188 protein-coding genes, 1 tRNA gene and 16 pseudogenes (2 of these 205 running past the window's edge) are annotated in these 230686 nt (G+C 65.0%); 91 read left to right on the top strand and 114 right to left on the bottom strand.

All coding sequences use genetic code 11. From position 1 onward, the window contains the following. From ACSKB9_RS27375 to ACSKB9_RS27360, 4 genes are all read right to left on the bottom strand, one after another. A protein-coding gene (locus ACSKB9_RS27375; RefSeq protein WP_438077008.1) for an AMP-binding protein crosses the window boundary here: on the bottom strand, positions 1–1305 show its 5' portion. Its footprint begins 564 nt before the window's first position; only the first 1305 of its 1869 coding nucleotides appear in the window; the start codon lies at positions 1303–1305; its stop codon lies off the left edge, out of view. A gap of 41 nt (positions 1306–1346) precedes the next feature. Further along, positions 1347–2153: an enoyl-CoA hydratase/isomerase family protein gene (locus ACSKB9_RS27370; RefSeq protein ID WP_438080419.1), complete on the bottom strand. Its 807-nt coding sequence runs from the start codon at positions 2151–2153 to the stop codon at positions 1347–1349. A gap of 182 nt (positions 2154–2335) precedes the next feature. Then, positions 2336–3094, bottom strand: a complete 759-nt coding sequence (locus ACSKB9_RS27365) for an SDR family NAD(P)-dependent oxidoreductase (RefSeq protein WP_016847447.1) — start codon at positions 3092–3094, stop codon at positions 2336–2338. A gap of 46 nt (positions 3095–3140) precedes the next feature. Beyond that, positions 3141–3806, bottom strand: a complete 666-nt coding sequence (locus ACSKB9_RS27360) for a TetR family transcriptional regulator (protein WP_438077007.1) — start codon at positions 3804–3806, stop codon at positions 3141–3143. Between the two features lie 175 nt (positions 3807–3981). Here ACSKB9_RS27360 and ACSKB9_RS27355 point away from each other — a divergent pair, with 175 nt between their 5' ends. Together ACSKB9_RS27355 and ACSKB9_RS27350 are read left to right on the top strand one after the other, a co-directional pair. Further along, positions 3982–5154: an acetyl-CoA C-acetyltransferase gene (locus ACSKB9_RS27355; protein WP_057016283.1), complete on the top strand. Its 1173-nt coding sequence runs from the start codon at positions 3982–3984 to the stop codon at positions 5152–5154. A 189-nt stretch (positions 5155–5343) separates the two neighbouring features. Beyond that, positions 5344–6888: an acyl-CoA synthetase gene (locus tag ACSKB9_RS27350; RefSeq protein WP_438077006.1), complete on the top strand. Its 1545-nt coding sequence runs from the start codon at positions 5344–5346 to the stop codon at positions 6886–6888. Between the two features lie 218 nt (positions 6889–7106). Here ACSKB9_RS27350 and ACSKB9_RS27345 read toward each other — a convergent pair whose 3' ends face one another. Continuing rightward, positions 7107–7613 (bottom strand): hypothetical protein, encoded by a 507-nt coding sequence (locus tag ACSKB9_RS27345; RefSeq protein WP_438077005.1) that lies wholly within the window; start codon positions 7611–7613, stop codon positions 7107–7109. A 102-nt stretch (positions 7614–7715) separates the two neighbouring features. Between ACSKB9_RS27345 and ACSKB9_RS27340 the strand changes: the two genes are divergently transcribed. The 4 genes from ACSKB9_RS27340 to ACSKB9_RS27325 all read left to right on the top strand — a co-directional run bounded on the left by ACSKB9_RS27340 (position 7716) and on the right by ACSKB9_RS27325 (position 12221). After that, on the top strand, positions 7716–8870 hold the full coding sequence (locus tag ACSKB9_RS27340; protein WP_438077003.1) for an alpha/beta fold hydrolase: 1155 nt from the start codon (positions 7716–7718) through the stop codon (positions 8868–8870). A gap of 178 nt (positions 8871–9048) precedes the next feature. Beyond that, positions 9049–10020 (top strand): iron exporter MbfA, encoded by a 972-nt coding sequence (gene mbfA / locus ACSKB9_RS27335; protein WP_057016287.1) that lies wholly within the window; start codon positions 9049–9051, stop codon positions 10018–10020. Positions 10021–10276: 256 nt separating this feature from the next. Next, complete coding sequence (locus ACSKB9_RS27330; protein ID WP_438077001.1) at positions 10277–11878, top strand: amidase; 1602 nt, start codon at positions 10277–10279, stop codon at positions 11876–11878. Beyond that, on the top strand, positions 11868–12221 hold the full coding sequence (locus ACSKB9_RS27325; RefSeq protein WP_438076999.1) for a nuclear transport factor 2 family protein: 354 nt from the start codon (positions 11868–11870) through the stop codon (positions 12219–12221). Before ACSKB9_RS27330 ends, ACSKB9_RS27325 begins: the two co-directional genes overlap by 11 nt. A gap of 138 nt (positions 12222–12359) precedes the next feature. Here the strand turns inward: ACSKB9_RS27325 and ACSKB9_RS27320 are convergent, their stop codons facing one another. Next, complete coding sequence (locus ACSKB9_RS27320) at positions 12360–13448, bottom strand: Zn-dependent alcohol dehydrogenase (RefSeq protein ID WP_018269116.1); 1089 nt, start codon at positions 13446–13448, stop codon at positions 12360–12362. A gap of 53 nt (positions 13449–13501) precedes the next feature. Next, positions 13502–15283 (bottom strand): acyl-CoA dehydrogenase family protein, encoded by a 1782-nt coding sequence (locus ACSKB9_RS27315; RefSeq protein WP_438080417.1) that lies wholly within the window; start codon positions 15281–15283, stop codon positions 13502–13504. Positions 15284–15354: 71 nt separating this feature from the next. On the opposite strand from ACSKB9_RS27315, the gene ACSKB9_RS27310 reads away from it, so the two are divergent. Both ACSKB9_RS27310 and ACSKB9_RS27305 read left to right on the top strand, forming a co-directional pair. Further along, positions 15355–16056, top strand: a complete 702-nt coding sequence (locus ACSKB9_RS27310; protein WP_438076997.1) for an SDR family NAD(P)-dependent oxidoreductase — start codon at positions 15355–15357, stop codon at positions 16054–16056. A gap of 159 nt (positions 16057–16215) precedes the next feature. Then, a complete protein-coding gene (locus ACSKB9_RS27305; RefSeq protein ID WP_438076995.1) occupies positions 16216–17046 on the top strand; it encodes an enoyl-CoA hydratase in 831 nt (276 codons plus the stop codon). A gap of 174 nt (positions 17047–17220) precedes the next feature. Here ACSKB9_RS27305 and ACSKB9_RS27300 read toward each other — a convergent pair whose 3' ends face one another. Next, positions 17221–17844, bottom strand: coding sequence for an N-acetyltransferase family protein (locus tag ACSKB9_RS27300; RefSeq protein WP_438076993.1), 624 nt, complete (start codon positions 17842–17844; stop codon positions 17221–17223). A gap of 69 nt (positions 17845–17913) precedes the next feature. Beyond that, on the bottom strand, positions 17914–18132 hold the full coding sequence (locus ACSKB9_RS27295; protein ID WP_438076991.1) for a DUF1127 domain-containing protein: 219 nt from the start codon (positions 18130–18132) through the stop codon (positions 17914–17916). 118 nt (positions 18133–18250) lie between these two features. On the opposite strand from ACSKB9_RS27295, the gene ACSKB9_RS27290 reads away from it, so the two are divergent. From ACSKB9_RS27290 to tcuB, 4 genes are all read left to right on the top strand, one after another. Then, complete coding sequence (locus ACSKB9_RS27290; protein WP_438076989.1) at positions 18251–19150, top strand: transcriptional regulator GcvA; 900 nt, start codon at positions 18251–18253, stop codon at positions 19148–19150. 272 nt (positions 19151–19422) lie between these two features. Beyond that, entirely contained in the window at positions 19423–20733 is a 1311-nt protein-coding gene (locus tag ACSKB9_RS27285; protein ID WP_016846804.1) for an MFS transporter, read from the top strand. A 128-nt stretch (positions 20734–20861) separates the two neighbouring features. Then, positions 20862–22262: an FAD-dependent tricarballylate dehydrogenase TcuA gene (gene tcuA / locus ACSKB9_RS27280; protein ID WP_438076987.1), complete on the top strand. Its 1401-nt coding sequence runs from the start codon at positions 20862–20864 to the stop codon at positions 22260–22262. Between the two features lie 16 nt (positions 22263–22278). Beyond that, a complete protein-coding gene (gene tcuB / locus ACSKB9_RS27275) occupies positions 22279–23382 on the top strand; it encodes a tricarballylate utilization 4Fe-4S protein TcuB (RefSeq protein WP_438076985.1) in 1104 nt (367 codons plus the stop codon). Positions 23383–23421: 39 nt separating this feature from the next. On the opposite strand, the gene ACSKB9_RS27270 is transcribed toward tcuB, so the two are convergent. The 4 genes from ACSKB9_RS27270 to ACSKB9_RS27255 form a co-directional block, all read right to left on the bottom strand. Continuing rightward, the gene (locus ACSKB9_RS27270) at positions 23422–23928 is read right to left on the bottom strand and encodes a class I SAM-dependent methyltransferase (RefSeq protein ID WP_438076983.1); all 507 of its coding nucleotides are present in this window, start codon (positions 23926–23928) and stop codon (positions 23422–23424) included. A gap of 120 nt (positions 23929–24048) precedes the next feature. Continuing rightward, positions 24049–24462: a Rieske (2Fe-2S) protein gene (locus ACSKB9_RS27265; protein ID WP_016846808.1), complete on the bottom strand. Its 414-nt coding sequence runs from the start codon at positions 24460–24462 to the stop codon at positions 24049–24051. Positions 24463–24515: 53 nt separating this feature from the next. Further along, positions 24516–25625 carry an amidohydrolase family protein gene (locus ACSKB9_RS27260; RefSeq protein ID WP_438076981.1) on the bottom strand — a complete coding sequence of 370 codons (1110 nt, stop codon included), beginning with the start codon at positions 25623–25625 and terminating at the stop codon, positions 24516–24518. After that, positions 25622–26698: an amidohydrolase family protein gene (locus ACSKB9_RS27255; protein WP_168858649.1), complete on the bottom strand. Its 1077-nt coding sequence runs from the start codon at positions 26696–26698 to the stop codon at positions 25622–25624. Before ACSKB9_RS27255 ends, ACSKB9_RS27260 begins: the two co-directional genes overlap by 4 nt. Positions 26699–26871: 173 nt before the next feature. Between ACSKB9_RS27255 and ACSKB9_RS27250 the strand changes: the two genes are divergently transcribed. Continuing rightward, positions 26872–27354, top strand: a complete 483-nt coding sequence (locus ACSKB9_RS27250) for a CinA family protein (protein ID WP_438076979.1) — start codon at positions 26872–26874, stop codon at positions 27352–27354. A 279-nt stretch (positions 27355–27633) separates the two neighbouring features. On the opposite strand, the gene ACSKB9_RS27245 is transcribed toward ACSKB9_RS27250, so the two are convergent. The 3 genes from ACSKB9_RS27245 to ACSKB9_RS27235 all read right to left on the bottom strand — a co-directional run bounded on the left by ACSKB9_RS27245 (position 27634) and on the right by ACSKB9_RS27235 (position 31637). Beyond that, on the bottom strand, positions 27634–28944 hold the full coding sequence (locus tag ACSKB9_RS27245) for an HlyD family type I secretion periplasmic adaptor subunit (RefSeq protein ID WP_057020081.1): 1311 nt from the start codon (positions 28942–28944) through the stop codon (positions 27634–27636). After that, a complete protein-coding gene (locus tag ACSKB9_RS27240; RefSeq protein WP_438076977.1) occupies positions 28941–30692 on the bottom strand; it encodes a type I secretion system permease/ATPase in 1752 nt (583 codons plus the stop codon). Before ACSKB9_RS27240 ends, ACSKB9_RS27245 begins: the two co-directional genes overlap by 4 nt. Before the next feature lie 150 nt (positions 30693–30842). Next, positions 30843–31637 carry an acyl-CoA thioesterase domain-containing protein gene (locus tag ACSKB9_RS27235; protein ID WP_438076975.1) on the bottom strand — a complete coding sequence of 265 codons (795 nt, stop codon included), beginning with the start codon at positions 31635–31637 and terminating at the stop codon, positions 30843–30845. Between the two features lie 110 nt (positions 31638–31747). On the opposite strand from ACSKB9_RS27235, the gene ACSKB9_RS27230 reads away from it, so the two are divergent. Beyond that, complete coding sequence (locus ACSKB9_RS27230) at positions 31748–32656, top strand: LysR substrate-binding domain-containing protein (RefSeq protein WP_438076973.1); 909 nt, start codon at positions 31748–31750, stop codon at positions 32654–32656. On the opposite strand, the gene ACSKB9_RS27225 is transcribed toward ACSKB9_RS27230, so the two are convergent. From ACSKB9_RS27225 to ACSKB9_RS27195, 7 genes and pseudogenes are all read right to left on the bottom strand, one after another. Next, positions 32653–33630 (bottom strand): ABC transporter ATP-binding protein, encoded by a 978-nt coding sequence (locus ACSKB9_RS27225; protein WP_438076971.1) that lies wholly within the window; start codon positions 33628–33630, stop codon positions 32653–32655. The genes ACSKB9_RS27230 and ACSKB9_RS27225 overlap by 4 nt on opposite strands. Beyond that, a complete protein-coding gene (locus ACSKB9_RS27220; RefSeq protein ID WP_438076969.1) occupies positions 33627–35039 on the bottom strand; it encodes an amidase in 1413 nt (470 codons plus the stop codon). The genes ACSKB9_RS27225 and ACSKB9_RS27220 overlap by 4 nt, the downstream gene beginning before the upstream one ends. Beyond that, positions 35036–35245 carry a hypothetical protein gene (locus ACSKB9_RS27215; protein WP_028336598.1) on the bottom strand — a complete coding sequence of 70 codons (210 nt, stop codon included), beginning with the start codon at positions 35243–35245 and terminating at the stop codon, positions 35036–35038. Before ACSKB9_RS27215 ends, ACSKB9_RS27220 begins: the two co-directional genes overlap by 4 nt. Further along, positions 35242–36314, bottom strand: a pseudogene (locus tag ACSKB9_RS27210) (ABC transporter ATP-binding protein). The gene ACSKB9_RS27215 and the pseudogene ACSKB9_RS27210 overlap by 4 nt, the downstream one beginning before the upstream one ends. 3 nt (positions 36315–36317) lie before the next feature. Then, on the bottom strand, positions 36318–37196 hold the full coding sequence (locus tag ACSKB9_RS27205) for an ABC transporter permease (protein WP_438080415.1): 879 nt from the start codon (positions 37194–37196) through the stop codon (positions 36318–36320). An 11-nt stretch (positions 37197–37207) separates the two neighbouring features. Beyond that, positions 37208–38161, bottom strand: a complete 954-nt coding sequence (locus tag ACSKB9_RS27200) for an ABC transporter permease (RefSeq protein ID WP_050382524.1) — start codon at positions 38159–38161, stop codon at positions 37208–37210. Between the two features lie 198 nt (positions 38162–38359). Continuing rightward, complete coding sequence (locus ACSKB9_RS27195) at positions 38360–40012, bottom strand: ABC transporter substrate-binding protein (RefSeq protein WP_057020087.1); 1653 nt, start codon at positions 40010–40012, stop codon at positions 38360–38362. Between the two features lie 210 nt (positions 40013–40222). On the opposite strand from ACSKB9_RS27195, the gene ACSKB9_RS27190 reads away from it, so the two are divergent. Further along, the gene (locus ACSKB9_RS27190) at positions 40223–41830 is read left to right on the top strand and encodes an ABC transporter substrate-binding protein (RefSeq protein ID WP_438076966.1); all 1608 of its coding nucleotides are present in this window, start codon (positions 40223–40225) and stop codon (positions 41828–41830) included. Positions 41831–41931: 101 nt separating this feature from the next. Continuing rightward, positions 41932–42692, top strand: a protein-coding gene (locus ACSKB9_RS27185; RefSeq protein ID WP_438072676.1) for an IS5 family transposase whose coding sequence is annotated in 2 segments (ribosomal slippage) — positions 41932–42277 and positions 42277–42692 — 762 coding nt in all. Because the reading frame shifts where the segments join, the coding sequence is not laid out codon by codon here. Positions 42693–42846: 154 nt separating this feature from the next. Here the strand turns inward: ACSKB9_RS27185 and ACSKB9_RS27180 are convergent. The 3 genes from ACSKB9_RS27180 to ACSKB9_RS27170 all read right to left on the bottom strand — a co-directional run bounded on the left by ACSKB9_RS27180 (position 42847) and on the right by ACSKB9_RS27170 (position 48749). Continuing rightward, the gene (locus ACSKB9_RS27180; protein WP_438076964.1) at positions 42847–45081 is read right to left on the bottom strand and encodes a CHASE2 domain-containing protein; all 2235 of its coding nucleotides are present in this window, start codon (positions 45079–45081) and stop codon (positions 42847–42849) included. Positions 45082–45181: 100 nt separating this feature from the next. Further along, complete coding sequence (locus ACSKB9_RS27175; RefSeq protein WP_438076962.1) at positions 45182–45424, bottom strand: type I secretion C-terminal target domain-containing protein; 243 nt, start codon at positions 45422–45424, stop codon at positions 45182–45184. Continuing rightward, positions 45324–48749, bottom strand: coding sequence for a VCBS domain-containing protein (locus ACSKB9_RS27170; RefSeq protein ID WP_438076960.1), 3426 nt, complete (start codon positions 48747–48749; stop codon positions 45324–45326). Before ACSKB9_RS27170 ends, ACSKB9_RS27175 begins: the two co-directional genes overlap by 101 nt. Between ACSKB9_RS27170 and ACSKB9_RS27165 the strand changes: the two genes are divergently transcribed. Next, on the top strand, positions 48691–49374 hold the full coding sequence (locus tag ACSKB9_RS27165) for a hypothetical protein (protein ID WP_438076958.1): 684 nt from the start codon (positions 48691–48693) through the stop codon (positions 49372–49374). The genes ACSKB9_RS27170 and ACSKB9_RS27165 overlap by 59 nt on opposite strands. 572 nt (positions 49375–49946) lie before the next feature. Continuing rightward, the gene (locus ACSKB9_RS27160) at positions 49947–50696 is read left to right on the top strand and encodes a transglutaminase-like cysteine peptidase (RefSeq protein WP_438076956.1); all 750 of its coding nucleotides are present in this window, start codon (positions 49947–49949) and stop codon (positions 50694–50696) included. 128 nt (positions 50697–50824) lie between these two features. Here ACSKB9_RS27160 and ACSKB9_RS27155 read toward each other — a convergent pair. The 6 genes and pseudogenes from ACSKB9_RS27155 to ACSKB9_RS27130 form a co-directional block, all read right to left on the bottom strand. After that, positions 50825–52025, bottom strand: a pseudogene (locus tag ACSKB9_RS27155) (ABC transporter substrate-binding protein). 162 nt (positions 52026–52187) lie between these two features. Next, the gene (locus ACSKB9_RS27150) at positions 52188–54026 is read right to left on the bottom strand and encodes an AMP-dependent synthetase/ligase (protein ID WP_438076954.1); all 1839 of its coding nucleotides are present in this window, start codon (positions 54024–54026) and stop codon (positions 52188–52190) included. 138 nt (positions 54027–54164) lie between these two features. Further along, the gene (locus ACSKB9_RS27145; protein WP_438076952.1) at positions 54165–54944 is read right to left on the bottom strand and encodes an ABC transporter ATP-binding protein; all 780 of its coding nucleotides are present in this window, start codon (positions 54942–54944) and stop codon (positions 54165–54167) included. A 10-nt stretch (positions 54945–54954) separates the two neighbouring features. Continuing rightward, positions 54955–55713, bottom strand: coding sequence for an ABC transporter ATP-binding protein (locus ACSKB9_RS27140; protein WP_028336610.1), 759 nt, complete (start codon positions 55711–55713; stop codon positions 54955–54957). After that, positions 55710–56861: a branched-chain amino acid ABC transporter permease gene (locus ACSKB9_RS27135; RefSeq protein ID WP_016846829.1), complete on the bottom strand. Its 1152-nt coding sequence runs from the start codon at positions 56859–56861 to the stop codon at positions 55710–55712. Before ACSKB9_RS27135 ends, ACSKB9_RS27140 begins: the two co-directional genes overlap by 4 nt. A gap of 10 nt (positions 56862–56871) precedes the next feature. After that, positions 56872–57747, bottom strand: a complete 876-nt coding sequence (locus ACSKB9_RS27130) for a branched-chain amino acid ABC transporter permease (RefSeq protein ID WP_018269126.1) — start codon at positions 57745–57747, stop codon at positions 56872–56874. A gap of 295 nt (positions 57748–58042) precedes the next feature. Between ACSKB9_RS27130 and ACSKB9_RS27125 the strand changes: the two genes are divergently transcribed. Then, positions 58043–58795, top strand: a complete 753-nt coding sequence (locus ACSKB9_RS27125; RefSeq protein ID WP_438076949.1) for an ABC transporter ATP-binding protein — start codon at positions 58043–58045, stop codon at positions 58793–58795. After that, positions 58792–60309: a permease gene (locus tag ACSKB9_RS27120; protein ID WP_438076947.1), complete on the top strand. Its 1518-nt coding sequence runs from the start codon at positions 58792–58794 to the stop codon at positions 60307–60309. Before ACSKB9_RS27125 ends, ACSKB9_RS27120 begins: the two co-directional genes overlap by 4 nt. Here ACSKB9_RS27120 and ACSKB9_RS27115 read toward each other — a convergent pair. Next, a complete protein-coding gene (locus tag ACSKB9_RS27115; protein WP_438076945.1) occupies positions 60293–61243 on the bottom strand; it encodes an alpha/beta fold hydrolase in 951 nt (316 codons plus the stop codon). The two genes, ACSKB9_RS27120 and ACSKB9_RS27115, sit on opposite strands and share 17 nt — an antisense overlap. Before the next feature lie 175 nt (positions 61244–61418). On the opposite strand from ACSKB9_RS27115, the gene ACSKB9_RS27110 reads away from it, so the two are divergent. Then, complete coding sequence (locus ACSKB9_RS27110) at positions 61419–62258, top strand: MBL fold metallo-hydrolase (RefSeq protein ID WP_438076943.1); 840 nt, start codon at positions 61419–61421, stop codon at positions 62256–62258. Between the two features lie 12 nt (positions 62259–62270). Here the strand turns inward: ACSKB9_RS27110 and ACSKB9_RS27105 are convergent, their stop codons facing one another. Continuing rightward, positions 62271–62894, bottom strand: a complete 624-nt coding sequence (locus ACSKB9_RS27105) for a CGNR zinc finger domain-containing protein (RefSeq protein WP_438076941.1) — start codon at positions 62892–62894, stop codon at positions 62271–62273. 90 nt (positions 62895–62984) lie between these two features. Between ACSKB9_RS27105 and ACSKB9_RS27100 the strand changes: the two genes are divergently transcribed. The 3 genes from ACSKB9_RS27100 to ACSKB9_RS27090 all read left to right on the top strand — a co-directional run bounded on the left by ACSKB9_RS27100 (position 62985) and on the right by ACSKB9_RS27090 (position 66067). Then, positions 62985–63929 carry an EamA family transporter gene (locus ACSKB9_RS27100; protein ID WP_438076939.1) on the top strand — a complete coding sequence of 315 codons (945 nt, stop codon included), beginning with the start codon at positions 62985–62987 and terminating at the stop codon, positions 63927–63929. A gap of 144 nt (positions 63930–64073) precedes the next feature. Further along, positions 64074–65123 carry an amidohydrolase family protein gene (locus ACSKB9_RS27095; protein ID WP_438076937.1) on the top strand — a complete coding sequence of 350 codons (1050 nt, stop codon included), beginning with the start codon at positions 64074–64076 and terminating at the stop codon, positions 65121–65123. Positions 65124–65134: 11 nt separating this feature from the next. Continuing rightward, the gene (locus ACSKB9_RS27090; RefSeq protein ID WP_076832641.1) at positions 65135–66067 is read left to right on the top strand and encodes a GNAT family N-acetyltransferase; all 933 of its coding nucleotides are present in this window, start codon (positions 65135–65137) and stop codon (positions 66065–66067) included. A 204-nt stretch (positions 66068–66271) separates the two neighbouring features. Here the strand turns inward: ACSKB9_RS27090 and ACSKB9_RS27085 are convergent, their stop codons facing one another. The 3 genes from ACSKB9_RS27085 to ACSKB9_RS27075 all read right to left on the bottom strand — a co-directional run bounded on the left by ACSKB9_RS27085 (position 66272) and on the right by ACSKB9_RS27075 (position 69457). Further along, entirely contained in the window at positions 66272–67528 is a 1257-nt protein-coding gene (locus ACSKB9_RS27085) for an aminopeptidase (protein WP_253625146.1), read from the bottom strand. 114 nt (positions 67529–67642) lie between these two features. Continuing rightward, entirely contained in the window at positions 67643–69007 is a 1365-nt protein-coding gene (locus tag ACSKB9_RS27080; protein ID WP_438076934.1) for a class-II fumarase/aspartase family protein, read from the bottom strand. A gap of 60 nt (positions 69008–69067) precedes the next feature. Next, positions 69068–69457, bottom strand: a complete 390-nt coding sequence (locus ACSKB9_RS27075) for a carboxymuconolactone decarboxylase family protein (RefSeq protein ID WP_438076932.1) — start codon at positions 69455–69457, stop codon at positions 69068–69070. 136 nt (positions 69458–69593) lie between these two features. Here ACSKB9_RS27075 and ACSKB9_RS27070 point away from each other — a divergent pair, with 136 nt between their 5' ends. The 4 genes from ACSKB9_RS27070 to ACSKB9_RS27055 are packed head-to-tail and all read left to right on the top strand — an operon-like array spanning position 69594 to position 73199. Further along, complete coding sequence (locus ACSKB9_RS27070) at positions 69594–70553, top strand: Bug family tripartite tricarboxylate transporter substrate binding protein (RefSeq protein ID WP_438076930.1); 960 nt, start codon at positions 69594–69596, stop codon at positions 70551–70553. 19 nt (positions 70554–70572) lie between these two features. Then, entirely contained in the window at positions 70573–71460 is an 888-nt protein-coding gene (locus ACSKB9_RS27065; RefSeq protein WP_438076928.1) for an NAD(P)-dependent oxidoreductase, read from the top strand. Continuing rightward, positions 71457–72437, top strand: a complete 981-nt coding sequence (locus tag ACSKB9_RS27060) for a Gfo/Idh/MocA family protein (protein WP_438076926.1) — start codon at positions 71457–71459, stop codon at positions 72435–72437. The genes ACSKB9_RS27065 and ACSKB9_RS27060 overlap by 4 nt, the downstream gene beginning before the upstream one ends. 6 nt (positions 72438–72443) lie before the next feature. After that, positions 72444–73199, top strand: coding sequence for a GntR family transcriptional regulator (locus ACSKB9_RS27055; protein WP_028337580.1), 756 nt, complete (start codon positions 72444–72446; stop codon positions 73197–73199). Here the strand turns inward: ACSKB9_RS27055 and ACSKB9_RS27050 are convergent. Beyond that, positions 73196–73324, bottom strand: coding sequence for a hypothetical protein (locus ACSKB9_RS27050; protein ID WP_016847287.1), 129 nt, complete (start codon positions 73322–73324; stop codon positions 73196–73198). The genes ACSKB9_RS27055 and ACSKB9_RS27050 overlap by 4 nt on opposite strands. A 387-nt stretch (positions 73325–73711) precedes the next feature. Between ACSKB9_RS27050 and ACSKB9_RS27045 the strand changes: the two genes are divergently transcribed. Next, entirely contained in the window at positions 73712–73888 is a 177-nt protein-coding gene (locus ACSKB9_RS27045) for a hypothetical protein (protein ID WP_438076924.1), read from the top strand. 286 nt (positions 73889–74174) lie between these two features. Here the strand turns inward: ACSKB9_RS27045 and ACSKB9_RS27040 are convergent, their stop codons facing one another. The 7 genes from ACSKB9_RS27040 to ACSKB9_RS27010 all read right to left on the bottom strand — a co-directional run bounded on the left by ACSKB9_RS27040 (position 74175) and on the right by ACSKB9_RS27010 (position 82440). Further along, positions 74175–75746: a serine hydrolase domain-containing protein gene (locus ACSKB9_RS27040; protein ID WP_438076922.1), complete on the bottom strand. Its 1572-nt coding sequence runs from the start codon at positions 75744–75746 to the stop codon at positions 74175–74177. Between the two features lie 105 nt (positions 75747–75851). Further along, positions 75852–76751 carry a DMT family transporter gene (locus ACSKB9_RS27035; RefSeq protein WP_438076920.1) on the bottom strand — a complete coding sequence of 300 codons (900 nt, stop codon included), beginning with the start codon at positions 76749–76751 and terminating at the stop codon, positions 75852–75854. Positions 76752–76967: 216 nt separating this feature from the next. After that, complete coding sequence (locus tag ACSKB9_RS27030) at positions 76968–77234, bottom strand: hypothetical protein (RefSeq protein ID WP_141340539.1); 267 nt, start codon at positions 77232–77234, stop codon at positions 76968–76970. 432 nt (positions 77235–77666) lie between these two features. Beyond that, on the bottom strand, positions 77667–78437 hold the full coding sequence (locus ACSKB9_RS27025) for an SDR family NAD(P)-dependent oxidoreductase (RefSeq protein WP_438076918.1): 771 nt from the start codon (positions 78435–78437) through the stop codon (positions 77667–77669). Positions 78438–78550: 113 nt separating this feature from the next. Continuing rightward, a complete protein-coding gene (locus ACSKB9_RS27020) occupies positions 78551–80215 on the bottom strand; it encodes a thiamine pyrophosphate-binding protein (RefSeq protein ID WP_438076916.1) in 1665 nt (554 codons plus the stop codon). 213 nt (positions 80216–80428) lie between these two features. Then, the gene (locus ACSKB9_RS27015) at positions 80429–81232 is read right to left on the bottom strand and encodes a dienelactone hydrolase family protein (RefSeq protein WP_438076914.1); all 804 of its coding nucleotides are present in this window, start codon (positions 81230–81232) and stop codon (positions 80429–80431) included. A 188-nt stretch (positions 81233–81420) separates the two neighbouring features. After that, positions 81421–82440: a L,D-transpeptidase family protein gene (locus ACSKB9_RS27010; RefSeq protein ID WP_438076912.1), complete on the bottom strand. Its 1020-nt coding sequence runs from the start codon at positions 82438–82440 to the stop codon at positions 81421–81423. A gap of 187 nt (positions 82441–82627) precedes the next feature. Here ACSKB9_RS27010 and ACSKB9_RS27005 point away from each other — a divergent pair, with 187 nt between their 5' ends. The 3 genes from ACSKB9_RS27005 to ACSKB9_RS26995 all read left to right on the top strand — a co-directional run bounded on the left by ACSKB9_RS27005 (position 82628) and on the right by ACSKB9_RS26995 (position 85000). Continuing rightward, a complete protein-coding gene (locus ACSKB9_RS27005) occupies positions 82628–83602 on the top strand; it encodes a lytic transglycosylase domain-containing protein (protein WP_438076910.1) in 975 nt (324 codons plus the stop codon). A gap of 138 nt (positions 83603–83740) precedes the next feature. Then, a complete protein-coding gene (locus ACSKB9_RS27000; RefSeq protein WP_310880801.1) occupies positions 83741–84367 on the top strand; it encodes a Crp/Fnr family transcriptional regulator in 627 nt (208 codons plus the stop codon). 360 nt (positions 84368–84727) lie between these two features. Further along, positions 84728–85000 (top strand): hypothetical protein, encoded by a 273-nt coding sequence (locus tag ACSKB9_RS26995; RefSeq protein ID WP_438076908.1) that lies wholly within the window; start codon positions 84728–84730, stop codon positions 84998–85000. Positions 85001–85010: 10 nt separating this feature from the next. On the opposite strand, the gene ACSKB9_RS26990 is transcribed toward ACSKB9_RS26995, so the two are convergent. From ACSKB9_RS26990 to ACSKB9_RS26945, 10 genes are all read right to left on the bottom strand, one after another. Next, positions 85011–86045, bottom strand: a complete 1035-nt coding sequence (locus ACSKB9_RS26990) for a D-alanine--D-alanine ligase family protein (RefSeq protein ID WP_050382451.1) — start codon at positions 86043–86045, stop codon at positions 85011–85013. Further along, positions 86042–87070, bottom strand: a complete 1029-nt coding sequence (locus ACSKB9_RS26985) for a putative zinc-binding metallopeptidase (RefSeq protein ID WP_225163109.1) — start codon at positions 87068–87070, stop codon at positions 86042–86044. Before ACSKB9_RS26985 ends, ACSKB9_RS26990 begins: the two co-directional genes overlap by 4 nt. A 193-nt stretch (positions 87071–87263) precedes the next feature. After that, on the bottom strand, positions 87264–87641 hold the full coding sequence (locus ACSKB9_RS26980; RefSeq protein WP_028341791.1) for a hypothetical protein: 378 nt from the start codon (positions 87639–87641) through the stop codon (positions 87264–87266). 196 nt (positions 87642–87837) lie between these two features. After that, the gene (locus ACSKB9_RS26975; RefSeq protein WP_438076905.1) at positions 87838–89121 is read right to left on the bottom strand and encodes an RNA polymerase sigma factor; all 1284 of its coding nucleotides are present in this window, start codon (positions 89119–89121) and stop codon (positions 87838–87840) included. An 89-nt stretch (positions 89122–89210) separates the two neighbouring features. Then, positions 89211–89597 carry a YciI family protein gene (locus ACSKB9_RS26970; RefSeq protein ID WP_438076903.1) on the bottom strand — a complete coding sequence of 129 codons (387 nt, stop codon included), beginning with the start codon at positions 89595–89597 and terminating at the stop codon, positions 89211–89213. Between the two features lie 289 nt (positions 89598–89886). Then, positions 89887–90582: an AprI/Inh family metalloprotease inhibitor gene (locus tag ACSKB9_RS26965; protein WP_438076901.1), complete on the bottom strand. Its 696-nt coding sequence runs from the start codon at positions 90580–90582 to the stop codon at positions 89887–89889. Further along, positions 90582–91565: a 2-hydroxyacid dehydrogenase gene (locus ACSKB9_RS26960; protein WP_438076899.1), complete on the bottom strand. Its 984-nt coding sequence runs from the start codon at positions 91563–91565 to the stop codon at positions 90582–90584. The genes ACSKB9_RS26965 and ACSKB9_RS26960 overlap by 1 nt, the downstream gene beginning before the upstream one ends. Further along, positions 91565–92353 carry an ABC transporter permease gene (locus tag ACSKB9_RS26955; protein WP_438076897.1) on the bottom strand — a complete coding sequence of 263 codons (789 nt, stop codon included), beginning with the start codon at positions 92351–92353 and terminating at the stop codon, positions 91565–91567. Before ACSKB9_RS26955 ends, ACSKB9_RS26960 begins: the two co-directional genes overlap by 1 nt. Continuing rightward, on the bottom strand, positions 92350–93153 hold the full coding sequence (locus ACSKB9_RS26950; RefSeq protein ID WP_438076895.1) for an ABC transporter ATP-binding protein: 804 nt from the start codon (positions 93151–93153) through the stop codon (positions 92350–92352). Before ACSKB9_RS26950 ends, ACSKB9_RS26955 begins: the two co-directional genes overlap by 4 nt. Positions 93154–93169: 16 nt before the next feature. After that, positions 93170–94201 (bottom strand): ABC transporter substrate-binding protein, encoded by a 1032-nt coding sequence (locus ACSKB9_RS26945; protein WP_438076893.1) that lies wholly within the window; start codon positions 94199–94201, stop codon positions 93170–93172. A gap of 143 nt (positions 94202–94344) precedes the next feature. Here ACSKB9_RS26945 and ACSKB9_RS26940 point away from each other — a divergent pair, with 143 nt between their 5' ends. Together ACSKB9_RS26940 and ACSKB9_RS26935 are read left to right on the top strand one after the other, a co-directional pair. After that, a complete protein-coding gene (locus tag ACSKB9_RS26940; RefSeq protein WP_438076891.1) occupies positions 94345–95151 on the top strand; it encodes a creatininase family protein in 807 nt (268 codons plus the stop codon). 143 nt (positions 95152–95294) lie between these two features. Beyond that, entirely contained in the window at positions 95295–95564 is a 270-nt protein-coding gene (locus tag ACSKB9_RS26935; RefSeq protein ID WP_018269139.1) for a hypothetical protein, read from the top strand. A gap of 115 nt (positions 95565–95679) precedes the next feature. Here the strand turns inward: ACSKB9_RS26935 and ACSKB9_RS26930 are convergent, their stop codons facing one another. Beyond that, entirely contained in the window at positions 95680–95949 is a 270-nt protein-coding gene (locus ACSKB9_RS26930; RefSeq protein WP_016840607.1) for a metal-sensing transcriptional repressor, read from the bottom strand. 403 nt (positions 95950–96352) lie between these two features. On the opposite strand from ACSKB9_RS26930, the gene ACSKB9_RS26925 reads away from it, so the two are divergent. The 6 genes and pseudogenes from ACSKB9_RS26925 to ACSKB9_RS26900 all read left to right on the top strand — a co-directional run bounded on the left by ACSKB9_RS26925 (position 96353) and on the right by ACSKB9_RS26900 (position 103109). Beyond that, on the top strand, positions 96353–96553 hold the full coding sequence (locus tag ACSKB9_RS26925; protein WP_438076888.1) for a hypothetical protein: 201 nt from the start codon (positions 96353–96355) through the stop codon (positions 96551–96553). Positions 96554–96957: 404 nt separating this feature from the next. Then, positions 96958–98607, top strand: a complete 1650-nt coding sequence (locus ACSKB9_RS26920) for an NRAMP family divalent metal transporter (RefSeq protein ID WP_438076886.1) — start codon at positions 96958–96960, stop codon at positions 98605–98607. Further along, positions 98562–98702 carry a hypothetical protein gene (locus ACSKB9_RS26915; RefSeq protein WP_438076884.1) on the top strand — a complete coding sequence of 47 codons (141 nt, stop codon included), beginning with the start codon at positions 98562–98564 and terminating at the stop codon, positions 98700–98702. The genes ACSKB9_RS26920 and ACSKB9_RS26915 overlap by 46 nt, the downstream gene beginning before the upstream one ends. Beyond that, positions 98699–98938, top strand: coding sequence for a hypothetical protein (locus tag ACSKB9_RS26910; protein ID WP_438076882.1), 240 nt, complete (start codon positions 98699–98701; stop codon positions 98936–98938). The genes ACSKB9_RS26915 and ACSKB9_RS26910 overlap by 4 nt, the downstream gene beginning before the upstream one ends. A gap of 310 nt (positions 98939–99248) precedes the next feature. Then, positions 99249–101236, top strand: a pseudogene (locus ACSKB9_RS26905) (carbohydrate porin). Positions 101237–101633: 397 nt separating this feature from the next. Continuing rightward, on the top strand, positions 101634–103109 hold the full coding sequence (locus tag ACSKB9_RS26900) for an FAD-dependent monooxygenase (protein ID WP_438076880.1): 1476 nt from the start codon (positions 101634–101636) through the stop codon (positions 103107–103109). Between the two features lie 29 nt (positions 103110–103138). Here the strand turns inward: ACSKB9_RS26900 and ACSKB9_RS26895 are convergent. From ACSKB9_RS26895 to ACSKB9_RS26880, 4 genes and pseudogenes are all read right to left on the bottom strand, one after another. Next, positions 103139–104763, bottom strand: a pseudogene (locus tag ACSKB9_RS26895) (FMN-binding glutamate synthase family protein). A gap of 656 nt (positions 104764–105419) precedes the next feature. Further along, a complete protein-coding gene (locus ACSKB9_RS26890) occupies positions 105420–105719 on the bottom strand; it encodes a hypothetical protein (protein ID WP_438076878.1) in 300 nt (99 codons plus the stop codon). 2 nt (positions 105720–105721) lie between these two features. Beyond that, complete coding sequence (locus ACSKB9_RS26885; RefSeq protein ID WP_438076876.1) at positions 105722–106288, bottom strand: patatin-like phospholipase family protein; 567 nt, start codon at positions 106286–106288, stop codon at positions 105722–105724. A 252-nt stretch (positions 106289–106540) separates the two neighbouring features. Then, positions 106541–107314, bottom strand: coding sequence for a ferredoxin--NADP reductase (locus tag ACSKB9_RS26880; protein ID WP_438076874.1), 774 nt, complete (start codon positions 107312–107314; stop codon positions 106541–106543). Between the two features lie 297 nt (positions 107315–107611). On the opposite strand from ACSKB9_RS26880, the pseudogene ACSKB9_RS26875 reads away from it, so the two are divergent. Further along, positions 107612–108548 (top strand): annotated as a pseudogene (locus tag ACSKB9_RS26875) (ATP-grasp domain-containing protein). Between the two features lie 58 nt (positions 108549–108606). Here the strand turns inward: ACSKB9_RS26875 and ACSKB9_RS26870 are convergent. Continuing rightward, on the bottom strand, positions 108607–108807 hold the full coding sequence (locus tag ACSKB9_RS26870) for a hypothetical protein (protein ID WP_057020127.1): 201 nt from the start codon (positions 108805–108807) through the stop codon (positions 108607–108609). Between the two features lie 20 nt (positions 108808–108827). Continuing rightward, positions 108828–109184: a response regulator gene (locus tag ACSKB9_RS26865; protein WP_253605067.1), complete on the bottom strand. Its 357-nt coding sequence runs from the start codon at positions 109182–109184 to the stop codon at positions 108828–108830. Positions 109185–109399: 215 nt separating this feature from the next. Here ACSKB9_RS26865 and ACSKB9_RS26860 point away from each other — a divergent pair, with 215 nt between their 5' ends. Together ACSKB9_RS26860 and ACSKB9_RS26855 are read left to right on the top strand one after the other, a co-directional pair. After that, positions 109400–109657: a hypothetical protein gene (locus ACSKB9_RS26860; protein ID WP_438076872.1), complete on the top strand. Its 258-nt coding sequence runs from the start codon at positions 109400–109402 to the stop codon at positions 109655–109657. Between the two features lie 318 nt (positions 109658–109975). Further along, positions 109976–110221, top strand: a complete 246-nt coding sequence (locus ACSKB9_RS26855) for a hypothetical protein (RefSeq protein WP_438076870.1) — start codon at positions 109976–109978, stop codon at positions 110219–110221. Between the two features lie 57 nt (positions 110222–110278). Here ACSKB9_RS26855 and ACSKB9_RS26850 read toward each other — a convergent pair whose 3' ends face one another. Beyond that, a complete protein-coding gene (locus ACSKB9_RS26850) occupies positions 110279–111235 on the bottom strand; it encodes an amino acid ABC transporter substrate-binding protein (RefSeq protein ID WP_438076868.1) in 957 nt (318 codons plus the stop codon). 12 nt (positions 111236–111247) lie between these two features. Further along, a pseudogene (locus ACSKB9_RS26845) lies at positions 111248–112536 on the bottom strand (dicarboxylate/amino acid:cation symporter). A 230-nt stretch (positions 112537–112766) separates the two neighbouring features. Between ACSKB9_RS26845 and ACSKB9_RS26840 the strand changes: the two are divergent. After that, a pseudogene (locus ACSKB9_RS26840) lies at positions 112767–113768 on the top strand (NADP-dependent oxidoreductase). A gap of 176 nt (positions 113769–113944) precedes the next feature. Here ACSKB9_RS26840 and ACSKB9_RS26835 read toward each other — a convergent pair. Further along, entirely contained in the window at positions 113945–117112 is a 3168-nt protein-coding gene (locus ACSKB9_RS26835; protein WP_438076866.1) for an efflux RND transporter permease subunit, read from the bottom strand. Positions 117113–117124: 12 nt separating this feature from the next. After that, complete coding sequence (locus ACSKB9_RS26830) at positions 117125–118282, bottom strand: efflux RND transporter periplasmic adaptor subunit (RefSeq protein WP_438076864.1); 1158 nt, start codon at positions 118280–118282, stop codon at positions 117125–117127. Positions 118283–118531: 249 nt separating this feature from the next. Between ACSKB9_RS26830 and ACSKB9_RS26825 the strand changes: the two are divergent. From ACSKB9_RS26825 to ACSKB9_RS26805, 5 genes and pseudogenes are all read left to right on the top strand, one after another. Further along, a pseudogene (locus ACSKB9_RS26825) lies at positions 118532–119316 on the top strand (cysteine rich repeat-containing protein). Between the two features lie 39 nt (positions 119317–119355). Next, complete coding sequence (locus tag ACSKB9_RS26820; protein WP_028336261.1) at positions 119356–119577, top strand: cysteine rich repeat-containing protein; 222 nt, start codon at positions 119356–119358, stop codon at positions 119575–119577. Positions 119578–119687: 110 nt separating this feature from the next. Continuing rightward, the gene (locus tag ACSKB9_RS26815; protein WP_253588206.1) at positions 119688–119900 is read left to right on the top strand and encodes a hypothetical protein; all 213 of its coding nucleotides are present in this window, start codon (positions 119688–119690) and stop codon (positions 119898–119900) included. Positions 119901–120016: 116 nt separating this feature from the next. Then, a complete protein-coding gene (locus tag ACSKB9_RS26810) occupies positions 120017–121147 on the top strand; it encodes an FAD-dependent monooxygenase (RefSeq protein ID WP_438076861.1) in 1131 nt (376 codons plus the stop codon). Beyond that, entirely contained in the window at positions 121144–122754 is a 1611-nt protein-coding gene (locus tag ACSKB9_RS26805; RefSeq protein ID WP_438076859.1) for a benzoate-CoA ligase family protein, read from the top strand. The genes ACSKB9_RS26810 and ACSKB9_RS26805 overlap by 4 nt, the downstream gene beginning before the upstream one ends. Positions 122755–123097: 343 nt before the next feature. Here ACSKB9_RS26805 and ACSKB9_RS26800 read toward each other — a convergent pair whose 3' ends face one another. Genes ACSKB9_RS26800 through maiA form a run of 3 tightly spaced genes read right to left on the bottom strand, consistent with a single transcriptional unit; the run spans position 123098 to position 125416 of the window. Further along, positions 123098–124282 (bottom strand): 3-hydroxybenzoate 6-monooxygenase, encoded by a 1185-nt coding sequence (locus ACSKB9_RS26800; protein ID WP_438076857.1) that lies wholly within the window; start codon positions 124280–124282, stop codon positions 123098–123100. Next, a complete protein-coding gene (locus ACSKB9_RS26795; protein ID WP_057020139.1) occupies positions 124282–124794 on the bottom strand; it encodes a MarR family winged helix-turn-helix transcriptional regulator in 513 nt (170 codons plus the stop codon). The genes ACSKB9_RS26800 and ACSKB9_RS26795 overlap by 1 nt, the downstream gene beginning before the upstream one ends. Continuing rightward, positions 124784–125416: a maleylacetoacetate isomerase gene (gene maiA / locus ACSKB9_RS26790; RefSeq protein WP_076832895.1), complete on the bottom strand. Its 633-nt coding sequence runs from the start codon at positions 125414–125416 to the stop codon at positions 124784–124786. The genes ACSKB9_RS26795 and maiA overlap by 11 nt, the downstream gene beginning before the upstream one ends. A gap of 155 nt (positions 125417–125571) precedes the next feature. Between maiA and gtdA the strand changes: the two genes are divergently transcribed. Further along, entirely contained in the window at positions 125572–126612 is a 1041-nt protein-coding gene (gene gtdA / locus ACSKB9_RS26785; protein ID WP_438076855.1) for a gentisate 1,2-dioxygenase, read from the top strand. 186 nt (positions 126613–126798) lie between these two features. Here gtdA and ACSKB9_RS26780 read toward each other — a convergent pair whose 3' ends face one another. From ACSKB9_RS26780 to ACSKB9_RS26765, 4 genes are all read right to left on the bottom strand, one after another. After that, positions 126799–127626 (bottom strand): ABC transporter permease, encoded by an 828-nt coding sequence (locus tag ACSKB9_RS26780; protein WP_438080413.1) that lies wholly within the window; start codon positions 127624–127626, stop codon positions 126799–126801. Further along, complete coding sequence (locus ACSKB9_RS26775) at positions 127619–128392, bottom strand: ABC transporter ATP-binding protein (protein ID WP_438076853.1); 774 nt, start codon at positions 128390–128392, stop codon at positions 127619–127621. The genes ACSKB9_RS26780 and ACSKB9_RS26775 overlap by 8 nt, the downstream gene beginning before the upstream one ends. Before the next feature lie 165 nt (positions 128393–128557). Continuing rightward, a complete protein-coding gene (locus ACSKB9_RS26770; protein ID WP_438076851.1) occupies positions 128558–129562 on the bottom strand; it encodes an ABC transporter substrate-binding protein in 1005 nt (334 codons plus the stop codon). A gap of 12 nt (positions 129563–129574) precedes the next feature. Further along, positions 129575–130936, bottom strand: coding sequence for an FAD-dependent oxidoreductase (locus ACSKB9_RS26765; protein WP_438080411.1), 1362 nt, complete (start codon positions 130934–130936; stop codon positions 129575–129577). A gap of 114 nt (positions 130937–131050) precedes the next feature. On the opposite strand from ACSKB9_RS26765, the gene ACSKB9_RS26760 reads away from it, so the two are divergent. Continuing rightward, positions 131051–131935 carry a LysR family transcriptional regulator gene (locus ACSKB9_RS26760; RefSeq protein WP_438076849.1) on the top strand — a complete coding sequence of 295 codons (885 nt, stop codon included), beginning with the start codon at positions 131051–131053 and terminating at the stop codon, positions 131933–131935. A gap of 62 nt (positions 131936–131997) precedes the next feature. Continuing rightward, positions 131998–132261, top strand: coding sequence for a hypothetical protein (locus ACSKB9_RS26755; protein ID WP_438076847.1), 264 nt, complete (start codon positions 131998–132000; stop codon positions 132259–132261). A 2-nt stretch (positions 132262–132263) separates the two neighbouring features. On the opposite strand, the gene ACSKB9_RS26750 is transcribed toward ACSKB9_RS26755, so the two are convergent. Beyond that, entirely contained in the window at positions 132264–133061 is a 798-nt protein-coding gene (locus ACSKB9_RS26750) for an enoyl-CoA hydratase-related protein (protein WP_438076845.1), read from the bottom strand. Between the two features lie 178 nt (positions 133062–133239). Here ACSKB9_RS26750 and ACSKB9_RS26745 point away from each other — a divergent pair, with 178 nt between their 5' ends. Beyond that, complete coding sequence (locus ACSKB9_RS26745) at positions 133240–134235, top strand: 2-dehydropantoate 2-reductase (protein ID WP_438076843.1); 996 nt, start codon at positions 133240–133242, stop codon at positions 134233–134235. A gap of 19 nt (positions 134236–134254) precedes the next feature. Further along, positions 134255–135034: an SDR family oxidoreductase gene (locus ACSKB9_RS26740; protein WP_438076841.1), complete on the top strand. Its 780-nt coding sequence runs from the start codon at positions 134255–134257 to the stop codon at positions 135032–135034. Between the two features lie 99 nt (positions 135035–135133). Here the strand turns inward: ACSKB9_RS26740 and ACSKB9_RS26735 are convergent, their stop codons facing one another. Next, entirely contained in the window at positions 135134–135865 is a 732-nt protein-coding gene (locus ACSKB9_RS26735; RefSeq protein WP_438076839.1) for an aspartate/glutamate racemase family protein, read from the bottom strand. A 158-nt stretch (positions 135866–136023) separates the two neighbouring features. Then, positions 136024–136704: an alpha/beta hydrolase family protein gene (locus ACSKB9_RS26730; protein WP_438076837.1), complete on the bottom strand. Its 681-nt coding sequence runs from the start codon at positions 136702–136704 to the stop codon at positions 136024–136026. A gap of 249 nt (positions 136705–136953) precedes the next feature. Here ACSKB9_RS26730 and ACSKB9_RS26725 point away from each other — a divergent pair, with 249 nt between their 5' ends. Then, the gene (locus tag ACSKB9_RS26725; protein WP_438076835.1) at positions 136954–138789 is read left to right on the top strand and encodes a di-heme-cytochrome C peroxidase; all 1836 of its coding nucleotides are present in this window, start codon (positions 136954–136956) and stop codon (positions 138787–138789) included. Positions 138790–138927: 138 nt separating this feature from the next. Here ACSKB9_RS26725 and ACSKB9_RS26720 read toward each other — a convergent pair whose 3' ends face one another. After that, positions 138928–140463 (bottom strand): aspartate ammonia-lyase, encoded by a 1536-nt coding sequence (locus tag ACSKB9_RS26720; RefSeq protein WP_438076833.1) that lies wholly within the window; start codon positions 140461–140463, stop codon positions 138928–138930. 322 nt (positions 140464–140785) lie between these two features. Here ACSKB9_RS26720 and ACSKB9_RS26715 point away from each other — a divergent pair, with 322 nt between their 5' ends. Then, the gene (locus tag ACSKB9_RS26715; RefSeq protein ID WP_028336241.1) at positions 140786–141499 is read left to right on the top strand and encodes a hypothetical protein; all 714 of its coding nucleotides are present in this window, start codon (positions 140786–140788) and stop codon (positions 141497–141499) included. Positions 141500–141764: 265 nt separating this feature from the next. On the opposite strand, the gene ACSKB9_RS26710 is transcribed toward ACSKB9_RS26715, so the two are convergent. Then, positions 141765–142601 (bottom strand): tetratricopeptide repeat protein, encoded by an 837-nt coding sequence (locus ACSKB9_RS26710; protein WP_080667181.1) that lies wholly within the window; start codon positions 142599–142601, stop codon positions 141765–141767. 228 nt (positions 142602–142829) lie between these two features. Here ACSKB9_RS26710 and ACSKB9_RS26705 point away from each other — a divergent pair, with 228 nt between their 5' ends. After that, positions 142830–144080 carry a glycosyltransferase family 87 protein gene (locus ACSKB9_RS26705; protein ID WP_438076831.1) on the top strand — a complete coding sequence of 417 codons (1251 nt, stop codon included), beginning with the start codon at positions 142830–142832 and terminating at the stop codon, positions 144078–144080. Positions 144081–144112: 32 nt separating this feature from the next. Here the strand turns inward: ACSKB9_RS26705 and ACSKB9_RS26700 are convergent, their stop codons facing one another. The 6 genes and pseudogenes from ACSKB9_RS26700 to ACSKB9_RS26675 all read right to left on the bottom strand — a co-directional run bounded on the left by ACSKB9_RS26700 (position 144113) and on the right by ACSKB9_RS26675 (position 151131). After that, complete coding sequence (locus ACSKB9_RS26700; protein ID WP_438076829.1) at positions 144113–145714, bottom strand: hypothetical protein; 1602 nt, start codon at positions 145712–145714, stop codon at positions 144113–144115. Further along, positions 145714–146460: an SDR family oxidoreductase gene (locus ACSKB9_RS26695; protein WP_438076827.1), complete on the bottom strand. Its 747-nt coding sequence runs from the start codon at positions 146458–146460 to the stop codon at positions 145714–145716. Before ACSKB9_RS26695 ends, ACSKB9_RS26700 begins: the two co-directional genes overlap by 1 nt. Beyond that, positions 146460–147844: pseudogene (locus tag ACSKB9_RS26690) on the bottom strand (FAD-binding protein). The gene ACSKB9_RS26695 and the pseudogene ACSKB9_RS26690 overlap by 1 nt, the downstream one beginning before the upstream one ends. A gap of 2 nt (positions 147845–147846) precedes the next feature. After that, a complete protein-coding gene (locus ACSKB9_RS26685; protein ID WP_438080409.1) occupies positions 147847–149019 on the bottom strand; it encodes a UbiA family prenyltransferase in 1173 nt (390 codons plus the stop codon). A gap of 414 nt (positions 149020–149433) precedes the next feature. Further along, a tRNA-Arg gene (locus ACSKB9_RS26680) sits at positions 149434–149510 on the bottom strand. Positions 149511–149628: 118 nt separating this feature from the next. Further along, entirely contained in the window at positions 149629–151131 is a 1503-nt protein-coding gene (locus ACSKB9_RS26675) for a flavin-containing monooxygenase (RefSeq protein ID WP_438076825.1), read from the bottom strand. A gap of 84 nt (positions 151132–151215) precedes the next feature. Between ACSKB9_RS26675 and ACSKB9_RS26670 the strand changes: the two genes are divergently transcribed. The 3 genes from ACSKB9_RS26670 to ACSKB9_RS26660 all read left to right on the top strand — a co-directional run bounded on the left by ACSKB9_RS26670 (position 151216) and on the right by ACSKB9_RS26660 (position 154031). Further along, a complete protein-coding gene (locus tag ACSKB9_RS26670; protein WP_438076823.1) occupies positions 151216–151866 on the top strand; it encodes a TetR/AcrR family transcriptional regulator in 651 nt (216 codons plus the stop codon). 200 nt (positions 151867–152066) lie between these two features. Beyond that, positions 152067–153164 carry a helix-turn-helix transcriptional regulator gene (locus ACSKB9_RS26665; RefSeq protein WP_438076821.1) on the top strand — a complete coding sequence of 366 codons (1098 nt, stop codon included), beginning with the start codon at positions 152067–152069 and terminating at the stop codon, positions 153162–153164. Between the two features lie 192 nt (positions 153165–153356). Continuing rightward, positions 153357–154031: a hypothetical protein gene (locus ACSKB9_RS26660; RefSeq protein ID WP_438076819.1), complete on the top strand. Its 675-nt coding sequence runs from the start codon at positions 153357–153359 to the stop codon at positions 154029–154031. Here ACSKB9_RS26660 and ACSKB9_RS26655 read toward each other — a convergent pair. Genes ACSKB9_RS26655 through ACSKB9_RS26645 form a run of 3 tightly spaced genes read right to left on the bottom strand, consistent with a single transcriptional unit; the run spans position 154021 to position 155735 of the window. Next, complete coding sequence (locus tag ACSKB9_RS26655) at positions 154021–154443, bottom strand: CAP domain-containing protein (protein WP_438076817.1); 423 nt, start codon at positions 154441–154443, stop codon at positions 154021–154023. The genes ACSKB9_RS26660 and ACSKB9_RS26655 overlap by 11 nt on opposite strands. Before the next feature lie 22 nt (positions 154444–154465). After that, positions 154466–154672 (bottom strand): hypothetical protein, encoded by a 207-nt coding sequence (locus ACSKB9_RS26650; RefSeq protein ID WP_057020159.1) that lies wholly within the window; start codon positions 154670–154672, stop codon positions 154466–154468. Positions 154673–154712: 40 nt separating this feature from the next. Further along, complete coding sequence (locus ACSKB9_RS26645; RefSeq protein ID WP_438076815.1) at positions 154713–155735, bottom strand: 2-dehydropantoate 2-reductase; 1023 nt, start codon at positions 155733–155735, stop codon at positions 154713–154715. Positions 155736–155886: 151 nt separating this feature from the next. Here ACSKB9_RS26645 and ACSKB9_RS26640 point away from each other — a divergent pair, with 151 nt between their 5' ends. After that, positions 155887–156492 (top strand): YidB family protein, encoded by a 606-nt coding sequence (locus tag ACSKB9_RS26640; protein ID WP_438076813.1) that lies wholly within the window; start codon positions 155887–155889, stop codon positions 156490–156492. A 36-nt stretch (positions 156493–156528) separates the two neighbouring features. Then, positions 156529–156806, top strand: a pseudogene (locus ACSKB9_RS26635) (GlsB/YeaQ/YmgE family stress response membrane protein). Between the two features lie 195 nt (positions 156807–157001). Here ACSKB9_RS26635 and ACSKB9_RS26630 read toward each other — a convergent pair. Together ACSKB9_RS26630 and ACSKB9_RS26625 are read right to left on the bottom strand one after the other, a co-directional pair. Continuing rightward, entirely contained in the window at positions 157002–157784 is a 783-nt protein-coding gene (locus tag ACSKB9_RS26630) for an SDR family NAD(P)-dependent oxidoreductase (protein WP_438076811.1), read from the bottom strand. Positions 157785–157875: 91 nt separating this feature from the next. Next, on the bottom strand, positions 157876–158631 hold the full coding sequence (locus ACSKB9_RS26625) for an N-acyl homoserine lactonase family protein (protein ID WP_438076809.1): 756 nt from the start codon (positions 158629–158631) through the stop codon (positions 157876–157878). 215 nt (positions 158632–158846) lie between these two features. On the opposite strand from ACSKB9_RS26625, the gene ACSKB9_RS26620 reads away from it, so the two are divergent. From ACSKB9_RS26620 to ACSKB9_RS26590, 7 genes are all read left to right on the top strand, one after another. Beyond that, entirely contained in the window at positions 158847–160466 is a 1620-nt protein-coding gene (locus tag ACSKB9_RS26620) for an AMP-binding protein (protein WP_438076807.1), read from the top strand. A gap of 15 nt (positions 160467–160481) precedes the next feature. Next, on the top strand, positions 160482–161699 hold the full coding sequence (locus ACSKB9_RS26615; protein WP_438076805.1) for an ABC transporter substrate-binding protein: 1218 nt from the start codon (positions 160482–160484) through the stop codon (positions 161697–161699). Between the two features lie 44 nt (positions 161700–161743). After that, positions 161744–162877 (top strand): NADH:flavin oxidoreductase/NADH oxidase, encoded by a 1134-nt coding sequence (locus ACSKB9_RS26610; RefSeq protein ID WP_438076803.1) that lies wholly within the window; start codon positions 161744–161746, stop codon positions 162875–162877. Between the two features lie 2 nt (positions 162878–162879). Further along, positions 162880–163731: an IclR family transcriptional regulator gene (locus tag ACSKB9_RS26605; protein WP_438076801.1), complete on the top strand. Its 852-nt coding sequence runs from the start codon at positions 162880–162882 to the stop codon at positions 163729–163731. 230 nt (positions 163732–163961) lie between these two features. Further along, entirely contained in the window at positions 163962–165029 is a 1068-nt protein-coding gene (locus ACSKB9_RS26600; protein ID WP_438076799.1) for an acyl-CoA dehydrogenase family protein, read from the top strand. Positions 165030–165059: 30 nt separating this feature from the next. Further along, on the top strand, positions 165060–166220 hold the full coding sequence (locus ACSKB9_RS26595) for an acyl-CoA dehydrogenase family protein (protein WP_018269158.1): 1161 nt from the start codon (positions 165060–165062) through the stop codon (positions 166218–166220). A gap of 40 nt (positions 166221–166260) precedes the next feature. Continuing rightward, positions 166261–167061 carry an enoyl-CoA hydratase/isomerase family protein gene (locus tag ACSKB9_RS26590; protein ID WP_438076797.1) on the top strand — a complete coding sequence of 267 codons (801 nt, stop codon included), beginning with the start codon at positions 166261–166263 and terminating at the stop codon, positions 167059–167061. A gap of 158 nt (positions 167062–167219) precedes the next feature. Here ACSKB9_RS26590 and ACSKB9_RS26585 read toward each other — a convergent pair whose 3' ends face one another. The 5 genes and pseudogenes from ACSKB9_RS26585 to ACSKB9_RS26565 all read right to left on the bottom strand — a co-directional run bounded on the left by ACSKB9_RS26585 (position 167220) and on the right by ACSKB9_RS26565 (position 180222). Continuing rightward, complete coding sequence (locus ACSKB9_RS26585; protein WP_438076795.1) at positions 167220–169334, bottom strand: acetate--CoA ligase family protein; 2115 nt, start codon at positions 169332–169334, stop codon at positions 167220–167222. Positions 169335–169638: 304 nt separating this feature from the next. After that, on the bottom strand, positions 169639–170394 hold the full coding sequence (locus ACSKB9_RS26580) for a hypothetical protein (RefSeq protein ID WP_438076793.1): 756 nt from the start codon (positions 170392–170394) through the stop codon (positions 169639–169641). Between the two features lie 3 nt (positions 170395–170397). Further along, complete coding sequence (locus tag ACSKB9_RS26575; protein WP_438076791.1) at positions 170398–171192, bottom strand: enoyl-CoA hydratase; 795 nt, start codon at positions 171190–171192, stop codon at positions 170398–170400. A gap of 146 nt (positions 171193–171338) precedes the next feature. Continuing rightward, positions 171339–172438, bottom strand: a pseudogene (locus ACSKB9_RS26570) (ABC transporter substrate-binding protein). Positions 172439–172701: 263 nt separating this feature from the next. Then, complete coding sequence (locus ACSKB9_RS26565) at positions 172702–180222, bottom strand: Ig-like domain-containing protein (protein ID WP_438076789.1); 7521 nt, start codon at positions 180220–180222, stop codon at positions 172702–172704. Between the two features lie 478 nt (positions 180223–180700). On the opposite strand from ACSKB9_RS26565, the pseudogene ACSKB9_RS26560 reads away from it, so the two are divergent. Both ACSKB9_RS26560 and ACSKB9_RS26555 read left to right on the top strand, forming a co-directional pair. Beyond that, a pseudogene (locus ACSKB9_RS26560) lies at positions 180701–181448 on the top strand (thermonuclease family protein). A 72-nt stretch (positions 181449–181520) separates the two neighbouring features. Then, positions 181521–183014 carry a M48 family metalloprotease gene (locus tag ACSKB9_RS26555; RefSeq protein ID WP_438076787.1) on the top strand — a complete coding sequence of 498 codons (1494 nt, stop codon included), beginning with the start codon at positions 181521–181523 and terminating at the stop codon, positions 183012–183014. 114 nt (positions 183015–183128) lie between these two features. On the opposite strand, the gene ACSKB9_RS26550 is transcribed toward ACSKB9_RS26555, so the two are convergent. Then, a complete protein-coding gene (locus ACSKB9_RS26550; RefSeq protein ID WP_438076785.1) occupies positions 183129–183530 on the bottom strand; it encodes a c-type cytochrome in 402 nt (133 codons plus the stop codon). A gap of 192 nt (positions 183531–183722) precedes the next feature. On the opposite strand from ACSKB9_RS26550, the gene ACSKB9_RS26545 reads away from it, so the two are divergent. Beyond that, positions 183723–184532 carry a transporter gene (locus ACSKB9_RS26545; RefSeq protein ID WP_438076783.1) on the top strand — a complete coding sequence of 270 codons (810 nt, stop codon included), beginning with the start codon at positions 183723–183725 and terminating at the stop codon, positions 184530–184532. A gap of 138 nt (positions 184533–184670) precedes the next feature. Here ACSKB9_RS26545 and ACSKB9_RS26540 read toward each other — a convergent pair whose 3' ends face one another. Next, positions 184671–185960 carry an MFS transporter gene (locus ACSKB9_RS26540; RefSeq protein WP_057015508.1) on the bottom strand — a complete coding sequence of 430 codons (1290 nt, stop codon included), beginning with the start codon at positions 185958–185960 and terminating at the stop codon, positions 184671–184673. A 233-nt stretch (positions 185961–186193) separates the two neighbouring features. On the opposite strand from ACSKB9_RS26540, the gene cyoA reads away from it, so the two are divergent. Genes cyoA through ACSKB9_RS26505 form a run of 7 tightly spaced genes read left to right on the top strand, consistent with a single transcriptional unit; the run spans position 186194 to position 193109 of the window. Then, positions 186194–187375 (top strand): ubiquinol oxidase subunit II, encoded by a 1182-nt coding sequence (gene cyoA, locus ACSKB9_RS26535; RefSeq protein ID WP_438076781.1) that lies wholly within the window; start codon positions 186194–186196, stop codon positions 187373–187375. Then, a complete protein-coding gene (gene cyoB, locus ACSKB9_RS26530) occupies positions 187372–189375 on the top strand; it encodes a cytochrome o ubiquinol oxidase subunit I (RefSeq protein ID WP_225163207.1) in 2004 nt (667 codons plus the stop codon). Before cyoA ends, cyoB begins: the two co-directional genes overlap by 4 nt. Continuing rightward, a complete protein-coding gene (cyoC, locus tag ACSKB9_RS26525) occupies positions 189372–190004 on the top strand; it encodes a cytochrome o ubiquinol oxidase subunit III (RefSeq protein WP_438076779.1) in 633 nt (210 codons plus the stop codon). The genes cyoB and cyoC overlap by 4 nt, the downstream gene beginning before the upstream one ends. Beyond that, positions 190001–190393 carry a cytochrome o ubiquinol oxidase subunit IV gene (cyoD, locus tag ACSKB9_RS26520; RefSeq protein ID WP_438076777.1) on the top strand — a complete coding sequence of 131 codons (393 nt, stop codon included), beginning with the start codon at positions 190001–190003 and terminating at the stop codon, positions 190391–190393. Before cyoC ends, cyoD begins: the two co-directional genes overlap by 4 nt. 2 nt (positions 190394–190395) lie before the next feature. Continuing rightward, entirely contained in the window at positions 190396–191226 is an 831-nt protein-coding gene (locus ACSKB9_RS26515) for an SURF1 family protein (RefSeq protein ID WP_438080408.1), read from the top strand. Beyond that, the gene (locus ACSKB9_RS26510; RefSeq protein WP_438076775.1) at positions 191198–192583 is read left to right on the top strand and encodes an ATP-binding protein; all 1386 of its coding nucleotides are present in this window, start codon (positions 191198–191200) and stop codon (positions 192581–192583) included. Before ACSKB9_RS26515 ends, ACSKB9_RS26510 begins: the two co-directional genes overlap by 29 nt. Beyond that, positions 192573–193109 carry a response regulator transcription factor gene (locus ACSKB9_RS26505; RefSeq protein ID WP_057015515.1) on the top strand — a complete coding sequence of 179 codons (537 nt, stop codon included), beginning with the start codon at positions 192573–192575 and terminating at the stop codon, positions 193107–193109. Before ACSKB9_RS26510 ends, ACSKB9_RS26505 begins: the two co-directional genes overlap by 11 nt. Positions 193110–193167: 58 nt before the next feature. Here ACSKB9_RS26505 and ACSKB9_RS26500 read toward each other — a convergent pair whose 3' ends face one another. Beyond that, a complete protein-coding gene (locus ACSKB9_RS26500) occupies positions 193168–193566 on the bottom strand; it encodes a nuclear transport factor 2 family protein (RefSeq protein WP_438076772.1) in 399 nt (132 codons plus the stop codon). A gap of 194 nt (positions 193567–193760) precedes the next feature. Between ACSKB9_RS26500 and ACSKB9_RS26495 the strand changes: the two genes are divergently transcribed. Continuing rightward, on the top strand, positions 193761–194180 hold the full coding sequence (locus ACSKB9_RS26495; protein ID WP_057015517.1) for a hypothetical protein: 420 nt from the start codon (positions 193761–193763) through the stop codon (positions 194178–194180). A gap of 1200 nt (positions 194181–195380) precedes the next feature. Here the strand turns inward: ACSKB9_RS26495 and ACSKB9_RS26490 are convergent. From ACSKB9_RS26490 to ACSKB9_RS26470, 5 genes are all read right to left on the bottom strand, one after another. Next, complete coding sequence (locus tag ACSKB9_RS26490; protein WP_438076770.1) at positions 195381–196187, bottom strand: CarD family transcriptional regulator; 807 nt, start codon at positions 196185–196187, stop codon at positions 195381–195383. A gap of 411 nt (positions 196188–196598) precedes the next feature. Then, complete coding sequence (fdxA, locus tag ACSKB9_RS26485) at positions 196599–196937, bottom strand: ferredoxin FdxA (RefSeq protein ID WP_016844914.1); 339 nt, start codon at positions 196935–196937, stop codon at positions 196599–196601. A 136-nt stretch (positions 196938–197073) separates the two neighbouring features. After that, complete coding sequence (locus ACSKB9_RS26480) at positions 197074–197358, bottom strand: RNA-binding S4 domain-containing protein (RefSeq protein ID WP_076824784.1); 285 nt, start codon at positions 197356–197358, stop codon at positions 197074–197076. Between the two features lie 30 nt (positions 197359–197388). Further along, positions 197389–200940: a helicase-related protein gene (locus ACSKB9_RS26475; protein ID WP_438076768.1), complete on the bottom strand. Its 3552-nt coding sequence runs from the start codon at positions 200938–200940 to the stop codon at positions 197389–197391. A 770-nt stretch (positions 200941–201710) separates the two neighbouring features. Next, positions 201711–202541, bottom strand: coding sequence for a DUF3108 domain-containing protein (locus ACSKB9_RS26470; RefSeq protein ID WP_438080406.1), 831 nt, complete (start codon positions 202539–202541; stop codon positions 201711–201713). 352 nt (positions 202542–202893) lie between these two features. Between ACSKB9_RS26470 and rpmB the strand changes: the two genes are divergently transcribed. From rpmB to ACSKB9_RS26450, 4 genes are all read left to right on the top strand, one after another. Continuing rightward, positions 202894–203202, top strand: coding sequence for a 50S ribosomal protein L28 (gene rpmB, locus ACSKB9_RS26465; RefSeq protein ID WP_016843498.1), 309 nt, complete (start codon positions 202894–202896; stop codon positions 203200–203202). Between the two features lie 275 nt (positions 203203–203477). Continuing rightward, positions 203478–204593, top strand: coding sequence for a hypothetical protein (locus ACSKB9_RS26460; protein WP_438076766.1), 1116 nt, complete (start codon positions 203478–203480; stop codon positions 204591–204593). A 1315-nt stretch (positions 204594–205908) separates the two neighbouring features. After that, positions 205909–206136, top strand: coding sequence for a hypothetical protein (locus tag ACSKB9_RS26455; RefSeq protein WP_028336196.1), 228 nt, complete (start codon positions 205909–205911; stop codon positions 206134–206136). Positions 206137–206456: 320 nt separating this feature from the next. Continuing rightward, complete coding sequence (locus ACSKB9_RS26450) at positions 206457–207662, top strand: ABC transporter substrate-binding protein (RefSeq protein ID WP_438076764.1); 1206 nt, start codon at positions 206457–206459, stop codon at positions 207660–207662. A gap of 201 nt (positions 207663–207863) precedes the next feature. Here ACSKB9_RS26450 and ACSKB9_RS26445 read toward each other — a convergent pair whose 3' ends face one another. The 4 genes from ACSKB9_RS26445 to ACSKB9_RS26430 all read right to left on the bottom strand — a co-directional run bounded on the left by ACSKB9_RS26445 (position 207864) and on the right by ACSKB9_RS26430 (position 214722). After that, positions 207864–208826: an alpha/beta hydrolase gene (locus ACSKB9_RS26445; protein ID WP_438076762.1), complete on the bottom strand. Its 963-nt coding sequence runs from the start codon at positions 208824–208826 to the stop codon at positions 207864–207866. A 29-nt stretch (positions 208827–208855) separates the two neighbouring features. Further along, entirely contained in the window at positions 208856–210631 is a 1776-nt protein-coding gene (locus ACSKB9_RS26440; RefSeq protein WP_438076760.1) for an NAD(P)-binding domain-containing protein, read from the bottom strand. A 75-nt stretch (positions 210632–210706) separates the two neighbouring features. Next, complete coding sequence (locus ACSKB9_RS26435) at positions 210707–214177, bottom strand: acyl-[ACP]--phospholipid O-acyltransferase (RefSeq protein ID WP_438076758.1); 3471 nt, start codon at positions 214175–214177, stop codon at positions 210707–210709. Positions 214178–214464: 287 nt separating this feature from the next. Then, on the bottom strand, positions 214465–214722 hold the full coding sequence (locus tag ACSKB9_RS26430) for a hypothetical protein (RefSeq protein WP_092083143.1): 258 nt from the start codon (positions 214720–214722) through the stop codon (positions 214465–214467). Between the two features lie 150 nt (positions 214723–214872). Here ACSKB9_RS26430 and ACSKB9_RS26425 point away from each other — a divergent pair, with 150 nt between their 5' ends. Next, positions 214873–215970 (top strand): TetR/AcrR family transcriptional regulator, encoded by a 1098-nt coding sequence (locus ACSKB9_RS26425; RefSeq protein ID WP_438076756.1) that lies wholly within the window; start codon positions 214873–214875, stop codon positions 215968–215970. Between the two features lie 204 nt (positions 215971–216174). Here ACSKB9_RS26425 and ACSKB9_RS26420 read toward each other — a convergent pair. After that, positions 216175–216414, bottom strand: a pseudogene (locus ACSKB9_RS26420) (winged helix-turn-helix domain-containing protein); the annotation flags it as partial. A 151-nt stretch (positions 216415–216565) separates the two neighbouring features. Here ACSKB9_RS26420 and ACSKB9_RS26415 point away from each other — a divergent pair. Next, a pseudogene (locus ACSKB9_RS26415) lies at positions 216566–217745 on the top strand (ABC transporter substrate-binding protein). A 162-nt stretch (positions 217746–217907) separates the two neighbouring features. Here the strand turns inward: ACSKB9_RS26415 and ACSKB9_RS26410 are convergent. After that, positions 217908–218327 carry a hypothetical protein gene (locus tag ACSKB9_RS26410; RefSeq protein WP_028336188.1) on the bottom strand — a complete coding sequence of 140 codons (420 nt, stop codon included), beginning with the start codon at positions 218325–218327 and terminating at the stop codon, positions 217908–217910. Positions 218328–218547: 220 nt separating this feature from the next. On the opposite strand from ACSKB9_RS26410, the pseudogene ACSKB9_RS26405 reads away from it, so the two are divergent. The 4 genes and pseudogenes from ACSKB9_RS26405 to ACSKB9_RS26390 form a co-directional block, all read left to right on the top strand. After that, positions 218548–219087, top strand: a pseudogene (locus ACSKB9_RS26405) (phospholipase effector Tle1 domain-containing protein); the annotation flags it as partial. Between the two features lie 142 nt (positions 219088–219229). Then, entirely contained in the window at positions 219230–220816 is a 1587-nt protein-coding gene (locus ACSKB9_RS26400) for a phospholipase effector Tle1 domain-containing protein (RefSeq protein WP_438080405.1), read from the top strand. A 231-nt stretch (positions 220817–221047) separates the two neighbouring features. Next, positions 221048–221908, top strand: a pseudogene (locus ACSKB9_RS26395) (phospholipase D-like domain-containing protein); the annotation flags it as partial. Between the two features lie 103 nt (positions 221909–222011). Next, positions 222012–222731 carry a phospholipase D-like domain-containing protein gene (locus ACSKB9_RS26390; RefSeq protein ID WP_438076754.1) on the top strand — a complete coding sequence of 240 codons (720 nt, stop codon included), beginning with the start codon at positions 222012–222014 and terminating at the stop codon, positions 222729–222731. A gap of 66 nt (positions 222732–222797) precedes the next feature. Here ACSKB9_RS26390 and ACSKB9_RS26385 read toward each other — a convergent pair whose 3' ends face one another. Together ACSKB9_RS26385 and ACSKB9_RS26380 are read right to left on the bottom strand one after the other, a co-directional pair. Next, positions 222798–223898, bottom strand: coding sequence for an LLM class flavin-dependent oxidoreductase (locus ACSKB9_RS26385; protein ID WP_438076752.1), 1101 nt, complete (start codon positions 223896–223898; stop codon positions 222798–222800). 105 nt (positions 223899–224003) lie between these two features. Further along, positions 224004–224642: a TetR/AcrR family transcriptional regulator gene (locus ACSKB9_RS26380; RefSeq protein ID WP_438076750.1), complete on the bottom strand. Its 639-nt coding sequence runs from the start codon at positions 224640–224642 to the stop codon at positions 224004–224006. Positions 224643–224697: 55 nt separating this feature from the next. On the opposite strand from ACSKB9_RS26380, the gene ACSKB9_RS26375 reads away from it, so the two are divergent. Next, positions 224698–226209, top strand: coding sequence for an FAD-dependent monooxygenase (locus ACSKB9_RS26375; protein WP_438076748.1), 1512 nt, complete (start codon positions 224698–224700; stop codon positions 226207–226209). A gap of 21 nt (positions 226210–226230) precedes the next feature. Here ACSKB9_RS26375 and ACSKB9_RS26370 read toward each other — a convergent pair whose 3' ends face one another. The 4 genes from ACSKB9_RS26370 to ACSKB9_RS26355 form a co-directional block, all read right to left on the bottom strand. Beyond that, positions 226231–227343 (bottom strand): NADH:flavin oxidoreductase/NADH oxidase, encoded by a 1113-nt coding sequence (locus ACSKB9_RS26370; RefSeq protein WP_438076746.1) that lies wholly within the window; start codon positions 227341–227343, stop codon positions 226231–226233. Positions 227344–227480: 137 nt separating this feature from the next. Beyond that, positions 227481–228563, bottom strand: coding sequence for an esterase-like activity of phytase family protein (locus ACSKB9_RS26365; RefSeq protein ID WP_438076744.1), 1083 nt, complete (start codon positions 228561–228563; stop codon positions 227481–227483). Positions 228564–228566: 3 nt separating this feature from the next. Beyond that, the gene (gene cobT / locus ACSKB9_RS26360) at positions 228567–230465 is read right to left on the bottom strand and encodes a cobaltochelatase subunit CobT (protein ID WP_438076742.1); all 1899 of its coding nucleotides are present in this window, start codon (positions 230463–230465) and stop codon (positions 228567–228569) included. Then, positions 230462–230686, bottom strand: partial view of a GNAT family N-acetyltransferase gene (locus ACSKB9_RS26355; protein WP_028343272.1) — the 3' portion only. Its footprint extends 186 nt past the window's final position; 225 of the gene's 411 nt are visible here — the last part of the coding sequence; its start codon lies off the right edge, out of view; its stop codon occupies positions 230462–230464. Before ACSKB9_RS26355 ends, cobT begins: the two co-directional genes overlap by 4 nt.

Genomic DNA, 230686 nt, shown 5'->3' with positions numbered 1-230686 from the left:
GAAATAGCCGGGCGTGACGTTGACGCCGCGCAGCCGCAATTCGTATTTCGCGCCGCACGGCACCATCTTCAGCTCGACGCCGGGGAACGGCAGGCCGATCAGGCCGACACGCTCGGTGTCCCAATAGGTGCCGGTCGAGGTCGGCGCGGTCTCGGTCGAGCCCCAGCCGGTGTAGAACACGATGCGCTCGCCCGTGGTCTTCACCGCCAGCGCCTGCATCCGGTCATAGAGATCGTCGGGCAGCCGCGCGCCGCCATAGGCCATGATCGAGAGGTTCTTGAAGAAGCTCGCGCACAGCGCCTCGTCCTTCTCCATCGCGGCGGCGAGCGCCGCGTAGCCGGCCGGCACGTTGGCGTAATAGGTCGGCGACACCTCGCGCAGGTTCCTGATGGTCTCCTCGAGTTGGCCCGGCATCGGCCGGCCGTCGTCGATATAGAGCGTGCCGCCGTCGACCAGTACCGGATTGAACGCGGCGTTGCCGCCCATGGTATGATTCCACGGCATCCAGTCGAGCACCGTCGGGATCGGTCCCTCCGTTTCACGCGGGCGCACCTGCATCATCATCGCCGCGTTGGCGCACATCATCTCCTGGGTGTTGATGACGGCCTTGGGCATGCCGGTCGAGCCCGAGGTGAACAGCAGCTTGCCGACGGTCCTGGGCGTGATCTTCGCAATGGAGGCACCGACCGCAGTCGTCACCGGCGTTGCCGCGAGATCGGCAAAGGCCTTGCTCTTGATCCCCTCGCAGGGACGCAGGACGTGGACGACCGTGATGCCGGTGAGATCGATCGCCTTCAGCGCCTTCTCGAAGGTCGGGCCGTCCTGCACCATCACGACGGCGGGCTTGATCAGGTTGAACAGGTATTTGAGCTTGAGGTGATCCTGGCTCATCAGCGAATAGGCCGGCGACACCGGCGCGGCCGGCAGCCGCGCCTGCATCGCGGCCTGTGTCATCAGCGCGTGCTCGATCGAATTGCCCGAGAGGATCGCGACGGGCCGGCCGTCGCCAACGCCGAGATCGAGCAGGCCTTGCGTCAGCGCATCGACGGTGCGCTTGGCTTCGCCATAGGAGACCTTGCGCCATTGCCGGTCGGGACCGCCGCGTTGCGCGAGCCAGATCCGCTCCGGCGCCTGCGCCGCCCATTTGGCGAGATAGGCTGGAATATGCGTCTCGTAGGCCTGGAGCGGGATCCGCGACTTCAGGACGACGGTGCCGTCACCGCGCCGCTCGACCGCGATGTCACGTGCGAGCCAATCCACCTTGCGAAAGGCAGGTTTCGTCAGCATCGCCGCGTCTCCATCCATTTTGCGTCTCCCGGAATTCTTGTCCTTTAGAGGATCTGTTCTCAGCGCTTGATATAGACAGGCTTTCGTTTCTCGAGAAAGGCCCTGATGCCCTCCTGGAAATCTTCCGAGCGGCTGCACAGCACCTGATTGCGATCTTCCATCGCGATCACGGCCTCGATCGAGCCGGCATCGACGCTCATGTTGATGCATTCCTTCGAGAGGCGGAGACCGACCGGCGAGGCCGTCATCATCGCCTCGACATAAGGATTGGCCGCAGCATCAAGATCGGTGGCCTCGACCACCTCGGACACCAGGCCGACGGCAAGCGCGCGGTCGGCATGGATGAAGCGCCCGGTGAGGATCAATTCGGAAGCAACCGAGACGCCGACGAGGCGCGGCAGGAAATAGCTGGTGCCGATATCGCAGCCGCCGAGACCAAGCTTGATGAAGGCGCAATTCATCCGCGCGTTTGTCGCGGCGATGCGGATGTCGGCGGCAAGCGCCAGCGCGAAGCCGCCGCCGGCGGCAGCGCCCTGCACCAGCGCGATGACCGGCTGCGGAGCGCGCCGCATCAGCATCACGATGTCGGCGATGCGACGCTGCGAGTCCAGCGACTCCGTCACGCCGGGCGGCTCGGTCTGTCCGCCGCGGCGCGCCATCGCGTGCTTGAGGTCGAGCCCAGCACAGAAACTCGCACCGGCGCCCTTCAGCACCACGACGCGGGTGTCGCGATTGCGCTGCAGGCCCTGGAAATAGAGGTTGAGCGCGTCGATCAGCGAAGGATCGAGTGCGTTGAGGCTCTCGGGGCGATTGAGCGTGACCCAATCGACCCCTTCGTGATGTTCGATCAGCAGCGGCTGAGACACGCGCATGGTCCTCCCGACCGTCGTCCCGGCCAAGCGAAGCGCAAGCCGGGATCCATAACCACAGGCTGTTGTTGTCTTGCGCGGCGTCTGTCAGGTTTGCCTGTTACAGACGCCGCGGAGTATGGGTCCCCGCTCCAGCGCGCAATTGCGCGCAAGGCCGGGACGACAGTCGAGCTTGTGGCTTAGCGCGGCGCCATGCGGATGGCGCCGTCGAGGCGGATGGTTTCGCCGTTGAGCATCGGGTTCTCGACGATGTGGACCGCGAGGTTGCCGTATTCCGAGGCGTCGCCGAGGCGGGCCGGATGCGGCACCTGGGCGCCGAGGCTCTTGCGGGCCTCCTCATTGAGACCCATCAGCAACGGCGTCAGGAACAGGCCCGGCGCGATGGTGTTGACGCGGATCTTCAGGCTGGCGAGGTCGCGCGCGGCCGGCAGCGTGAGGCCGACGACGCCGCCCTTCGAGGCGGAATAGGCGATCTGGCCGATCTGGCCTTCATAGGCCGCGACCGACGCGGTGTTGATCGCGACGCCGCGCTCCTCGCCGATCGGGGCCTCGGTCGCCAGCCGCTCGGCGAACAGGCGCAGCACGTTGAAGGTGCCGATCAAATTGACGTTGATGATGCGGACGAACTTTGCCAGCGGATAGACGCCGTCCTTGCCGACGATGCGCTGCGAGCCGCCGATGCCGGCGCAGTTCATCAGCACGCGCGCGATGCCGTGCGCGGCCTCGGCCTTGGCGATCGCAGCCTTGATCGCGTCCTCGTCGGTGACGTCGGCATGCAGCGCGACGCCCTTCACCTCGGCGGCGACTTTCTCAGCGTTTTCCTTGTTCTGGTCGATCACGCCGATCTTGGCGCCCTTGGCGGCCATGGCGCGCGCGGTTGCGGCACCAAGGCCGGAGCCACCGCCGGTGATGAGAACGGCAACGTCTTTCAACTGCATGGATACAACCTTTCCTTGGGCGTTTCTTCTCTAGACTCGAACTTTGTTATCCGGCGGCAACTACTGCCGTTTCCTTATCGGGATTGAGCACGCCGCCGAAGATCAAGGCTTCCATGTGCTTGATGTAATCGCGGCAGACCTCGTCGGTGACCGGACCGACGCCGACCGCGCGCGACATCGCGTGGCGGCCGAAGAACAGATGATCGCAGGCGCCGATCAGGCTGGTGTAGAACAGCACCGGATCGATCTTGCGGAATTCACCGGCCTTGATGCCTTCTGCGAGCAGCCGGCGGTGAAAATCCAAGAGCGGCGCGACGAAGAACTTCGACACCTCGTTCGCGGCGGCCGGCGAGCTCTCGTGCAGGAGGTAATGAATCAGCCGGTTCATATAGGGGAACTGGTGATAGGCGCGGATGATGCCGCCGATATGCAGGCGCAGTTTCGCGGACGGGGTGATCGGCTGGCTGATGAGATATTCGAGCTGCGACATCTCGGTGGCGGCGTCGCGCGCCAGCAGCGCCAGCAACAACCCGTCCTTGTTGCCGAAATGATATTTCACCAGCGCGGCGTTGACGCCCGACTTCTGCGCGATGTCGGACAACGAGACCTCGATCGAGGCGCGCTCGATCATCAGCTCACTGGCCGCAACCAAAAGCTTGTCGGCGGTGGCATTTTTGCCGGCCGAAAGTTTCGTCGGTACGCTGGTATTCAACTGTGCTCTGGTCCCGCTCTAGGGTCAGGGTTCGACGGTAAATCGAGGCCGCACATAAGCCCATGGCGGGGCCGCACTCAAGAGTTAATTGATTGATTGACTAAATGCTGAGCCACCCCTTAAATCCGGTCCAACTTTCAGACCGCCCAATCCGGAAACATCAGGGAGATCAGACATGGCCGAGGCATATATCGTCGCCGCCGCTCGCACCGCGGGCGGCCGCAAGGGAGGGCGTCTCGCCGGCTGGCATCCGGCCGATCTGGCCGCGACCGTGCTCGATGCGCTGGTCGAGCGCACCGGCGCCGACCCGGCGCAGGTCGAGGACGTGATCATGGGCTGCGTGATGCAGACCGGCGAACAGTCCACCAACATCGCGCGCAACGCGGTGATGGCCTCGAAGCTGCCGGAGAGCGTGCCGGCCACCTCGATCGACCGCCAGTGCGGTTCCTCGCAGCAGGCGCTGCACTTCGCGGCGCAGGCGGTAATGTCTGGCACGATGGATTGCGTGATCGCCGCCGGCGTGGAATCGATGACCCGCGTGCCGATGGGCCTCGCCTCCTCGCTGCCCGCCAAGAACGGCTTCGGCCACTACAAGAGCCCGGGCATCGAGGCGAAGTATCCCAACATCGTGTTCAGCCAGTTCACCGGCGCGGAGATGATGGCCGAGAAGTACGGCCTGTCGAAGGATGAGCTCGACGAATACTCCTATAACAGCCATCAGCGCGCGATCGCGGCGACGCAGGCCGGCCACTTCAAGGACGAGATCGTGCCGGTCAAGATCACCCGCGCCGACGGCTCGACCGACACCCATCACATCGACGAAGGCATCCGCTTCGACGCCAGCCTCGACGGCATCAAGGGCGTCAAGCTGATCGCCGAGAACGGCAAGCTGACCGCGGCGAGCGCCAGCCAGATCTGCGACGGCGCCTCCGGCGTCATGGTCGTCAACGAGAAGGGCTTGAAGGCGCTCGGCGTCAAGCCGATGGCGCGCATCCATCACCTCACCATGATGGGCGGCGACCCCGTGATCATGCTGGAAGCGCCGCTGCCGGCGACCCAGCGCGCGCTGCAGAAGGCCGGCATGAAGATCGACGACATTGATCTCTTCGAGGTCAACGAGGCCTTCGCCTCGGTGCCGACCGCGTGGCTGAAGACCACCGGCGCCGATCCGGCCCGGCTCAACGTCAATGGCGGCGCGATCGCGCTCGGCCACCCGCTCGGCGGCTCCGGCACCAAGCTGATGACGACGCTGCTGCACGCCCTCAAGCAGCGCAACAAGCGCTACGGCCTGCAGACCATGTGCGAAGGCGGCGGCATGGCCAATGTGACGATTGTCGAGCGGCTGTAACGTCGCGAGAAACGAGGCACGCAGCCTCCAAAATAATTGGTGTCGTCCCTGCGAAAGCAGGGACCCATAACCACAAATGCCCGCGGTTAGGCGCGGCTGGGGCCACAACCCAGTCCAACAAGAAAAATTGGTGGTTATGGGTCCCCGCGTTCGCGGGGACGACCACTATTGATGCTCCGAGGAAACACAATGACCCATCCGTCGATCCACGCGCGCACCCATCCGAACAAGATCGCCTATCAGATGGCGGCATCCGGCAAGGCCATCACCTATCGCGAGCTCGACGAGCTTTCGAACCAGGGCGCGCATCTGTTCCGCTCGCTCGGCCTGAAGGCCGGTGACCACATCGCGCTGCTGATGGAAAACCGGCTCGCATTCATGGAGATCTGCTGGGCAGCGCAGCGCTCGGGTCTCTATTACACGGCGATCAGCCGCTATCTGACGGAAGAAGAGATCGCCTACATCATCAAGGACTGCGGCGCGAAGGTGTTCATCACCACCCTGCAGTGCGCCGACAAGGTGAAGGGCCTGATCAAGGGCGAGGCGGGCGAGCCGCTGTTCTACATGATGGACGAGCCCTCACCGGGCTTCCGCTCCTACGACAAGGAAGCCGGCGCGCAGCCGACCACGCCGGTTGCCGACGAGGTCGCCGGCTACGACATGCTGTATTCCTCCGGCACCACCGGCCGACCCAAGGGCATCAAGAAGCAGTTCGAGGGCAACCGGATCGACGTGCCGAACCCGTTCCTGCGCATTCTCACCGCCGACATGTGCGGCATGAATGCCGGCAGCATCTATCTGTCGCCGGCGCCGCTCTATCACGCGGCCCCGCTGCGCTTCAACATGATGGCCACCGTGCTCGGAGGCACCTCCGTCATCATGGAGCATTTCGACGCCGAGGAATTTCTGAAGCAGGTCGAGAAGCACAAGGTGACGCAGTCGCAGCTGGTGCCGACCATGTTCGTGCGCATGCTGAAGCTGCCCGACGAAGTGCGCGCACGCTACAAGGTCTCGTCGCTGAAAGGCGCGATCCACGCCGCGGCGCCCTGCCCGGTCGACGTCAAGGCGAAGATGATCGAATGGTGGGGACCGATCCTGATCGAGTATTATGCCGGCTCCGAAGGCAATGGCGTCACGGTCTCGACCTCGCAGCAATGGCTGAGCCACCGCGGCACGGTCGGCCGCGCGGTGGTCGGCAAGGTCAAGATCCTGGACGAGAACGACGAGGAAGCGCCGACCGGCCAGATCGGTCAGGTCTTTTTCGCCGACGCGCCGGCGTTCTCCTATCACAACGATCCGGAGAAGACGAAGAAGGCCTACAACGCCAAGGGCTGGTCGACGCTCGGCGATGTCGGCTACCTCGACGAAGAGGGCTTCCTCTATCTGACCGACCGCAAGAGCTACATGATCATCTCCGGCGGCGTGAACATCTATCCGCAGGAGACCGAGGACGTCCTGATCACGCATCCGGCGGTGTCCGACGTCGCGGTGTTCGGCGTGCCGAACGAGGAGATGGGCGAAGAGGTCAAGGCCGTGGTGCAGCCGCACGACATCACCAGGGCCGGCAAGGAGCTCGAGGCCGAGCTGATCGCGTTCTGCCGGCAGCACTTGTCGCCGATCAAATGCCCCAAGAGCATCGACTTCGAGCAAGAGCTGCCGCGTACGCCGACCGGCAAACTGGTGAAGCGCCATCTGCGCGACCGCTATTGGCCGAAGGCGCCTGCCAGGCCGTGACCGCGGTTCGCCGCTCCCCGGAGGGGCCGCCGCCGCGGCGCGCGCCAAAATATCGAAAACAACCCCATGCAAAGGAGCTGGCGGCTCCCGCGTTCGACAAGGCAGCTTGACACGTCGGGCAACTCAGAGATAGATTTCCAATATTCCGAAATAATGCAACCGATCCGGGGGAGGATGAAGAGCGCACGCGGGACGCCGCTTGCGCGCACCCCGCCGACCTACAACTCCGCCGCCGGTTCGCACGCGGCGGACGCCGCGGCGCGCAGATGCAGTTGGCCGTGCTTGCCATTTGCCGTGGTGGTCCACTGCGCATCGATCTGCTGAAAATCCTCCGACAGCTTGCCGCGGTGGCTGCCCTCGGTCTCGAACGATCCACTGTCGTCGGGCGACCGCTCAAACAGCTCGACCTCGAGGTCGGACAGCCGGATGAACATCTGCACGCCGATCTTGGTTACGTGACCGCCGACCTCGTATGACCCGCAGCCGCGCGCTTCCGCGTTCTGCTCGTTCAGCGCTTGCACCTTGTCGAAGGTGATGACGAGGTGCTGCACCGTCGTGTCACCGTCCCACAGGAATTCGCCGATATAGGCGTGCGGCAGTCTTTCGGTCAGTTGCTTGATGTCGGCGGCACGCACGGCCGATGCCAGCATCACGCTTGCGGCCACGACCGTCAGACCGAGGCGCGACATCGAGCCGGTCAGCTCTGCAATCCTGGCGTGGCGCATGCGGTATGCATCCCCTGGGCAAAGTTGCTATCGTGAAACAATGGCCGCCAGCATACAGCGAAATGCGCTGGTTGTGCGGCGATGCCAAACAGGTGATCTCCGATGCCAGCCCTCCCCGACATCCCGCTGCCCTCCACCATCCGCTCGCGTTATGTCGACGGAATCAACGGCCTGCGCATGCATGTGCTGGAAGCGGGCTTCGAAACATCCGGCCGGCCCTGCCTGTTGCTGCTGCACGGCTTTCCGGAGCTGGCGTTCTCCTGGCGCAAGGTGATGCCGAAGCTCGCCGCCGCCGGCTATCATGTGATCGCGCCGGACCAGCGCGGCTATGGCCGCACGTCAGGCTGGAGTGCGGAGTATGACGGCGATCTCGCGTCGTTCCGCCTGCCCAATCTGGTGCGCGATGCGCTCGGGCTGGTCGCTGCGTTCGGCTACAAGCACGTCGATGCGGTGATCGGGCACGATTTCGGCTCGTCGGTTGCGGCGTGGTGCGCACTGATCCGGCCCGACATGTTCCGCGCGGTGGTGATGATGAGCGCGCCGTTTTCGGGGCCGCCGTCGCTGCCGTTCAACACCGCGAGCGCGCCGGCAAAGCCAGCGACCGACGACCCCGTGCATCGCGAGCTCGCCGCGCTGCCGCGGCCGCGCAAGCACTACCAATGGTACTATTCGACGCGCCCGGCGAGTGACGACATGCATCGCGCGCCGCAGGGCGTGCACAACTTCCTGCGCGCCTATTACCACCACAAAAGCGCGGACTGGAAAGACAACAAGCCGTATCCGCTGCAATCCTGGTCGGCAGGCGAATTGGCAAAACTGCCGACCTATTACGTGATGGATCTCGCCAAGGACATGGCCGCGACCGTCGCCGAGGAGATGCCGTCACGCGAGGCGATCGCCGCCAACACATGGCTGCCGGATAGCGAGCTCGCTTATTACAGCGCCGAATATCAGCGGACCGGATTCCAGGGCGGACTGCAATGGTATCGCTGCGGCACCTCGGGGGCGTTCGTCCGGGAACTGCAGACCTGGAGCGGCCGCACGATCGACCAGCCGTCCGCCTTCATTTCCGGCAGGCAGGATTGGGGCACATATCAGCGGCCCGGCGTGTTCGAGGCGATGCAGACGAAAGCCTGCACCAACATGATCGGCTGCCATCTGGTCGACAGCGCCGGCCATTGGGTGCAGCAGGAGCAGCCCGATGAGGTGAGCCGGCTGCTGCTCACATTCCTGCGAGACGCCGGCACGCAGCGCTAGACGCTCGTTCGGCCGTCGCGTCGCATCCCGTTGATCTCAGGCGTTTTCTTCGCTCAACCCGCGCGGCTTGCCGGTGCTGCGGCAGCGAATCCGGGCCGATCCGGATTTGACCCGGCGCCGGTGCAACCCTATAGTTTAGAACTATTCGAATTCTGAACTCCGTGAACAAGGCGTTGCCGTGAAGAACTTTGCCGATCTGACCGAGCGCGAGGTGCTGGCGGTCGCGATCGCCTCCGAGGAGGAGGACAGCCGCATCTACATGACGTTCGCGGAGGATCTCGCCGGGCGCTATCCCGACACCGCCAAGATCTTCGAGGAGATGGCCGAGGAGGAGCGCGGCCATCGCCACCGGCTGCTCGAAACCTACGAGCAGCGCTTCGGGGCGCATCTGCCGCCGATCCGGCGCGAGGACGTCAAAGGCTTCCTGCGCCGCCGCCCGATCTGGCTCACCAAGAACCTGCCGCTCGACACCATCCGCAAGGAAGTCGAGACCATGGAGCTGGAGGCCGAGCGCTTCTATGCCAAAGCCGCCGAGAAGGCCGAGGATGTCGGCGTGCGGCGCCTGCTTGGCGATCTCGCCGAGGAGGAGAAGGGCCACGAGAAGCTCGCGGTGAAGCTGACCGGCGAGATCCTCAAGCCGGACGTGCGCGCGGAGGAAGACCGCACCCGGCGGCGGATGTTCGTGCTGCAATATGTGCAGCCGGGTCTCGCCGGATTGATGGACGGCTCGGTCTCGACCCTGGCGCCGCTGTTCGCCGCCGCCTTCGCCACCCATCACAACTGGCAGACCTTCCTGGTCGGGCTTGCCGCCTCGATCGGCGCCGGCATCAGCATGGGCTTCGCCGAGGCGCTGTCCGACGACGGCTCGCTGACCGGGCGCGGCTCGCCCTGGCTGCGCGGCCTGACCTGCGGATTGATGACGACGCTCGGTGGGCTCGGCCACACCATTCCCTATCTGGTGCCCGACGCCTGGCCGAATGCATTCTGGATCGCGACCGCGATCGCCGGCATCGTGGTGTTCTTCGAATTGTGGGCGATCGCCTTCATCCGCGCGCGCTACATGGACACGCCGTTCCTGCAGGCGGTATTCCAGATCGTGCTCGGCGGCGCGATCGTGCTCGCGGTCGGCATCCTGATCGGCGCGGCGTAGCAACGGTTCAAGTCTCCCTCTCCCCGTTCTTACGGGGAGAGGGTTGGGGTGAGGGGCCATATCCACACGTGACGCAAGTGGACGTACCTGTACCCCCTCACCCGCCGCGCAAGCGCGCGGCGACCTCTCCCCGCAAGCGGGGCGAGGTAAAGCAGAGCAATTCCGATCAAACACGGCGACAACGTCACGGCTACAGCGCTTGCGGGCGGCAGCCAAACTGCCCATCATCGCGCCAACAACAAACCGGGAGCACGCCGTGGCCAAATCGCAATACAGCTTCAAGACCGCCGTCGAATTGTCGAAGGCGCTGCGCAACAAGCAGGTCTCGGCGGTCGAGCTCGCACAGGACGCGATCGGCCGCATCGAGCGCCACGACGGCAAGGTCAACGCGGTCTGCGTGCGCGATTTCGAGCGTGGCCTCGCCGCTGCCCGCGCCGCTGATGCCGCGATCGCGCGCGGCGAGCACAGGCCGCTGCTCGGCATTCCCATGACGGTGAAGGAATCCTTCAACGTCGCCGGATTGCCGACGACCTGGGGCTTCCTGCCGCAAAAGGACTTCGTCCCGACCGAGGACGCGCTGTCGATTCAGCGGGTGAAGGACGCCGGCGGCGCGATCCTCGGCAAGACCAACGTGCCGGTCGGGCTCGCCGACTGGCAGAGCTACAACGAGATCTACGGCACCACCAACAACCCCTACGACCTCGGCCGCACGCCGGGCGGCTCGTCTGGCGGATCGTCGGCGGCGCTCGCCGCGGGCTACGGCGCGCTGTCGCTCGGCTCCGACATCGGCGGCTCGCTCCGCGTGCCGGCGTTTCATTGCGGCATCTATGCGCACAAGCCGACCTTCGCGCTGCTGCCGTCGCGCGGCCACACCGCGCCGCCGGCGCCGCCCATCATCTATGAGCGCGACCTTGCGGTGACCGGCCCGATGGCGCGTGGCGCGGCCGACCTGTCGCTGCTGCTCGACGTGATGGCGGTTCCCGATCCGCTCGATGCCGGCAAGGCCTATCGCCTCGACCTGCCGGCGGCGCGCCACGCCAGTCTGAAGGATTTCCGCATCCTCGTCATCGACACCGATCCGGTGTTGCCGACCGATAAGGCGGTGCGCGGCAGCATCGACAAGCTCGCCAGCCACCTCGACAAGGCCGGCGCGAAGATATCGCGTTCGAGCCCGCTGCTGCCGGATTTCGCGGCGTCCTCACGGCTCTATATGCGGATGCTGCTCTCGTTCCTCGCCGCGACCTTCCCGCCGGAGGTCTATGCCGGCGCCTGCGCGGCGGCGGCCGCGCTGCCCGCCAGCAACACCAGCCTGCAGGCCGAGCGGCTGCGCGGCATCGCGCTCAGCCACCGCGACTGGGTGCAGGCGACGGTCGCCCGCTCGCGGTTGCGCGCGCAATGGCGCGAGCTGTTCAAGTCGTTCGACGCAGTGATCTGCCCGATCATGCCGACGGCGGCCTATCCGCACGATCATGAGCCCGACCAGGAGCAGCGGCGAATCCTGATCGACGGCGAGCCTTACATCTACACCGACCAGCTCGCCTGGCCCGGCATCGCGACCCTGCCCGGCCTGCCTTCGACTGCGATCCCGACCGGCTTTGCGCCCAACGGATTGCCGGTCGGCGTGCAGATCGTTGGCCCATGGCTCGAGGACCGCACGCCGCTCAAGCTCGCCGAGCTGATCGAGCACGAATTCGGCGGCTTCGTGCCGCCGAAGATGTTCGATGATCGATACTTGCCAGCGTCATTGCGGGCGAAGCGAAGCAATCCATATATCCGTCTGCGCGGAGGCGTGGATTGCGTCGTCGCTTCGCTCCTCGCAATGACGAGGGGAAACCGGGAGAAAACAAATGAGCAATGACCTCGAGGAGCTGACGAAGCTCAACAAGGACTACGTCGATTCGGTTCAGAACTGCGACGTCAAGCGCTTCGATGAGATCCTGGCGCAGGACTTCTACTGCACCAATCCCGACAAGAGCCTGGTCGACCGCACTGCCTTCCTGAAGCAGACGGCAATCCCGGTGAAGATCAAGGGCCTGAAGGCCGAGGACGTTAAAATCCGCATCCTCGGCGATTTCGCCATCATCCACGCCCAGACCAGCTACACCAACGCGGACGGTGAGCCGGCGTCCGGCCGCTACACCGATTGCTGGGCGCGGCAGAACGGAAAATGGCTCGCGGTATCCGCGCATGTCGCGCGGTGAGCGATTCAGGTGTCGTCCCGGCGCAGGCCGGGACCCATAACCACCGCAGCTTGTGGTGAGTAAAGAAAGTCGTCCACCCACGTGCCCAAAGCGAGGCCGCGGCGTATGGGTCCCGGCCTACGCCGGGACGACACACGCTCAGCTATCAAACATGATCACGCTGCGCAGCGTCTTGCCGGCTTTCATGTTGGCAAAGCCCTCGTTGATTTCAGAGAGCTTCAGCTTGGCCGAGATCCAGTCTTCCAGATGCAGCTTGCCGCGCATGTAGAAGTCGACAAGGCGCGGCATGTCGACGCGGAAGTGGTTGGAACCCATCGACGAGCCCTGGATGCGGCGCTCGCGCAGGAAGTCGAAGCCGTGCAGCTCGATCTTCTGGCCGAACGGGATCATGCCGACGATGGTCGCGGTGCCGCCCGCCGCCAGCATGGCAAAGGCCTGCTCGGCGGTGTCCTTGCGGCCGAGCACCTCGAAGGAGTGCTGCACGCCGCCGCCGGTGAGCTCGCGCACCTGCTGGACCACGTCGCCGCGGGCCGGATCGACGATATCGGTGGCGCCGAGCTTGGTTGCAAGCTGCAGCTTGGCCGGATTGGTGTCGATCGCGATGATGCGGCCGGCGCCGGCGATCTGCGCGCCGTTGATCGCGGCCATGCCGACGCCGCCGCAGCCGATCACAGCCACCGTCTCGCCGGCGGTCACCTTCGCGGTGTTCACCACCGCACCATAACCGGTGATGACGCCGCAGCCGATCAGCGCGGCGAGATCGAGCGGCATCTCCTTCTTGATCTTCACGATGGCGTTCTCGTGCACCAGCATCTGCTCGGCGAAGGACGACAGATTGAGGAACTGGTTGAGCTTCTCCTTCCTGCCCCAGGACAGACGGTTGGAGGCGCCAGGCAGCATCTTCACCGTGGTGTCGGTGCACAGCACGGTGCGGCCGGTGGTGCAATTGTCGCAGGTGCCGCAGAACACCGACAGGCAGGTGACGACGTGATCGCCGGGCTTCACGTAATTGACGTCGGAGCCGACCTTCTCGACCACGCCGGCCGATTCATGGCCGAGCACCGCCGGCAACGGATGCGGATAGAGGCCTTCCATGAAGTGCAGATCGGAATGGCAGAGGCCCGCGACCGCGGTGCGGATCAAGACCTCGCGCGGCCCCGGATTGGGCACGCTGACATCCTCGATCACCAGCGGCTGATTGACTTCATGCAGGACGGCGGCCTTCATCGGGGTCTCCCTTGACGTTTTTGATTGTTTGAAAAGTTCGCTCGCGCAGCAGCCTACGCGGCGTCAAGCAATTCGCCAACCTCGGCCATGCCGACCGCGCGATCGCCGAGCAGATGCTCGGTCATCCTGCGCTGAACGGTATTTTCCGTTAGCCGGAACGGATCGCCCGGCAACACGCGATGATCGACCACCATCCGCGACAGCAACAGCCGCCGCGCATCGCCGCGCATCTCGTGGATGCGTCCGCCCTCCCACGCCAGCGCGACCGCGCTTGCGACATGGTAGATTAGGCTGGTGGCGCGTCGCGCATCGCCCTCATTGTCGATGCGGCCGGCCACCTCGCGCGCAAACGCGACCGCGCGGTCGCTGAGGTCGCGCAGCCGGTTGCGCCAGGCCTGCGGCACATTCGGGCTGTCATCGAGCCGCGCATGCAGATCGGCGGCAAGCGCATTGTCGGCGCCATGGCGACCGACCGCGCGCTTCAGCGCATCGATCGCGACGATGTTGCCGGTGCCCTCCCAGATCGAGCCGAGATGCGCGTCGCGCAGCAGCCGCGGCGTGACGAATTCCTCGATGTAGCCGATGCCGCCGCGCATCTCCATCGCATCGCCGCAGACCTTGCGGGCGTCGCGAGTGGCGCGGAATTTCAGCGTCGGCGTCAGGATGCGGAGCAGCGCCGCGGCGTCCTGGCTGCCGGCCTCGGCGCGGTCGAGCGCGTCAGCGGTCAAAAAGCTCATCGACAGCGCCTGCTCGGTCGGCAGCATGATCTTCATCAACTGCCGCCGCGCCAGCGGCAGGTCGATGATGCGCTGGCCGAACACCACGCGGCCCTTCGCTACGGTGATCGCGTCGTGCCAGGCGCGGCGCATCAGCGCGGTCGATTTCACGCCGTTGGAGAGCCGCGACGAATTCACCATCTCGGCCATCTGCACGAAGCCGCGGTCGAGCTTGCCGACGGCGTAGGCGATCGCGCCGTCGAACTTGATCTCGCCCGAGGCCATCGAGCGGGTGCCGAGCTTGTCCTTCAACCGCACGATCCGGTAATGGTTCTGCGAACCGTCGTCGAGGAAACGCGGCATCAGGAACAGGCCGACGCCGCGGGTGCCCGGCCCGGCGCCTTCCGGCCGCGCCAGCAGCATCACCACCTTGGCATCGGCGTTGGAGCAGAACCACTTCTCGCCATAGAGCCGCCAGTGATCGCCCTCCTGCACGGCGCGCGTGGTCAGCGTGCCGACATCGGAGCCGCCCTCCTTCTCGGTCATGAACTGGCCGCCCTGCGTCAGCTTGCTCATGTCGGTCTGGGTCAGGCCGTCGAGATATTTCGCCTTCAATGCCTCGCTGCCGAAATTTGCCAGCAGCTTTGCACAACCGTCGGTGACGTTGATCGGGCAGCCCATGCCGAACTTCGCCTGGTTGAACAGGAAGGTAAACGCGTGCTTGGCCACGACAGGATACTTGTCGGGCCAGCCCATGATGCCCTTGCGGAGCGACAGCGCGTGAATGCCGAACTCGCCGAACGCGGCCTTCTCGATCTCGCGATAGGCCGGATGATATTCGATGTGCTGCACGTCGCGGCCGAACTTGTCGCGCTGGTGCAACACCGGCGTATGCCGGTCGGCAAGCCGCGCGCATTCGTCGAGATAGCCTCCGGCCAATCCACCGAGGCGGTCGAGATGCGGCTCGATATGGCGGAACAATGCATCGGGCAAATGCAGCTTCAGAAGGTCGGTCAGCGCCGGATCGGCCCGGTAGAAATTCATTCCCGTCGTGTCGGGCGCCAGCAGGCCCGGCTGGCTGACGGCTGACGTTTTCGAATCCTGCTTGTGCGGCTGCATTGAATTCCCGGCTTCGGTGCTCATTTGTTTGGGCACGACTATCCTCCTCCGGCCGAGCAAAGGAAAGCCCAATGGATATTCCAAAATACAAGATCGCCCTGATCGTCGGCGCCGGCGAGGGCCTGAGCGCCTCGTTGACGCGGCTATTTTCGCGGGAGGGAATTCGCGTGGCACTCGGCGCCCGCAGCATCGAGAAGCTCGGTGCGCTCTGCACTGAAACCGGCGCGCGGGCCTATGCTTGCGACGCCACCAAGGCCGAGGATGTCGAACGTCTTTTTGGTCTGGTCGAGCGCGAGATCGGAACGCCTGATCTCGTGGTCTACAACGCCTCCGGCCGCTCACGCGGCCCCTTCGTCGAACTCGTCCCTTCAGAGGTCGAACAGGCGATCGCGGTCTCGGCGTTCGGCGGATTCCTGGTGGCGCAGGAATTGGCGAAGCGCATGCTGCCCAACAAGAAGGGCGCAATCCTGTTCACCGGCGCCTCCGCCAGCGTCAAGGGCTATGCGCAATCGGCGCCGTTCGCGATGGGCAAGTTCGCCTTGCGCGGCCTCGCGCAGAGCATGGCGCGCGAACTGTCGCCGCAGGGCATCCACGTCGCGCATTTCGTGATCGACGGCGGCATCCGCAGCGCCGCGCGCACCGAGCCCGCCGACCGGCCGGACTCGATGCTCGATCCCGACGCGATTGCACTGAGCTACTGGAGCGTGCTGCAGCAGCCGCGCAGCGCCTGGACCTGGGAGCTGGAATTGCGGCCCTGGGTTGAGAAGTTTTGAGATGACGGAGATCATGTAAGCAGCGTAGGCTGGACGCAAACCGCCGCCACATTCGTCATTGCGAGGAGCGAAGCGACGAAGCAATCCATTCCTCCACTTGCGGCGACATGGATTGCTTCGCTCCGCTCGCAATGACGGATGGAACTGGGGAAGGAAGACATGTCGAACGAAATCAAGATCGAGACCGGCACCGACGAACTGCTCTGCGTGATCCGCGATCGCGTCGCCGTCATCACGCTGAACCGCCCGGACGCCCGCAACTCGCTGTCGGATACCTTGACGCCGGCGCTGCGCACCATGATCAAGACCTGCGGCGAGAACCCCGAAGTCGGCGTGCTGCTCGTCACCGGCGCCGGCAAGGCGTTCTGCGCCGGCGGCAACGTCAAGGGCATGGGCGCGCATCGCGACAAGAAGAAGCTCGAAATGTCCTATGAGGACAAGGTCGCGGATTTGCAGGAGCGCCAGCGCCTGCTCACGGGCGCGCTGGCCTCGGTGCGCAAGCCGACCATTGCTGCCCTTCCCGGTCCCGCGGTCGGCGCCGGCCTTGCGATCGCGATGGCCTGCGACATCCGGATCGCGGCGCAATCCGCCTTCATCTCGACCGGTTACTTGCGCGTGGCGCTGAGCGGCGATTACGGCATGGCCTGGCTGTTGACGCGGCTGGTCGGCACCTCGCGCGCCCGCGAGTTGATGTTCACCTCGGAGAAGGTCGACGCCACCAGATGCGAGCAGATCGGCCTCGTCAACCGCGTGATGCCGGACGAGACGCTGCAGGACGAGGCCTTTGCGCTGGCGAAGTCGATCGCCGAAGGCCCGACCCTCGCGCTGCGCTACATGAAGGACAATCTCGACGAGGCGCTGCAATTCGACTTCGCCACCGCACGCGACCACGAGGCCGAGCGGCTGATCCGCCTCACCACGACGGCCGATCACAAGGAGGCGGTGCAGGCCTTCATCGAGAAGCGCAAGCCGGTGTTTCGGGGGAGTTGATCCCAGTTCGGTGTCCCGTCATTGCCGGGCTTGACCCGGCAATGCATCGCAAAGGAACGCCTTTTTGTTTGATGGATGCGCGGGTCAAGCCCGCGCATGACGAGTGGCAGTCGCGGCACCGGTGAGGAAAAGAAAAGGGCCCGGTTCTGGAGGGGCCAGAACCGGGCCAGTCAGTCAAACCGCAAGCGAGGACATCGCGGCCAAGCGGGAAGTGGCGGCAAGCCGCCAGCTGGCACAGGGAATGTCTTGCGGTTCGACGTGGATCTCTTTCACGAAGCGCACCAGCTTCCAGTCGCCGGGGCTCTGGGTGAAGGCGTAGCCCGACTTGCGGGCGAGGCCGATCATCGTCGCATTGGAACGCAGGGTGTCGCCGAAGATGCGTTCGGCTCCGAAGGACGCCGCACGGCATTCGAGATTCTTCAGCAACGCCTTGCCAATGCCGTGGCCCTGCCACCGGTCATCGATCGACAGGCCGAACTCGACGCTCGACGTATCGGCATGGAAGGCGTAGCGGGCTTCGCCGACGATGGTCTCAAAGCCATCGACCGGCATCGTCGCGATCACCGTGAACCGGTCGGCCTCGCCGACATGGATGAAACGCTCGAGCTCCGTCTTCGGCAGCTCGCTCAACGCGCCCAGGAAGCGGTTGTAACGGGACCCCGCGGAGAGCGAGCGGATGTAGCTCTGCAGCTCCTCGCGGTCGCGCAGCTCGACGAAGCGCACCTTGACCTCGCTGCCGTTCTTGGCGCGCAGCACGTCAGAGTATTGCTTGAGATCGTCGAGATGCAGCGCAACCATGACACGCTCCTCGGGTGAAGAATTGGCCGGCGCCCCTCTGTTGAGGCGACGCCAGCGGTGGCGTCCTTCTCAGGCCCGCCAGAACGGCTTCTCGGTCTCGAAAACGATGTCGCTGCGGGACATGCCGATGTCGTGCAGGTCGCGCTCGGTCCACTGCGACAGCTCGCGGCGGCGTTCGTAGCGCTCCCACCAGACATGAAGCGTCTCGCCGACCTGGTTCAGCAGCCCCGACGCGTGATGATTTGACGTATGATGATTTGTCATCGATTCATGGGTGAAAATGGACATCTGCGGCTCCTATCGGTAACCTGTTGGCGGTAATATCTGAGCTATTCGGCCCACTCACAAACGACACTTTGTACCGTTTCGCATGAATTAAAGTCATGTATTTGGAGGCGCCCCAGAGATGACCAGCCGCCTGCCTTCGCTGAATGGCCTGAGGGCGTTCGAGGCCGCCGCGCGGCATATGAGCTTCACGCTGGCGGCCTCCGAACTGAACGTGACGCAGACCGCGATCAGCCATCAGATCCGGCGGCTCGAGGAGGAGCTCGGCGTCCGCCTGTTCATTCGCCAGAACCGCTCGCTGAGCCTGACGCCGGAGGCTAGCGAATACCTTCCCGGCGTCCGCGCCGCCTTCAACGACCTCAGGCTCGCCACCGATCGCCTGCTGCGCCGGGACGACGATCACGTGCTGACCGTCTCGACGCTGGCATCGCTTGCCGCCAAATGGCTGCTGCCGCGGCTGTCGGCCTTCCAGGAGGCGCATTCCGGCATCGACGTTCGCATCACCACCTCGACCAGCCTGGTCGACTTCCAGCGCGACAAGGTCGACGCGGCGATCCGCTATGGCCGCGGCCAATGGGCGGGCCTGCGTGCCGATTGGTTGATGGCGGATGAGCTGTTTCCGGTGTGCAGCCCGTCGCTGCTGCAGGGAACCAAGCCGCTGAAATGCCCTGAAGACCTCAGGGATCACACGCTCCTGCACACCAGCAACACCAACAGCGACGATTGGCGGCTGTGGCTGACTGCGGCGGGCTTGCCGACGGATATTTCCAAGCAGCCCGGCGTCACCTTCGACCTGCTGTTCGTGACAATCCAGGCCGCGATCGACGGCATCGGCATCGCGATGGGCCGCACCTCCTATGTGCAGGACGACATCGCCAAGGGTCGCCTCGTGGTTCCCTTCAAGATCGCGCTGCCGGCCGACGCCGGCTTCTACCTGGTTTCGCCGCAGGGACGCGCCGATACGCCAAAGCTGTCCGCGTTCCGGAGCTGGCTCGGCACAACGGCGCACGCCGCGCCTTGATGCGCCCGCACGCAACGGCCGGGGCTTCGGTCCTACCAGAGCCGAAGCGCTAGATCGTTGTTTTGACGAGGTTTCTTCGCGCGAACCGGTATCCCCTTCGTTCGAAAGACTCGCTGCGATTTCCACCTACGGCTTTTTTCCATAGCCCCCCGCGTGATTCCGGGTTGGTCGGGCCGGACAGCCGTGCCAAATTGCCGCATATGGCAGTTAACTGCTTTGGCCGGCGAGACAATTTGCGCCGGCCGTTTTTGTCACGGGGAGGAAAGGGCGTTATGTCGCAGTCGAGTTCATCGCAAGTCCCGCAGATCAAATCGCGTCTTGGCGCCATCCTGCGCGCGACCAGCGGCAATTTCCTCGAGCAGTTCGACTTCTTCCTGTTCGGCTTCTATGCCCAGGCGATTGCGAAGGCCTTCTTCCCCTCCGAGAACGAAACCGCGGCACTGCTCAACGCGTTCGGCGTGTTCTGGCTCGGCGCCTTGATGCGCCCGGTCGGCGCCGTCGTGCTCGGCGCCTATATCGACCGCATCGGCCGCCGCAAGGGCCTGATCGTGACGCTGTCGATCATGGCTATCGGCACCGTGGTGATCGCGCTCTGCCCGAGCTATGCGACCATCGGCATTGCGGCGCCGATCATCGTGCTGATCGCACGCCTGCTGCAGGGCTTCTCCGCCGGCGTCGAGCTCGGCGGCGTCTCGGTCTATCTCGCGGAGATCGCCACGCCCGGCAATCGCGGCTTCTACACCTCGTTCCAGTCGGCGAGCCAGCAGGTCGCGATCTTCGTCGCCTCGATCCTCGGCTTCGTCCTCAGCGAGAGCATGCCGGCCGCGACGGTTGCCTCCTGGGGCTGGCGCATCCCGTTCTTCGTCGGCTGCCTGATCATCCCGGTGATCTTCTTCCTGCGCCGGACGCTGGAGGAGACCCCGGCGTTCCTCGCGATGAAGAAGCATCCGACTGCAAGCGAGGTGTTCGCCTCGGCGATCGCGAACTGGCGCATCGTCGTGCTCGGCATGATGATCGCGGTGCTGACCACCACCACCTTCTACTTCGTCACCGTCTATACGCCGACCTTCGGCAAGACCGTGCTGAAGCTCTCGACCCAGGATGCGCTACTGGTGACGCTGCTGGTTGCGGTGACCAATTTCATATGGAATCCGGTCGGCGGCGCGGTGTCCGACCGGATCGGCCGCAAGCCGGTGCTGCTGGCGATCGCCGGCCTGTCCCTCATCACGGCCTATCCGGCGTTGCACTGGCTGGTGACCAATCCCTCGTTCGGCAAGATGCTGGCGGTCGAGATGATGTTCTCGTTCTATTTCGGCGTCTACAGCGGCACCATGCTGGGCTGCCTGGTCGAGATCGTGCCGGCGCATGTCCGCACCACCTGCTTCTCGCTGGCCTTTGCACTGGCGGCCGGGCTGTTCGGCACCTTCACGCCGTTCGCCTCGACCTGGCTGATCCAGCAGACCGGCGACAAGGCTTCGCCCGGCTACTGGCTGATGTGCGCCGCAGCTCTCGGCATCGTCGCTGCGCTGATCGTCTATCGTGGCGGCCAGACCATCGAGCAGCGCGAGACGGTTGCGGCCTGATTTTCCACTTCGCGGCCGGGCGGGCTCGCTGGGCATGACTTCTCCGGAAAATCGCGACACGCTTTTCCGGATCATGCTCATGCGCCCGGCCGTGTTGCTTTCCATGCCAACAACGATAACAAGAGCGCATGGTTGATCTGACGCGCAGGTTCGACGTCCTGGTGATCGGCGGCGGCAACGCCGCGCTGTGCGCTGCGATCAGCGCACGGCGCGCCGGCGCTTCCGTCCTGGTGCTGGAAGGCGCGCCGAAATTCTATCGCGGCGGCAACACCCGCCACACCCGCAACATGCGCTGCGCCCATGACGCAGCGACCGAGATCCTCACCGGTCCCTACACCGAGGAGGAATTCTGGAAGGATTTGCTGCTGGTGACCGGCGGCCAGACCGACGAGGAACTGGCCCGCTTCATGATCCACGAGTCCAAGGACATCCTGAACTGGATCGTCGCGCAGGGCGTGCGCTGGCAGCCGTCGCTCGGCGGCACGCTGAGCCTTGGCCGCACCAACTCGTTCTTCCTAGGCGGCGGCCGCGCGATGCTGAACGCGCTCTATCGCACCGCCGAGGAACTCGGCGTCGACATCCTCTACGACGCCGAGGTCGTCGACCTCACGGTCGAGGACGGCATGTTCCTTTCGGCGCAACTGGAGCAGCCGGTCGGCGGCAGGACCGAGGTCCGCGCCTCGACCCTGGTTGCGGCCGCCGGCGGCTTCGAGGCCAACATCGAATGGCTGAAGGAATCCTGGGGCGATGCAGCCGACAATTTCCTGATCCGCGGCACGCCCTATAATCGCGGCGCGATCCTCAAGATGCTGCTCGCCAAGGGCGTGCAGGAGATCGGCGATCCGACGCAATGCCATGCGGTGGCGATCGACGCCCGCGCACCGAAATTCGACGGCGGCATCATCACCCGCCACGACTCGGTCGTGTTCGGCATCGTCGTCAACAAGCATGCCGAGCGCTTCTACGACGAGGGCGAGGACATCTGGCCCAAGCGCTATGCGATCTGGGGCCGGCTAGTCGCCGCGCAGCCGGACCAGATCGCCTACATCATCTTCGATTCGACCGTGGTGACGAGCTTCATGCCGACGCTGTTTCCGCCGATCGCGGGTGCGACGATTGCCGAGCTCGCCGGCAAGCTCGAGCTCGACGCGGCCGCGCTGGAAAAGACCATCACCGAGTTCAACGCCGCGGTGCAGCCCGGCACCTTCGACCACACCATCCTCGACGACTGCGCTACCCAAGGCATCACGCCGCCGAAGACGCATTGGGCGCGCCGGATCGAGGCGCCGCCCTATCTCGCCTATCCGGTGCGGCCCGGCATCACCTTCACCTATCTCGGCACCCGCGTGAACAGAGAGGCGCGGATGCTGATGAAGGTCGGCAAGCCGTCGGCCAACATGTTCGCCGCCGGCGAGATCATGGCCGGCAACGTGCTCGGCAAGGGCTATGCCGCCGGCATCGGCATGACCATCGGCAGCGTGTTCGGTCGCGTCGCCGGCCGGGAAGCAGCCAAGAATGCGCGGAACTGAAGGCGGGACTGACGCGATGCACGGGACGAGGATCTTGCAGGAAGCCGACCGTCTGATGACGGTGTGCAATTCCTGCCGCTATTGCGAGGGCCTGTGCGCGGTGTTTCCCGCGATGGAGATGCGTCGCGCCTTCTCCGACGGCGATCTCAACTACCTCGCCAACCTCTGCCATAGCTGCGGCGCCTGCTACACCGACTGCCAGTTCTCGCCGCCGCACGAATTCAACGTCAATGTGCCGAAGACGCTGGCGGTCGCGCGCGCCGACTCCTATGCCGCCTATGCCTGGCCGCGCGCCTTTGCCGGCGCATTCGCGCGCAACGGCCTCGTCATCAGCCTGATCGCAGCGCTCAGCGTCGCCGCCTTCATCTTCGGCTTCGCCGCGGTCAATGATCGCGGCGTGCTCACCGGCATCCACACCGGTCCCGGCGCGTTCTACAAACTGATGCCGCACAATGCGATGGCGCTGCTGTTCGGCGTCGCCCTGCTCTACGCGATCCTGGCGCTGGTGATGGGCGTGCGCGCGTTCTGGCGCGACATCGGCGAGCCGGTCGGCATGACGACGGATGCGAAGGCACTGTTGCAGGCGATCCGCGACGCCGGCGAGCTGCGCTATCTCGACGGCGGTGGTGTCGGTTGCTTCAACGAGGACGACCAGCCGACCGACCGCCGCAAGCTGTATCACCACTTCACCTTCTATGGCTTCGCGCTGTGCTTCGCCGCGACCTGCGTCGGCACGTTGTATCACTACCTCCTGGCGCGCGAGGCACCTTATGCGTGGTGGGATTTGCCCGTCGTGCTCGGCACGCTCGGCGGCATCGGGCTCGTGGTCGGTCCGCTCGGACTCCTGTCGGAGAAATGGAAGCGCGACCGCGTGCTGGTCGACGAGCAGCGCATGGGCATGGACACCGCGTTCATCCTGATGCTGTTCCTGACCAGCATCACCGGCCTCGCCTTGCTGCTGTGGCGCGAGACCGCCGCGATGGGCCCGCTGCTGGCGCTGCATCTCGGCGTGGTGTTCGCGCTGTTCATCACCATGCCCTACGGCAAATTCATACACGGCATCTACCGCTTCGTCGCGCTGGTGCGCTATGCGCGCGAACGGCAGATGATGGCGGAATGAATGGTGGTGGGTTAGCGCAGTGTAGCCCGGCTTACGAACTCATCCTGCATCGGGCTTTGTCGCCAGGGCACAGAACCACTCATCCGCCTCAACAAGGTGAACCCTCGCGAATCCGGCTGCTGCCAGCTGTTCCGCCACCCCTTCCTTGGGCTGTCCGGAGTAACGCGTAAAGCCGAGTGCGATCCTGCCGCCCGGCTTCATCACGCGCCGGACCTCCCGTAGCCCGGCGACGGCGTCCGGCCAGACTTGCATCGAGTTGATCGCCAGCGCCGCATCGAAGCTGTCCGCATCGAATGGCATGCGCTCCACCGAGCCAAGCCGAAGCTCGACACGACCATCCTCGATCGCGGCCGCGTTCCGGGCGCGAGCTTGCCCGACCATCTCCTGCGACGGATCAATGCCCGCGACGCGTCCGGCCGATACCAATGTCGACAGACGATGAATGACGGCGCCCGGACCAAACCCAACTTCGAGCACGCTGTCGTCAGGTCCGACCTCGAGGCGATCTGCGACCCACGCGCCGCAATCTGCATTGGTGCGCGCCATGATTATGCCGCCGAGCCTCCCCAGGAGGCCCCGAGGACGGCCAAACGCACGCAAGAGGATGCTTTGCATGACGCTCACCGATTGCCATCTCCGGTGAACAGGATTTCGGGACGGTCGCGGCTACAAATCCACCACCACGTAGTCACTCTCCACCGCGACCTTGATGGTCTCGGCGACATACGGTCCCTTCACCACATTGGTGCCCGGCTCGACGCTGACCGGATAGGCGCGCACGCGGAAGCGGCGCGGGTCGCAATAGGACTGGCCGGTGCGGATGTCGAACTCCCAGCCGTGCCAGGGGCAGCGCAGGATCTCGCCGAGCTTGGTGTATTCGATTTCGCCGGGGTCCGACGACGACGCGAGCCCGATCAGCGGCCCCTCACACAGCGCCGCGCCCTGATGCGGGCAGCGGTTCAGCAGGCCGAAGAACTCGCCCTTGACGTTGAAGACCGCGATCGGCCGTCCGTCGATCTCGAGAAATTTTCGCGAACCCGGCGGCAGCTCGTCCACCGGGGCTATCACATGCCGCGCCATCAATCGTTCTCACGCATGATCTGATTCGAAAAACCGGTTCCCACTTTTTCGGATCATGCGATACCGTACAGCTGCTTGGCGTTGTCGAGATAGAACGCCTGGCGATTGGCATCGCTGACGCCGGCCGGCAGCACGCGCGACGGCTCGTCGTAATCCCAATGCGGGTAATCGGTCGCGAACAGCAGCCTGTCCCAGCCGATCCACTCGATGGTCTGGAACAGATGGTCGCGGCTCTCCGGATCCTCCATCGGCTGCGTCGTCCACCAGATGTGGTCGCGGATATATTCCGACGGCTTGCGCTTCAGATGCGGCACCTCGGCATGCAGCCGCGAAAACACCTTGTCGAGCCGCCAGGCCAGCGACGGCGTCCAACCGAAGCCGGCCTCGACCATCACCATCTTCAGTTTCGGGAAGCGCTCGAACACGCCCTCGAGCACGAGGCTCGCCAGCGCGGTCTGCTGGCACTGCGAATGCCCGACCATCTCCTCGATATAGTAGCTCGGCCACCCCGACGCGGTAATCGGGTTGCCGCCGAAGCCGAAGGCGTGCACACCGATCGGAAGGCCGGCTTCCTGTGCCGCCTCATAGATCGGCCAGTAACGGCGCTGGCCGAGCGGCTCGACATTGCGGCTGAGCAGCAGCACCTGGACGAAATTTGTGTCGCCCGCGCGCTTGCGGATTTCGGCGGCGGCCGACATGCCATCCTCATTGGCGACGACGACCGAGCCTTTCAGGCGGGAATCCTTGCTGGTCCATTTCTCGATCTGCCAGTCGTTGATTGCCGAACAGATCGCGCCGGCGAGATCCTGGTTGCGGATGCCCTGTCCGGTGTTGAGCGGGTTGAGCACGCCGAGCGCGACATTGTTGGGATCGAGGTGCTGCTTCTGCATGAAGGACAGCGACGAGCCCTGCGGGCCGCCTTCCGGCGGATAGGCATCGCGGCGCGACGCATTCGGCTGCGCCTTCGGATAGGGCGGGCCTCCCATCATGCCCTGATAGGCATGGACGCCGAAGGTCTCGAGATGCGCATGCCAGCGCTTTTCGAGATAAGGATACAATTCATCCTTGGTGGCGCGGGCCGGATGGATGTCGCAGTCGGCGATCGCGGTCTTGATGCTGGTCGGCGATGCGGTTTCGGGACGCTCGCGGAGCTGGATGTTCATGGCGTCATCTCCTTCACCTTGAGCCGGCCATAGGTCGCATGCGGATTATCGATCATGATCTTGCGTACCAGATCCTGCGACAACCCGTGCGGCAGCACCTCGTCACCGTCGAACTGCCAATGCGGATAATCTGACGAGAATAGGATCAATTCGTCCGACTGCATATGGTCGAACAGGCGGTTCAGCGTGTCTCCGTCCGGCGGCGCATCGACCGGCTGCAGCGAGAAGCGGATGTTGCTGCGCACAATCTCCAGCGGCGCGCGGTCGACCCACGGGGTCTCCATGCGCACGCCGCGCCAGAACTTGTGCAGCCGCCACAGGAATGGCGGCAGCCAGGTGAAGCCGGACTCCAGCATCACCATTTTCAGGTTCGGATGGCGCGCGAACACGCCCTCGACGATCAGGCTGGTGAGCTGGGTCTGGAACGCCTGCGCCTGCGCAACATAATCCTCGATGTGATAGGAGCCCCAGCCGACCGAGGTCGGCGGATTGTGATAGGCGCTGCCGGCATGGATGCCGACCGGCAGGCCGAGCCGTTCCGCCGCGGCGTAGATCGGCCAGTAGTGCCGCTTGCCAAGCGGCATGTCGCCCATCACCAGCATCAACACCTGCACGAAGCGCTTGTCCTGCGCACAGCGCTCGATCTCGGCGACTGCCTTTTCGATGCTCTGCACCGGGATCACGATCGAGCCGCGCAGGCGATCGTCCTTGTCGAGCCATTCCTTGACCAGCCAGTCGTTCAGCGCGCGGCAGAACGCATCGGCCATGTCCTCGGAGAACACCATCTGCACGCCGTAGAGCGGATTGCAGATGCCGTAGGCCGTGCCGAACTGGTCGAGCGCCTGGCGCTGCATGTCTGCAAGGCTCGAGCCCGGCTTGCCTTGCGCTGGACGCCAGTCCGGCCGCGACGAGATCGGCGAATTGGTCGGATAGGATTGCGAGATCAGGTCGGTCATGCCGCGCGTCGTCACCTGGTCGCGCCAGTAGTCGTTCATGTACGGCAGCAGGCTGGTGAGATGAGGCACGGCGGGATGCAGATCGCAATCCACGCCGCCCGCGATCGGCGACGTCATGATGTTTCCTCCGCGCACGCTCTCACGACAAGCTTGTCGGGCGGCGCCTGGTTCTTGTCTTGCATTCAATCAGGCCATGCCGCGGCCTGCAACTCGGCAAAGGGCTGCGTGGTGTGCTAGGAGGGCAGGACGCCCCACGGGATTTTCATGGCAAGCAACGAGAAAGAAGGCCGATGAACGCGCTCACATCCATCGCCGAACAGGTCGCCGCAAAACTGATCGCGAACAAGCAGACGATTGCGGTCGCGGAATCCTCAACCGGCGGACTGATCTCCGCATCGCTGCTCGCGGTTCCCGGCGCGTCGGCCTATTTCCTCGGCGGCGGCGTGATCTACACCCGCGACGCGCGGCGTGCGCTGATGGACATTCCCGACGACGCCATGCGTGGGCTCCGGTCGTCGTCGGAACCCTACGCGCAGTTGCTGGCGCGGCAGATCCGCGACCGCCTCGCGACCGACTGGGGATTGTCGGAGACCGGTGCCGCCGGCCCGACCGGTAACCGCTACGGCGATGCCGCCGGCCACAGCTGCATGGCGGTCGCAGGCCCCCGCCAGCGGGTGATCACGCTGGAAACCGCGAGCGGCGACCGGCAGGCGAACATGCAGGCATTTGCGAAGGCGGCGCTGGAGTTGTTGTTGAGGAATCTCTCGGAGTAATTTCCGCTGTCGTCCCGGGCAAGCGGAGCGCGACCCGGGACCCATAATCACCGATGGCAATTGACGATGGTCCGCTGGAGCCACAGCCTGCTTCAACAACTCGATCCTGTGGTTATGGGTCCCTGGTTTCGCAGGGACGACTTGGGGAAAGAACCTGCAATCTAACGAGGACTGCGTAGCCCGGATGAAGCGAAGCGCAATCCGGGACGACTTCATCCGCTGCGCGACTGTTCCCGGATTTCGCTGCGCTTCATCCGGGCTACAAGAGCAGCGCGCGGCTCACTTCTCGCGGAACGAGCGCATGAACTGGTCGCTCATCGGCTTCATCAGATAGGACAGCATGGTGCGGTCGCCGGTCTGGACGAAGGCTTCTACCGGCATGCCCGGGATGATCTTCACCTCGCTGCCGAGGCGCGCCACTTCTTCCGGCGGCATCGAGACGCGGATGGTGTAATAGCTCTGCCCGGTGCGCTGGTCGGTGGTGACGTCGGCGGAGACGCGGGTGACGACGCCGTTCAGCTCCGGCGTGGTGCGCTGGTTGAAGGCGGAGAGCCGCAGCACTGTCTTCTGTCCGACCTGCAGCTTGTCGATGTCCTGCGGATTGACCTTGGCCTCGACCGACAGATCGTCGGCCTTCGGCACGATCATCATGATGGCATCGCCCGCGGTAATGACGCCGCCGACGGTGTGCACGGTCGATTGCAGCACGACGCCGTCCTGCGGCGCGCGGATGTCGATGCGGCGAAGCTGATCCTCGGCGGTGACCTTGCGCTCGACGAACTCGCCGATCTTGTCGTTGGTCTCGCGCAAGTCCTTCGAGACCTCCGCCAGCATGTCCTTGTCGACCTGGATGATCTGCAGCTCGGTCTCGGTGATCTTGCCCTTGGCCTGCGCGCGCGAGGCGATGTACTGCGCGCGCTCGCCGGAGAGCCGCGCCGCGTCGCGCTCGAGCGTGGTCAGGCGGGTCAGCTGCACCAGATGCTGCTCATAGAGCTGGCGGACGCCGACCAGCTCCTGCTGCACCAGCGCGATCTCCTTGTCCTTGGCGCTCTCCTGCGCCTGCAGGCCGGAGATCTCCTCGTTGAGCTGGGTGACGCGCTCGCGCAGCTGCGCCTTCTGGCCGGTGCGGCCGTTGACGCGGACCTCGAACAGCTTGGTTTCGCTCGCCATGATGTCGCGAACGTCCGGCTCCTTGGCCTGCTCGAGCAGCTGCGGCGGGAAGGCGATCTTGTCGCGGCCCTGCTGCTCGGCCTCGAGCCGGGCCGCGCGCGCATAAAGACCGTTCAGCGTCTTGACCACGATCGCAAGGCTGGCCTTCACGACGGTCTCGTCGAGGCGCACGACGATGTCGCCCGCCTTGACCACGTCGCCGTCGCGCACCCGCACCTCGCCGACCACGCCGCCGGTCGGATGCTGCACCTTCTTGACGTTGGATTCGACCACCACCGAGCCCGGAGCGATCAGCGCACCCGAGATCGGCACCGTTGCGGCCCAGCCGCCGACGCCCCCGCCGAGAACCAGAACCACGGCGAGGCCGACGATCAGATGCTTGCGGATCGAGCGATGTGCGTTGCGCGGTTGATCGGTCATGACTTGGCGGCTCCCGCATCCGCGACGATCTTGATCGGCGTCGGCACCGGCGGCGCGGCACGCTGCAGCACCTGCGCGAGCACGGCCTCCTTCGGCCCGAAGGTCTGCATGCGGCCGTCCTTCAGCACCAGCAGATGGTCGACGCCCTCGATGCCGATCGGCCGGTGCGCAACCACGATGACGACCGCGCCGCGCTCGCGGGCGCCGCGCACCGCGCGGGTCAGCGCCTCGTCGCCTTCGCTGTCGAGATTGGAGTTCGGCTCATCCAGCACGATCAGGAACGGGTTGCCGTACAGCGCCCGCGCCAGCGCCACGCGCTGCGCCTGGCCCGCGGAGAGCGCGGTGCCCTGCTCGCCGACCTGGGTGTCGTAGCCCTCGCGCATCTTGATGATCATCTCATGCACGCCGGCCTCCTTGGCCGCCGCGATGATGCCGTCGGACTTGGCGTCGGGATCGAACCGGCAGATGTTCTGGGCGACCGTACCGGCAAACAGTTCGACGTCCTGCGGCAAATAGCCGACGTGGCGCCCCAGTTGGTCGGACGACCATTGGTCGAGCGCGGCGCCGTCGAGCCGTACCTTGCCCCGCGCCGGCATCCAGACGCCGACCAGCGCCCGGATCAGCGACGACTTGCCGGAGCCGCTCGGGCCGATCACGCCGACGCCGCTGCCGGCTTCGACGGCGAAGGTGATGTCCTGCACGATGGCGCGCTGGTCGCCCGGCGCGACCATGGTCACGGCCTCGACCGAAAGCTTCTTCTCCGGCGCCTGCAACAGCGTCTGCTCGGGCCGCGCCGGAATTTGCTGCAGCAGGCGGTTGAGCCGCTGCCAGCTCTGCCGCGCGGCGACGAAGCCCTTCCAATGCGCGATCGCGAGATCGACCGGCGCCAGTGCCCGCGCGCTCAGGATCGAGCCGGCGATGATGATGCCGCCGGTGGCCTCCTGATGGATCACGAGATAGGCGCCGACCGCGAGCACGGCGGACTGCAGCATCATGCGCAGCACCTTGGCGACCGCGCCGAGCCCGCCGGTGACGTCGCTCGCACGCTGGTTGCCGGACAGATATTCCTCGTTGGCCTCGTTCCAGCGCCTGTTCATGCGGCCGGCCATGCCCATCGCCACCAGCACCTCGGCGTTGCGGCGGCTGGAGGCGGCAAGATCGTTGCGCCGCGCCGCGAGCGTCATCGCTTCCTTGGCCGGCGTGCGCGACAAGTATTCGGTGATCAGCGTCAGCGTCACCAGGATGATCGCGCCGACCAGCGCCGTGACGCCAAGCAGCCAATGGAAGGCAAAGCAGATCACCATGTAGAACGGCAGCCATGGCAGATCGAAGAACGCGCCGGGACCCATGCTGCCGAGGAAAGAGCGCACATTGTCGAGGTCGCGCAGAGGCTGCAGGCCTTCGCTGCGATTGCCGGCCATCAGCGGCAGCCGCACGACAGTGTCGAACACCCGCGCATTGAGCGCTTCGTCGAGCGAGGTGCCGACGCGGCCGAGGATCCGTCCGCGCAGCAGGTCGAGCACGCCCTGAGCCATGTAGAGGACCGCGGCGATGACCACGAGGCCGACCAGGGTCGGAACGCTGCGGCTCGGCAGCACCCGGTCGTAGACTTGCAGCATGAACATCGAACCTGTCAGGTAGAGCAGGTTGATCATGCAACTGATGAGGCCGACGCCGATAAAGGCGCTGCGGCAAGCGCGCAGCGCCTCAGCCAGTTCGGAACGCCGGACAGCGAGCGCGGCTGCCATAAAAACTGATCTCTGCAAAACAAAAGGGTTACGTGATCGCCACGTTGTATAGACGTTTGCGACCACCGTCCATTTTAAGTCGCGTGAACCAAAGCATGGTTCGCGGTCTCATTTTGTGATCGCACCGACAGTTGACGGAATAAATTAGGGTTAACCGGCGGCGGAACCCTGGCCTCGCGCGGGCGCGCTTCCCGGAAGCGGCACGAGAATGACCGACATCGAGACCCGGCCGATCTCGCCATCCACATCGAGCAACACCCCGCTGCCGACGCCGAGCCCGGCCTCCGGGCGCCAGCGAGCCTCGGCGCGAACGCCGATCCAGGCGCCCCGCGGCGGCCTGAACAGCTGCACCGCGAGGTTCGGATTGGGGTCTGCCACCACGTTCTGGACCGGCCGCGCGATGCCGTGGGTCCAGTCAGCCGGGCCGAGCACCCGCGCCAATGGGCCGGCGTCCGCGATTATGGCGTGATGCAAGCGAAACCAGGCGGTATTGCCGCCGGCACGGGCTTCCATCGCATCCATGAACCAGCTGCGGCCATGGACGGCGTGCAGGTTGCGCAACGGAAATGCCGTGGGATCCACCGGATCGGCTGCGCTCCCGTAAAACCCCGGGACCTCGACGGCACGCTCGCGCGACAGCGTCACGCGCACCGTCGCGCAGGGTTGCTCCTCGCCGGCCGGCCAGAGCGTGTTGTCGACGACGCTGACCCGGCCACCTTCGGTCACCACGGTAACCTGCGTGCGCAGTTCCGCCATTGGCGTCGGCCGCAGGAACCAGGCCGCCGCCGAGATCGCGGTGCCCCAGTTGCGTGCGCTCGCCATGGCCTCGACCTCGCCGGTCAGCAGGCTTGCGACCGCCCCGCCCTGAAGGCCAGTGAACGGCCCGGCCGCCAGCGCCGCGGGCTTCCAGTGATGGAGCGTGGCGAGCGGTTCGAAGATGGCCAAGGCGAATGATCCCCTGAGATGAGCAGGATTGAGCGTTTGGCCAAACTGATCCAAGAATAGCGGTCATGACAAAAGGCCATTCATCACTTCAGGTGAGCAGGATTCACCCATTGGATGCCCCCGATCCGCGGGTGATCCCGCCGCTGCCGGCGCTGCTCGCCTTCGAGCGCGCGGCCACCCAACTCAGCTTCCGGCGCGCCGCGCGAGACCTGTCGCTGAGCCCGTCGGCAATCAGCCACCAGATCCGCGGGCTGGAAGACCAGTTCGGCACCAAGCTGTTCGTCCGCGGCGCGCGCCAGGTGCGGTTGACCGACGACGGCGAGCGCTACCTTGCAAAAGTGTCGGCCACGCTGGCGACACTGCAGGAGGCGAGCCGCGACATGCTGCGGCGACGCGGCGAGGCCGGCAGCGAGCTCTGGATCAGCTCATTGCCGTTCTTCACCAGTGCCGTGCTGCTGCCGGCGCTGCCGGAGTTCAAGCGGCGCCATCCGCAACTGACGCTGCGGATCGAGGCCACCCACCAATATGCCGACTTCAACGGGTCGCGCGTCGATGTCGCGATCCGCTACGGGCGGGAACACGCCGCCGGGCTGAAGGTCGAGCCGCTGGTGCAGGTCAAAGGAATGCCGGTCTGTACGCCGGCGCTGGTCAAGGCCGGTCTCCGGACCCCAGCGGACCTGTCGCGCGAGGTACTGATCCATGTCACGACGCAGCCGCGGGCGTGGCCGGCCTGGCTGAGGGAGGCCGGGCGGCCGAATCTCGCTCCGCGCGGACATCTGTGGCTCGACAGCGTGCCGGCGATGCTGGAGGCCGCCGAACACGGGCTCGGCGTCGCGATTGCGATCGCGCCCCTGATCAAGGCGCGGCCGGGCTTCGGCAAGCGGCTGGTGGCGCCGTTTGCGTTCGAGGCCGCATACAGCGAGACGATCTACCTGGTCTCCCGCACCGAGCAGGCGCGGGACCGCCGCATCGCCGCGGTGCGGCGCTGGATTGCCGACGCGGTCGCGCGGGCGAGCTAGACCGTGGCGGACGCCGGCTCGGCCAGGATGCACCGGGCCAGGCGGCCGGGAGCAACCTGCACGCTGGGCGGCAGGCTCTCGCTGCAACGCGGCTCGGCGAACTTGCAGCGCGGTGCAAAGGAGCAACTGGCCGGCGCATGATCGAGCGAGGGCGGAGTGCCCGGAATGGTTTCCAGCCGCTGGCCGCGCATCGCGCCGTGAATAGTCGAGGCCAGCAGGCCCTTGGCATAGGGATGCACCGGCGAGCGCACGATATCGCGCAGGGCGCCCTGCTCCACGATCTGGCCGGCATACATCACCGCAACGCGGTCGCAGATCTCGATCGCGACACCAATGTCGTGGGTGACGAAGATGACCGACATGCCGAACTCGCGCTGCAGTTCGCGCAGCAGCAGCAGGATCTGGATCTGCACGGTGGCATCGAGCGCCGTGGTCGGCTCGTCCGCGAGCAGGATCTTCGGCTTGCAGGCCAGCGCCAGCGCGATCATCGCACGCTGGCGCATGCCGCCCGACATTTCGTGCGGATAGGAGTCCAGCCGCCGCTTCGCGGAGGGGATCCGCACCACCTCGAGCATTTCAAGCGCGCGGGCCGTGGCCTCGCGCTCGCTCTTGCCCTCGTGGCGCATCACCGTCTCCGCGATCTGGCGGCCGATGGTGTAGACCGGATCGAGCGCCAGCGCCGGCTCCTGGAAGATCATCGAGACGGTCTGGCCGCGAAATGCGGACAGCGCCTCATCGTCCATCGCCAGCACCTCCTGGCCCAGCACCTTGACGCTGCCGGAGATCTGCGTGCGTTTCTTCGGCAACAGCCGCATCAATGCGCGCAGCGTCACGCTCTTGCCCGAGCCGGACTCGCCGAGCAACCCCAACACCTCGCCCTCGCCGAGCTGTAGGCTGAGATCGTTCACGGCATGGACCGTGCGATCGCCGGTGAAGCGGATGTTGAGGTTGTCGATCTCGACGAGATTGGTCATGCGAGCTTGGGCACCCTGGCGTGGAAATCGGTCACGCGCTGGAAGGCGGCGCCGATCCGGAGCAGGACAGCTTCCTCGAAGGAGCGGCCGATCAGCTGCATGCCGACCGGCAGACCCGTCTTGGTGAAGCCGGAGGGAATCGAGAGCGACGGCAGGCCGAGATAGTTGACCGGGCGGGTGAACCGCGTCAGGCGCTGCAGCACCGCGTCGGCGCCCGGACCATTGCCGACATCACTCTCGGCAATCGTCGGTGCCGGCACCGGCGACGACGGCGCGATCACCGCATCGACCCCGTTGACCGCCGCGCTATGCGCGGCGAGCGCGGGGCCGCGCCAGCGCATCGCCTCGAGATAGGTGACCGCCGGAATGGTCAGCCCGTTCTGCAGCCGCATCAGGACCTGCGCGCCGTAATCCTGCGGCCGCTCGATCATCCAGCGCTTGTGGAAGGCGGCAGCCTCGACCGCGAGCACCAGTTGCGATGCCGAAGAGAGCTGGCGCTGGTCGGGCAGTTCGACCTTGACGATCTCGGCGCCCTCTTTCTTCAAGGTGGCGACGGTCTCGTCGAGGATACGCGCCACCTCGGGATCGAGGTCGTCGACATAGAACGCCGTCGGCACGCCGATCTTCAGGCCCTTCAACGACTGTTTGGTCGCGGCCATGTAATCCGGCACCGGCTGCGTCGACGCCGTCAGATCCTCGGGGTCGGCGCCGGCCATCAGGCCGAGCAGCAGCGCGCAGTCTTCCGCGGTCTGCGCCAGCGGACCCACGGTATCGAGCGACTGCGACAGCGGCATCGCGCCGGCGCGGCTGACGCGGCCGACCGTCGTCTTCAGGCCGGTGACGCCGCAGAAATGCGCCGGCATGCGCACCGAGCCGCCGGTGTCGGAGCCAAGCGCGGCGAAGGTGAGCCGCGCGGCAACCGCCGAACCCGAGCCCGAGGAGGAGCCGCCGGTGATGTGCTCGGTGTTCCAGGGATTGCGCACCGCACCGTAATGCACGTTGTGGCCGGTCGGCCCATAGGCAAACTCGACCATCTGCAACGAGCCGAGGCGGACTTGTCCGGCATCCTTCAGCCGCTGCAGGGCGGTCGCGGTCGTCTTCGGCACGAAGTCGCGGCGAATCAGCGAGCCGCAGGTCACGACCTTGCCGGCGTCATAATACATGTCCTTGTGCGCCAGCGGCACGCCGTGCAGCGCGCCGCGACTATTGCCCCTGGCGAGCGCGGTATCGGCCTCGGTGGCGGCGGCCAGCGCCTGCTCGGATTCAACAGCCATATAGGCGTTGAGGCGCGGCTGCCATTCCGCAATGCGATGCAGCACGGCGCGCGTCACCTCATGCGAGGAAACCTTCTTGTCGGCAATCGCCTTGGCGACTGCGGTCAGCGTCATCAGGGCCGGATCAGAGCTCATTTCGACACCTTCTCAGTCTTCTGCGCGATCTGCGCCAGCAAGAAGCTCGCGGGTTCGAGATCGAAGGGCAGCGTGCCGGAGATCGGTGCAAAGCCGTCGAATGCCGGTCCGATCGAATTGGCGATCCGGGTGGCGACTTCGTCGTCGGCGGGCACGTCGGCGACGTGCGCGATCACCTTGACATCCTTGGGCGTGGGTCTGGTCATGCCGCGTTTTCTCCTTTTGCTTTTGCCGGCGCGCGGCTGTGCCCGAGCCAGGAATGGCCATGTAGCACGCCGCTTGATGGCCCATTGTATCGAGATCGCTGAGTTTTGGCGTGTCGTTTGCGCAGAGCGGCTCCGCAAACGGGCAACGGGTGTGAAACCGGCAGCCCGGCGGCGGATCGATCGGATTGGGCGGATCGCCCGAGATCGGCGGCACCTCGGTGCGCTTGTCGGGATCGGATGACGGCATCGCCGCCAGCAGCGCGCGGGTATAGGGATGCGCCGGCGCGTCCCAGACGGCATCGACCGGGCCGAGCTCGACGACCTCGCCGAGATACATCACCAGCACGCGATCGGAGATGTAGCGGACGACGTTGAGATCGTGGCTGATGAACAGGTAGGTCAGGCCGAATTCCCGCTTCAGGTCGGCGAGCAGATTGAGCACCTGGGCCTCGACCGATTTGTCGAGCGCGGACACCGCTTCATCGAGGATCACGAGCCGCGGCGACAGCGCGAGCGCACGCGCGATGTTGACGCGCTGGCGCTGGCCGCCCGACACCTCATGCGGATAGCGGTTGGCGAAAATCTCCGGCCGCAGGCCGACCTTGCCGAGCAGTTCACGCGCCAGCGTCCGCGCCGTGTCGTCGGCCATGCCGTGGACCTTTGGCCCGAAGGCGATCGATTCCTCGATGGTGAGGCGCGGGTTGAGCGAGGCGTAGCTGTCCTGGAACACCATCTGCACGCCGCGCCGCAAATCGCGCAGCGAGAGCGACGGACCGACCTGCCTTCCGTCATAGATGATGTCGCCGGCATCGCGTGCCATCAGGTGCATCAGCAGCCGCGCCGTCGTCGATTTGCCGCAACCGGATTTGCCGACGATGCCGACGGTCTCGCCCTTCATGACCGCGAAGGTGACGTCGTCGACGGCGCGCACGGTCTTGCGCGGGCTGAACAGCCCGCCGCGCACCGGAAAATGCTTGGTCAGTCCCTTGACCTGCAGCAGCGGCTGCGCGGCGCCGCCGAGGTCGGCGACCGGCTCAAGCATATCGACGGAGAGATTGGCGTCGCTCATCCTTTAATTCCTGATGTCCATGGCGCTGCGCATGCCGTCGCTGAGCAGATTGAAGCAGATCGAGACCGCGAAGATCATCGCGCCCGGCAGCGCCGCGACCCACGGATTGACGTAGATCGCGGTGCGCAGCGTATTCAGCATCAAGCCCCACTCCGGTTCCGGCGGCTTGGTGCCGAGCCCAAGGAACGAGAGGCCAGCCGCAAGGATCATCGACACCGAGATCAGGCCGGTGGCGTAGACGAAGATCGGGCCGAGCACATTGCCGAGCATGTGTACGCGCATGATGGTGAAGGGGCCGGCGCCGGACGCGCGCGCCGCCTCGACGAAATCCATGTTGCGCACGCCCGTGGTGACGCTTTCGGCGACGCGGGTGATCTGCGGCACGAACACGATGGTCAGCGACACGATCGAATTGGTGATGCCGGCGCCGAGCGCACCCGAGATCGCGATCGCCAGCAGCACCGACGGGAAGGCGTAGAACACGTCGACCGTGCGCATGATCGCGGTGTTGAGCTTGCCGCCGACATAGCCGGCGACGAGGCCGAGCGAGGTGCCGATCACGAAGGCGAAGATCACCGGCAGGATGCCGATGACCAGCGACAGCCGACCGCCATAGATCAGCCGCGCCAGCATGTCGCGGCCGAGTTCGTCGGTGCCGAGCGGATAGCCCGGCGTGCCGATATGGCGGAGGCGGCGGATCATCGAGCCCTGATAGGGATCGGCAAGATGCAGCCACGGCGCCAGCAGCGCGGAGGCAAAGATCAGCACCAGGATGATGGCGCAGGCCATGCTGACCTTGTCGCGCCTGATGCGGCGGCCGACCGTCGCCCAATAGCCGCGCGCCTTGGTCGCGGGGACGGCCTGCAATGCGCTATCCAACATCGCACTCATGGCTAGCTCCGCTTGATGCGCGGATCGATCGCGGCCTGCGCGATGTCGACCAGGAGGTTGAGCAGCACGAAGAACAGCGCCAGCACCAGGATCGTGCCCTGCAGCAGCGGCAGATCGCGCTGGAAGATCGCCGAGTTCAACAGCAGGCCCGAACCCGGCCAGGAGAACACGGTCTCGATCAGGATCGAGCCGCCCAGCATGTAGCCAAGCTGCAGGCCCATCACCGCGAGCGCGGTCGGCGCCGCGTTCTTGATGACGTGGCGGAACACCTCGGTCTCGCGCAGGCCCTTTGCGCGCAACGCCTCGACGAAATCCTGGCTCAGGATGTCGCCGGTCAGCGCGCGCACCGTGCGGGTGACGATGCCCATCGGGATCACCGAGGTGGTGATCGCCGGCAGCACCAGATAACGCAGATGCTCCCAGTCCCACGCCCAGGCGCCGGAGCCGCCGGGTCCTGCGCCGACCGCGGGCAGCCAGTTGAGCTGCACCGAGAAGATGATGACCAGCACCATGCCGAGCCAGTAATGCGGCAGCGACACGCCGGCTATCGCCACCGAGGTCGCGACCTTGTCGACCCAGGTGTCGCGGAAATAACCGGCGATCAGGCCGAACAGCAGGCCGAGCGTAAAGCCGATCATCGCGGCCGCGATCGCCAGCATCACGGTGTTGCCGACGGCGCGCATCACCTCGGTCAGGACGGGCCGCCCGGTCGCGATCGAATTGCCGAGATCGCCATGGATCGCGCGCCACAGCCACAGACCGAATTGCACCGGCAACGGGCGATCGAAGCCGTAGGCCGTGCGCAATTGCGCGGCGAGCTCCTGCGAGGCATCGGCCGGCAGCACCGCGACCAGGGGGTCGCCGGGCGTGATGTGCACCAAGAGGAAGCACACCAGCGCCACGCTGAGCACGATCGGAATGACGTAGACGATCCGTCTGGACGTATAGGCGAACACGTTGCGTTCTTCTTCTTCTCCCCTTGTGGAAGAAGGTGGCGCGCCGAGCGCGCCGGATGAGGGGTTTCTATCCGCGGATACAATCAATTCATCTCAGGGAGGCGTGTCCGCGGAGACAACCCCTCACCCGGCTTCGCTTTCAGCGAAGCCACCCTCTCCCACAAGGGGAGAGGGTGCACCTATTGCGCGACTAGCGCCTCACGGCGCGACCGTGACCGGCGAGAAGTCGACGAACCAGCTCTTCGGCTGCACAAAACCCTTGATCTTCGGGCTCATCGCGCGCGGTGCGACGTCGTGGGCGACATAAAGGAAGGCCGCGTCGTCAACCGAGGCCGCATGCAGTTCGGCGAGCGCGGCATCGCGCGCCGCCGGCTCGAAGGTCTGGCGGGCCTTCTTCACCAGCTCGTCGAACTTCGGGTTGTTGTTGAAGCCCCAATTGTTCGACACCGGCGGCGCCATGCCCGACTGCAGGAAGCGCACCAGCGCGAAGAACGGATCCATCGCCGCATAGGTGACGTTGATGGCGTTCGAGCCGTTGGCGGTCGGATCCTTGGTGCCGCGCCGCCAATTGGTGAACAGCGTGTTCCACTCGATGACGTCGAGCTGCACATCGAAGTAGCATTCGGCCAACGCCTGTTGCAGATACTCGTTCATCGGCAGCGGTAGCATCTGGCCCGAGCCCGATGCCGAGGTCTGGATCTTGACCGTCAGCTTCTTGTTCGGACCGAAGCCCGCCTCCTGCATCAGCTTCTGCGCGGCCGGCTTGTCGTACTTGATCTGGAAGGTCGGGTTGCCGCGCCAGGGATGACCGGGCTCGAACGTGCCGGTCGCCGGCACCATCAGGCCGGCAAGCAGGCCGTCACGCAGCCCTTCGCGATCGATGCAGAGATTGGCCGCCTTGCGGACGCGGATGTCGTTCCATGGCGAGCCCTCGACACGCGAGAACTGCCACGGCCAGACATGCGGCTCCTCGTTGGAATAGAGGTTGAAGCCACGCTGCTTGATCTCGGGCAGCGCGTCCGGCGCCGGCGCCTCGATCCAGTTGACCTGCCCCGACAGCAGCGCCGCCGTCCGGGCATTGGCTTCCGGCATCGGCAACAGCACCATCTTGTCAGCCTTGGGCACGCGCGCCTTATCCCAGTAGTTCTCGTTCTTCACCAGCTCGAGCCGCTCGCGCGGGGTGAAGCTCGACATCTTCCAGGGGCCGGTGCCCGACGCGTCCTTGGCGAACGCGGCCCACGCGGCCTGCGACTTCGCCTTGGCGTCGGCGCCTTCGGCCTTGTCGTAGAATTTCTGCCACTTGGCCGGGCTCGCCATGAACAAATTGGTGAGGTTGATCGGCAGGAAGCTGTCCGGCTCCTTGGTGGTCAGCTCCACCGTCATGTCGTCGATCTTGCGCGCCGAGACCAGCGTCGGCATGCGCGAGGCGGTGACGCCGACCTGGCTCGCATCGTATTGCGGCGCGTCCTGCTTCAAGACCTTGTCGACGTTCCAGACCACGGCGTCGGCGTTGAACGGCGAGCCGTCATGAAAGGTGACGCCGGAGCGCAGCTTGAAAATCCACTTGGTCTTGTCGGCATCGTCGACCTTCCACTCGGTCGCAAGGCCGGGGATCATCGCGCTCGCCTTGTCCGACGACGACAGGTCCCACATCGTCAGCGCGTCATACATCGTAAGCCCAGTGAAGCGATTGCCCTCAAAGCCCTGGTCGGGCTGACCGAGCGTGCGCGGAATATCGGCAGCGGTCATGCCAATGCGCAGCACAGTCTCGGCGCTGGCGATCGCCGGCACGCCTGTGGCTATCGCAAGCGCCAGCATGATCGCCGTCGCATTGGTTTTCCTGTTACGCATCTGAGCAGCCCCTTCGAGTCTGGTGACGTTTTGGTGATTATTTCTTGGGCAAGCGTATGCAATGCCTGTGCCAAGGGGAATAGTTCATCAGCAAATAACCGCCGGGCGCGCTCATTTCTTCCCACCTCGGGCCTGAACGGAGCGAAGATGCCTATTCTGGCATCATGCTTGCAGGATTTGGCTCCAACGTCTTTCCAACGGAGCCTTCATATGCGTGCGCGCAATTCGATCCTGATGGCGGCAATGGCGCTTGCCTTGACCGCGGGCTGGCCGGCCATGTCGGCGCAAGCCGAGTCCATTGTGCGCTACGGCATTTCGATGGCCGACATTCCGCTGACCACCGGCCAGCCCGATCGCGGCGCGGGCGCCTATCAGTTCACCGCCTACACGATCTACGATCCGCTGGTTGCCTGGGAGATGAATGTTGCCGACCGGCCGGGCAAGCTGGTGCCCGGGCTCGCGACCGAATGGAGGGTCGACGACAACGACAAGACCAAATGGCGCTTCACGCTGCGCAAGGGCGTCAAATTCCACGACGGCAGCGACTTCAATGCCGACGCGGTGATCTGGAATCTCGACAAGGTGCTGAACGACAAGGCACCGCAGTTCGACAAGCGGCAGAGCGCGCAGGTCAAGACCCGCCTGCCTTCGGTTGCGAGCTACGCCAAGGTCGACGATTTCACCATCGAGATCACCACCAAGACGGTCAACTCCTTCTTCCCCTATCAGATGCTCTGGTTCCTGGTCTCGAGCCCCGCGCAATATGAAAAGCTCGGCAAGGACTGGGACAAGTTCGCCAGTCAGCCCTCCGGCACCGGTCCGTTCAAGTTGACCAAGCTGGTGCCGCGCGAGCTCGCCGAACTGACGAAGAACCCGGACTATTGGGACAAGAAGCGGCTTGCGAAGGTCGACAAGATGATCCTGATTCCGATGCCGGAGGCGCTGACCCGCACCAACGCGCTGCTGGCCGGCCAGGTCGACCTGATCGAAACGCCGGCGCCCGACGCCGTGCCGCAGCTCAAGGCCGCCGGCATGAGGATCGTCGACAACGTGACACCGCATGTCTGGAACTATCACTTGAGCGTGCTGCCGGGCTCGCCATGGACCGACATCCGCCTGCGCAAGGCGCTCAACCTCGCGATCGACCGCGACGCGGTGGTTGGCCTGATGAACGGCCTCGCCAAACCCGCCAAGGGCCAGGTCGATCCGTCGAGCCCGTGGTTCGGCAAGCCGACCTTTGAACTGAAATACGACCTCGCGGCCGCGAAGAAGCTGGTGGAGGAAGCCGGCTATTCGAGGGACAAGCCGCTGAAGACGACTTTCATCATCGCCCAGGGCGGCACCGGGCAGATGTTGTCGCTGCCGATGAACGAGTTCCTGCAGCAGAGCTTCAAGGAGATCGGCATCGACATCGACTTCAAGGTGGTCGAGCTCGAGACATTATATACGCACTGGCGCAAGGGCGCGGCCGACGAGATGAATGCCGGCATCACCGCCAACAACATCGCCTATGTCACGTCGGACCCGCTCTACGCCATCGTGCGGTTCTTCCACTCCGGCCAGGTCGCGCCGGTGGGCGTCAACTGGGGCGGCTACAAGAACCCGAAGGTCGATGCGCTGATCGACGAGGCCAAGCAGACCTTCGATTCCGCCAAACAGGATGCGCTGCTGGCGCAGGCGCACGCGCTGATCGTCGACGATGCCGCGCTGGTGTGGGTGGTGCACGACACCAATCCGCACGCGCTGTCGCCGAAGGTGAAGACCTTCGTGCAGGCGCAGCACTGGTTCCAGGATCTGACCCAGATCGGGCTGGAATAGACATTCCATCGTCGTCCCGGCCTAGGACCGATCGACATTCAGGATTCCCAAGCGGTTTGATCGCTGATTCATAGAGTTCCGTGATTCGAGACACGGAGCAGATGGTGGCGGCGAAACGATATGAGCTGACGGAGGCGCAATGGGCGAGGATTGCGCCACTGCTGCCGGGGAAAGCTGGCGACCCGGGACGTACGGCTGCGGACAATCGACTGTTCGTCAACGGATGTTTGTGGGTTTTGCGATCGGGCGCACACTGGAGCAACCTGCCGGAACGGTACGGCAAGTGGAAAACGGTGCATCAGCGCTTCAGCCGCTGGTGCCATGCCGGCGTCTGGGAGTGCGTGTTCGCTGCTCTGACCGCCGATCGCGACAACCAGTATCTGATGATCGACAGCACCATCGTTCGCGCCCACCAGCAGGCGACGAGCGGAAAAGGGGGGCCAAAGATCAGGCGCTGGGGCGTTCCCGAGGTGGACTGACCACCAAGATCCACATGCTGGCTGATGCGCTCGGCCGTCCGCTCCGCTTCATCGTCACGGCTGGGCAAGTTAATGACATCACCCAGGCGCCCGCACTGCTCCACGGCCAGAGCGGCGATGCCGTGCTCGCCGACAAGGCCTATGACAGCAACGCCCTGCGGGCGATCATTGCGGAAATCGGCGCAACGGCGGTAATCCCGTCAAACCGCACCCGCAGGATCATCATTCCGCACGACGCCGACGCCTACAAACAGCGCAATCGCATCGAGCACTGCTTTTGCCAGCTCAAACACTTCCGACGCTTGGCAACCCGTTATGACAGGCGAGCCGCCAACTTTACCGGCTTCGTCCATCTCGCTGCCGCAATGATCTGGATGCAATGAATGTCGATCGGTCCTAGTGCGCAATTGCGCACGGGAGCCGGGACCCATACGCCGCGGCCGCCGCAATGGGCACGCGGCGAGACGATCTTCCGTCAACGACCATTCGTGGTTATGGGTCCCGGCCTTCGCCGGGACGACAGCGGGCTTGCGTCGGCTATTTCGTCGTCAACGCGAATGCGCCGTTCCAGTCGTCGGGCGGCGGCTCCTTTTGGAAGGCGCGGATGCGCGTCTCATAGAGGCGGTAGAGATATTGCAGCGTCTGCGCGTCGTCGGTCTTGCGGCCGCGTTCGATCGCGGCGAGCGCGCCGTCCCAATCGCGGCCGCGGTAGCAGGCGAGCATCTCGATGGTCAGGTTGCGCAGCCGCTGGAAGCGGCCGGAGCTCGCGACATCCTCACGGCCGGCAATCGCGTAGATCACCTCGGGCTCCTTCTTGCCCTTGACCATGATGAAATCGAGCTCGAGGATCGCAAACTTCTCCTTCACCGCAAGCGCAGTCTTCGATCCCACGATGATCGGGAAGCCGTACTCCTTGGACTGCCCCTCGAGCCGCGAGGCCAGATTGACGCTGTCGCCGAACACCGAGTAGTCGAAGCGCACATCGGAGCCCATATTGCCGACCACGCAGGAGCCGGTGGTGAGACCGACACCGATGTTGAGCGGCACATAGACGTGGCCGCCGTCCTTCGCCTCCTGCTCGCGCTCCCGGTTGAGGTCGTCGACGCGCTCCAGCATGTCGAGCGCCGCATCGCAGGCGTTGAGCTGGTGCTGCTTGTCATCGAGCGGCGCGTTCCAGAACGCCATGATGGCGTCGCCCATATATTTGTCGATGGTTCCCTTGCGGGCGAGGATCGCGTTGGAAAGCGGAGTAAGGAAGCGGTTCATCAGCGCCGTAAGGCCCTGCGGATTGCTCTTGTAGGTTTCCGAGATCGAGGTGAAGCCGCGCATGTCCGAGAACATGATGGTCATCTCGCGTTCCTCGCCGCCGAGCACCAGCCGCTCCGGCGACTGTGCCAGCTGCTCGACCAGCGCCGGCGACATGTACTGCACGAATTGCGACCTGATCTGTCGACGCTGCTGCTGCTCGCGCACGAAGGCGGAGAAGATCAGCGTGAGATAGATCGCCGTGGTCGACATCAGCGGATAGGTGAAGTCGATCAGCAGCCGGTGCTGGGAATAGAAATACCAGGAGGTGCCGATCAGCACCGAGGCGAACATTCCGCCGACGGCGACCAGCGTGATCGGACCGAACTTCGGCGCGAAGGCGATCACCAGGAGCCCCATGATCAGCGCGGCGAAGAACTCGATGCCGATGCCGTAATTCGGCTGCGAAACGACATCGCCGGTCAGCGCGCTCTCCAGCACCTGGGCGTGGACCTCGACACCGGGCATCGCCGGCGTCACCGGCGTCGTCTTGATGTCGTTCAGCCCGGTCGCTGAGGTGCCGATCACGATCAGCTTGCCGGCAATTCGGTCCGGTGGGACGCGCCCGTCCAGCACATCGACCGCCGAGACATAGATCGAGGGATCGCGGCGGGCGTAGTGGATCCAGAGTTGGCCGTGGAGATCGGTCGGGATCGCAAAGCCCTTGAGGCCGAGGCTCTTGATACCGGCCTTGTCGGCCTTGATCAGGATCGTGCCCGAGCCGCTCGCCACCCGCAGCATCTCGAAGCTCAGCGACGGCATGGTGATGCCCTGCGCCACCATGATCATCGGCACGCGCCTGACGATGCCATCGCGCTCCGGCCTGATCGTGAACAGACCGCGCCCGGCAGCCGCCTCCTCGAGCACCGGCACGTTGCGCAGCAGCCCCGGGAACATGAACATGAAAGGCTGCGGCTCCTCGCCGAGCATCGCAAGTCCGGTGACCGGAAGCTTTTCGTTGAGGTCGGCGCGCACGTTGGGTCCACCGGATTCGCCGAGCACCACGCGCGAGTTCTTGATGGCTTCGGCCATGATGCTGTCGTTGCTCGGCAGCTGCCGCAGCCTGGCGCGCATCTCCTCATCGAGGCTGCTGAACGTATCCGCGGCGATATCGGGGTTGAGACGATCCGGCTCGGAGAACACCGCGTCGAACGCGATCACCACGGCGCCGAGCCGGGTGAGATTGGTGACGATGTCGGCGAGCCGGGTCCGCGGCCACGGCCATTGTCCGAGCCGGGGATCGGCGAGGCTCTTTTCGTCGATGTCAACGATGGTGACCGGCCGCGCGGTCTTCTGGCGCGGCTGCAGCGCCTGGAATGTGTCAAACGTCCTGACGCGAAGCTCCTGGACCGGAGCCGGATCCACGATCCGCAGCGCGGCAATGCCGATCAACAGCGCCACGCAGACCAGCCGCGCATAGCCGAAGCGCCGTGCGAACCACCTGCGTATCGCCTTCAGCCGTTTCATGCCATCTGGATATCACGCGCGCAGAATTGTTCCAATCGAGCAAGCATGCGCAGTGCACAATCAGCCGGGCCAGCCCCCCGGCGGCACGGCCGCGCGCCCGTCACGTAAAATGAATGATGAAGTCGTTCTGGGACAGGCTCGCCTTCGCGACATTGTGCAATGTGATCGTGTCTGCGCTGTCGATCGTGATCAGCGTATCCGCCGAATTGGTCGGCGATGTCGCAACATGCTGATCGAACCAGCTACTGAAGGTGCTTGCCGAGACGACCGTGGACAGGTCGATCTGGTCCTGGCCTGGCGTGAAGTTCAGGATCGTGTCGTGGTTGAAGTTCGGCGCAAACACGAACTTGTCCTGGTACCCCGATCCAAAGAACACGTCCTTGTCGCTGGTCCCGGTCAGAATCACGGGCTCGGGCCGATCCTGTTGGACGTTGAAGATCAGGTTGACCGTATCGGTTGCGCCATGGCCATCGGTCACGGAGAGCGCGATCGTGTCGGTCGCTGGAGCTGTCTGGCCGGGGTTGTCGAACGAGGCCCGACGATCCAAGCGCGGTGTTGATGCTGGAGAGAAGCCCCTCCTGCGACGAAGGCGCAACGCTGCTGCCCGCACCGGGCGTCGTCACCGCGGCCATGGTGAAGGTCTCGTCGGCCGTCGCATCGGCGTCCGTCACGGTCAGGCCGGAGATCGTCTCGGTCCCGTTGGGATGTTCGGTGATACTGACGTTGTCGGTGTGGATCACCGGCGCGTCGTTGGCGCCGATCACGTCGATCATCAGCTTCGCGGTCCCGACGGCGCCATGCGCGTCGATCGTCTCCACATCGAACGTGTCGGCATAGGTGCCCTTGCCGAGCGCGTTGATAGCGGCAGCATCGGGAACATAGCTGTAGGTGCCGTCCGGGTTGACGGTCAGCGAGCCGTAGAGGCCTGCGATCTGCGTGACCGCGGCGTGGTCCGAATTGAGCGCGGCATAAGTCAGCGTCGCGGTTTCGCCATGGTCGACGTCGTTGCCATGAAGCGTGCCAGTCAGCGCGCCGAACGTGTCGTTATCGGCGGTATCGGTGAGCGTGCCGGCATTGACGTCGGCGAGTGTCGGCGCGTCGTTGGCGCCGTTGATCGTGATCGTCACGGGCTCGTTGACGACGCCGCCATGGTGGTCGTCGATCTGGATCGTGTAGGTCAGCGTCAGCGTCTCGCCGAGGGCGAGATAGTCGAAATTCTGGTCCGCGGCCGAGAACGTCCAGGTCGACGATCCGGTTGAACCGCCGGTCGCGTCCGTCAACGTACCCAGCGACAGCCAGTTCAGGATCGTGGACTCGTCGGGCAGGCCCGTGGTCGCCCCGGATTCGGCGACGCCGGTGATGGTCATGGTGTGGGTGTCGCTGAGATCCACATCGGTGAAGGTCACGGTGCCGGATGCGCTGTCCAGCGTCGATGAACCGGTCGTATCGGGTTGTTCGGGGATGATGGCCGCCTGAGGCGCCGACGTGACGATCGGCGCGTCATTGCTGCCGGTAATCGTGATCGTCACCGGTTGGCTGATCACGCCGCCATGATGGTCATTGACCTCGACCGTATAGGTCAGCGTCAGTGTCTCACCGTCGGCAAGATAATCGAAATTGCGGTCGGCGGCCGAGAAGGTCCAGGCCTGGGATCCGGCGACCCCGCCGGTCGAATCGGTCAGCGTCCCCAGCGAGAGCCAGTTCAGGATGGTGGACTCGTCCTCAGGCAGGCCTGTGGTCGTTCCGGATTCCGCGACGCCGGTGATGGACACGATGTGGGTGTCGCCGAGATCGACGTCGGCAAATGTCACCGCGCCCTGGGCCACGTCGAGCTTGATCGATCCGGTCTCGCCGATCATCTCGGGGACCGTGGCGGTCGGCGGCTCCGACGTGAACGTCGGCACGTCGTTGGTGCCCGTGATGGTGATGGTGACGGACTGGGTGACGACACCGCCGTGGTGGTCGTCGACCTGGATCAGGTAAGTCAGCGTCAACGTCTCGCCGACGGCGAGATAGTCGAAATTCCTGTCGGCGGCCGAGAAAGTCCAGGCGCGCGATCCGGTTACGCCGCCGGTCGAATCCGTCAGCGTGCCGAGCGACATCCAGCCCAGTATCGTCGCCTGATCGGGAAGCCCCGTGGTCACGCCCGTTTCGGTGACGCCAGCCACGGTGACGCTGTGGATGTCGCTGAGATCGACATCGACGAAGGTCACGGTACCGGATGCGGTATCCGGCACGACCGAACCGGTCGTCTCCTCGGCTTCAGTGATGGCGGCCGCCTGGGTCGGCGAGGTGATCACCGGCCTGTCGTCGGCGCCGACGATCGTGATGGTGACCGGCAGCGTGATGACGCCGCCCTGATGGTCGTCGATCTCGACCGTGTAGGTCAGCGTCAGCGTCTCGCCGGTGGCGAGATAGTCGAAGCTCCTGTCGGCGGCCGAGAACGTCCAGGAGCGCGATCCCGTCACGCCATCGGTCGAATCGGTCAGCGCGCCCAGCGACAGCCAGCTCAGCACGGTGGCATGGCTGGCAAGTCCGGTGGTGACGCCGGCCTCGGTGACGCCGGTGATGGTGACCGTATGCGTGTCGGTCAGATCCGCATCGGTAAATGTCAGCGTGCCGTGCGCCGTATCAGGCTGGGCGGAATTCGTCGTTGCTGGGAGTTCGGTGATCGAACCGGCCTGCGCCGAGGACGTCACCACCGGGGAGTCGTTGGTGCCGGTGATCGTGATCGTGAAGGTCTTGAACGTGGTCTCGTTGTTCGGCGCGAAATTGTTATCGACGCGCGCGACATAGGCCAGCGTCAGCGTTTCTCCGGCAGCCAGGAAGTCGAACGCGCTGTCAGCAAGGTTGTAGGTCCAGGTCGCCGAACCGGCATTCTTGTTGTTCGGGTCGGGCTCGAGCAGCAACGGGATCTCGACGGTCTTGATGGCCGCAAGCTGCGCTGCCGTCAGCGATGAGGTCACGTCGCTGCCGTTGGCGTCCCGGTAGCTGAACGCGGAATAGTCGACCTTCGCACTCGGTATGTCACCGACGTTGAGGTCCAGCCATTTGATCTGGCCCGTCGCAGTGTCGAACAGCCCGCTTTGGGTCAGCCCCGGCCGCTCGGTAAACGCCGCGTCCTGGGTCACGACCTGCGGCGGCCCCGGGATGTGGTCGATCCTGCTGTTGGGAACGCCACCGGCCTGAGGGCCGGTCGTGTTGACGAAGGTCAGCAGAATGATGATCGGCGCGCCACTGTCGCTGCTGGTGAGCTTGAAGCTGCTCGAGACCGGGACGACGCTGTCCGTGAAGTTGGTGGTGAGCTTGGTGTTGGGATTGTTGTTGTCGGTGAACTTCAGCGCAAAGACGTCGGAGATCAGCTTCTGCGCATCGGTCGACAGTTGCGCCGACGAGACGAAGCTGACGCTGCCTTGGCCGTTGACAATGGTCTGGGTGCCGGCCTGATCGACGGTCGCGATCGGATTGAGCGTCGTCTTGTCGAACAGGATGTAGGAGCCGGTGCTGCCATCGGGCTCGACCAGCACCTGGAATTTGGCCGGCGGCACGCCGCCGGTGCCCTGCACGTCGAAATCGATCTCGACCAGCACCGCGGTGCCGCGGATGCCCATGGTCGCGACCGGCGTATCGACCTTCATGTCGCCGTGCTTGGCGGTCGCGCCGGCCACGAAGGAGATCGTGCCCGAGACCAGAACTCATCAGCGACGTATTGCTCGACCCGTTCGGGTCGTAGATCATTTCGTTCAGCACCATCTTGGCGTTCGGTCCGAGACCGAACACGGTGCCGTCGATGAAAGTGATGCCGAGCGTAGAGTCGCCGCCGGACTGCACCACGTCACCCTTGTTGACGTTATCGCCCTGGTTCAGGACGATCGCGACGCCGTTGCGGATGGCCGTGGCGTTCCCGGTCAGCTTGGTGACATGGCCGATGACCTTGGCCGGCTCCGCCGCGCCGCCGGCCTGGGCATATTGGGTGTAGCCGGTGAGTGCGTTGACGAGATCGCCGGTGAGATGCGCGCCGTCAGGCGACGCCAGCGGCGCGCGCTTCTCGCCCTTGAAATAGTCGTTCAGGACGAGTTCCCGATCGTCCTTCGCGATGACGAGGTCGAGCCCGGTCCGCTTGAAGTCGCCGGTGAACAGCAATTGCCCATCGTCGACGATGATCGCGCCGGGCGGAGCATGCGTGGAAACGCTGTCGACGTGCACATATCCACGGGCATAAGCGTCCGTGTTCGGCAACAGGCCGTCGAATTTCTCGACAAAGTTCACTGCGGATCACCGCACGAGAGTTAATATTGTTAAAATATCCGAATGATTATGCCTGCATATCATCGGATAAAGCTTGGCGAAACCACTCTGTGCTTGCGCAAGGTGGCCCTGTTGTGCGGTTTGACTGGATGTGACTTGGCTCACGCTGTGAAGAGCCGTGTAGTTCGGATTCGCTTGACGGTACCATAAGGTGGGATTCAAGCCAAGATACGTACTGAGCCACGTATTCGTGGTATTGATTGGCATTTCTGTACTTGCCTCTATTTCCCCTTAGCCCAGAGCGGGCATTTGACCCCAATTTCCCGGCCAAAGCTGTGACTTAGCTTACAAATCACAGCAGTCCCGTGCGCGGACCGGCCGGGTTAACCAGAGGGCAAGGATGAGTTGCAAAGCAGTGGAAAAAGGTTCGCCGCTTCCTTTCACAAACCGGTAAAGTTTTCGGGACCCCAAGCAGGCGCCCTTTAGCCTCTTCCCCTAATTCCCCACATCTTAAGTCGAATTCGAAGGGATCGTTCGCCATGCTGCCCGGCATGAAACGATCCGGTCGCGTGCGCGGTGCAATGTCCACCCGCCGAAGAGCGGACAGGGGGTGTCAGATGAGATTCTCGCTTCGCCCGCTTGCGCTGCGCGCCGTCATGCTGGGCTTCGGCCTGGCCCTGGCCGCGCCGGTTGCGGAGCTCAATGCCGCTTCGATGCTCTCGCCCGGCCCGGCGACGCTGATCAGAAAGTCGACCGAGCCGTTCGGCCTGACGACCAGCCTGCTTGCCGACGGCGGCCTGCACGACAAATGGCTCGGCGTGCAGCGCCAGCTCGCCGACGAATTGGAGCAACTGGCAGCCTGCGAGAGCGACCGCGCTGGCTGCGCGTCGCCGGCGGCGCTGCGATTCCTGGCGATCGTCGATGCCGGACGGGCGCGTCAGGGTCGCGCCCGGCTCGGCGAGATCAACCGCGCGATCAACCTTGCGATCCGTCCGGGCAGCGATCTTGCGGCCTATGGCGAGCCCGACGTCTGGGCGACGCCGCTCGCCACCTTCGCCCGCGGCAGCGGCGACTGCGAGGACTATGCGATTGCGAAACTCGTGGCGCTGCGCAGGGCCGGCGTGGCGCCGGAAGATCTGCGGATCGTCGTCCTGCATGACCTTCTCGGCGGCGAAGACCATGCGGTGCTCGCGGCGCGGCTCGACGGCCGCTGGCTGACGCTCGACAACCGCCGCATGACGATGATCGAGGACAGCGACATCAGGAGTTTTCGGCCGACCTTCGTGATCGACCAGCACGGCGTCAGCCGTTATGTCGATGCCCCGCTCGTCGCCGAGGCCGCGTGGCGGCCGGCGCGGGTGAACTAAGAGCCGGCCAAACATACCTTTCCGTCATTGCGAGCGAAGCGAAGCAATCCATCCCTCCGCGGAAAGATGGATTGCTTCGTCGCTTCGCTCCTCGCAATGACGAGTGAATCCAGATGAGCGACTGCCCGTCAGAACATCAGATTGTCCTTCACCAGCACCCAGCGGCCGCCCTTGACCTGCTGCACCTGGGTGATGGTGTTGGCGAGATGATCCGTCTTCGAGAACTTGGTCGGCGGCGAGCTGAAGATGTCGAGGAATTTGTCGCCTGACTCCAGCGAGTTCCAGCATCTTCTGGCCGGAGAGATCCTTGCCCGCCTTCTGCGCGTAGAAGGCGAAGGTCATCACCGCGTTGTAGCCGATGATCGCCTGGGTATTGGCGTCGGTGTTGAACATCTTCTTGTAGTTCACCAGCCAGTCCTTCACCTTGCCCTTGGCCGTGTCCTCGTAAGGAATCTCGAAGCCCGAGGCCGCATAGAGCCCTTCGACGGCTTCCTTGCCGAGCGCCGGCACTTCGAGCACGTTGGTCGGGGTGGCGCCGAGGAAGGTCACGTCCCAGCCGAGCTTCTTCGCCTCGTTCATCGCGCCGATGGTCTCGCGGATCACGGTGCCGAGCACGACGAGGTCGCAGCCGTCGGCCTTCATCTTGGCGACCTGCGCCGAGAAGTCGGAGGCGCCGCGCTTGTAGCTCGTGACCGAGGCCGGCTGCACCTTCATCGCGCCAAGCTGCTGGGTGAAGCCGTCGAGCACATTTTTGCCGTACTCGTCATCCTGATGCATGATGCAGGGCTTCTTGAAGTTCTTCCACTCCATCATGTATTTGAGCGCGGCGCGCGTGCTCTCGACATAGGGCAGGAGGTTGTTGAACTTCAGCCGCTCCTGCGGCTTGGCGGGATCGAACTTGAAGGTGAATTCGGCGGCCGTCAGCGGGAACAGCTGCAACACGCCCGCATCGAACAGGATGTCCTGCGCGGCGAGCACGGTCGGCGAGCCCATCGGGCCGATCATCGCGAACACCTTGTCGCGCTCGACCATCTTCTGCGAGGCCAGCACCGCCTTCTTCGGATCGTAGCCGTTGTCCTCCAGGATCATCTTGATCTTGCGGCCGTTGATGCCGCCGCCGGCGTTGATTTCCTCGACCGCCATCTTCATGCCGTTGGACACCGGAACGCCCCAGACCTTGATCGGGCCGGACAAGTCCTGATGCGTTCCGATCACGATCTCGGTCGGCGAGATGCCTTCATTGGTGACCTTGGTCTGGGCTGCGGCCGGCAGACAGGTCAGCGCCAGCGCGCTCACCGCAAGGCCCAGCGCCTTCAGCGATTTCGACATTGCAGTCTCCTCCTTACATGGCCCATGTTAAGCGAAGGGTCGGGCCTGCTCGCTCCTTCGCCAATTCGGTGTCGTCGAATCCCTTCTTTGAGCATGATCTCCGCGCAAGCGCTGCGCGCTTGTCGCGAGGGAAAACCGCTTCACACTCTCTCGGATCATGCTCTATGCCACCGCGCGTTCGCCATACATGGCGGCGATCTCGGCCGCGTAGCGCTTGTTCACGAAGCTGCGCTTCAGCTTCATGGTCGGCGTCAGCTCCTCGTCCTCGGGCGTGAGCTGGCGCTCGATCAGATAGAATTTCTTGACGGTCTCGACGCGCGCGAACTTCACGTTGACCGCCTCGACCTCGCGCTGGATCAGATCCTGGATTTCGCGGGCGCGGCACAGGCTCGCGTAATTGGTGAAGGGGATGTCGTGATCCTGGGCGTATTTCTCGACATTCTCCTGGTCGATCATGATCAGGCAGGTGAGATACGGCCGCTTGTCGCCGATCACGACCGCATCCGAGACATAGGGCGAGAATTTGAGCTGGTTCTCGATCTCGGACGGCGTGATGTTCTTGCCGCCGGAGGTGATGATGATGTCCTTCATCCGGTCGGTGATCTTGACGTAGCCTTCATTGTCGATCGTGCCGACGTCGCCGGTGTGCAGCCAGCCCTTGGCGTCGATCGTCTCGGCGGTCTTCTCCGGCTGGTTGAGATAGCCCATGAACAGGAAGTCGCCCTTGATCAGGATCTCGCCCTTCGGGCAGATCATCACCTCGCCCCAGGGCGCGGCCTTGCCGACCGAGCCGAGCTTGATGCGGTCTGCCGGCATCATGGTCGCGACGCCGCAATTCTCGGTCTGGCCGTAGACCTCGCGCATGTCGATGCCGAGCGCGAGATACCAGCGGATCAGATCCGGCGAGATCGGCGCGGCGCCGGTCAGCGCGATCCGGCAGCGGTCGAGCCCGAGCATGCGGCGGATGTTGCGGAACACCAGCCAATAGGCCGCGCGGTTGGCGAGCCGCAGCGACAAGGGTGGCGTCTCGCCCTGCAGCCGGCACTCGGTCATCCGGTTGCCGATCGCGAGCGCGCGGGCATACATCCAGTTCTGGAACGGGGTCGCATCCTTCAGCGCGATGGTGATGCCGGAATAGAACTTCTCCCAGATCCGGGGCACCGCGAGGAATGCGGTCGGCTGCACCTCGCGCAGATTGTCCGGCACCGTCTCCGGGCTCTCGGCGAAATTCATCACCGATCCCAGCGCGAGCGAGAGGTAATAGCCGCCGACCCGCTCGGCGACGTGGCAGAGCGGCAGGAACACCAGCCGCTCCTCGCTGTCGGTCGAGGGGTAGAGATCGTTGGCGTGGCGCATCTGGTGCGTCACGCCGCGGTTGGAGTGCATCGCGCCCTTGGGCAGGCCCGTGGTGCCGGAGGTGTAGACCAGGATCGCGAGATCGGCGGCGGTGCGGCTGCCGGTCATCTCGTCCCACAGCGCCGGATTGCCCCAGGCATGATTGCGCCCGAGCGACGTGAATTCCGCGAGCGACAGCACCATCGGATCGGAGAAGCCGGAGAGGCCCTCCATGTCGAACACGACGATCTTCTCCAGCGTCGGACAGCGCGACCGGCAGGTCAGCACCTTGTCGAGCTGCTCCTCGTCCTCGACGAAGATCACCCGCGTGCGGGAATCGTTGATGAGGTATTCGACCTGCGCCGCCGAATCGGTCGGATAGATGCCGGAGGAGACGCCGCCGGCGCACAGGATGCCCATGTCGGCATAGACCCATTCCGGCACCGCGTTGGCGATGATCGAGCCAACGTCGCCGGGACGGAAGCCTGTGGCATGCAGGCCGTAGGCGATGTCCTTGGAGATCTGCAGCCATTCGCGCCAGCTGGTCGGTTGCCAGATGCCGAACTTCTTCTCGCGGATCGCGGGCCTGTCGCCACGCGTTTGAACCGCGAGCAGAAAGCTCCTCGCGATCGTGTCGGCAACCGTCAGCACCGCTGGTCCTGCCATGCGCGCTCCCTCCTCTGCCGCCCGTCTCAGCGCCGGCTTGTGTTGCCGGTCTTGTTGGCGAAACAGGCCTGAAATCTAGCTCCAACTCTCGTTCAGTGCCAAACCTTCCTCGGCGCCGTTGCCGGCGCCCAGTCATTCTCAGCGCCACGTCTTCTTCTTTTTCCAGCGCCGCTCGCCGCGCGCACCGGCTTCCTTGGCGCCGAGGTAGAACTCCTGGATATCGGGTGAATTCATCAGCCGCTCGCAGGTATCGTTCATGACGACGCGGCCGATCTCCAGCACATAGCCGTAATGCGCCGTCTCCAGCGCGATCTTGGCATTCTGCTCGACCAGCAGGATCGACATGCCCTGCTCCTCATTGACGCGGCGGATGATGGTGAAGATCTCCTTCACCAGGATCGGCGACAGCCCGAGCGACGGCTCATCGAGCAGCAGCAGCGTCGGCCGATTCATCAGCGCCCGCCCGATCGCCAGCATCTGCTGCTCGCCGCCCGAAAGCTGCCCGGCCGGCTGGCCGAGCCGCTCTCTCAACCGTGGAAAATAGCCGTAGACGCGATCGAGGTCCTGCGCCACACCGTCGCGGTCCTTGCGCAGATAGGCGCCCATCATCAGGTTTTCGCGCACCGATAGGAACGGAAACACCTCGCGCCCCTCCGGCACGTGGCTCAGCCCGAGCCGCACGATCCGGTCGGCCTCCATGCGCTGGATCGGCTTGCCGAGGAATTCGATCGAGCCCTTCTGCGGGTCGAGGACGCCGGAGATCGTCTTCAGGACCGTGGTCTTGCCGGCGCCGTTGGCGCCGAGCAGCGTCACGATCCGGCCGCGCGGCACTTCGAGGCTGATGCCGCGGATCGCCATGATCGGCCCGTAATAGCTTTCGATGTTGGAGAGTTTCAGGATGATGTCCGCTGTGCTCATGGCATCATCCTCATGCGCCGAGATACGCTGCGACGACGTCGGGATGGTGCTGCACCTCGGACGGCGAGCCCATCGCCAGCACGCGGCCGTAGTTCAGCGCGATGACGCGGTCGGAGACGCGGTTGACCAGCGTCATGTCGTGCTCGACCATCAGCACGGTGATGCCGAGTTCGCTCTTCATGTCGCGGATCCAGAACGACATGTCGTCGGTCTCCTCGACATTGAGGCCGGAGGACGGCTCGTCGAGCAGAATCAGCTTCGGCTCCGAACACAGCGCCCGCGCCAACTCGATCACCTTGCGCACGCCGTAAGGCAGTCCCGAGATTAGCTTGTCGCGGTAGGGCTCGAGATCGAGGAACTCGATCACCTGCTCGACGCGGCGGCGATGCGCCTTCTCGCCGGCACGAACGCTCGGCAGGAACAATAGCTCCTGCCACAGCCGGGTGGTGGAATGGCGATGGCGGCCGACCAGGAGATTGCTCAGCACGGTCGCGTTCTCGAACAGCTCGATGTTCTGGAAGGTGCGGGCGATGCCGAGTTTCGCGATATCGTAGGCCGGCTCCTGGGTGATGTCCTGATCCTCGAAGAAGATCTTGCCGGAGGTCGGCGGATAGATCCGCGAGATCAGGTTGAAGATCGAGCTCTTGCCGGCGCCGTTGGGCCCGATGATCGAGAGGATCTCGCCCTTCTCGACCGCGAAGCTGACCGCATCGACTGCCTTGAGGCCACCGAAATGCAGCGACAGGTTCTCGGCGCGGAAATAGCTCATCTGTTCCGCTCCGATTTCACATAGATCTTCTGCCGCTTGAAGGTAGCGCGCTTGTAGAGCGGGAACAGCTGGAAGAAGAGCTTGATCTTGAGCCAGCGGCCGTAGAGTCCGAGTGGTTCAAACAGCACGAACAGCACGATGATGATGCCGTAGATCGCGCCTTTCAGTCCGTTGGCGGAGGCGAAGGCTGCGACCGCGTCCTGGATGTGGCCCGCGCGCTCGGTGCCGGCGCCGAGGGTGGCAGCAATGCCGCCGATCACGCCCGGCATATCGTCCTTCAGATAGGTCAGGAACGGATCGATCATGACCAGGAAGATCGCGCCCAGCACCGCGCCGTGCAAGCTGAACGTGCCGCCGATCAGGATCACGATGATGAACTCGATCGAGAGCTGCAGCGTGAACATCTCGGGCGAAATGAAGGACAGCTTGTGCGCGAACAGCACGCCGGCAAAGCCGGTGATCGCCGCCGAAATCGCGAACGACTTCACCTTGTAGAGCGCGACATTGATGCCCATGCTGCGCGCCGCGGTCTCGCTGTCGCGGATCGCGACGAAGGCGCGCCCGGTCGGCGAGCGCAGCAGATTGAGCGTGCCGACGATGGTCAGCACCAGCACCGCAAGGCAGAGGTAATAGAAGGTCGGGCCGTCGCGCGACACCGTGGTGCCGAGCAGCTGCATGGTCTTGACCCGCATGCCCTCATTGCCGTTGGTGACGCTTTCCCAGCGCGCCAGGATCTCCTCGACGATGAACGCAAAGGAGATCGTCGCGATCACCAGATAGATGCCCTGCAGCCGCAAGGCCGGAAATCCGACCAGCGCGCCGACCACGCCGGTCAACAGCCCCGCGGCGAGGAAGTAGACCGGGAACGGCACATTGAACTGCTGCAGATAGGCCGCGGTATAGGCGCCGATCGCAAGAAACGCGGCATGGCCGAGCGAGGCCTGTCCGGTGAAGCCGGTCAGGATCAAGAGCCCGACGCCGACGGTCGCGTAGATGCAGACGAAGACCAGCTGGCTCATCAGATAGCTCGAGAGCACATAGGGCGCGATCAGCAGCACCGCCAGCAACAGACCGTAGGAGTAGATGTAGCCCGAATGCGGGAACAGCTTGATGTCGTCTTCGTAATCGGTCTTGAAGAGAAACCGCATCCGTTGCTCCTCAGACTTTCTTCCGGACGTGAAGGCCGAACAGGCCCTCGGGCTTGAGCAGCAGCACCGCAAGCAGCACGATGTAGGGCGCGACGTCCTTCCATCCCTGCGGCAGATAGAAGCCGGCCATGCTCTCGATCACGCCGATCAGGACGCCGCCGACCACGGCGCCCGGGATCGAGCCGAAGCCGCCGAGCACCGCGGCCGGAAATGCCTTCAACCCAAGCACCAGGCCGACATTGGAATGAATGAAGGTGATCGGCGCCAGCAGCACGCCGGCGCAGGTCGCGACCGCGGCCGAGATCGCCCAGACGATCGAGACCACCCGCTTGACCGGAATGCCCATGTAATAGGCAGCCAGCATGTTCTCGGAGCTGGCGCGCATCGCGGTGCCGAGCGTGGTCCGGTTGAAGAACAGATAGAGCAGCGCGCACAAGATGATGGTCGCCGCGATCACCGACAGCTTGTCGTAGGCGAGCACCAGGCTGCCGATCCGCAGGACGCCCTGGCTGAACGGCGTCTCGATCTTGAAGTCGTCGGTGCCCCAGATCATGCCGGAGATCGAGCGCAGGAAATAGCCGAGCCCGATCGTCGCCATGATGATGGAGAATTGCGGGTAGCCGAGGATCGGCCGCACCACGAGCCGCTCGGCCAGCATGCCGAACAGCGCCATGCAGATCACCGCGCCGGCGAACCCGACCCAGTAATTCAGCCCGAGCATGCCGATGAAGGTGAAGGCGAAAAAGCCGCCCAGCATCATCAAATCGCCTTGCGCGAAATTGACGACCTCGGTTGCCTTGTAGACCAGCACGAAGCCGAGCGCGATCAGGCCGTAAACGCAGCCGAGCGCGATGCCGCTGACGAGCTGCTGAACAAAGTCCAGCATCGTTCCCTCCCCGATGCCCGGCAATTCTTATCCGATCGCTCGTTGCATCCCGCCTTCACGCCCTTGTGTCTGGAGCGCCGAAAGCCGCCTATGTCCGCCCCGATTGAGCCAAAAGGCCCGATCCCTGTCAACAAACCGCTGTTGTCGCTGTATCATCACATTTGCGGAGATTTGCCGCAGCACGGACTAATACGGATATCACCCTTGATTTGCCCCGTGCGATTCACTGCACCGAAACGGTTTTTGTCCAAGCTTTGCGCAACCGACGAGCGAAATTCCGGATCGCCACCACGCCATGACATCTGAACTGTCCGCACTCGCCGTGCGAGGGTTAACCAAGCGTTTTGACCGCCCGGCGGTCGACGCGCTCGATCTCACGATCCGTGTCGGCGAGTTCTATGCGCTGCTCGGACCGAACGGCGCCGGCAAGACTACGACGCTGCGCATGGTGGCGGGGCTATTGCGGCCCGACGCCGGCTCGGTGTCGATCCTCGGCATCGATGCGCTCGCCGATCCGGTCGCCGCCAAGCAGATCATGGCTTGGGTGTCCGACGAGCCGATGATTTACGACAAGCTGACGCCGCTGGAATATCTCGAATTCGTCGCCGGCCTGTGGGGCATCGATCCGCGCACGTCGGAGAGCTCGGCGCGCGATCTTTTGGTGTCGCTCGGGCTCGAGCCGCATCTCAACGAGCGCTGCGAAGGCTTCTCCAAGGGCATGCGCCAGAAGGTGGCGCTGGCCGGCGCGCTGGTGCACGATCCCCGCCTGATCATTCTCGACGAACCGCTGACCGGCCTCGACGCGCTGTCGGCGCGTCACGTCAAGGGACTGCTGCAGGAGCGCGTCCGCGCCGGCTGCACCGTGATCATGACGACCCACATTCTCGAAGTCGCCGAGCGGATGGCCGACCGGATCGGCGTGATCGCGGCCGGCAGGCTGATCGCCGAGGGCACGCTGGCCGAGCTGCGCGCGCAGAACGGCCGCAACGACACCACCCTCGAGGATATGTTCATCGCGCTGGTCGATACCGAAGCGGCGGCCGCGTGAGCTCGGTCGCCCACCTCACCTGGTTCGCCCGCCACGAATTCCGCCTGGCGTGGCGCGAATGGCTGGCGATGATGACCGGCGGCCGGCGCCGGCGCAATCGCGCCGTGATTGGCCTCTTGGTCTTCGCGGCGATCCTGCATCTGCCGGCTTATGCCGTGGTCAACCGCTATTCCGACTTGCGGTTTCCGCTCGACCCGTCGTCGCTGATCGTGCTGACCGCGACGATCTTCCTGGCCTGGGCGCTGATGCTCTCGCAGGCAATCGAGTCGGTGACGCGCGTGTTCTACGCCCGCGCCGATCTCGATCTGATCATGTCGTCGCCGGCAAAGCTCACCAACATCTTCTCGATCCGGATCGCCGCGATCGCGCTGACGGTGAGCAGCATGGCGCTGTTGCTGTCGACGCCGTTCATCGACGTGCTGGTCTATCTCGGCGGCCCGCGCTGGCTCGCCGGCTTCGGCGTCGTCCTTGCGATCGGGCTGTCGGCGGCAGCCGCCGCTATCGCCGTCACCGCGTTCCTGTTCCGCCTGATCGGACCGAGCCGGACGCGGCTGGTGGCGCAGGTCGTCTCCGCCGTGATCGGCGCCGGCTTCGTCATCGCGCTGCAGGTCGTGGCCGTGCTGTCCTACGGCACGCTGTCACGCTTTGCCTTTCTGACCTCGGAAACCGCGGCGCGAATTGCCCCCGCCCCCGACAGCCTGCTGTGGTGGCCGGCGCGGGCATCGCTCGGCGACCTCGAAATCATGCTGCTGCTGCTCGCCGCGGCGCTGGTGATGCTCGGCGGCGTGATGGCGCTATTCGCACCGCGGTTTGCCGATACGGTCGCCAGCGTCGCCGCCAATCCGGCTGCGGTGACGCGGGGACGCGCCCGCGCCTTCCGGGCCGGCTCGCGGCAGCAGGCGCTGCGGCGCAAGGAATTCTTGCTGCTGCGCCGCGATCCGTGGCTGCTGTCGCAGACCCTGATGCAGATGCTCTATCTGCTGCCGCCGGCGCTGATGCTGTGGCGCAGCTTCTCCGGTACGTCGACCGCGATCGTGCTGATTACGCCCGTCATCGTGATGGCCGCAGGCCAGCTCGCCGGCGGGCTCGCCTGGCTGACCATCTCCGGCGAGGACGCGCCCGATCTGGTGGCGACCGCGCCGCTGCCGCCGTCACGCGTGACCCGCGCCAAGGTCGAGGTGGTCCTGATCGCGATCGCCGCAATCTTCGCCCCGCTGGTGGCCGCGCTGGCGTTTGCCTCGCCAGGGCAGGCCGCGGTCACGGCGATCGCAATCCTCATCGCGACCGCATCCGCCGCCGCGGTCCAGCTCTGGTTCCGCGCACAGGCCAAGCGCAGCCAGTTCCGCCGGCGCCAGACCTCCTCCCGCATCGCCACTTTCGCGGAAGCCTTCTCCTCGATCGGCTGGGCCGCAACCGCGGCGCTGGCCCTGACAATCCCGACGGCCGCGCTGGTCAGCGGCATTCTGACGCTGCTGACGCTTGCCATCGCCTGGAAGATCAGCCCGCGGCGCTAGCCTTCATCACCTCCAGCACTGCGGCGGCAAATGCCTCCGGCGCTTCCTGCGGCAGATTGTGGCCGGCACGCGGAATCAGGCGATGGGCCAGGCGGCCAGTGTACTTGGCCGCGGTGCGACTGCCGTCGGTCGCGAACGTCACGCCGTCGTCGGCGCCGTCGAGCGAGATGGCAGGGACCTTGATGACAGGCAATGTGTCGAGCCGCCGCTGCAAATCCGCATATTGCGGATCCCCGTCGACAACGCCGTAGCGGTGCCGGTAACTGTGGATCACGACGTCGACATAATCAGGATTGTCGAACGCGACCGCAGTCCGCTCGAAGCAGGCGTCGTCGAACGCCCAGCTCGGCGACCATTGCGACCACAGGATTTTGGCGATGCCGCGCCGGTTGGCGGCGAGCCCCGCCCGCCCTCGCTCGAGCTGGAAGTAGTATTGATACCAAAGCGGCACTTCGCGATCGGGCGGCGCCGGCACCATCGCATGCGCGATGTCCTGGATCATGTAGCCATTGGTGCAGACGAGTCCGATGCATCGCTCCGGCCACAGCGCCGCACCGATCGATGCGGCGCGGCCGCCCCAGTCATAGCCGGCGAACACCGCGCGCTCGATGCCGAGCGCGTCGATCAGCGCCATCATGTCGGCGCCGACCGCCGCCTGCTCGCCCGAGCGTGGCGTCGCCTTGTCGCGGAAGGCCGTCGGTCCGTAGCCACGCAGATAGGGCACGATGACCCGACAACCTTGCGCCGCCAGCATGGGCGCGACGTCCACATAGGAGTGGATGTCGTAGGGGAAGCCATGCATCAGCAGCACGGCCGGCCCATCGGAAGGGCCCGCTTCGTAATAGGCGATGTTGAGCACACCGGCGTCGACATGGCGCAATGGCTCGAGCCGTTTGGTCGAAGGCGCGCGCTGCGAAGAGACGGTATCAGTCACGCAGAACTCCCTGATCTCGATCGTTTGCGCGGCATCCTAGCGTGTCCCGACCCAATAATCGCCCGGCTCGTGTTGCAGGGCGCGCCGTGGAGCGATGCACGGGCCTCATCATGACGGCGCGCCAAATGCGCGCTAGTCTTCCCGTCCGCGGATGCCGCCGCAGACGGAACAGGTCATGCTGAGATTGCTCGCCGCGCTGGTCTTGCTGGGATCATTGACCGGTCACGCTTTCGCGCAGGATGCCCGGCGCAGCGAATGCCTGGCGATGGCCAATGCGCCGCCGCGCGCCGTTCCCGTGAGCTACCGCCGCCTCGCGGCCAAGACCGCGGACAAGACCACGACCAAGTCCGACGAAGTCGCGATCACCTATGCCGGCCATTCGACCTACTATATCGACACGCCCGGCGGCATCCGGATCGCGACTGACTACAACGGCGTCTATCGGACCGGGCGGCTGCCCGACGTCGCGACCATGAACCGGGCCCACGCGACCCATTACACACTGTTTCCCGACCCCAAGATTCCCCACGTGCTGCATGGCTGGGGCGAGAACGGCCAGGCCGCGCATTACGCCGAGCGCATCGGCGACGTCTATATCCGCAACGTCACCACCGACATTCGCCGCTACTGGGGCGAAGACCCCGGCGGCGAGATGATCAAGGACGGCAATTCGATCTTCATCTTCGAGGTCGCCGGCCTCTGCATCGGCCATCTCGGCCACCTCCACGTCAAGCTCGACGACAGCCATTTCGCGGCGATCGGCCGGCTCGACATCATGATGGTGCCGATCGACGGCACCTATACGATGTCGCTCGACGGCATCTCCGAGATCACCAGGCGATTGCGCGCCGCCGTCGTGCTGCCGATGCACCGCTTCGCCACCCCGCTCGACGAGTTCATGCGCCTGATCGGCCAGCAGTTCGAGATCGATCGCCGCGGCGGCGAGCGCACTTTGCGGATTTCGCGCGATACGCTGCCGGCGACGCCGACGGTGATCATCCTGGATGGGGTGTGAGGCTCAACGGACTCATTCCTCCGCCGCCTGGCTGCGCCGGTAGTGCCGCCGCGATTTGGCAAGATTGCCGCAATCGCCCATCGAGCACCACCGCCGGTTCTGGGTACGGCTCTCGTCAACGAACAACCAACCGCAACCCCGCTCATCCTGGCACTGCTTCACCCTCAGCGCACGGGGCCCGGTCAGAAGGCTCACCGCCGACCATGCGATCGGCTTAAGCAGCGTCTCGGGCGCAACTTTCCCGGCTGTCGGCAGCCACCGCAGGGTATCGCCGACAGGTCCGAGCGCAACACCGCCCAACGCGGCTTCGAGGTATCGGTTGATATCGGCCAGCGCCGTCGGATCGATCCGGCCGCCTCCGATGCGGGCGATAAAGATCCTGTAGAGCGCCTCGCGCAGACCATGCGCCGCATTCAGAAAGGCATCGGCCTCGTGCGGTGAGGCTTTCCATCGCGCCCTGAGCTGCGCGGCGATCCGGCGATCCGCCAGTTCGGCATCGATCAGCCATTTCAGGATGGAATCCGAGGTCGCGATCCGATCCTCAACCAGGTCGCGGAGACGCCATGCGACGGTATTGACGAACTTGATGCTGAGCTCTTCCCGGGACGACGCCTCAGGCGAAGGAACGCGCGGCATGGTCCAGCAACTCCTCTGGAACGCATAACCTCTTAATGGGTTGGATTTGATAACCCATTAAGGGGTTGGAATCTAGCTCGGGAGCCTCGTATGTCCAAGCGCCTTTTGATTGTCGGCGCGTTCGCCGCCATCTATCTGCTTTGGGGTTCCACGTACTTCGCGATCGCGCTCGGCTTGAAATCGATCCCGCCGTTCCTGCTGATGGGCCTTCGCTCGCTCGGCGGCGGCCTGATCCTGATCGCGCTGAACGGGGCGGACGTCACGCGCGTTTCGCGGTGGAACTGGCTGACCGCAGCACTCTGCGGCGTGCTGTTCTTCGTCGGCTGCCATGGTGTTCTCGCTTATGCCCAGCAATCGGTTCCGTCCGGCATCGCCGCGATCATGCTGGCTACGATCCCGTTCTGGGTGTTGCTCATCGATTTCCTGTATCCGCAAACCCGGCGTCCTGCGACCATGACGCTGGCCGCATTGCTGCCCGGCCTAGCTGGTGTGGCAATCGTGGGCTGGCAATCGGCCGAACAGGGCCATTTCAGCATCCTTCCCATTCTGCTGCTGCTCGCTGCGGCGTTCTCCTGGGCGATGGGCACGGTGCTGTCGCGTCGGACTTCGGATCATGGTTCGCCAACATTGTCGTCAGGCATGCAACTGTCGATCGGCGGCGCGGTCCTGTTTGCAATCAGTCTTGCGTCCGGTGAACTGAACGGCTTCTCGCCGCGCGACGTCTCGGCGCCCTCGCTCGCGGCCGTGATCTATCTCGCCATCGCCGGCAGCGTCATCGGCTTCACGGCATTTCGCTGGCTGCTCGACAATGTGTCGACGTTCATGGTCTCGACCTACATCTTCGTCAACCCGATCATCGCCGTGCTGCTCGGCACGCTGATTCTGGGCGAGCCGTTTTCCGTCACGATGTTGTTTGGAGCGCTTCTTGTCATCGCCTCGGTCATCATCACCTGGCGCACCGAGCAGGCATCGCCGGCGTCGGCGAGGCAAGCTCAGTCGATGACATGGTCGCGACCGGCAATACGGTCGGGTTGACCGGCACGCGCAGACGTACGCATGCCTCCTCAGGCAGAGGTCAGGCAGAGGCCCGGTTTGACGCGCTCCTGCGCGGCTCGTTATCCTCTCCAAAGCCGACATCGTATCGGCGGCCGACAAGAGCAAGAACAGGGAGCATCATCCATGGCCAGCACTCTGCCCGCCTCCGCCAGCGGGCTCTATGCCAATCCGCGCGAAGACTGGCTCGCCCAATACACCGAGGAGATCATCGATCCGGCCCGTCCGATCGTCGATCCGCATCACCATCTCTGGGATCGCGGGGGCTTGCGCTATCTGATCGAGGACATGCGCGACGACATCGCGTCCGGCCACAACATCGTGGCGACCGTCTATGTCGATTGCCGGTCGATGTACCGCGCCGACGGCCCGGAGGCGTTCCGTCCGGTCGGCGAGGTCGAGTTCGCCAACGGCATCGCGGCGATGGCGGCGAGCGGCGGCTACGGCAAGGCGGCGATCTGCGCCGGCATCGTCAGCCACGTTAACCTTCTGATCGGCGATCAGGCCAAGGCGGTGCTGGAGGCGGAGATTGCCGCCGGCAACGGCCGGTTCCGCGGCATCCGCCACTCCTCGGCCTGGGATGAAGACCCCAACGTCGCGCATATGTACGCGAACCGTCCGAAGGGCATTCTGCTGGATTCCACCTTTCGTAGGGGGTTCGCCTGCCTGGCACCGCTCGGCCTCAGCTTCGATGCCTGGTTGTTCCACCCGCAGATCGGCGAGCTGACCGACCTCGCCCGCACCTTCCCCGACACTCGGATCGTGCTCGATCATTGCGGCGGGCCGGTCGGCACCGGCCGTTTCGCCGGCAAGCGCACGGAGACCTTTCCGGTCTGGCAGGCGTCGATCCAGGAGATCGCCAAATGCCCGAACGTCGTGGTCAAGCTCGGCGGGCTGGCGATGTGCCTGCTCGGCTACGACTTCCACCTCCGCCCCAGGCCGCCCTCGTCGGAGGAACTTGCTGCCGCCTGGCGGCCTTATGTCGAGACCTGCATCGAGGCGTTCGGTCCGGACCGTTGCATGTTCGAGAGCAACTTCCCACCTGATAAGGGGCAATGCAGCTACCAGGTCATCTTCAACACCTTTAAACGGCTTGCATCACAATATAGCGAAGCCGAAAAGACGGCGTTGTTCTTGAAGACGGCAAAGGATGTCTATCGGCTCGATATCGGGTAAGCTCTCGACTCATGGATGACGGCATCACCATCCGGCCGCTTCGAGAGGCTGATGCGGAAGCGGTGGTCGAACTTTACGCAAAGGCAGCCGCGGTGGAACCGCGGCTAGGCCCTGTCACGCTGCCGCAATGGGACCAGTTCCTGAAGCTGCCGCAGAACCGCGGCGGGCGCGACTTTCGCGTAGCCGAGCGCGATGGCGTGCTCGTCGGCCTCGCCGAGTCGTCGTTGCGCGACCAAGGCGCGCATCACACCCGATTCCTCAAGATCGTCGTGGCGCCCGAGATGCGCCGCCGCCGGATTGGCCTCGCGCTGTTCGACGAGGTGCTTGCGATCGACGCCGACGCCGATCTCACCGTTCAGACGCTGGTGAGCAGCGACTGGCCGGCCGGAATGGCCTTCGTGGCCGCCTTCGGCTTTGTTCATGTCGAGTCCGAGATCGGGATGAAGTGCGTCGAGCCGTTGCAGCCGGCGCGCACGCTCGCGGCCGCGCGCGCCACCATCGAGCAGGTCAGCGACGTCACCGCCTGCGCGGGCGAGGTCGCGCGCATCCATAACGCCGCCTATGCGTCGGACGCCGCCTTCCGCCTGTACTCGCGGGAAGAGATGGCGCAGGTCCTGACCGAGAGCGAAGTCTGGATCGCGTCGGAAGATGGACAGATGTCGGGCTTCTGCCTGACTGAACTGGAGCGGAACTCGATGTGGATCGAGTCGGTCGCCGTCGACCCGGTGCGGCAGGGACGCGGGCTCGGCCAGCTGCTGGTTTATCGCGTGCTGGCCGCACACGACGTATCGGTCGAGCACCCGTGCTGGCTCAACGTCTCGAGCCGCAACGCTCCCGCGCTGAAGATCTATCGCCGGCTCGGCTTCCGGCCGCAGCACGAGACCTGCCGCTTCAGCGCGCCACGCGGCGACCTGCTCGCCGCGCGGGGGCGGAGGTTTCAGTAGAGCGCGATGAGATTGGTCGGTAGCGACGGCGACGGGATTGCGCTCCCTCGCCCCGTTCTTACGGGGAGAGGGTTGGGGTGAGGGGCCTCTCCACATATTCGGTGACAGCTGCATTCGCGGAGGCGCCCCCTCACCCGGATCGCATCTGAAGATGCGATCCGACCTCTCCCCGCACGCGGGGCGAGGTGAAGAGCGTCGGCCCCCTTACGCCCACTCGCCCTTGCGGAACACCGGCACGCTGCGACCGTCGGCATGGATGCCGTCGATATCGGTGTGGGCGGAGCCGATCATCCAGTCGATATGGATCAGGCTCTTGTTGCCGCCCTGCTCGGCGATCTGCTGCGGCGTCAGCTTGTCGCCATTAACGAAGCATTTCGAGTAGCACTGGCCGAGCGCGATGTGCGAGGCGGCGTTCTCGTCGAACAGCGTGTTGAAGAACAGCAGCCCGCTCTTCGAGATCGGTGAGGAATGCGGCACCAGCGCGACCTCGCCGAGGCGGCGCGCGCCCTCGTCGGTGTCGAGCACCTTCTTCAGCACTTCCTCGCCGCGCGAGGCCTTGGCCTCGACGATGCGGCCTTCCTCGAACTTGACCGAGATATTGTCGATCAACGTGCCCTGATAGGACAGCGGCTTGGAGCTGACGACGTGGCCGCTGACGCGGCGGCAGTGCGGGGTGGTGAACACTTCCTCGGTCGGGATGTTGGCATTGCAGACGATGCCGTTCTTGGCAGTCGACGCACCGCCCTCCCATTCATGACCGTCGGCGAGGCCGATCGTGAGGTCCATGCCGGGTCCGGAATATTTCAGCGCGTGGAAGCGCTGGCCGTTCAGCCATTCGGTGCGCTCGCGGAGCTTCGCATTGTGCTGTGCCCAGGCGGCGACGGCGCCATCCTGATCGACCCGGGAGGCGGAGAAGATCGCATCGGCAAGCTTGGCCACCGCGACGTCCTCGGCATCGTCGGGGAACACCTGCTTGGCCCAGGACGTGCTCGGATAGGCGATGATGTTCCAGTTGGTGTCGAAATTGACGATCTTCTCCAGTGCCGGCTGGTAGGCGATCGAATTGGCCTTGCTGGCGCGCGCCACCTTGACCGGGTCTTCGCCCGACAGCAGCATCGGATTGTCGCCGACGATCGCAAGCCGCGCGGTGTTGGCGCCGAACGCCTTCGCCATGCCCTCATAGAGCCAGCTTGCGGCGCGATCGAAACTCGCATCGTTGGCGTAGCGGTAGCGCGCCAGCGTGAGCTCCTCGTCCGAGAAGAATGGCGTCACGAGACCCGCACCGGCCTTGTAGGCATGCTCCACCACCCGCCGCACCAGCGGCATCGCTCCGGCGGGCGCCGTGAGCAGCAGATCCTGCCCCGGCTGCAGCTGCAGGCCGACCTTGATCGCGACTTCGGCGAGCCGATCGAGCTTTACGGGATCGATCGATGCGGAAAGGTTGCGTTGATGTGCGGTCATGAAGCGCCGTGTCGTTTGAGGAACCCTCGGGATTCGTAGTCCAATTCGATCCGCATCCGCAAGGTTCCTGCCCGCCGCGCCCGATCACGCGACGGCGAGCAATTGCCTCGAATTTTACCGCTTCATTGAGGCCAGCACCCGGTCGACCATCTGCGGCGCGAGGCCGAGGTAGTTTTTCGGCGCGGTGAGGCGGTCGATCGTCGTCCGATCGATCCGGCTCGCGACGCGATCATCCGCCGCCAGTGCCTCGGCCAGCGTCAGGCCCTTGTCGTTGGCGAGACGGCAGGCGTCGTAAACCACGTCATGCGCTTCCTGCCGGCCGCCGATCGCGGGCGCGAGGCCCATCATCACGGCTTCGGCCACGATCAGCCCGCGGCTGATGTCGAGATTGTCGGCCATCCGCCGCTCGTCGACGATCAGACCGCCGAGCGCGAATCTCGCCTGGTGCAGCGCGCCCGCGGTCAGCACGAAGCTCTCCGGGATCGCCATCCATTCGGCGTGCCACGGACCGGTGGCGCGCTCGAAATCCTGCACCATCGCATCCAGCATCAGGCCGGCATGCTGGCGTACCGCCTTGGCGGCGGCGAGCATCAGTTCCGACGAGATCGGGTTGCGCTTCTGCGGCATGGTCGAGGACGCGCCGCGCCCCTTGACGAACGGCTCGTAGACCTCGGCGAACTCGGTCGACGCCATGATCATGATGTCGAGCGCGATCTTGCCGAGCGTTCCCGTGACCAGCGCGAGGAAATTCACCGCTTCCGCCAGACCGTCGCGCGCGACATGCCAGGTCGCGACGGGCACGCCGAGCCCGAGTTCCTCGCACAGCGCCCGCTGAACCCCGAATCCCTTGTCGCCGAGCGAGGCCAGCGTGCCGGCGGCGCCGGCGAACTGGCCGACCAGCACGCGCGGCTTCAGCTCCGCAAGCCGCGCGGCGTGGCGATCGAACGCGGCTAGCCAGATCGCGGTCTTGTAGCCGAACGTCACCGGCAGCGCCTGCTGCAGATGGGTGCGGCCGGCCATCGGCGTGTCGCGGTATTTTTTCGAGAGATCGGCGAGGATGCCGCGCAGCGCACCGATGTCGTCCTCGATGATCTTCAATCCATCGCGCAGTTGCAGCACGACGGCGGTGTCCATGACGTCCTGCGTGGTCGCGCCCCAATGAACGTAGCGGCCGGCCTCGCCGCACTGCTTGGCCATCTGATGCACCAGCGGCAGGATCGGGTAGCCGACGACGTCGGTCTCCTGCCGCAGCAGATCGAAATCGAGCGCGGCAACATCGGTACGTTTTGCGATCTCCGCGGCGGCTTCAGCGGGAATCACGCCGCAACGCGCTTCGGCCTTCGCCAGTGCGACCTCGACCTCGGCGTAGCGCTCGATCAGCCGCAGGTCGGAAAACACCTCGCGCATCTCGCGCGTGCCGAAGGCATCGCGAAACAATACGGAATCGAGCACGGTGGTCGAGGTCGGGAAGGCGGACATGGGCAAATCCTGTTGCCGGTCGCAGACGGCAACGTCCCTATCACGGCAAGGGCCCGTGCCCTACCCCTCCGGCGGCGCCTCGCCGAACACCTCGGCTGCAATCTTGCTGGTCTCGATCGCGGCCGGAATGCCGCAATACATCGCGACCAGCAACAGCACGTCCTGCACCTGCGCGGCGGTGCAGCCATTGGCCAGCGCGCCCTTGGCATGGACGCGGAACTCGGCCGGCTTGCTGCTCGCCGCGGTGATGCCGAGCATCACGAGGCTGCGGATCTGGTCGGACAGCCCGCTGCGCTCCCAGACGTCGCCGTAGACATAGGCGTTGATGATGTTTTGCAGCGGCGTGCCGAAATCGCCGGCAGCGGCCATCCGCTCGGCGACGTCGATCTCGCCGAACATCTTCTGGCGCCGGCGCAGTCCGCGCGCATGGAGATCGCTGATGTCCACCATCGTCGTCGGGCTCCCTGAATGGGCTATTTATACGGATAAATATGACACACCTCAACATTCCAGCGGTCCTAACGCTTGCCTTTCTGATGTATTTGTCCGTATAAATTTGCAAAAGCAGACACGGGAGGAGACCGGGATGAAGTTACGGCTGGGGCTGCTCGCAGTCCTGCTTGCGACGCTTCCCATCCTGCCGGCTTTCGCCGCGGACGATTTCCCGCAACGGCCGCTCAAGATCATCGTGCCGTTCCCGGCCGGCGCTGGCCCCGACAATGTTGCGCGGCTGGTCGGCCAGCATCTGCAGGACGCGTTGGGCCAGACCGTGCTGATCGAGAACCGCGCCGGCGCGCTCGGCAGCATCGGCGCCCAGGAGGTCGCCCGCAGCGCGCCCGACGGCTACACGCTGTTGATGGGCACCAACACCACCCATGCCAGCAACGTCGCGACGCTGAAGAGCCTGCCCTACGACCCGGTGAAGGATTTCGCACCTGTCATCCGCACCACCACCACGGCGATGGTGCTGCTGGTCAATCCGAAGCTCGCGGCCAGGGATCTGCCGCAGTTCCTCAGCTACGCCAAGGCCAATCCCAACCTGACCGCGGGCTACGGCTCCGGCGCATCGCAGATCTCGATCGCCCAGCTGCAATCGCGCGGCGGCCTGTCGCTGGTCGCGGCGTCGTATCGCGGCGTGCCGCAGGCGATGACCGACGTGATGGCGGGGGTGATCGATCTCACCTTCGGCGACTTCTCGGTCGCGATCCCGCAGATGCAGGGCGGCACCTTGCGCGGCATCGCCGTGACGTCGGCGACCCGCAACGAGCTGACGCCCGGCCTGCCCGCGCTCGCGGAAGCGATGCCGGGCTTCGAGGCCACGATCTGGTACGGCCTGTTCGCGCCCGCCGGCACGCCGGAACCCGTGGTCAGCAAGCTCTACGCCGAGTGTGCGAAGTACCTCGCGATGCCGGAGACGAGGAAGAAGCTCGCCGATGTCGGCGTGATGGTGGCGCCGCTCGCGCCGGCCGAGTTCGGCGCTTTCGTCAGGAGCGAGGTCGTGCGCTGGTCGGCGGAGGTCAAGGCGGCCGGCATCCAGCCGCAATAGAGCGAGGCGGCGTCGCATCATGGCTCGCGAGACACCCGTTGGCATGATTGGCCTGGGGCTGATGGGATCGGCGCTCTCCGCGCGGCTGATCGACGCCGGCATCGGGGTGATCGGCTTCGACATCGACGCCGCGAAGACGGATGGCCTGAGAGCCAGCGGCGCCGAGTTCGCGGCGTTCGCCGCCGACGTGGCGGCGCGCTGCCGGACCATCGTCATCGCGGTGTATGACGCGGCCCAGGTCAAGGGATTGCTGCCGGAGCTCGCCAACGCGACAGTGCCCCCGCGCATCATCTGCACCACCACCTGCGCGCCGGGCGAGATCGTGGCAATCGCCGAATTCGCCTCCCGCTCGCGCCTCGCCTTCATCGAAGCGCCGATCTCGGGGACCAGCGCCGAGGTCCGTGCGGGCACGGCCACCGCGCTGGTCGCCGGCGATGCCGACATCATCGACGCCGCCGCGACGACGCTCGATATTCTCTGCCCGCAGCGGGTCAATGTCGGCGCGATCGGCAATGCCAGCCGCACCAAGCTCGCCATCAACCTGATCCTGCAGAACAACCGCGCCGCGCTGGCCGAGGGCATCGCCTTTGCCGAAAGCCTCGGCCTCGACGGCGCGGCGTTCCTTGCGACCGCGCGGCAATCGGCGGCATATTCCAGGGTGATGGACAGCAAGGGGCCGAAGATGCTGGCGCGGGATTTCACACCGCAATCGCATATCGCGCAGACCTTGAAGGATGCCGAACTGATTCTCCAGGAGGCCGGGCGGCACGGCCTGCCCTTGCCGCTGACCTCGGTGCAGGCCGAACTGCTGCGCGCTGCGATCGTGCTGCAAGGGCCGGACAACGACAGCGCTGCGGTCATCGAGGCGATCCGGGCCGGCCGCGGCCACGGTGAGGGACAATCATGATCAACTGTGCGATCGCAGGCCTCGGTCGATGGGGCCGCGCACTGGTCGAGGCCGCGCGCAACGAGCCGCGGCTCAGGATCGTCCGCGCGGTGGAACCGGACGCCAACGGCGCCGCCAGCTTTTGCGAGGCGCACGGCCTCTCCGTCGCGGCGAGCCTGGACGATGTCCTCACCGACCCTCGCATCGATGCCGTGCTGCTGGCGACGCCGCATTCGCTGCACAAGGGCCAGGTGATCGCGGCAGCCGGCGCCGGTAAGCAGGTGTTTTGCGAGAAGCCGCTGGCGCTTCGGCGCGCCGATGCCGCAGAGATGTTCGCGGCGTGCCGCAGCGCCGGCGTGGTGCTCGCGGTCGGGCATAACCGCCGGTTCTGGCCGTCGATGCAGGCGCTGCGCGCGATCACAGCCGGCGGCGAGCTCGGCACCATCCTGCATGTCGAGGGCCACAACAGCAACGAGAACTCGCAGGCGATCACGCAGGGCTGGCGGCTGTCGCCCGAGGAATCTCCGGGCGGCGGCCTGACCGGCGCGGGGCTGCATGTGCTCGACGGCTTCGTCAGCCTGCTTGGTCCCGCGCGCCAGGTCTATGCCCGGTTGAGTGCGCGCGAGGCCGGACCGCCGCCGCTCGACACTGCAACTTTAGCGATTGAATTTGTGAATGGCGTGAGCGCAACCCTTGCGACAATTCGCGCAACACCGTTCTATTGGCGCGTGCATGTGTTCGGAACGAAGGGATCCGCCGAGGTGCTCGACGAACAGACGATGGTACTGCGGAAATCCGGCGAGGCGCCTGCGACGACGCGCTATCCGGCAATCGACACCCTCACCGCGGAACTATCGGCCTTTGCCGACGCCGTCGAAGGCAAGCAGCCGTTCCCGGTGCTCGAGGCAGACGTGCTGGCGACGCTCGCCGCGTTCGAGGCCGCGCTGCAGTCGATGCAATCGGGACATCCGGTCGTCTGCCATACGGCATACCAGTGATCCGCCATGTCTGAACAACCGGACCGAGCGCGATCGTCCCGCTACCGCGACATCGCCACCGGACTGCAGAAGGACATCCGGCTCGGCACCTACGCGGTCGGCAATCTGCTGCCGACCGAGACCGAGCTGATGGCGAGCTATCAGGCCAGCCGGCAGACCGTGCGCGAGGCGCTGCGCATCCTGATCGACCAGGGCCTGATCGTGCGCCGCGCCGGCCTCGGCTCGGTCGTGATCGCATCCGAGCCGCCGGTGCTGTTCACCCACAGCGTCAAGTCGCTCGGCGAGTGGCTGCGTTATTCCAACGAAACCTACCGCGAGGTCGTTGCGAGCAGCGACATCGTCGCCGACCGCAAGCTGGCCGGGCTCTTGAAATGCGAGCCCGGCAAGAGCTGGTTCCTGATCGAGGCGGTGCGCCGCTCCGACCAGTTCGCAGCCCCGCTCGGCTGGGCCGAGATCTACGTGCTGCGCAGGTTCGCCGATGTCGTGACCCGGCCCGACCACGGCCGCACCCCGGTGCATGAGCAGATCGCCAGGATGTACGGCCAGGTCACCGAGCGCGCGCAGATGGAAATCTTCGTGCGGGGCATGCCGGCGCCGATCGCCAGGGCGCTCGGCGTCAAGACCGGCTCGCCGGCGCTCACCGTGGTACGCCGCTACTACGGCCAGCGCGAGGAACTGTTCGAAGTCACCATCACCACGCACCCCGAGGGGCGCTACACCTACACGATGGATATGCAGCGCTCGCTGCGGCCGAAGCTCTAGCGCACCCGGGCCAGATGGGTGCTGGCAGAGGTATGTGCCGTCTGCGGGGTGCCGCTCACGCCCCAGATCGCGACCGCGATCAGCGCGGCCGCCCAGACATAAGGCACAGCATTCAACTTCTTCATTTCCGGGATCATCCCCAAAGTCTCAGCAGGACCGACTGACCTTGCGACCTAGGTTGTGAAACTCACCACCGCGGTCCTCAGCGTCTCACCGGGCAGCCGTCCTTCACAACGCTACTAAGGTTAGACCTTGTCGGTTTCAGGACGCCTTCGTGCGAATCCGGAAATGATTTCGTCGGAACCGGGCTCTCTTATCCGAATTGATGAGACGGCGGGCCGAAGGGGTCCGGCTCCATTCGAGGCAACACTTAAGAGAATTTTCTGCCCAAATTTGAATCAGACGCACAGCAAACCTTCCAAAGATGCACCCACTGAATTCTTTTTGATTGTCGCCCCGACTCCCGCCGTGCGATCAGGGCCTGTGACACCGTGATGACAAGGGCTTCTCCCGTGACTGCCGAACCGGCCAAACCGCAAGGCGACTCCCGTCGCCGCTCCAAGGAAACCCAGGACGAGGTGGCGCGGTCGCTGGAACGGGAATTGAAGCTGCTGACGGAAGAGCGCCAGGAGCGCGCGCTCCGGTTCGGCCTCGGCATTGCGGGCAAGACGCCGAAGGTGGACCAATAGGGTCGCCGCCGCGCTGAGAGCCTCGGGCGCATAGTTTCCTTAGCATTGTCGATTCGCGCGGCCGTCTGCCATGGCCGGTGTGCGTGTTGGCGTACGCCGGTCGTGATTTCCTGCGATCATGCCGCCAAGGTCGCTGCGCGGGCACGACGCCTTCTGCACTATTGCAACGACCAGTCCCAGCTACAACGTCCGCCGCGGCGTATGGGTCCCGGCCTTCGCCGGGACGACGCGAAGGAAGCCGAGCTTCACGTGCCCGAAATGGACAGGGACGCGGCCCGCGCTCGAGCTATTGCGCGCCCGGCGCTTCAGCGTCGGCCTTAACGTCGCGGCCGAAGCGATCCTTGCCGCTGAGCCGGGCCTTGCCGCCATCGAACGACAGCAGCCATCGGCGGTCGGTATCGCCGCCGACCAGACGCAGGTCGATCGCGAATGTCTGGTTGTCCTGCCACGTCCCTTTCAGCGCCATCACGCCGAGCGCCGTTGGCTGACCGAGACGATAGGCACCGTCGAGCCCGATCGGTCCCGCCAGTGTCGTCACCGGCCTCGCCGGATCCGGCGTCGCCGTTTCCAGTTCGTAGTGCGCGGGCTGATCCGTCAGATGCAGCGTCAGTGCCCGCAAATTGAAGCCATTTGCCGGGAAGCGCCAGGTCTTGCCGGAGATGGCGGCTGCCGTCTCGGGCACGGCACCAACGGCCGACGGCTTTTCGGTTGCGATATCGCGCAACGCGCCCGCGAGCTGATTGCCGCCGACGGAGTTCACCGGCAGCGCCGTGTCGGATTTGACCGCGCCCGAAATCTCGTCGGCCATTCTGCCGAACGAGCAATAGTCGCGCGCGGTCACGACCGTGACGATGTCGAGCGCGGGAAACAGCATGACGAGCTGACAGCGGTCGCCGACCGCCATGACAACCTGCCGCTGCGGCATCACCCAGAAGAAATTGGCGTAGCGCAACGATGAGTCGAACGAGGCGTGCATCTCCGTCGTCGCATGCCTGATGCGGCCGACCCAGCCGGTCGGCAGCAAGCGCTGCCCGTCCCATTCACCGTCATGCAGATAGAGCAGACCGATCCTGGCGGCGTCGCGCGGCGCGAGCTGAAGCCCGCCGCCGCCCTGCGTCAGTCCGGGACCGATGCTGTGCCAGTACGGCGCGGCTATCCCGAGCGGGCGAAACAGTTTGGTCACCGCGTAGTCCCGCGCGCTCATGCCGGTGAGATTGTTGATGATCGCAGCCAACAGCTGCGCATTGCCGGTGTTGTAATCAAACGCCTCGCCCGGCGCCTTCGCCATCGGGCGGTCGAGGATGAACTGGATCGCATCAGGGCTGCGCCCCCACTCGATCAGCGAGTCCGGTCGGCCACCCTCAACGCCTTCGGTCCAGGCCATTCCCGAGGTCATGTCCAGCATGGTCTGGACCGTGATCGCCCGCTTGCGGTCGTCGAGATTGGCGATGGTGCGATCGCCGAAGAAATCCACCATGCGATGGTCGAGGCTGTCGAGCACGCCATCCCTGAGCAGCATCGCGACCAGCGTTCCGGTCACCGCCTTGGTGACGGAATTGAACAGATGCGGGATCTCCGGCGTGTAGGGCGCATAGTAGGCGTCGAGCACGATCCGGCCGTGCCGCACGATCAGGAGGCTATCGAGACTGTGGGCCGCGCCAAAATTGACGAGCCGCGCCAGCGCGGCGGAATCCATCCCCTGCTCTTCCGGCGTCGAGGTCTGCCACTGCCAGGTCTGCCACTGCGAGGTCTGCGGTACCGGCTCGGCGGCGCCTTGCGCCCGGGCTGCGCCCGACAAAGCCGAAGCTGCAAGCACGAGCCCTGCAAGCATCGGCAGCGCCAAACGTTGAACTTGCATCGGCGTCTCATTGCGACACGGCGGAGAGCCGCACCATCCGCGATCCCTCGCTTGCTTGTCAATCGTCGCCGCGACCGCGCGCCATCAGGACGTCGGCAAAGCCGTCTAGCGCTGCCGCTGAGCGAGATAGAATCCGGCCAACACGGCGGCCAATCCGGCCGCCTGGAGCGTAGTTGGTGGCTCGCCGATCAGGAGCCATCCCAACAGCAGGGTCAGCACCGGCACGGTCGCAGGAAATACGGCTGCGCGGGCAACGCCCAGGCGCTGGATCGACACCGCGAACAGATACATCGCCGCGGGCCCGGCCAGGATGCCCTGGGCGATGGCCTGCAGCGTGTTTTCATGCAGGCCGATGGCCGCATCGCGAGCGAGCCCACCCGAGACGGCATACAGTGGAAACAGCGAGAGCGACAGCACGCTGATGACGCTGGCCACGGAGAACGCCGAGACACGCCAGCAGCGCACCAGCGTGGCGAAGCCCGCGAACATCAAGCCGGTCGCAACGAAGATCAAGTCGCCCATCACGGCGCTCGGCCCCATATGGCCGATCGACTCGCTGCCGATCACGGCAAGGCCGACGACGATGACGACAGCGCCGGCCGCCCGCGAGAGCGAGACCGATTCCTTCAGCAAAACGACCGCGAGAAACAATCCACCCAGCGTCGCGCAGGACGGCTGGATCACGCTGCCGTGCCCCAGCGGCACGAACATGAAGCCGGCATAGCTGATCAGCGACATCACCGGCCCGCCCAGCAGCATCAGCGCCATGCCGCGGCCCCAGCCGATGCCGCAGAGATCGCGGAGGCCGGCGCGCACAACGAGCGGCAGCAAGACGATGCCCGACCACAGGAAGCGATGCATCAGCAGGTCGACCGGTGTAAAACCGACCTTCAGGCCGTGTCGGGTCGCCACGAAGCCGAGCGCCCAGCACAGCGCCGCACCGAGGCCGCATGCGACCCCGAGCAGGATGGCTTTCGTATCCGGAAGAGCTGCAGCCTTGGCCATGGCCGGACGTTCGTTCATCGCGAACGACTACGTTAGTGCCGGAAGCGGATCAACCCATCGATACGCACGGCTGGTTGGCGCAAGCCTGCCAGGGTCCGCTTGGATCAAGCTTTGACGTCATTCCGCGCTACCGCGATGTCCGCTTGCTGCAAAGGGCGAGCTCGAGGGCCGGTTCACCCTAAGGGAAGCTGGCCTTTCACAGACAAGACGTGGGACTTACTTCCGCGGTTCAACCACGGTTTTTGTCGATCCGTCCGGCGCTCCCTGCATTCCCGGCGGGCTTTGACCTTGCGGGCTTTCCGGCGGCGCACCACCTGATTTTGTTTCAAGTGGCCCGGTCCAACCTTGTGGCTGCAATTGACCTTTTTCTTCCGGTGCCGAGCGCCCGGTTGCCGTGTTCACGTCCTTGTTGGGATCGGCCTGGGCTAGCGCGAATCCACACGACAACGCCCAGCCAATCGTCGTCATCAGAATGATCCTCATTCCGACCTCCCTTGGCTAATCGTACCAAACAGGCTGGACTGGCTTCGGTTCCATTTGCCGAAGGAGGCGACCAAAACCGGCGTCAAACGATACCCGCTATGGGTCCAGCAGCGGACGTTCGGATGTGGAGCATCAATCTTAAGCCGCGGGCGAGCCGCTGCGTTGAGGAAACAGCCGAGGTGCCCCCTCAGGAAGTAACCCGCAAGCCTGGAGCACGCCGTAGACTAGCGCTGCTAGAATGATGAAACCGACAATGCGATTGAGTTTGAACACCAAATCTCGAAGCTCTTCGTTGCGAAGCGCCATATTGCCCGAGATGCATCACTCGCAGCAAGAGCACCGAGGCCACGAAGATCAACGCCGCCATCATGCCGCGATGATCGAATGCTTGTACAACCGGGCCACCAACGTAAACAAAGGCCCTTCGGAAGATCAGGCGGCGCTGTAGCCGCCGTCGACCACGTGCGATGCGCCGGTCATGAACGACGCCTTGTCCGAGCACATCCAGACCACGGCTTCGGCGATTTCCTCGGGCACGCCCAGGCGACGGACCGGCACCTTGGCGATGATCTCGTCGTAGCGTTCATCCATCGTCTCCTTGGTCATCGGCGTCTTGATGTATCCGGGATTGACGCAATTCACGCGGATGCCGTCCTGGGCATATTCGATCGCAGCGGACTTGGTCAGTCCGACGACACCGTGCTTGGTCGCGACATAGTGGCCGGACGTCGCGAGGCCGATCAGGCCTGCGATCGAGGCCGTATTGACGATGGCGCCGCCACCGCCCTGTTTGAGCATTTGCGCGACCTCGTATTTCAGGCACAGGAACACGCCCATCAGATTCACCGAGAACATCTTGGCCACCGAGGCTTGCGTGAGTTCATGAATGCGCTGGCCGGGCGGCCCGACGGAGCGCCCGGCAACGCCGGCATTGTTGAACGCACAATCGATGCGCCCGAACGCCGAAACCGTGCGGGCCACCATGTTCGCGACCTCGGCCTCGTCGGTGACGTCGCCCTGGATCGCGATCGACTGGCCGCCGGCGGCATTGATCAGCGCGACCGTCTCCTCAATGCCGTCCTTCGAGAGGTCCGACACCGCCACGCGCGCGCCTTCACGCGCCATCGCGATCGCCGTCGCCCGGCCGATGCCGGAGCCGCCGCCCGTCACCAATGCAGCCTTGCCGTCCAGAATGCCTGCCATGAGAAACTCCTCTAAAGCGCGACGCGATCGAATCGAATCGTCATCGCGCTCTTTGCTCCCTGTTTGAGCATGATCTTGCCGGAAAACCGCTTCGCACTTTTCCGGATCATGCTCTAGCGCTTGCCTTCGATTGCGATCTCGACGAGGTACGGCCGCTGCGCCGCGACAGCCTTTGCGACTGCACCGGCAATGTCGTCGGCCTTCTCGACCCTGGCCGCCTCGACGCCCATGCCGGCCGCGAGATGCACGAAGTCGAGCGCGGGGCCGGTGATATCCATGTTCTGATAGGGATGCTGGGTGCCGGCCTCGAAGTTCTGCCGCCAGACGTCCACATTGTGCTTGAGGATGCGGTACTCGCGGTTGGCCAGCACCACGAACACGATCGCAAGCTTGTGGTGCGCGGCGGTCCACAGCGCCTGGATCGCGTACATCGCCGAGCCGTCGCCGGAGATCGCGACCACCGGACGATCCGGCATCGCGACCTTGACGCCGATCGCCCCGGCGAGGCCCTGGCCGATGCCGCCGCCACGACCGCCGAAATAATCGCCGAAGCCGCGATAGTCGAAGGCGCGCGCGAGATCGAGGCTCGCCGTGATGCTTTCATCGACGATGACGACATCATCGGGCAGGCCGCGACGCAATTCCGCGGTGACACGCGGCATCGCGGTCGGCTGCCGGTCCCAGCTTTTCTCGACGCGTGCGCGATAGGCCTCCTTCTCCTTCGCCTGCAATTCGGCCAGCGCGGCATTGCGGTTCTGCGCGGCCTGCCTGAAGTCCGCGCCCGCCTTTGCACGTACCGCTTCCGACAAGACACCGACGCTGACGGCGATGTCGCCGACGATGCCGGCATCGAGCCGGTTGTTGAGCGCGAGACGCTCGGCCGAGGCTTCGATCTGCAGCACGGACGCGCCGTCAGGGATGTGACCACCAGGCGCAAACCAGATGTCCTCAAAGAACGGGCCGCCGATCAGCAGCACGAGATCGGCATCACCGAGCGCCTTGCGCACCTGCCTTGCGTCGCCCGGAAGCGACTGGCGATAGCTCGGATGGCTGGTCGGGAACGGCGCGTGATGGCGGAGCCCCTCGAACCACACGGTGGCGCCGATCGCTTCCGTGAGCGCCACCAGCGCCTGCTCGCCGCCCGATCGTGCCACGTCGTCGCCGGCGATGATGGCCGGCTTCTTCGACTTCAGAAGCAGCGCGACAAGCGCTTCGATGCCGGCCGGATCGGGGCGCGTCGATCGCCACAAATTGTCCGGCGCCAGAGTATCGACCGCGGTCTCCTGTTCCATGACGTCGATCGGCAGCGACACGAACACCGGCCCCTGCGGCGCATCGGTCGCCACCTTGAACGCGCGGCGCATGATCGGCACGATCTCGTCGGCGCGCTCGATCTGCACGCTCCACTTGGTCACCGGCGCCGCCATCGCGACGAGGTCATGGCCGAGCAGCGGATTCTTCAGCCGCATTCGCGTATCCTGCTGGCCGGCCGTCACGACCACGGGCGAACCCGCCTTCAGCGCGCCGTACAGCGAGCCGATGCCGTTGCCGAGGCCGGGAGCGACGTGCAGGTTGGCGACGGTGACCCGCCCCGACGCCTGCGCGTAGAAGCTGGCGGCGCTGACCGCGACACCTTCATGCAGCGCCATGATGTATTCGAGTTGCGGAAAGGCCGGCAGGCTATCGAGCAGCGGCGTTTCGGTCGTGCCGGGATTGCCGAAGATATGGCGCACGCCGTGCGACACGAACGATTCCATCAGCACACGACGCCCGCGCATTCGCTCCCTCTCGATCGTTCTGATCCGTTTTGCGCATCATCGGCCGGGGAGCGCCCCGTGGCAACCGTGCGAGACGGCCAGCATCCGCGCGGCCGGCTGCGTCTTCCGCATGGCTTCAAGGCGCGGCCGCGCTAGCGAGGCCGCGGCCCTGCCACTTCCGCAGCCAAAGCAGCCACGAATGAAAAGGGCCACCGTTTGGGTGGCCCTTGTTGTTTATTTCTTGAGGTTGGCGGCAAACAGCTTTGCGGCTTCGGCCTTGGATTCCTGATCGGCCTTGGCGTCGTATCTGAGCGGCAGGTTGAACTTCTTGCCGAGCTCGGTGGCTTCGGGGTTGGTGAACGCGTGCACCGCGCCTGGATACTCGACGATCCGGTAATCGGCCTTCGCGGCGTCGAAATCCTTCTTCAGCGCATCGTACTGCTCGCGCTTCACGAACGGGTCGTCCGCGCCGTTCAGGATCAGGATTTTAGCCTTGACCGTGCCCGGCGCCGGTGCGGGCGTGTTGAGACCGAGCGATGCGTGAAAGCCGGCAACGGCGGCGAGATCAGCGCCGGCGCGCGCCATGTTCAGCACCACCGCGCCGCCGAAGCAGTAACCGACGGCGCCGATCCGCTGCGGATTGACCGAGGCCTGCTTGGCGAGTTGCTCGCGCGCGGCGTTGAAGCGCTGCTCCATCACCTTCGGGTTCTTCATCACCGACCCCGAGAGCGCGCCGGCATCCTTCGGGTTGTCGGCGGTTTTGGCGTCGCCGTACATATCCGCGATGAAGGCTGTGTAGCCCTGCTCCGCGAACTTCCGCGCCTCGCTATGGATATGCGGGGTGATGCCCCACCATTCGTGCACCATGACGATGCCGGGCCGCTTGCCCTGGGTCGCGTCGTCATAGACGACGAAGCCCTTCATCGTGGTCTCGCCGTCGGTATAGGTGACCGGCTCTTCCTTGACCGCTGCGTGTGCGCTCGCGACCATCGCGATGGCGCAGAGTGCTCCCACTATGTTCGTTATGATCGTTCGCATGCTGACCTCCTGCGGGTTTGGCACGACGCGACATTGGCATACCAGCGAATCCTGCGCTAGGCTTGGAAAGCGGAGCCGCTTCGCTCGCCGGCTGCGCATCATCTCCCGAGCGCGCGGGCGTCCGGCCCGCGGCCGAGCGCGCCAACATTTCTGTCGGTTGCTGATCTGTGAACGATGTTGCGTCAAGGTCAGCGCGTCGCCGTTGCTGAGCTTGTCGCGCTATCGATGAACGCAACCGGCGTGCCCTTCGCGACACCGGCCGCGACGCGCTGCGCGTCCCAGTTGGTGAGCCGGACGCAGCCGTGGGACTCCGCCTTGGAGACCTTGCCGGGATCGGGCGTGCCGTGAATGCCATAGCCTTCGCCCGAGAGGTTGATCCAGACCACACCGACCGGGTTGTTCGGACCGGGCCTGATCGTGAACGGCGTCTTCGATCTGACGCCCTTGAATGCGTATTTCGGATTGTAGCGATAGGTCGGGTTCTTGTTGATCGCCGTCACCTTGAGCGTTCCGCTCGGCGTCGGCTTATCCGCGCTGCCGACCGTCGCAGGATAGAAGCCGAGCAGCTTGCCTGCTGCATCGAACGCGCTGAGCGCCTGCCGCGTCTTGTCGACCTCGACGCGCGCGACCTGCGGCGGTTTTCCGGCATCGGCGACGTTCGCAACCGCAATGGTCTCGCCGGCCTTGTCGAACGTCTGTCCCGGATTGAGCGCCTGAAGCAGCGCCTCGCTCATGTGGAATTTTTCGGCGAGCGCTTCGCGCGGACTGGTGTAGCCCAGCGCCGGCAGGCTCTTCATGCTCTCCATCCTCTCGGGGATCCTCTTCGCGAACGGTCCCTTCACGTCGGCGTCGACGATCGTGTAGCTGACGATCGCAGGCCCCTCGCTGGCGGCTGTGAGCCCGCTCCAGAGCTCCGGCGTCACCGCCTTGTCGAAGGACAATCCATTCGCGTCGGCAAACGCCCGGAGCGCCTTCTGCGCGTTGTCGCCCAGCTTGCCGTCGATCTCGCCGGGAGAAAAATGCGCACGGTCGAGCAGGATCTCGAGCCTGGCAACGAAGGCGTTGAGCTGACCACGGTCCGGCAACTTTGCGGGCGGCGCCGCCACGTCGTTGATCGCGGCCGCATCAAGACCGGCGGCCACCGCTGGCGCGGCCGACACGAGCAAAAGTGCGATGGCAAAGCGTGCAACGGAAAACGGTCGGAACATCGTGCATCCCAACGTGATCATCTTCCGTAAAGCTACGGAAAGCGTCGAAGTTCCAATGCGAACAGCGGCCAAGTTCCGCGGCGGAACAGCTGATTTCGCGGCTTCGCCGCAATCGACCCGCTAAAAAGTCGTGATCCGAAGTGCATTTGCGCGCAACTCACATCACAATTCAGGTCTCACGAAGCAAATGCGATTTGTCATCGCGGCGCTTGCCGCGTTTCTTGTCTTGATGCTCGACTTCGATCGGTCGCCCGGCTCGATCAATGCCTCAACCCAAGCTCCGACATTCTGGCGCGACGCGACATCCGACGCCGTTCCGTTTGCCGCACGCTTTATCGAAAGCGCTGATGCCAGCGAGGCACCCGCTGCGACGGACGCGGACAAGACGCCCGCGCCTGCGGCGCAGCCGAGCGATGCCGTGGCCGAGCCGCAGATGTCCGCGATCGACAAATTCTGCCACAGCCTGAAGGACGCGGCGCAGGCGAGCGAAATCCCCGTTGCGTTCTTTGCGCGGCTGATCTGGCAGGAGAGCCGCTTTCGCTCGAACGAGATCAGCCATGCCGGTGCGCAGGGCGTTGCGCAGTTCATGCCGGAGACGGCGGCCGAAGTCGGGCTCGACGATCCCTTCGATCCGCTGCAGGCGTTGCCGGCATCCGCAAGACTGCTGCGCAAGCTGCGCGACGATTTCGGCAATCTCGGCCTGGCGGCGGCCGCCTACAATGCCGGCAGCGGCCGCGTCCAGAAATGGCTCGCCCGGCAGAGCGAGCTGCCGCGCGAGACCCGCGACTATGTCCGGATCATCACCGGCACCAAGGCGGAGGACTGGGTCGAGCATGCCGAGACGCTCGCCATCCGCATCGACTTGCCGGGCGAAGCGCCGTGCGAAGGCATAGGCGGCCTCTCGAAGGCGAAGGATGTCGCCTTCGTCGCGGCGTCGCCGGCGTCCGCGGTGACGGCGATCATCCGCAAGGCCGAGGCCGCGCGAGAGGCGGCAAGGTCGGTCGCCGGCCGCGCGCGCAAGCGGCTCGCGCTGCTGCTCAGAAAGAGCTCGCCGGGCGCGGCCCGGCTCGGCAAGGCGCGCCCGACCGTCGTCGCCGCCAAAACGAAATCCGGCAAGACCCGCGCCATTCACGTCGCCTCGCGCGCGCGTTCGTCGAGCTGAGGCCGCGTCACGACGCGTGCACCGCCGCAAGCGTGGGCCGGCGATATTTCCGCTCAGGAAACTGAGCGCACTGGTGTATGTTGCCGGTCGTTTTCAGATCGGTTTGCTTGCAATTTTCATTTCCCAGTGGGCGTTGTCATGACGTTGATCGATGGTTTGGGTTATCTGGCGTCGGCGCTTGTGTTGCTGACGTTCTGCATGAGTACGATGTTGAGCCTGCGCGCTGTCGCGATATTCAGCAATCTGGCATTCATCAGCTATGGATTGGGCGACCGGATCTACCCGGTGCTCATCCTGCATATCATTCTGCTGCCCCTGAACGTGGTGTTGCTGTTCCAGATGGTTCGGCTGCTTCGGAAAGCGAAGCGTGCTGCAGCGACGGACCTTTCTCCGAACTGGCTGCAGCCGTTCATGCAGCCGAAGCATCTCAAGGCGGGAGAAACGATCTTCCGGAAGGGCGACGACGCCGACCTGCTGTACATGGTCGTGTCCGGCGAGGTCAGGTTTCCCGAGATCGATCGCGGGGTATCGGCGGGTGAACTGTTCGGCGAGATCGGGCTGTTTTCGCTCGAGCGCCGCCGCACGCAAACCGCTCAAGCCGCGACCGATGTAGATCTGCTCTGGATCAGCGACAGCGCACTGAGGAAGCTGTGCGAGCGCAACCCGGGACTGTCGCTGTATTTCCTGCGCTTGACGGCGACGAGGATGACGGAAAACGCGGCCCGCGCGATCGGGGTCGGTGCGGCGGCGCCCAATCCGGCGTAGAGCGCGCCGCCTCGCTTGCCGGCGTTACGGCGCGGACGACGCCGCAAGGCTCGGCAGCGGCGCAAACTGCATCTCTGCAACGGCCGAGCCGGCATATGCACTGGCGATCAGGATCATGACTCGAATGGCGACGAACATGGTGCCTCCTCAGTCTTGTTGTTGGTCTCTCAATGCCAGAGACTTCTTTCCCGCCGGTGAGGAAAGCTGGTTGCCGCAACCTTGAAGGCATTGGTAAGCGGGCCGTTTACGCAAGCTTCTGTTCATGAGTTGGGAACCGTATCGGCCGATCGGCCTCGACCCTAAACGCGCGGTTCACCGTCACCGGGCATTGTCCGCCTCAATCAAGAAGGCGCAAGCACAATGCCGATTTTCAGGACGATCCTTGTTGTCGTATCGATTTTTCTTGCCGGTTTGTACGTCTACGACAGCTGCCGCAGCGATGGGCTCGCCATGCCGGTTTCGGTAAACGAAATCCTTGCGCGGCGCTGGCCGGAACCGGACGCGTTTCATCCGACGGCGGCCCCAGCGTCCGCGGCTGCCGGCACAGTGACGCCGGCCGCGCGCGTTAGGGAAACGTTTGCGATGTTCATTCCCAAGGATGCGCGACGCCATCCGATGCAGCGCAGCCTTTGACGGCCTCGAGTCAGCCCAGCGATGCGCCGGCCTTGGCGCGGCTTATTCCGAGCGTCACGATGCGCTGCAGGAGATCCGGATAGTCCAGCCCGTCATGCCCGGCGGCCGTCGCGAACTCCTGGCTCTTGGCGATCTCGGGATTGGGATTGGCCTCGATGAAATAGGGAACGCCATTGGTGGACAGGCGGAAGTCGATGCGCGCATAGCCGTCGAGCCCCAGCGTCCGGTAGATGCGCTTCGCCAGCCGTTGGATATGGGCGGATAGTTCCGGCGTGAGATCCTCGGCCGGGCCGTCGACAATCCCGACGCGCTCCTGATAGCTGGTATCGTGCTTGACCTTTTCGGTGGCGATCTGGCGCGCAGCGGGGCCGCCCATGCTGCCGAATTTCAGCTCCCACACCGGCAGCACCCGCAGCCGGTTGTTGCCGAGCACGCCGACATAGAGCTCGCGTCCCTCGATGAACTGCTCGGCGATCGCGGCCGTTCCGATCCGCTCATGGATGAAGGCGACGCGCTCGGCGAGCTTCTCGTCGGTATCGACGATCGACGCCTGCGAGATGCCGAGCGATCCATCGCTGCTCAGGCTCTTGACGATCAGCGGCAGCTCGAGACGCGGCGGCCGCTTGACCTTGCGGCGCATCGGAAACACCGCGAAGGCCGGCACCGGGATCCGGCGATGGTGCACCAGCGTCTTGGACAGATCCTTGCCGCGCGCCAGGATCAGGCCGCGCGGGTTGCACCCGGTATAGGCGATCTTCATCAGCTCGAGATAGCTTGCGATGTGCTGGTCGTACACGACGTCGTAGTGAAACTCCTCCAGCAGCGTGAACACGACGTGCGGTTTGAAGCCCTCGATCTCATCGCGCACCGGCTTGATTTCCTCCTGCACGCCGAGCGGACGAACCTCATGGCCGGCCGCGCGCAGGGTGCTGACGACGTCGTATTCCGTCTTCCACTCGTTGATCTCCCGCGCGCTGTATCCATCGCTGGAGTCGGGCGGCACACAGTCCGGGTGCATCAGCACCAGAATGCGAAGCTGTTTCATAGCGCGATCCATTTCCGGCGCGACGGGCCGAACAGCGCGTGCATGGTCTTGGCGGTCAGCAGAATGGTGAAGTTTGTCACGAGCTTCTGCTCGGGGCCGACGGCACGCAAATTGAGCTCGCGGCAGCGCGAGATCATATCATCGAGCACGGCATCGAGCGTCAACTGGTTCTCGCCCGTCCACCGCGCCACCAGCTGCCTGATCTGGGCGCGGTGCCGCCTGATGAAGGCAGCGGCCGGCGGACGCCGATAATGCCGCGGATCGGCGGAGAACAGCTTGGAGAGATCGCGGTCGTAGGTCTTCGGCGGCGTGAAGGCGTAGAACGCCTGCTTCTTCCTGTAGTGCTCGGCGAGCGTTTGCTTGAGCGTATGCAGCGGATCGACCCGCTCGCGCGTCGCGAGCTGCGGCCGCTTGCCGGCGATCTCGCCCATCAGCTCCTCAACATATTCGAGCTTCTTCAGCGCGGGCCAGCCGGCATAGCGCGTCCGCCAGTTCGAGCGCGGCCGCAGCCACACCGCGAAGGTCTCGGCGAAGTCCTCGTCCGGATGGCTCTGCGCGTACCAGAGCCGAAGGTGCTGGACATAATTGCGGCTGGCCGGATTGGGCCGGTAGTAGCGCGGGTAGTGCTGCGACGACGGGCCGAACAGCTGCTGCCAGCGCCGGCGGCGCTGCAGCTGGTAGCCGTGCTGCACGGCGTGCCCCGCCTCGTGGCGGAGAATGGCCATGCACTCGGACCACGAGGCGCCCTCGACGTCGAGCATCATCTTCTTCTCGAGCTTCATCAGGCGGGGATGGGCGAGGTAGAACGGGATCGCGATGCCGGGCACATCTGCCGGGCTGAACCATTCGCTCGAGATCCATGTGTGCGGCCGCAACCGGATGCCGCGCTCCTCGAGCTCCTCATAGAGCGTATTCACACAATCGGCGAGCCAGGTGCCCTCGACGGCAACCCTCAGGCGGTTGAGCGGTTGCGCGAGCAACTGCTCGTCCGTCAGCTTTTCCCAAGCAAATTTGCGGCGCGGCATAGGCTTCCAAAGTCTAAAACAAATCGGACTCTGGATGGTGTCATAGGTTGCCGCCGGCAACGACCGCCGGGCCTTCGCGGCGGTCCCCCGGCCAATGCCGGCATCGGGCCGGTCGCGGTCCGAGCGTCGGCGATGGACGGCGGGCAGCGCACGGAGCCAGATTCGCCGGCTCAAGGCGACCTCATCTTGTGTCCTAGGGCTTGACCCAGCGCTGCACGGCCGCGGCGGTGTCGGCCGGCCTGGTGTTGAAGCAGATGGCGGCATCGGGGGCGAGCCGGTGCACCAGATTGAGGATCGTCTCGAACAGCAAGAGCCGCTCCGGCGGCTCGCGCAGCCCGGCACCGATCACGACGCAGTCGTAGCGGCGCGCGTTGAGGGCCGCCGCCGTCACGGCTTCCGCCGTATCGCCGAGGTCGATCAGGCAGCTCTCGACGTCGTAGCCGAGCGTCCGCAGGCCCTCGATCTGCGCGTCGAGATAGCTGCGTACCAGTTCGGGCGTGAACTGCGGCATGACGGACAGATCGACGAAGGTAGGGTCGAGGCCGATCGCCAGCACGGATGGCTTCGTCATGGTGGCAGTTCCCGGTTCAAAAGAATTTTGTCCAAGCATGCCGCAGGTTTGAGTCGAAATCGCGGACACGACGACCCGAAGCTACCTTGTAGCCCGGGTGAGCGAAGCGACACCCGGGGTCGCTCGTGGCAAAGACCCGCATCTCGCTTCGCTCATGCGGGCTACATGGTTTCGCTCCGTCGAAATCGCGGAGCCGTCAGCGGCAGCCATGATCCTGCGCGGAACGCGCAGCGATCGCGGCGCGCCGCTTGAGGAACTCGCGCTCGCGCGAATTGCCGGCCAGCGCGGCGGCGGCCTCGAACGCAGCATGCGCCTCCGCGAAACGGCTCAGTCTATGCAGCAGATCGCCGCGCACGCTCGGCAGCAGATGATAGGATTTCAGCGCCGGCTCATCCGCGAGGCCGTCGACGATCGCGAGCGCGGCAAGCGGCCCCTCGGCCATGCCGATCGCAACCGCGCGGTTGAGCTCGATCACGGGTGAATCCAACAGCGCGGCGAGATCGCCGTACAGCGCGGCGATGCGGCACCAGTCGGTCGCATCAGGCGTGCCAGCCTCGGCATGGCAGGCGGCGATCGCGGCCTGCAAGGCATAGAAGCCGCCGGCGCCGCCGAGCTCGCGGGCGCGCGCCAGCGCGAGCTGCCCGCGGCGGATCTGCAGGCGATCCCACCGCGCGCGGTTCTGGTCCATCAGCAGGATCGGCTCACCGGACGCATCGGTGCGCGCCGCCATCCGCGAGGCGTTGAACTCCATCAGCGCCAGCAGGCCGTGCGCCTCCGGCTCCGATGGTGCGATCGAGGTCAGCACGCGGCCCATGCGCAGCGCCTCGTTGCAGAGCTGCGGCCGCAGCCATTCGTCGCCGCTTGCCGCGGTATAGCCCTCGTTGAAGATGAGGTAGACGACCTCGAGCACGGAGGCGAGCCGCTCGGACAGCTCCTCGCCGCGCGGCGTCTCGTAGGCAAGGCCCGACTCCGACAATGTGCGCTTGGCGCGCACGATGCGCTGGGCGATGGTCGCCTCCGCCTGCAGGAAAGCGCGCGCGATCTCCTCGGTGGTGAGGCCGCAGATCATCCGAAGCGCCAGTGCGGCGCGCGCCTCCCGCGACAGGCGCGGATGGCAGGCGGTGAAGATCAGCCGCAGCAATTCGTCACCGATATCGTCGTCGAGCGCGGCATCGAAGTCGGGCATGGTCTCCTGCTCCCGCGCCAGGTCGTGCGCGATCACGCCGTGCTTCTCGGCCAGCATGCGATTGCGGCGCAGATGGTCGAGCGCGCGGCGCTTGGCCGTCGCCATCAGCCAGGCACCGGGCTTTTCCGGCACGCCATCGGCCGGCCAATGCTCGAGCGCGGCGACCAGCGCTTCCTGGGTCAGGTCCTCGGCGAGCGGCACGTCGCGCAGCATCCGCGACAGGCTGGTGATCAGCCGCGGCTGCTCGATGCGCCACACCGCAAGAATCGTGGCCTGGATGTCGGCGGCCGTCATCGCCGCCGACCTGGATTCTCGTCTTGACGCGTTTTCTTCACGCGAACCGGCGTCCACTTCGCTTGCGAACGCCCTGTTCCCGCGGCGCATCAGGCGCAGGCGGACACATCGACCTGACAGCCACCGTCGGCGCCCGGGGTGGCGAAGGGGCGAACCTCACAGGTTCCCTCCCAACCCGGCATATGCTCCTTGTGCAGCTGCATGAACTCGACGGCGGCGGCGACCGCCTCTTCCTTGTTGCGGAGCTCGAAGATCGCGTAGCCGCCGATCATCTCCTTGGTCTCGACGAAGGGCCCGTCGACGACGTTGAGCTTGCCGTCGGTGATGCGGACCTGGGCGCCCATCGCTACCGGCAACAGCCCGCCGGTGTCGATCATGCGGCCCGCCTTGATTTCCCGCTCGGCAAGCCTGCCCATCGCCTCCATCAGAGCGGGCGTCGGCGGGCCCGGGGGCTGCGCGGAGGTGACGATATACATGAAGCGCATCGGAAAACTCCTGTTGGGCGAGACGCGGCGATGATCGCCGCAAGACCGGCTCGCTATGGGGAACGACGATCCGGGACGCGCCGGATCGACATCGGGGCGGGAATTATTTTTCGGCAGAAGCAGATCGTACCGGCCCCATCGTCGTCCCTGCTTTCGCAAGGACGACACGGAGCTTGTGGCAATCCCGTAGCCCGGGTGAGCGAAGCGATACCCGGGGAATGCATCGGCGAAATCCCGCATATCGCTTGCGCTCATGCGGGCTACGAGGCCAGCACCCGACCTACTGCTCCCGCAGCATGATCAGCGGATCGGCGCTGTCCGGGACGCGGCGCCATTGGGCGTTGTCGTCGGCCTCGAACTGCCAGGTCTGCCCCTTGGCCGACATCAGGATCATCTGGCCGTGGTCGAGCCGCCACATGGTCGGGTTGAAGGAAGCGACCGCGGGATCGCATTTGCCTTTCAGGAACACCTGGAAATTGTCGTTGCCGGCGTCGGTGTTGGTCAGCACCAGCGTGCAGATCGCCTGGCCGTTGCCGCGCACCATCGACCAGTCGCCGATCATCTGGTCCATCGATTTGGCGAGCGAGCGCGCCGCGGCAAGGTTTTGCAAGATGTAGACGCCCTCATTGGTGCGCATCCCTTCGAAAATGCCGGTCTCGACCTCGGTGAAATCGATCACGGTCTCGCCGGCGGCATTGTGCAGCCGCACGATGTCGCCGAGGCCCTTGATGCTCCAGCCGGTGATGTCCTTGGTGAAGGGCAGCGTGGCGGCACAGGCGGGCTCGAGCTCGAGCTTGAAGCCTTGCGGCGCCGTATCGCCCTTCAGCGTCACGACGCAGGTCTTGCTGCGCTCGGTGGTGGCGAGCTCCCACTGCCCGATCATGTCCTTCTTCAACGTCGTGACGTCCTGCGCCCCTGCCGGACCGCACGCGGCCAGCAGCAGACACAGCACGGCATTGAAGCGGGACAACGACATCAGCGATCCCTAACGGGCGTTTCGGCAACCGGCGTCAGCGGCGGCTTGCCGGCGAACCAGTCCTTGATGTTGTCGACCACCAGCTGGTCCATCGCGTTGCGCGTCACCACCGAGGCCGAACCGATATGCGGCAGCAGCACGACGTTCTGCATCGCCTTCAATTCGTCGGGCACGTTCGGCTCGGCCGCGAACACGTCGAGTCCGGCGGCCAGGATGGTGCCGGACTTCAGCGCCGCGACCAGCGCCGGCTCGTCGACCACCGAGCCGCGCGCGACATTGATCAGCACGCCGCGCGGACCGAGCGCCTTCAAGACGTCGGCATTGATCATCTTCGCGGTCGAGGCGCCGCCCGGCACGATGACGATCAGCGTATCGACCGCCTTCGCCATCTCGATCAGATCGGGATAGTGCTTGTAGGAGACGTCCTTGGACGGATTGCGCGAGTGATAGGACACCGGCACCCGCGAGGCTTCAAGACGGCGCCCGATCGCCTGGCCGATCCGGCCCATGCCGACGATGCCGATCTTGCGGTCGCGCAGCGAGCCGACGCTGAGCGGATAATTCTGGGTCTGCCACAGCCCGGAGCGCACATAGCGGTCGGCCTTGACGAACTCGCGCAACGTCGCGATCAACAAGCCCATCGCGACATCGGCGACCTCCTCGGTCAGCACGTCGGGCGTATTGGTGACCACAATATTGTGATCGCGCGCATAGGCGGAATCGACGTGGTCGTAGCCGACGCCGAAGCTGCCGACGATCTCGAGCTTCGGAAACATCGCCAGCGCGGTCTTGTCGGTCGCCATCGTGTGATAAGTGACGGCGATGCCGCGGATCTTGGCCATCGTATCGGGCGTCAGTCGCTCGAGGTCGCCGCGGCTCTCCGCGCGGTGCAGCACGTATTGATCGGGAAAGCCGTTTTCGAGGATTGGCCGGATCGGTCCATAGATCAACAGATCGATCTTTTCGGAAGAAATCGGGGCCATCAACTGTCCTTTCCTAACGCGCTTTCATGCCAACGTCGCAACAACAAATGCGAAACTAGCGCCAGCAACCCATAAATGACAATCCCGGCCAGCGATAGCAGCAGAAGTGCTGCGAACATGCGGGGAATATTCAGCCGGTAGCCCAATTCAGCGATCCGGAAGGCGAGGCCCGAGCCGGCGCCGGCGCTGCCCGCCGCGATCTCCGCGACCACGGCGCCGATCAGCGACAGCCCGCCGGCGATGCGCAGACCGCCGAGGATATAGGGCAGCGCCGCGGGCAGCTTCAAGAACAGCAGCGTCTGCAGCTGTGAGGCGCCATAAAGTTGAAACAATCCGGCGAGGTTGCGATCCACCGAATTGAGGCCGAGCGTCGTGTTCGACAGCACCGGAAAGAACGCCACGATCCAGGCGCAGACGATCACCGCGGTCTGCTGCTGCAGATAGATCAGGAGCAGCGGCGCGATCGCGATGACGGGCGTGACCTGCAGCACTACCGCATAGGGAAACAGTGAATATTCCAGCCATTTCGACTGGTTGAACAATAGTGCCAGCACGATGCCGCCGATTGCCGCGGCAACGAAGCCTTCGAGCGTGGTCAGCAGCGTGACGCCGAGCGATTGCGACAGCACCGGCCAGTCCGCAACCAGTGTCTTCAGCACCAACAGCGGGCTCGGCAGCACGTAAGGTTGGATGCCATAGCCGCGGACGACGGCTTCCCAAAGCAGGAGGCCAGCGGCAAACACCGCGACCGGAAGCAGAAAACGGACGAGGTCTTGCGGAGACTTCATGCGCCCACCTGCCCCGCATAGGATGGCGCCAGTGCGTTCGAGACCTCACGGCAGAACGCGGCATACTCGGCCGAGGTGCGGAACTCCTCATCGCGCGGTTCCGGCGAGGTGATGCGAAACTCCGCGCCGATGCGGCCCGGGCGGGCGGTCATCACGATCACGCGCTGCGACAGATAGACCAACTCGAACACCGAGTGCGTCACGAAGATGACGGTCTTGTGCAGGGTGCGCCACAGCGACAGCAGGTCGTTGTTGAGGCGAAACCGCGTGATCTCGTCGAGCGCCGCGAACGGCTCGTCCATCAAGAGGACATCCGGATCGGTGACCAGCGCGCGCGCCAGCGACACCCGCATCTTCATGCCGCCGGACAGTTCGCGCGGATAGGCGTCGGCGAACTCCACAAGCCCGACCTGATCCAGCGCCGCATCGATGCGCGCATCGGCGTCGGTCGCAGGCAGCCGGGCAAGCTTCAGCGGCAGGCGGACATTGTCGCGCACGGTAGCCCACGGCATCAGGGTCGGCTCCTGAAATACGAAGCCGATGCGGTGGCTGCCGCGCTGCTCCGCGCCATGATGCGAGACCTCGACCGTGCCGGCGCTTGGCGTGGCGAGACCTGCAATGAGCCGCAGCGCGGTGGACTTGCCGCAACCGGAGGGCCCGAGCAGCGAGACGAACTCGCCGCGCCTCACGTCGAGGTCGAGCGGCCCGAGTGCCCTCACGCCGCTGTCATAGGTCTTGCTGACGCCGCGCAGGCGCACAGCCGACGCTGCATCAGATCCAGACAACGCAGGCTCCGCCATCGCCCGTCCGCACCCGTCAGTTCTTCGGCCGGAGCTCGGCGCCGACCGCCTTGTTGACGAAGCGCAGCGTGTAGCCCTGGCGATAGTCGATAGCGCTCTTGACCACGCCGGCGCGCACCATCTTGTCGAAGAAGCTCGCCATCCGCTCATCGGTCATGGCGCCGATGCCGTTCTTGATGGAATCGCCGGAATCGACGATGCCGTGCTCGCGCATCTTGGCGACGCAATAGGAGAGCAGCTCGTCGTTCATGTCGGGATTGAGCTTCTTGATCATCGCATTGCCGGCCGAGTTGTCACCGTAGAGGTAGTGGTACCAGCCGACGATCGAGGCATCGACGAAGCGCTGCACGAGGTCAGGCTTCTTGTCGACCAGGTCGCGGCGGGTCTCGATCAGCGTCGAGTAGGAGTTGAAGCCGTAATCGGCGAGCAGCAGCACGTTCGGCTTGAAGCCGGCGGCTTTCTCGACCGCGAAGGGCTCCGAGGTGACGTAGCCCTGCATCGCGGTCTGCTTGTTCACGATGAAGGGCTGCGGGTTGAAGGTGTAGGGCTTCACCTTGTTCTCGTCGAAACCGTATTCGGACTTCAGCCACTGGAAGTAGCTGGTGATGCCCTCCTTCGAGATCAAAAGCGTGAGCGGCTTCAGATCCTCGATCTTTGCGACCTTGACCTCGGGATGGGTCAGGAAGACCTGGGGGTCCTTCTGGAACATGGCGGCGACAGCGACCAGCGGCACGTTGTTGGTGACGGCGTCGAAGGTCTGCAGCGAGTTCGCGCTCATGAAGAAGTCGAGCTTGCCCGCGATCAGCAGCATCCGGTTGTTCTCGTTGGGACCGCCCGGCACGATGGTGACGTCGAGGCCGTATTTCTTGTAGGTGCCGTCGGCGAGCGCCTGGAAGAAACCGCCATGCTCGCCCTCGGCGACCCAATTGGTGCCGAACGAGACTTTGTCGAGGGTCTGCGCCCGCGCCGGGGCAAGCGCCGCGGCGACGCAAAACGCGGCGGTCAGAAGGCTTGTGGTTAACGCTCGCAGCAAAAAGGCCGGGATCATGGTTGGACTCCGTCGATCATTATGGCCCATGATGGAAGGCGGAAGACGTGGACCGCGCCCGGAGACGCGAACCCGTTATGATGTTAAACAAACTAGCCTGCAAATCCATCCCGTGAAACGCTTGTATTGAAACGACCGGCTTGATGACTTCTCAGCTTCCGCCCCACGACTGGACCGCCATCCACTGGCCCGATATCGCCAGGGATACGGCCGCGCGCTGGATTGCGGTGCTGCCGCTGGCCGCGACCGAGCAGCACGGGCCGCATCTGCCGCTCGGAACCGACGTCATGATCGGCGAGGCCTATCTTTCGCGGGTGCGAGAGTTGCTGCCGACGACCATTCCCGCCACGTTCCTGCCGTTGCAGCCGGTCGGCATCTCAACCGAGCACATCGATTTTCCGGGTACTTTGACCTTGCCGACCAACGTGGCGCTGAAGAGCTGGATGGCGCTCGGCGAGAGCGTGGCGCGCGCAGGCGTCAGGAAGCTCGTGATCGTGACCAGCCATGGCGGCAATTCTGCCGCGATGCAGCTGGTGGCGCAGGATCTGCGCGCGCACCATCAGATGCTGGTGGTGACCACGAGCTGGTCGCGCTTCGGCGCGCCGGACGGGCTGTTCGACGCCGGCGAATTGCGCCACGGCATCCATGGCGGCGCGGTCGAGACGTCGATCATGCTGGCGAAATATCCGCACGCCGTGCGCAAGGAAGCGATCGCGGACTTCAAGCCGGCCAGCGTGCGGATCGAGAAGGATCATCGCTTTCTGTCGACGCAGCGGCCGGCGCCATTCGCCTGGCAGGCGCAAGACCTCAATCCGAGCGGTGCGATCGGCGATGCGACCAAGGCTTCGGCCGAGAAAGGCGAGAAGCTGATCGAGCACGGCGCGCGCGCGTTCTGCGAGCTGCTTGCCGACGTCGACAGGTTCGATCCGAGCGTATTTCGCGGCAAATGACCGCGATTGCTTCGTCCTGACAAGCGCGACGAAACAATTCGCGAAACCATATTTCCGCCCGATCTTCGAACCGGAACCGGACAGCCTCCGTCCAACGGGCATGCGGACCACACCGGCGCCGCCCACACAGGATGGAGTATTCCATGTCGATCAAGACCAAGTTCGCCGCCCTCGCCCTCACCGCGCTCGCCGTGACCGGCACCATCGCGTCCACGACGTCGCAGGCTGAAGCGAAGCCCTATGGCTGGGGCTGGGGCGTTGGCGCAGGTCTCGTCGGCGCCGCCGTTGTCGGCAGCGCGATTGCGGCCAGCGACGGCTATTACTACGGCGGCGGCTATCGGCGCTGCGGCTGGGTGCGCCAGTTCGACGCCTACGGCAATTACATCGGCCGCGTGCGCAGCTGCTACTACTGATCGACGCAATTCCTAGGGTTGCGGATCCTGTGTTCGGCACGGGTCCTCATCCACCCCGTGTCGCAACCGACCCGTCCGGTGATCCCCCGGGCGGGTCAATTCTTGAACGCAGCAATCACAGATATTTCGCGACCAGCCTGAAATCGCGCAGCACGGCGCGGCCCTTCGGCCCCGACGCCTTCAGCGTCTCCTCCAGGCTGTGACCGATGTGATCGTGGATCAGCGCCTTCTTGGCGCTCTCGATCGCGCTCTCCACCGCCTGCAATTGCTGGGCGATCTGCGCACAGGGCCGGCCCTGCTCGATCATCTCGACGATGGTGTCGAGATGGCCGTTGGCGCGCTTCAGGCGCCGGGCGATCGCAGCGTGCGGATGGTCGTCGGACATCTGTCTCTCCTATCCTCCCGGGAGGATAATCATGATCCTCCCGGAGGATAGTGGAATCGGCTTGACAGGCCATTGTCGCGGGCGTAGTGCCCGATGACCGGAACGTTCGTTCCGGGCCGGGGGTTCTATCTCCGGAGACAAGTCGATTCACGAGCCAGCACAGAAGGCACATGGGCAGTAGTAACTCAGGCGACAGTAGACCGGCGATGCCGGGACTGGTGACGCCGCAACACAGCAAGACTGATCGCGCAGATCTCGCCTGCGTGGACGGGTGGTCGCGCCCAAGCTGACCACTGCTCCTCACCGGCCTGCCGCGACCAGCGGAAAGTGGAGGTGAGCGATGTTCGAAAAGCTCGCAAAATTCCGGCAAGCAAGCCCGCGGCGCGTTGTCGAGCCGCGGCGCATGCCGCCGCCGGCCGCCGTTCATTGCAATGACAACCTGCCGGGCTTTCGCCGCCTGGCGGGCCGCCGCCGGCGTCCAACCCCGGCCTGTCATTGGGTCCTGATCGACGGCCGCCTGGAATGCCGTTGGATCGTCGACGACAGCGGCGGCGATCTCGATCAACAGCGACGCGCCGAAGCGAAGCCACGGCTGTGCGCTTAGGCCGACCGCGAGAGCGGGCGTGATAACGACGCTGCTGCCGCTCCCTCTCCCCGTTCTTACGGGGAGAGGGTTGGGGTGAGGGGCGGTCTCCGCGCACACGGTGATAGCTGAGTTCGCGGAAGCTTTCCTCACCCGGATCGCATCTGACGATGCGATCCGACCTCTCCGCACGCGGGGCGAGGTGAAGCGGCGCCCGCTGCTCGGTGGGAAGTAGTTGTCTTGGTTTAGGAGGCCGACATGGACGAAGGACCTAGTTGCCCCGTTGCGCGGCATTCAGGCGCGGCAACGGGATTCTCGATCTGCATCACATCTGGAAATGCCGCTGCTCACGGCAGCGGAGACGTGCGCGCCTGACGACGCCTGCGTCCCTCCCGCCGTGCCGAAAGGCGGCGAGGAGACGCGAAATGACCGAAAGCAAGACCACACAAACCGCCATTCTCGACAGCGCGCATGCCGGCGACATCCACGGCGCGCTCGGCAGCATCGCGCGCGACGACACCGCGCCGCGCGCGACCTTGCTGGCCCGGCTCAAGACGCTGCTGGCAATCGTCGGCCCCGGCCTGATCGTGATGGTCGGCGACAACGACGCCGGCGCGTTCGGCACCTATACCCAGGCCGGACAGAATTACGGCACCACGCTGCTGTGGACGCTGCTGCTGCTGATCCCGGTGCTCTACGTCGACCAGGAGATGGTGGTGCGGCTCGGCGCGGTCACCGGGGTCGGCCATGCGCGGCTGATCTTCGAGCGCTTCGGCAGGTTCTGGGGCGCCTTCAGCGTCATCGACCTCCTGGTATTGAACGCGCTCACCATCGTCACCGAGTTCATCGGCATCACGTTCGCGCTTCGTTATCTCGGCGTCTCGCAGTTCTGGGGCGTGCTGGCCTCGGCTGCTATCGTAATGCTGGCGGTCTCGACCGGCGACTTCCGCCGCTTCGAGCGCTTCGGCATCGTGCTGGTCGCCGGCAGCCTGCTGCTGGTGCCTGTGATTTTGATGGTGCATCCACCGATCGGGCAGATCGCGGCGGACTTCTTCGTGCCGAGGATGCCGCAAGACGCCAAGCTCAGCGAAGTGATGCTGCTGATCGTCGCCATCGTCGGTACCACGGTGGCGCCGTGGCAATTGTTCTTTCAGCAGAGCTACATCGTCGACAAGCGGATCACGCCGCGTTTCATCCGCTATGAGTGGATGGATCTGTGCATCGGCATCGTGCTGGTGGTGGTCGGCGGGGTGGCGATGATCTCGTTCTGCGCGGCGGTGTTCGCAGGAAAGCCAGAATTCGGCAATTGCACCGACGCGCTGGGGACCGCGGTCGGCCTCGAGACATATGCCGGCCGGCTGTCGGCGGTGCTGTTCGCCCTTGCGCTGCTCGACGCCTGCATCATCGGTGCTGCGGCGGTCTCCCTCGCGACCGCTTATGCGATCGGCGACGTGTTCGCGGTGAAGCACTCGCTGCACCGCAAGCCGTGGGACGCGAAGGGCTTCTACAGCGTCTATTGCGGCCTGATCGTGCTTGCGGCGGTGCTGGTGCTGACGCCGGGCACGCCGCTCGGACTATTGACCAACGCGGTGCAGACGCTGGCCGGCGTGCTGTTGCCGAGCGCGACCGTGTTCCTCCTGCTGCTGTGCAACGATCGCCACATCCTTGGGCCCTGGGTCAATTCCCTCAGGCTGAACCTGTTCACCGGCGCGGTGGTCGCGGGGCTGGTGATGCTGTCGGTGATCCTGACCGCCGCGGTGCTATTCCCCGATCTCGGCGAGACGTGGATCATCGGCATCCTCGTCGGCGGCAGCGTGCTTGCGCTCGCGATCACGGCAGCCGTCAAGTTCTACGGGACGTCGTCGCACCGCAACGCGTCCTTCCGCTTCAAGCGCAAGCCCTCGCTGGAGCCTTTTCCGTTCCGATGGAATCGGAACGGGGCTCCAAATTCCTGTTTGACGCGTTTTCTTCACGCGAACCGGTACCCACTTCGCTCGAAAACGCTCTGGTCGACCGCGACAGCTGGCGGATGCCGCCGCTCAACCGGCTGCCGCCGGCGCGGCTCAGCCCGCTGAGCCGGATCTGGATGATCGTGCTGCGCGGCTATCTCGTCGTCGCCGCCGGCCTCGTGCTGCTGCGGATCGTCCAGCTCGCCACGGTGGGGGCGTGACCGCGCTCAGTCGCGGCCGGCGATGGAGCGCGATCGTGCTGCTCAGGCTGGCGAGCGCCATCCTGCGCGGCGCGGCCACGCTCCACCGGAAACGCACAATCTCAAACGCCGGGCTGCGGACGGCGCTGTCGATGGCGCGATGTGTCGAACGGGCCGGCGCGCGGGTCGTGCTCGGCAGGGCATCGCAGCCGGCATTCATCAGGACGAAGGACGAGGACAATGGCGGCATCGATTGAACGGTCGGGTCGCGACCGGTTTGCCACCGACACGCGGCCGATCGCCGCCGATGCGGCCTGCCGCCTCGCGCTGTTACGTGACTGTCACGGTGGCGTGCAAATCGGAACGGTATTGGGCGCGCCTCAGTTGCTATTGCGAATTATTTGCAATAAGCGACAGGGGATGCTAGGTGCTGATCTGGCTTTGGATGGGACGACACAGATCGGACCGGGGACGGCGGGCGATGATTTCAAATCTCGGGTGGCAAGCGGCCACCAAATCTGCAGTGATGCCGGGCGAAACCGCCACTCGTTCGCGGAAAGCCGCGTCATGACCTGCGTCCGCCTCTTCCGGGTCCAGATCGCCGCCGGCGCAGCGCTCGGTGCGGCAACCTTCGGCGCGCCGGCGACCGCGGCCGATCTGGCGCTCAAATCTCCCGCCGCCGGGGCGGTCTACAGCTGGACCGGCTTTTACGTCGGCGCCCATGTCGGCTATGGCGACGGCACGCTGGGTCCCGGCACCAATCCGATCCTGGAACAGGGCGTGTTCTTTCCGCCCACCATCACCGGCGGGATCGGCGGCTTCCAGGTCGGATACAACAGGGAATTCGCCAACCGCTTCGTGCTCGGCATCGAGGCGGATGCGACCTTCACCGGCCCGACCGACCTGCCGCGGCGGGTGCTCGGCCCCTTCAATTCGTCGATCGACTATGTCGGCACGCTGCGCGGCCGCGCCGGCTACTCTTTCGGCACCTGGATGCCTTACGTGACCGGCGGCTTCGCCTGGGGCCACAGCCAGGTTCGGGTCAACGACGCCGCGGGCGAGGTGATCTCGGAGCCCGGCCAGTACCAGACCGGCTGGACCGTCGGCGCCGGCGCCGAATTCGCGGTGAGCGGCAATTGGACCGCCAAGGTCGAATACGACTATGTCGACCTGTCGCGCCGCACGCTCGGCCTCAATGATTTCGGCCTGCCCGGCGTCAGCATCGACCCGCGCATCCATTTGCTGAAATTCGGCCTCAACTATCAGCTCGGCAACTCGCCATGGTCAGCGACGCCGACGCGCACCGCACTGCCCGAATCGAGCGACTGGAGCGTGCACGGCCAGACGACGCTGCTGCCGCAGACCTATCCGTCCTTCCGCTCGCCCTATGCCGGCACCAACAGCCTTCCCGGCGCGGGGCAGTTGCAGCAGACCTGGACCACGACGGCGTTTCTCGGCGTGCGGCTCTGGGAAGGCGGCGAGTTCTACTTCAACCCGGAAACCGCGCAGGGCTTTGGCCTCAACGGCACGCTCGGCCTTGCCGGCTTCTCGAACGGCGAAGCGCAGAAGGCCGGCGCGCCGTTCCCGAAAATCCGGCCGCAGCGCTACTACTTCAAGCAGACCTTCGGCTTCGGCGGCGAGCAGGAGGACGTCGCCGACGGCCCCAACCAGATCGCCGGCAAGCGCGATATCGATCGCCTCACGCTGGTGGTCGGGCGCTTTGCAGTCGGCGATTTCTTCGACGGCAATTCCTACGCCAAGGACCGCGCGCCGATTTCATGAACTGGGCGATGTGGGCGTCTGCGGCCTACGACTTCCCGGCCGACCTGCCCGGTTACACCCGCGGCGCCGTGGTCGAGCTCAACCGCAAGGATTGGGCGGTGCGCGCCGGCGTGTTCCAGGTGCCGAACGCGCCGAACAGCGACGTTCTGGTGTTCAACACCGGCGGCGCGGTGGTCGAGTTCGAGGGCCGCTATTCGATCTTCGACCAGCCCGGCAAGCTGCGCGTCGGCGTGTTCGGCAACCGCGGCAACACCGGCAATTACGCCCAGGCGCTCGCGATCGAGGACGCCGATCCGGGGCTCGACATCAACGACGTGATGGCCGGCATCCGCAAGGACAATCTGAAATACGGCTTTTATCTGAACGGCGAGCAGCAGATCGCAAAGGATGTCGGCCTGTTCGGCCGCCTCAGCTGGAACGACGGCCGGACCGAGATCCTGTCGTTCACCGATGTCGACCGCAGCATCTCGGGCGGCCTGTCGATCAAGGGCAGCAGGTGGGGACGGGCGAACGACACGATCGGCATCGGCGGCGCGATCAACGGGCTGTCATCAGCGCATCGCGACTACCTTGCCGCCGGCGGCCTCGGCCTGCTGATCGGCGACGGCGCGCTGAACTACAGCCCGGAGCGGATCTTTGAGACCTACTACGCCTATCAGATGAACAAGAACCTGACGCTGACCGCGGACTATCAGTTCATCACCAACCCCGCCTACAACGCCGACCGCGGCCCGGTGCACATCTTCTCCGGCCGCATCCACGGCGAGTTCTGAGGTTCACCACATCGGACGTCGTCCCGGGCAAGCGCAGCGCGACCCGGGACCCATAACCACCGCTGATTGTCGTTAGAGCGAGCTGAGGCGACAGCGAATCCAACCACACGATCCTGTGGTTATGGGTCCCGGCTTTCGCCGGGACGACAGCGAGTTTGCATCGCCAGCGCGCGTAGCCCGGATGAAGCGCAGCGAAATCCGGGGCGCTCGATCCGCGCGCGAAAAAACCGGATTGCGCTCCGCTCCATCCGGACTACGAACTCTTCTGGCAATGGGCTGAATTGGTTCGGGCAGCGAACGCCCTCTCCCCACTCAGATATATGTAGACCCCCCGGGCTTGCCGCAAGCCCGGGGTCCTCCCGTAGAACGCGCGCCCAATCGAACGGAGGAGTGCGGGATGCGGAAACATGCTGTCGTGATTGCCGGCGGAGGTCCGACCGGGCTGATGCTGGCGGGCGAGTTGGCGCTGGCGGGAATAGATGTTGCGATTGTCGAGCGGCGCGCGAGGGAGGACCTGATCGGCGCGCGGGCCGGCGGCCTGCACGCGCGCACCATCGAGGTGCTCGATCAGCGCGGCATCGGCGACCGCTTCGTCGCGCTGGGAACGCGCCATCCGGCGGTGCCGTTCCACTCGCATCTGGTTCCGCTTGAGATCACCGACTTTCCGACCCGGCGCAATTTCACGCTGGGGCTGCGGCAGAACCATATCGAGCGCCTGCTCGGCGAATGGGTCGGCGAACTGGCGGTGCCGATTATCCGCGCGCGCGACGTGACCGGCTTCACGCAGGACGACGCCGGCGTCGACGTCGAACTGTCGGATGGCCAATTGCTCCGGGCACAGTATCTCGTCGGCTGCGACGGTGGCCGGAGCCTCGTCCGCAAAGCGGCCGGCATCGAATTCGCCGGATGGGATCCGACCACGAGCTGGCTGATCGCCGAGGCCGAGATGTCGGGCGAGCCGGAATGGGGCTTTCGCCAGCACGACACCGGCACCTCGGCGATCGGCAAGGCGGAAGATGGCGGGCGGGTGCGGCTGGTGCTGACCGAGCGGCAACTCGGCACCGACCGGGAGCCGACCTTGCGCGACGTCAGCGAGGCACTGGTCGCCGCGTACGGCACCGATTTCGGCATCCACAGTCCGGTCTGGATCTCGCGCTTCACCGACATGACCCGGCAGGCCGTGACCTACCGCAAACAGCGCGTGCTGCTGGCCGGCGATGCCGCCCATGTGCATCCGCCGATGGGCGGCCAGGGCCTCAATATCGGCGTGCAGGACGCGGTGAACCTGGGCTGGAAGCTGGCCCGGGTGGTCAAGCAGATCGCGCCGGACAGCCTGCTCGACACCTACCAAGCCGAACGGCATCCGGTGGCGGCCCGCGTGCTGCGCAACACCATGGCGCATGTCGCGCTCAACCGCACCGATCCACGCACCAGGGCGCTGAACGAGATCGTCTCCGACCTGCTGCGCATGGACGAGCCGCGCAGATGCTTTGCCGCGATGATGTCCGGCCTCGATCTTCACTACGATCTTGGCGACGGCCATCCGCTGCTCGGACGCCGGATGCCCGATCTCGATCTGGTCACCGCCAACGGCCCGATGAAGGTCTTCGCGCTGCTGCACCGGGCGCGGCCGGTTCTGCTGAATTTCGGCGCGCCCGGCGGCATCGCCATCGCGGGATGGACCGACCGGGTTCAGCTGGTCGATGCCGAGTATCGCGGCGCATGGGAGCTTCCCGCGCACGGCACGGTTTCGGCCCCGACCGCGGTGCTGGTGCGGCCCGATGGCTACGTGGCGTGGGTCGGCGAGCGAACGCAGGCCGGGCTAACCGAGGCGCTGACCAAATGGTTCGGCGCGTCCGCTGGTACGCAATGAGCGTAGATAGGGTAACGGGCCGGCCACCCCTACCCCGCCGGCTGAAACGAATCTGCGCGCGCCATCGCCCAGGCGTCGCGGAAGCGGCGGTCCTTGGTGCCTTCGAGCAGCTCGCCGGGGCGCAGCGTCGGATAGAGCTCGGCGAAGGAAGAGACCTCGGTGGTCGAACTCCGCTGCGAGAAGTGGATCGGGCGCAGCTCCTTGGTGTGCTCGAGGCCGGCGGCGGCGAGCAGCTCGGTCAGCGCATGCAGGGTCGAGTGGTGGTAGTTGTACACGCGGTCGATCTTGTCGGGCACGTAGAGCGCGCGGTTGCGGATCGGGTCCTGCGAGGTGACGCCGGTCGGGCAGCGATCGGTGTGGCAGCTCAGGGACTGGATGCAGCCGAGCGCGAACATGAAGCCGCGCGCCGAATTGCACCAGTCGGCCCCGATCGCCATCGCGCGCGCCATGTCGAACGCGGTCGCTATCTTGCCGGAGGCACCGATCTTGATGCGATCGCGCGCGCCGATGCCGATCAGCGCGTTGTGGACGAAATTGACGCCCTCGCGCATCGGCATGCCGAGATGGTCCATGAACTCGAGCGGCGCGGCGCCGGTGCCGCCTTCATTGCCGTCGACCACGATGAAGTCGGGATAGAGCCCGCTCTCGTGCATCGCCTTGCAGATCGCCAGGAATTCCAGGGATGGCCGATGCACATCTTGAAGCCGGCCGGCTTGCCGCCGGACAGCTGGCGCATCCGGGCGACGAATTCCATCATCTGCAGCGGCGTCGAGAACGCCTTGTGATAGGCCGGCGAGATGCAGTCCTCGCCCATCGGTACGCCCCGGATCTTGGAAATCTCCTCGGAAACCTTCGCCGCCGGCAGCACGCCGCCATGGCCGGGCTTGGCGCCCTGGCTGATCTTGAGCTCGACCATCTTGATCTGGTCGTCACCCGCGACGCGCGCGAACTCGTCGGGATTGAAGGTGCCGTCACGGTTGCGACAGCCAAAATAGCCGGAGCCGATCTCCCAGATGATGTCGCCCCCCATCTCGCGGTGATAAGGGCTGACGCCGCCCTCACCGGTGTCGTGGGCGAAGCCGCCCTTCTTGGCGCCGGCATTGAGCGCCCGCACCGCGTTCGGGCTCAGCGCGCCAAAGCTCATCGCCGAGATATTGAAGACCGAGGCCGAATACGGCTTGGTGCAGTCGGGGCCGCCGACGGTGATGCGGAATTTCTGGTCGGCCCTCGGCTTCGGCGCCACCGAGTGGTGCATCCACTCATAGCCCTCGCGATAGACGTCCTCCTGGGTGCCGAATGGCCGCTTGTCGAGCACCATCTTGGCACGCTGATAGACCACCGCGCGGGTGTCGCGCGAGAACGGCATGCCGTCCTTCTCGCTCTCGAAGAAATATTGCCGCACCTCCGGGCGGATTTCCTCGAGCAGGAAGCGGACATGCGCCGAGATCGGGTAGTTGCGCAGCACCGCGTGGTTCTTCTGGGTGAGGTCGCGAATGCCGAGCAATGTCAACGCGCCGAAGATGACCAGCGGGATCAGGACGATCTTGAAGACCTTGTGATCGAAAATTCCAACCAGCAGCAGGAGCGCGGTGACGACGGCGCAGATGGTCAGCACGATGAAGCGCGGCGAGAACGGAAGCAGCACTGTATCCATGAAATTCCTCCGGTCTGCCCAAATGACCTGTCGGCCGCGAGCCTAATCCAACTCGCGGAACAAGTGCACTACGGTTATACGGCCGAGCAGTCACAGATGTGACAACCGCCCGAATGGGCGGGTGCGGATACCGGTCAAACTAAAACGAAATCGACTTTTGCACTGCAACGAAGGGGAGCGCATGCGATAACCTGCCGTCGCAGGGCGCGCTGCCAAAATATCGAAAACAACCCCATGCAAAGGAGCCGGCGACGTGCCGGCGCTCGACCAGGCACCTTGACACGTCGGGCAAATCAGCGGCATTATTCTATTATCCCGAAATAGTGATGTAAATCTGCGGCTCCTCCAACCCGTCATCCCTGCCTGGTGCGCAATTGCGCACGGGAGCAGGGACCCATACGCCGCGGCAGACCTTCATCGATCACGCCGATCGAGACACCTTCATCGCCAAATTCGTCCACGACTACAATCGAACCAGGCTCAAATGCCTCCGCTACCAGGCCCCAATGCGGGCCCTCGCCAATCATACGGGACCAAACACTTTCGCAGGGACGACGATGGGGATGGTTCTCGATTCGAGGCGTCGCACCACGCGGTGTCATCACCCGCGCATGTGAGTGCGCTTGCAGAGGAGATGAGGAGAGAGCACCGTTCGCCTAATGCTCGTGCGGCTGCAATTCGTGCGGGATGTGGCCAGGCTTCAGGCCGTCGCCGTCGAGCCAGGCGTTGGTGGTGTCGACTGCCCGGGTGATGTGATCGGCAGTCCGGGAGAAATCGTAGGGCGAGCCGACCAGCGGGCAGAGCGGCGGTACCACGAAGTACTCGACATCGGGCCCGATGTTCTCGAGCTCGTTGACGAGCTGCCGCGCGATCAGGAGCGTCAGCGCGTGCAGGGCATTGGCGAGCGCGCCGACCGGCGGCGCCTGGTTGGCGCAGGCATGCCCGGTCGGCAGCACGATCAGGCGTTTGGCACCGTGCCTGACCGCAACGCGGACCGGCGTGTTGCTGGAGATCGCGCCATCGGCCAGGAAACGATCGCGGTAGTGCACCGGCGTGAACGCGCCGGAATCGCGGTCGACGCGACGATCGCCTCCGCTGTCGAACCTTCCGACAGCACCACGCTGTCGCCGCTGATGATGTCTGTGGTGACGATGTGGATCGGGATCCGCGCGTCCTCGAGATTGCGGAACGGGATGTTATCGTCGATCAGCTTGCGGACGCCGTCATGCGGGATCAGGAAGTCACGCCGCCACAGGAAGCTCACCAGCGTCCGCCAGGTCACCGGAAACACGTCCTGACGGCTGAGGCCGCGCCAGATCTCGGCCAACCGCGCGACGCCCGAGACCGTCGGGTCGCCGGCGTAGAACGCGCCGTTCAGTGCGCCGACGCTGGAGCCGACCACCATGTCGGCAACCACGCCATGCGCGGCCAGCGCCTGCAGCATACCGACCTGGATCGCGCCAAAGCTGCCGCCGCCGGCAAACACAAAGGCGGTTTTCGGTGCATCCGGATCGGTGATGGACAAGGTTCTGCTCCCAGATCGCCGCGTTCGCGCAAAGGCCGCGCGGCGTTGGGGGCGTTATAGCAGCGTGGCAATGGTGCGCACTACAAACACCATCGTCGTCCCGGCCTAGTCTAGTGAGCAATTGCGCACGGGGCCGGGGCCCATAACCACAAATGCAAACCGCTGAAGCCCGGTGGGGCCTCAGCCTTCGTCCGATCAGCAACGGTGGTTATGGGTCCCGGGTCGCGCTTCGCTTGCCCGGGACGACACCGGTTAACGCTCGACGAACGCCTTCTCGATCACGAAGTGACCGGGGGTGTTGCCGCTGCCTTCCTTGAAGCCACGCGTCTCGAACAGCTGCTTCAGCTCTTCCAGCATCGCCGGGCTGCCGCACATCATGATGCGGTCGGTCTCGATGTCGAGCGGGCCCTGATGCAGATCGGTGAACAGCTGGTTGGTCGTGATCAGATCGGTGATGCGGCCGCGGTTGCGGAACGGCTCGCGCGTCACGGTCGGATAGTCGGAGAGCTTCTCGGACAGCAGCGGCCCGAACAGCTCGTCGTCGCGCAGCTTGGCGACCAGCTCCTCGCCATAGGCGAGCTCCGAGACCTGACGGCAGCCATGCACCAGCAGGATCTGATCGTAGCGATCATAGACCTCGGGGTCCTTGATCAGGCTGGCGAACGGCGCGAGGCCGGTGCCGGTCGACAGCAGCATCAGCCGCTTGCCGGGAATCAGGTTGTCGGTGATCAGCGTGCCGGTCGCCTTGCGGCCGACCAGGATCGTGTCGCCCTCGCGGATCTTCTGCAGCTTGGAGGTGAGCGGGCCGTCCTGCACCTTGATCGAGAAGAACTCGAGCTCTTCCTCGTGATTGGCGCTCGCCATCGAATAGGCGCGCAGCAGCGGCCTGCCGTCGACCTCGAGGCCGATCATGGCAAACTGCCCGTTCTGGAAGCGGAAACCGGAATCGCGGGTCGCCCGGAAGCTGAAAAGCGTATCGGTCCAGTGCTGAACGGAAAGAACTTTCTCTCGATAGAACGCGCTCATGGGTTTTCGTTTTCTCGACTGACCAGAATTAGAATAGTTTGATTTCTAGACGGCTCGCGACGGCGCGGAAGTGGCCGAAATCACTGAAGATCTCGCGTGTCCATTGCGCCAATGCAGGAGATAGTCAAGATCAACTGGCGCGCAATTGCGATGTCAGAATGGCAGTCGTTCGATTTCACGCAGAGGTTCAACCGCGTCATCGTTAACACGTGGTACTGCAGGTAATTTACTTGCTGAGATCGGCATCGATCTGGCAATTAATTGCTACGAAAACCGCGGTGAAGGGAAAATGATCTCGTGGTCCTGATCAGCCAGCAAATCCTCCTGGAAACCATCAAAAAATATTGTTTGGCGCACGCGATTGCCGTCGAGGTGCGGTCCGGCGGCTGGCTGGTCACCATGACCAAGGGCAACGCGCGGCGGCTCGCGATCGGCTACGACGTCGGGCTGAACAGCGCGGTCGCGCATCAGGTCGCCAACGACAAATCGGCCTGCGCGGACGTGCTGGCATCGGCCGGCGTCCCCGTCATTCCGCATACGCTGTTTTTGGGCGCGAAGCTCAGCAAGCACATCCCGGGATCGGACTCGCTGGACGCGATGCAGCGTCTGCTCGAGCAGCATCCGCAGGGGCTCGTCGTCAAACCCAATGAGGGGACCTCCGGCGAGCTCGTGTTCCGCGTGACGACGCGGGCGCAATTGGAGGCCGCGGTCGCACGCATCCTCGCCGTGCATCCGAGCCTTGCGATCTCGCCTTACGTCGAGATCAAGGACGAGGTGCGCGTGGTGCTGCTCGATGATCGCGCGCTGATCGTCTACGGCAAGACACGGCCGTCGGTCGTTGGCGACGGCGTCCGTTCCCTGCGCGCGCTGGCGCAGGCGACCGCGACGGCCGAGCAACTCAAGACCATCACCGAGGATTTCGATGCCGCCACGCTCGACGCCGTTCCGCCCGCCGGCGAACGGCTCCTGCTGAACTGGCGGCACAACCTCGATGCCGGCGCGGAGCCCGGGCTGCTCGCCGATGGCGCGACGCGCCGAGACCTGCGTCGGGCTCGCGATCAGGGCCGCGCAGGCCGTCGGCATCCGCTTCGCCTCGATCGACGTCGTGCGCACGGATGGCGCGTGGAAAATCCTCGAGGTGAACTCCGGGGTGAAGATGGAAGCGCTGGGGCGCCGGCATCCGGCGCTGGTCGAGGCGGCGTATTCGGCGGCGCTGGACGAAGTGTTCGCGTAGCGTTTCCCTGCCCGACGACGCGGGCTCGCCGGCGCCATCCTGCACTGTGAGCGCCCGATCAGTCTTGCGGGTGCTCCTTTTCATAGGCGGCGACGATCAATTCCGATTGCTCGACCTGTGCCATGAGACGGTCGATCTCGGCTTGCGTCTCCGGAAACACGTCAGCCCCCGCCGTATTTCCGGATTGCAATTCCGCGATCAGTTCCCGGTTCTTCGCAATCTGCTCCCGGTGCCAATCGATTTCGGGATCGTCTTGCATGGGCCACCCGTCGGCGAGATCTACGACGCCAGCTCTCGCAGCAGCATGGGTGGATAAACCGGCTTCTCGAAAAACTTGACGCCCTCAGGCAGCGCGCTGTCCGGGGGCCGGCCCGAGATGACCATAACGCGCACGCCCGGGTCGCAATCGACGGCCAAGCGTGCAAGCTCGACGCCATCCATTTTGCCCGTGAGCTTGATGTCCGTGACCACCAGCGACGGATGACGCATCTTGATGGCCAGCGCTGCCGTCTCGGCGTCTTCGCACTGGATGACGTCGAAATGGCCTTCTTCCAACAACAGCGCAATCATGTCGCGCTGGATCGTGTCGTCTTCGACCACAATCGCTATTTGACGAATTGGTCTCGCGTAAGCCATGGCGACCTCCGAACGATCAACCAGAGTTAATGATCGAGGACGCTGATGGTTCTGGTTCCCGCTTCATGAGGGACTGTTCCGGCAGACCTTTGCAAGTTCCGTGCGGAACAACTTTGCAGGTTTCAGCGTCATCGATGGGCGACAAGCCGGACGAGCCGAATGGTTCGGGCCTGAGCAAGGGAATTCTTGCGAGATAGTGCCAGGAGGCAGAGCTCATGAAGAACGTTGTGCAGTCGGATCAGGATCCTTGCGAACCCCACGGGACTGACGTGACGGCCGGCGCGACAGGCTATGCGTCCTCTCGACGATTGATCGAGGATCAGGCGCTTAAACGACCCGCGGTCGCCAAGCGGCCCAGGATGCAGCACGAGACGACCGATCCGCTCCGCGCTCGCCTGCCGCACGACGTCATTTCCGAAATGGAAGCAGAGCTGAAGCAACAGGTCGACCGAATCGTCGCCGAACGACATTAGCCGGTGAAGCGACGAGTTCGCAGACCGCAACAGCCGAATCTTGCCTGCCGATGATGCTCCAGAGATCGCGGCGCGTGGACACTCGAAGGAAGATCCCGCCGGATCGACGGAGCTTTGATGGGAGCGATTCTTGGGCGCGCGGTTTTCCAGGTCATGGTTGTTCTGGCGGCGGTCGGCATCGTTGCCCTCGCATGCATGGCGGTTCGCGGCGGCTGACGCGGGGGCGGCGGTGCAGCCGGCACCGAAGTTCTGACCGTCATTTTGATCGATTCAGCGCCTTGCTCATCCCGCGCAAGGGAGTACGCTTCCGTGCATTGATTGATCCGGAAACAGATTATGCGCAAACTTCTTTTGAGCTTCGTCGCACTCGCGGCGTTCGCCGCCGCCTTCAATCCTCCGGCCGCCAACGCGGTGTTTTGGCGCGGCGTCACGGCGCCGACGAATATCGACATCCACGGCTACCCGATCATCAAGGAGCCGCCTCCGAGCACATGCCAGTTGATTCATGTGAACGGATACTGGGTCCGGCAGTGCCTGGATTTGTCGCGGCGCTATTGGCGGTGAACGGCGCGCACCGGGCTTTCCGACCTCTCCCGCAAGGGGAGAGGCCTAAATTCGCGGCTAGTTCGACCCGCCCGGCGAATCGTCGAGCGCCTTGAAGGCCTCTTCGAGCTGCGGTGACAGCGCGACGTTGAGCTTCTCGCCGGTCGGCAGCCGGGCGACGAACCATTTGTTGTAGAGCGGGACGATGTCGCGGTTCGAGGCCAGCCTGCGGAACGCGCGCTCGACTACGTCCTTCATCTGCGGCTCGCCCTTGCGGTACATGATGCCGTAGGGATCGTAGGACAGGTAGTCGCCGGTGACGCGGAATTTGTCCTGCGACTTGTGCCGCGCGATCAGGCCGTGGAGCAGGATGTCGTCGGTCGCGAACGCATCCGCCTTGCCGTCCACCAGCATCTGGTAGGACTGCTCGTGGTCGGGGGCGGTGACGATGTTGAGGCCGAGCTTTTGCTTGGCGTCGACATTGTGCATCGCCTGCTCGTTGGTGGTGCCCTTGGTCACCACCACCGTCTTGCCCTTCAGGTCGGCGACCTGGGTGACGCCGGAGGCCTTCGGCACCATCAGCTTGGTGCCGGCCACGAACATCAGCGGCGAGAATGCGACCTGCTTGCCGCGCTCGGCATTCGCCGTGGTCGATCCGCATTCAAGGTCGATCTTCTTGTCGACGACCGCCGGAATGCGGTCGTCGGAGGTGACCTTGACGTAGTCGACCTTGAGATTGGCGTCGTCGACCTCGGTCCCGATCTCCTCGACGATCGCATCGCACAGCTCGAGGCTGTAGCCGATCGGCCGGTTGGAGTGATCGAGGAACGAGAACGGCGGCGAGCTTTCGCGATAGCCGATCCGCACCGTGTGCGTGGCCTTGATGTTGGCGAGCGTGGGGCTGAGCCCCTCGCCCGCCGGCTGTGCGGACGCCGGTGCGGCGAGCAGGCTTGCCGCCAGCAGACACGCTGACAGCAGGCATGTCGACCGTAGAGGCGCCTCAGCCCGTATCGGCCTCCAGCGGGCGCGATGCATGCATGCCTCCCGTCAATGGCCGGCCATCACGGCGCCGGGCACCGCATCCTGCGGCACCGCGTCGTCTGGCCCGAGCTCGTGCTCGGGCTTCAACTCACCCTCCCACTTCGCGACCACGGCGGTCGCCAGCGAGTTGCCGATCACGTTGGTGGCGCTGCGGCCCATGTCGAGGAAGGTGTCGATGCCCATGATCATCAGCAGGCCCGCCTCGGGGATGTTGAACTGCGCCAGCGTCGAGGCGATCACCACCAGCGACGCGCGCGGCACGCCGGCGACGCCCTTGGAGGTGATCATCAGCGTCGCCAGCATCGCGAGCTGCGTGCCGAGCGACATCTCGATATGGTAGGTCTGCGCGATGAAGATGCTCGCGAAGGTGCAGTACATCATCGTGCCGTCGAGGTTGAAGGAATAGCCGAGCGGCAGCACGAAGGCCGAGATGCGCGAGGAGGCGCCGAACCTGTTCAGCCCCTCCAGCGTCTTCGGATAGGCCGCCTCCGACGAGGCGGTCGAGAACGCGATCATCAGCGGCTCGCGGATCAGCCGCAAAAGATGGCTGTAGCGCGGCCCGATCACGATGAACCCGACGACGACCAGGATGCCCCACAGGATCAGGAGCGAGAGATAAATCCGCCCATGAAGACGATGAGCTTCCAGAGCACGCCGAGGCCGTTCTTCGAGACGGTCGCCATGATCGCGGCCCACACCGCGAGCGGCGCGAACAGCATCACATAGCCGGTGACCTTGAGCATGATGTGCGCGAGGTCGTCGATCAGGCTCATGATCGGCTTGGCCCGTTCAGGCATCGCACCGAGCGCGACCGCGAAGAACACCGCGAACACGACGATCTGCAGAATCTCGTTCTGCGCCATCGCGTCCGCGATCGAGGTCGGGATCAGATGGGTGAGGAATTTTTCGATCGAGAACGCCGACACCGGCAGCCCGGTCGACTGCGCCTTGTCGGGCAGCGTGCCGGGGAAGTTGGCGCCGGGCTGCAGCAGGTTGACCATCACGAGGCCGAGCAGCAGCGAGACGAAGGAGGCGGAGACGAACCAGCCCATGGTCTTGGCAAAGATGCGGCCGAGCTTGGCGCCGCTTCCCATATGGGCGATGCCGCCGACGAGGGTCGCGAAAACCAGCGGCGCGATGATCATCTTGATCAGACGCAGGAACAGCATCGCGATCAGGTTGACGTCTGCTGCGATCTCGGCACGGCTGTCAGGAAAGTAGTTGAAGACAATCGTCCCCATAGCGATGCCAAGGACCATCGCAATCAGGATATATTGCGTAAACCTGCTGGACATTCTCTTACCCCCGTAAGTTCCCGGCGGAGGGCAAGTGTGGCAGATTTACGCAGCTACGCAACACGCTTCGCGTCCAACGGGACTTTGCCGAAACGTTCCCGTTGTGGAATGCCAGCGCGCGGACTAGCGTTCATGCAGCGCACAATCTGTGCAAGGCGCTGCGCGCGTCGCAGTCAATTTGCATGCGAAACGACCAACGCCAAGGGAAGGCAAAGGGGGAAACACCGCCAATGAACGACACCGTCAATCGCCAGATCCTGCTTGTCGAAAAGCCGACCGGCAAGCTTCGCCCCGAGCATTTTCGTCTGACCACGGGGACGATCCCCACGCCGAAGGACGGCGAGGCGCTGGTGCGGACGCGCTACATCTCGCTCGATGCCGCCAACCCGCCTGGATGCACGGCGCCACTTACCGCGCTGCGGTGGAAGCCAACACCGTGATGGCCGGCGGCAGCATCGCGGAGGTGATCTCGTCGAAGGATTCTAGCCTGAAGCCCGGCGACATCGTGTTCGGCGACACCGGCTGGCAGGATTATGCCGCAGTACCCGCCAAGCATCTGGCGAAGATGCCGAAGCTCGAGCCGATGACGCATCTGCTCAGCGTCTACGGCGTTGCCGGCCTGACCGCCTATTTCGGCCTGCTCCATGTCGGCAAGCCCAGGGAAGGCGAGACCGTGGTGGTGTCGGCGGCCGCGGGCTCGGTCGGCTCGATCGTCGGCCAGATCGCTGGGATCAAGGGCTGCCGCGTCGTCGGCATCGCCGGCGGCAAGGACAAGTGCCATTGGCTGACCAGCGAGCTCGGCTTCGACGCCGCGGTCGACTACAAGGACGGCGCCACCTACAAGGCGCTGCGCGCGGCGGCGCCCAAGGGCATCGACGTCTATTTCGACAATGTCGGCGGCGACATTCTGGAAGCCTGCCTGGCGCAGATGAACAATCGCGGCCGCATCGCCTGCTGCGGCGCGATCTCGCAATATGACGGCGTCCCCTCCGCGCACGGCCCGCGCGGCGTGCCCGGCCTGATCGTGGTGAAGCGGCTGATCATGCAGGGCTTCATCGTGATGGACTACATGGACCAGCGCGACGCCGCACTCGCCGACCTGCAGTCGCTGGGTCGCCTCGGGCAAGCTCAAGGTGCAGGAGGACGTGATCGACGGCCTCGAGAACACGCCGCAGGCGCTGATCGGCCTGCTCGCCGGCGAAAATCGCGGCAAGCGCATGGTGAAGGTGTAGCGGTCTTTCTTACCTCTCCCCGCTTGCGGGGAGAGGTCGGATCGCATCGCAAGATGCGATCCGGGCGAGGGGGTACAGGTCTCGCAACTCGCACCGCCTAGCCGAGAGAGCCCCTCACCCCACCCTCTAAGAGGGTGCTTCGCTCGTCTCGACCCCGCAAGAGCGGAGCGAGGGAGTCAATGCGCCGTGCCCGACGCCTGCGGTGCGGCTTGCGGCGTCGTCTTGCCCTTCTTCGCCTTGCGCCAGTTCTCGAAACTCTGCACCACGACGAAGAACGCCGGCACGAACAGCACGGCGAGGCAGGTCGAGGCGATCATGCCGGAGAACACGGTGATGCCGATCGACTTGCGGGCGTTGGCGCCGGCGCCGGTCGCGATCACCAGCGGCAGCACGCCGAGGATGAAGGCAAACGACGTCATCAGGATCGGCCGGAATCTCGCGCGTGCCGCGTCGATCGCCGCATCGAGCACCGACCGTCCGTCGCGCAGATGACGTTCCAGTGCGACCTCGACGATCAGGATCGCGTTCTTGGCCGACAGCGCGATCAACAGGATGGTGCCGATCTGGGTGTAGAGGTTGTTCTCGATATTCAGGCTCAGCAGCACCAGCGTCGGGCCGAGCAGCGACAGCGGCACGGCGAGGATCACCGAGATCGGCGCGTACCAGCTCTCATATTGCCCGGCGAGCACGAGATAGACCAGGAGCAGCGCCAGCGCGAACACGTAGTAGATCTGGCTGCCGACCTCCTTCTCCTGGTACGACATCGCCGTCCACTCGAAGCCCGAGCCGGGTGGCAGCGTCTTTGCCGCGATCTCTTCCATCAACGCCATCGACTGGCCGGACGAGTAACCCTGCGCCGGCAGTCCGATGATGGAGGCGGACGGATAGAGGTTGTAGAGGCTGATCAGCGACGGTCCGATCGAGGGCGTGATCTTGGCGACCGTTCCGAGCGGGATCATGTCGCCATTGCTGTTGCGCACCATCATGTTCTCGATGTCGCGCAGGCTCAGGCGGTACTGTGCCTCGGCCTGGGTATAGACCTGGAAGGTGCGGCCGAACTTGGTGAACTGGTTGACGTAGCTGGCGCCGAGATAGGACGACAGCGCCGCGAAGATCTGGTCGGGAGTGACGTGCAGGGTCTGCGTCTTGATGCGATCGACGTCGACGTCGAACTGCGGCACCATCGAGCGGAACGACGACTGGACCCGCTGCAGCGCGCTCTGGGTCTGTGCATTGGCCGCGATCGCCCCCGTGACCGCCTGCAGCTTGCCGTAGTCGGCATTGCCGTCGCGCAGCTCGACCTGCATGGCAAAGCCGGCGGCGTTGCCGATGCCCTGGATCGGCGGCGGCGGGATCACCAGGATGCGCGCCTCCGGGATCACCGCGAGCTTGTCGTTGAGCCCGTAGACCAGCGAGCGCAGATCCTCGCCCGGCCCGCGCGCGCTCCAGTCCTTCAGGATCAGATAGGCGACGCCGGCATTGGCGAGGCTCGAGGAATTATCCAGCGCCGAGATGCCGGAGATGCTGATCACCTGGTCGACGCCGGGGGTCTTGCCGGCGATCGTGGTGACCTCGTCGAGCACGTGCTGGGTGCGGTCGAGGGCCGCGCCGTCGGGCAATTGCACCGCGGCGAGCAGATAGCCCTGGTCCTCGATCGGAATGAAGCCGGTCGGCACCCGCGACAGGCCGTAGCCGGCAAGCCCGATGATGACAAGCGCAACGGCGACCGAGGTCTTGGCATGCCCGGCGATGCCGCTGACCAGCCGAGTGTAGCCGCGCTCCAGCCGGTCATAGACCGCGTTGAAGCCGCGATAGAAGAAATTGCGCTGCTCGGGCGGTGCGGGAGGACGCAGCCATAGCGCGCACTGTGTCGGCTTCAGCGTCGCGGCGTTGACGGCGCTGAGCAGCGCGGTGGCGGCGATCACCAGCGCGAACTGCGCGTACATCCGTCCGGTCAGCCCGGGCAGGAACGCCGCCGGCAGGAACACCGAGATCAAGACCAGCGTGATGCCGACGATCGGCGCGAACAACTCGTCCATCGCCTTGATCGCGGCGTCGTGGCCCGACATGCCGCGCTCGATATTGTGCGCCGCGCCCTCGACCACGACGATGGCGTCGTCGACCACGATGCCGATCGCCAGCACGATCGCAAACAGCGTCGACAGGTTGATGGTGAAGCCGAGCGCGGCCATCGCCGCGAACGCGCCGATGATCGTGACCGGCACGGTGGTCGCCGGCACCAGCATCGCCCGCCAGTCCTGCAGGAAGACCAGGATCACGACCAGCACCAGCAGGCCGGCCTCGAACAGGGTCTTGTAGACCTCCTCGATCGAGGCGTTGACGAACTTGGTGGTGTCGAACGGCGTGTCGTATTTGATGTCCTGCGGGAACTGCCTGGCGAGCTCCGCCATCTTCTTCTCGACGGCCTTCTCGACCTGCAAGGCATTGGCGCCAGGCGACTGGAACACGCCGATGCCGGTCGCGGGCTTCTGGTTCAGCGAAAAGATCTGGCTGTAGGTTTGCGCGCCGAGCTCGACCCAGCCGACGTCGCGGACTCGGGTAACGTCGCCGACATTGCCTGTCTTGACGATGATGTCCTCGAACTGGCTCTTGTCGTCGAGCCGGCCGTTGACGTTCAGCGTGTACTGGAACGCCTGACCCGCCGGCGTCGGCGGCGCGCCGACCTGGCCGGCGGTGACCTGCTGGCTCTGCTGCTGGATCGCCTGGATGACGTCCTGCGGCACCAGCGCGCGCACTTGCAGCTTGTTCGGATCGAGCCAGACCCGCATCGAATATTGCCCGGCGCCGAACACCGTGACGTTGCCGACGCCCGGCAGGCGCGACAGCTCGTCCCTGATGTTGATGGTGGCGTAGTTCGACAGGAACAGGCTGTCATAGGTTTTGTTCGGCGAGGTCAGCGTCACGAACAGCAGGATCGAGGTCGACTTCTTCTGGACCGTGACGCCCTGGTTCTGCACCGAGGTCGGCAGCTGCGACAGCGCGCTGGAGACACGGTTCTGCACCAGCACCTGCGCGAAATTGAGATCGGTGCCGATCTTGAAGGTCACCGTCAGCGTATAGGTGCCGTCGGCGCCGCTGTAGGACTGCATGTACAGCATGTCCTCGACGCCGTTGACCTGCTGCTCGATCGGCAGCGCCACGGTGTCGACCACCGTCTTGGCCGAGGCGCCGGGATAGCGCGTCGTCACCTGCACCGTCGGCGGCACCACGTCGGGATATTGCGCGACCGCGAGGTTGTACAACGCCACGCCGCCGATCAGGATCATCAGGATCGCGATGACGTTGGAAAGGACCGGGCGCTCGATGAAGAATTTCGAGATCATGGCGCGTTCGTCCTATTTGGCGGCTGCCGGCGCCGCGTCGGCCTTCTGCACCTGCGGATCGACCTTCTGCCCGGGGATCGCGCGCAGCAATCCGGCGGTCACGATGCGGTCATCCGGCTTCAGGCCGCTCTCGATGACGCGCAGCCCCTCATCGAGCGGGCCGGTCGTCACCTTGCGTTGCTCGACCACATTCTCGGCATTGACGACCAGCACGTAGCGGCCGGCCTGGTCGCTGCCGATCGCGACGTCGGGCACCAGCAGCGCCTTGTCCTGCTTGTCGAACGGCACGCGAACGCGGACATAGAAGCCGGGCAGCAAGGTCCGGTCCGGATTTGGGAACACGCCGCGGACCGCGAGCGTGCCGGTCGACTGATTGAGGGTCGGCGAGATGTAATCAAGCTTGCCCTTGTGCGGAAAGCCGGTCTCGGTCTGCAGGCCGACCTCGACCGGCAACTGCCTGAGCTCGTTGACCGTCAGGCCACGACGGCGCGCTTCATCCCGCACGCGCTGCACGTCCTGTTCGTTGACGTTGAAGTTCACATAGATCGGATCGAGCTGCACGATGGTGGCAAGCTGCGTCGGCGACGCCGCGCCGACCAGTTCGCCGACCGAGACCAGGTGATTGCTGACGATGCCGTCGAACGGCGCGGCCACGTTGGTGTAGCCGTAGTTGACCGCCGCGATCCTGGTGTTCACCTGGGCCTGCTGCAGGCTGGCCTGGGCGTTGTCCCGGGTGGACGTCGAGGTATCAAGGGTCGCCTGCGAGACCGCCTGCCGCTGCACCAGATCGGTCTGCCGCTTGAAGTCGAGCTCGGCCTGCTTCAGCGTCGCCTGCGCGCCGACCTCTGCGGCCTGCGCCTGTTCCAGCTTCAGCTTGTAGGTCTCCGGCTCGATCGTGAACAGCGTGGTCCCCGCCTTCACGAAGGAGCCGTCCTGATAGTTGATCGCCTGCAGGAAGCCCTGCACGCGCGCGACGAGATCGACGGTCTGGATCGGCGCGGTGTTTCCGGTGGCGTCCAGATAACGCGTGATGGCGCGCTGCACCGGCGGCGCAACCTCGACCTTGGGCGGCGGCGGCGCGACAAAACTGTTTTGCTCGCAGGCACTTAAACTGACGAAGGCCGATACGATAAACGCGATGCGCGCAAGCGGTGCATTTCGCAGCCGCACAAAACTGCTCCGACCGAAATGTGCCGACGCGTGCGCATGCCTCATTTCCGAGCCTCGATTCAAATGACTAAATTTAAAGATCTCGTGACGGGCAAAAAATCCGCCTGCTTCATCCATAGCAACAATCCGCTTGCGGCGGAACTCGAAAGCGAAAATGATGTCGCTCGCCGAGGTTGTTACAACAAGACTTTTTCAGAACTCAGTTCAGTTGAGCCGGAGACATCCGGCGCGACCAGAGGATTTATTCAGATGATCAATGCGTTGACACGAGCAACGAAGCTGTCCGCATGGCTTGCGCTTGCAGCATTCATGAGCACCGCACCGGCCTTGTCGCAGGCGCCGACCCAGGCGCAGCGCGACGCCATCAAGTCGCAATGCCGCAACGACTACATCGCCCATTGCTCAAGCGTACCACCGGGCGGCGAAGCCTCGCTGCAATGTCTGCAGAAGAACATGGCAAGCCTCGGACCGGGCTGCGCCAGCGCGGTGAAGGCCGTCGAAGCGCCGGCCGCCGCACCGAAGGCAGACTCCACGCCCGCGGCGGCCAAGACCGAAGCGGCTCCCGCGGCAACCGCCAAACCTGCCACCGAAGCCGCCACATCGAAGGCGGCCGGGACGCCATCCAATGCGCAGATCTCCGCGATCCGCAGCGCATGCCGGTCGGATTATCCCAAGGTTTGCGCGGGCGTGCCGACCGGTGGCGCGGCGGCGCTGCAGTGTCTTGAAAGAGCAAGGGCAAGCTTTCGCCGGCCTGCGAGAAGGCCGTCGCCACCGCTGGTGGCGGTGCCGCCGCGCCGGCCGCGGCCGCTGCAGCGACGGCAGCACCAGCCGCCGCGCCGGCCGTGATCGCGTTGCGGCCGCTGCGGCCGCGCGAAGAGCTGCTCGTGCTGCGCTCGGCCTGCGGCGCCGACGTCCGCTCGATCTGTGGCGGCGTCCAGCCGGGCGGCGGGCGGATCGTGCAGTGCCTTGCGACCAATGCCGGCTCGCTGTCGCCGGCGTGCCGCGACGTGCTGGCGCCGTTCGCGGCGCGGTAATCCTGTTGTCACGCGATCGACTGGAAAAGGGAGCGAACAATGCTGCGTATCGTCCTGACCGCCGCGCTGCTTTGCGGCGCAACCGCCGTCTACGCCCAGGAGCTGACCACAGCGCAACGCGACGCCTGCATGGGCGACTACGAGAAGTTCTGCAAAAGCGTGACGCCCGGCGGCGGCCGCATCATCGCCTGTCTTGCCAAGCAGAGCGACAAGCTGGCGCCCGCCTGCAAGAAGGTGCTGGCGGAAGCGGAAAAGAAATAGCCGCGCAGGCGGTGAGACGACATTTGCCCGGCGATTTGCCGGGCACGGAGCCGTAGCACCTTGTTGCCACCGACAGGCCAACCATGCCTCACCCGGGAGAGGGAATTTTCATGCGTTCAATATTGCTGATCGCCGCGGCCCTGCTGTCCTTTGCCGCGACGATGACCTTTGAGTCCTCCGATGCCAACGCGGTCGTTTGCGCGCGCGGCGTCTATCGCGCCGGCTGCGCCGGCCCCAACGGCGCGGTCGTCGCCCGCAAACCCGTCGCCGCCGGCTGCCGCTGGGTATGGGTCGACGGGGTCAAGGCCCGCCGCTGCTACTGAACCCTTCGGCGCCACGCGGCTGAGTCGCCGCACGCATTTTCCCTCTGGCGTTCCCGCCGGAGGGCGATTAGTCTGGACCCAAATTGTAAGTACACTGTCAATCTGGGAGGCAGACGTTGCGGATCGCCGTGATCGGCGGAGGGCCCGGCGGGCTCTATTTCGCCTATCTGTGGAAGAAGCGTCATCCCGACGCCGAGATCGACCTGTTCGAGCAGAACGCGGCCGGCGCCACCTGGGGCTTCGGCGTGGTGTTCTCCGAACAGGCGCTGGACTTCCTGCGCGCCGACGACCCCGAGACGGTCGACGCCATCGCCCCGCTTATGGAGAGCTGGAAGAACATCACCCTCAATCTGCGCGGCGAGAGCGTCGAGATCGACGGCGTCGGGTTCTCCTCGATCGGCCGGCTGGCGCTGCTGACGATCCTGCAGGAGCGCGTCCGCAGCACAGGCGTCACGCCGCGCTTCGACACCGTGGTGCAATCGGTCGATGAGCTCAGGGGTTACGACCTGATCGTCGCCGCCGACGGGCTGAATTCAATGGTCCGCCGCGGCTATGAGTCCGCCTTCGGCGCGTCGATCTCGCATTCCTCAAACAAGTTCGCCTGGTACGGCACCACGAAAACCTTCTCGACGCTGTCGCAGACCTTTGTGGCCACCGAGCGCGGCAGCTTCAACGCCCATCACTATCGCTATGCGAAGGACATGAGCACCTTCCTGGTCGAGTGCGATGCGGCGACCTGGGCGGCCTACGGCTTCGCCGACAAGAGCATCGAGGAGTCGCAGGCGATCTGCGAAGACGTATTCGCCGCGACGCTGGACGGCCACCGGCTGATCTCGAACAAGTCGGTGTGGCGCAATTTCCCGTGGATCTGGAACGAGCGCTGGTCGCACGGCAACATGGTGCTGATCGGCAACGCGCTGCATTCGGCGCATTTCTCGATCGGCTCCGGCACGCGGCTCGCGATCGAGGATGCGATCGCGCTGACCAAGGCGCTGGAGACCGAGAGCGGCATCGCCGCCGCGCTTGCCCGCTACGAGAGCGAGCGCAAGCCGATCGTGAAGAAGCTCGTCACTGCGGCGCGGACCAGCGCCGACTGGTACGAGCATTTCCCCGCGCACATGACGCTCGACCTGATGGATTTCGCCTACAGCTACATCACCCGCTCCGGCCGGATCGACGACGCGCGGCTGCGCGCGATGTCGCCCGCCTTCATGGCCCGCTACGCAGCTGCAAAGGGACAATCATGACCGGGATCGCCGACCAGGTTCCGCTGGATAATCCCGGTGCGCGCGAGATCGGCTTTACGATCCCCGAGCGCTACAATGCGAGCCGCATCCTGTTCGACAATCTCGGTAACGGGAATGCCGAACGACTGGCGCTGACCGGCCCGGCCGGCACGCGGACCTATCGCGAGCTCTGCACTGAGGCCGCACGCTGGGGCCACGCCTTCCGGTCGCTCGGACTGCAACGCGGCGACCGCGTGCTGCTGTTCCTCGACGACACCCCGGCCTATCCGGCGGCATTCTTCGGCGCGGTGCGCGCCGGCTTCGTGCCGCTCTTGATCAACACGCTGACGACGCCCGAGCTGCTGCAATTCTACCTGTCCGACGCCGGCGCGCAGGTCGCCGTCACCGATGCGGAATTCTGTGCGCGCTTCAATCTGGAAGCTTGCAAGGACACGCCGCTGCGTACGCTGATCGTGGTCAATGGCGCTGCCGGTGATCACGCGGCTGCCGAAACGCGCGAGGCCGGCGAATGGCTGCAAGGATTTCCGATCGAGCTCGACGCGGCCGACACGCACCGCAACGAGATGGCGTTCTGGATGTATTCGTCGGGGTCGACCGGCCGTCCCAAGGGCATCGTGCATCTGCAGCACGACATGGCCTATAGCGAGCGCGCCTTTGCCCGCAATGTGCTGAACCTAAAGCCCGGCGACATCTGCTTCTCGGTGCCGAAGATCTTCTTCGCCTATGGTTTCGGCAATTCGATCACGTTTCCATTTTCCGTGGGCGCCGCGACGCTGCTGCTGCCGGGCCAGCCGAAGCCGGCCGCGATCTTCTCGGCGATCGGGCAATATCGTCCGACCGTGTTCTTCGGCCTGCCGACGCTCTACATCTCGCTGACCAAGGCTGAAGGCGCCGACACCGCCGATTTCTCCTCGCTGCGGATGGCGGTCTCGGCCGCCGAAGTGCTGTCAGCCGACGTATTCAACGGCTGGAAGCGGCTCACCGGGCTCGAGATCATCGAAGGCCTCGGCTCGACCGAAGTGCTGCACGTCTATCTCAGCAACCGCGCGGAGCAAAAGAAGCTCGGCGCCGCCGGCCTGCGCGTGCCCGGCTACGAGATCATGCTGCGCGACAGCGATGGCCGCGAGGTCGGCGACAATGAGGAAGGCATCCTGTGGGTACGCGGCGATTCCGCGACCCCGCTGTACTGGAACCGGCCGGACAAGACCGCCGAGACCGTGCGCGAGGACGGCTGGATCTACACCGGCGACCGCTTCATGCGCGACAGCGACGGCTTCCACTTCTTCCGCGGCCGCGCCGACGATCTGATCAAGATCTCCGGCCAGTGGGTCTATCCGCTGGAGGTCGAGCTCTGCCTCGCCGATCACCCCGACGTCCGCGAATGCGCCGTCTACGCCGCCGAATTGCCGGACCGGCGCATGACGCTGCGCGCCGTGGTTGTCATGAACAAGGCCGACTTCGACACAGCCGAAGCGACGCGGCGGCTGCAGGATTACGTCAAGACAAAGCTGTTGCCGTACAAATATCCGCGCGAGGTCAAATTCATCGACGAGCTGCCGAAGACCGGCACCGGCAAGATCGACCGCCAGGCGGTGATGCGGATGTAGGGCGTTGGTTGATGGACGCGGCCACCGCAAATTCAATGTCGTCCCGGCGAAAGCCGGGACCCATAACCACAAATGCTTGTGGCGCGAGGGCTGGAGCCCCAGCCTGCCACAACAACAGCCATCGGTGGTTATGGGTCCCGGATCGCGCTTCGCTTGTCCAGGACGACGAGCATTAGCTGCCCCGCCATCCAGCCAAACATTCGATGTCGTCCCGGCGAAGGCCGGGACCCGACCACAAATATTTGCGGCGCGACGGCTGGGGCCCCAGCCTGCCATAACAACAGCCTTCGGTGGTTATGGGTCCCGGATCGCGCTTCGCTTGTCCGGGACGACGAGTAAGTAGCTAGCTGCCCAGCCCCGTCCCGCCATACAGCCAGGCGATGTCATCACACCACTGATCCTGCGACTTCGCGCTCATGATCGCGTTGCGGATGCGGGCGTGCTCGTCTGAGGGATGGTAGACGTGCTCGCCGATCGCGCGTGACATCAGCTGCACGCGCGCGGTGCGCGGGAAGCGTTGCGCGCTGTAGGCCTCGAACGCCGCTGTCTGGTCATCGTGACTGGCCAGCATGTGCGACAGGCAGACCGCGTCCTCCATCGCCTGGCAGGCGCCCTGCGCAAAATATTGCAACATCGGATGCGCGGCGTCGCCGAGCAGCACCACGCGGCCGTCGATCCACTGCTCGTTCGGATCGCGGTCGCACAACACCCAGAGCTTCCAGTTGGTGCCGTGGCGGATGATGTTCTGCGCCCGCTCATGGACGTGGGTAAAACCCTTCATCACCTCGGCCTTGGACACCGGCTTGCCGGCAACCGGCTCCGGCGCATTGTTGTGATAGGTGACGACGAGGTTGAACACTTTCCAGCCCGACAGCGGATAATGCACGATGTGGCATTTCGGCCCGGCCCACAGCGTGGCGGCGTTCCAGCGCAGGTCCTCCGGCATCTGCTCGGTCGGGATCACCGAGCGATAGGTGGTGTGGCCGGAGACGCGCGGCGGACCATCCGCCGTGACTTGCTTGCGGATGTTCGACCACAAGCCATCGGCGCCGATCAGGAGACGGCCGCCGATGCGCTCCCCACTCGCGAGCGTAGCGGTCACCGACGAACCATCCTGCTCGTAGCCTGTCACCTCGCTGGACACGCGCAGTTCGATCAGCTCGTGATTCTGGCAGGCGCGCAGGAACACACCGTGCAGATCGCCGCGATGCACCACGGCATAGGGATTGCCGAACCGCGCGCGAAAGGCATCGCCGAGATCGATATGGGTGATCTCGTCGGCGGTCAGCGCATCCATCAGCCTGAGCTGATCGATATAGACGGCCATGTTGCGCGCGGCCTCGCCGACGCCGAGATAGTCGAAGGCGTGGAACGCGTTCGGGCCGAGCTGGATGCCGGCGCCGATCTCGCCGAGCGCGGCGGCCTTCTCCAGCAGGATCGAGCGGATGCCTTTTTGCGCAAGGCCCAGCGCCACGGCGAGGCCGCCGATGCCGCCGCCCGCGATCAGGACAGGTCTCGTCTCCGCCATCAGCCCGACCTCCCGAGATGTTCGAGCGCATCCTCGGCGCGCAGCGGCACCCGCGACGCCTCGTTGTTGAGGTCGACGAGCTGGGTCAACAACGCCAGCAACGTCTTGCGGTCGGCCGGCTTCAGCGGCTGCAGCATTCGCGCCTGCGCCTTGTCGACCGAGGGCATGATGTCGCTCAGCACCGCCGCGCCGGCCTTGGTAAGATAGAGCAGCTTGACCCGCTTGTCCTCGGGCGCCGGCTTGCGCACGATGAACTCCTTGGCCTGCAGCCGTTCGATCACATTGCCGAGCGTGGAACGGTCGAACGCGATCACCGCCGAGAGCCTCGTGGCATCGATGCCGGGATGGGTCGAGATCGTGACCAGCGCGGCATATTGCACCGGCGTCAGGTCGAACGCCCTGCACTCCTCGATGAACAGTGCGACCGCGATCTGCTGCATCCGCCGAAACAGGTAGCCGGGCGCGGTATAGACCGCGTCCATCGTGACGGGCGCTGGTTTGTTATTCGGCATCGGGTTGCTTGTCCGGGGCGGCGTCGGCGAACGCCTTGATTTGCTTTGCCGCGGCCTCGGCCTTGAGCAGGCGCGGATAGGCCGAAACGTCGACGCCGAAGCGCCGCGCATTGGCGAGCTGCGGCACCAGGCAGAGATCGGCCAACGTCGGCGCATCGCCAAAGCAGAACGGGCCGGACTCCGCCGCGATCAGGGTCTCGCAGGCCGACAGTCCCTCGCGATTGGCCCAAGCCGCCCATTCCGTCACCTGCTCCTCGGGCAGGCCGAGCTGACGCAGCCGCGCCAGCACCTTCAAATTCTGCACCGGATGCGTGTCACAGGCGATCGCCTGCGCAAACGCCCGCACCTTTGCGCGCCGCAGCGGATCTTTCGGCAAGAGCGGCGGGTTGGGATTGGTCTCGTCGAGCCATTCGATGATCGCGAGCGACTGGGTGAGGATCGCGCCGGCATCGCTTTCCAGGGTCGGCACCAGCCCCTGCGGATTGATCGCGAGATAGGCCGGCGCGCACTGCTCGCCCTTGCGCAGATGATGCGGCAGATGCTCTGAGGTGAGCCCCTTCAGGTTGAGGGCGATCCGGACCCGGTAGGACGCGCTGCTCCGGAAATAGCCATGCAGCTTCATCGGAACCTCCCTTGCATTATTCTGGTTTGACGCGCTTTCTTTGCGCGAACCGGTATCCACTTCGCTCGAAAACGCCATGGCTTGCTTCATTGACGCTAGCCATATTGTCAGTATACTGTCAATTAAATTGCACCGACAAGAATGGGAGGCTTGCCATGGAAGCCGTGCAGAAGACCCCGGAGCGCGAGGCATTCTACAAGAAGATCGACGGCCAGAACCTCTCGGCGCTGTGGAACGTGATGAACGATCTGATCACGCCGGAGCCGAAAAGCGCCTGCCGTCCTCACTTGTGGAAGTTCGACCAGATCCGCGACTACATGAACGAGGCCGGCAAGCTGATCACGGCCAAGGAAGCCGAGCGCCGCGTGCTGGTGCTGGAAAATCCCGGCCTGCGCGGCCAGTCCAAGATCACGACCTCGCTGTTCGCCGGCGTGCAGATGGTGGTGCCGGGCGACATCGCCCCCGCCCATCGCCATGCCCAATCGGCGCTGCGCTTCGTGCTCGAGGGCAAGGGCGCGTTCACCGCCGTCGACGGCGAGCGCACCGCGATGTCGCCGGGCGATTTCGTCATCACCCCGTCGATGACCTGGCACGACCATTCCAACGAAACCAATGAGCCGATGTTCTGGCTCGACGGGCTCGACATCCCGATGGTGCAGTTCTTCGACTGCTCGTTTGCCGAAGGCGCCAAGGAAGATCAGCAGTCGATCTCCAAGCCGGCGGGCGCGAGCTTCGCGCGCTACGGCCACAATCTGCTGCCGATCGACCAGAAGCGAACCTCGAAAACCTCGCCGATCTTCAACTATCCCTATGAATACACCCGCGAGGCGCTGGAGACGGCCAAGGCCAGCGACGAATGGGACGCCTGCCACGGCCTGAAGCTGAAGTTCTCCAACCCCGAGACCGGCGATTTTGCGATGCCGACCATCGGCACCTTCATCCAGCTGCTGCCGAAGGGTTTCAAGACCGCGCGCTATCGCGCAACCGATGCGACCGTGTTCGCCGCGATCGAGGGCAAGGGCCGCACAAGGATCGGCGACCAGACCTTCGAATGGGGACCGCGCGACCTGTTCGTGGTGCCGAGCTGGCACTGGGTCACCCACGAGGCCGATGCCGACTCCGTGCTGTTCTCGTTCTCCGACCGCCCGGTGCAGCAGAAGCTCGACCTGTTCCGCGAGGACAGGGGGAACGCGTAACGATCGTCTGCGCAAGGCACGCAGCGCCCACCTCACGTCGTCCCGGCGAAAGCCGGGACCCATAACCACCAATCTTGATTGGTTGAACGCGTTGGAGCCCCAGCCTTTTTCTAACAACCACGCCCTGTGGTTATGGGTCCCGGCCTTCGCCGGGACGACACTTTGTGTGTGGCGGCAGCGCCCCCCTTACCGCCAGTGCAGCAACCGCGTCTCCAGCAAATTGATCAACTTCCCCACCGCAAGCCCGAACAGCGACAGGATCACGACGCCGGCGAGCAGCTGATCGGTCTGCATCAGATTGCCGGCCTGCAGCACGAAGGCGCCGATGCCGTATTGCGCGCCGATCATCTCGGCGCTAACGACGAGCAGCAGTGCCACTGACGCGGTGATGCGGAAGCCGGCGAGGATCGAGGGCAGCGCGCCCGGCCAGATCACGCGGCGGACAATGGCGTGGAACGGCACGTTGAAGCTTTGCGCCATCCGGATCAGATTGCGCGGCACCGCATCGACGCCGCTATAGACCGAGATCGCGGTCGAGAAGAACACGCCAAGCGCAATGGTCGCGATCTTCGGCTCCTCGCCGATCCCGAGCCACAGAATGAGCAACGGCAGCAGCGCGATCTTCGGAATCGGAAACAGCGCCGAGATGAAGGTGATGCCGACGCCGCGCGCCATCGTCGACAGCCCGATCGCGAAGCCGACCACGACGCCGGCGGCCGTGCCGATGATCCAGCCGGTACCGATCCGCATGATCGACCACGACAAGTGCTGCCACAGCGCACCCGACATCGCGAGCTTATAGATCGCGACCGCGATCGCCGACGGCGCCGGCAGGAACAGCGGATTGACCCAGCCTGCGCTGCCGGCGAGCTGCCAGAGCGCGATCACGAGCGCGAGCGCGATCCAGCCGGCATGGCGGCTGCCGCCAGACGTGAAGCCGGCGCCGCGAAACGCGACCGGGCGCGTCGTCTCTGCCGATTGGTCTTTCGCTTGCTGCGGCGCGCGGTCAAGCATGCTGGACCTCGCGCTCGGCATCGATCGCCTCCTTCCGGATCAGCGACCACAGCTCACCCTGTAGCGCGGCCATCGGCCCGCGCGCATCCGTCGTGCCGCGCTCGGCGCGCGTCATCGGAATGGTCACGATTTCCCGGATACGACCGGGGCGGCGCGACAGCACCACGACGCGGTCGGCGAGCCGCACCGCTTCCTCGAGATTATGCGTGACATAGACCGCGCCCATCGCGCCGTCGGCGAGCAGACGCACGAAATCCTCCATCAGGAGCTCGCGCGTCTGCGAATCCAGCGCCGACAGCGGCTCGTCCATCAGCAGGATCGCGGGGCGAACCGCGAGTGCCCGCGCAATGCCGACGCGCTGGCGCATGCCGCCGGACAGTTGCTTCGGATAAGCGGCGCGAAAATCCAACAGCCCGGTGCGGCGCAGCGCGTCGTCGATCACGGCGCGGCGCTCGCCGGCACTCAGACCCGTATGCAGCAGCGGAAACGCGACGTTGTCCTCGACCGTATTCCACGGCAGCAGCGCAAAATCCTGGAATACGAAGGTCAGCGGATTGAGGCTATCAGCCGGCGCCGCGCCGCGCAGCTCGGCGGCACCTTTGCTCGGCCGCAGCAGGCCGCCGAGGATCGACAGCAGCGTGCTCTTGCCGCAGCCGGACGGACCGACGATCGCGACAATCTCGCCGGCGCGCACCGTGAAGGAGACATCGTCGAGCACGTCGAGCGCGCCGAAGCGATGGCTGATATGGTCGGCGATCAGGTCCATGGCGTCATGAACTCACTGCCAGACCCGTCACCCTGAGGAGCCGCGCAGCGGCGTCTCGAAGGGTCGACGGCCCGGATGTAGCAGCTCGGCCGTCGACCCTTCGAGACGCGCGCAAGTGCGCGCTCCTCAGGGTGACGGGGATAGAGTTGTGCACGCGGTCCCACATCAATCCGCCTTCACGTAATCCTTGGCGATGATCGCATTGGCATCGAAACCCTTGTCCACGAAACCCTGCCCCTGCAGCCATTTGATCTGGTTGTCGAGGTTCTTCACGTCGAGCTTGCCGTCGGGATCGATATAGGCGCAATTGCCGACCACCTGCGCAACCGGCAGGTTGGTGTATTTGGCGATGATCTCGAGCAGCGGCCTGGTCCTGTCGTTGATCGGCGCCACGCCGTCCTTGATCGCAGTCAGGATCACGTCGTGATAGTCGTGGTCGGCACGGGTGAGCGCGGTGAGCAGCCTGGTCACCAGCGGTGCATTGGTCAGCGCCTTCGGCGACGCGAAGATCGCACCCAGCTGCCACGGCGTCTCGTCGCCGACCCAGCCGAGCAATTTCGCGCCGTTGGAATCCATCAGCGTCCGCGCGGTCGAGACCGGCAGCAGCGCGGCGTCGACGGTTTCGCCCTTCAGCGCCGCGGCCGCGTTCGACAGCGACTGCAGCGGCACCACCTTCACCTCTGACAGCTTGAAGCCGTATTTGTCGGCGAGCAGGCCGAGCGAATAATGGAAGCTGGAGCCGACCTGGGTCACCGCGACGCGCTTGCCCGCCAGATCCTTCGGCGTCTTGAGGCCGGCGGCATAGGCGTTGTTGCTGGCGAAGTAGCCGATCAGGGGATAGCCGGCCTTCTCGCGGCTCATGCCGCCGATCACCTTCAGCGTGCCCTTGCCGGCGAGATTGTAGAGGCCGGCGGTGACGGCGGTGATGCCGAAATCGACATCGCCCGACGCGGTCGCGACCGCGATCGGCTGCGCCGCGTCGAAGAATTTGAGCTCGACGTCGAGCCCGGCGTCGCGGAAGTAGCCCTTGTCCTGCGCGATGAACACCGGCGCCGAGGATGACAGCCGCAGCACACCGATCTTCGCCTTCAGGAGATCGTCGGCCCGCGCGATGCCGCTCGCGGCCCACACCAGCATGCCCGCGACTGCGAGCCGCGCCCAACCCTTCATTCCGTCCTCCGCCTAGATTCCTTCGGGCACGGCCTGATCGCGGCCGATGAACGCGCCCTGTGTGCCGAGCTGTTGTTGCAACTTTTCGACGGAAATGTCGCGCGGAATCGTATTGCCCGACAGCGCGAGCGCGGCAGCGGTTCCCGCCGCCTCGCCCATCACAAAGCAGGCACCGGAGACGCGCGCCGCCGATTGCCCTTCATGGGTCATCGAGGCGCAGCGGCCGGCGACCAGGAGATTGTCGACGCCCTCCGGTACCAGCATGCGGTACGGCAACTCGTTATAGCCGCGGCTCTCCGGGATCGGCGGAAACTCGAAGATCACATCACCCGGCACATGGGATTCCTTCGGCCAACCATTGACGCCGATCGAATCCTCGAACGAGGCCCAGCCCAGCACGTCCTCGCCTGACAGCATGTAGCCGCCGATCACGCGCCGCGTCTCGCGGATGCCGAGCTGCGGCGGCAGATCGACGATGTAGGAATTCTCGAAGCCGGGCACCGTGCGCAGGAACCTGAACGCTTCGACCGCCTGGCGGCGGCCCTCGATCTCGCCGCGCGTCATGTCGTCAGGATCGATACCGGAAATGGCGCCGCCATCGCTTCGCGTCACCTGGGTGAAATTCACCCGCCATTCGATCTGCGATTTCTGCGGCCGCACGATCGCCGACTTGCGCGGGAATGTGTGGGTGCCGGCGGCCTCGGCCTCAGCCATCAGCGCCGGGATGGTGCGCCAGGCATCGCCGGCCTTCGCTGGATCGATGCCGTTGAGGCGGAACATCATCGAGGGGTAGAGCATGCCGCCGGCATTATCGCCGACTTCATGGGGCGCACCGGCCCACACCGCGAGATCGCCGTCACCGGAGCAATCGATGAAGATGCTGGCGCGCACGGCCTGACGGCCGGCCTTGGTTTCCACCATCAGCGCACGGATATGCGAACCATCCATGACGACGCCGGCGCCGAGCGCGTGGAACAGAATGTCGACCTTGTGATGTGCGAGCAGATCGTCGGCCGCGATCTTGTAGGCCGCGGTGTCGTAGGCCTGCGCAAGGATCTTGCCGAGGATCAGATGCGGCGCGTTCAGCCCGCCGAGCCGGTCGATCCGCGCCAGGAGGTCGGAGGCGATGCCCTGCACCACGCGGTGCATCTCGCCGAAGATGTTGGCGTGCAGTCCGCAGAAGTTGGTCACGCCGGCCGCGGTGCCCATGCCGCCGAGAAATCCGTAACGCTCGATCAGGAGCGTCCGCCGTCCGGCACGTGCCGCGCCGACCGCTGCCGCGATGCCGGCCGGTCCGCCGCCCAGCACCACCACGTCGTATTCGCCATAGACCGGGACCTGCCGCGCAGGTTCTTCGATCGTGCTCGCTCGCATCATTTCCGCCCTGAACAAAGTTGATTGGGCCAACTATGAATTGATGCGGATTGCAGTACAATCTACCAAATTATGTAATCAGCTTTCGCGAATCGAGAAAGGCGAGCAAGGCAGATGGATACGCTGGTCAATCTCGAAGCCTTCCTCGCCACCGCCGATGCCGGCGGCTTTTCCGCCGCGGCGCGCAAGCTCAATATCGCGACATCCGTCGTCGCCAAGCGCGTGACCCAGCTCGAGGAGCGGATCGGCACCGCGCTGTTCTACCGCTCGACCCGCCAGTTGCGGCTGACCGAGGCCGGGCAGCAATATGTGCATCGCGCCCGCGGCGTGGTTGCCGATGTCGGCGATCTCTTGTCGCGGATGGGCGAGAAGCAGCGCGACCTCTCCGATCATCTGCGCGTCAAGGCGCCGACTTCGCTGACGGTGGCGCGGCTCGCCGATGCCTTCACGATCTTCCAGAAACAGAACGGAAGCGTGAAGCTCGAGATCGTGATGATCGATCGTCCGGTCGATCCGGTGACCGAAGGTTTTGATATCGCGATCGGCGCCTTCCCGCATTCCTTCGGCGGCGTGGTCGACGAGCCTTTGTGCCGGCTGCCGCGCCTCGTGTGCGCCTCACCGGCCTATCTGAAGACGCACGGCATACCGAAGCATCCGCGCGACCTGGTCGATCATCGCTGCCTCAGCTTTCTGCCGACCGGACCGGAATGGCCGTTCGAGGGACCGCGTGGCCGCATCAATATCCAGGTCCGCCCGATTCTCTCTTCGAACGAAGGCCGCGTGCTGACGCAAAGCGCGATCGCCGGCAACGGCATTGCGCTGCTCTCGCATTATCTGGTCGCGGACGCGCTGCGCGACGGCGCCTTGCAGCCGGTACTCACCGACTTTCCGATCCCGGAATTGTGGGTCAAGGCCGCCGTTCCCGAGCGCCGCATCGATGCCGCTGCGGTGCAGGCGCTGCTGACGACATTGAAAAAATCGCTGTCGCAGCCGCTGTGATGCGACGCCGGCCTTGCCGCTGGCATGTCGACCTGAGACAAGGGCGCGAAAGGACCGACCGCTTGAAACTCCTGACCTCAATGTCGTTTGGTCTCATCATCGTTGCGACGCCCGCGGCGGCGATCGAGACCTGCCGCTTCATCGAGGCCAAGGCGGAGCGCGAGACCTGCTACCATCGGCAAGAGCAGGAACTTGCGGCGAAGCGCAGGCCCGAGCAGCCGGTAACGCGGTCGAGCGAATCGAAGACGTTCGATCAGCTGCAGCTGATGCGCCGCGACGACGAAGAGGTCTATCGCAGCATGCGCGGCATCTGCCGCGGCTGCTGAGCTTACGCGCCGCCACCCCAGCGGCCGGCGCGCTTCTCGGCGAAGGATGCAAGCCCTTCGGCAGCTTCCGCGGTCTGGCGCTTGGCCGAATGCAGATAAACGAGGCGTTTGTAGGCCGCATCGTCCACCACCATGCCGCCGAACGAGCTTTCCATCGCGAGCTTCTTGGTCTCGGCCATCGCATCCGGGGCATTGCCGAGCAGCTGCTCGACGACCTTGGCGCCGGCGCTGTCGAGATCGGCCAGTGGCACCACCTCATGGACGAGGCCGATGCGGCGGGCATCCTCGGCGCCGAACCGTTCGCCGGTCAGCGCGTAGCGGCGCACCTGGCGGACGCCGATCGCGTCGCAGAGCTGCGGAATGATGATCGCCGCGGTCAGGCCCCAGCGCACCTCGGTGATCGAGAACAGCGCATTGTCGGCCGCGATCACGATATCGCAGGCAGAGATCACGCCGGTGCCGCCGCCGAAGCAGCCGCCCTGCACCAGCGCAACGGTCGGGACCGGTAGCGTGTTGAGGCGCTGCACCGCCTCGAAGGTGGCGCGCGATGCCGCCTCGTTCTCCTCGAACGATTTCGGCCGCACGCCGTTGATCCATTTCAGGTCGGCGCCGGCCTGGAAATGCTTGCCATTGCCGTTCAGCACGACGACGCGCACCGGCTTGGTCGAGAGATCGTCGATCGCGGCCAGCACGCCTGCAATCAGCGCGCCGTCATAGGCATTGTTGACCTCGGGACGATTCAGCGTGACGGTCGCGACCCCGCGCGCATCGAGGCTCCACAGGACTGGGCTGGCCGACATGACGTTGCTCCCTCGTTCGGCATTGCTGTTTTCTTGTACTGGCCTTGCACTATGGCGAGAGCGGATGCCTTGATCCATCACTTTCGAGCGCGCGCGACCGCGCCACGCGCATGACGGGTTGCGCGATGCCCCGCGCTTGTGGAAACTGACGGGCACGTTACGGAGAATTGTTCCACTCATGCGTATCTGCATTTTCGGCGCGGGCGCCGTCGGCAGCCACTTCGCGGTCCGGCTCGCGCGCGCCGGTCACGATGTGGCCTGCGTGATGCGCGGGCCGCATCTCGACGCGGTCAGGACCAGCGGACTTACGCTGACGATCAGCGATAGCAGCATCGCCGCGAAGGTGAAGGCCTCAGCCGATCCTGCCGATCTGGGGCCGCAGGACATCGTCATCAGCACGCTGAAGGCGACCGGCATCGGCGCGCTCGCAGCCGGGCTCCCGCCGCTGCTTCAGCGCGACACTTCAATCGTGTTCGCGCAGAACGGCATTCCCTGGTGGTACGATCTCGGCCTGCCGCCGCAGCATCCCGCGATCCCCGATCTCGGCTTCCTCGATCCCGGCGGGCATTTGCGCAGCGTCATCCCGAAGGAGCGGATCATCGGCGGCGTGATCTTTTCCTCCAACGAGGTCATCGCGCCCGGCGTTGTCGCGAACCTGTCGCCCGACCGCAACCGCCTCTTGATCGGTGAATGCGACGATCGCCAGAGCGAGCGTATCGCCACCCTGCGCGCGGCGCTCAACGACGCCGCGATCGAATCGCCCGAGGTCAAGCAGATCCGCGAGACGATCTGGTCGAAGCTATTGACCAACATGTCGATGTCGGTGCTCTGCCTGCTGACCGGGCTGACCGCGCGCGGCGTCCGCGACGATCCCGACATGCAGGACGTGATCCCGCGCCTGCTCGACGAGGCCAATGCGGTGGCGACACGCTATATTCCCGAGGTCAAGCGCGTCACCCGCTCAGGGCCGGCGCCGGACCACAAGCCGTCGATCCTGCAGGATTACGAGCTCGGGCGCGCCATGGAGATCGACGTGCTGGTGCGCGCACCGGCGGCATTCGCCCGCGCGGCCGCCATTTCGACCCCGATGCTCGACCTGATGGCCGCGCTCGCGATCCAGAAGGCGCGTGACAAGGGCCTGTATCAGGGCCGACAATCCGCCTCACCACGATAACAAGCAGGGACATCGAACCATGCAAGTCAAGGACAAGGTCTGCGTCGTCACCGGCGGCGCGAGCGGGATCGGCGAAGCGGTGGCGCGGGCCTATGCGGACGCCGGTGCACGCGGCGTCGTGGTCGCCGATCTCAAGACCTCGCGCGACAGGCTCGCGAGCGTCGCCGGCGATATCGACGGCCTCGCGGTCACCGCCGATGTCGGGCTCGAGGAGGACATCAAGGCCCTGATCGCCGCGGCCGAGGACAAATATGGTCCGGTCGACGTGTTCTTCTCCAATGCCGGGCTCTCGCGCAAGGGACACGAGACCGCGTCCGACGCCGACTGGGACGTGAGCTGGCGCGTGCATGTGATGAGCCACGTGTTCGCGGCGCGCGCGCTGGTGCCCGGCATGCTCGCGCGCGGCTCCGGCTATCTCATCAACACCGCATCCGCCGCGGGGCTATTGGCCTCGCTGAACTCGATGCCTTACGGCGTGACCAAGAACGCCGCGGTCGCGCTCGCCGAGCATCTCGCCATCCAGTATGGCGATCGCGGCATCCGCGTCTCCGTGCTCTGTCCGCAATCGGTGCAGACGGGCATGACGACGCCGGGCCCGAGTGCCGCGCGCGTCGACGGCGTGCTGCAGCCGGGCGAGGTCGCGCGCATGGTGATCGAGGCGATGGCCGAAGAACGCTTCCTGATTCTCTCGCATCCGCAGGTGCAGGAATACATGCAGCGCAAGGCCACCAATCGCGAGCGCTGGCTGTCCGGCATGCGCCGCCTGCGCGACCGGATCTATGGCGGGGTGGCGTCATAACGATCTCGCCGTCATTGCGAGCGAAGCGAAGCAATCCATATCGCCACTTGCCGAGAAATGGATTGCTTCGTCGCTATGCTTCTCGCAATGACGCAGTCACTACTTTTGGTCAGGCGCGAATCCTTCGAGCATACCGTGGTATTTTTTCGCCGCGGGCGACGCGTAAGCACCGCGGCGCGACGTCGTCAGCTTGAGGCCGGCAAGCGCTTCCGCCTGCTTCACCGCGGCGGCCACGCCGTCGACCACGGGCACGCCGAATTGCACCGACAGTTCATGGGCAAGATCGGCCATGCCGGCGCAGCCGAGCACGATGGCGTCCGCGCCCTTGTCCAGCGCCCGCGCGATCTCGGCCTTCAGCTTGGCCTTGGCGCCCGAGCCCGGCTTCTCGATATCGAGCACCGCGACGTCGCAGGCGGTGACCACCGCGCGGTCGGCAAAACCGTAGCGGCGCACCAGTTCCTCCAGCGGCACGATCGAGCGCGGCAGCGTGGTGACGATGCCGATGCGTTTGGCTATCTGCCCGGCGGTGACCAGCGCCGCCTCGCAGATGCCGACCACCGGATAGCGCGCGGCCGACCGCGCGGCATCTAACCCGGTGTCGTCGAAACATGCGACGATGCCGGCATCGGCATCGGGCGTCTTCAGCAGCGCCTCGATCAGCCCGGGAACGGCGAAGGCTTCGTCATAGAAGCCTTCGATCGAGGCCGGTCCCATCGCGGATGTGACGGCGACGATCTCGGTGCCCGGCGCGGCCACCGCCCGCGCGGCGGTCGCGATGGTCGCGGTCATCGACGCGGTGGTGTTGGGATTGACGATCAGGATCCTGGTCATGGGTGGAGAATAACATCCCTTTCGCGGCCAAGCGTAGCCCGGATGAGCCAACGGGTCGCGCGAACGCGCGCCCGATGACAGGCTCCGCGATATCCGGGACCGATCTCGCCCGCGGCATGCAGACCCCGGATGTCGCTTCGCTCATCCGGGCTACACACCTATGAATGCTTCGCCACCCAGCCCGCGAAGGCATCGAGCACCTCGGCCATCACCTCGCGGTCGTTGCGGCCGGAGCGCTTGAGGACATGGAAGGAGTGGTCGGCCTCCTGCACCGGATGCAGCGCCGCGCGATGACCCAACCCCTTCACCACGGGCTCGAGCAGGTCGAGCTCGGCCAGCGCATCGCGCGTGCCCTGCAGGAACAGCATCGGGACCTCGACGTCGGCGAGATGCTTGGCCCGCTCGCTCGACGGCTTGCCGGCGGGATGGAACGGAAAGCCGAGAAACAGCAGCCCGCGCACGCCGGCGAGCGGCGCCTTGGCCTGTGCCTGCGAGGTCATGCGTCCGCCGAACGACTTGCCGCCGGCGAACAGCGGCAGTTCGCCGCAATGGCGCGCGGCCTCCGCCACCGCGGCACGCACCGTTGCCTGCGCGACGGCGGGCGGATCGGGCCGCTTGCTGCCCGTCTCCATGTAGGGAAACTGATAGCGCAATGTCGCGATGCCGCGCTCCGCCAGGCCCTCCGCAATCGCGACCATCGAGGGATGCGTCATGCCGGCGCCGGCGCCATGGGCAAACACATAGGCGCTACGGGCCTGCGCCGGCCGCAGCAGCAGCGCGGACACCGTGCTGTCGTCCGAGACCGTGATCGTGAGCGGCTGCGCGCCTGACGTGTTCAAGATGACATCTCGAAGAATTGTTGCGCCGTTGTTTCTAGCCGCAGGCCTCGATGCGCGCAAATGCCGCCGCAACCGGCGCCCCGCAAGTGAACTGGCTCACAGCCAATCAACATTTCCGTTGGTAGACCAAGCGCCGCCACTGTAGGATGGCGCACACAGCATCACACGCTTAACGCGAACTCGTTTTTCGGCGAATTTTAACATCTCATCCATATCACGCGCGAGTACCGCGAACTGGGGGAACGGGGCATGCCTCGCAAGACGATATTCGTCATCGGACTGTTGATTGTCGCCGGCGTCCTGTATTTCAAGGACGATATCGAGACGGTGGCGAACGGCTTCCGCGTCAAGGTCGTCGACTACCAGCCGCCGGCAAAGACGGTGTGGCTGGATCAGAATGTCAGCGCGGAACGGCTGCGCTGGTTCTATCACGCCGACCAGGGCACACGGACCTTCGGCATTCCCCATGAATGGTTCATGGCGCTGGAGCAGCCGACGGTCTGGCCGCTGTTCACCGCGGCGCCGCGACTCAGCGAGACCAATTATCTCGGCCGCTTCGGCTTTATTCCCGACACGGTGATTCCGGGCAAACCCGATGCGCTGCCGATCGGCTTTTCGCAGGGCGGCCCGATGGCCGATGCCAACGGCGCGCCGTGGCGCAACCCGCACAGCAAGGCCGACATGACCGGCGTCGGCCTGACCTGCGCCGCCTGCCACACCGGCAGCTTCAGCTATCGCGGCACCGAGATCGTGATCGACGGCGGACCGGCCAACACCAACCTGTTCGAATTCCAGAAGAGCGTCGGCGTCTCGCTGCTGCTGACGCGGTTCTGGCCGGGGCGCTTCTCGCGCTTTGCCGACGAGATCCTCGGCAAGGATGCCAGCCTCGACGAGCGCATGGCGCTGCGCGGCCAGCTCGACCTCGTGCTGAAGCAATACGCCAACATCAATTCGCTGGAGAACAAGGTCGCCGCCAACAGCGTCGAGGAAGGCTATGCGCGGCTCGATGCGCTGAACCGGATCGGCAACCAGGTGTTCTCGATCGACCTGAACAACCCGAACAACTATGCCTCTCATTCGGCGCCGGTGCATTTCCCGCGGATCTGGAACGCGCCGTGGTTCAGCTGGGTGCAATATGACGGCTCGATCATGCAGCCGATGGTGCGCAATGCCGGCGAGGCGCTCGGCGTCAGCGCCGAGCTCAACCTGCTCGACGAGTCCAAGGGGCTTTACAAATCGAGCGCGCGGATCGACGTGCTGCACGAGATGGAGCGGATGATCGCCGGCGAGCCGCCCAGCGAGGACAAGGGTTTTGGCGGACTTGCTTCGCCGAAATGGCCGGAGAACATCCTGCCGCCAATCAACATGGACCTCGCGAAGAAGGGCGGCGAGCTCTACAAGACGCATTGCCAGGGCTGTCACGGCCCGGCGATCGACAGCAAGGCGCTGCCCGCGAGCGAAGCCTTTGCGCTGTTCAAGGACAGGAGGCGCTGGACCAGGAACGAGGCCGGCCAGCCGCTGCTCGATGTCGAGATGATTCCGATCAGCCATATCGGTACCGACAGCGCGCAAGCCGAGGGCCTCGCGCACCGCACCGTCGAGACGCCGGCCAATCTGAACATCAAGGACAGCAGTTTCGGTCCTGCGCTCGGCGATCTCGTCGAGAAGACCGTCGACTGTTGGCACGACCAGAACAAGACCCCGCCGGAAGATCGCAAGCGCATCAACGGCTACCGGCCGAACGAGATCCAGGCGCCGCTCGCCTACAAGGTCCGGCCGCTCAACGGCATCTGGGCGACCCCGCCCTATCTGCACAACGGCTCGGTCCCGACCATCTACGCACTGCTGTCGCCGGTGAAGGATCGTCCCGCAACCTTCTATCTCGGCAGCCGGGAGTATGATCCGAAGGATCTCGGCTACGTCTGGAAGGACAAGATCAAGAACGCCTTCATGCTCGACACCACCAAGCGCGGCAACGGCAATTCCGGACACGAATTCTCCAACGAGAAGCGCACCGGCGTGATCGGGCCGGAGCTGAAGGAAGACGAACGCCGCGCCCTGATCGAGTTCATCAAGACGCTGTAGGCCCCGAAGGGACTGCGCCCCCTCTCCCGCTTGCGGGCAGGGCAATCGCATATGACGTCTGCGGAAATCGTCCGCGGGCTGCCTTCGCCTCTCCCGCAAGCGGGAGAGGGAACCGACTGCCGATGCAGCGGCTGTCCCTCAGCTCCTCGGCACCGGCTGCCGGCGCGCCGGGCGGGTCATGGCCTCGAGCTCGAGCAGCTGATTGAGCTGCGCCTCGGTCAGAAGCTTCTCCTCCAGCACGATGTCGGCGACCGAGCGGTTCTCCTTGAGCGCACGGCGCGCCACGCGCGATGAGGCCTCATAGCCGAGCGACGGCGCCAGCGCCGTGATCAGGCCGATCGAGCCCTGCACCAGGCTGCGGCAACGCTCGCGATCGGCCTCGATGCCGTCGACACAGCGCTTGGTCAGCGTATCGACCGCCGCCGTCAGCATGCGCAACGAGCTCAAGACGCAATAGCCGATGGTCGGCTCGAACGCGTTGAGCTGCAACTGGCCGCCCTCGGCGCACATCGTGACCGTGAGGTCGTGCCCGATCACCAGGAAAGCCACCTGGTTAACCACCTCGGGAATGACGGGATTGACCTTGCCGGGCATGATCGACGAGCCGGCCTGCACCGCGGGCAGGCGGATTTCGCCGATGCCGGTGCGCGGCCCCGACGACAGCAGCCGCAGGTCGTTGCAGATCTTGGACAGCTTGACCGCAACGCGCTTGAGCACGCCGGAGAACAGCACGAAGGCGCCGAGATCGGACGTTGCCTCGATCAGGTTGGAGGCAAGCACCATCGGCTGGCCGGACAGCCGCGACAATTCCTCGACCGCGAGCGCCGCATAGCGCGGATCGGCATTGATGCCGGTGCCGATCGCGGTGGCGCCGAGATTGACCTCGCGGAACAGCGCGGAAATCTCGTTCAGGCGCGCGACGTCCTCCTTCACGGTCACGTGGAAGGCGTCGAATTCCTGGCCGAGCGTCATCGGCACCGCATCCTGAAGCTGGGTCCGCCCCATCTTCAACACGTCGGCGAACTCCACCGCCTTGCCCTTGAGCGAGTAGGCGAGATCGTCCAGTGCGCGCACCAGCGGCTGGGTGGCGAAGATCACCGCGAGCCGCAGCGCGGTCGGATAGGCGTCGTTGGTCGACTGCGCCATGTTGACGTCGTCGTTCGGATGCAGCGCGTGATAGTCGCCCGGCTTCCGCCCCATCAGCCGCAGCGCGACGTTGGCGATCACCTCATTGGCGTTCATGTTGGTCGACGTGCCGGCGCCGCCCTGGATCGCGTCGACGACGAAGGATTCGGCATAGACCTTTTCGGTCGCAATCTGGGTGCAGGCCGCTTCGATCGCATCCGCCTTCTCCGGTGCAAGATAGCCGAGCCGCTTGTTGGCGCGCGCGGCGGCCTGCTTCACCAGCGCCAGCGCGCGGACGAATTCCGGGAAGTGCCCGACCGGCACGCCGGTGATCGGAAAGTTCATCACCGCGCGCTTGGTGTGAATGCCCCACAGCGCATTGGCCGGCACGTCGTCCTCGCCGAGCAGATCGTGCTCGGTGCGGGACTGCGCCTGCTCGATCGGCACGGTGCGGACGGTCGCGACCGCGAGCTGGCTGGGGCCGCCGCTCTCGCCGGAGGGGGACGCGGCAGCTGCAGCGTTGGCGGTCTCAACCTTCGATTCGGCCATCGGTACCTCCGTTACCTCTCGCAGATCTTGTCGTCAGCGACGCCGGCGATGATGCGCTCGGCGGGCGTCGAAAGCCAATGCCTATCGGCAGAGTCTTGCACACCGGTGAGCGGCAAGACGCGGAAAACCGGCATTGGCGCGCGCCGAACCGTGAGATTAAGGACTTTGCCTTATCCGTCATGATAACAACAACTTATAGCTCGATATCGCGGCTCGCTTCGCGACCGATGCGGCTGCTTTCTCCGCCCCGTCGTCGCGTGCTAGACGAGCATCGACTGGCGCAAGGGCGCCGCCGACACTGAACGAACCAAGGACCAAAGCCGTGTCCAACAACAACGAAGCGATCACCATCAAATTCCGCTGCCCCGCGGAGCTCGAGGGCAAGATTCCGCCGCCGATGCCTGCGTCGTTGGGGCTGCCCGGATGGCTCAAGGCGATGCCGACGCAGGCCTTCAATACGATGAGCAATCGCGAAGAGGATACCGTCAAGCGCTGCCCGCCATTCGTTGATGCGATGACATCGGGTTTCCTTTTGCCGCTGATCTGCGATCTCAAGGTCGAGAATGGCGCGATCACCTGGGACAACGACCTTCCGGCCGGCGGCGCGCTCGAATTCCCGCGCTCGCCGGTCGGCTTCCACGACGAAAGCCAGGTGGTCGGCTCGCCGCTGTTCGAGCCCGACCGCTTCGTCATCAAGTTCGTCAATCTGTGGACCATCGAGGCGCCGCCGGGCTACTCGCTGTTCTTCACGCATCCGGTCAACCGGTTCGACCTGCCGTTCACCACGCTGACCGGCATGGTCGATTGCGATCTGTTTCACGACAGCTGGGTTCATTTCCCCGCACGCTGGCACGACACCAGTTTCAACGGCGTGTTGCCCAAGGGCACGCCGGTTGCGCAGTGCTTCCCGGTGAAGCGCGAAAACTGGGTCGCGCAGACCGCGGCGATGACGCCGGATGAAACATCGCGCGCCCAGGAACTGACCAACAGGATGGCCCGCGAGTCCGGACTCTATCGGCGGCAATTTCGGACATAGAGCGGGCGCGCGAAGCTGCATTGTGGGGCGATGACGAGTGTTGGTGGGGCGAGTCTCTCTCCACGCGTCGTCCCGGCGAAAGCCGGGACCCATACGCCGCAGCGGGTGTTGTGAACAGGACTCGTCGTTCTGGCATCGCTCAACAATGACCATCGGTGGTTATGGGTCCCTGCTTTCGCAGGGACGACAGTGCATCCGCGGCCGCTCCAGATTCTAGTTTTGACGCGTTAGCGCGAACCGGTATCCACTTCGCTCGAAAAACGCGCTAGCTCAGAAATTCCGCAAAGGCGCTGCGACGGAAGAAGAAGCGGCCGTGCGATGACATGATCAGCGCGGCGGTCGTGCGGCCGATCATTTGCGGCCGGCCGCGCAATGCGAGACGCAGATTGGCCTCGCCGGCCGCGCGGTCGCCCATTTCCAGAAGACTGGCGGAGAAACTGAGACGCGTCAGCGGGTCGTCGGGGCGCTGCGCCACTACCTGGCGGTAGAGATCCGCCGCGGCGGCATATTCGCCATCGAGCAGCAGCACACGCGCGAGCGCGGCCAGAACATCGGGATGTCCCGGCGCCGCGTTGCGCAGCTTCTCCAGAATCTCGCGCGCCCGGCCACGCTCATTGCGTTGGGGCAGCAGCTGTGCCAGCAGCAGCTGAAACTCGAGGCTCCCCGGCGCGAGAACGAGCGCACTCTCAATGACGGCAACCGCCTCGTCGATGCGACCGGCCGAGTGCAATTGCCCTGCCAGCGCCTGGAATGCGGGCAGGTACGGCGGCCGCCGCGCGGTGGTTCGCCGCAGCACATCGATCGCCTCGCTGCCGCGACCGGCGCCGCCGAGCGCTGCGCCGAGCAGGGTCTCGAGGCCGGGATCCTCGACGCGGCGCACGGCTCGCTCGAGCGGCGCAATCGCTTCCTCGTTGCGGTTCTGGATCATCAGCGCCCGTGCCAGGATCGAGGCCGCGCCGACATCGGTCCGGTTTGCCTTCAAGACCTCCGCCGCCAGCCGCTCGGCTTCGACGACCTGTCCCATCTGCAATGCGACCACGGCGCGTTGCAGGACCGGGGATGGGCTGGGCCCGCGATTGGAAGGAGGCGGCGGTTTCGGCATGCGGTCCGTCGTGAGATGGTTCTCGTCAGCCGTTATCACTGCCGCCGACGGAGCGTCCAGCGAAAGTCGCATCCGGACACCGAGATACCGTCCGGTTCCAGCCTCCACCGACCGATTTCATACATCCCTGCGGCTGTCAGGCGACAGGGGATCCACCCTCTCCCTGCAATTTTTCGACTGCTTAACCTATTCAATCTAGCTTGGGTTGCCATAACAGGGCCCGGCTTGATGCTCGCAACAACGCTCGAAACGATTCAGTCGACGGACTCGAAGCGCACCAACTACACGCGCGGAATCCTCGTGATGCTGGTCGCCGCCCTCCTGTTCAAGGTTGTGTGGTTCTCCCAGCTGGGGCTGGGGCACGGCCGCGAACTGGTGGACTTCGCCGCCTTCTACATTACCGCAAAGCTGGTGTGGCTCGGCGACCTCGACCAGGCCTATCAATTCGCGAAGCTCGCCATCATCGAGAAGCAGGCGTCGGGCGGGCACGACGGCTTCATGCCATGGACCTATCCGCCGCAATTCAACCTGCTGCTGGCTCCGTTCGCGCTGGTCCCGTTCGGAATGGCCTATCTGTTGTTCATGGCCTCGACGCTGGCTCTTTACCTCGCCGTGCTGCGGCGTATTGCCGGAAACCGGTTCGTGCTCGTGCTGATCGTTTTCTTTCCGACGATCGGGGTCACGCTGGCATGCGGTCAAAACAGCTTCCTTACTGCCGCACTGATCGGACTGGTGTGCCTGTACTTCGAAGAGCGGCCGATGCTCGCAGGCGTGGCCCTTGGTCTCATGATCATCAAGCCGCATTTCGCCGTTGCCTTCGCACTCTATGCCATCCTGCGGCGCTCGTGGATCGTCGTGATGACGGCCGGCGCCGTCGTGCTGATCAGCTCGGCGATCTGCACAGTGCTGTTCGGCATGCAGATCTGGACCGTGATGCTGCAGAGCGTGCATGATTCGTCGGTATTCCTGCGGGAAGCCTATTATCCACTGTATCGAATGGTCTCGACCTATGCCGCGTTGCGAACCACGGGGTTCTCCGCATCGGCAGCGTTTATCGGCCAGGGCATCGTCGCCGTCCTTGCGCTCGGCATCGTGCTGGTCGCGGTCTACCGCAAGATGCCGGTGCGCGAGAGTCTCGGCCTGACCGCGATCGTATCGGTCTGCATCAGCCCCTATGCGTATGATTATGACTTCCTGATCTTAAGTGTCGGAATGGCGCTGCTGTTGCCGGCGCTTCAGGCCAAGGCCCGCGAGTGGGAACGAGCCATCATCTATGCCGCGCCGATACCGATCGGAGCCTTCGGCTACATGCACACGGTCCATAACAACACGCCCCGCACGGACGTCCATTGGGTCGATGTGCTTTCGATCGGAGGCTTCGGGATCGCCGCGCTGATCACGCTGATCGTCGCAATCCTGCTGCTGCGCGAGTCAAGCGGTTCTCCCGTTCCGGCGCAGGGGCCGCTTGCGAGGATTTGAGCACCCGGCGCCCCCCCGCGATCACGCAACGCTCACGGCGCCACCATTTCGAGACGATCGCGCGCCGGCAGGGTCGACGCGAAGGTCTGCAGGGCGTCGGCGACGAGCTCCGGCTGCGCGGCCGGCGTGACGTAGAAGCTTACGTCGCCCCGCGCGCCGGTCACTGGAATCGTGTGCAGGATCGCGACCTTCCTCCAGCTCGCCGGCACGCCCTGCGCAAACCAGCTGTCGTAGATCATGGCGACGCCGACATGATGCTCGTCGGCGAGCGCGGCGATCTCGGCCGGGCCGTAGCGGCCGGCGCGCTTCGCCTTGCGCACGCGTTCCGAACCGAGCCCCCACAGATCCAGGACAAAGTTCGGATTTCCCCAGGCAACAAGCCCAAGGTCGTTCACGGCAATCGGCCGCCGGTAGAGCTGCTGGGCGAAGCGTCCCAACTGATAATGCTGCTCGTAGACGCCGCGCGAGGCAAACGGCGTCTCCAGGGCGGCGCTGACATAGCCCACGCTGGCAAAACCGGCGAGCCCGACGCTGGCGAGCGTCGCGGCGGTCCATTGCGGGACGCTCAAGACCGCTCGCGCGCGTGCAACCGCGTAGAGCAGCGCCAGCACCGCAAGCGCAACGATGTAAACCTCATACCGGTAGAACCAGCCATATTGGCCAAAGCCGAGATGCGCAGCGATCGCGGCGAGCACCGTCGCACAGACGATCAGCGCGCCCCGGTCGGCGCGCAGCAACGCCATCGCGCCGGCGAGCGCAAGACCGAGTAGCATCAGCCTGAAGCCGGCGGGATCAGCGAAGCCGTCGCCGAGATTGCGGAGGATGGAGGCGAACACGCCGCTTCCTTCATAGCCGGATTCGGCGATGCGCGATTTGAGCAATACCGAACTCGGCAACAGCGGGAGACCGAGCGAGGCCATTCGCGCGAAATACGCGGCGAACGCGCAGAGCGTCACGGCGGCGGCCGCGGCCACAAAACGGCGGTGGCCGAGCAGAGCAAACCCTATCATCGCCGCGATGGCGAACGCGATTCCCTCGAAGCGGATCAGCGGCAACAGCACCAGCGCCGCGAAATGCATGGCGGTCGGCGGCCGTCCGCGTGCGGCTTCGGTCAGGCCGCCGAAGGTCGCGACCGTGGCCCAAACGTGAAGACTGTGCTCCATGCCGGTCATCGGCAGGGCGATCGCGCTCGACGAAAAAATGGCGAGCAACGCGACGAAAAACAGCAGCGACTTCTCCCGGCCGGGGCCAAGCAGTTCAGCCGATTCAAGAATGCGCAGGAAAGCCACGACGGTCGCTGCCGCTGCCGCGGCATTGATCAGGAGTGGACCGAATGCGCCAAGATGCAGCATCTCGGTCACGGCCAGCAGATAGGGCCAGATGATCGACGAGCTTGGCGACGAGACCTCGGACGCATTGACGCCGTAGCCGCCGGACCGGATGTGATCGGCGACGGCGAGGTGGATATAGGGATCGTCGAGGGTGAAGATCAGCCGGCCGTCGCAGAGCGTGACGCTGAAGATCAGCGTCACCGCGAACAGCACGAGCCACAGCGATGCCGTCACAAGCGGGACGCTCTGCCGGATCGCGCTGGATCGCGGGAACGACGCGTGGTTGGCGGCGACGCCCGGCATCAGATACGCATCCGCTTGAAGATCGTCTCCGGCAGCGCGCAGATGATCGCCATCACCAGGCGGAAGCGGCGCGCCACATAGATCACGTCACGCGGCCTCGTCACATCGGCCCGGAAGATATCCTCCGCGACCCGATCCGGCTGCACCGTCAGGGGAGCCGGCAGCTTCATATGCGCCGTCATCCTGGTCCGCACGAATCCCGGCTTGACGGTGACGACACGAACCTTGCCCGCAAGCGCCAGGCGGTTGCGCAAGCCGGACAGGAATTGCGAGAAGCCGGCCTTGGCCGCGCCGTAGTAATAGTTCGAGGCCCGGCCGCGATCGCCGGCGACCGAGCTCACGCCGACGATGGTGCCCGAGCCGCGCGTAGCGAAGGCTTGCGCGAACAGTTCGAGCAGCAGGCTGGGCGCCTCGAAATTGGTGCGCATGATCTGCGTCGCAAGCTCGGGATCGGTCTCGGCACGCGATTGATCGCCGAGCTCTCCGACAACGCATACGACGGTGTCGGGAAGTGGGGAAAGGCCGGCGACGAAGCCGGCAAGCTGCCTTGTCTGCAGCACGTCGAGCGCGACAACCGAGGTTTCGATACCGCTTCGCGTCTTGATGTCGTCCGCATTGCGCTGTGCCGCCCCGATATCGCGGGCGGCGAGCATCACGCGCCATCCCTCCCTCGCATAGCGCAGCGCGGTCGCGTGCCCGATGTCCGAACTGCCGCCAATCACCAGAATTGATTTTGTGCCGGTCATCAAATTCCAAGCCGTGCTGAAAGATGGGACACGAGGCGGGTGTTCGCCCGATCTGCTGGCGGACGTCACGCAAGGCCGCAAGGCCGGGATATCCGGATTCGAATGTCGCGCGGGACTGCCGCGCATCCTTGGCGAGATAGAGCCGGCCGCCGGCATCGACCACCAGCGCGTCGAGCTGGTCAAGAAAGGCGAACAGCGCGTCGGTGACGGGAAAATCCATCGTCAGCGTGTAGCCGCGGAGAGGAAACGACATCGGCCCGCTGCCTTCGCCAAGCTGCTTGAGCACCGCAAGAAACGACGCATCGCCGCGCCGCGACACACGATCGAGAATTTCGGCGAGAACGCGGCGCGCGCGGCCAGCCGGGATCACGCATTGATATTGCACGAAGCCGCGCCGGCCGTAGATCCTGTTCCAGTCGGCGATCGCATCGAGCGGAAAGAAATACGGGTCCCAATGGACCAGCCGCGGCTTGCCCGGATGCGCGGCGCCGCGGCGGAAGTACAGCTCGTTGAACACCCGCATCGATGCGCGATTGAGCAGCCATCCCGGAAACAGCTCGGGGACCGCGAGCCGCGACGCGCGAAGCCTGGGAAACGTCTCGAGGCCGGGCCCCAGCATATCCTTGTCGCGCCGCGTGGCGTGCTCGGCCAGATAGACCAGCGACCGACCGAGCGCGGCGCCGCGCGCAAGGCAGTCGATCCAGGCCACCGAATAAGTGGTCGATGCGCTGCTTTCCAGCTGATCGATCGCCGCGTCGAGATTGCCGGCGACGCGGGTGTCCTGACGCAGCCAGGCGGTCTCGATCGGCAGCAGCCGCAGCGTCGCGTCGAGGATGATGCCCGTCAGCCCCATGCCTCCCAGTGTCGCCGCGAACAGCGCGGCGTTTTCCGATCGCGAGCAGGTGACGATCTCGCCGCCAGGCAGCGCGAGGCGGAACGAATCGACGATGTTGCCGAAGCCGCCATCGCGATGATGGTTCTTGCCGTGAACGTCGGCCGCGATCGCGCCGCCGACCGTCACGAATTTCGTGCCGGGCACGACCTTAAGGAAGAAGCTGCGCGGCTCGAAAACGGCAAGGATGTCGGCGATGGTCACGCCGGCTTCGACCGTCAATCGCGCGGTTGCGGCATCAAAACTCCGCATCCGGTTCAGGCCGCGCGACGAAATCGTGGATTGCGTTCCGATCGCGGCATCGCCGTAGGCCCGCCCGGCCCCGCGCGCGACGACGCCGGACCGCGCAAGCAGGTGGTCCCGCGCGCCCGCGGGCGTCTGCGGCGCCAGCAGTTCGGACGACGCCTTCGGATAGTTGCCCCAGCCGGACAGGCCAATGCCGCCCGGACTGGAGGTCGACATCACAGCTCCTGGTAACGCAGCCGCCGGCATCGCTAGATGGCGGCGAGCATGATGGCGCCGATCGCGCCGAGCGCGACCCAGCTGACGCGATCCCTCAGCGCAAAGATGACCGGATCGTCGTCGATCAATCCGCGCTGCGCGAACAACATCACGCGGCCGATCCAGTACATCAAGATCGGGCAACCGACCCAGAGCAGTTGCGGATGGCTGTAAAGCGCGCGCACCGTATCGGACGAGATGTAGAGCGTGAAGATCACGACGGCGTTGAAGCCTGACGCGGCGGCGAGGATCGCGATCATCGATTTGTCCCCGACCTGGTAGCCGCGCGCCGCCAGCACGGCGCCGTCCGGCTGGCCGGCGAGCTCGATATAGCGCTTCACCAGCGCCAGCGACATGAAGATGAACAGCGAGAACGCGAGCAGCCATTCCGACATCGGCACGCTGATCGCGACGGCGCCGCCGATCACGCGGACGGTATAAAGCGTGGCGAGCACGACGACGTCGACGGTCGCGATGCGCTTGAGCCAGAACGAGTAGGAGGTGGTCAGCGCGAAATAGCCGAGCAGGACGCTGCCGAACTCGATCGATATCGACATTGCGATTGCAAATGCGGCGACCAGCGCCAGGGCCATCGCGCCGACGGCCCGCGATGCCGGAATGGCGCCGCTTGCGATCGGGCGGTTGCGCTTGGTCGGATGCGCGCGGTCGGCCTCGACGTCGAGAAGATCGTTCAGGATGTAGGCGCCCGACGCGCAGAGCGAGAATGCGATCACGGCAAGCAGCGACGTCGCCGCCGATCCCAATGCGAATTTGTGTGCGGTCAGCAGCGGCACCAGCACGAGAGCGTTCTTGGCGTATTGATGCACCCTGAACAGCTTCAGCCAGCTGCGCATACTGACGCGCATACTGACCCGCGCGGGCGCGGACGGCTCGGATCGAGCGGAGCGCGCGAGGCGCGATGCGGAATCGGGCAACGCGACCGCCGCGCTGCCGATATAGTCAAAGCCCTGCCGAAGCACGGGCGGCGGCTCTTCGCGCTGCGCCGCCGGCAATTGACGTTCCGGCGCGGCGGCCCAGGCGGTGAAGACGCCAAGATGCTGGGCGACCGCGCTGACGAACGGCTCGGGATGGGTTTCCGAGCAAAGGTAGACCGGGCGGCCTTCCCCAGCACCTGCAGCAGGAACCTCACCGCGTCGTGGTCGAATTGCGCCCGGGACGGATCGAACCCCGATGGATCAGCACCATGCGCTGACCGCGCTTGCGGTCCAAGGGATGCAGTGATCGCCGCGGCGAAAGCGCGAAGGCGGCGGATCAGATCGGATGCGATATCGGCCGGGACGGAGCTTCCCCGCACCATGACCTCGTCGACATCGACGACGAGCGGCCGGCCCTTTGAACGCAGCGGATCGCGAAGGGCATCGCCGCCCCCCTGCTCAACCCGTTCTGGAACGCTAGCTCGCATACGCGCGGTCTTCCGGTGCCCCCTCCCCATTGTCCCGGGCTTTCCCTAATTTGGGGTGAACTTGATCTCGGGTGAACTTGGGGGAAGCGAACGCCGGGCAGATGGCGCCGAAATGCGTGTTGAAAAGCCTCGCCGACAGCGCGCGGTGAGCGAAAAATGGCGATCCCGGGAAGACTCGAACTTCCGACCTACGGTTTAGGAAACCGTCGCTCTATCCGGCTGAGCTACGGGACCGCACCGCCCGCAGCGAAAGCATGCAGGCGTCGCCATCCCATAGCAGAGCTGCCGGGCGATCGCCAGCCCGCGCCACATCGGGCGCGCGCGAAGTTGCCGGCGTTTGGCGCGTCGCGCGTTACGCCACCTGCCGGGCCGGATTCGAGGCGGCATCCGCGCTCGCCCGACGCGCCGGGAGAAACTCGATGGCCTCATCCTTCAGCGAGCCGAAGCGCAGCGTCACGATATCGAGCGCATAATTCTGGTAGAGCCGCCACGGCCGGCGCGAGCCCTGCTTGGGGAACCTGGCGGCGGCGCGCTGGATATAGCCCGATGAGAAATCCACCCAGGGCAGTTCGGTCACGGTCGGGTCGTTCCGCCGCGGCGTGACTTGCGCGTAGCCACGCGCCTTCATGTGGTTGAGCATGCGGCACACATATTCGCAGGTCAGGTCGCATTTCAGCGTCCATGACGCATTGGTGTAGCCGAAGGCGGCGGCGAGGTTCGGCACGCCGCTATACATCAGCCCCTTGTAGTTCATGGTCTTCGACAGATCGACTCGCGCGCCGTCGACATTGATCTCGAGTCCGCCGAGCACCTGCAGATCGAGGCCGGTCGCGGTCACCACGATGTCGGCGTCGAGCACATTGCCGCTCTTGAGCTTGATGCCACCACGCGTGAAGGTCTCGATCTGATCTGTGACGACGGACGATCCGCCGCTGCGCAGCGATTGGAACAGATCGCCGTTCGGCACCAGGCAAAGCCGCTGGTCCCACGGATTGTAGCGCGGCGTAAAATGGGTGGCGACGTCGTAGTCGGGGCCGAGCGCGTGGCGCACGCCGCCGAGGATCAGCTTCTTCACGCGCTCCGGATCGCGCTTGCAGAGCCGGTAGAAATACATGCCGAACAGCACGTTCTTCCAGCGCGTGAGGCCGTAGGCGAGTTTCGCGGGCAGCCGCGCGCGCAACCAGTTGGCGACCTTGTCCTCGTCCGGCCGCGCCACGACATAGGTCGGCGAACGCTGCAGCATCGTGACATGGGCGGCGGTCTTGGCCATTTCCGGCACCAGCGTCACCGCGGTCGCGCCGCTGCCGATCACCACCACCTTCTTAGCCGTATAGTCGATGTCGTCGGTCCATTTCTGGGGATGGACGACGCGGCCGGCGAAATCGGCGATGCCGGGGAAGTCGGGTGTGTAGCCGTGTTCATATTTGTAGTAGCCGCTGCACATGAACAGGAAGTTGCAGGTGAAGCGCTCGATCGTCTTCTCCGGCCCGCGCTCGACCTCGACCGTCCATTGCGAGTCCGCCGACGACCAGTCGGCGCGCACGACGCGGTGGTTGAAGCGGATGTTCTTGTCGATGCCGTAGACGCGCGCGGTCTCGCGCACATAGTTCAGGATCGAGGGGCCGTCGGCGATCGCCTTCGGCTCGGTCCACGGCCGGAACGAATAGCCGAGCGTGTACATGTCGGAGTCGGAGCGGATGCCGGGATAGCGGAACAGATCCCAGGTGCCGCCGATGCAGTCGCGGCCTTCAAGAATGGCGTAGCTGCGGTCCGGGCAGTTGGCCTGCAAATGATAGCCGGCGCCGATGCCCGACAGTCCCGCACCCACGATCAACACGTCGAAATGAACGGACACGCCCTGACCCTCCCGTGGCAGTATTGACAATACATGTTGTCAGATAACTTGACATCTGACAATGCTTCGTGTCAATACACTTTCATGGCAAGCAGCCGGAAAGCCCGCCTCTATGGCGGTATGGACGCCGAGGAACGCCGCACCGAGCGGCGGCTGAAGCTGATCGATGCGGCGATCGAGGTCTATGGCGAGGTCGGCTATCGCGGCGCCACCGTGAAGGCGATCTGCGAGGCGGCCGAGCTGACCGAGCGCTATTTCTACGAGTCCTTTGCCAACAGCGAAGCCCTGCTGATCGCCGCCTACGGCCATGTCGTCGGCCACCTGCACGACGAAATGACCGCAGCCGCCGCAGCCGCAGGCGACGATGCCGAGATGAGGCTGCGCGCTGCGCTGACGCTCTATTTCACGCGGCTAAAGGAGCACCCGAAGCCCGCGCGGGTCTTTCTGCTGGAAATTTCAGGCATCAGTCCGGCGGTCGATGCCGTCAAGCTCGACGCCTTGCGCGTCTTCAGCGACATCCTGGTGCCGCCTGCGCTCGACCCGAAGCGCAGCGACAAGGGCGCGGCCGCCTCGCTGCTCTCGGTCGGCATGGTGGGCGCCGTCATCTCGATCGCGCTGCGCTGGGTGTCGAAGCAATATCCGCAAGCCGTGGAGGAGGTCGTCGCGATCGCCGCCAGCTTCTGCCGCGTGGCGCTGACCGAGGCCGACCACCGTGAGGATGGTCACTTATCGTAGCGGCCGGATCGCACCGGCCAGCGGGACCCGCCGATTTTCGATCATGTTTCGCCAGCACTCGCGGACCCGGCCCCTAGCCTGTCGCTGATTTAACTTGCATATCGGGCCCCTGGGTTCTCTTATTCCCGGTACCGGGCGCAACGAGGTGCAGCCTGTTTCGCCTGACAAAACAACGCTGTTTGCATCGGCGGAGCTGAATTTTGGTCGATCTGCACAGGCTTGACGATGTGACCGCGCGCCTCGGCGATGTGGTTCTCGATCCCTCGACCTGGCCGTCCTTCATGGACGAGGTCTGCACCGCCGTCGGCGCGACCGGCGCCGCGATGCTTCAGAGCGATATCCGCACTGAAGACATTCCGCGCACGGACTCGATCACCGAGTATTTCACCAAGACCTACTTCCCGCACAATCTTCACCTCACCGACATCCGCGCAGCCCGCGGCGTGCCGCTGATGCATGCCGGCGTCGATGTCATCACCGATGCGGATCTGTTCGAATCCGAAACCGAGATGCTGCGCGATCCGCTCTACGCCACGCTCGGCGAGTTCGGACTGAAATGGTTCGCGGCGATCGGCTTCCACTCCGGCCCGGCGTTGTGGGCACTGACGATCCAGCGCTCGCCCAGGGAGGGCTTGTTCGACGCCGACGAGATCAAGGCGCTGCAAAGGGTGTCGGCGCCGCTCACGGAAGCCGCGACGCTCTCCGCCGTCGTTGGCCGCTCCGCGCTCTCGGGCATCACCGGCGCGCTCGATCTGATCCAGGTCGCTGCGATTGCCGTCGGCCGCTTCGGCGCCGTCATCGGCATGAACAGCCAGGCGGAACGCTGTCTCGGCTACGACCTTGCGATCCGCAACAATCGCCTCACCCTGCTCGACCGGCAGGCCAATGCCGATCTGACCAGGCTGATCGATCAGTTGGCCCACAGCTCGGACCTGCACCCATTGCCGTCGTCGCCGATCGTGGTGCGCAGGATCGACAAGCGGCCGATCGTGATCCAGATCCAACCGGTGCCTCCGGCGGCGCGCGCGCCGTTCCTCGGGGCGCGCGCGATCCTGTTGATCCGCGATCTCGAAGGCAGCGCCGCGTTCGATCAGGCGCTGCTGGCGGCGACGTTCGAGCTGACGCCGGCACAGGCACGCCTCGCCGCGCGGCTTGCGCGCGGCGATTCGGTCGAAGCGGCAGCGCAGGCGGCCGGCGTTGCCCTTGCCACCGCGCGCAATCAGCTCAAAACGATCTTCCAGAAGACCGGCACCCACCGGCAGGCGGAACTGGTTGCGTTGTTGCACAGGGTGAAGTGAACGATTAAAGGCGAATTGTTCTGATCTCCGGCCCGTTCCGATGAGATTCTTCAATTATTCCAATCGCGAAGGCTGTGTTCCATCAGCCGCGGCAACATTCCACAGGTCAGGAAAATCGTCGGGTTCCCGGGTGACAAGTGTCACTAAAATGGCGACAATCTGCTCACTCTGTGTCGTTCGGGTTTGGTCTCAATGTCCGTGATGCCGTCACGATCATCGACGTTGGCTGTTGCCGCTTTCGCCGTCGCTTGCGTGCTGGCGCCGATGAGCGCGCACGCGCAATGGTGGCGCGGCGGCCCGAAGGACTTCGAGGACTGCGCCGACCTCGCCGAGAAGGCGAAGACCAGGGAAGACAAGACCGCGCAACTCGCCGATTGCAACGCCAAGTTCGCCGGCCGTCGCAAGCCTGGCGGTGGCTACACCTATTACGACTTCATGCAGGACCGCAGCTTCGACATCGCCGGTCCTAATCCGACGCCGGACGAGCAGAAGAAGATCGACCAGGAATATACCGGCTACCTCGAGCAGCAGCGCCGCTCGCGTATCGTCGCGGCGTTCAATGCGAAGCAACTCGAGCGGCAGGAGACACAGCCGGTGCGGCCGCCGCAGATCCAGCAGGCGTCATTGCACAATGAGCCGGTGCGCAGTGAGACTGCGAAAGTCCCCGTCCCTGCCGCAAGGCCGGTCAAGCCGCGGGTCGCTGCCGTCCCCATTCCCGAGCCGCGGCAGCGGGCAAGCTGCATGAAGGGTACGTTCTCCTGCGAATGGCCGCGGCTTTCCGAGGGATTGGACGGCCTGAAGAAGCTGTTCACGCCGACACCGCCGCCACCGACCAAGGTTGCGAAGCGAACCGAGGTCAATCGGTAATCACCATCGCCCAGAACCTGCGGTACGGCGACTTCGGATTGTCGACGAAGGCGACGCCGACGCGCTTGGCGCCCGGCATCAGCAGGTTCTCGCGATGGCCCGGCGAATTCTCCCACTGCTTCAGCATCTCGGCGAAGGCGATGAAGCCGGCGCCGATATTCTCGGCGGCGCGCTGCTTCTTGAGCGGCGCGATGCGCGTGAAGAAGCTGCCGCCCGCGGAGTGGCTGACCGATCCGGTCGCCGACATCGCCTGGGCCTGCTTCAGCGCCATCGCGTTCAGCTTCGCGTCGAGCTTCACCGCGGGCATGCGGTTGGCGCGCCGGTAGGCACTGATCGAGCCGGCATAGTCGGCGGCACCTGAGGCCGTGGTGAAGCCAAACACGAAGGTGAGCGCGACGAACAGCAGCTTCATCTGAAGTCGTCTCTGTGATGGATCAGTGCGCGCGGGTGCGCTTGTGGTGTCGGGGCGCGACCGATTTGTGCGCAGGCGTGGCCGCTCGGCTGGCTGCCGCAGCCGCCGCGCGCTGCTCCTGCAAGCGCGCATCATAGCCAGGCGACGGTGTCACGGTCGGCGGCGCCGCACGGACCGGGCCGGCCGCGAGCGCAACAAGCGTGAACAGCATGATGCTGGACCATTTCATGATGTCATCTCCTCTGTTGTTCGATCGACGTGGCGGACGATCATCGGCGTTCATGGTCACTGCCATCGCGGATCTGTTCGGGCGTTAGCCCCGGCGAGCCCTTGCCGTCCGCCTCCGCCTTCCGGATCAGCGCGATGACGCGGCGCGACAATGGCGCCGCGAGCCCGCGGCGATCCGCGATCGCGGTAATCACGCCCTGCAAATAGTCGATCTCGGTGCGGCGGCCGCGCTGCAGATCCTCCCACATCGAGGAGCGCGCCTCGGGATCGATCTTCATGGTGCGGCCGAGCAGCATGTCGAACAGCGCATCGGGCAGCCGCAGCAAAGGCGGCATCCAGTTCGACGGCAGCGGCGTCGGCGACACCGGCGCAATGCCTTCGGCGCGCACCGCGGCCAGGCCCTCGGCCATCTGATCGGCAAGCAGTCGTCGCCAGCCGCGCTGCGCGAGCTGTTGCCGCAGCGGAATATTGGACAGCGCATTGAGCGCATTGTTGAGATTGACGATCAGCTTGCCCCACTGCACGCCGTCGATATCGCCGGTGGGCTTGATCGCAAGGCCCGGCACCGACAGCCGCGCCGCGGTGCCCGCGTCATCCTGCGCGATGACGATGTCGCCGGAGGTCGAGCGATGGAAGCGGCCGTCGCCGAGCGCGACCACGTTGAACGGCACCATGCCGCCGAGCACCCTGCGGCCCGGCAGACGGTCGCGCAGCAGCGGCACATTGCCGACGCCATTCTGCAGGCTGATCACCGCGGCATCGCCAGGCGCGTGGCGCGCGATCGCATCGGCCATCGCAGCGGTATCGGCGCTCTTCACCGTCACCAGCACGGTCTGAACGTCGGACAAGATCGACGGATCGTCGGACACAATGAGCCGGTCCGCGGATACCGTCCGCTCGGAGCCGTCAAAGCTGCTGACCCGCAAGCCGTTGCCTGCGATCTCCTGGATCAGCCGCGGCCGCGCCAGCAGCACGACACGGCACCCCGCAGCCGCGAACGTGCCGCCGACGAAGCAGCCGATGCTTCCCGCGCCCGCAATGCCAATCGGCCGGTCCTGGTTCATCTGGCCAAACGTCCATTCATCATTGGCTCGATAGCAGACCTTGGGTTGCCTGCCTATTTCGACGCACCGCGGTCCGGGTGGCCCGCCTTGTAACCGTCATGGGCGGAAGCTATGTTTCCCGCTCGGGGCACGGTTGCGGCAGGAGACGATCATGGGTTTACTCGACGTACTCAACGGCATGCAGAACGGCCCGCGCGGTCCGAGCGCGCCAAGCACCTCATCCGACAGTTCGAGCGGCGGCGGAATGTCGCCGATGACGATGGCTATCCTCGCGCTGCTCGCCTGGAAGGCGGTCAAGCATTTCTCCGGCGGCCAGGCGGACGCGAGCGCCCCTGAGCCGAAGCCGGTGCAGGCGCCGCCGCTTCCTCCCGGCAACGTCACCGCAGGCCTGCCCGGCGGCGCCGGCGGTGGCGGGCTCAGCGATCTGCTCAAGGGCGGCCTCGGCGGCCTGCTCGCCGGCGGCGCAGCCGGCACCGTGCTCAGCGGCGGCCTCGGCGATCTGCTCAACCAGCTGCAGCAGAAGGGCCATGGCGACGCGGCCAATTCCTGGGTCAGCAACGGTCCCAACAAGCAGATCGCGCCCGGCGATCTCGCCAACGCGCTCGGCGCCGACCAGATCAACTCGCTGGCATCGCAGAGCGGCTTGTCGCGCGACGAACTGCTGCAGGGCCTCAGCCAGTATCTGCCCGACGCGATCAATCATCTGACGCCGGACGGCCGGCTGCCGAGCGGCGACGAGTTGCACCGCAGGCTCTGACGGTAGCGTTGATTCCATCTGAGGAGGACGACAGTCATGGGCGGCATCATCTGGGTCATCATCGTCGGCTTTGTCGCGGGGATCATCGCGCGGTTCCTGTCGCCGGGGCCGAACAATCCAAGCGGCTTCATTCTCACCACCGTGCTCGGCATCGCCGGCGCGTTCTTGCGACCTTCATCGGCCAGGCGATCGGCCATTACGGTCCCGAACAAGGCGCCGGCTTCATCACCGCCACGATCGGCGCGCTGGTGGTGCTGTTCATCTGGAACCGGCTGGTCGCGGCGCGCGTGATCCCGGATATCGGAAACAGGTGACGCCGTAGGCGTCATCCAAAACGGTCATTCCGGGGCTCGCGAAGCGAGAACCCGGAATCTCGAGATTCCGGGTTCGATGCTGACGCATCGCCCCGGAATGACCGAACAAGCACAAAGCCTGTCTCAAGATGCAAATGCCCGGGCCTCGCCCGGGCATTTTCATTTCTGCCGCAGTTCGGAAGACGGATAGCGACCTCACTGAATCAGATGCATGCCGGCATCCATGCGGACGAATTCGCCGGTCATGTTGCTCGACGCCGGGCTTGCCAGGAAGCAGACCAGATTGGCGATATCTTCGGCCGTCGAGGCGACCTTCAGCGGCACGCGCGCGATCACGGTATCGCGCACCTGTTTCGCCTGCGCCTCGCCGCGCCCCTTGGTGAACCAGGGCGTATCGATATAACCGGGACACACCGTGTTGACGCGGATCAACGGCGCCAGCGCGCGCGCCAGCGACTGCGTCATGGTGTTGAGCGCGCCCTTGCTCGCGGCATAGGCGACCGACGAACCACCGCCGGAAATGCCGGCGACCGAGGAGACGTTCACTACCGCCGACGGACGGCTAGATGCCTTCGCGCCGGCTTCGAGCAGCGCGCGCGCGGCACGAACCATCTGGAACGGGCCGATGGTGTTGACGGCATAGATGCGCTGGAAATCTTCCGCGGTCAGGCCGTCGAGATCGTGATGCGGCACATGCTTGGTGGTGCCCGCATTGTTGACGAGCACGTCGAGGCGGCCCCAGCCCTGCGCGGCGGCTGCGATCTTCTTGCAGTCCTCATCGCGCGAGACGTCGCCCTGCACCACCAGCACCTCGGCGCCCTGCTTGCGGCAGACTTCCGCGGTCGCCTCGGCTTCCGCCTTGCTGTTGGAATAGTTGATGACGAGGCGCGCGCCCTGCGTGGCGAGGATTTGCGCGGTGGCGGCGCCGAGTCCCGATGCCGATCCCGTCACGATCACGCACAAACCATCCTTGGACATCTGCATTTTCCTTGTTGTTGTGAGCCAGATGAACTCCGGCGGCGGCACACCATATCGCGTGGAACGACATCTGCAAGCCGCGCCCGAATCCTCACGTATACGCGTTCAGCCCCTTTTGCAGGCTGGCCCACTGCGCCTCGTCATGGCCGCAGATGATCTTGACGCCGGACGCCTCGAGCCTGGCGATCTCGTCGAGCGACTTCAAGAACTGGTCGACGTCGAGGCTGTTCCTCGGCGAGGTCCGCTGGTCGAGATTGGCGCGCACACTGAGCGCGTCGGAGGCGAGCAGGAATTCGCCGCTGTTGTCGAGCTTGACCAGCGCGCCGGTCGTTCCCTTCGAGTGTCCGGGCAGCGGGACCAGCGTCAGCTTGCCGTCGCCGAACACGTCCATCTGCCTATCGAAGATCTCCATCTTCAGCGGATGATCCCAATCCGCCTTGATGTATCCGCGATCGAACGCGTTATCGGCATTCGCGGCTTCGACCTCGAGCGCGTGGACGAAGATCGTCGCCTTCTTGAAGAAGGCGTTGCAGCCGCAATGGTCGGTGTGCAGGTGGGAGCAGATCACCACGTCGATGTCATCAGCGCCAAGGCCAACGGCCTTCAGGCTCGTCAGCACATGATCATCCGCCGGCATGATCGGGCGCATGTATTTGGCCAGCGTGCCGAGCCGTCCTTCAGGATCGGTCGCGACATCGGGATGGCATCCGGTATCGAACAGCACATTGCCCTGCGCATGCCGCAACAGCACGCAGGCGACCGGGAGATCGATCATCTCGCCGCGCGCCGCATCGGGCAGATAGGTCCGCTTCGACATCTGGAGCCGGCCGCCCGACAACATATGCATCTTCATCTCGTTACCTCTGTTTTTGACTTCAAACTACATATGAGTTTTATGGAAACTCATAATGGATTTGACAGCATATTATTCATCCTTATAGCTTCCGCGCAACGTCGCGATCGCATGACAAATGCGCTCAACGAAGCACCCGGCTCTTTCGGATCGGCATCGTTGGCATCGATCAGCGGCCGTCAGAGGGAAGTTTCGCCACGATGTACACCGTGTTCAGCACGTTCGCTGCGACATCCGATGCGGCAGCATTCAAACCCTTCCTCTGCATTCCCGCGCGTGCCGACCGCGCATACTTTCCCGATGGCATCGAACTGTCCTATGGCGCCATTGCGCGGCAGGTCTGCGCATTGCGCGATCAGTACCGCGCAGCAGGCTTCGGCCACGGACACCGCGCCTGCCTGCTGCTGGAGAACCGGCCCGATTTCATCGTGCATTGGCTGGCGCTCAACGGCCTCGGCGTCTCGATCGTTCCGATCAACCCGGCCTATCGCGCGGTGGAAATCGCATACCTTATCGCACATGCCGAGCCCGACCTGATCGTCACGCTGGCCGATCAGAAGGAATTGCAGAAGGCGCTGACCGGCGACGTTCCGCTGCTCACCGTCTCCGGTGACGATGTCGGCGCCAGCGTCGAGAAAGTGCCGCAGGCCAGGCGGCCAGTACCGCGCGCCGGCGAGCCGGGAAGCGAGACCGAGGCCGCGCTGCTGTACACGTCAGGCACGACGGCGCGTCCGAAGGGATGCATCCTGACCAATGAATACGTGGTCTCGACCGGCCGCTGGTACGTCAGCCACGGCGGCGAGGCGACATACCATGCAGGAACGGAGCGCCTCTACAGCCCGCTGCCGCTATTTCACATGGCCGGCCTGACGCTGACCCCGATCGCGATGATGCTGACCGGCGGCTGCCTGATCCTGCCGGAACGCTTCAACGCGAAATTTGCCTGGCGCGATATCGTCGCATGCCGGGCGAGCGTGCTGCACTATCTCGGCGTGATCGTCGCGGCCCTGCTGGCGCAGCCGGAGACGCCGGACGAGAAAGCCCATGCGCTGCGCTTCTCGATGGGCGTCGGCGCCAATCCCGAGCAACGCGCGCGGGCTCGCGAACGCTTCGGCGTCCCCTTCGTCGAGGGCTGGGGCATGACGGAGACCGGACGCAGCCCCTTCAACACAGTCGAGCCGCGCCATCTCGAGACCAACACGATCGGCCGCAGCGTGCCCGGCCTCGAAATGATCATCCTCGATGCCGACGGCAATGCGCTGCCAGCTGGCGCAGTCGGTGAGCTCTGCGTGCGCCATTCGGAAGCGACGCCGCGGCGCGGCTTCTTCTCCGGCTATCTGAAGGACCCCGAGGCCACCGAGCAGGCCTGGCGCGGCGGCTGGTTTCACACCGGCGACAGCGCCTGGCAGCACGAGGACGGCGCCTTCGTGTTCGTCGACCGGCTGAAGCATCTGGTCCGGCGCGCCGGCGAGAACATCTCGGCGGCGGAGGTCGAGGCCGTGCTGACGACGTCGCCTCAGGTCAAGCAGGCCGCAGTCATCGCCGCGCGCGATCCGATCCGCGACGAGGAAGTTGCGGCCTTCATCGTGAGCAACGACGGCACCGATGCTTCACGCGAGCTCGCGCAGGACATCTTCCACTTCTGCCGCGAACGCCTGGCGGCGTTCAAGCTGCCGGCGTGGATCGCCTTCGTCGCCGAGTTGCCGCTGACCTCGACCAACAAGATCCAGAAGCACGTGCTGCTGGGCGCGGACAGGGATCCGCAGTCGCATCCGGGCATGATCGACCTGCGGCAAGACAAGATCAACGCCATAAGGCAATCGAACTAGAGGAAACCAAGGACAATGACATCGAGATACGGATGGATCGCCGCGAGCGCTGCAATCCTCTCAGTCGCCTTCGCCGCCGCGCCATCCCACGCGCAGATTTCCGACGACGCGGTGAAGATCGGCGTGCTGACCGATCAGGCCGGACTCTACGCCGACGCCGCCGGCCCCGGAGCGGTCGAAGCGGTCCGGATGGCGATCGCGGATTTCGGCGGCAAGGTGCTGGGCAAGCCGATCGCGATGGTCGATGCCGACCATCAGAACAAGGCGGACATCGGCGCCGGCATCGCGCGGCGCTGGTATGAGCAGGAGAATGTCGACGTCATCGTCGATTTCGCCAATTCCGCCGTCGCCTTCGCCGTGCTCGAGCTCACCAAGCAGAAGAACAAGGCGATGCTGGTGTCGTCGGCCGGCTCCTCCGATCTGACCGGAAAGGGCTGCTCGGCGAATTCGGTGCAGTGGACCTACAACACCTATGCGCTCGCCAACAGCACGGTGCGGGCGCTGGCCAAATCGGGCGCGAAGAGCTGGTACTTCGTCACGGTCGACTACGCCTTCGGCCATGCGCTGCGCAACGATGCGGCCAGGACCGTGGAGAAGGTCGGCGGCAGTATCGCCGGCGAGGTGCGGCATCCGCTCAACAGCATGGATTTCTCGTCCTATCTGCTGCAGGCCCAGAGCTCGCAGGCCGATGTGATCGCGTTCGCCAACACCGGCGGCGATCTCGCCAACTCGATCCGGCAGGCGCAGGAATTCGGGATGGCGCAGCAGCAGAAGCTCGCGGCCTTCCTGATGCAGACCAGCGACATCCACGCGATCGGCCTGCAGGCCGCCCAGGGGCTGCAGCTCGCGACCGCCTTCTATTGGGATCTCGACGACAAGACCCGCGACTTTGCCGCGCGCTTCATGGCCAGGACCAAGAAGCGGCCGACCATGGTGCAGGCCGGTCTCTACTCCGCTGTCATGAACTATCTCAAGGCGATCGAGAAATCCGGCACCGACGACGGCCCCAGGGTGATCGCGCAGATGAAGGACATGCCGATCGACGACTTCTTTGCCCGCAACGCTTTCCTGCGCGAGGACGGCCAGCTCATCCACGACATGTATCTCGTGCAGGTGAAGTCGCCGGCGGAGTCCAAGGGCGCCTGGGACTACGAGAAGCTCGTTCAGGTGATCCCGGGCAAGGAGGCGTTCGCGACGCCAGAGGAAAGCGCCTGTCCGCTGCTGAAGAAATGACTGCGCGCACAAATCCGCAAACCACAAGCAAGGCTGGACACCCCATGACTGAGCTGCCGCTGCTTTTCACCCCGCTGCAATTGCGCGATCTCGAACTGAAGAACCGGATCATGGTCTCGCCGATGGCGACCTATTCGGCGCAGGAGGGGCGCGCCACCGATTGGCACACCGCGCATATCGGCAAGCTCGCCGCCGGCGGCGCCGGCCTCGTGTTCGTCGAGCAGAGCTCGGTGAACACCCAGGGGCGCATCACCCATGGATGCCTCGGCATCTGGGACGATGCGCACATCGCGGACCACGCCGCCCTCGCCGCGCTGATCCACAGCTTCAACGCCAAGGCCGCGATCCAGATCGCACATGGCGGCCGGAAAGGCTCCTCGCAGCGGCCGTGGGAAGGCGGCAACCCGCTCGGCGAAGCTGACATCAAGGCACGCGGCGAAGGCCCATGGCAGATCGCGGCCTCGAGCGGCATTCCCTTCGATGACGGCTGGCCGGCACCGCAGATGATGACTTCAGAGCAGATCGATGCCCTGGTGGACGACTATCGCCAGGCATTTCGTCGCGCCAGGGCGGCCGGCTATGACGTCATCGAGCTGCACTGCGCGCACGGCTATCTGATGCACTCGTTCCTGTCGCCGCTGGCGAACAACCGCAACGACGAGTATGGCGGGTCGCGCGAGAACCGCATGCGCCTGCCGCTGCGGATCGCGGCGGTCATGCGCGAGGAGTGGCCCAGCCATCTGCCGGCCTTCGTCCGCATCTCGTCGGTCGACGGCGTCGACATCGGCTGGTCGATCGAGGACTCGATCGCGTTTGCGGCGGAGCTGAAGGCGATCGGGATCGACATGGTGGACTGCTCGTCAGGCGGCATGAAGCTGCCGCGCGGCAATTCGCTGGTGTCGCGCACCCCGGGCTTCCAGGTGCCGTTCGCCGAGCGCATCCAGAAGGAAGCCGGCATACCGACGGTGGCGGTCGGGCTGATCCGCGAACCGGACTACGCCGAAGCCATTTTGCGGGACGGCAAGGCGACGCTTATTGCGCTCGGCCGCGAATTGCTGTGGAATCCGAACTGGCCCGCGCAGACGGCACTTGCGCTCGGATGCGATCCGGAGTGGACGAGTTGGCCCGAGCAATATGGCTGGTGGCTGAAGCGGCGGGTGGCGCAGCAGGGACGATAGCGATGCCGGTGGCGAAGAAAGACTTGGCGAAGGCCGGTGCGGCTACCGGCGCGCGGACTTTCGACCGCCCCGACTTCCCCGGCGATACCTCGCGCGACCTGCCGAAAATGGACAATGCGGTCAAGTCGGCGCGGCGCGTGTTCGACGTGCTCGAATTCTTCGAGGAGCACCAGCGGGCCGCGTCCGCCATCGAGGTCGCGGCCGCGCTCAAGTTTCCGCAATCCAGCACCTCGGCGCTGATGCGAACGATGACGGCGTTCGGCTATCTCCACTATGACACCAGCCGCCGCACCTATATCCCGACGCCGCGGATCTCGATGCTGGGGCACTGGCTGAGCCCGGCGTTGTTCACGAAGGGACGCCTGGTCAATTTGATGGAAGAGCTCTCCGCGCGGACCGGAGAGACCATCATGCTCGCGGTGCGCAACGGGCTCAGCGCGCAGTATGTCCATATCATTCAGGCCAAGCTGCCGATGCGGCTGTATGTCAAGGCCGGAACGCTGCGGCCGCTGGCGCGATCCGCGTCGGGTTACGCGCTGCTGTCGGCCTATCCGGACAAGGAGGTGCGCCGCCTGGTGCGCCTGATCAACGCCAACGAGAGCCGGCCCGATCGTCAGGTCGACATCAAGGCGCTGCTGCTTGAGCTGAAGAAGGTCCGCGCCAAGGGGCACGCCTTCTCGCTCGGCCTGGTCACGCCGGGCGCGGGCGCCGTCGCCATGAACCTGCCGCCGATTGCGGAATCGAACGAACCGCTGGTGCTGTGCGTGGCCGGATTGAACGACGCGCTGGTCACCCAGGAGACCGAGTTCGCCGACCTGATGCGGAAGGCAATCGAGTTTCATCTGGCGGACTGAACTTATGTTGGCGGCCGGTTTGCGCGTGTGCGTGGCATACAAACGGGGACAATCGAAAGTTCACTATGCGGAATTCATGCGCCAAGTCCGGCTTCATGCCATCCGCGCAAGTGGCCCTGCGGGCAGCGCTTGTCACGGCTATGGCTTTTCCGCATCATTGAGCGCAAGACAACATCGCAAGCAGGGCATGGCCGAACAGCCAGCCCGAGCCAATCAACACGAGGAACGCTGTGGCGGAGAGTGAAAACATCGTCGCCGAGACCGCGGAAAAGATTTTCGCCGATCTCGCGGATGCCCAAACCATCAATCACGACAAGCAGGGCGCATGGAAGGCGCCGCTGTGGCAGGCGCTGACCGAAGCCGGCCTGCCGCTGTCCTGGGTGCCCGACGATCTCGGCGGTTCCGGCGCTAGCCTCGCCGAAGGATTCAGCGTCCTCAACGTCGCTGGGCGGCATGCGATCGCTGTTCCGCTGGCCGAAACAATGCTGGCCGGCTGGCTGCTGACGCAAGCCAGGATCGCCTCTCCCGAAGGCGAGATGACCGTGCTGCCGGCAAGCCCGAAGGACCGCGTCACGCTGAACGCCGACGACTCGCTCTCCGGCCGCGCCCGCGGCGTGCCGTTCGCCAAGGACGCAAAACATTTCGCGGTGCTGGCTGAAGGCAATGGCGGCGTGTCGATCGCGCTGATCGATGCAGCGAAGTGCCGGATCGAATCCGGCATCGGGCTCGGCGGCGATCACAACGACATTGTCACGCTCGACAAGGTGCAGCCGGTCACGACCAGGCCGGCGCCGAAGGGTTTTGACCAGTCCACGCTGATGCTGATGGGCGGCGTGGTGCGCAGCCTGCAGATCGCCGGCGCGCTGGAAGCGATGCTCGACATCTCGGTGCGCTATTCCAATGAGCGCGTCGCCTTCGAGAAGAAGATCTCGAAATTCCAGGCGGTGCAGCACAACCTCGCCCGGCTCGCCGGCGAAAACGCCGCGGCACTCGCTGCCGCGACCTCCGCGGCGGACACGATCGTGAATGCCAAGTCGCTGGACACTGATGCGGTGTTCCTGGAGGCCGCAGCGGCCAAGGTCCGCTGCTCGGAAGCGGCGGAGAAGGGCAGCGGCATCGCGCATCAGGTGCATGGCGCGATCGGCTTCACCATCGAGCACATCCTGCACCGCTATTCGCTGCGGGCGCTGGCCTGGCGCGACGATTTCGGCTCGGAGAGCTACTGGGCGGTCGAGCTCGGCAAGCTCGTCGCGAATCGTGGCGCCGATGAATTGTGGCCGCTGGTGGCTTCGCGCTGAGATCAGGCAGAAAGATCAGGACTGGACATCATGACTGCAGCCCTTCGTTTCGATCCGATCCGCCTGCCGGAAAAGTGCGAGCAGCTCCGCAAGGAGGTGCGCGCCTTCCTCGCCGAGGAAATCGCCGCCGGCACCTTCGATCCGCACGCGCCGAACCGCGAGGACAATGACGCGCCGGAATTCTCCCGCCGCGTCGGCGCCAAGGGCTGGCTCGGCATGACCTGGCCGAAGAAATATGGCGGCCAGGAGCGCTCGTTCCTCGAGCGCTACGTGGTGACCGAGGAAATGCGGGTGGCGAACGCGCCGACCCGGCGCTTCTTCGTCGCCGACCGCCAGAGCGGGCCGGTACTGCTGAAATACGCGCCCGAGCACATCAAGATGGACATCCTGCCGCGCATCTGCCGCGGCGAGGTCTGTTTCGCCATCGGCATGAGCGAGCCGAACTCCGGCTCTGACCTGTTCGCGGCGAAGACCCGCGCCACCAAGACCGACGGCGGCTATCTGATCAACGGCACCAAGATCTGGACCTCGTCGGCGCACATCGCCGACTACATGATCGCGATCTTCCGCACCTCGCCGCCGACCAAGGAAAACCGCCGCCACGGCCTGACCCAGTTCCTGGTCAAGATGAAGCAGCCGGGCATCCAGGTGAATCCGATCGGCCAGATCACCGGCCAGTTCGAGTTCAACGAGGTCGTGTTCACCGACTACTTCGTGCCCGACGATCACGTGCTGGGCGAGGTCGACGGCGCCTGGAAGCAGGCGACGTCGGAGCTCGCCTATGAGCGAAGTGGTCCCGAGCGCTTCCTCGAGACCTATTACGTGCTCACCGAGCTCGTGCGCGCGGTCGGCAAGAACCCGGACACCCGCAGCGCCGAGGGCATCGGACGCCTGGTGGCGCAGGTCCACACCATGCGCCGCATGTCGGTGTCGGTCGCGGGCATGCTGCAGGCCGGCAAGGAGCCGGTGGTGGAAGCTTCCATTGTCAAGGACATCGGCACGGTGTGGGAGCAGCAGCTGCCGCATCGCGTCCGCGATCTCGCCGCGTTCGTCGAGGAGACCGCGACCAACCGCGAGACGCTGGAAAAGCAGCTCGATTTCGCCATCAAGACCGCGCCCAAGCTGACGATCCAGGGCGGCACCACCGAAGTGCTGCGCGGCATCATCGCCCGCGGACTTGGTCTGCGCTAGCCGCGCGGGCTCGCCTGCGCTAATTCAACGAGGACAGATCATGACCAAGTACACTGATATCGGCGTCGAAACCCACGGCCATGTCGGCCTGATCGAAATTCGCAAGCCGCCGCTGAATTTCTTCGACGTCGCGCTGATCAACCAGATCGCCGACGCGCTGGAGGAGTTCGACAACAATATCGAGATCCGCGCCTCGGTGCTGGCGGCGCAAGGCAAGGCGTTCTGCGCCGGTGCCAATTTCGGCGATCCGGCCCGCCAGGAGCAGGAAGAGCGCGCCAAGAGCGATCCGGCTTCCAACCTGCCGATCAACCATCTCTACGTTCAGGCGGTGCGCATCTTCCGCAACAAGAAGCCGATCGTCGCGGCGATCCATGGCGCCGCGATCGGCGGCGGCCTCGGCCTTGCGGTCTCCGCCGACTTCCGCGTCGCCTGCCCCGAGGCGCGCTTCTCGGCGAACTTCACCAAGCTCGGCTTCCATCCGGGCTTCGGCCTCACCACGACGCTGCCGGAGCTGATCGGCAAGAACAATGCCGAGCTGATGTTCTACACCAGCCGCCGCGTCACTGGCGAAGAAGCCTATCGCTGGGGCCTCGCCAATGTGCTGGTGCCGCAGGATCAGGTACGAGCGGAAGCGATGAAGCTCGCGCAGGAGATCGCGGAATGCTCGCCGCTCGGCCTGGTTTCGACCCGCGCCACCATGCGCGCCGACCTCGCCGACCGCGTGCTCGCCGCCACCAACCATGAGCTCGCCGAGCAGACCAAGCTGCGCGCGACCGAAGACTTCAAGGAAGGCGTCAAGGCCACCGCCGAGCGCCGCGTCGCCAACTTCAAGGGGCGGTAGCCGCAAGCGCCGCTCTCTCCACGGGTCGTCCCGGCGAAAGCCGGGACCCATACGCCGCGGCCCGCGGAAGGGGCACAAGCAGCGTTACCTTGCTTCTTTAACCACGTTCGGTGATTATGGGTCCCGGCTTTCGCCGGGACGACACCGGGGAGATATCGCTAACCCCTCGGCACCACCAGCGCATCGACGATCGTCACGCCCTGCCCCTCCGGGTGCACCAGCACCGGATTGACCTCGATCTCGGCTATCTCGTTCGCATGCTGCGCCGCCAGCACTGAAATCTGCGAGATCAAACGCGCCAGTGCCGTGACATCGGCCTTCGGCGCGCCGCGGAAGCCGTGCAGTAGCGGCGCGGCTTTCAGCGTCTCCAGCATCGTGGTCGCTTCTTCCACGCTCACCGGCGCAGGGCGATAGACCACGTCCTTGAACAGTTCGGTGGTGATGCCGCCGAGCCCCACCATCACCATCGGCCCGAACGTCTTGTCCGTCATGGTGCCGACGATGATCTCGACGCCTTTCCTGGCCATCGGCCCGACCAGCACGCCCTGGATTTCAGCGCCCGGCCGCTGCTTCTGCACCGTCTCCAGCATGTCGCGATAGGCCGTGAATGCCGCACCCTTGGCGGCGATGTTGACGCGGACGCCGCCGACCTCGCTCTTGTGTGCGATCGCGGGCGACTGGATCTTCATGACCAGTGGAAATCCGGCGCGCTCGATCGCAGCGTCGAGCCCGTCGCGGTCGGTCACCAGCACCTCATCCGGCAGCGCAATGCCGGCCGCGCGCAGCAGCGATTTGCTGTCATATTCGGACAGCGTCTTCGACGTGAGATGCATGGAGAGATCGTGCGCCGGCGACGCTGATGCCGAGATCTCCGGCGCGGGCTTGAAGCCGGCATAGTCCGCCAGCCGCCGCATCGCGACGCCGACATGGGTCAGTCCCGAGAGCACCACCACGCCCGACTTCGCCAGCTCCTGCCGCGCGAATTGCGACGGCAGCGTGTAGGAATAGAACACCACCGGCTTGTTCTGCGCGGCGATCACCGGCTTCAGCTCGGCTTCCTTGAACGGCATCCGCGTCTCGCTCGACAGCGACAGCACGACCAGCGTCGCGTCCACTTCATCAGACGTGTCGAACAGCTCGATGCTCTTCTGCAGTCCGCCGGAGGAGACGCCCTGCGCGGTCACGTCGACCGGATTGCCTGCCGCGCCGTAGGACGGCATCCATTGCTTGATCTGGCTCTGGATCGCGGTCGATAGCTCCGGCACCCGCAACCCTTGCATCGAGACGGTATCGGCGCCCCAGATGCCGGCGCCACCGGACACCGTCAGCACCGCGACGCGATCGCCCTTCGGCAGCGGATTGGTGGTCAGAACCGCGGCAATGGTCACGGCCTCGTCGAGGTCGTTGGACACGATGAAGCCGTATTTCGCAAACACCGCATCATAGGCCGCCGACCAGCCCGCCATGCTCGCGGTGTGCGAGGCCGCCGCGCGCTCGCCGGCACCGGAGCGCCCGACCTTGGTGACGATGACGGGCTTTTTGAGCTCTGCCGCGCGCTTCGCCGCCGCCAAGAACTTGTCGACGTCGCGGATACCCTCGATGAACAGCAGGATCACGTCGGTCGAGGCATCCTGCACCATGTAGTCGAGGAACTCGCCGGCGCCGAGATCGCTCTCATTGCCGGCGCTGACGACATAGCTGAGCGCAACCCCGAGCGCCTTGGCGCGATGATAGATCGCAAAGCCGATGCCGCCGCTCTGCGCGACGATGCCGATCCGCCGCTTGCCGGCGACCAGATCGGGCGCATCCGGCTTGACGTCGACGGTCGGGCTGAAGGTCGCGGCGACCTTCTGCGCCTGGCTGTAAAACCCTTCGGCGTTCGGGCCACTGATCCGCATCCCGGTCCGCTTCGCCAGCGCGACGATCGCATCCTGCATGTCAGCGCTGTCGCCACCTTCCTCGGCAAAGCCGGACGAGATGATGACCGCGTTCTTCACGCCCGCGGCGGCGCATTGCTCCAGCGCCGGCAGCACTGCACGGGCGGGGATGACGATCACGGCAAGATCAATCGCCGCGCCGATCTCGGCGACCGACTTGAAGCACCTCAAGCCATCGATCTCGTCATAGTTCCGATTGATCGGATAAAGCTGGCCCGGGTAACCGTTCTTGCGCAACATCGCGAGCAGCCGCCCGGGAATCTTCTCGTGATCGCGCGAGGCGCCGATCAGCGCGATGCTTTTTGGGGCGAAGAAGGTATCGAGCGGATGCGGCATGGGGAGCGTGTTCCCGATTGTTGTTGTTGCTCTTGACGATATTGGATCACCGCCGCCGGCTCAACCGCTCTCCCCGCAAGCACCAATCGTTCACCGTCACCCTGAGGTGCGAGCGAAGAGAGCCTCGAAGGGTGCACGGCCACCAGCCGGGCCGTGCATCCTTCGAGACGCCGCTTCGCGGCTCCTCAGGATGACGGGAGAAAGATGCGTAGCCCGGATGCAGCGCAGCGCAATCCGGGGGCCGGTCTATCCGCGAAGAACGCGGCGGCCCCGGTTTTCGCTTCGCTGCATCCGGGCTACGACGTCACGCCGTCAGCTTGAACGTCACGCCGCAGAGCAGGAACCCGTCGCCCTTCACCGTACAGCCTCTGGCTTTTGCGGCGTCCAGCACCTTCGCCTTGTCGACGACCTTGAACGTCAAGCCGCTCATGATCTCGCTGTCGCCCTTGACGAAGCTGAAGGTGCTGTTCGGCAGCTTCACCACGGTACCACCGGCGGGAATGCCGACGATCCTGCCCCAATGCGCCGCCAATCCCTCAGGCTCGGGGCTCTGCATCTCGACCTCGGTCAGCGCCAAAGTCGTGTCCATGCGGATCGACTTCTGCCAGTCGGGGCCAGCCGGCGGGTACGGCCCCAGCACGTCGTCGCTGCCGTCGGTGTGGTTGAACTCGATGAAGGCGGCGCGGCAGTCGCGCGGGTGCAGCTGCACGCCGTGATACGGCGCGTGCGTGATCATGTTGGCGGTGCGCACGCCCATCGCGTTGGCCTTGGCGCCGCGCGCGTCGGGATCCTCACAAACGAAGATCGCCATATAGCCGCCGCGGCCACCGGTCTTCTCGATGAAGCGGCCGGCCGCTGTGCCCGGCCCCGGCTGGAACGGCGCGACGACTTCGAGCAGGATGGTATCGACCGGCAGCAGCGCATTCTCGAGGCCGTATTTCGCGACGTTGCCGTCGCGATAGCAGACGTCGAGGCCCATGATCGCGGAGATGTCCGCGATCACTGGCGCAAGCTGCGGCGCCACTAGGCAGATCTGCCGCAGCCGCATGTACTCGGCCATGGTCTACTGCCCCTGGAAGGTGGGCTTGCGCTTCTCGACGAAGGCTTTTGCCGCTTCCTTGTGGTCCGTGGTCTCGCCGGCACGCGTGTGATGGATCGCCTCGCCGTCGAAGCAGGCCTCCAGCGTCATGGTCTCGGCATTGTTGATGTTGCGCTTGATGTAGCCGAGCGCCACCGACGGCCCCTGCGCCAGCGAGCGCGCCAGTTCCAGCGTCTCGGCCTCGACATCGGCATCGGGCACCACCTTGGAGACCATGCCGAGGTTGTAGGCCTCCTGCGCCGACAGCACCGGCGACATCATGTAGAGCTCGCGCGCCTTGGCGCTGCCGAGCATCTTGGTCAGGAAATAGGTGCCGCCGTAATCGCCGGAGAAGCCGACCTTGGCGAAGGCGGTGGTGATCTTGCAGGAGGCGCCGGCAACGCGGAGATCGCAGGACAGCGCGATCGAGAGGCCCGCGCCCGCCGCGGCGCCGTCGAGCTGCGCCACCACCGGCTTCGGCATCTGGTGCAGGATGCGCGAGACCTCCATGCCGCGGCGCAGGTTGGCCATCTTGGCCTCGAATGGCAGCGGGGCGCGGCCTTCCGCCATCGACTTGACGTCGCCGCCGACGCAGAAGGTGCCGCCGGCGCCCCGGATCAGCACGGCGCGCACCTCGGTATCGTCCTGCGCCCGCCGCGCCGCCTCGACGAGGCCGCTCGTCATGTCGGGATTGAGCGCATTGCGCCGATCGGGACGGTTCATGGTGATGGTGAGCAGGCCCTTTTCGAGGGATTGGAGGACCATCTGATTGTCGCTCATGGCGTTTTGCCTTTCGTTGTTTGTTGATTGTTACGGCGTCATTCCGGGATGGTCCGAAGGACCAGACCCGGAATCTCGAGATTCCACAATTCGCAATTGCGAATTGAGATTCGATGCTGCGCATCGCTCCGGAATGACGCTTCGCGTCACTTCTTCACCAGCGGGCAGCGCGACTCCGACAGCGGCTGGAAGGCCTGGTCGCCCGGAACGGTCGCCACCAGCTTGTAGTCGTCCCAGCGGCCCTTCGATTCCGACGGCTTCTTGACCTCGAACAAATACATGTCGTGCACCATACGGCCGTCCTCGCGGATCTTGCCGTTTTTGGTGAACATGTCGTTGATCGGGGTCTCCTTCATCACCTTCATGACGGCGGCCGCATCGGTGGTGCCGGCGGCCTTCACGGCCTTGAGATAGTGCGTCACCGAGGAATAGACCCGGCCTGTGCCGAAGTCGGCACCCGCTTGGTGCGCTCCATGAAGCGCTTCGTGAAGGCGCGGCTGTCGTCGTTGAGATCCCAGTAGAAGGCTTCCGCCAGCAACAGGCCCTGCGCGGTATCGAGCCCGACGCTGTCGATGTCGGTGACAAAGGCCAATAGCGGCGACAGTTTCTGGCCGCTCTTGGTGAGGCCGAATTCCGCCGCCTGCTTGATCGCGTTGATGGTGTCGCCGCCGGCATTGGCAAGGCCGATCACCTTGGCCTTCGAGGCCTGCGCCTGCAGCAAGAAGGACGAGAAATCCGAGGTGTTGATCGGATGCCGCACGCTGCCGAGCACCTTGCCGCCCGACTTCACCACGACATTGCTGGTGTCCTTTTCCAGGTCCTGGCCGAACGCGTAGTCCGCGGTCAGGAAGAACCAGGTATCGAGACCGGATTTCACCGCGGCAAGGCCGGTCACATTGGCCTGCGCGAAGGTGTCGAACACGTAGTGCACGGTATAGGGGCCGCAGGCCTCGTTGGAGAGGCGGATCGAACCCGGACCGTTGAACATGATGATCTTGTTGCGCGCCTTGGCGATCTCGGCAGCGGCGAGCGCGGTCGCGGATGCCGCGACGTCGAAGATCATCTCGACACCCTGGTTGTCGATCATGTCGCGGGCGATGTTGGCGGAGAGGTCGGCCTTGTTGAGATGGTCGCCGACCACGATCTCGACCTTGCGGCCGAGCACCTCGCCGCCGAAATCCTCCACCGCCATCTTGGCGGCGGCTTCGCTGCCCGAACCGGTGATGTCGGCATAGAGGCTCGACATATCGAGGATACCGCCGAGCTTCAGCGGAGGCTTGTCCTGCGCCAGCGACGCATTCGCCGAGATCGCAAACGCACAGGCCAACACGCCGGCCAAAACTCGTCTCATTCCAATCCTCCCTTGCAGCGCGGACCTCGTTCCATCAGGTCCGTTTCGAGGGCCGGATCATGCCGCATGGCCTGCACTGCAGCAAGCCGCAGCGGCAGCAATCTGTTTTCCACTAAGCGGAATGAGGCGCCGCGCCGGAGCTTCCGGCCGCGCTGCGATCAGAGATGAAAGTCGGGAACGGTCTGATGGGGCGTTCCCGCCGGCAGGCCGAGGAACAGGTACTGCATGCCATAATGTCCGGCGAATGCCGATGCCGTGGCATCCATGATGATGCGACCGCCCAGATCCAGATGCAATTCCGGCCGGGTAATGGCCCCGAGTGTGTAGGCCGGCACGATGGTCTCGTTGATATGCAGGGCGTCGAAGACGGCGGACACCGCCGAAAGCGAGGCCGCATTGCCGGCCAGGTCGACGACATCGGCGCCGTTGGCGGCGAAGCCGGTCACCGCCAGCGAGCCGGCCCGATCCGTCGATGACACGATGTGATCGAATACCAGCTTCGAGGAATCGCCGAGCAGCGCCGTTGCCGCGGCGTCGTAGATTGCGGTGCCGCCATCGTTCAGCGTCAGGCTCGGCGTGCCGCCATTGACGTGAACCGCCTCGTTGAAGCCGACCGTCAGTTGCACCAGCGAACCCGGCGCCGCGACGCCGCCGGAGGGCGTCGCCGTGATCCCGGTGAGATGGGGCGCCGTGGTGTCGAGGGTGAACGTCAGGCTCGACGACGCGCTGACATTGCCGGCGGCGTCGACCTCCTGCACCGTGACGGAGTGCATACCATCAGTCGTAAAGACCGGCGCCGCCGTGGAGAAGCCCGAGGCGCCGTCGGCCTTGTAGCGCAGCGTGTCGGCCGCATCGAACTTGGTGTAATCGATCAGCGGATTGCTGGTGATGTGGTCGGCGCTGGAGACGCCGGTGTCGCGGTGCAGTGCCAGCGTCGGCGCCGATGGCGCCTTGGTGTCGCCGGTGAAGCTGACCGCGTTGCTCGCTCCGCCGGCGTTGCCGGCGATGTCGGTGTAGCTCGCCCCTGCAACCGAAAGATCGGCCGACAGATGGTCGGTGACATCGGCGGTGAAGGTCGCGGTGTAGATATCGTGGCCCGCGCCATTGATGCCGACATGGACGAGGCTGCCCAGCAGGCCGCCATGGACGGTGACGTCACCGAGTCCGAAACCTGCGACCGCCTCGGAGAAGGTGAACGTCATCAGCGCGGCGTCGCCGGCGTGTAGCAGGGTGTGATCGGCCGCCACCGATACCGTCGGCGGATGCGCGTCGCCACCGATCGTCGCGGTATTGCTCGCCGCGCCGGCATTGCCTGATACGTCGGCATAGCTTGCGGCGGTGACCCGGATCGAGCCCGCCACGACGTCGTTGATATCGGGAGTGAAGGTCGCGGTGTAGACGTCCTGCCCCGACACGTTGAGCCCGACATGGACCAGATTGCTGAGCGCGCCACCAGCGACGGCCGTGTCGCCGAGTGCAAAGCCCGCGATCTCTTCGGAGAAGGTGAAGGTGACGGCCGAAGTCTGGCCGGAAAGCACCGTGCTGGGACTCACCGCAACTGACACCGTCGGGGCCCTGGTATCGCCGGTGAAATTGATGGCGTTGCTTGTCGCGCCGTTATTGCCGGCGACGTCGGTGTAACCAGACGCGGTGACCTGCACCGAACCGGCTTCAGTGTTGCTTTCGTGCGGCGTGAAAATTGCCGTGTAGACGTCCTGGCCCGATGCGTTGACGCCGACATGGACCAGATTGCCCAACGCCCCGCCATGTACCGTGACGTCACCGAGCGCGAAGCTCGCGATTTGTTCGGAGAACGTGAACGTCACCAGCGCGGTCTGGCCCGCCAGCAGCGCGTTACGGTCAGCACCGATCGACACCGTCGGCGCCAGCGTATCGCCGCCGATCGTCGCGGTGTTGCTTGCCGCGCCGGCATTGCCGGCCACATCGCTGTAGCCGGACGCATTCACCTTCACCGAGCCGGTCTCGGTGTCGCTGACATCGGGCGTGAAGGTCGCGGTGTAGACGTCCTGCCCAGCGCCGTTGAGCCCGACATGCACGAGATTGCTCAGCGCGCCACCTTGGACGGTGATGTCGCCAAGGGCGAAACCCGACACGGTCTCCGAGAAGGTGAAGGTCACGACCGAGAGGTCGCCGGCCAGCACCGTGTCGGGATTGAGCGTGACGGAGACCGTTGGCGCCAGCGTGTCACCGGTGAAGTTGATGGCGTTGCTGGCGGCGCCGGCGTTGCCGGCCGTGTCGCTATAGCTCGATGCATTGACCTGCACCGAGCCTGCCTCGGCGTTGGTGACGTCGGGCGTGAAGTTCGCGGTGTAGATGTCCTGGCCGGCGCCGTTGACGCCGACATGGACAATGCTGCCCAGCGCGCCGCCGCTGACGCTGATGTCGCCGAGCGCGAAGCCCGCGACGGCCTCGGAGAAGGTGAAGGTCACGACCGCGGTCTGACCGGCAAGCAGCGTACCATGGTCAGCTGAAACCGACACGGTCGGCGCCTTGGTGTCGCCGGTGAAGCTGATCGTGTTGCTCGACGCGCCGGAATTGCCGGCAACGTCGCTATAGCTCGATGCATTGACCTGCACCGAGCCAGCCTCGGCATTGGTCACGTCGGGCGTGAAGGTCGCGGTGTAGACGTCATGGCCGGAGCCATCGACGCCGACATGGGTGAGATTGCCTAGCGTACCGCCCTGGACGGTGACATCACCCAATCCAAAGCCGCCGACGGCCTCGGAGAAGGTGAACGTGACAACCGCGCTATCGCCGGCAACCAGCGTGGTGTGATCGGCTGCAACCGCCACCGTCGGCGCCTTGGTATCACCGGTGAAGCTGATCGCGCTGCTTGCCGCGCCGGCGTTTCCGGCGCTGTCGGTATAGCTTGACGCGTTGACCTGCACCGAGCCCGCCTCGGCGTTGGTCACGTCGGGTGTGAAGGTTGCCGTGTAGATGTCCCGGTGCGCGGCGTTGACGCCGACATGCACGAGGTTGCTCAGCGCGCCGCCGCTCACCGTCGTGTCCGTCAACGCGAAGCCGGTAACCGCCTCGGAGAAGGTGAAGGTGACGGTCGAGGTCTGCCCGGCCAGCAGTGCGGTCGAGCTCGCCGCAACCGACACGGTCGGCGCGATCGCGTCGATCACGAGATGCAGGTCGGCCGCCGCATGGGTCACGTCGGCGTCCTGGCCGCCAGGATCCCTGATCGTGCCGCCGTTGAGCGAGAGGCTCTGCACCTGAAGATCGGACGTGCTGTCGCCGTCCTGCACCGTGTAGCTGAACACCAGCGCCTGCGAGCCGCTGCCGCTGAGATAGGTTGCGGCCTTGCCGTCGCTGAGCAGCAGCTCGGGCGCGCCGGTCACGCTCACCGTGTTGCTGAAGTTGACGGTGATGGTCACGACCTTGCCGGCGTTCAGGATCGTGAGATGATCGGTGGTGTCAGCTGTGACCGAGGCGATGCTCGCCTGTGACCGGATCTCGAGATGCGGAGAGGCCGAGCCGTCGGACGCCAGCATCAGCGAGCCGGCCGAGGCGCCAGCGCCAAAACTCAGGTTCAGCGATGCGAGCGTCGTGCCGCCGCCGCTCCTCACCAGCAACACGCCGTTCGCATAGGACAGCGTCGCCGTGGCGTCATAGGCGATGTTGCCGAAGTCGATGGTGTCGCCGCCGGCAAAGCCGGTGATCGACGTGCTGAAGGAGGTGCCGGAGAATGCCGCGGCATCGAGCACGAGTTTTTCGGTGCTGCCGTCGGTGAAGGCGATCGCGCCGGTTCCCGCCGCACCCCTCGCCGCCAGCTCGAGGATCGAGCCCTTGATGACGGTGCCGCCGGAATAGGTGTTGTGCGCCGACAGCACAAGCCGCCCGCCGCCGGTCACCTCGACATCACCAGGCGTCGCGCCGTCGGAGATCACGCCGCTCTGGGTAACGGTTTCGCCGGCCGCGACATTGAAGACCGGATCGCCCGCGACGGTGATGTTGCGGGTCTGCGTGAAGCCGTCGGTGAAGCTGATGCCGGTGCCGTCGCCGAGCTTCAGCACGTTGGTGACCGCGCCGAGATTGACGTTGGCTGAGATCGACACGCGGCTGCCGGCGCCGCTGACCGTAGTATTGCCCGTGTATGTGTTGTTGCCGCCGAGAATGACGGTGCCGCCGCCGCTGATAACGAGACCGCCAACGCCCGCATTGGCACCGGCGCCGCCATTGCCGCTCTGGTCCGCGATGTCGTTGGCGACAGTCAGCGTCTGGCCGCTGCCGGGCGCGAAGCTGAGATCGTTGTTGCCCTGGATGAAGATGCCGGAGCCGAGACCCGAGCCGCTGGCCTGGCCGATGCCATTGGTGCCGCCCTTGACGGCGCTGAAGCCGGAATCGTTCGACAGCGAGCCGCTCTTGATGGTCAGCGAACCGCCTTGCTGGACGAACACGTCGCCGCCCGCGCCAAGGCCGCCACCGCCGCCGGGCGCGCCGTTGCCGTTGGTGCCGCCATTGCCGCCGCCGAAACCGCCGACACCGCCGATGCCGCCGCCGCCACCGAACCCGCCGTCGCCATTATAGCCGCCGCCACCGCCGAAGCCGCCATTGCCGCCATCGCCGCCACCACCACCGAAGCCGCCATTGCCGCCATCAGCCCCGTTGCCGCCGCCGACACCGCCACCCGGACCATAGGGTGCGCGGACGCCGCTGCCGATCCACCCCGCCGCGCCACCGCCTCCACCGTTGGCGCCGCCTGCTCCGCCATACCAGTAAAGCTCGGTCCCGCCCCCGATCGAGACCAGGTAACCGTCGCTCCCTTTGCCGCCCCCAGCGGTGTTGGGGATAATGCCGGGCGAACCGCTTCTAAAGAGATCATCGTCCGCGCCCTGAGCGCCGAGGCCGATCCCCCCGCCGCCGCTGCTTCCGCCGCGTCCGCCCATCCCGCCGCCGCCGCCGAAGCCGTAGCCGGAGCTGATACTGCCAGTGCCGCCGGCACCGCCGTTGCCGCCGATCGCGGCGCTGTTGTGGAAGGTGACGTTGTCGATGGTGGCGCTGCCGCTCGACGAGACGAACAGCGCGCCGCCGAGCCCGGCGCCGCCACCGCCGCCGCCGCGGACGACACCGCCGCCTGCGGCCACCGTGTTCTGGATGGTCAGGTTCTCGAGATTGACGTTGCCCGCATAGACGAAGAAGCCACGCTGGGCGTTGAGGCCGTCGATCGTATGCGTGCCGCCGTGGCCGTCGCTACCATTGATCGTGACGCTCGATCCGCTCAGGAGATTGAGCGCGTACAGCTCCGACGTCAGGCTGAAGTTCGCAGTGATGTTGATTGTGTAGTTGGCATTCGGCGCGGCGTTCTGCCCCCCGGAATCCATCTGCAGGATGGCCGCATTGAGCTCGGCGACGTTGGAGACATTGAAGACGCGGGTCGAGACGACCTGCACGATCGTTCCGCCGTTGGCATCCTGCGAGAGCTGGAAACTGGTCCCGGCGCCGACGCCGGCAAGGGTCAGCGTATCGGTCGCGGTGCCGTTCGAGATCGAGAGCGTGTTGCCGGACAGGCTGACCGTGTTGAGCGACGGATTCTGGGTGTTGTACTGCAGCCCGGTCAGGTCGATGAGCTGGCCGGGATTGAAGTTCGCGATCGTGTTGGCGAACGCATTGCCGCTCAGCGCGACGTTGTCGATCTTCAGCGTGCCGGCGATGCCGGTCGTGAACGAGATGTTGCCGGTTCCGGCGGCGCCGGCCGCGGCGAGCCACACCGTGCCCGAATAGATCGTCGTGCTGCCGTAGGTATTGGCGGCATGACCAAGCACGAGCGTACCGCCGCCGTCGACGCCGAGATTGCCGCTGCCGGTGACGAGGGCCGTGTCGGACACGGTCTTGCCGTTCGCGATCGACAGGATCGAATTGCCGCTGACCGAGAGCGTGTCGTCGAAAGTGCCGCTCGATGTCAGCGACAGATGCGCGCTGCTCAGACCGAACGTCCCGGTCAGCCCCGCGAGCTGACCCATCCCGAGCTGCAACGTGCCGGCGCCGGACAGCATGAACGTACCGGAGCCGCTGATCGAGCCGGTGTCCGCGATCGTGCCGGACGATATGGCGAAGGTGCCGCCATTGGCGGTGAGCTGAATATCGTGCGTGAAAGTGTAGCCGCCGGTCGTGGTCAGCGTGCCGCCGTTGAGGATCAGCGTACCGGCCGAACCGCCGATGTTGTTGTCGGCCGTGATCGAGAGAGTGTTGCCGGCATCGATCTGCGTACCGCCGACATAGCTGCTCGCACCCGTCAACGTCAGCGTACCGCCGCCGGAGACGACCAGCTTGCCGGTGGTGCCGCTGCCGCTGATGCCACGTTCGTCGGCGATCGTGTCAGCTATCGTGAGCGTCGTCGATATCGTCGGCCCGCCCGCGAAGGGGGAGGAGATGGCGTGCGTCGGCGTGACCACCATCGTGCCCTGGATGAAGATGTCGCCATAGGCGGAGCCGTTGCCCGCACCATTGGCGCCGGTGCCGCCGATCTCGGTCGCATCCATCAAGGTGCCGCCGATGACGGTCAGCGTGCCGCCTTGTTGAACGAAGATGTCACCGCCGGCGCCAAGGCCGCCGCCACCGCCGCCGGCGAGCGAGCCGCTGCCCGCGCCGAAGCCGCCGGTGCCGGGCGTGCCGTTCGAACCGCCGCCGCCACCGCCGAAGCCGCCATTGCCGCCGGTATGCGCGTATCCGCTGCCGTTGCCGGAGCCGCCGCCACCGCCGGCGAAACCACCATTGCCGCCGCCATAAATGCCGCCGCCGCCACCGCCGCCCATGCCGCCGGCGCCGCCGAAGCCGATCAGGGTGCCCGAGGGGCCGCCGCCCACCGAGTTGGCGCCGCCGATGCCACCGCCGCCGCCACCGACACCGCCGCCACCACCGCCGCCACTCGCGCCACCGCCGGCATGTGCGCCGTAGCCTGAGCCGCCGTAATTGTCGGCGCCCTGTCCGCCGCCCGCCGCACCTTCGATCGTCGCCGGCGTGCCGCCCGCGGTCTGCGCCCCGGTCGAGGGATGCTGGCTGTCGGAGCCCGCCTCGCTGTAACCGTTGCCGCCGGTGCCGTGATAGCCGTAATAGTCTTGGCCGCCGAAGCCGCCACCACCACCGCCGCCGCCATTGCCGCTGCCGCCATCGGCGCCGATGCCGCCGCCACCACCGCCACCGCCGGCCGGATCGACCGCGCCGCCATTGCCGCCTTTGGCGGTGTTGTTGCCGAAATTGACATTGTTGAGCGTGACGTTGGCGTTCTGTCCGACGAACAGGCCGCCGCCGAGACCCGCGCCGCCGCCGCCACCGCCGACCCCGCCATTGCCGCCGCTTGCCACCGCATTGATGATGGTGAGGTTCTTGAACGTCACCGTGCCTGAGGTGACGACGAAGCCTTGGTAGCCGCGCGCGTCGATGACGTCGCTATAGTCCTGTCCGCCGAGCTGATTGTTGTAGTCGGAGTTGCCGTCGAAGGTCAGCGTTGAGCCGTTCATCAGATTGATGGCCGGCAGATCGTCCAGCAATTGCAGCGTGCGCGCGCCGGACGAGAGCGAGAAGTTGATGACGTAATCGGTGTTGGCCGCAGCCAGACCACCGCCGACGCTGATCGCCGAGATCGCGTTGTAGAGCTGGAGATAATCGTGCAGCGGATCGCTGGTCGTCAGCGTCAGAACAACGGGATTCGACACAAGGACCTCGGCAATATGCGTGAGCGACCGCAACCGGTCGCCTTTCAAAAAATTGCCGAATAGTTACCTTGCGCCGCAAGTCATTGGCAACAATAACGAATTCTCATTCCGCGCACGGAGTTGCGATCATGAATGGGTAAGGTTGACGCGTGTGAGAGCCGCTCGACGCACGATCGGACGGCAATTTTCGTCGCGAGAAGGGCCGCTGAAGACGAGTTCGTCTCGCGACAGGCACGCATTGATGTGAAACACCAATTTCGCCTGTGCACGCGATGAGAAGCGCCGCAGAAAAATTGACCACCGAATCAACGATGGCATCCCTCGATGCGATTTCGCTTCGCTTGAGGTGGCTCTGAAGCGATCTTTCCGTCAGACTGTCCTTGTTGGCGACCACGCTCCGAGCGGAGCGCGCCGGAGTCACGAGTGCCGCATGACGCCTCCACGCGAAAGAGCATGGCGTCGCCGTCCGTGGGCGGTGATGATGACAGCATGCGTCCTCGCGATCGGCGCGTGCAGCGGACGCGCCGAAGCGGGTGGATGCAATTTCGAGATTCAGGGCGAGGGTCGCGTCGCCGCCATCGTCGATGCGCGCAGCCTGCGGCTCGACGACGGCCGTGAGATCAAGCTCACCGGTATCGAGGTGGCCGACAAGGCGAAGACCATCGCTGCACTGACGGCGCTGCTGGTCGGCCGCGAGGTGACGTTGCGCGGACAGGATGACACGCCGGACCGCTATGGCCGGCAGCCGGCCTACGCATTCCTCGAAGGCAGTGAGAAGCCCGTGCAAAGCGAGCTGCTGCGCCAGGGCCTCGCTGTGGCGTCATCCGAGGTCGCCGACAAGGACTGTGCGGCGGCGCTGATGGCGGCCGAGGCCGAGGCCAGGGCCGCCCGATCGGGAACCTGGGCCGAGGCCACCGTCATAAAAAACGCCGAAAGTTCCGCCGATATTTTGACCGGGATCGGGCGTTTTACAGTGGTCGAGGGCAGGGTTTTGTCCGTGCGTCAGGCGGGCGCGACGACCTACCTGAATTTCGGTCGAAACTGGACTCAGGACTTTGCTGCGACTATTTCAAGGCGCATAGTCCCTGCGTTCGAGGCGGCCGGGCTTGCGCCCAAGTCTCTGGAAAATCGTAAGATTTCGTGTACGAGGCTGGGTGGAAGCACGACGTGGGCCGCGAATCGAACTGCTCCGGGTGGGGCAGCTTGAAGTGCTCGGCGGGAACTAGAGGCCCAAGGGACTCAAGAAACCCAGGGGCCCTGCCCCGGTCTTTTTACGGGACAATTTGTGAGTTTTTGACGTGATTGAGCGCGCAGGACGGCGTGAAGAGGGGACTGGCCGCCGCCTTTTGGCTGCGCCGGCGCTCGTCTGCGCCGTCCTGACGCTGTCGGCCTGCGGCAATATCGGCCGGTTCGAGCAGGCCACGCCGACAGCAGCGGCGGCGCCGGTAAAGCCGAACCGCGTGGTGCAGCAGACGCCCACGAGCGAACGCGAGCATGAGCGCATCCTGTCGTCCTATGGCGGCGCCTATGACGACCCGAAGCTCGAGGCCCTGATCAGCAAGACCGTCGAGCGGCTGGTCGCCGCCTCCGAACGGCCCGACCAGGCCTACAAGGTCACGATCCTCAATTCCGGCGCGGTCAACGCCTTCGCGCTGCCGACCGGCCAGCTCTATGTCACGCGCGGCCTGATTGCGCTCGCCAGCGACACCTCCGAGCTCTCCTCGGTGCTGAGCCACGAGATGGCGCATGTGCTGGCCAAGCACGCGGCGATGCGCGAGGACCAGGCCCGCCAGGCAGCGGTGGTGACGCGCGTCGTCACCGACATGAGCACCGATCCCGATCTCACCGCGCTGGCGCTCGCCAAGACCAAGCTGACGATGGCGAGCTTCTCGCGCCAGCAGGAGTTCGAGGCCGACGGCATCGGCGTCGGGATCGCCGCTCGCGCGCATTTCGATCCCTACGGCGCGGCGCGCTTCCTGACCGCGATGGAGCGCAATGCCGCGCTCAAGATCGGCAAGACCGCGCTCGATCCGCGCGCGCAGGACTTCACCTCGTCGCATCCGGCGACGCCCGAGCGCATCAACAACGCGCAGACCACCGCACGGCAGTACTCATCGCCCGAGAGCAACGAGCGCGATCGCGAGACCTATCTCGCCGCGATCGACAACATCGTCTATGGCGAGGATCCCAGCGAAGGCTTCGTGCGCGGCCGCCGCTTCCTGCATCCCAAGCTCGGCTTCACCTTCACCGCACCCGACAATTTCACGCTCGACAACACCGCGCAGGCGGTGATCGGCGTGCGCGAGGGCGGCAGCCAGGCGATGCGCTTCGACGTGGTGCGGGTGCCGGCCGAGCAGTCGCTCGGCGATTACCTGAATTCGGGCTGGATGGAAGGCGTCGAGAAGTCCTCGACCGAGGACCTCAACATCAACGGCTTTCCGGCGGCGTCGGCCACCGCCCATGGCGACCAGTGGCAGTTCAAGGTCTATGCGCTGCGCTTCGGCAGCGACGTCTACCGCTTCATCTTCGCCGCCAAGCAGAAGTCCACCGAGAGCGAGCGTAACGCGCGCGAGACCGTCAATTCGTTCCGCCGCCTGACGCTCGACGAGATCCAGGCCGCGCGCCCGCTGCGCATCAAGGTCATTAACGTGCAGCCCGGCGACACCGTGGAATCGCTGTCGCACCGCATGTCCGGCGTCGATCACCCGGCCGAGCGCTTCCGCGTGCTCAACGGCCTCGACGCCCATGCCCAGGTGAAGCCGCGCGACCGCGTCAAGATCGTGGTGGATTGAGACAGAAAGAAAACGTGACCCGTAGCCCGGATGAAGCGAAGCGCAATCCGGGACGTGTATCCGTGGAAGGAAAGTCCCGGATTACGCTGCGCTCCATCCGGGCTACTAGGAATACTACTTCGCCTTCTCCTTGAGGAAGGCAATGATGTCGGCCCGATCCTTCGGATCCTGAACCTCGTAGAACATCTTGGTGCCCGGAACCATCGTGTCCGGACCGGTGAGCCATTTGTCGAGATTCTCCTCGGTCCACACGATCTTCGAGGTCTTCAGCGCCGGCGAGTAGTCGTAGCCCGCGACGGAGCCGGCGAGGCGGCCGACGACACCCTTGTGCATCGGGCCGACGTCGTTCTTGTCGATCGAATGGCAATCGCCGCAGCCCTGGTACAGCGTGGCGCCGCGCGCCGCATCTCCCGCGGCACGGGCGCTGTTCAGGGCGAGCAGAATCGCGATGGCCGCCATCGCGGCAATTTTGGCTTGCCGCGGCGCCAGCACGCCTGCGATCGAACGAATGCTCATTCCCGGGGCTCTCCTGTTTGCCACCACAACAGGAGCAGGCATGCCGCGATTCTATTCCCTGGAATGCCGCGCGCTCGCGCGACCGGCGACTGACGAAGATTTTTGAGCCAACCGGGAATTTCCCCGCGCGCCGCCGATCTCTATCGAAAGCTGCCACCTCCGCAGCGGCGCCGGGCTATTGGAGCATCCCCAGTGTTTCAGAATCGGTTCGGCGCCGTCGCTCGACTTGCCGAACTCGGGTGCGTGCTTGCTGCGCTCACACTCGCAGCAGCCACCGCCGCGCGCGCGGACGGCTGTCCCAAGCCGGGCGACGAAATCGCGACCGACCGGCCCGACGTCACCAATTCGAGTATCGTCGTGCCGGTCGGGAGCCTGCAGAACGAAAACGGCATCAACCTGACCGGCCGCAGCGGTGGCCGCAGCATCGACGGCAGCAACAGCCGCTGGCGGCTCGGAATCGCGCCCTGCCTCGAGGTGCTGGTCGACCTGCCGAGCTATGTCGGCACCGTGAAGTCGCCCGGCGCCTCGGGCTTTTCCGATGTCGCGCCGGGGATCAAATGGCAGATCAGTCCGCTGCCGGGGAAGCTCGACCTCTCGATCACGGCCGGCGTCGCGCTGCCGATGGGCGCTGCCGAGATCGCCGGGCGCGGCGCGCAGCCCTATATCCAACTGCCATGGTCATGGGAGCTGCATGACGGCTGGGGCGTGAGCGGCATGTTCACGGAATTCTTCCGCCCTGCCGAACTGACCGGCCGGCACATGTCGGAAGCGACCTTCGTGATCGAGAAGAAGCTGACCGAGCGGATCAGCGTGTTCACCGAATATGTCGGCGACTATCCCGATGGTGCACGGCCGACCCAGCTCATCAACTCCGGCGGCCTGTACCAGATCACGCCGACCCAGCAGGTCGACTTCCATGTCGCGTTCGGACTCAACCGCAACTCGCCGAACTACATCGTCGGCCTGGGGTACTCGTTCCGCGTCGACGGATTGTTCCGCTAGCCCACCTCCCCTTGAAAAGGGGACGTCGCTTTGCTCGCCAGAGCAAAGCGGGTGGGGATCTGCTCTCTCCGCTTGCAGCGGAGCCTGTGGCTGACCCCCCATCCCAACCTTCCCCCTTTCAGGGGGAAGGAGAAGAGTTCAACCCTCGGCTTCGCGCAATCCGCTCAGCCACAGCGCCAGCAGCGTCCACACCGCGCCCGACAACAGGTACGCACCGGCCGAGATCAGGCCGAAATGCGTCGCCAGCAGCAGCGCCGCGAGCGGCGCGAAGCCGGCGCCGAACAGCCAGGCGAGATCCGAGGTCAGTGCCGAGGCCGTGTAGCGATAGTTGCGCGCGAAGCTCGAGGCGATCGCGCCCGACGACTGGCCGAACGACAGGCCGAGCAGCACGAAGCCGAGCACCATGTACACCGTTTCGCCGAACGCGCCGGCGTCGAGCAGCTGCGGCGCGAAGCCGCTATACACCGCGATCGCGACCGCCGATCCCAGCAGCAGCGGCTTGCGGCCGACACGGTCGGCGATCATGCCGGAGGCGATGATCGCGACGACGCCGACCATGGCGCCGATCATCTCGATGATCAGGAAGCGCACCGGGCTTTCCTTGGTGAACAGGAACACCCAGGACAGCGGAAACACCGTGACCATGTGGAACAGCGCAAAGCTCGCCAGCGGCGCGAAGGCGCCGAGCAGGATGTTGCGGCCCTCCTGCGCGATGGTCTCGCCGACCCGCGCCGGCTCGAGATCGCGGCTTTCGAACAGCTCGGAATATTCATCCGTCGCCACCATGCGCAGCCGCGCGAACAGCGCCACCACGTTGATCGCGAAGGCGACGAAGAACGGATAGCGCCAGCCCCAGTCGAAGAAATCATCCGCCGAGAGGTTGCCGGCGAAGAAGGCGAACAGCGCGCTGGCCACGATCAGCCCGAGCGGCGCGCCGAGCTGCGGCACCATCGCGTACCAGCCGCGGCGATGCGCCGGCGAATTCATCGCCAGCAGCGAGGCAAGGCCGTCCCAGGCGCCGCCCCAGGCGATGCCCTGCAGCACGCGCGCGGCGGCCAACAGCCAGATCGCCGCGACGCCGATCGTGTCGTAGCCGGGCAGAAACGCGAGCGCCACCGTGGCGGTGCCGAGCAGGAACAGCGCGATGACGAGCTTGGCGCCCTTGCCGTGGCGGCGGTCGACCGCCATGAAGATCACGGTGCCGAGCGGCCGCGCGGCGAAGGCCAGCGCAAAGATGCCGAAAGAATAGAGCGTGCCGGTCAGCTCATTGACGAACGGGAACACCAGCTTCGGGAACACGATGACCGAGGCGATCGCATAGACGAAGAAGTCGAAGAATTCCGACGTGCGTCCGATGATGACGCCGATGGCGATTTCGCCGGGTTTCGCCTGCCCGTGACCAGATGCGGTCGGGGTGCCGTGAGCCATTGCTGGGGCTTGTGCCATCGCCGGAGAACCGTCCTTTGGAGCACGATCAAACCGGTTTTCCGAACAGACCGTGCTCAAACAAGAAGTGAGGCCACGGGCAGATTGCCACGCGGTCCACCTCACCTTCTGACCCTCCATCCCGCAGTGCAACATTGGACAAATTGTCCAATGTGAACTTTGCTGCATCGCAGCTACCCCTTGGCGGAACTCATAAAATTCAAGTGGGGTGAGCCGTGCGCGCCTTGAAATTATTGGCCTTATTGCCGTTCGCGGCGCTCCTTGGCGGGTGCGATTTCGTCGTCCTGGCGCCTGCCGGCGACATCGCCGTCCAGCAGCGCGACCTCGTCGTCATCTCGACCGTGCTGATGCTCATCATCGTGCTTCCGGTGATGGCGCTGACCGTGTTCTTCGCCTGGCGCTACCGCCAGTCCAACACCGCGGCCCCCTATGAGCCGGAGTGGGATCACTCCACCCAGCTCGAGCTCGTGATCTGGTCGGCGCCGCTGCTGATCATCATTTGCCTCGGCGCGCTGACCTGGATGGGCACGCATCTGCTCGATCCCTACCGCTCGCTCGGCCGCATCGCCGCCGACAAGCCGATCGAGAGCAAGGACGCCCCGCTCAATGTCGAGGTGGTCGCGCTCGACTGGAAGTGGCTGTTCATCTACCCGGATTACGGCGTCGCCGCCGTCAACGAGCTCGCAGCTCCAGTCGACCGCCCGATCCGCTTCCGCATCACGGCGTCCTCCGTGATGAACTCGTTCTATATCCCCGCGCTCGCCGGCCAGATCTACGCGATGCCCGGCATGGAGACCAAGCTGCACGCGGTCGCCAACAAGGAAGGCACCTATCGCGGCTTCTCGGCCAATTACAGCGGCGCCGGCTTCTCCGGCATGCACTTCGACTTCAAGAGCCTGTCTGGCGCCGATTTCGACAAGTGGATCGCCAGCGCCAAGGCCAGCAGCAACATGCTCGGCCGCACCGACTATCTGCAGCTCGAGCGTCCGAGCCAGAACGATCCGGTCCGGCTCTACCGCTCGGTCGACCGCGATCTCTACAAGGCGGTCCTCAACATGTGCGTCGAGCCCGGCAAGATGTGCATGAGCGAGATGATGGCGATCGACGCCAAGGGCGGCCTCGGCCGCGAAGGCTTCAACAACACGCTGCCGCTGACCTACGACAAATACGCCCGCCGCGGCGCGCCGCTCGGCTCCGAGCCGACCTTCGTCGCCGGCATCTGTTCGATGGACGAGATCAAGGACGCGCCGTCGCACGAGGTCACCGCGCCGCTCGACCTGACGCCGCTGCGCGGCTTCGGGCTGAAGCGCCCGCCGTTCTCGCCCGCGCACCCCTCGTCGACATCCTTGCTGCTCGGTCAGCGTCCGAAATCAGAAGTCCTGAGGAGGACCGCATGAATCCCGATCTCGTCAAGATGATCTTCGGTCGCCTCAATCTGGAGGCGCTGCCGATCCACGAGCCGATCCTGGTCGGCACCTTCGCGGTGGTGGCGACCGGCGGCCTCGCGCTGTTTGCGATCGTCACCTATTTCCGGCTCTGGACCTATCTGTGGCGCGAGTGGTTCACCACCGTGGACCACAAGCGCATCGGCATCATGTACATGATCCTCGGCATCGTGATGCTGCTGCGCGGCTTCGCGGACGCGCTGATGATGCGGCTGCAGCAGGCGATCGCCTTTGGCGGCTCCGACGGTTATCTGCCGGCCCATCATTACGACCAGATCTTCACCGCGCACGGCGTGATCATGATCTTCTTCGTGGCGATGCCGCTGGTCACCGGCCTGATGAACTATGTGGTGCCGCTGCAGATCGGTGCTCGCGACGTCTCCTTCCCGTTCCTCAACAATTTCAGCTTCTGGATGACGGTCGGCGGCGCCGTGCTGGTGATGATGTCGCTGTTCGTCGGCGAATTCGCCCGCACCGGCTGGCTCGCCTACCCGCCGCTGTCGAACATCGGCTACAGTCCCGATGTCGGCGTCGACTATTACATATGGGGACTACAGGTCGCCGGCGTCGGCACGACGCTATCGGGCATCAACCTGATCTGCACCATCGTCAAGCTGCGCGCGCCGGGCATGACGATGATGAAGATGCCGGTGTTCACCTGGACCTCGCTCTGCACCAACGTCCTGATCGTCGCCTCCTTCCCGGTGCTGACGGCGGTGCTGGCGCTGCTGTCGCTCGACCGTTACGTCGGCACCAACTTCTTCACGAACGACTTCGGCGGCAACCCGATGATGTACGTGAACCTGATCTGGATCTGGGGCCACCCCGAGGTCTACATCCTGGTGCTGCCGGCGTTCGGTATCTTCTCCGAGGTGACCGCGACGTTTTCCGGCAAGCGGCTGTTCGGCTACACCTCGATGGTCTACGCCACCGTCGTCATCACCATCCTGTCCTACCTGGTCTGGCTGCACCACTTCTTCACGATGGGCTCCGGCGCCAGCGTGAACTCGTTCTTCGGCATCACCACCATGATCATCTCGATCCCGACGGGCGCGAAGATGTTCAACTGGCTGTTCACGATGTATCGCGGCCGCATCCGCTTCGAACTGCCGATGATGTGGACGGTGGCATTCATGCTGACCTTCGTGATCGGCGGCATGACCGGCGTGCTGCTGGCGGTGCCGCCGGCCGATTTCGTGCTGCATAACAGCCTGTTCCTGATCGCGCATTTCCACAACGTGATCATCGGCGGCGTGCTGTTCGGCCTGTTCGCCGGCATCAACTACTGGTTCCCGAAGGCGTTCGGCTTCAGGCTCGATCCGTTCTGGGGCAAGCTGTCGTTCTGGTTCTGGGTCTCGGGCTTCTACTTCGCCTTCATGCCGCTCTATGTGCTCGGCCTGATGGGCGTGACCCGAAGGCTCCGCGTGTTCGACGATCCCTCCTTGCAGATCTGGTTCATCATCGCGGGCTTCGGCGCGTTCCTGATCCTGCTCGGCATCGTCGCGATGCTGGTGCAGTTCGCGGTCAGCATTCTGCGCCGCGAGCAACTGAAGGACACCACCGGCGATCCCTGGAACGCGCGGACGCTGGAATGGGCGACCTCGTCGCCGCCGCCGGACTACAACTTCGCGTTCACGCCCGTGGTCTACGACAACGACGCCTGGTGGGACATGAAGCGCCGCGGCTACAGGCGCCCGCTGACCGGCTTCAAGCCGATCCACATGCCGTCCAACACCGGCACCGGCATCATCCTCGCCGGCCTCGCGACGGTAATGGGGTTCGGCCTGATCTGGTACATCTGGTGGCTCGCCGCCGTCAGCTTCGTTGCGCTGCTCGCGGTCGCGATCGGCCACACCTTCAACTATCACCGCGACTTCCACATCCCGACGGATGAGGTGGTGCGGACTGAAGACGCGCGAACACGCGTGCTCGCCGCGGGAGCCCAGACATGAGCGTAGCAACAACCGTCTCCACCCAGGACTCCGAGCCGATCTTTCACGTTGTGGACGAGCACGATCATCCGGAAGGCGCCAGCACCATGCTGGGCTTCTGGATCTACCTGATGAGCGATTGCCTCATCTTCGCGATGCTGTTTGCGACCTATGGCGTGCTCGGCGGAAACTATGCCGCTGGCCCAGCGCCGAAGGACCTGTTCGACCTCAAGCTGGTCGCGCTCAACACCACGATGCTGCTGCTCTCCTCGATCACCTATGGCTTCGCCATGCTGACGATGGAGAAATCGAGGATCGGCGCGACCCAAGCCTGGCTCGCCATCACCGGGCTGTTCGGCCTCGCCTTCCTCGGCATCGAGCTCACCGAGTTCGCGCATATGATCCATGAGGGCGCGACGCCCCAGCGCAGCGCCTTCCTGTCATCGTTCTTCACGCTGGTCGGCACCCACGGCCTGCACGTCACCTTCGGCCTCCTCTGGCTGGTGACGCTGATGGTGCAGACCGCGCGCTTCGGCCTCACCGAAGCCAACCGGCGCCGTCTGATGTGCCTCTCGATGTTCTGGCACTTCCTCGACGTGGTCTGGATCGGCGTCTTCACCTTCGTCTATCTCCTGGGAATGCTGCGATGACAAAAGAAGCTCACGCTCTCGAACCCAACGCCGGCGGGCACGGCTACGACGCTCACGGCGGGGCATCCCATGGCTCGCTGCAGAGTTATCTGATCGGCTTCGGTCTCTCCGTCGTCCTCACCGCGGTGCCGTTCTGGCTGGTGATGACCGGCGCGATCGCCGACAAGCAGTTCACCGCATTGATCGTGCTGGTGCTGGCTGCGGTGCAGATCGTCGTGCACATGGTGTACTTCCTGCACATGAACACCCGGTCCGAGAACGGCTGGACCATGATGGCGATGATCTTCACCGTGATCATGGTGGTGATCGGGCTGACAGGCTCGCTGTGGGTCATGCATCATCTCAACGTCAACATGATGCCGATGCACGACATGAGCCAGATGCCGTGACGATGCGGTCTGCCAGGCCCTCGCTTGTGCTGCTCACGCTCGGCATGCTGGGCGTGGTGCTGCTGAGCGCGCTCGGTATCTGGCAAGTCGAGCGCCGGACCTGGAAGCTGGCGTTGATCGAGCGGGTCGAGCAGCGCATGCATGCGGCGCCGGTCGCGCCGCCGCCCCCATCGTCATGGCCGGCGGTCACGGCCGCGAGCGATGAATACTGCCGCGTCACCGTACGCGGCAGGTTCCTCAACGCCGATGAGACGCTGGTGCAGGCCGTCACGGCCGAGGGCCCCGGTTTCTGGGTACTGACCCCGCTGCAAGCCGCTGACGGAACCGCCGTGCTGATCAACCGCGGCTTTGTTCCCGCCGATAAACGCGATCCCGCGACACGGCGCGATGGCGAGCCGCAGGGCGCCGTCAGCGTCACCGGACTGCTGCGGATGTCGGAGCCGAAGGGCGGCTTCCTGCGCAGCAACGACGCTTCGGCCGGCCGCTGGTATTCCCGCGACGTCGCCGCGATCGCCGCCACACACGGATTGTCGCGTGTAGCCCCCTTCTTCATCGACGCCGACGCGACGCCAAATCCGGGCGGCTACCCAATCGGCGGGCTCACGATCGTGCGGTTTCCGAACAACCATCTGATTTACGCGCTGACATGGTTCGCGCTGGCCCTTATGCTGGCGGGCGCACTCCTGCGCGTCATCAGCGGCAGGAGCCGCGCCGGCGCCTCCGATCCAAGGTGGGGCTCACGGCGCGCCGCCGTGCGCCGCCTGATCGGCGCAGCCCGCAATCTGTCTCGCGACACAGGCCCAGATGCTCGAGCGCACATCGGATCTGCATGACGACAAGGCCGCGACCGGCGCGGCGGTGATGCCGTCCGCCGCGGGCGCGGCCGCCGGCATGCCGTTCGATCTCGCCGCCCCCGCCGACATCGCGACCAATCGCAAGAACATGGCCCTCCTGGTCCAGCTGCGCTGGATCGCCGTGATCGGCCAGATCGCCACCATCGGCTTCGTGCAGTTCTGGATGGGCGTCGCGCTGCCGCTGCTGCCCTTGGCGGCCGTGATCTCCGGGCTGGTGGCACTCAATGTCGTCAGCCTGCTGTGGCTGCGCTACCGCGCCGACATCAACAACCGCGAGCTGCTGGTCGCGCTGGCGCTCGACGTCGCGGCGCTGACCGCCCTGCTCTATCTCAGCGGCGGCGCCACCAACCCGTTCACCTCGCTCTATCTGCTGCAGGTGACGCTTGGCGCGGTGCTGCTCGACGCGCCCTCGACCTGGTCGCTGGTGGCGCTGGTCTGCATGAACTTCGCCTGGCTGACCAGCTATTACCGGCCGCTGGAGCTGCCGCAGCAAGGCTTCGCCGATGCCTTCAACCTCTATATCGCCGGCACCTTCATCGGCCTCGTGCTCGACGCCGTGCTGCTCGTGGTGTTCATGACCCGGATCAACCGCAATCTGCGCGATCGCGACCTGCGCCTCGCGGCGCTGCGCCAGCACGCCGCCGAGCAGGATCACATCGTCCGGATCGGCCTCCTGGCCTCCGGCGCCGCGCATGAGCTCGGCACGCCGCTCGCCTCGCTCTCGGTCATCCTCGGCGACTGGCGCCGGATGCCCGCGCTCGCCTCCGACCCTGAAATGTCGCAGGACCTCGGCGAGATGGAGATCTCGGTGCAGCGCTGCAAGTCGATCGTGACGGGCATCCTGCTCTCGGCGGGCGAAGCCCGCGGCGAAGGCTCCTCGCCGACCACGGTCACGGCGTTCCTGACGGCATTGGTGGAGGAATGGCGGACGACGCGGCCGTCGGCCACGCTGTATTTCCGCAACGCCTTCGGCGCTGATCTCGCGATCGTATCCGACATCGCGCTCAAGCAGGCGATCTTCAACGTGCTCGACAACGCCGCCGAGGTGTCGCGCGACTGGATCGAGCTGACCGCCGAGCGCAATGCCGACACGCTGGTGCTGTCGGTGACCGATCGCGGCCCGGGCTTCTCGCGCGAGATGCTGGCGCATATCGGCAAGCCGTATCAATCGACCAAGGGCAGCCCCGGCAGCGGCCTCGGCCTGTTCCTGGTGGTCAACGTGGTGCGCAAGCTGGGCGGCGTGGTGACGGCGCGCAACCGGCCGGACATCGGCGCCGCGGTCAGGCTCGAGCTGCCGCTCTCGACGCTCGCGATCGGAGACCATCTTGACGGATGAACGCCAGCTCCTGATCGTCGAGGACGATGCGGGTTTCGCCCGCACGCTGAAGCGCTCGTTCGAGCGCCGCGGCTATGATGTGGCGGTGTCGGCCTCGCTCGACGAGGTCCGCCAGCTGCTCGAGCAGCAATCGCCCGGCTATGCGGTGGTCGACCTGAAGCTCGCCGGCGGTGCATCGGGCCTTGCCTGCGTCGAGGCGTTGCACACGCATGATCCTGAGATGCTGATCGTCGTGCTGACCGGCTTTGCCAGCATCGCGACGGCGGTCGAGGCGATCAAGCTCGGCGCCTGCCACTATCTGGCCAAGCCGTCGAACACCGACGACATCGAGGCCGCGTTCCTTAAAGCGCAGGGCAATGCCGCCATCGAGGTCGGTGCGCGGCCGACGTCGATCAAGACGCTGGAATGGGAGCGCATCCACCAGACCCTGATGGAGACCGACTTCAACATCTCGGAAGCCGCCCGCCGACTCGGCATGCACCGCCGGACATTGGCGCGCAAGCTCGAGAAGCAGCGGGTGAAGTAGGCGATAGAGGCGGATGACGCCGACGACATCCGCGCATGCGCGCCTGCCTTTTGCTTTGTCACGACATCGCGGCAACATCCGCCGCAGTGTCAATGTACTCCTGAAAGCGGACCGCCTTCCCGTCACGGTACTTGAAAACGTGGGCCCATTCGTTCGTTACAGTCTTGCCTGTTTTCTTTGCGCGCGCCGTGAGTGTACCCAGGACCACGACGGTGTCGCCCTGCTCAATCATCTCACGCGGCGCGAACTCGCTGAATTCCAGATTCTCGTCAACCTGGACGAAGAAGTTTGCAATCTGCTGCTTTCCCTTGAAGGTCCCGGCCCAAGGCAGTTTGTCCTGGGGACCCGGGGTTATCCACGTGCAGTCGTCATCGATCAGATCCCTCATGAGCGTCGGAATGTCACCACGTTGAAAGGCCTCATAACCCTTCCTGGTTGCCTCAACATTGGATGTCATCGAATTTCTCCTCGCTGCAAATTGATGGGGTCAGTTTAATGTCGATCAAATAACGGCAGGGCGGTCAGCATAGCACGCCGCGCTCCGGTTGCCGTCGTCATCCATGAAGCAAGACAAGACGATACTGGTCAGGATCGTTTACGTAGCTTCGAGCGTCATTGCGGCTCGCTTCGCTGCCAGTGTAAAGCGACGGCATGAGTAATGCCGACAAGCTCTTCCAACCCGACCCTGACAATGCCGACCATGCGGCCATGATCGCGGCGGCGATCCGCTGCATCGACGATTTCACCGACCGCTTCAACGCTCGCGATCTCGCCGGCATGGACGCGCTGCTGCACTTCCCGCACGTCATCCTGTCCGGCGAGCAGCTCGTGATCTGGGATGGCCCGGGCCAGCTGCCGCCGTCGTTCTTCAACGATCTGGCGCGCACCACAGGATGGACGAAGAGCACCTATCAGCGCAAGGAGCCGGTGCTGGTCGGGCCGCGCAAGGTGCATCTGCTGGTCGAATACAGCCGCGACCGCGCCGACGGATCGATTGCCAGCCGTCACCGCAATCTATGGATCGTGACCTCCGAGAACCGCCGCTGGGGCATCAAGCAGCGCTCGTATTGAGCACGCGGCGCGGCAGCATCAACGGCGTAGCCGACGGGCTACCGCCGAGCCAGGAAGACCCCCAGCAAGAATGCAACGGCAAGCGATTGAAGCGGAGCCGCCCTGGTCGCTTCACTCAAGTGATGCAGCCACCGATCTTGTTGCGGCAAAGGTTCGAATACGCCGCGCTCAGCCATCTGACGGATCGCCTCTGACGCCTGTTCTATGCGTTGTTCAGGACTGGCAGTTGAAGCAATGGAGTTTTCGTTAGCCATCAGACGAACGGGCCTTCTGTATCAGCACTAACGTCCCTTGATTGCGGACTGTTCCTCGGCTCCTTCACTAAAGCGATGCGCTCAGTCATTCCTGAAGAAATTCGCGAACGGACGCGGCGGGGAGTCATCGTCTTCAGACGCCATGATCGGCACTTCGTGGCGTCGCGCCTGCTCCAAGAGCACCGGAGCTTCGCGGCGTTGCTCGCCTTGTTCGATGCGCCGCTGTTGACGCCTCGCCTGCTCGGTCGCGACGCGCTTCGCCTTGCGTTCGGCGTAGCGCTTACGCCGCTCCTTTCTGCAATGTCAGATTTTCTCGTGTCCACCACGTCCGCCTGCTTCTCGACAGGCGCTTGTACGTCCTTGACCGGCTCCAGTGGCGGCTGCGGCGGTGAGGCTGCGTCTGGCGTGGCGGGCTCTCGTTGGGTGGCAGGCTGCGGTGGCTGCGCGGCTTCTGCCGTGGATGGCAGGATAACGCGCGCTGGTTCCGCAGGCGCTGGCGAAGAGACGCGCGCGGGGGCGCCGGCAGAATCCTTAAGCGCCGAATTCGCCATGAACAGTCCACCACCGAACCCAGCGCCTAGGATAATAAAAGTTGTTCCAACGCCTGCGAAAAAAATGCCTGCCTTTGATGTCATGGTCCGCTCTCCTCATTGGCGAGCGAACGCGCGAAAGTTACCGGCGTTCCGTTTCGGGATAAGTCGGCAACGAGTGCCGCTGGTCCAAGAGTCCAGCGGCGCGGACAGTTTGGAATATCGATCTGCCCGGGCGAAGATCGCGGTCGAGGGGCTGCAACTTGCGGAGAGCCTGCACCCTCACCCGGATTGCATTTGCCATGCAATCCGACCTCTCCCACAAGGGGAGAGGTAAGCGTGCCCCACGGACACGCCGCCAAAGCAAAAAGCCCGGTCTTGCGACCGGGCTTTTGTTTTCAATCCGTCGAACCCTTTCAGGCGGCTTCGTCCTCGACGGCGGTATCGTCGCCATCGGTATCGGCATCCTCGCCGTCGGCGTCGCCCTCGCCTTCACCCTCGGCTTCTGCCTTGGCGCCGCGGCGCGGGCTCTTGGCGAGCTGGCCTTCGATCTCCTTGATCGCCTCGGTCTCGGTCGAGTGCTGCACGACCGCGATCTCGCGCGACAGGCGGTCGAGCGCCGCTTCATAGAGCTGGCGTTCGCTATAGGACTGCTCGGGCTGCGATTCCGAACGATAGAGGTCGCGGACCACCTCGGCGATCGCGACGATGTCGCCCGAGTTGATCTTCGCTTCGTATTCCTGGGCACGGCGCGACCACATGGTGCGCTTGACGCGGGCACGGCCCTTCAGCGTCTCCAGCGCCTTCTTGACCAGCGCCGGCTCCGACAGCTTGCGCATGCCGACATTGGCGACCTTCGCCGTCGGGACGCGCAGCGTCATCTTGTCCTTCATGAAATTGATCACGAACAGCTCGAGCTTGGCGCCCGCGATCTCCTGCTCCTCGATCGCCAGGATCTGGCCGACGCCGTGAGCGGGATAGACCACGAATTCGTTGGCCTTGAAGCCCTGGCGCTGGGTCACGACCTTCTTCGGCTCCTCGACGCGCGGCGCGGCGGCCGGCTTGGCGGTGGCCTTCGGAGCAGCGGCGGGGACGGCAGCCTTCGGGGCGGCCGGCTTCGGCGCAGCAGCCGTCTTGGTCGCGGCAGGCTTGGGGGCGACCTTGGCAGCAGCGGGCTTCGCAGCTGCCGCTTTCGCGGCAGTCTTGGCAGTCTTTTCTGGCATCACGCTTCTTTTGTTCTTTGAGGACTTTGCAGCCGCCGCCTTCTTGGCCCCCTTCACGGACGCCTTGGCACGGCCCTTGGTTGCGCTGCGAGCAACGACAGCGGCTTTTTTCGTCGTCTTTGAAGCACTCTTTTTACGCGTTTTCTGTGACACAGCCTGCGCGCGGAAACTGCCACGCCCCTGTTCGAGTTTGCGGGAACCTCGAAGCCACAAGGTACGCATGGCAGGGGGTTCTTGGCCTGTAATGTGTCAGATATAGCACATTTTCCGCAAAAATCAATGGTTTACGCCCGATTCCGGGCATAACAGGGGCCGTTCAGGTCATATGTCCGTCATTAGGGTTAAATCGGCGGCCGAACGGAGGGCCGCGGCGGAGCAGAGCCCGACCTTACCACGGTATTCCCTGGCGAATCAGTCGCCGCTGCCGGGATTCGGAGAAAAATACTTCTCGAACTTGCCTTCCTTGCCTTCCCACTCCTTGGCGTCTTCCGGCGAGTCCTTCTTCTGGGTGATGTTCGGCCAGCTCTTGGCGTAGTCGCGGTTGACCTCGAGCCACTTTTCCAGGCCCGGCTCGGTATCCGGCTTGATGGCGTCCGCCGGGCATTCCGGCTCGCACACGCCGCAATCGATGCATTCGTCGGGATGGATGACCAGCATGTTCTCGCCCTCGTAGAAGCAATCGACGGGGCAGACCTCAACGCAGTCGGTATATTTGCACTTGATGCAGGCTTCAGTGACGACGTAGGTCATCCAAAACTCCGGAACGATCGATTTTTCTGGGGTTGCGTAGCGCAGGAATACCGGGGCCGCAAGGGAAGCGGCCCTCGAAAAACGCCAGTATTCTCACGCTCCTGCCACCCAAATTGAGATAGCAAGCGCTAGATAACTACTCCTTACCGGCCTGCAAATTGCCGGCCTGCAAATCCTCGTACAGCACCCGCGCCGAACTGGCATCGCCGCGCCGCTCGGCAAAGCCGATCACCTTGAGCACGCGGACGCTGTTGTCGAGCGCGACGGTGACGACATCACCCGCCTTCACCGCATGGCCCGGCGATTTCTCGCGCGCGCCGTTGATCCGGACATGCCCCGATACGACGAGTTCAGCGGCGCTGGTGCGGGCCTTCACCAGGCGCGCATGCCACAGCCATTTGTCGAGGCGCTGTCGATCCAAACTAGACCAAGCGTTAAACCAAGGGTTGGACTATTCCTTCCGGCCTGCAAGCTGCTCTTTCAGGGCAGCGAGCTTGGCGAATGGCGAATTCGGATCGATCGGCCGGTCGCGCTCGCGCGGCGCGCTCGAGGCGTAGGGCCGATGCGACGGGCCGCCCTCGCGCTTGTCGCGGCCGCCCTTGCCGAAATCGCGGCCGCCGCGGTCACGATCGCCGCGCTCGCCCTTGCGGTCGCCGCCAAACTTGTTGTCGCGGCGACGCTCATTGTCGCGATCGCGACCCTTGCCTTCGAAGCGTTCGCGGCGCTGGCCCTTGTCGTCCCTGTTGTCGCGGGCCTGCGCGCCCTCGGCGGGCGCCGCAGCCGGATCCGCGGGCGCGCCTGGACGCGGCGCGCGGAAATCCTGGTGACGGCGCGGACGGCGATGCTGTTCGCGCTTGCTGTCGCCCTCGCCGCCGCCTTCAGCGGCCTGCGCGCCCTCGGCGGGCTTGCCCTGGTGACGGCCGCGGTTGCGATCGTGGCCGCGATGATGCGGACGGCGCTCGTCGGAACGGCCACCGGGACGCCAGACTTCGACCAGCTGCGGCTCGGCCGGCGGCTCCGTGGCGGCGACAGCGGCTTCCGGTACTGCCTCAGCACTCGCGGTCTCCGCGGGGGCCTCTGTGGCGGTCTCGGAGGGTGTCTCTGCAGTGGCTTCCACGGCAGGCGCGGGCTCGGATACCGCTTCCGAAGCGGGCGCCTCAGCAGCGGGCGCTTCGGCGACAGCGGCGGGCTCCGCGGCAACTTCTGCCACGGGCTCGGGCTTGGTCTCGACGACGACCGGCGTCGCCTCGCTGGACACCATCTCGGCAAAGCCGACATCGGGCAGCAGCGCGGCCGACGGTGCGGGATCGCCCGACACCGGCTGATCCGTGGCAGCCTCCGGCGCTTCGGCCACAACCTCGGCAGTGGCACCGACCGGCGCATCCACGACGGCCTCAGAGGTCGCCTCGACCGGCGGCGTCTCGGCCGCGACCGTCTCGGTGGTCTCGGCCACTGTCTCCGTGGTCTCGGCGACGGCCCCCGTGGTCTCGGCGACGGCCTCCGTGGTCTCGGCCGGCGCGGCCTCGACGGGCTTCGGCGGCAGCGGCGGACGGCGGTCCATGCGGTAGCCGAGCGCGCGCAGGATCGAGGCAAAATCCTCGCCTGCGGAGCCGGTCAGCGAGGTCATCGCCTGCGTCACGACAAAGCCGCGGCCGTCGAACGCACCCGCAGGCTTCTCGCCCGGCGAGGTCTCGCGCCAGGCCAAAGCGGGGCGGATCAGGTCGGCGAGCCGCTCCAGGATGTCGACGCGCACCGCGCGCTCGCCGCACTGGCGATAGCCGAGCACGCGATAGGCATCGCGCGGCAACGCCTTGTCGACCGGGAACGAGGTGCGGCCGCTGGAGGCGAGATGCTGCACATTCGACAATGCCGCCATGTCGGCATTGCTCTGCTTCTCGGCCCACAGCAGCGAGGCCAGCGAGCGCGCCGCGGGCTTCAAGAGCTGCGGGAAATAGATGTGGTAGGCGCCGAACCGCACGCCGTATTTGCGCAGGGCCGCGCGCGAGGGCTGGTCGAGATCCTTCATCTCGGCCGCGATCTTCGCCCGTTCGAGCACGCCGAGCGCCTCGACCAGCTGGAAGGCGATGCCGCGGGCGATGCCCTGCAGGTCCTCGGCCTTGGATAGTTCGAACAGCGGCCCGAGCAGTTTTTCGATATGCGTCTTGAGCCAGAGGTCGAGCCGGGTCTGCACCGCTTCGCGCGAGGCGCCGGTCAGCCGCTCGTCGGAAATGATGCGCAGCCGCGGATGCAGCGCGTCCTCGGCGGCCACCAGCTTGGCAACCGCATCGCCGGTCCAGCGGATGGTGCCGTCGGAGGTCAGCACGAACTGCTCGTCGGGGGCGGCGCCCAGTTTCTCGGCGCGCGCATCGATCTCGCGCGCCAGCACCTGCTGGGCGGCGGCTTGCAGCGCCTTGGCGTCGCTGCCGGCCTCGGCCGCATCAGGTGCGAAGGTGAAACCATCGAGCCGGCCGATCACGTGGCCTTCCACGATCACTTCACCGGTCTTGCCAATTTCCGTATTCAAAACTGAGTTCTCCCGCAGGCGGCGCATCAATACACTGGTCCGCCTGTCAACGAAACGCTCCGTGAGCCGTTCATGCAGTGCATCGGATAATTTATTTTCGAGCTCGCGCGTGATCCCCTGCCAGTGGTCCGGGTCGTAGAGCCAGTCCGGCCGGTTGGCAACAAAGGTCCAGGTCCTGATCTGCGCGATCCGGCCCGATAGCGTGTCGATATCGCCGTCGGTCCGGTTGGCCTGGTCGACCTGGGCGGCAAACCATGCGTCAGGGATACGCCCCTTTTGCATCAGGAAGCCATACAGCGTGGTCACGAGTTCGGCATGGGCGGCCGGCGACAGCTTTCGGTAGTCTGGAACCTGGCAGGCCTCCCACAGCCGCTCCACCGCGGCCGCCCCATGCGCGAGATCGCGCACCTCGGCGTCGCGCGCGACATGCTCGAGCACGCGCAGATCCTCGGCCACCGGGGCCCGCGTCAGTGCCTCATGATTGGGCGATAGCGCCAGCGACACCTGCAACGCGCCGAGCGAGGCGAAGTCCAACTTCGCGTTGCGCCATTGCAGCACCTTGACGGCGTCGAAGGTGTGGTTCTGCAGCGCGTTGACGAGCTCCGGCTCGAACGGCGCGCAGCGCCCGGTGGTGCCGAAGGTGCCGTTGCGCGTCGCGCGGCCGGCGCGGCCGGCGATCTGCGCGAATTCGGCCGGCGTCAGGCGGCGGAACTGATAGCCGTCATACTTGCGGTCGGAAGCGAAGGCGACGTGATCGACGTCGAGATTGAGCCCCATGCCGACCGCGTCGGTGGCGACGAGGTAATCGACGTCGCCGTTCTGGAACATCGCGACCTGCGCATTGCGCGTGCGTGGCGAGAGCGAGCCGAGCACCACGGCCGCGCCGCCATGCTGACGGCGGATCAATTCGGCGATTGCGTAGACCTCGTCGGCGGAGAACGCGACGATCGCCGTTCTGCGCGGCTGCCGCGTGATCTTGCGGTCGCCGGCGAATTCGAGCTGCGACAGCCGCGGCCGCGTGATGATCGAGGCACCCGGCAGCAGCCGCTCGATCATCGGCCGCATCGTCGCCGCGCCGAGCAGCAGCGTCTCGTCGCGGCCGCGGCGATTGAGGATGCGATCGGTGAACACATGGCCGCGCTCGAGATCGGCCGCGATCTGGATCTCGTCGACCGCAAGAAAGGACACGTCGAGATCGCGCGGCATCGCTTCCACGGTCGAGACCCAGAAGCGCGGCGCCTTCGGCTTGATCTTCTCCTCGCCCGTGACCAGCGCGACATTGTCGACCCCGGCGCGGTCCGCGATCTTGTTGTAGACCTCGCGCGCGAGCAGCCGCAGCGGCAACCCGATCAGGCCGGACGAATGCGCGAGCATGCGCTCGATGGCCAGATGCGTCTTGCCGGTGTTGGTCGGCCCGAGCACCGCGGTGACGCCTGCACCGGGCACGCGGTCATTTCCGAACGAAGTTGAGAAAACCATATTTTGCAGGTGTTTCTTGAATTGTTGGCGAAACGCTCAATCCGTCATCCTGAGGTGCGAGCGCAGCGAGCCTCGAAGGATGAACGGCCGAGATTTATCCGCGCGTTTTGATCGGACTTTCCTCTAGCGAACGGAGCGGGGCCGTCGCCCTTCGAGACGGCCGCTGCGCGGCCTCCTCAGGGTAACGGGAAAGATGGGCTTCACTCCTGCACGCATCCTTTCGCAAAATCTGTCTCACAATGCGACGCTTTCCGCGCCTACCTTAAGCTCTGGAACGACTCTAGAACGAATCGCGGCCGAATCGCTGACTCGATTTGGGGCCTGATACGTTCACCGCAACATCTCGGGTAGGCTGATGGCGGCGGCACTAGATCAAGTTTGAGAGGGCTCCACAAGCACAGGATATGCGGACTGAATTCCTTAAGTTCCAGGGGTGGCCGAGTCGAATCAGAAGCGGACAAGAGTCAACTGGATTCCGGTGCCGTTCGTTGCATTCCCGATTGCCGCCAGCCGCCATTCCAGGTGCGCGAAGCGCCTCCGAAGTACCCTCTCCCCTTGTGGGAGAGGGTGGCGCCGCAGGCGCCGGGTGAGGGGTCTGTCTCCGCGGATAGAACCCCTCATCCCTCGTTCTCCCACAAGGGGAGAAGGGAAGAACTCTTACCCTCGCCTCAGGGTGACGGTCTGGCTACTGCGTAGCCCGCATGAGCGAAGCGATATGCGGGACGACTGTCCCCGGATAGCGCTTCGCTTATCCGGGCTACGACAGAGGGTTACTGCGTCTTCGCCACGCGCGGCGGCGCTGCTGTGGTGACGAAGGAGGTCGCTTCCAGCATGGCCTGGCCGAGCGGGGTCGGAATCGTCATGCGGAACGGCACCAGCAGTCGGGTGCCGGCGATCGGCACGAAGGCGATCTCGATGTTGCGCTGGGCGGCGAGATATTTGATCACGGGGCGATCCGGGATGTAGCCCGAGATCGGGACGAAATAGAGCGCGCAGACCAGCGCCGGGCCGTGATAGCCGCGCTCGGCCTTGACGATCTCGACCCGCTTGAAATCGAGCTTGAGGTCGTAGCGCATGCGGCCGTCGAAGATGCCGGCGCCGCTGCGGCAGACATCCGGGCTCATCAATTCGGCATTGCCGGGCGCGCGCAGGAACGAGCCGGTCATCGGATCGAACACATTCTTCTTCTGCGCGTCGGTCACCGGCAGGCGGTCGGGATCGACCGGCGGCTCCGGCTCGATCGCGGATTCCTTGATGCCGCCATTCGCCAGCACCATCCGGATCGTCTCCGACTTCTTCGAGGTGGTGGTGGTCGCGGTGTAGGAGGAGGCGGCCAGCGCGCCGTTGACGACGCGGCCCTGCGAGGCGCCCGCGCCGGAGCCGCCGGAGAACGCCTTCAGAAGGCCCGCGGTGCCGCCCTGGGCCGAGGCCGAGAAGCTGTCGTCGCCGACTTCGATGGTCCAGCTGCCCTTGCCGACCGGGATACCGGCGAGCGTCGCCTCATACTGGGCGTCGAGCCGCCCCTGCGCGCTGGCGCGCTCGGCGCAGAACAGCAGTAATGCGCCCGCGCACAGACCGAGCAGCCGGCCGAGCGGGGGCAAAATGGCAATGGCGGTGGTCACTTAACCTACCTGACGGTCCTGCTATCGGCGCTCTATCCGTTGTCCATCTCGGCGTTCAATTCGGCCGGACAACCCGCGCATCTCTTATGGAACCTAGACTTGCAGCCGAATACGCCCTTTATATGGTTGCCATATCTGCCGTTAAGTGGCTGGAAGACCTTATGAACCGGCATTTCCGGTGCCCCGCATGCGGCGATATAATCTTGACGCTCGGGTATTCTCCCCTATACACCCGCGGTTCCTGGAAAATGGACGCGAATTCAAAACCCCCGCGCGGGCCGTGTGATTGCACGCCCTTCGAGCGGCGGGGATGCAATAAGGATTTTGTAAGATGTCCCGGCGCTGCGAACTGACGGCCAAGGGCCCCCAGACGGGCCACAAGGTGAGCCACTCGAATATCAAGACCAAGCGGCGCTTCCTGCCGAACCTGGCCAACATCACCTTCATCTCCGAAGCGCTCGGCCGCAACGTGCGCCTACGCGTCTCGACCAACGCGCTGAAGAGCGTCGACCACAATGGCGGCCTCGACGCCTACCTGCTCAAGGCCAAGGCCGACGTGCTCTCGCCCCGCGCCCTCGAACTGAAGCGCGCGATCGAGAAGAAGGTCGGCAAGCCGGCGCCGGTGAAGAAGGCGAGCTGAGCGCGGCCGCAAGAGCGGAATTCGCGGAGAGTTTTGAACGGCCGGGTCGGATGACCCGGCCGTTTTTGTTTACACAATCACCATTGGCGACGACCTATAATTTGGGTCGCCCCGATCAAGCTGAACGACGCATTCTCGTCGAGCCGTGCGTGAAACCGACGTTTTCGAATTACCACGTCTAGTGGAGCGCATCGTTCGCACGAGAGGAGGCGACGAACTAGGCACTGTTTCGAGCACCAGTAATTTTCGCGGTAGTCAGGGCTTGGCTCAACGCAATGAACCGAAAAAAAGACAATGCGTCTGCACAAGAGCTTTGGCAGCAAGTCTTCTCTAATCTCGCCAAAGATGAGTTCGCCGCGCTGGTCGATCCGGCTCATCGTGATTCTGACGACGAAGCGCGGATGGCACAGGGCCTAAGGGCATCGGGCTGGACCGACCGAGCGATCGAACAGGTCATAGAAAGAACTCGGAGAGAAATTGCCACCGCACCAAAAACAAGTCCGGGAGTAAATCCTTTTGTCGAGGCTCACTTGGCCAGATTATGCGACCTGATCGAGATGACGATGGATCGCCTCAAGCTAGACTCCCACGCCAAAGTGGCGCGTGGAGTTGAACCCCGAGCTTGGGCCACTGCTGCCAAAATAAACGTTGTAATGACCGATCAAAGCATCATCACTGTTAGTGCATTCTTGTTCAGATTTTGCGGTCTAATTGCACGAGCCTTCCTTCGGACAATTCGGCTCGATCCTTTTGGGTGGGACAGTGCAAGATTCGATCTTGAAAGAGCGCGCAACATTCTAAGCAAGTCGCCCGAGACTTTCATCTACTGGTTCCGGATCTACATGTCCTTTGCGCTGTCGGGGACGCACGTACTCGTCCCCTACAAGCCTTCGACGCCCGGCGAGTTGATTCCGTTCGAACATATCGCTTTGTCGATGGAGCTATTCGTGATCGCTCACGAGTACGGTCACCATCACTGTGCGCACGGGAAAAACATAGAAGCCGATCCACACAAGGAGGAGTTCGAAGCAGATCAGTTTGCACTTCGAATCTGTGGAGCCATGGAATCGCATTACGGCGGGATCGACAATCCCTATCTGCGTTCAGGCGCTGGAGGAGTAATACTCCTTTACGCATTGCAGACGCTTAGAGCAGTCGAAGGAGCACTGGGCCTGTCTCAGACCGGGATTTCAGACACCCATCCAACTCTATTCACTAGGCTAGAAAAATTCGACAGTGTAGCGGTCTTGCGTCCGAGAGACTTTGAGCACTTGAAGAGCTTCCGAACAGCTGCGGAAAACCTCATGAGCACAGTGCAGATGATGCTGCTTGAGTCTTACGATGCACTCCCAACAGAAATTCGCACAAGCATTATAGCCGCCGCCCGCTAGTCGCTGACGCATCGTCACGCGACAGACCCGAATCGGGCGCGGCATCATTTTCTGGATTCTGAGTCTTGCTTTCTGGCAACCGATTTATTTCCGGTGACCATCCACAGGAAGCGTCGGAAAAAGCTTGAATTTCGGCCGTAAATATCACCCCTTTGGGGGGCTAGCGGCGGGTTGGTTCGCCCTCTCAAGGAAACCAACCGCGCCTTGCCCTAGCTGGCGATCTCGGTAGCTCGAAAGAGCGACCCGGGACCCCCTCGCTTCTAGAGGCGAGGGTCTAAACGAAGCCCTCCCGGTACACCCCGGCGAGGGCTTCGTGCTTTGTCAGCGGCACAAACAGTCCCACTGATTTGCCCTTTGTGTAAAGCGCATTGTTGATGACGCGACTGCACTTTTAGTGTTGTCACCGTCTGGTTTCTGACCAGCCCGAATCAGATACCTCCACCGAGCACTAGGAAGTAACACCTAGAACGGACCCCGATACGTCACACGTACGAATAGGTATATGTACCTATTCCTTGGCGCGCCAACTCACGGGTCCAAGCCCCGTCCCGCCTCCTCTGAGAGGGGCGTATCGCGATCGTCACGAACGCGGGTGCGGGCTGCGTGGACGCGAGGGGTGCGTGAGACGAGCGTGGAGCATCGCGGACGGTGGAAGCGTGTCCTGATGCCCTCGCGGCAGGTGTCCCCCGTTAGATGCGAAAGCGTCTTGCGAAGGCGGGTGACAAGCAAGACCAGCCTCGCCGGGGATCCAAGCCACGCGCGTGCGGCTTGACGCGAGTGAATTCTTCTTTGCGTGATTGCGCGTGAAGTAAAATCATCCATCGTGTCGCATGAGGAGAGATGGATTGCTTCGTCGCTGCGCTCCTCGCAATGACGGCGTCCGCGGAGGCTGTAGCAAGTCCGCTGACAGCTGCCGCCAATGACAGCGGTGTCATCGCTTGCCACAGCGCGAATCTATATTGATGCGTTCTAAGCGAGTGAATAAAGGCTTAATGCGCGCGCCTCGACCAACAAAGAAAGCCCATAGATAAAGGCAAAACGGGCTCCTCACGTGCCCGTTAATCACAACATCACTCGCTTCATCACGAGCGCATGAGGCGCATGCAAAACGCCACGATCTCTTCCAGATGTTAGTGTGCAAACAAGCCGTCCGACACGAATGCGATTCGACGCGGTACGCCGCATCGTCTCGAAGACCGTGAGGGACATCACGGCCAGCACAACTGATTGTGAGGCAGGTGCGCCGCACTCTTGGGAGAAGCCTGGCCGTTCCTATGTCACGTCCAAAGAACGACCCCGATAAAGGAATTGCTCGATGCAAGTTCGCGCAGCCGATCCGCGCGGAAGACTGGTGCCTGCGATTGCAACCGCCGCCGTGGCGGTGCTCGCCACGGCCGCCCTCGTCATCCTCGAATTCAACCCGCCCCGCAATGTGCAGGCCGCGGCCGAGCCCGGCATGATCACCTCCGCCGCCGCCAGCAGAGCCGGCGCCACCGTGCTGCCGACCGATCCGGTCACGACCGGCAGCGTGCGCGTGCGCTAAAGTTATTCCCTCGCCCCGCTCTTGCGGGGAGAGGGTTAGGGTGAGGGGCTTCTCTCCACACGTTAGGTCACCGTTAGACCTGTACCCCCTCACCCGGATCGCATTGCGCTACGCTACATGCGATCCGACCTCTCCCGCAAGCGGGGCGAGGTTAAGGAAGCGGCATTCCGCTCCACGGCAGGCCACCGCACATTGGCCGATTTGGCCACCCCGCCGCATTTTCGCATCCCTGCCCCGGCGTCTCGCCACAAGCCCACCTCCCCCGACCTGCGTAAGCTCTCCCTCGCGAACAAAACAAAAAAGCCACAGGGAGGCTCACGATGATCTGGAAGGCCGTCACGGCAGCCGTCGCGCTTGCGCTCGCGACGCAGGTACACGCCGCCGAGAAGAAATATGGCACGGGCGCCAGCGACACCGAGATCAAGCTCGGACAGACCTCGCCATTCTCCGGCGCGGCGTCGGCCTACAGCGTGATCGCGAAGACGCAGGCCGCCTACTTCAAGATGATCAACGACCAGGGCGGCGTGAACGGGCGCAAGATCAACCTGATCACGCTCGACGACGGCTACTCGCCGCCGAAGACGGTGGAGCAGACGCGCAAGCTGGTGGAGCAGGAGGAGGTCGCCGCGATTCTCAATCCGCTGGGCACGCCGACGGGCCTGGCCGTGCGCAAATATCTCAACGACAAGAAGGTGCCGCAACTGTTCGTCGGCGCCGGCGCCACGCTGTGGGGCGACTACGCGCATTATCCGTGGACGATCGGCTTCCAGCCGTCGTACCAGGCCGAGACCGCGGTCTACGCCAAGTATGTGCTGACCAACAAGCCGGACGCGAAGATCGCGCTGTTCTACCAGAACGACGACGCCGGCAAGGATTACGGCAACGGCTTCAAGAAGGGGCTGGGGCCGGAAAACACCGCCAAGATGGTGGTGGCGGAGACGACCTATGAATCGACCGATCCGACGGTCGACAGCCAGATCGTGAAGCTGAAATCCTCGGGCGCCAACGTGCTGTTCATGCACGCGATCCCCAAACAGGCGGCGCAGGCGATCAAGAAGATCGGCGAGATCGGCTGGAAGCCGGACTTGTTCTTCCTCGCGGCGACCTCGACCTCGGTGTCCTCGGTACTGAAGCCGGCCGGCTTCGAATACTCCAGGGACATCATCTCGTCCTACTCGCTGAAGGATCCGAACGATCCGCAATGGAAGGCGGACCCGGACGTGATCGCCTGGCAGGACTTCATGAAGAAGTATTTTCCGGACGGCAATCTGCAGGACCAGCTGATCGTCTACGGCTATGTGGTGGCGGAGGCGACGGTGCAGGTGCTGAAGCAATGCGGCGACGACCTCACCCATGAGAACATCATGAAGCAGGCCGCCAATCTCGACATCGCGCTGCCGATGTTCCTGCCCGGCATCAAGGTGAAGACCTCGCCGACCGACTATTTCCCGGTCGAAGCGATGCGGCTGCAGAAGTTCAACGGCGAGACCTGGCAGCTGTTCGGCGACACGATCGGGAATGATTGAGGGGTTGAACGCAAATCCATCCACGTCGTCGTCCCGGCGAAGGCCGGGACCCATTACCCCGACTGGATGGAGTGGCGCGACGCTGGGGCCGCAGCCCGCTGCAACAACAGGCTGCGGTGGTTATGGGTCCCGGCTCGCGCTTCGCTTGGCCGGGACGACGGGGAGGTTAGACCGCCCTACAAAGGCCGGGACGACCGGAGATTAGACGCCCCGCTCCAGCAACACCCGAAAATCCGCCCGCGCGCGCTGCGCCTCGGCGCGTGCGGCGTCCGAGGCATCGCCAAGACCAAAGTAGCCGTGAATCAGGCCCTCGCCGGAATGATACGCGACCGGCACGCCGGCCGCCTGCAACGCCTCGGCGTAGGCATGGCCCTCGTCGCGCAGCGGGTCGAACCAGGCTGTGGTGACCACCGCCGGTGCCACACCGGCAAGGCTCTTCGCGCGCAGCGGCGAGACGCGCCAGTCCGTGCCCTCAGCCTTGTCGGCGAGATAGTGCCCGCAGAACCACTGCATCGTCGCCCGCGTCAGGAAGTAGCCGTCCGCATTCTCGGCGCGCGACGGAAATTTGGCGTTCTCGGCCGCGTCGGCAAAATTGCCGACCACATCGGTGACGGGATAGACCAGCAATTGCCCGGCGAGCCTGATGCCGGCGTCGCGGCAGGCCAGCGCTGACGTGGCGGCGAGATTGCCGCCGGCGGAATCGCCGGCGACGCCGACGCGGGAAAGATCGCCGCCGAATTCGTCGATGCGCGCGACCACGTCGCGGATCGCGGCGAACGCATCCTCGAACGCGCCGGGAAAGCGGGTTTCCGGCGGGCGGCGGTAATCGACCGAGATCACGACAGCGCCGGTGTCGATCACGAGGTTGCGGGCCTGGCGATCATGCGTCTCGAGATCGCCGGCGACCCAGCCGCCGCCGTGGAAGAAGATCACGGTCGGCGCCGTGCCGCGGCCGTTGCGATAGAGCCGCGCGCCGAGCTTGCCGGCGGCGCCAGCGACCTCGATATCGCGTGCCACGTCGACCGGCGGCGGCGGCACCGCCTTGCGCGCCTCCGCCAGCGCCCGGAGCGAATCGCGACAGCTCTGCGGCGTCATGGTTTCGGGATCGCGCAGCGGCAGCAGCGGGATGATCTTCTCAATGACGGGATCGAGCGGAAGCGGCATGGGAGTCCTTCAGTGCGAGTGCGTGGAGTTCAGGTGAGTTGCTTGGAAAGCGTGCCGGCCTCGATCGCTGCGATCTGCAGCGCGATGAAGCGGCTGTAGATGCGGGCCTGCGAGAACGCGCCGCCGGCGAACCAGAGGCCGGGCTGCGGCGTGCGCGTCCACATGTTGCGCAGCTCCTGGCTCGCATCGTCGAAGCCCCAGACGCGGCCGACGCGCTCGGCGACGTCCTCGCCGAACAGCCTGCCGACCAGATGGTCCGGGCCCTTGTAGCCGGTGGCGAGCACGAACAGCTCGGCGCCGAGCGACGTGCCGTCCTTCAGCGCAAGGCCGGTGGCGGTGATATCAGCGATGTCGGCGGCCTGGATCAGGCGGATCTTGCCGTTGGCGATCAGCTCGGAGCAGCCGACATTGAAGTAATAGCCGCCGCCGCGGGAGCGGAATTTCAGCGGCCAGCCGGTGCCGTCCTCGCCGAACTCGAGCCGGAAGCCGGCGCGCTCCAGCCGCGACAGCAAGGGCGCATCGAGCCGCTTCACCTCGTCGGTGATGATCCTGTGCGCGATCTTCATCACCGGCAGCGGCACGCCGGAATTGAGGATATCGCGCACCTCGATCGGCGGGCCGTCGCCGAGATATGTCTTGTCGTAGAGCTGCGCCGGCTCGACATTGACCACCATGGTCGGGCTGCGCTGCACCATGGTGACGTCGGCGCCGGCGGCGTGCAGCTCCTGGCAGATGTCATGCGCACTGGTGCCGGTGCCGAACACGACGACCGAACGCCCGGCCCATTCGCGCCCGGCCGCGAAGGCGCTGGAGTGCAGCACCTTCCCTTCGAAATTCCCGATGCCGTCGATCCTGGGAATGTTCGGCGTGCCGCTGACGCTGGTCGCAAGCACGACGTGCTTCGGATGCAGCGTACGCGGGCCACAGCTGCGTTGCAGTGTCACCGTCCAGCGTTGCGTCGTATCGTCATAGCGCGCGCCTTCGAACGAGGTCTCGGTCCAGAAGTCGAGCTCCATGATGTCGACATAGCTTTCCAACCAGTTCGCGATCTTGTCCTTCGGGATGTAGTCCGGAAAGCTCGGCGGGAACGGCAGGTAGCGAAACAGATTGACTGGCGTCTTGTTGTGCAGCTTGAGGCCGCGATACCGCAGCCGCCAATTGTCGCCGATACGCCGCTCGCGATCGACGATCAGGGCATCGAGCCCGATCCGCTTGCACTCGACCGCGGCCGCGATGCCGGCATGGCCGCCGCCGACGATCAGCACATCGGGCTCGCGGTCGGCATAGGCGCGCGAGGCCTGCCGCTGCTCCAGCCAGTCGGGTGCGGCGAAATCGCGCGCATGGGATTGCTCGGCGGCGCCATCGGCGCGCGCCTCGCAGATGCGGTTGAAGTCGAGCATCGTGGAGAACGTCCACGCCACGGAATTTCCGCCCCTCTCATGCAGCAGGCGGACCGCACCGGTGCCGGGACCATTCGACGTGTCGAAGGTGAAGACCGCCTCGATCGTCTCGCGTCCGGCCACCACGGCCCGCCGCGGTATCAAGGCACGGTCATCGAGACGAAATCCGCTCGCGCCGACCGCTTCAGCGCGCGTCAGCAGTTCGGCAACGACGCACTGCCGCCCGCTGAAGGTCGCAAATTGCCAGGAGATGCCGAAGATATTGCGCCAGTGGCTCTCCGGCGCAAGCAATGCGGATAGAGCCTCCATGGAGCGGCTCGCGAGCGCCGCATCCAGCGCGCCGATCCATCGCTCGGCGGCAAGTTCAGGCGCATCCTCCGTAGCCGGGTTCAGTTTGTCCAGCATGATCGTGCTTTCTCGGGAGCAGTTGCCGTCGATCTGACAACATGCTCCCGAAAAGCACAACCATCATGCCAAGCCTCATGCAACGTGTTGCGCCAGCTGCGCGGGCTCGGCCTCGCCCTCATCGCCGGCGGGCTCGGCCTGCGGCGCGGGCGCCGCGGCGAGTTCCGCTGCTATTTCCTTGGCCAATGCAGTGGCACCGACATAGTCGGTCTTGCCGGTGCCGAGCAGCGGCACCTTGTCGATGACGCGGATATCGGCCGGCACCGCGAGCTCGGAGGCGCCGACGCTCTTGGCCTGGCGCTGCATCGCGGCGCGGTCGGCGTCCTTCTGCGTAGTGAGCAGCACGATGCGTTCGCCCTTGCGCTGATCGGGCAGCGTGACCGCAACCGACATGGCCTGCGGCCAGATCGCAGCCGCGATCGCCTCCACCGCCGACAGCGAGACCATCTCGCCGGCGATCTTGGCGAAGCGCTTGGCACGACCCTTGATCGCGATGAAGCCCTGCGCGTCGACCGTGACGATGTCGCCGGTGTCGTGCCAGCCCTCGGGCAGCGGCTCGAGCACGCCGGGATTCTCGGCACGGAGATAGCCGAGCATCACGTTCGGGCCCTTCACCGACAGGCGGCCGCCTTCCTCGATGCCGGGGACCGGATCGAGACGGTACTGCATCAGCGGCGAGATCCGGCCGACGGTGCCCTGACGGTTGGCCATCGGCGTGTTCATCGCCAGCACCGGCGCGGTCTCGGTGACGCCGTAGCCCTCGAGGATGCGGATGCCGTAGCGCTCCATGTAGATCTGCCGCGTGCGCTCCTTCACCGCCTCCGCACCGGCGATGACGAGCCGCAGCGTGCGGAAGTCATAGGCATGCGCCGAGCGGGCATAGCCGGTGAGGAAGGTGTCGGTGCCGAACAGGATCGTCGCGCCGGTCTGGTAGATCAGCTCGGGCACGATGCGGTAATGCAGCGGCGACGGATACATGAAGATCGGGATGCCGCCGAGGATCGGCATCATCATGCCGCCGGTCAAACCAAACGAGTGGAACACCGGCAGCACGTTGAACACCTTGTCGTTGGCATTGGCATCGACCCGTGCCAGCGCCTGCGCCGCGTTGGCGAGGATGTTGCGATGGGACAGCACGACGCCCTTCGGTGTGCCTTCCGAGCCCGAGGTAAACAGGATGACCGCGGGATCGTTGGCCTTGCGGGCGACGCGCGGCGCGATGCCGGCGCGGAAGCCCGCGACCTTGTCGGCGAGGCCGATGCCGGCCCTGACATCCTCGAGATAGACGACGCGCGCCTGGCCGGCGAGCGCCGCGATCAGCTTGTCGAGCTTGCCCTTCTCGATGAAGGCCTGCGAGGTCAGCACGGTCTTCACCTGCGCCGCCTTCATCGCCGCCAGCACATTGACTGGACCTGCCGAGAAGTTGAGCATCGCCGGCACGCGGCCGATGGTCTGCAGTGCCATGAACACGACGGCGACGCCGGCCGAGTTCGGCAGCAGCACCCCGACATTCTCGCCGACCGCGGTGCCCTGCTCGAGCTTGCGGCTCAGCACCTGGGCGCCGAGGATCAGCTTGCGATAGGTCAGCTTGGTGCCGAGCGCGTCCTCGATGATCGGCTTGCCGGTATCGCGGTCGCGATAGGCGTGGCCGAGGCCCTCGAACAGCGTGTGGTCGAGCATCGCGTTCTGGACCATGGCGTTGATCATCACGTCCTGCAGCGCGGCGCCGGCGGCATTGCGGCGCGCCTTGCCCTTCAGCGACTGGTCGACCGGCAGCTTCACCGGCGGCAGGATCGAGATCGTCACCTTGGGGAACCAGGAGCGCTTGATCTCGCCATTCTTGAGATAGCTGAGATGCGAACGCTGCGCGCCCTCGATGCGGACCGGGACGACGACCGCATCGGCCTTGTCGGCGATCATCGCGGTGCCGTCATAGACCTTCATCAACGAACCCGAGACCGTGATGCGCCCTTCCGGGAAGATCACCACCGGCTCGCCGGCGGCGACCAGCTTGATCAGGTCGCGCGCGGCCAGCGGCTTGGTCGGGTCCATCGTGTAGTGCTTGATCATCTTCAGGAACGGCTTGGCCCACCACGCCTTGGAGATGCCGGTGTCGACCGCGAAGCTCGCATCGATCGGCAAGGTGGCGTGCAGCAGCGGGCCATCGACCAGGCTGACATGGTTGGGCGCGATCAGCATCCGCGTGCCCGATGGCGGCAGGTTCTCCATGCCACGCACCTCGACACGGAACAGCGCCCGGAACAGCAGCGCGCCGAAGTCGCGCACGCCCTCCTTGCCCCACTTGCTCAGCACGAACCAGACGGTGCCGAAGCTCGCGACGGCGAGGCCGAAGAAAATCCAGGCGATCGGCAGGCCGATATATTGCAGGGCGCCGACGAACACCGCGCCGGCGACCATGAAGCCGGCCTGCAAAATGTTGCCTGCGGCGATGATGCGGGCGCGCTCGGACGGCGCGGTCCAGGCCTGCACGGCAGCGAACGACGGCACCACGAACAGGCCGCCGCCGAAGGCGAACAGGAAGAAGTCGGCCAGCATGCGGAAGCCGCCGAACGAGGTCGCGAACGCGACCGCGGTGACGTCCTTGCCGAGCGAGGTGGTGGCGATCGCCCAGGCGAGGTCGAGGCCGACCACGCCCATCACGATGGCGCCGATCGGCACCAACGCGAGGTTCGGGCGGACATGGCTCAGCTGCGCGGCGAACAGCGAGCCGGCGGCGATGCCGATCGCGAACACGGCGAGGCACAGCGTGACCACGCCCTCGGTGCCGCCGACGCCTTCCTTGATCAGTGCGGGCAGCAGCGACAACACGATCGCGCCGACCATCCAGAACCAGGACACGATCACCATGCCGTCCCACAGCCGCGGCTCGGCATAGAGCGACTTCAACAGGCGCACGGTCGAGGTCCAGGGATTTTTGGTGATCGGCAGATCCGGTGCGGACGGCTGCGTCACCGGGATGCGCGAGGCAAATGCCCAGGACAGCACCGACAGGCCGACCACGGCGGCACAGATCCAGCCCATGTGGCTGGCGCCGGCGACGAACATGCCGCCCGCGATGGTGCCGATCAGGATCGCCATGAAGGTTGCGCCCTCGACCAGCGCGTTGCCGGTCGCGAGTTCGGACACCAACAGCTGGTCGGGCAGAACGGCATATTTCACCGGGCCGAACAGCGCGGCGACGATGCCGAACAGCGCCAGCGCGATGAACAGCAGCGGGATCGAATGGGTGAAGAAGCCGGCGGCGGCAAACGCCGCGGCGAAGATCTCGAAGAACTTCAGCCGGCGGGCGACGACGGATTTGATGTAGCGGTCGGCGAGCTCGCCACCGAGCGCCGAGAGCACGAAGAACGGCGCGATGAACACCGCCCCCGCGAGCTGGACCAGCGCCGGCCCCTGCTCGTTGGCGACGCCATACAGCAGCATGATGACGAGCGCGTTCTTCAGCACGTTGTCGTTCAACGCCGAGCAAAACTGCGACCAGAACAGCGGCGCGAAGCGTCGGGACGTCATCAATTCCTTGATCATGACCGGTTCCTTGGGTTAGCGCGCACGGCGCTGGCAGGCCTGCGAATTCGGGTGGCAGAGAATGGTGAGCGTGGAGAAAATGACGGGGATGCTGCAGCCTTTAGTCTTTTCCGCAACGTATCGGTTCGAAGGCGCGCAAAATCGGTCGCACCGGGACGTCGCGACATTGCCCGCCAGAGATGTACGAGACCTTATCCAGACCTGGGGTTGATCGACGCCGGACGGGCTCGCAGGGGACATGGTGAGCGCTTTGTTGAGGTTTCGCCGACAATTGCGGCCCGCGTGCTTCAGGTCAGTTCACTCAAGCCGCCGAACGGTGACCATCGGCAGTTGCGCGGCTTGCAGCGGCCTCCGCTCGCAGCCGCCTGGCGCGGCGCGCGCCGATCCGCGCGCCGCTGCTCCAGGACGCCTGCGACGTCGCAGGCGCGGGCAATCCGCTCGATCGGCGCGGTCGCCAGATTGAGGACGGCGCGGCCGAAGCCCTTCACGAGCTCGATCGCGTCATCGACAAGGGTGGTGGTCAATTGAAGTGCTAGGGTCTGCATCTGAGTGACCTCCTATGCCAACTTGAGCAACGCTCAAATTAGTAGTATTAAAATGAACATTGTTCAAGAAGAATCGCGACGAGACCGAAAAAGCTTCAGCGGCGGGCCCTGCTGATCGAGATCGCGGGTCGGTCAATCGCCACTAAAGGCTTGAAATCACTCAAGGTTCGCGATGTCGCCGAGGCCGCCGGCTGCTCCATCGGCAGTGTCTATAATGAGTTCGGCGACTTCGACGGGTTGATCCTGACCGTGAACCGGGAGACCGTTCACGCCCTGACCACACGCCTCAAGGCGGTCCCGGCCGACGATCCCCTGCGCCAGCTACACGGACTTGCCGACGCCTATCTCGGCTTCGCCACCGAGCACGCCAATCTGCTGCGCTCGCTGTTCGAGCACCGGATGGAGGACGATCGGCCGTTTCCGGAAGACATCCTCACGATGGTGATGGACGCGTTCGCGCTGATGCATGCGCCGCTGCTCCGGTTGCTGCCCGATCGCGATCCCGGCGACGTCGCGCTGCTGTCGCGGACGATGTTCTCCGCGGTCCACGGCATCATCTCACTCGGCCTCGAGGAGCGCATGGTCGCCGTCCCGCCCGAGATGCTGCGCGAGCGGCTCGCGCAGTTCGTTCGACACGCATCTGGCGGGGCTCGGTGTTTCGCGGCGCACGTAATCACACCGGGTGCGTCTCGATCAGGTTTGACTGCGTGCAATGCGGCCCGGGTGGGCAAGGGTCCAGAGCGGTTCGAGGAACGCGACACCGGTACCTCCCTCGCGGAAGACGAGCTTGAACTCGATCCGTCCATCCGCGGTGATGGAGGCGGAGTGCAGTCCGGTATTGCCGTCATAGCGCAAGACGTCGTCGAGGACATATCCGGTGAAGCCGCCGGAAAAGCCGGGCCCGGGTACACGGCTGTGCGGCATCGCCGGGCCGTTCACGAGATAGCCGGTCGCGACACCGTCCCGATCGACATTGGTGACGATCATCATGAATTGGCGGTGCGAGTTGATCCATCCCTCGGCGCTCACCCACACGCCGAGAAAGCGGCGGACATTGTCCGGTACGTCACTTGCCGGCGCGCGAACGCGATAGGCGGGAAGCGGCAGCTGCTTCTCGGCGGCCAGCGCGGTGATCCGCTCGACATCCTGCTCCGGCACGATGCCGTGATCCTGCGGCACAAGCCAGTGCGCCAATTCGGCCAGAGGATGCCACATCCCGTTGGCGAGCGGCGGCACGGATGCGAATGATGCGAAGGCGATCACCGACAGGCCGGCGATCAGCGACCATCGGGGAAGCGCGGCCAAGCGTGCTGCGATACCGCGTGGAGCGGACGTTCGGCGCGAGACGTTCTGCGATCCATGATCGTGCGGCGGCGGCAGCGGCCTGGCATCGAGACGATAGCCGCGGCGAGACACCGTCTTGATGATGCGGTGGTCATCATCGCGCAGCTTCAGGCGCAGCTCGCGGATGCACTGGACGAGCGAGTCGTCGGAAACCGCGACGTTACCCCAGACCGCCTCGTGCAGATCCTGCTTGGATGCCAGCCGTCCGGCATTGCTGGCGAGATAGCCGAGCACCGCGAATGATTTCGGCCTGAGATCGAGATCGACACCATCCACGCGGGCTACGCCGCGGGCGAGATCAAGCTCAAAGGAATCAAATATCAAAACGGAATCAGTCGCCGGGTCCATAGAGGTCACTCCATGCCCACAGACGGCACCAATCGGGAAAATTTAGCAGGAAATTCGCCGTTCTGTCACTTCTTCATCAGGACTTCCCTGGCGCGAAGCCGATAGTCGCGAACCGGCCCGGCATCATCTCCGGGCTCGCGGGAGGTTGGCCATGTCGAGTACCCGGTTTGCCATGTTGGTCGGGGCCGTTCTGGCGCTTGCGGCGGTGCGACCGGGACCCACCCAGGCGCAGGACGTCGTAAGGGTCGGGCTGGTGATGCCATTGACCGGCGTTCTGGGGCCGGTCGGCGAGCAGGCGGTCGCCGGGGCGCGGCTCTACATGGCGCAGCACGGCGACATGGTCGCCGGCCGCAAGATCGAATTGATCGTCCGGGACGATGCCAGCCTGCCCGACAATGCCAAGCGCATTGCGCAGGAGCTGATCGTCAACGACGAGGTCGCGATCCTCGGCGGCGGGTTGACGCCGAGCGTGCTGGCGCTCGCGCCGCTTGCCAATGAGAGCAAGACGGCGACCGTCGTCATGGTATCGGGCACGTCGATCGTGACCGAACGGTCGCCTTACTTCGTGCGCACCAGCTGGACGCACGCGCAGCAGGCCAGCGTGCTGGCGGATTGGGCGGCGCGGAACGGATCGAAACGGGCCACCATCATAGCGTCCGACTGGGCACCCGGGCGCGAAGCCGCCGGCGTATTTTCGGCGAGCTTCACCGTGGCCGGCGGAACGATCGTCGAAGCGCTGAAAGTGCCGCTGGCCAACCCCGATTTCGCGCCGTTCCTGCAGCGCGCGTGGGATGGCAATCCCGACACCCTGTTCATTTTTGTCCCGACGAGCCAGGCCGGTATCCTGGCCAAGCAGTTTGTTCGAGCGTGGGCTCGACAAGAGCGGGATCAAGCTGATCGGCCCCGGCGACATCGCCGACGACGAGGACCTGCCGGGCATGAGCGATGCGATGATCGGCATGATCACGGCGGGGTTCTACTCCGCCGCGCATCCATCCGACCTGAACCGCGACTATGTCGCGGCGTTTCGCAAGGCCAACGCGAATGTTCGACCGAACTTCATCAGCGTCAGCGCCTATGACGGCATGCATCTGATCTACGAGGCGCTGAAGGTGACCGGCGGCAAGACCAATGGCGATGCGCTGGTCGAAGCCATGAAGGGTATGGCCTGGGAAAGCCCGCGCGGCCCGATGTCGATCGACCCGAAGACGCGCGAAGTCGTCCACGACATCTACATTCGCAGGGTCGAGAAGGTCGGCGGCGAGCTCTACAGCGTCGAGCAGGAGACGTTCAAGGCGGTCAAGGACCCCACCAAGGTCGCGAACCGATGAGGGAGGCGCAGTAGCAGCTGATCCGGCTTGGCGCGTAGGCCTTTGCGGTGTCCCGGCATAGCGGGTGACGGCCGACACAGGACTTGCGTTCAGACCATCCCCCCTGCAACACGACCGATCCCGAGCCAGCAAACCAGCCTCGTCCAACGCCACTCCGACGCTTCAGGCGCGCGCCCGCGCAATCGTGCCGCCGACGATCTGCATGGCAACGCCGAGCACCCAGCCCGCCATGATGGCCGCGGTCCAGCCGATGTCCGGCTCGCTGCGCAGCACGACGACGCCAACCGAGAAGAACGCAACCATCGTCGCGAGGAAGGTCCCGATCGCGCCGAGCAGCTCCGCCGCGTCGATCTTGCGCATCGAGGCCGAATCCTTCGGATGGAACAGCTTGGGCGGCGTATCGATGCCGAGATAGAAGCCGATCGCTCCGCCCAGCATCATGACGAGCAGGAACGCCTGCGAGGTCAGCGCCGAGACGCTCGAGCCGACATGGATGGCGACAAACAGACCGCTTGCGGCTCCCGCCAAAGCAAGGCCGAAGCGCTCAAGGACGTGGGCAAATTTTCTGACGTGGCTGCGCATGGCTGTGCCTCATCAATGAATTGCGCCGCTATTAGGCTAGGCCTTTTCGCAGCAACGCGAAAGCGGTCACCTCTCACATGGCCGCGACCACGTGACGCTTTGTGCGCTAGTTCACACCTATCGCGGCATGGAATGATTAAAGAGCGATCAAAGGTAGCAAACGATCCGGTCCCTGCTACGCTGCGCCATCCGCTTCATTCGTTTCAGCGAGCGTCTTTCAATGCCGAGTCCGAAGATCATTATTCTGTCCGATGGCACCGGCAACGCCGCTTCCAGCGTCTGGCGCACCAATGTCTGGCGGATCTTCCAGTCGCTCGATTTGCAGGGCAATACGCAGGCCGCCAAGTATGATGACGGCGTCGGCACGTCGAAATTCATTCCGCTGGCAATCCTCGGCGGCGCCTTCGGCTACGGTCTCAAGCGCAATATCCTCGACGCCTACAAGTTCATCTGCCGGAACTACGACCACGCGAACGATTCGAAGGTCTACCTGTTCGGATTCAGCCGCGGCGCGTTCACCGTGCGCACGCTTGCCGCGCTCATCCTCGATCAGGGCTTGATCGTCGCGGACACCGAATCCGAGTTGCACGACGGCGCGGTGAAGGCCTATCGCGCATACCGGGCCGAGGGCTACCACTCGATCTGGCGCATCGAGGTGCTGTTCCGCGCGCTGCGTGACTATGTTCTTGTGCCGCTGTGGGATCGCCTTCGAGGCAACAAGCCGTATGCAAGGATCGCGCGGAAGCCGGTGCCGGCGATCGAGTTCATCGGCATCTGGGATACCGTCGCGGCCTATGGCCTGCCGATCGACGAGATGACGCGCGGCATCTCCAACTGGGTGTGGCCGCTCGAACTACCGAACCGGATTCTCAAGCCCGAAGGTCAAGTGCGCGCGACACGCGCTGGCGCTCGACGACGAGCGCACGACCTTTCATCCGGTGCTCTGGACCGAGCAAGAGCCGGGGCAGCCCGCACCGGCCGTGCCGACCAGCATCGATGGCGAGCGCCTCGTCCAGGTCTGGTTCGTCGGCATGCACGCCAATGTCGGCGGCGGCTATCCGGACGACGCTGTCGCATTCGTGCCGCTGGCCTGGCTGGTCGACGAAGCCGTCAAGCGCGGCCTCGCATTCAAGAGCGCACCGATCGCCGACCCTGACGCGATCAAGTCAATCAAGTCGTCCGAAGACAAGGATGGCCGCCTCTACGATTCGCGGGCGGGCCTCGGCGCGTACTACCGGTACGGTCCGCGCAAGGTCGCCGACCTCTGCAACGATCCCTATGCCGGCGTCAGCGTGCCGATGCCGAAGATCCACGAGAGCGTGTTCGAGCGGATCGACAGCGGCGCCAATGCCTATGCCCCGATCGGACTTCCGCCGAACTACGTGGTCGTCTCGCGCAGCGGCCAGGTCACCCCGCTCGGCGCCAATACGTTTGAGACGCCCGCGGGCGCACCGGCGCGCTATGCCGCGCAGGAGAAGCTGTGGAACTACGTCTGGCTGCGGCGGATCGCCTACTTCGCCACGCTGGCGGCGTCGCTGCATCTGGCCGCGTTCTGGCTGTTCCACAACCAGCACAAGGAGCGCGAATTCAGCTCCTATGTCAGGATGATTTCGGAGCTGGTGCGCTTCGTTCAATCATTCCTGCCCGATTCCTTTCATTGGTGGACCGATTGGTACGCCGGCAACCCGGAATGGTTCGCCGGCGGCATCCTCGCTGTCATCGTGCTGATGGGCGCCGGCAGTTCGCTCAGCGCGACGATCCGGGACAGGATGCGGATCATCTGGCGTGACCGCGCGAAGCCGACGCCACTCTCCGGGTTCATGCACGATGCGATCTATCGATTCCGTACCAGCGCGGTCTATCAGTGGATTCTCAATGTCGGAAAGCGGCATGTCGTCCCTTTCCTGCTCACGGCCCTGCTGGTCTGGTTCAGCGCGACGCTGGTCAGCCACTTCCTGTTCAATCTCGCCGATTCGACGGGGGCATTCTGCAAGGGCACTGCAACGGACAAGCTTGTCGCCGTCGACAAGGGCATCCCGCAGGATGCCGCCGACTTCGACACCGGCGCCATCTGCGCGCCGACCGGCCTCAAGGTCCGCACCGGGTTCAAATACGAGATCGCGATCACGATGTCGGAGCCATGGGAGGACGCCGGCCGCGCGGTGACGCCGATCGGATACCGGACCTCGACCATCGAAGGCACAAAGCAGTTGCGCGGCTATTTCGCGATCTTCCTGCGGCGGATCCTGTTCCGGCCATGGTTCAGGCTGATCGCACGGGTCGGAGAGACCGGCGTCGACGAGTATTTTCTCGACTCCCTGCCGGTGTCGAACACCGACCCGCAGGTCTACAAGGCGCGTTTCACCGCCGATCGCAGCGGCGAGATCTTCCTCTACGTCAACCAGGCCGTCATCAGCCTGCCCTGGGTCTGCGGATGGTTCTACGGCGACCATAAGGGCAAGGCGAAGGTCACGGTGCGGTTGCTGTAGGAAGCCGCGATCGGGCCCACAGCATCGCGGCCCAACGGGTGCGCACGACGTGACCGATCTGTGATCCTGCCGACAGACCAGGTTGTAGATTGTCTGGCATACTCTCCTTGCTAGATCAGCTGCCCCGACGCCCGGAACGATCCGACGCGACTTCAGGGATCGCCGGGCGACGTTGACGCGCCAGGTTCATGTCGACCGGATATTTCTCAGCCGCGATTTGGAGGCATCACCATGATTTCCACAATTCAGGCGTTCCCGACCACCGACGGCATCTTCGTGGTCTGGGAGGTCGCGGCAATGATCCCGGACTGCCTCGGCTTTGCGCTGTATCGTCAGCAGCAGGGCAAAAGTGCAACCGTGGTCGACACCTGGGTCGGGTTCGAGGACCAGGCGCAGGATCACAAGCCGGGCGAACATCGGCCGAGCACCGAATGGCCGGTGCAGAAGACGAACTGGACCGATTTCCTGGCGCCAACCGACGCGCCGGTCCGCTATGGCGTCGTTCCGGTTCTCAAGGACGGCGCCGCCAAGGTGAAGCCCGCCTACAGTGCGCCAGCGACATGGACCGAATACGTCTCCGCCATGCCGACGGGCCCGCTCAAGCCGTGGTTCAACCGCGGCACGATCTCGGCGCAATGGCTGTCGCGCGCGATCGGCAAGGACAAGAAGCCGGCGCAAACCCTGGAGAAGGCGATCTCGACCAAGGGCAACAAGATCCGCGACTTCCTCAAGGGCCAGCTCGGCGCCCGCCTGCTGGCGCTGTTGGCCGATGCAAAGAAGAGCAAGCGCGACGTCTATCTCGCGCTCTACGAGCTCAACGACCCTGAGCTGATCGCCGCGCTGACCGCGATGAAGGGCAAGGCGCACGTCGTGCTCGGCAACAGCACAGGCAAGCCCGACGCCACCGCCAAGGACACCGAAAAGAACGCCGGCGTGCTGAAGAAGGCCGGCGTCGACATCGTTCGCCGCAAGATCGCGCCGAGCCGTTACGCCCACAACAAGTTCGCGGTGTTCTGCGACGGCGCGCAGAAGCCGAAGGTGGTCTGGACCGGCAGCACCAACTGGACCCAGACCGGACTGTGCACCCAGAACAACAACGGGCTCGAGATCACCGACGACAAGGTCGCGGCGGCCTATCACGACCATTGGAAAGCGATCTACGCCGACGGCAGCAAGTTCGCCGAAGGCGCTGGCCGTGGCCGGCGATCACGAATGGCCCTTCACCATCGGCATGTCGAAGCTCAGCGTCTGGTTCACGCCCACCACCAGGAGCGGCGACCTCAAGGAAGCCACCAAGATGATCGAGGACACCGAGCATGGCGCGGTGTGCCTGATGCTCAATCCCGGCAACAAGGGCCTGCTCGGCCCGATCCTGGAGAAGGCGCAGGACAAGAAGCTTTATGTGCGCGGGGTGCTCAACAATTTCCCGGCGCAGGGCAAGGACAGCCCGAAGGATCAGCTGCAGCTCCTGGCCGGCGACGGACAGCAGCAGGTCTTCAAGGGCAAGCAGATCGCCGACGTGATCCGGCCCGCCGGCATCGACAAGACCGCGGACTGGTGGGAGCACGAGATCAAGAACACCGGCAAATTCATGATCGCCGTACACAGCAAGATGATCGTGCTGGATCCGGCCGGCAAGAACCCGGTGGTCATGACCGGCTCGCACAATTTCTCCGACCGCGCCAGCACCAAGAACGACGACAACCTCGTCATCATCAGGGGCGATTCGCAGCTGGCGCTGACCTATGCGGCGCGCATCGTCAGCATCTACGGCCAGTATCGCTGGCAGGCCTGGCGCAACACGCCGGAGGGCCAGAAGGACAAGGGCCTGAAGCGCAGCGACACCTGGCTGAGCAACCGCATCGGCAAGGGCTGGGCGGAAACCGAAACGCGGTTCTGGCTCGGCACCGCCTGACGCCGGCGATCCGTCATGAACAAGGGGCGGCGTTACCGCTGCCCCTTGTTATCCTCACCGTCAAACCTACGCCGCGCGGCCGACCGAGGCGTCGAGATGCTTCAGCCGCGGCAACACCTCCTGCTTCAGCAGCCGCAGCGAATTGTGCCAGGCTTCCGGCTTGTGCTTGTAGTCGAAGCCGAACACCAGCAGCACGCCGAAGCCGCCGACCTCCTGGTAGATCTTCTCGATCTTCTCGGTGACGGTCGCGGGCGAGCCGACGATCCAGTTGTTGCGCGCGCAATATTCGACCGTGACGTCGCTGTCCGGCACGTCGGGCGAGGCCTTCAGGTAATCCTTGAAACCAAAGTGGCCGAGCAGCGGCAGGAAGTACTCGCCCATCATCCGGCCCATCATGTCGCCGGTCGACAGCTTCCATGCTTCTTCATCGGTGTCGGCGACGAATACCTCGCGCACCATCCGCCAATCCTTGCGGCTCGGCGTACGGCCGGTCTTGGCCGCGCCCGCCTCGACCGAGTCCCAGTGGCTGCCGACATAGGCGGGGTTGAGGTTGAGGCTCATCGGAATGAAGCCGCGCTCGCCGGCAAGCTTCAGCGTGTCCGAATTCTTGGAGAGCCCCGCGACGCCGATCGGCGGATGCGGCGCTTGCTGCGGCTTGATGTGAGGCTTCAAGAAATCGAACATCGTGTCCGGCTTGGTCACGGTCCAGAACTTGCCCTTGTAGGTCCAGGGCGCCGGCTCGGTCCACATCTTCAAAATGATCTCGAGCGCCTCGCGGGTCATGTCGCGGTTCTGTCCCGACATGCCGTCGACATTGAACATCGCCCAGTCGCTCGGCAGGCCGGAGGCCGCGACGCCGAAGTTGAGCCGCCCGTTCGAGAGGTGATCGAGCATCGCGACGCGGTTGGCGAGCTCTGCCGGGTGATGATACGGCAGCAGGAAGCCACCGGGCCCGATGCGGATGTTTTTGGTCTGCAGCAACGCCTGCGCGATCAGGAGATCGGGCGACGGATGCGGCTCCCAGGGCGCGGTGTGGTGCTCGCCGATCCAGGCTTCCTGATAGCCGAGTTCGTCGAGCCAGCGCAGCACCTGCAGGTCCCAGTCGTGGCCCTCCTTCAATCCGCACTCCGGCGGATGCGACGGCATCGCGAAGTATCCGAGTTCCATGGGCTTCCTCTCTTTGTTCAATGCGTGTCTTTCGCACGCGCTTCGAGAGTAGCTGCCCCGGCTACGGCAGAACAATGGCCTTGTCGCATCCGGCTCGGCCGGGATTCATGCGTAGGGCGTATCCTTCAGCATGATCGCGATACCGGAAAAGCTTCGCTCCATGATCCGCAGGAAGGTCTCGCGTGACGTCGCAGCCGACCTGCGGGCCTTGTGCTCGCGAAGCCCTTCCGCATAGGCGACGGTCAGCGCCGTGACCACCATCGACGCGGCGAGTTGGGCATCGGCATCGGCGAGCGGGCGCTTGATGGCTGCCGCCAGCACGCTCGCGAGATCATCGACCAGTTCGTCACGCATCTCGCGCGCCCGCGCCGAGAGCGCCGGGCTCTCGGCGACGGTGCGCCAGAATTTCGCCGTCGCGTCGGTGAATTTCGCGAACGGATGCACGCGATCCGCCAGGCTGTGCACCAGCTTGCGGAGGGTCGCGATCGGCGCCTCACCGGCCGGGCGCTCGGCAAAGGCAGTCCGCAGCAACTGACGGCTTTCCTCTTCACGGTCGAAGAACAGGTCTTCCTTGCGTGGAAAGTAATTGAACACCGTCATCCGGGAGACCTCGGCGGCCTCGGCGACTTCGGCCACCGAAACATTGTCGAAGCCGCGTTCCAGGAACAGCTCGGTGGCAACATCCGAGATCGCCTGGCGCGTCGCCTCCTTCTTCCGCTCCCGCAATCCGCCCTGATTTGACATGCGGGAATTTGTACCATAGTAAATATTATACTTAGTATAATATTATGGTGACGGCGTGACGCGTGAACGAACCGATGTGGTTGTGGTCGGTGCCGGGCCGACCGGACTGCTGCTGGCGATCGAACTGACCCTGGGCGGCGCCGACGTGATCGTGATCGAGCGGCTGACCGAGCCCGACCAGACCATCAAGGCCGGCGCGATCGGCGCGCTGGCAGGCGAGGCACTGGAGCGCCGCGGCCTCGGCGACGCGATGAATGCGGTCGAACGCAGCATGGCGGACAGCATGTCCAGGCTCATGAAGGGCTCGGGCGATGCGAGCGACCTGCCGTTCAAGAAATTCGGCGGTCACTTCTCGGGCATTTTCCTGATCGACCAGACGCGTCAGCGCGAGCCGGACCGGCGGTTGCGCGGGGTGAACCAGCAAGCCCTGGAAAGCATGCTTGCCGAGCGCGCCCACGCGCTCGGCATCGAGATCAGGCGCGGCTGCGAGTTGATCGATTTCGAGGATAGCGGCGACGGCGTCGTGGCGCAAACTAAGGACGCGTCCGGCGAGGCCACGCTGCACGCGGCCTATCTCGTCGGCTGCGACGGCGGACGCAGCGCCGTGCGCAAGCGCGCAGGCTTCGCATTCCCCGGCACCGAACCGACCCTCACCGGACACCAGGCCATCGTCGATCTCGATCATCCGGATCGACTTCTGCCGGTCGGCTGGCGGCGAACGCCGGTCGGCATGATGGCCTATGGACCGATTCCCGGCCGGGTGTTCCTGGCCGAGTTCGACGGACCGCCGGCCGATCGCAGCGCGCCGGTCACGCGCGAGGAGATCGAGACCACCCTGCGCCGGATCAGCGGCGTCGACGTTCGCGTCACCGCCGTCAAGACCGCGACGCGCTTCACCGACAATGCGCGACAGGCCGACAGCTATCGCAGGGGCCGCGTCCTCTTGGCGGGCGATGCGGCGCATGTGCACTCGCCATTCGGCGGACAAGGCCTCAATCTCGGCCTGCTCGATGCGGTCAATCTCGGCTGGAAGCTTGCTGCGGTCGTGTGCGATCGCATGCCCGAAAGCCTGCTCGACAGCTACACGGAAGAGCGGCATCCGATCGCGGCAAAAGTGCTCGCCAACACCCGCGCCCAGGTCGCCTTGATGCGGCCTGACGTCATGACTGATGCCCTGCGCGAGATCGTCGCTGATCTGATGAGCCTCGACGAGGGCACCCGCTATTTCGGCGAAATGATCAGCGGCATCAGGATCCGTTACGATCTCGGCAGCGACCATCCATCGGTCGGCCGGCTCTCCGGCAATTTTGCTCTCGGCGACGACGGCGCGGAAACAACCCTGTTCGATCAGATGGAGGACGGCAGGGCCGTGCTGGTCGATGCGACTGATGGAGCCGCGTCAGCGATCGCGGCACGCTGGGATATCTTCGTGCGATGCGTGCCGCGACGTAGCGGCGCTTCGCTGCTGATCCGCCCGGATGCCTGCATCGCCTGGGCGGCCGACGACGCCGACACGACGGGCCTCGACGCCGCGCTGACGCGCTGGTTCGGACCCGCCATGCCGTGACCTCGCAAGCGAGGTGCGCTGTCAGCGCGTCCCGAACGTGGTCTTGCCGAACAGCGCTTTCTGCGTCGAGGGCTGCGAGCGCCAGTATTGCGGCGGCGCGTTCACCTCGCCGCCGAGTTCGGCGGCAGCGTGCCAGCCCCAGCGCGGGTCGTAGAGCATGCCGCGGGCGAGCGCGACCATATCGGCCTTGCCGGACGAGACGATCTCCTCCGCCTGCTTCGCTTCCGTGATCAGGCCGACCGCCATCGTGGTAACGCCGGTCGCCTCCTTGACCGCCAGCGCCGCCGGCACCTGATAGCCCGGCCCGAGCGGGATCTTCTGCAACGGCGAGACGCCGCCGGACGAGACATCCATCCAGTCGACGCCGCGCTTCTTCAGCTCCCTGGCAAACTCGATGGTCTGCGCAAGGTCCCAGGCGCCCTCGACCCAGTCGGTCGCCGACACCCGCATGCCGATCGGCTTGTGATCCGGGAATACGGCGCGCACGGCGTCGAACACTTCCAGCGGGAAGCGCATGCGGTTTTCGAGCGAGCCGCCATAGCGGTCGGTCCGCTTGTTGGCGATCGGCGACAGGAACTGGTGCAGCAGATAGCCGTGCGCGCCGTGCAGCTCGAGCGCATCGATGCCGAGCCGGTCGGCGCGCTTCGCCGACGCGACAAAGGCCTCGCGGATGCGCGTCAGGCCGGCGTCGTCGAGCGCCACCGGCGCGGCCTCGCCTTCCTTGTGCGGGACGTCAGATGGTCCGACCGTCTGCCAGCCGCCTTCGGCAATCGGGATCAACTGCCCGCCCTCCCAGGGGCGCTGGCTCGACGCCTTGCGGCCGGCATGGGCGAGTTGCATGGCGACCGCCGCTTTCGAATGCTTGCGCACCGAGGCCAGGATCGGCTTCAGCGCCGCCTCGTTGGCGTCGTTGTAAAGACCGAGGCAGCCCGGCGTGATCCGCCCGATATCCTCGACATGGGTGGCCTCGATGCAGAACATCGCCGCGCCCGACAGGGCCAGCATGTTGATGTGGGTGAAGTGCCAGTCGTTGGCGGAGCCGTCGACGGCCGAATACTGGCACATCGGCGAGACCATGACGCGATTGGAGAGTCTCAGGTCGCGCAGTTCGATCGGGGAGAACAGGGTGCTCATGCGGCGGATATCCGGGATCGGGGAGAGGGCCCGGTTAAGATAGAGGCACCACGGCCGATCACCAACCGTCCGGATGGCCGCGCAGGCCGGGGCGCAGATCAGCAATGTCCTGACGGGGTCCCTCCGGGCCGGTGCCCTCAGTCCACCAGCGTGAACTGCAGCAGCAGGTTGCGCTGGATCAGGGAGAAATTGTCGTCGGAGACCATGGTCAGCACGGTCTCGCCCTCCTCCGTGACATGGGCGTCGATGCCTTCCATATTGTCGATCTCGTTGCCGAGATCGGCATTGAAGATCGCGGGGCCGTCGACCACGGCGCCGGGCGCGATATCGGACAGCGCGAGACGGCGAATGCGGATGCCGACGCCGCCGAACCAGGAGAATTTCCGCTCCAGAATCAACAGACCGCCCGACGGCAGCAGGACCGCGTCGCTGATATCGAAATTCTCGCTGCGACGGACGCTGAACTGGCCCGGCGTCTTGCCGCCGACCAGGAAGGCGACCAAATTGCCGCTCGCATCGAGCCCGCGTTCCGAGAATGCGATCAGCGTACCGGCAAGCGGCTGGCCTTTCGGCACGAAGACGAGCCCCTCCAGCCCCTTGTTGTTGGGAAGCTTGCGTGCCGCCGGCGGCAGCGCAATCACCTCGCCGCGCGAGCGGGTAAAACCCTTGGCGAAATCGAAGCGCAGCACCTGGTTGACCCGCTCGAGACCGACATAGGCGAACGAGCCGTCGAGCGCGAGCGATTCCGAATCATACCAGCCGCGGGTCGCGGTGATCGGCCTGCCGTCGGCGCCGAGCAGCGGCGCCGCTTCGACATCCTCGAGCCCGACCATCTCCCGGCCGCGATAGACGATGCGGCCGGTGAACCAGCTGCCCTGGTCGCTGACCGCGATGAAGCGTTCGCCCTTGGCGTCGAGCCGTAGCGCGGAGAGGCCGCCGAAGCCGGAGAACGACGAGGTCAGGATCAGGCCGCTGCGATATTCCAGCGCGCCGAATCGCGTGCGCGCGCGGTCGCGGATATCGAACGACGGCAGCGGCCGCGCGTTGACGTCGATCGAAACCGGTTCGTTGACCCGGTAGGGGCTCGGCCTCGCAGCCGGCCTCGGCGTTGCCGGCGGCTGGGTCGCGCTCTGCGCCTGCGCAAGACCCGGCAATGCGGCGGCCGACAGCCCCGCCGCCATACCCTGGAGGAAACGGCGGCGGCTAGGGGGTGAGCGCATGTCTCACGAGTGGAGGCGGCGCCGGATGCCCGGCGCGGGCGCCGAGCCGTGAGTCTCGCTGAACAGCTCGGCGAGCTTTTCGGTAATGGCGCCGCCGAGCTCTTCGGCGTCCACGATGGTCACGGCGCGGCGATAGTAGCGCGTCACGTCGTGACCGATGCCGATCGCGATCAGCTCGACCGGGGAGCGGGTTTCGATCTCGTCGATGATGTGACGCAGATGCCGCTCGAGATAGTTGCCGGGATTGACCGACAGCGTGGAGTCGTCGACCGGCGCACCATCGGAGATCATCATCAGGATGCGGCGCTGCTCGGGACGCGCGAGCAGGCGCTTGTGCGCCCAGTCGAGCGCCTCGCCGTCGATGTTCTCCTTGAGCAGGCCCTCGCGCATCATCAGCCCGAGATTCTTTCGCGCGCGGCGCCAGGGTGCGTCGGCCGACTTGTAGATGATGTGCCTGAGATCGTTGAGGCGGCCCGGATTGGCCGGCTTGCCGGCCGCGAGCCACGCCTCGCGCGACTGCCCGCCCTTCCAGGCGCGGGTGGTGAAGCCGAGGATCTCGACCTTGACGCCGCATCGCTCCAGCGTGCGCGCCAGGATGTCGGCGCAGGTGGCGGCGACCGTGATCGGGCGGCCGCGCATCGAGCCGGAGTTATCCAGCAGCAGCGTCACCACGGTGTCGCGGAAGGTCGCCTCCTTCTCATGCATGAAGGACAGCGGATGATAGGGATCGGTGACGACGCGCGACAGCCGCGCCGGATCGAGGATGCCCTCCTCGAGATCGAAATCCCAGGCGCGGTTCTGCTGCGCCATCAGCCGACGCTGCAAGCGGTTGGCGAGCCGCGCCACGATGCCCTGCAGATGCGCGAGCTGCTTGTCGAGATAGGAGCGCAGCCGCTCGAGCTCGTCGTGATCGCAAAGGTCTTCGGCGGCGATCACCTCGTCGAACTTCGGCGCGAAGGCGTGATATTCCGGACCGCGCGGCTCGTTCTGTCCGCGCGCATTCGGCCGCGTCGCCTCGCCCGGCGTCTCGTCGTCGCCGAGCTCGCCGTCGTCGAACGTGTCCGACGTGGAGGCCTGCGCGCTCTCCATCGCGCTTTCGCTCATCTCTTCCGCTGACGTCTGCGCCTGGTCGGCGCTCATCTCCTGCGCGGCGTCGGAGTCGGGCGAGCCCTCGGCGCCGGACTGATCGCTCTCGCCGTCCTGATTCTCGTCCTGGTCGTCGTCATCGTCCGAATCCATGTTGCGGTCGTCGCCGAGATCGAGCGCCGACAGCAGATCATGGACGAGGTCGCCGAACCTCGCCTGGTCCTCGGTGAAACGGCTGAGCTTGTCGAGCCGCGAGCCGATCTTGTCCTCCAGGGTCGGACGCCAGAGATCGACCATCTTCTTGGCGGCCGCGGGCGGGGCCATGCCGGTGAGACGCTCGCGCACCAGCATCGCCAGCGCATCCGACAGCGGCGCGTCGGCGCGGTCGGTGATCTCGTCATACTTGCCGCGGTGGAAATGATCGTCGAGCATCGCGGTGAGGTTCTTCGCGACGCCCGCCATCCGCCGCGAGCCGATCGCCTCGACGCGCGCCTGCTCGACCGCCTCGAACACGCCGCGCGCCTGCGGGTTACCCGGCATCAGCTTGCGATGCACCTTGGGATCGTGACAGGCGATCTTGAGCGCGATCGAATCGGCGTGGCCGCGCACGATCGCCGCATCGCGCTTGGTCATCTTGCGCGCCGGCTCCGGCAGCCGCGCCTTGCCGGGCGCGAGCCCGGGGCGCTCGGCGGCGAAGGAGATTTCGAGCTCCGGCTTCTTGGCGATCGCCTTCAGGCACGCCGACACCGAGCGCTTGAACGGCTCGGTCGGCGCTTCCTTGGATCCGGGACGGAATTTGATGTTGGAGGTTGTCATAGCGATTTCGTAAACCAATGGCGCGTTACGCCGCCGGGATACCCCTCAATCGAACCGAACTCTTTATATCCGTTGGCGCGGTAGAAGCCCGGCGCCTGGAAGCTCATCGTATCCAGATAGGATCGCGTCGCTCCGAAGCGCCGCGCCTCGTCCTCGATCGCCTTGATCAGCTTCGCGCCAAAGCCCTTGTTGCGAAACTTCTGCTCCATCCAGAACAACTG

This window comes from Bradyrhizobium sp. BR 1433, assembly GCF_051547665.1.
Taxonomy (GTDB): Bacteria; Pseudomonadota; Alphaproteobacteria; order Rhizobiales; family Xanthobacteraceae; genus Bradyrhizobium; species Bradyrhizobium australafricanum.
The sequence above is the reverse complement of the archived record's forward strand: the minus strand, read 5'-3'. Positions and strand labels throughout refer to the sequence as shown.

Excerpts from the sequence above, each read along its gene's own strand:
- ACSKB9_RS27165 (WP_438076958.1), top strand. The coding sequence starts at position 48,691 with ATGGTCGCGACCGGCGTATCGACCTTCATGTCGCCGTGCTTGGCGGTC.
- ACSKB9_RS27090 (WP_076832641.1), top strand. The coding sequence starts at position 65,135 with ATGGATGACGGCATCACCATCCGGCCGCTTCGAGAGGCTGATGCGGAA.
- ACSKB9_RS27285 (WP_016846804.1), top strand. The coding sequence starts at position 19,423 with ATGTCGCAGTCGAGTTCATCGCAAGTCCCGCAGATCAAATCGCGTCTT.
- ACSKB9_RS26580 (WP_438076793.1), bottom strand. The coding sequence starts at position 170,394 with ATGGCCGAGTACATGCGGCTGCGGCAGATCTGCCTAGTGGCGCCGCAG.
- ACSKB9_RS27340 (WP_438077003.1), top strand. The coding sequence starts at position 7,716 with ATGCCAGCCCTCCCCGACATCCCGCTGCCCTCCACCATCCGCTCGCGT.
- ACSKB9_RS26960 (WP_438076899.1), bottom strand. The coding sequence starts at position 91,565 with ATGGCCCCGATTTCTTCCGAAAAGATCGATCTGTTGATCTATGGACCG.
- ACSKB9_RS26970 (WP_438076903.1), bottom strand. The coding sequence starts at position 89,597 with ATGTATATCGTCACCTCCGCGCAGCCCCCGGGCCCGCCGACGCCCGCT.
- ACSKB9_RS27315 (WP_438080417.1), bottom strand. The coding sequence starts at position 15,283 with ATGCAGCCGCACAAGCAGGATTCGAAAACGTCAGCCGTCAGCCAGCCG.
- ACSKB9_RS27075 (WP_438076932.1), bottom strand. The coding sequence starts at position 69,457 with ATGGTGGACATCAGCGATCTCCATGCGCGCGGACTGCGCCGGCGCCAG.
- ACSKB9_RS27195 (WP_057020087.1), bottom strand. The coding sequence starts at position 40,012 with ATGCGTAACAGGAAAACCAATGCGACGGCGATCATGCTGGCGCTTGCG.
- ACSKB9_RS26725 (WP_438076835.1), top strand. The coding sequence starts at position 136,954 with ATGCCTCGCAAGACGATATTCGTCATCGGACTGTTGATTGTCGCCGGC.
- ACSKB9_RS27295 (WP_438076991.1), bottom strand. The coding sequence starts at position 18,132 with ATGTCCATTTTCACCCATGAATCGATGACAAATCATCATACGTCAAAT.
- ACSKB9_RS26870 (WP_057020127.1), bottom strand. The coding sequence starts at position 108,807 with ATGCAAGACGATCCCGAAATCGATTGGCACCGGGAGCAGATTGCGAAG.
- ACSKB9_RS26410 (WP_028336188.1), bottom strand. The coding sequence starts at position 218,327 with ATGCGCAGCCACGTCAGAAAATTTGCCCACGTCCTTGAGCGCTTCGGC.
- ACSKB9_RS26630 (WP_438076811.1), bottom strand. The coding sequence starts at position 157,784 with ATGTCCAAGGATGGTTTGTGCGTGATCGTGACGGGATCGGCATCGGGA.
- ACSKB9_RS27040 (WP_438076922.1), bottom strand. The coding sequence starts at position 75,746 with ATGCAAGTTCAACGTTTGGCGCTGCCGATGCTTGCAGGGCTCGTGCTT.
- ACSKB9_RS26980 (WP_028341791.1), bottom strand. The coding sequence starts at position 87,641 with ATGACGAAGCCATCCGTGCTGGCGATCGGCCTCGACCCTACCTTCGTC.
- ACSKB9_RS26430 (WP_092083143.1), bottom strand. The coding sequence starts at position 214,722 with ATGCAGACCCTAGCACTTCAATTGACCACCACCCTTGTCGATGACGCG.
- ACSKB9_RS26915 (WP_438076884.1), top strand. The coding sequence starts at position 98,562 with ATGCCGCCGCTCAACCGGCTGCCGCCGGCGCGGCTCAGCCCGCTGAGC.
- ACSKB9_RS27160 (WP_438076956.1), top strand. The coding sequence starts at position 49,947 with ATGAGATTCTCGCTTCGCCCGCTTGCGCTGCGCGCCGTCATGCTGGGC.
- ACSKB9_RS27145 (WP_438076952.1), bottom strand. The coding sequence starts at position 54,944 with ATGAGCACAGCGGACATCATCCTGAAACTCTCCAACATCGAAAGCTAT.
- ACSKB9_RS26660 (WP_438076819.1), top strand. The coding sequence starts at position 153,357 with ATGTCCGTGATGCCGTCACGATCATCGACGTTGGCTGTTGCCGCTTTC.
- ACSKB9_RS27055 (WP_028337580.1), top strand. The coding sequence starts at position 72,444 with ATGTCTGAACAACCGGACCGAGCGCGATCGTCCCGCTACCGCGACATC.
- ACSKB9_RS27020 (WP_438076916.1), bottom strand. The coding sequence starts at position 80,215 with ATGCGCGGGCGTCGTGTGCTGATGGAATCGTTCGTGTCGCACGGCGTG.
- ACSKB9_RS27065 (WP_438076928.1), top strand. The coding sequence starts at position 70,573 with ATGGCTCGCGAGACACCCGTTGGCATGATTGGCCTGGGGCTGATGGGA.
- cobT (WP_438076742.1), bottom strand. The coding sequence starts at position 230,465 with ATGACAACCTCCAACATCAAATTCCGTCCCGGATCCAAGGAAGCGCCG.
- ACSKB9_RS27300 (WP_438076993.1), bottom strand. The coding sequence starts at position 17,844 with ATGGTTGCGCTGCATCTCGACGATCTCAAGCAATACTCTGACGTGCTG.
- ACSKB9_RS26835 (WP_438076866.1), bottom strand. The coding sequence starts at position 117,112 with ATGATCTCGAAATTCTTCATCGAGCGCCCGGTCCTTTCCAACGTCATC.
- ACSKB9_RS27150 (WP_438076954.1), bottom strand. The coding sequence starts at position 54,026 with ATGGCAGGACCAGCGGTGCTGACGGTTGCCGACACGATCGCGAGGAGC.
- ACSKB9_RS27125 (WP_438076949.1), top strand. The coding sequence starts at position 58,043 with ATGACATCTGAACTGTCCGCACTCGCCGTGCGAGGGTTAACCAAGCGT.
- ACSKB9_RS26935 (WP_018269139.1), top strand. The coding sequence starts at position 95,295 with ATGTCGATCAAGACCAAGTTCGCCGCCCTCGCCCTCACCGCGCTCGCC.
- ACSKB9_RS26490 (WP_438076770.1), bottom strand. The coding sequence starts at position 196,187 with ATGCCAGAAAAGACTGCCAAGACTGCCGCGAAAGCGGCAGCTGCGAAG.
- ACSKB9_RS26770 (WP_438076851.1), bottom strand. The coding sequence starts at position 129,562 with ATGAAGGGTTGGGCGCGGCTCGCAGTCGCGGGCATGCTGGTGTGGGCC.
- ACSKB9_RS26765 (WP_438080411.1), bottom strand. The coding sequence starts at position 130,936 with ATGCGAGCGAGCACGATCGAAGAACCTGCGCGGCAGGTCCCGGTCTAT.
- ACSKB9_RS26900 (WP_438076880.1), top strand. The coding sequence starts at position 101,634 with ATGCGGAAACATGCTGTCGTGATTGCCGGCGGAGGTCCGACCGGGCTG.
- ACSKB9_RS27260 (WP_438076981.1), bottom strand. The coding sequence starts at position 25,625 with ATGAACATCCAGCTCCGCGAGCGTCCCGAAACCGCATCGCCGACCAGC.
- ACSKB9_RS26445 (WP_438076762.1), bottom strand. The coding sequence starts at position 208,826 with ATGCCGCTTCCGCTCGATCCCGTCATTGAGAAGATCATCCCGCTGCTG.
- ACSKB9_RS26740 (WP_438076841.1), top strand. The coding sequence starts at position 134,255 with ATGCAAGTCAAGGACAAGGTCTGCGTCGTCACCGGCGGCGCGAGCGGG.
- ACSKB9_RS26625 (WP_438076809.1), bottom strand. The coding sequence starts at position 158,631 with ATGCATATGTTGTCGGGCGGCCGGCTCCAGATGTCGAAGCGGACCTAT.
- ACSKB9_RS26745 (WP_438076843.1), top strand. The coding sequence starts at position 133,240 with ATGCGTATCTGCATTTTCGGCGCGGGCGCCGTCGGCAGCCACTTCGCG.
- ACSKB9_RS26850 (WP_438076868.1), bottom strand. The coding sequence starts at position 111,235 with ATGCATCGCGCCCGCTGGAGGCCGATACGGGCTGAGGCGCCTCTACGG.
- ACSKB9_RS27310 (WP_438076997.1), top strand. The coding sequence starts at position 15,355 with ATGGATATTCCAAAATACAAGATCGCCCTGATCGTCGGCGCCGGCGAG.
- ACSKB9_RS27095 (WP_438076937.1), top strand. The coding sequence starts at position 64,074 with ATGGCCAGCACTCTGCCCGCCTCCGCCAGCGGGCTCTATGCCAATCCG.
- ACSKB9_RS26705 (WP_438076831.1), top strand. The coding sequence starts at position 142,830 with ATGCTCGCAACAACGCTCGAAACGATTCAGTCGACGGACTCGAAGCGC.
- ACSKB9_RS27015 (WP_438076914.1), bottom strand. The coding sequence starts at position 81,232 with ATGCGAACGATCATAACGAACATAGTGGGAGCACTCTGCGCCATCGCG.
- ACSKB9_RS26990 (WP_050382451.1), bottom strand. The coding sequence starts at position 86,045 with ATGAAACAGCTTCGCATTCTGGTGCTGATGCACCCGGACTGTGTGCCG.
- ACSKB9_RS27030 (WP_141340539.1), bottom strand. The coding sequence starts at position 77,234 with ATGAGGATCATTCTGATGACGACGATTGGCTGGGCGTTGTCGTGTGGA.
- ACSKB9_RS26575 (WP_438076791.1), bottom strand. The coding sequence starts at position 171,192 with ATGAGCGACAATCAGATGGTCCTCCAATCCCTCGAAAAGGGCCTGCTC.
- ACSKB9_RS26450 (WP_438076764.1), top strand. The coding sequence starts at position 206,457 with ATGATCTGGAAGGCCGTCACGGCAGCCGTCGCGCTTGCGCTCGCGACG.
- ACSKB9_RS26650 (WP_057020159.1), bottom strand. The coding sequence starts at position 154,672 with ATGAAATGGTCCAGCATCATGCTGTTCACGCTTGTTGCGCTCGCGGCC.
- ACSKB9_RS26605 (WP_438076801.1), top strand. The coding sequence starts at position 162,880 with ATGCCGGTGGCGAAGAAAGACTTGGCGAAGGCCGGTGCGGCTACCGGC.
- ACSKB9_RS26645 (WP_438076815.1), bottom strand. The coding sequence starts at position 155,735 with ATGAACCAGGACCGGCCGATTGGCATTGCGGGCGCGGGAAGCATCGGC.
- ACSKB9_RS26865 (WP_253605067.1), bottom strand. The coding sequence starts at position 109,184 with ATGGCTTACGCGAGACCAATTCGTCAAATAGCGATTGTGGTCGAAGAC.
- ACSKB9_RS26925 (WP_438076888.1), top strand. The coding sequence starts at position 96,353 with ATGCCGCCGCCGGCCGCCGTTCATTGCAATGACAACCTGCCGGGCTTT.
- ACSKB9_RS26945 (WP_438076893.1), bottom strand. The coding sequence starts at position 94,201 with ATGATCCCGGCCTTTTTGCTGCGAGCGTTAACCACAAGCCTTCTGACC.
- ACSKB9_RS27085 (WP_253625146.1), bottom strand. The coding sequence starts at position 67,528 with ATGACCGCACATCAACGCAACCTTTCCGCATCGATCGATCCCGTAAAG.
- ACSKB9_RS26700 (WP_438076829.1), bottom strand. The coding sequence starts at position 145,714 with ATGCCGGGCGTCGCCGCCAACCACGCGTCGTTCCCGCGATCCAGCGCG.
- ACSKB9_RS26955 (WP_438076897.1), bottom strand. The coding sequence starts at position 92,353 with ATGAAGTCTCCGCAAGACCTCGTCCGTTTTCTGCTTCCGGTCGCGGTG.
- ACSKB9_RS27225 (WP_438076971.1), bottom strand. The coding sequence starts at position 33,630 with ATGACCAATCTCGTCGAGATCGACAACCTCAACATCCGCTTCACCGGC.
- tcuA (WP_438076987.1), top strand. The coding sequence starts at position 20,862 with ATGGTTGATCTGACGCGCAGGTTCGACGTCCTGGTGATCGGCGGCGGC.
- ACSKB9_RS26540 (WP_057015508.1), bottom strand. The coding sequence starts at position 185,960 with ATGGCTCACGGCACCCCGACCGCATCTGGTCACGGGCAGGCGAAACCC.
- ACSKB9_RS26380 (WP_438076750.1), bottom strand. The coding sequence starts at position 224,642 with ATGTCAAATCAGGGCGGATTGCGGGAGCGGAAGAAGGAGGCGACGCGC.
- ACSKB9_RS26930 (WP_016840607.1), bottom strand. The coding sequence starts at position 95,949 with ATGTCCGACGACCATCCGCACGCTGCGATCGCCCGGCGCCTGAAGCGC.
- ACSKB9_RS26805 (WP_438076859.1), top strand. The coding sequence starts at position 121,144 with ATGACCGGGATCGCCGACCAGGTTCCGCTGGATAATCCCGGTGCGCGC.
- ACSKB9_RS27365 (WP_016847447.1), bottom strand. The coding sequence starts at position 3,094 with ATGCAGTTGAAAGACGTTGCCGTTCTCATCACCGGCGGTGGCTCCGGC.
- ACSKB9_RS27320 (WP_018269116.1), bottom strand. The coding sequence starts at position 13,448 with ATGAAGGCCGCCGTCCTGCATGAAGTCAATCAGCCGCTGGTGATCGAG.
- ACSKB9_RS27270 (WP_438076983.1), bottom strand. The coding sequence starts at position 23,928 with ATGGCGCGCACCAATGCAGATTGCGGCGCGTGGGTCGCAGATCGCCTC.
- ACSKB9_RS26370 (WP_438076746.1), bottom strand. The coding sequence starts at position 227,343 with ATGAGCACCCTGTTCTCCCCGATCGAACTGCGCGACCTGAGACTCTCC.
- ACSKB9_RS26515 (WP_438080408.1), top strand. The coding sequence starts at position 190,396 with ATGCGGTCTGCCAGGCCCTCGCTTGTGCTGCTCACGCTCGGCATGCTG.
- ACSKB9_RS27025 (WP_438076918.1), bottom strand. The coding sequence starts at position 78,437 with ATGGCAGGCATTCTGGACGGCAAGGCTGCATTGGTGACGGGCGGCGGC.
- ACSKB9_RS27035 (WP_438076920.1), bottom strand. The coding sequence starts at position 76,751 with ATGGCCAAGGCTGCAGCTCTTCCGGATACGAAAGCCATCCTGCTCGGG.
- ACSKB9_RS27305 (WP_438076995.1), top strand. The coding sequence starts at position 16,216 with ATGTCGAACGAAATCAAGATCGAGACCGGCACCGACGAACTGCTCTGC.
- ACSKB9_RS26440 (WP_438076760.1), bottom strand. The coding sequence starts at position 210,631 with ATGCTGGACAAACTGAACCCGGCTACGGAGGATGCGCCTGAACTTGCC.
- ACSKB9_RS27325 (WP_438076999.1), top strand. The coding sequence starts at position 11,868 with ATGAGCAATGACCTCGAGGAGCTGACGAAGCTCAACAAGGACTACGTC.
- ACSKB9_RS27060 (WP_438076926.1), top strand. The coding sequence starts at position 71,457 with ATGATCAACTGTGCGATCGCAGGCCTCGGTCGATGGGGCCGCGCACTG.
- ACSKB9_RS27205 (WP_438080415.1), bottom strand. The coding sequence starts at position 37,196 with ATGTTGGATAGCGCATTGCAGGCCGTCCCCGCGACCAAGGCGCGCGGC.
- ACSKB9_RS26780 (WP_438080413.1), bottom strand. The coding sequence starts at position 127,626 with ATGCTTGACCGCGCGCCGCAGCAAGCGAAAGACCAATCGGCAGAGACG.
- ACSKB9_RS27005 (WP_438076910.1), top strand. The coding sequence starts at position 82,628 with ATGCGATTTGTCATCGCGGCGCTTGCCGCGTTTCTTGTCTTGATGCTC.
- ACSKB9_RS27000 (WP_310880801.1), top strand. The coding sequence starts at position 83,741 with ATGACGTTGATCGATGGTTTGGGTTATCTGGCGTCGGCGCTTGTGTTG.
- ACSKB9_RS26365 (WP_438076744.1), bottom strand. The coding sequence starts at position 228,563 with ATGCGCTCACCCCCTAGCCGCCGCCGTTTCCTCCAGGGTATGGCGGCG.
- ACSKB9_RS26495 (WP_057015517.1), top strand. The coding sequence starts at position 193,761 with ATGAGTAATGCCGACAAGCTCTTCCAACCCGACCCTGACAATGCCGAC.
- ACSKB9_RS27290 (WP_438076989.1), top strand. The coding sequence starts at position 18,251 with ATGACCAGCCGCCTGCCTTCGCTGAATGGCCTGAGGGCGTTCGAGGCC.
- gtdA (WP_438076855.1), top strand. The coding sequence starts at position 125,572 with ATGGAAGCCGTGCAGAAGACCCCGGAGCGCGAGGCATTCTACAAGAAG.
- cyoB (WP_225163207.1), top strand. The coding sequence starts at position 187,372 with ATGAATCCCGATCTCGTCAAGATGATCTTCGGTCGCCTCAATCTGGAG.
- ACSKB9_RS27350 (WP_438077006.1), top strand. The coding sequence starts at position 5,344 with ATGACCCATCCGTCGATCCACGCGCGCACCCATCCGAACAAGATCGCC.
- ACSKB9_RS27110 (WP_438076943.1), top strand. The coding sequence starts at position 61,419 with ATGCTGAGATTGCTCGCCGCGCTGGTCTTGCTGGGATCATTGACCGGT.
- ACSKB9_RS26510 (WP_438076775.1), top strand. The coding sequence starts at position 191,198 with ATGCTCGAGCGCACATCGGATCTGCATGACGACAAGGCCGCGACCGGC.
- ACSKB9_RS27345 (WP_438077005.1), bottom strand. The coding sequence starts at position 7,613 with ATGCGCCACGCCAGGATTGCAGAGCTGACCGGCTCGATGTCGCGCCTC.
- ACSKB9_RS27240 (WP_438076977.1), bottom strand. The coding sequence starts at position 30,692 with ATGGCAGCCGCGCTCGCTGTCCGGCGTTCCGAACTGGCTGAGGCGCTG.
- ACSKB9_RS27140 (WP_028336610.1), bottom strand. The coding sequence starts at position 55,713 with ATGAGCTATTTCCGCGCCGAGAACCTGTCGCTGCATTTCGGTGGCCTC.
- ACSKB9_RS26590 (WP_438076797.1), top strand. The coding sequence starts at position 166,261 with ATGACCAAGTACACTGATATCGGCGTCGAAACCCACGGCCATGTCGGC.
- ACSKB9_RS26880 (WP_438076874.1), bottom strand. The coding sequence starts at position 107,314 with ATGAGCGCGTTCTATCGAGAGAAAGTTCTTTCCGTTCAGCACTGGACC.
- ACSKB9_RS26800 (WP_438076857.1), bottom strand. The coding sequence starts at position 124,282 with ATGGCGGAGACGAGACCTGTCCTGATCGCGGGCGGCGGCATCGGCGGC.
- ACSKB9_RS27245 (WP_057020081.1), bottom strand. The coding sequence starts at position 28,944 with ATGACCGATCAACCGCGCAACGCACATCGCTCGATCCGCAAGCATCTG.
- rpmB (WP_016843498.1), top strand. The coding sequence starts at position 202,894 with ATGTCCCGGCGCTGCGAACTGACGGCCAAGGGCCCCCAGACGGGCCAC.
- ACSKB9_RS26995 (WP_438076908.1), top strand. The coding sequence starts at position 84,728 with ATGCCGATTTTCAGGACGATCCTTGTTGTCGTATCGATTTTTCTTGCC.
- ACSKB9_RS26695 (WP_438076827.1), bottom strand. The coding sequence starts at position 146,460 with ATGACCGGCACAAAATCAATTCTGGTGATTGGCGGCAGTTCGGACATC.
- ACSKB9_RS27080 (WP_438076934.1), bottom strand. The coding sequence starts at position 69,007 with ATGTCCGCCTTCCCGACCTCGACCACCGTGCTCGATTCCGTATTGTTT.
- ACSKB9_RS26475 (WP_438076768.1), bottom strand. The coding sequence starts at position 200,940 with ATGGTTTTCTCAACTTCGTTCGGAAATGACCGCGTGCCCGGTGCAGGC.
- ACSKB9_RS26435 (WP_438076758.1), bottom strand. The coding sequence starts at position 214,177 with ATGATCAAGGAATTGATGACGTCCCGACGCTTCGCGCCGCTGTTCTGG.
- ACSKB9_RS27265 (WP_016846808.1), bottom strand. The coding sequence starts at position 24,462 with ATGGCGCGGCATGTGATAGCCCCGGTGGACGAGCTGCCGCCGGGTTCG.
- ACSKB9_RS27180 (WP_438076964.1), bottom strand. The coding sequence starts at position 45,081 with ATGAAACGGCTGAAGGCGATACGCAGGTGGTTCGCACGGCGCTTCGGC.
- cyoD (WP_438076777.1), top strand. The coding sequence starts at position 190,001 with ATGACAAAAGAAGCTCACGCTCTCGAACCCAACGCCGGCGGGCACGGC.
- ACSKB9_RS27130 (WP_018269126.1), bottom strand. The coding sequence starts at position 57,747 with ATGCTGGACTTTGTTCAGCAGCTCGTCAGCGGCATCGCGCTCGGCTGC.
- ACSKB9_RS26985 (WP_225163109.1), bottom strand. The coding sequence starts at position 87,070 with ATGCCGCGCCGCAAATTTGCTTGGGAAAAGCTGACGGACGAGCAGTTG.
- ACSKB9_RS26455 (WP_028336196.1), top strand. The coding sequence starts at position 205,909 with ATGCAAGTTCGCGCAGCCGATCCGCGCGGAAGACTGGTGCCTGCGATT.
- ACSKB9_RS26500 (WP_438076772.1), bottom strand. The coding sequence starts at position 193,566 with ATGACATCCAATGTTGAGGCAACCAGGAAGGGTTATGAGGCCTTTCAA.
- ACSKB9_RS27355 (WP_057016283.1), top strand. The coding sequence starts at position 3,982 with ATGGCCGAGGCATATATCGTCGCCGCCGCTCGCACCGCGGGCGGCCGC.
- ACSKB9_RS27105 (WP_438076941.1), bottom strand. The coding sequence starts at position 62,894 with ATGCCGCGCGTTCCTTCGCCTGAGGCGTCGTCCCGGGAAGAGCTCAGC.
- ACSKB9_RS26595 (WP_018269158.1), top strand. The coding sequence starts at position 165,060 with ATGACTGCAGCCCTTCGTTTCGATCCGATCCGCCTGCCGGAAAAGTGC.
- fdxA (WP_016844914.1), bottom strand. The coding sequence starts at position 196,937 with ATGACCTACGTCGTCACTGAAGCCTGCATCAAGTGCAAATATACCGAC.
- cyoC (WP_438076779.1), top strand. The coding sequence starts at position 189,372 with ATGAGCGTAGCAACAACCGTCTCCACCCAGGACTCCGAGCCGATCTTT.
- ACSKB9_RS26640 (WP_438076813.1), top strand. The coding sequence starts at position 155,887 with ATGGGTTTACTCGACGTACTCAACGGCATGCAGAACGGCCCGCGCGGT.
- ACSKB9_RS26550 (WP_438076785.1), bottom strand. The coding sequence starts at position 183,530 with ATGAGCATTCGTTCGATCGCAGGCGTGCTGGCGCCGCGGCAAGCCAAA.
- ACSKB9_RS27135 (WP_016846829.1), bottom strand. The coding sequence starts at position 56,861 with ATGCGGTTTCTCTTCAAGACCGATTACGAAGACGACATCAAGCTGTTC.
- ACSKB9_RS26750 (WP_438076845.1), bottom strand. The coding sequence starts at position 133,061 with ATGTCGGCCAGCCCAGTCCTGTGGAGCCTCGATGCGCGCGGGGTCGCG.
- ACSKB9_RS27220 (WP_438076969.1), bottom strand. The coding sequence starts at position 35,039 with ATGAGCTCTGATCCGGCCCTGATGACGCTGACCGCAGTCGCCAAGGCG.
- maiA (WP_076832895.1), bottom strand. The coding sequence starts at position 125,416 with ATGAAGCTGCATGGCTATTTCCGGAGCAGCGCGTCCTACCGGGTCCGG.
- ACSKB9_RS27250 (WP_438076979.1), top strand. The coding sequence starts at position 26,872 with ATGAACGCGCTCACATCCATCGCCGAACAGGTCGCCGCAAAACTGATC.
- ACSKB9_RS27255 (WP_168858649.1), bottom strand. The coding sequence starts at position 26,698 with ATGACGTCGCCGATCGCGGGCGGCGTGGATTGCGATCTGCATCCCGCC.
- ACSKB9_RS26795 (WP_057020139.1), bottom strand. The coding sequence starts at position 124,794 with ATGCCGAATAACAAACCAGCGCCCGTCACGATGGACGCGGTCTATACC.
- ACSKB9_RS26670 (WP_438076823.1), top strand. The coding sequence starts at position 151,216 with ATGGCAAGCAGCCGGAAAGCCCGCCTCTATGGCGGTATGGACGCCGAG.
- ACSKB9_RS26610 (WP_438076803.1), top strand. The coding sequence starts at position 161,744 with ATGACTGAGCTGCCGCTGCTTTTCACCCCGCTGCAATTGCGCGATCTC.
- ACSKB9_RS26950 (WP_438076895.1), bottom strand. The coding sequence starts at position 93,153 with ATGGCGGAGCCTGCGTTGTCTGGATCTGATGCAGCGTCGGCTGTGCGC.
- ACSKB9_RS27215 (WP_028336598.1), bottom strand. The coding sequence starts at position 35,245 with ATGACCAGACCCACGCCCAAGGATGTCAAGGTGATCGCGCACGTCGCC.
- tcuB (WP_438076985.1), top strand. The coding sequence starts at position 22,279 with ATGCACGGGACGAGGATCTTGCAGGAAGCCGACCGTCTGATGACGGTG.
- ACSKB9_RS27050 (WP_016847287.1), bottom strand. The coding sequence starts at position 73,324 with ATGAAGAAGTTGAATGCTGTGCCTTATGTCTGGGCGGCCGCGCTGATC.
- ACSKB9_RS26920 (WP_438076886.1), top strand. The coding sequence starts at position 96,958 with ATGACCGAAAGCAAGACCACACAAACCGCCATTCTCGACAGCGCGCAT.
- ACSKB9_RS26655 (WP_438076817.1), bottom strand. The coding sequence starts at position 154,443 with ATGAAGCTGCTGTTCGTCGCGCTCACCTTCGTGTTTGGCTTCACCACG.
- ACSKB9_RS26940 (WP_438076891.1), top strand. The coding sequence starts at position 94,345 with ATGACTTCTCAGCTTCCGCCCCACGACTGGACCGCCATCCACTGGCCC.
- ACSKB9_RS26775 (WP_438076853.1), bottom strand. The coding sequence starts at position 128,392 with ATGGACCTGATCGCCGACCATATCAGCCATCGCTTCGGCGCGCTCGAC.
- ACSKB9_RS26460 (WP_438076766.1), top strand. The coding sequence starts at position 203,478 with ATGAACCGAAAAAAAGACAATGCGTCTGCACAAGAGCTTTGGCAGCAA.
- ACSKB9_RS26585 (WP_438076795.1), bottom strand. The coding sequence starts at position 169,334 with ATGCCGCATCCGCTCGATACCTTCTTCGCCCCAAAAAGCATCGCGCTG.
- ACSKB9_RS27100 (WP_438076939.1), top strand. The coding sequence starts at position 62,985 with ATGTCCAAGCGCCTTTTGATTGTCGGCGCGTTCGCCGCCATCTATCTG.
- ACSKB9_RS26965 (WP_438076901.1), bottom strand. The coding sequence starts at position 90,582 with ATGTCGTTGTCCCGCTTCAATGCCGTGCTGTGTCTGCTGCTGGCCGCG.
- ACSKB9_RS27010 (WP_438076912.1), bottom strand. The coding sequence starts at position 82,440 with ATGTTCCGACCGTTTTCCGTTGCACGCTTTGCCATCGCACTTTTGCTC.
- ACSKB9_RS26860 (WP_438076872.1), top strand. The coding sequence starts at position 109,400 with ATGAAGAACGTTGTGCAGTCGGATCAGGATCCTTGCGAACCCCACGGG.
- ACSKB9_RS26815 (WP_253588206.1), top strand. The coding sequence starts at position 119,688 with ATGCGTTCAATATTGCTGATCGCCGCGGCCCTGCTGTCCTTTGCCGCG.
- ACSKB9_RS26975 (WP_438076905.1), bottom strand. The coding sequence starts at position 89,121 with ATGACGGCCGCCGACATCCAGGCCACGATTCTTGCGGTGTGGCGCATC.
- ACSKB9_RS26385 (WP_438076752.1), bottom strand. The coding sequence starts at position 223,898 with ATGGAACTCGGATACTTCGCGATGCCGTCGCATCCGCCGGAGTGCGGA.
- ACSKB9_RS26820 (WP_028336261.1), top strand. The coding sequence starts at position 119,356 with ATGCTGCGTATCGTCCTGACCGCCGCGCTGCTTTGCGGCGCAACCGCC.
- ACSKB9_RS26615 (WP_438076805.1), top strand. The coding sequence starts at position 160,482 with ATGACATCGAGATACGGATGGATCGCCGCGAGCGCTGCAATCCTCTCA.
- ACSKB9_RS26710 (WP_080667181.1), bottom strand. The coding sequence starts at position 142,601 with ATGCCGAAACCGCCGCCTCCTTCCAATCGCGGGCCCAGCCCATCCCCG.
- ACSKB9_RS27190 (WP_438076966.1), top strand. The coding sequence starts at position 40,223 with ATGCGTGCGCGCAATTCGATCCTGATGGCGGCAATGGCGCTTGCCTTG.
- ACSKB9_RS27070 (WP_438076930.1), top strand. The coding sequence starts at position 69,594 with ATGAAGTTACGGCTGGGGCTGCTCGCAGTCCTGCTTGCGACGCTTCCC.
- ACSKB9_RS26760 (WP_438076849.1), top strand. The coding sequence starts at position 131,051 with ATGGATACGCTGGTCAATCTCGAAGCCTTCCTCGCCACCGCCGATGCC.
- ACSKB9_RS26720 (WP_438076833.1), bottom strand. The coding sequence starts at position 140,463 with ATGGCCGAATCGAAGGTTGAGACCGCCAACGCTGCAGCTGCCGCGTCC.
- ACSKB9_RS26735 (WP_438076839.1), bottom strand. The coding sequence starts at position 135,865 with ATGACCAGGATCCTGATCGTCAATCCCAACACCACCGCGTCGATGACC.